This is a genomic window from Kaistia geumhonensis (assembly GCF_030815145.1).
In the GTDB taxonomy this organism is placed as follows: domain Bacteria; phylum Pseudomonadota; class Alphaproteobacteria; order Rhizobiales; family Kaistiaceae; genus Kaistia; species Kaistia geumhonensis.
This window is the reverse complement of sequence record NZ_JAUSWJ010000001.1, coordinates 1,408,059-1,628,956: the sequence shown is the minus strand read 5'-3', so window position 1 is coordinate 1,628,956 and position 220,898 is coordinate 1,408,059. Positions and strand designations below refer to the sequence as shown.

Here is a 220,898-nt window from a genome sequence, read left to right as displayed (position 1 = left end):
CCGTTTGCGAGCCGCGAAATGCCGATGCCCTACGGCTGGGGCACGGGCGGCGTGCAGGTGACGGCGGCGGTGATCGGACCGGAGGACGTGCTGAAGGTCATCGACCAGGGCTCGGATGACACCACCAACGCCGTCTCGATCCGCAAGTTCTTCGCCAAGACGGCCGGCGTCGCGACGACGACGAAAACCGCCGAGGCCTCGATCATCCAGACCCGTCACCGCATTCCGGAGACGCCGCTCGCCGAAGGGCAGGTGATCGTCTTCCAGGTGCCGATCCCCGAGCCGCTCCGCTTCCTCGAACCGCGCGAGACGGAGACGCGGCGGCTGCATGCGCTCGCCGATTACGGGCTGATGCATGTGAAGCTCTACGAGGACATCGCGCGGCACGGCCATATCGCCACGACCTATGACTATCCGGTCGAGGTGGCGGGGCGCTATGTGATGAACCCCTCGCCGACGCCGAAATTCGACAATCCGAAGATGAATCGCTCGCCAGCCCTGCAGCTCTTCGGCGCCGGTCGCGAGAAGCGGATCTATGCCGTGCCTCCGCATACCGATGTGGTGAGCCTCGATTTCGAGGATCATCCCTTCGAGGTGCAGCGCTTCGACAAGCCCTGCGCGCTCTGCGGCGCGGCAAACGTCTATCTCGACGAGGTCGTGCTCGACGATCGCGGCGGGCGCATGTTCGTGTGCTCGGACAGCGATTTCTGCACCTCGCGCCGCGAGGCAGGCCATCGCGGAAGCATGGCGGCCGATCCCGCGGGGCAACGCCCATGACCGGGTTGTCGCTCAGAAAGGCGGAAGAGGCCGACCTGCCGGCGCTGCTGGATCTCTACGGCCAGCCGAGCTTCAACAATGGCCGCGTGATCCCGCTCGATGAGGCGCGGGCGATTTTCGCGCGTTTCGCGGCCTATCCGGATTACGCGATCCATCTCGCCGAGCGCGACGGGCGCATCGTCGGGACCTTCGCGCTGATGGTCATCGACAACATCGCCCACTGGGGCACACCGACGGCGCTGGTGGAGAATGTCGTCGTCGCGGAAGGCGAGCAGGGCGGCGGCATCGGCCGCTGGATGATGCGGCGTGCCTTCGCGATCGCGGCGGCGAAGGGGGCCTACAAGGTGGCGCTCTCCTCGAACATCCGCTCCGAAAAGGCGCATCGCTTCTACGAGAGCCTCGGCTTCGAGAAATATGGCTACAGCTTCCGCCTCGATCCGCTGCCGGATCCGGGCGAGGACGAGGAGGACGCGGCATGAACGACGCCCCGCTGCTCACAGCCCGTGGTCTGTCCAAGCATTACGGCCCGCGCATCGGCTGCGAGGCCGTGTCCTTCGATCTCTACGAAGGCGAGGTGCTGGCCGTCGTCGGCGAATCCGGTTCCGGTAAGTCGACGCTGCTGAAGCTGCTGGCGACCGAGACGCCGCCCACCGCCGGCAGCGTCCACTACCGCATGCGCGACGGCGCCGTTCGCGATCTCTTCGCGCTCACCGAGGCCGAGCGGCGCTTCCTGCTACGGACCGACTGGGGCTTCGTGCGTCAGGACGCCCGCGAGGGGCTCCGCATGAGCGTCTCGGCCGGCGGCAATGTCGGCGAACGGCTGATGGCGGTCGGCGAGCGGCATTACGGCCGCATCCGCGGCACCGCGCTCGACTGGCTCGGCCGCGTCGAGATCGACGGCGACCGCATCGACGACCTGCCGCGCGATTTCTCCGGCGGCATGCGCCAGCGCCTGCAGATCGCGCGCAACCTTGTCACGCATCCCCGTCTCGTCTTCATGGACGAGCCGACCTCGGGCCTCGACGTCTCGGTGCAGGCGCGGCTGCTCGATCTGCTACGCGGGCTCGTCGCCGAACTCGGCCTCGCGGTCGTCATCGTCACGCATGACCTCGCCGTCGCGCGGCTGCTCTCGCACCGGATCATGGTCATGCGCCATGGCCGCGTCATCGAGACGGGGCTCACCGACCAGGTGCTCGACGATCCCAGCGAAGCCTATACCCAGCTTCTCGTTTCATCGGTGCTCGCAGCATGACCGAACCTCTCGTCCGCCTCTCCGGGGTCGCCAAGTCCTTCACACTGCATTTGCGCGACGGGCTGCGCATCCGCGTCGTCGACAACGTCTCCTTCGCGGCGCGGCCGGGCGAATGCGTCGTGCTCGGCGGCCCGTCCGGGGCCGGCAAGTCGTCGATCCTCAAGATGATCTACGGAAACTACCGCTGCGACACCGGCTCGATCCTGGTGCGTGACGGCGAGGGCATGGTCGACGTCGCGACGGCGGAGCCGCGCCGCATCCTCGCGCTGCGCGCCCATGTCATGGGCTATGTCAGCCAGTTCCTGCGCGTCATCCCGCGCGTCTCGGCGCTCGACATCGTCGCCGCTTCGGCGGCGGAGGGCGGCCTCGGCCGGCAGGAGGCCTGGTGCCGCGCCGAGCGGCTGCTGACGCTGCTCAACGTTCCCGAGCGGCTGTGGAGCCTGCCGCCCGGCACCTTTTCCGGTGGCGAGCAGCAGCGCGTGAACATTGCCCGTGGCCTTGCGCCCGATCGGCCGCTATTGCTGCTCGACGAGCCGACGGCCTCGCTCGACGCCGCGAATCGGGCCGTCGTCGTCCGCCTGATCGAGGAAAAGAAGAAGGCGGGCGTCGCGATCGTCGGCATCTTCCATGACGAGGATGTGCGCGACAAGGTCGCCGACCGCGTCGTCGACATGGCCGCCTTCGCCACCGAAAAGGCGGCTTGAACACATTGAGTGAGACCCGTCGCGCCACGATTCCCCCCGGCGCGGCTGCCAGCATCGGACCCAAGAGCGCCGCGATGACCGACCCGAAGAGCTATGTGATCGAGAATGCCCGGCTGGTGCTCCCCGACCGTGTCGTGGAGGAAGGCTGGCTGGCGGTAGACGATGGGCGGATCGCCGAGATCGGCGAGGGCAAGGCACCCGAGCGGGGCATGGACCTTGCCGGCGACCACCTCATCCCCGGCCTCGTGGAACTCCACACCGATCATCTCGAGAGCCATTTTTCGCCGCGCCCGCATGTGCGCTGGCATGCGCTCGCCTCGGTGATGGCTTATGACGCGCAGATCGCCGCCGCCGGCATCACCACGGTGTTCGATTCGCTGAGGGCCGGTTCCGACATCGACATCAAGTCGATCGGCGCCGACCTGCAGACGCTGGCCGACGCGGTCGACCAGGCGCGGCGGACGGGGCATCTGCGGGCCGATCATCGCACGCATATCCGCTGCGAGATCGCGACGCCGGACGTCATCGAGCATCTCGAGACGCTGATGGCCCGCCATCCGGTGCATCTCATGTCGCTGATGGACCACACGCCCGGCCAGCGCCAGTTCCGCGACCTCGAGACCTGGCGCCGCTTCTATATCCGCCGCAAGGACGTGTCGGAGGCGCATGTCGACCAGTTGGTCGGCCAGCGGCTGGAGCTGCACGCGCTTTATGCCAAGGAGAACCGGGCGAAGCTGATCGAGATCGCCGAGCGGGCCGGTGCCGTTCTGGCGAGCCATGACGACGCCACCGCCGAGCACGCCGCCGAGGCTGCGCGCGAGGGCGTCGCCGTCGCCGAATTCCCGACGACGGTCGAGGCCGCCGAGGCGCTGCACGACGCCGGCATCGTCGTGATGATGGGCGGGCCGAACATCGTCCGCGGCGGCTCGCATTCCGGCAATGTCGCCGCCGAGGAACTCGCCCGCGCCGGGCTGCTCGACATCCTCTCCTCGGACTATGTTCCGGCGAGCCTGCTGATGTCGGCCTTCGAGCTGCCGCGCCGGGCGGCGAATATCGACCTCGCCACCGCCATCCGGGCCGTCACCAGGGCGCCGGCCGAGGCGACGGGGCTCCATGATCGCGGGGCGCTGGAGCCCGGCAAGCGCGCGGACCTCGTACGCGTGCATCTGGTCGAGACGACGCCGATCGTGCGCCAGGTCTGGCGCGAAGGCACGCGGGTGTCGTGAGGCGACCATGACCGGTGCCCTCGTCGCCATCGTCGGCCCGAGCGGCGCCGGCAAGGATACGCTGATCGCGCATGCGAAGGCGGCGCTCGCGGCGCGCGCGGAGTTCCATTTCGCGCGCCGCCTCGTCACGCGGGCCGCCAACGCCTTCGAGGATCACGACACCATCGACGCCGCCGCCTTCGATGCCGCCGCGGCCGCGGGCGCCTATGCGCTCTGCTGGCGGGCGCACGGGCTCGGCTATGCGCTCGGCGGCGACGTCTCTAGCGCGATCCGGGCCGGGCGTGTCGTCGTCTGCAATCTCTCGCGCGGCGCCCTGCCGGAGGCGCGCGCCCGCTTCGCGCGGATGAGCGTCGTCGAGATCACGGCGCCGCCGGCGGTTCTCGCGGCGCGGCTCGCCGCGCGCGGACGCGAGACGCCGCAGTCGATCGCCGAGCGGCTCGAGCGCGAGAGCGCCTTTGCCGGCCGCCTGATGGCCGACTGCGTGATCGTCAACGACCGGCCGGTCGCAGAGACCGGCGCCGCGCTCGTTGCCCATCTCGAAGGCGTGGCGAGGGAGGCGGCGCTCAGCGCAGCCGCTTCGCCATGATCACGCCGCGCGGGTCCATGTCCGGCGTCTCGAGCTGGACCATGCCGAGCTTGCGATAGAAGGCGAGCGCCGGAAGATTGTCGCGCGCCACGCCGAGATGAAGGCCGGGCGATCCGTCCGCGGCGAGCTTCTCCATCAGCGTTTCCAGGAGCCGCCGCCCCCAGCCATGCCCCTGCGCCTCCGGCAGCAGGTCGATATGGCCATGCGAGGGATAGTCGGCCTCAAGCGCCGGCGGATAATAGTTGCGATAGTCGTGAACGAGCCGGCGCTTCGAATCGCTCATCCGCCATGTGCTCGCGTCGGGGCCGGGATCGGGAATGCGCGCGCGCAGCTGCGGCAGCCACTCCTTTTCCATCCGCTCATAGAACCGTCGGCTGTCGCGCGCGCCGCAGACATAGCCCGCGACGCCGTTCGGCCCGTCGATCACGAAAGCGAACTCGGGCTCCAGCACGATGTAGTTGCCGATATAGAGATGGCCGAGAATGTCGGGATCGTCGTTCTGCGGCGTGGCGTCGTTGCCGAGATCGCCGGTCAGCATGCAGATGCGGTAGCAGGCCGGCAGGTCGGCGAGATCGGCCTGGCGCATCGTGAAATCGTCGCGGCCGAAGGCGGGCATCGGAGCGCTCCATGGCGGAAGGGGAACGGACCCCTTCTCGCCTCCGCCCGCCGCCGCGGTCAACCCTTTCAGGCGAGGGTGCGCCCGCCATTCACCGCGAAGGTCTGGCCCGTGATGAAGCCGGCGCCGGGCGAGGCGAGGAAGACCACCATCGCCGCGATGTCGTCGGGCGTGCCCTGGCGGCCGAGCGGGACGAGTCGGCGATAGGCCTCCAGCGTCTCGGCGGTCGTGTCGGAATGGCGCTCGACGGGGATGAAGCCCGGCGCGACGAGGTTGACGCAGATCCCGTAGCTGCCGAGCTCGTTGGCCCAGGAGCGGGTGAGGCCGACCATCGCCGCCTTGGCGGCGACATAGTGGCCGAAGTCGGGATTGCCCATGTCGACCACCTCGCTGCCGATATTGATGACTCGGCCGGCGCGGTTCGCCTTCCAGTCGGCGATGACCTCCTGGAGGATGAGCAGCGGCGCCTTCACGAAGAAGCGGAGCTGGTCGAGATGGGTATCCCAGTTCTGCTCCTCGATCGGCAAGGTCGGCTGCGGGCCGGTGGCGTTGTTGACGATGACCGTGACCGGGCCGAGCTCGTGCGCGATCTCGGCCATGCCGTGGCGGACGCTCGCCTTGTCGGTGACGTCGAAGCGGAAGGCCTTGGCCCTGCCGCCGGCCGCCTCGATGGCGGCGACCGTTTCCCCCGCCCCGGCATCGTCATGGGCATAGTTCACGGCAACGGCAAAGCCCGCGGCGCCGAGGCCCTTGGCGATTGCGGCGCCGAGCCCGCGCGAGGCTCCGGTGACGAGAGCGGTTCCGTTGGTGGCGGCCATGGCGCGTTCCTCCTGCTGTTTTCACCAGCGAAGCACAATGCCGACGGCTTGTCTCGCCTCCCGAGAGCAGGACCCCTCACGCCCTCTCCCAGCTCTCCTTCATCACGCGGATCGCGCCGAGATAGACGTCCTCGGGCTTATCGAAGAGCGGGCGCCAGACGCGGGTGGCGGCGGCGATGTCGGGGAGGGCCGAGCCGAAGGCCTCGACGGTCATCCAGCCGTCATAGCCGGACGCCCTCAGCGCCCGTATGATGGTGGCGAAGTCGATCTGGCCGGAACCGGGCGTGCCGCGATCGTTCTCCGAGATATGGACGTGATTGAACGTCCCGGCCGTCGCGGCGATGGCGGCTACCTGGCTCTTCTCCTCGATGTGGAAGTGGAAAGTGTCGTAGAGATAGCCGTGGTTCGGCGCGCCGACCGCGTCGACCAGCGCCTTCGCCGCCGCGGCCGTGTTGAGGAAATAGCACTCGAAGCGGTTGAGCGGCTCGATCGAATAGGCGACGCCGGCCTTCTCGGCATAGGCGGCCGCCTCGCGATGCACCTCGACGCACCATTTCTGCTCGTCGGCGGTCGGGCCGCGCCCCGAGAAGCGACCCAGCGTCTGGTGCAGCGGGCCGCAGACGAGATCGGCGCCGAGCGCCGCCGTGCAGTCGGCCAGCCATTTCAGATGGTCGAGCGCACCGGCGCGCTCGGCCGGATCGGGCGAGATGGCGTCCTTGCCGTTGCCGGGCATGACACCGACGCCGGTCGCCGCGAGGCCGGCCTCGCCCAGCCAGCGGCGCACCTTCTCGAAATGCGCCGGATCGCCGCCGAAGATCGGGATCTCGGCGCCGTCATAGCCGGCGGCCTTCAGCGCATCGAGGATCGGGCGGTGCTCCTCCTCGACATGCGCGGTCCACAGAAGGAGGTTGAAGCCGAAGCGCATGGCGTCACCCGGCCGCGCCGAGATCGACCCAGGCGCCGCTCTTGCCGGAGGCGATGATCGCGTCGCAGACGCGGGTCGTCTCCAGCGCGTCGCGGAAAGTCGGCGCGGCGGGCTTGCCGGACGCGAGGCCGTCGAGGAAATCGGCCACCTGATGCACGAAGGAATGCTCGTAGCCGATGATGAGCCCCGGCACCCACCACTTGCCGAGATAGGGATGCTCGCCGTCGGTCACGAGGATCGAGGTCCAGCCGCGCAGCTGGCCGGGCGTGCGATGATCGAACCACGACACGCGGTTGAGGTCGTGCAGGTCCCAGGCGAGCGAGCCGTTCTCGCCGTTGATCTCCAGCGTATAGGCCGCCTTGTGGCCGCGCGCGTAGCGGGTCGATTCGAAGGTGCCGAGCGAACCGTTGGCGAAGCGGGTGAGCACCGCCGAGGCATCGTCGATGCCGACCGGCCGCATGGCGCCGGTCACCGCGTCCTTGCGCTCCTTGACGAAGGTCTCGGTCATGGCGGTGAGGCTGGCGATCGAGCCGTTCAGCCAGATGGCGGTGTCGAGGCAGTGGGCGAGCAGGTCGCCCGTGACGCCCGAGCCGGCAGCCTCCACGTCGAGGCGCCAGGTGGCGGCGCCGCCCTGCGGCACGTCGGGCGAGATCGTCCAGTCCTGCAGGAACTTGGCGCGGTAGTGGTAGATGTGGCCGAGCAGGCCCTGGTCGATCATGCGCTTGACCAGCGTCACGGCCGGAACGCGGCGGTAATTGTACCAGACCATGTTCGGCACGCCGGCGGCCTCGACGGCCTCGACCATCGGCAGCGCTTCGGCCTCGGTGCGCGCCAGCGGCTTCTCGCAGAGCACCATCTTGCCGGCCTTCGCGGCCGCGATGGCGATCTCGGCGTGAAGATCGTTCGGCACGCAGATGTCGATGGCGTCGATGTCGGGCCGCTCGACGAGCCGCCGCCAGTCGCTCTCGACGGCCTCGTAGCCCCATTGCTGCGCGAAGGCGGTCGCCTTCCCGGTGTTGCGGGCAGCGACCGCCTTCAGCACCGGCTTGTAGCCGGTATCGAAGAAGTGCGGCGCCTTCACCCAGGCATTGGAATGGGCGCGGGCCATGAAGCCATAGCCGACCATGCCCACATTCAGCGTCTTCGTCATGAAATCCTCCCGATCGTGAAGAGTGCCCGGCCGCCACATCGTGCAGCAGGACACAGGCAGGCAGCGATGATTTCCTCTTCCGCAAGGCGGGCGAGGGCCAGGGGGAGGGTTCTCTTCGCGGATGTCCCCTCCGACGCCCGGCGCCCCCCTCTCCGACTCTCCCCGGCAAGGCTGGAGAGGGCAGGAAAGAAAAGGGGAGCGCTACTCAGACCAGCCATGCGCCTCGCGCACCTTGATCATGGCGCCGAGCACCTTGTTCCAGGTGTCCTGGCTCTCCATGACGCTGTTCGGGAACATGCATCCGTCCCAGCAGATGTGGCGCATGCGCTTGGTGAGGTTGCCCTCGCGGTCGCGCAGCCAGTAGCCGGCATGCTTCACGATATCGAGGCGGCCGTTCGGATCGTCGACGCGGCAGTGGCGGCCGGTCTTCTCGTGATCGCCGGAGCCGAAGACGGTGCCGTCGTTCTGCGCGACGTGGAAATCCATCGTCCAGGGCCGGAGCGCATCGGCGACCTTGCGATAGGCGGCATCGAGCGTCGCCTTGTCCGACCAGTCATAGTCCTTCGGCAGGATGCGATCCTGCTCGGCATTGTAGCCGAGCGTGTAGAGCATCGAATGCGCCATGTCGGCCTGGTAGCCGACGACGCCGGGCCGGTCGACCATCTCCAGGAGCTTCACCATCTCGCGCCAGGAATGCATGCCGCCCCAGCAGATCTCGCCTTCGGCGACGAGGAACTCATCATAGTCCTCGGCGATGTCGGCGGCCTCGGAGAAGGTGCGGGCGATCAGCCTGGTGTTGGCCTCCGGGTCCTTGTCCCAGGCCTCGACGCCGACGGAGGAATCGATGCGGATGCCGCCGGTCGGCCGGATGCCGAGCTCGCGCATCTGCTGGCCGATGGCGCAGGCCTTGCGGACCTGCTCGAGGAACCGCTTGCGCTCGTCGGCCGTGCCCATCGCCGAACCACCGCCTGCGCCGCCCCAGATCGGCGCCACGAAGGAACCGACCTTCAGCCCGTAGGAGGCGATGTGGTCGGTCATCCGTTTGACCGCGTCCTTGTCGCTGTCGATGTCGAAATGTGGCGCGGTGATGAAGAGGTCGATGCCGTCGAACCTGACGCCGTCGACCTCGGCATTGGCCGTGAGGCGCAGCAGCGTATCGAGCGGAATGATCGGCTCGCTGTCGCCGCCCTTGCCGACGACGCCCGGCCAGGCGGCGTTGTGCAGCTTCGGATAGGTGTTGGGCATCGGATCCTCCCGAGATCGCGGTTCAACTGGAAGCGCCGCGGGATCTTGCTGCCCCGCCGGCGCAGATCGGGCGTGTCAGCGAAGGTCCTTCCAGGGCGCCTCGCTGCCGACCTCGACCGAAACATAGCCGTTCTGGCCGATGCAGGGGCCGAGAATGGCGACGACATGCGCATCCTCGGCTCCGGCATTGAACGAGGCATGGACGAGGCCGGCGGGGATGAAGGCCGAGTCGCCGACCGTCAGGATCCGCTTCTCCATCCCCAGCCACTGCTCCACCCGGCCGCCGGTGACATAGATCACCTCTTCCTGGTCGGGATGCTTGTGGAAGTTGTGGCCCTTGCCGGGCGAGAGCGTCACGTCGATGACGGTCAACTGGTCGGCGCCGGTCTTCGGCGGGTGGCTCATCCATCTGAGGCGGCCCCAGTCGAGCACCTCGGGCTCGGTCTCGGCGGCGATGACGAACTGTCCCTCGGACATGGCATCCTCCCTCGTCTTTGTCGTTCTAGAAGGTCAGCGCCTTGAAACGCCGCGTCTGGTCGGTGAGCGCGACCTCGACCGGCAGCCGCTCCATGCTGGAGGCGCCGTAGAAACCGTGGCAGTTGGCCGTGCGCTGCAGGATCCAGCCGGCATCCTCGGGCTGGGCGATCGGGCCGCCATGGCAGAGGATGATGACGTCCTTCCTGACCGCCATCGCCGCCTCGGCGATGGCGTCGATCTCGCCGACGCAGTCCGCCAGCGTCTTTGCCGATGTCGCGCCGATCGCTCCGCCGACGGTGACGCCCATATGGGCGACGATGATGTCGGCGCCGGCCTCCGCCATCGCGCGCGATTCCTCGGCATTGAAGACATAGGGCGTCGTCAGGAGGTCGATCTCGTGCGCCGCGCGGATCATGTCGACCTCGAGGCCGAAGCCCATGCCGGTCTCCTCGAAGCTCGCGCGCATCACGCCGTCGAAGAGGCCGATGGTCGGGAAGTTCTGGACGCCGGAAAAGCCCATCGCCTTCAGCTCCGCCAGGAAATGCGGCATCAGCAGGAAGGGGTCGGTGCCGTTGACGCCGGCCAGAACCGGCGTGTGGCGGACGACCGGCAGCACCTCGTGCGCCATGTCCTTCACGATCTCGTTGGCGTTGCCATAGGCGAGCAGGCCCGCCGCCGAGCCGCGACCGGCCATGCGGTAGCGTCCGGAATTGTAGATGATGATCAGGTCGATCCCGCCCGCCTCCTCGCATTTGGCCGACAGGCCCGTGCCGGCGCCGCCGCCGATGATCGGCACGCGGCGCGCCACCATGTCGTTGAACTTTTCGAGGATCTGTCGGCGCGGAATGAACGGCATCCGCCTTCCTTTCATGCTTGTGCGCTGATCGCGCGGAACTCCCGGGCCAGCGCATCGGCGAAGGCCGGGTCATTGATGTGAAGCGGCAGGCGCAGGATGCGTCGCCGCCCGGTCTGGACGAGAAGCGCCTCGATGGTGTCGAACAGCGCGGCGTCGGCCTCGGGATCGAAGAAGGGGCCGCCCTCGACGTCGAGCGCCGAGACGCCCTTTTCCGGGATCAGCAGCCGCACCTCGCCCTCGCAGGCATTGAGCTTTTCCGCGATGAAGGCGGCGATGGCGCGGTTCTCCTCCACCGTGGTGCGCATCAGCGTGATGTTCGGATTGTGGCGGTAGAGAGTCCGGTCGCGGAACTCTACCGGCACAGTGTCCATGGCCCAGAAATTGACCATGTCGAGCGCGCCGAGCGAGCCGACATAGGGGATGCCGCTGCGCGCCACCGCGCCGAGGCGGTCGGCCCCGGCCGAGAGCACGCCGCCGACCAGATGATCCGCGATCTCCGTCGTCGTGACGTCGACAAGACCGACCAGCAGGCCGCTGTCGACGAGCTTCTCCATGCTGCGCCCGCCGGTGCCCGTCGCGTGGAACACCATGCAGTCGTGCTCGCCGCGCAGGAGTTCGGCCACCCGCGTGACGCAAGGCGTGGTGACGCCGAACATGGTGAGGCCGATCGGCGGCAGGCCGGAGGTCTCGACGACCGGATAGCGCACCATGCCGACGATGGCATGGGCGGCGTTCTGCAGCACCGTGCGGCTGATGCGGTTGAGGCCCGCGAGATCGGTGACGGACGGCATCATCACGATGTCCGAGACGCCGACATAGGCGCCGACATCGCCGGCGGCGAGCGTCGAGACCATCAGCTTGGGAAGGCCGATGGGAAGCCGCCGCATGCCCGCGGTCACGATCGACGTGCCGCCGCCGCCGCCGATACCGATCACGCCTCCGATGTCGTCGCGGCCGGCGATGAAGCGCGCGAAGGCCTCGCCCATGGCCGAGACGGCGGTGCCGCGATCGGAAAGGCCGAGCACGGCCCGCGCACCCTCCGGATGAAGCGCCGCCACCGCCTCGGGGGGGATTTCGGCGGCGATCGAGGCGGGGCGGGTCGAAACGTCGACGAGGACGGTCTCCATGCCGGCGGCGTCGATGACGCCCTTGAGGAAGATGAGTTCCTCGCCCTTCGTGTCGGCCGTGCCGACGATGTAGATGCGCGACATTCCTGCCCCCGGGATCGCCGCTCCCGGGTTTCCCGAGGCAAGCGACAGGCGTCGCGGACTCGGGCGAGTCCGCGTTGTAACGCCCTGGAATTGCTGGTCTTTCGCGTCCTGCGTCATCCTCCCCGATGATCGGGGCGCGAACAGATCGATTGCTTTTATTCTGAGACACGCGTATCGTATTGGCATGTCAGTCTCAGGTCAAGGCCAGCTCCGGGGGGAGGTCGAGAAGGGACCGCGCGGCCGCATGAAGCGGCTGATGCTGGATACCGCCATCCGGCTCATGCAGGATGGCGGCAGTCCGTCGGTCTCGGACGTGGCGGAGGCGGCGGGCGTGTCGCGCGCGACGGCCTATCGCTATTTCCCCAGCCAGGCGGCGATGATTCAGGCCGCCGTGGACGAGGCGCTCGGTCCGGTGTTGGGCTGGAGGGCCGAGACGGAGGATGCCGAGGCCAATGTCGCGGCGCTGTTCGGCTTCGCCTTCCACCGGATGGAGGCGTTCGAGGCGACGCATCGGGCGGCTCTGCTGCTGGCGCTCGACCAGTGGCAGCGTCGGCGGGCCGGGACGCTCGGCACCGAGGCGCGGGTCGTGCGCGGCAACCGCCGCGGCCTGCTGAAGGCGGCGGTCGAGCCGCTGGCGGCCGAGATCGGCCGCGAGAGGACGGAGAGGGTCACACAGGCGCTGTCGCTGCTGTTCGGCATCGAGGCGATCGTGATCCTCAAGGATCTGTGGGGTTTGGACGTCGACGCGGCCGAGGACGTGGCCAGCTGGGCGGCGAGGGCATTGATCCGGACGGCGAAGGCGGAGGCAGCGGAGGGAGAGACCGCGGCCACCGGACCGGCGCCGGCCGAGGGAGAGACAGGGAGACCGCGCAAGAAGGGGGCCTGACCGGACCACGGGAAGGCGGGCTGTCGCCCCTGCGGCAATGCGACAGCGCAAAAGGGAGGGAATGCTGCAATGCTGAGGAAGACCTTTACGGGCTTGCTTGCCGGCGTCGGCTTCACGCTGGTCGGTGTCGCGAGCGCGGCAGCGGAAGATCTGACGATCTTCTGGGCCGAATGGGATCCGGCGAACTATCTGCAGGAACTCGTCAACGAATATTCCAAGGAATCCGGCGACACGGTCACGGTCGAGACGACGCCGTGGTCGGATTTCCAGACCAAGGCCTTCACCGAGTTCAACGCCAAGGGCGACGCCTACGACCTCGTCGTCGGCGACAGCCAGTGGCTCGGTGCCGGCGCGACCGGCGGTCACTATGTCGACCTGACCGAATTCTTCAACAAGCACAAGCTCAGCGAAGTCATGGCGCCGGCGACGGTGAAATACTACGCCGAGTACCCGTCCAACAGCGGCAAATACTGGGCCATCCCGCTCGAGGGCGACGCCGTCGGCTGGGCTTATCGCAAGGACTGGTTCGAGGATCCGAAGGAGAAGGAGGCGTTCAAGGCCAAATACGGCTACGACCTCGACGTCCCGAAGACCTTCAAGGAGCTGCGCGACATCGCCGAGTTCTTCTATCGCCCGGACGAGAAGCGCTACGGCATCGCCATCTATACGCAGACGACCTATGACGCGCTCGCCATGGGCTTCGAGAATGCGCTGTTCTCCTATGGCGGCGATCTCGGCGACTATTCGACCTACAAGGTCGAGGGCATCGTCAACGCCCCGGTCGCCGTCGAGGCGCTGGAGATGTACAAGGAGCTCTACAAGTTCACGCCGCCCAACTGGGGCAACACCTTCTTCCAGGAGGACAACCAGGCCATCACCGAAGGTCTGGCGGCGATGAGCATGAACTACTTCGCCTTCTTCCCCTCGCTGCTCAACGAGGCGACCAACCCGCACGCCAAGGTCACCGGCTTCTTCGCCAACCCGGCGGGCCCGACGGGCGTGCAGTCCGCCGCGCTCGGCGGCCAGGGCATCTCGATCGTCTCCTATTCCAAGAAGCAGGAAGCGGCGATGCGCTTCCTGGAATGGTTCATCCGCGACGACGTGCAGAAGAAGTGGGCCGAACTCGGCGGCTATACCTGCTCGCAGGCGGTGCTGAAGTCGGCCGAATTCCAGAATGCCACGCCTTATAACAAGGCCTTCTACGAGACCATGTTCAAGGTGAAGGACTTCTGGGCGGTGCCGGAATATGCCGAGCTGCTCTCGCAGCTCAACAACCGCCTCGGCCCCTATGTCGTCGGCGACAAGGGCACGGCCAAGGAAGCGCTGGACGGCCTCGCCAAGGACTGGACCGAGACCTTCACGAAATACGGCCGCTACTCGAACTGAGCGGAACGGCCCCGCGCGGCGAGCGCGGGGCCGGACACACGATCCCCGCCGGCCGCAATCCGCCGGCGGGCCCGTTTTTCCTGAAGCCGGGGCGCGCGCCGCCGGCCCGCCGGCGACGGCGGGGCCGAACGCGGACGACCCCGATCCGCAGCCGCCGCCCGAGCCCGGCGGCGCCATCGATGCGCAAGCCGCGACTGGCGGAACGGCCGGTCCCCCATTCGTCAAGGAGCCTGCCCGTGGCCATGGCCGCAATGACCAGACTCGATCCGGGATCGCGTGCCGCGGCGCGCGGCTGGAGCGATCTCACGATCCGCAACATGTTCATCATTCCGACGATCGCCTTCCTGATCGTCTTCAACATCTTTCCGCTGATCTATTCGCTCGGCTATTCCTTCACCGACTACCGGGCCTCGACGAACCAGGCGGCGAATTTCGTCGGCCTTCAGAACTATCGGGAGCTGCTCGGCGACGAGTTCATCTGGAACAATTTCGTCGTGACCGCGAAATACGTCATCGTCTCGGTGACGGGCCAGGTGGTCGTCGGCTTCGGCATCGCGCTTCTGCTCAACCGCGCCATCCCGTTCAAGGGGCTCATCACGACGCTGCTTCTGCTGCCGATGATGATGTCGATGGCGGTGGTGGGCCTCTTCTGGAAGCTGCTCTACGACCCGTCCTGGGGCGTCATCAACTACGTGTTCCACCTCGGCGACTTCGCCTGGCTCTCGAACCGCGACGCGGCGCTCTATGCCGTCGCCATCACCGATATCTGGATGTGGTCGCCCTTCGTGATGCTCCTGTCGCTCGCCGGGCTCTCGGCGGTGCCGAAGCACCTCTACGAGGCGGCGGCGATCGACCGCGCCGGCAAGTTCTACACCTTCCGCCGCATCACGCTGCCGCTGGTGGCGCCGATCCTTCTCATCGCGATCATCTTCCGCACCATGGAGGCCTTCAAGACCTTCGACCTCGCCTATGTCATGTCCAGCCAGGACACGACCGAGCTGATCTCGATCCGCCTCTACAAGATGGCCTTCCAGGAGTGGCAGACCGGCCGATCGAGCGCGCTCGCCTACATCGTGCTGATCATGGTGCTCGCCATCACCAACATCTACGTCAAGTATCTCAACCGGGTGAAGGAGCGCTAGGATGGCCGCCGTCCGTTCCCGCGGCCAGCTGGTCGCCAACCGCGCGGCCATCGCCGCCGTCCTCGTCATCACGCTGGTCTTCCTCGCCCCGATCTACTGGATCGGCTCGACGGCCTTCAAGCCGCGCGCGCTGGCGACCACCGTGCCGCCGACCGTGTTCTTCACGCCTGAGATCACGCCCTTCATCAAGCTGTTCACCAAGCGCGTCCAGCTCACCAAGCCGGTCGACCAGGAGACGCGCGACGCCGCGCCCTGGTGGGAGCAGCGCATCATCGACAATGGCGAGCGCGTGCTGAGAACCGGGGAGAACGTGCAGCTCTCGGCCTATCCGAGCCGCTTCATGAACTCGCTGATCATCGCCGTGACCTCGACGGTGCTCGCCGTCGGCATGGGGACGTTCACGGCCTATGGCTTCTCGCGCTTCCGCGTGAAGGGCGAGCAGGACCTGCTCTTCTTCATCCTCTCGACGCGCATGCTGCCGCCGGTCGTGGTCGCGATCCCCATGTTCCTGATGTACCGGGCGGTCGGAATGACCGACACGCATATCGGCCTCATCATCCTCTACACCGCCTTCAACCTCTCCTTCTCGGTCTGGCTCATGAAAGGCTTCATGGACGAGATTCCGAAGGAATATGAGGAGGCGGCTCTGGTCGACGGCTACACACGCATGCAGGCCTTCTTCAAGATCGTGCTGCCGGAGGCGGCGACGGGCATCGCGGCGACCGCGGTGTTCTGCTTCATCACCGCCTGGAACGAATATGCCTTCGCGCTGATCATGACCAACCGGCGCGCCCAGACGGCGCCGCCGTTCATTCCCTCGCAGCTCGGCTCCGGCGTCATCGACTGGACCGTGATCGCCGCGGGAACCTTCCTGTTCCTGGTGCCGGTCGCGATCTTCACCTTCGCCCTTCGCGGCCATCTGCTGCGCGGCGTCACCTTCGGCGCCATCCGGAAGTGATGGGAGGACCCTCATGACCTTTCGCGAGATCAGCGCCCGCTATCTGGAGCCGGCCTCGATCGCCTTCATGATCGGCGGCATCGTCGCGCTCTGCCAGCCCTGGCATCTCGGGCTGCACAGCTGGGGCGTCACCATCATCCTCGTCGGCCTCGTCGGCTTCAACATCGCCGCGCATGTGCCGAAGCCGGCGCCCGCCGCCGCCAAGGACCACTGAGGAAGGACCACTGACCCATGGCCGAGATCGTCCTTTCCAACGTGCAGAAATTCTTCGGCGCGGTTCAGGTCATCCGCGACCTGAACCTCACCATCGCCGACCGCGAATTCGTCGTGCTGCTGGGGCCGTCGGGCTGCGGCAAGACGACGACGCTTCGGGCCATCGCCGGCCTCGAGGACATCTCGTCCGGCGAGATCCGCATCGACGGCAAGCCGGTACAGGATCTCGAGGCTTCCGAGCGCGATATCGCCTTCGTCTTCCAACTCTATGCGCTCTATCCGCATCTGACGGTGTTCGAGAACATCGCCTTTCCGCTTCGGGCGGCGGGCGAGAGCAAGGCGGATGTCGACCGCCAGGTGCGTGTCGTCGCCTCGGCGCTCGACATCACGCATCTGTTGCAGAAGCGTCCGTCGGCCCTTTCGGGCGGCGACATGCAGCGCGTTGCCATCGGCCGCGCGCTCGTGCGCCGGCCGAAGGCGATCCTGATGGACGAGCCGATCGGCGCGCTCGACGCCAAGCTGCGCGAGGACATGCGTTCGGAGCTGAAGCGCCTCCATATCGAGAACAAGGCGACCTCGGTCTATGTGACCCATGACCAGGTCGAGGCGATGTCGCTCGCCGACCGCATCGTCGTCATGAGCGAGGGCGTGCTCCAGCAGGTCGGCTCGCCGATCGAGGTCTACCAGAATCCGGCCAATCTCTTCGTGGCCCAGTTCATCGGCAGCCCGGTCATGAACATCGCCACGGCGAGGCTCGAGACCGACGGCGGCGCGGCGCGGCTCAGGGTCGGCGATGGCGGCGAGGCCTTCGCCATGCCGGCCGACCTGCCGGCGCGCATCGCGGCGAGTGGCCGGGGCGGGGAGGGAATTTCGCTCGGCATCCGTCCCGAAGGCGTCGTCGTCGCCCGCCAGCCGATGGAGGGGACGGTGCCGCTCGAGGCGCATATCATCGAGCCGCTCGGCGCCTATGACATCGTCGATCTCAAGGTCGGCTCGGGCGTGCTGCGGGCGCGCACCGCCTCCGGTTTCGTCGAGAAGGCGGGCGACACGGTCTTCGCCCGGCTCGACGCGACGCAAACGCATTTCTTCGATACGAAGTCCGGGCAGTCGCTCGCGATCAGGCTGGGGGGCTGACCATGGCGCATGTCCGCTTGCGGAGCATCACCAAGACCTTCGGCGCACATACCGCGCTGGAGAACCTCGATCTCGAAATCGCCGATGGCGAGTTCTTCGTCCTGCTCGGGCCGACCGGCGCCGGCAAGACGACGACGCTGCGGCTCATCGCCGGCCTCGAGAAGCCGACCGCCGGCACGGTCGAGATCGGCGGCATCGATGTCGGCGGCTGGAGCGCCGCCGAGCGCGACGTGGCGCTCGTGCTGCAGCAATATTCGCTCTATCCGCGCTACACGGTGCGGCAGAACCTCGAATTCCCGCTGAAATCGAATGTCCGCCGCCTGCCGCAGCCGGAGATCGACCAGCGCGTCGCCAAGGCGGCGAAGACGCTGCGCATCGAGCACCTGCTCGACCGCAAGGTCGACCGCCTCTCCGGCGGCGAGATGCAGCGCGTCTCGATCGGCCGCGCCATCGTGCGCTCGCCGCGCATCTTCCTCATGGACGAGCCGCTCTCCAATCTCGATGCCAAGCTGCGCGAGGCGCTCCGGTCCGAGCTCAAGGACCTGCAGATGCAGCTCGGCGCGACCTTCCTGTTCGTGACGCATGACCAGATCGAGGCCATGTCCATGGGCGACAAGGTCGGCGTGCTGAATGATGGTCGCCTCGCGCAGGTCGGCACGCCTTACGAGATCTACCACCATCCGCGCGACACCTATGTCGCGTCCTTCGTCGGCTCGCCGGCCATGAACCTGCTCGCCGCCGACCTCCTCGGCGACCGGCTGCGCATCCCGTCCGCGGCGATCGAGTTCCCGATCGGCGCGGCGCTGCGGGCGCGGTTCGGCCGCACCAGCGGTCCGCTGACGCTCGGCATCCGCGCCGAGGACGTCCATCTCGACGCCGACGGGGTGATCGAGGCGCGCGTCTGGGGCGTCGAGAACCATGGCGTCGAGAAGATCGTGACGCTGAAGGCCGGCGACTGCCTGTTCAAGGCGACCATGCCGGCGACGACGGCGGCCGAGATCGACGCGCCGATGCGGCTCAGCTTCGACCAGTCGAAGCTGCACCTCTTCGACGCCGCGACGGGGCTCAATCTCTCGCAGGAGGGCAGGGAGCTTCAGGCGGCGGAGTAAGTCTTTCGCGGGGTCCCGGCCTAAGGTTCGTCGGCGCCAGACCCGGCCCCCTGGCGTCCCTCGCTGTGCGCTTCTCTGCCCCCTCAGTCGAGATGGAAGACCTCTTCCATCATCGCCCACCATTCGCCGTCCTTCGCCGAGGCGAGCGGCTGCTGGCAGGGATCGGTCTGGCCGAGCCAGGCGCGGATCGCCGGCTCGCGGCCGAGGCGTTCGGCGTCGGCCGGCCAGTCGGCGCCGTGATATTCCCAATAGCCGAAGAGCAGGTTTTCCGGCTCGCGTAGATAGATCGAATAGTTGCGCACGCCGCAGGCGGAGAGGAGCGCGTTGACCTCCGCCGACCCTTCGGCATGCAGTCGCTTATAGTCGGCGATCCGCTCGGGGCGGATGCCGATGACCATGCCCATCCTCTGCATCAGAAGATCCCCATGGTGCGCTGGAGCGCCTGCGTGAAATGCGCCTGCAGCGAGGCCTCGGCGCGGTCGGCGTCGCGCGAGAGGCAGGCGTCGAGAAGGTCGAGATGCTCGCGCAGCGTCCGAAGAACGATCGGGGCGGACAGTGTCCGGTCGAGCCGGATCAATTGCAGGTAATTGTGCACGCGGCGATAGGTCGATTCGATCAGCGGATTTCCGAGCGCGCCGATGATCTCGAAATGCAGAAGCGCATCGAGCGCCACCGCCTCGGCGGCGACCTCGGGCGTGAAGCCGGTCGCTTCGAGCAGTGCGATCGCCGCCTCGTGGCGGGCGCGGATCGCCCGCATCCGCTCGAGCGGCGCCAGCTCGGCGAATAGGCGCACCGCCGGCCGCTCCAGGACGGAGCGGAACTGGTAGGTGTGTCGCGCGAACTCGAAGTCGGGCTTCAGGAAGCGGATGCCCGAGCGCGGATGGATCGTCAGCAGGCCCTCGGTCTGAAGGACGCGCAGCGCATCGCGGAGCGGGGCCACCGGGACGCCGACGATCGCGACGAGATCGTTCTGCGAGACGAAGGCGCCCGCCGGCAGGCGGCGCTCGAACAGCATTTCCAGAATGCGCTGATAGGCGATCTCCGAGAGCGAGAGCGTCGTCGCCTCGCGCTCGGGACGCTCCGCGGCTTCGGCGGGCGCTTGCGGCGCGGTCTCTTCTGATCTATCAGATTGCCTGCGTGGCATATCAAATCCCACGATTGATGGATCAGCGACTCATATCATGCGCATCGTCGATTATCGACTGACCCGTTTCCAGTTTGCGCGCGACCGCGTCATCGGCGACAGCCAGGTGAAGATCGCCCATGCCAATGTGGCGACGCTGGAGCTCATCTCGGACACGGGCCTGACCGGTCTCGGCTTCGTGTTCTCGCTGTTCAACCCGCTGCCGGCTCTGGCCGAGATCGAGCGCATCTTCCGCGCCGAGATCTGGCCGGGCCTCGAGGGCGCGGACCCGGCGGCGCTGGCCCATCGCGTGCGCCGGCCGCGCGGCGGCAATATCCGCGGCGCCTCGCTGCCCTTCGGCGAGGGCATCGACCAGGCGGTCTGGGACCTGACGGCGAAGCAGCTGGGCCTGCCGCTCTGGAAGCTGCTCGGCGGCACCAAGACGCGCGTGAAGGCCTATGCGAGCGGCCTCGACTACCATCTCTCCGACGACGATTACTGCGCGCTCTTCGCGCATGCCGCCTCGATCGGCTACACCGCCTTCAAGATCAAGGTCGGCCATCCCGACATCGAGCGCGACCTGCACCGGCTCGATCTCCTGGTCCGCACGGTCGGCAAGCCGCAGGCGATTATGATCGACGCCAATGAGGGCTGGTCTCCGCAGGAGGCGGTGCGCCGCCTCAACATCATCAACAAGGCCGGCTTCGACATCCTGTGGATCGAGGACCCGTGCCTGCGCTTCGATTTCGAAGGGCTGAAGATGATCCGCGCCGGCTGTCCGTTCACGCTGGTGAACTCGGGCGAATATTTCGACGCCTCGGGCAAGCGGGCGCTGATGGAGGCGCGGGGCACAGACATGATCAATGTCCACGGCCATGTTTCGGAGGTCATGCGCATCGGCTGGCTCGCCGCCGAATACGGCATCCCGGTCAGCCTCGGCAACTCGATGCTGGAGATCGGCATCAACATGGCCATCGCGCTGCCCGAGGTCGAGTGGCTCGAATACTCGTTCCAGAATTTCGACCATCTCGTCGAGCAGCCGATCGAGATCCGCGACGGCTATGCCTATGCGCCGGACCGGCCGGGCCATGGGCTGGTGCTCTCCGATGAGGCGCGCCGCATCCATGCCGTTCCGGACGTGATCGACCCGGCCGATCTGCCGCCGGCGCCCTTCAATCCGCGCTTTCCGCGCTGATGCCGCGCGCCGCGGGAGGCGGCGCGCACCATGCCGTTTTCGCTAGGGAGGACAGGGACATGACATCGCTTTCGAGGGCGCTGCGCGCCGGAACCATGCTCGCCGCCATCGCCGTCACGCTCGGCGCGGCCCGCGCCGACACGACGCTGACGGTGTGGGACTGGAAGTCGGGCGATCCGACGACGCAGCCCTATTACGAGGCCGTCAAGAAGGACTTCGAGGCCGCGCATCCGGGGGTGACGGTCAAATATGTCATGCAGCCGCATGACCAGTATTACACGCTTCTCGGCACCGCGATCTCGGCCGGGCAGGGGCCGGACGTCGTGCTCGTGCATGGCGGCTCTCAGACCAAGGAGCGCACCGCCGCTCTGCTGAAGCTCGACGACAAGATCGCCGACATCAAGGGCCGCATCGCCGGCTGGGACGAATTCACCGGCGCCGACGGCGGCGCCTATGCGGTGCCGATCTCGATCCAGGGTTTCGCGGTCTATTACAACAAGGACCTCTGGCAGAAGGCCGGCCTCGACCCGGCGAAGGCGCCGCAGAGCTGGGCCGAGCTCAAGGACATCTGCGCCAAGCTGAAGGCGTCGGGAACGACCTGCTTCGCGCTCGGCAACAAGGAAGGCTTCGGCGCCGACTTCTTCCTCTCGGCCGTGGCGGCCAATGGCTGGACCAAGGCACAGCAGGACGCCTGGACCAAGGGCGACCTCAAATGGTCGAGCCCCGAGGTCAAGGCGATCGTCGAGGCCTGGGTCGAGACCAACAAGGACGGCTGGTACGCCGAAGGCGCCAACTCGACCGCCAAGTTCATGGACGAGTACGAGAGCTTCGAGCGCGGCGAGAACGCCAACACGATCGGCCTCATCTCCGACGTCGCGCACTGGAAGGAGTTCGACGACTTCCTCGGAGCCGACAAGGTGGGCGTCTATGTGATGCCGCCGGTCGCGGGCGGAGACGGATCGCTGAAGCTGCCGCTCGCCGGCGGCATCGGCTACGGCGTCACCGCCTTCTCGCCGAACAAGGACCTCGCGGTCGAACTCGCCAAGAGCTTCGCCGATACGCCGCATATGCAGGTCTTCTTCGAATCGGCCGGCGCCATCCCCGCCGACACCAAGGTCGATACGTCCAAGGTCGCGAGCCCCTCGGCCAAGGTGATCCTCGGCTGGCTCGCCGATGGCGTGCCGCTCGCCCACAACAACATGGCGACCGCCGAGACCGAGGAATGGCACCGCCAGAGCCAGTTGCTCTTCACCGGCGAGACGACCGTCGACAAGGCGCTCGCCCGCATGGACGAAGTGCAGGCGCAGGCGAAGAAGAAGTAACGGCCGCGCCTCCCGGACGCCTCGTCATGGCCGGGTCCGTCCCGGCCATGCAGGCCCGAGCTTTCGATGACATGCGTCCCCGCCGCCACGCGAAGCCGTGACTGGCCGGGACGATCCCGGCCATGACGGAGGCAACAATGAGCGATCGGTCCGTATCCGCACCCCGCCGCCGCCTGCTGGGCGATGATCCCGGCCGGCTCGGCCTGCTCTTCGTCGTGCCGGCGCTGGCGCTGGTGATCGTCTTCCGCATCGTGCCGCTCATCTGGGGCTTCGGCACCTCGCTCACCGATTATGACGGCATGTCGGCCGCCCGCTTCGTCGGTATCGCCAACTACGCGGCGCTGACCCGCGATCCCGTCTTCATCGACAGCATCGTCAACATGCTGATCCTGCTGGCGACGCTGCCGGTCTGGATCGGGTTGCCGATGCTGCTCGCGATCCTGATCCACCAGGGCGTGCCGGGCGGCAAACTGTTCCGCGCCGTCTATTTCTTCCCGGCCGTGCTGTCGTCGGTCATCGTCGGCGCGATCTTCAACATGCTGCTGCGCTATGACGGCTCGTTCAACGCCATGCTGAAGGCGCTCGGCTTTTCGGCCGTCGACTGGCTCGGCAACTCGTCGACCGCGCTGTTCAGCCTGATCGCCGTCCAGCTCTGGGCGACCTTCGGCATGAGCCTGCTCATCTTCCTCGCCGGGCTCTCCACGGTCCCCTCCGACATGCTGGAAGCGGCGAAGCTCGACGGCGCCGGGCTATTCGGCACCTGGTGGCACATCGTCATCCCGTCGATCCGGCCGATCATCGAATTCGCCGCCGTTGTGACCACCATCGGCATGCTGACCTCGATGTTCGGCCTGATCTATGTGCTGACCGCCGGCGGGCCGGGCACGTCGACGACGCTGCCGGAATTCCTCATCTGGCTCGAGCAGGGCCGCATGAACCGGCCGGGCTATGCGAGCGCGATCTCGATGGTGCTGTTCGCCCTCATGGCGGGGCTCGCCTTCATCCAGATCCGCATCATGTCCCGAAACGCCAGCCTGTAACCGACAGCCTCCGAGGAGCAGCCATGGCCGCCGTCGAGATCCGCCAGAAGCGCGCGCTGACGCTCATCGCGCTGCCGATGGTCCTGCTGGCGCTCTCCTGCGTCTATCCGGTCTTCTTCACGATCAACGCGGCGCTGAAGACGAGAAAGGGCTTCGTGCTCGACCGCTTCGGCCTCGCCAGCGACCCGACGCTGGCCAATTTCGCGCAGGCCTGGACCCAGTCGCGCCTGTCGGAATATTTCACCAATTCGGTCGTGGTGACGATCGGCGCCGTGCTGACGCTGCTCGTCGTCTCCTCACTCGCCGGCTATGCGCTGGCGGTGCTGCGGTTCCGCGGCGCCAAGATCGTGTTCACGATCATCCTCGTCTCGCTGATGATCCCGGTCCAGGTGGTGCTCGTCCCATTCTACCGGACGATGATCGCGCTCGACCTCGTGAACTCGCGCGCCGGCCTCGTCATCGCCTACACCGCCTTCTTCCTGCCCTTCAGCGTCTACCTGATGACCGCCTTCTATGCGCGGCTGCCCCGGGAATTGTTCGAGGCCGCGCAGATCGACGGCGCCGGCCTCGTCCAGGTCTGGTGGCACATCATGCTGCCGATGGGGAAGCCGGCGCTGATCACGCTTGGCATCCTCAACACGCTCTATTGCTGGAATGACGTGCTGATCTCGCTGCTCGTGCTGCAGGACGAGCGCACGCTGATGGTCGGCATCGCGGCGCTGCGCGGCGAATACACGACCAATGTGCCACTGCTCGCCGCCGGAATCGTGCTGGCCGCGGCGCCGATCGTCATCATCTATGTGATCTTCCAGCGCCAGATCGTCAGCGGCATCGCCGTCGGCGCGGTGAAGGGGTAACCGGGCGCGAGGCCAGAGGGCGATTGCGCGTTCCCGGCACCGCGGGCCTCGCCGTCACCTTTTCCATTGGGAGAGGTTGGACCGGAAGATCCGGGTGAGGAGCATGCCCTCTCCGGAGAGTCCCTAACCCCTCACCCGCCGGCTCCGCCGTCGACCTCTCCCTCTGGGAGAGGTGAAGGGGAAGCCTTCCGGATCGGCGTGCGGCGGGGACGGCACCCCCTCTCCAGCTCTCCCCCACAAGGGGGGAGAGGGCCGCAGCTCGGCCGGCATCGAGGGTGGTTGTTCAACGCAAGTAATGGGAGGGCCCGCTCCCCCTCCCGCGAAGCGGGGAAGGGGTGGGGAAGGAGTTCTCTGCGAAGGGTTGTGGGCAAGCTTAGGCCTTCACCTCTCCTCGGGGAGAGGTGAAGGCAAGCGAGACACCCCCTACGCCGTGACGCGGCGCTTCGAGGAGAGCATCAGCGCGAGGACCGTCACCACGAACGGGATGGTGTGGATCACCTCGCCCGGGACGCGCGGCAGGATGCCGGGGAGCGCGATGGACAGGGCCTCGAAGGCGCCGAACAGCACGGCGGCGATCGCAGTGCCGACCGGATGGCGGCGGCCGAGCAGCACGGCGCCGAGCGCGATGAAGCCGCGGCCGGCAGTCATGTCGCGCGTGAAGCCGACGAAGTTGAACATCGCGAGCTGCGCACCGCCGAGGCCGGCCAACGCGCCCGAGGCGACGAGGCCATAGGTGCGCAGCCGGTTCGGCGAGATGCCGGCGGCTTCGGCGGCGGCGGGATATTCGCCGACGGCGCGGAAGCGCAGGCCTTCCGGCGTGCGGTAGAGGAAATACCAGATGGCGAAGACGAGGAAGACCGCGAGCCAGGTCAGATAGGAATGGCCCGAGAACATCTGCGTCAGCACCGGTCCGATGCCGGGGATCGCGTCGAGGAAGGAGAGGTCGAGCGAGGGGACGGCCTTGGACGGCAGGTTGATCGAGGTGCCCTTGTCGCCGCCGGTCGCATAGTTGAGCGCGGTGACCGTGCCGCCGGCCGCGATGATGTTGACCGCGAAGCCGACCAGGATCACGTCTGCCTTGAAGCGCAGATGGAAGAGCGCCATCAGGCCGCCGAGCATGCCGCCGACGGCGAGGCCGGCGAGGACGCCGACATACCAGGGCGCATAGGCCGAGACGACGACCGCGGTCAGCGCGCCGATCAGCATCATGCCTTCCAGCGCGACGTTGAGCGAGCCGACGAGATCGGACAGGAGGCCGCCGAGCGAGGCGAACAGCACCGGCGTCGTCGTGCGGATGACCGCGGCGACGAAGGCGGCCGAGAGGATCGTGTCGAAGATCTCGTTCATGTCGACGGGGCTCGCGCGGCGGACGAGCCGCCCATGATGCGGTTGAGGAGGGCCCGGCCGGGCAGCGTGAAGGACGAGGCGACCAGGAGGATGACGATGCCCTGCACGATGCCGATGACCTCGGCGGGCACGTCGGTGCGATAGCCCATCAGCGCCGCGCCCTGGCGCAGATAGCCATAGCCGAGCGCGACGAAGGGAATGGCGAGCGGACGATTGCGCGCCACGATCGCGATCAGGATGCCCTCGAAGGAGAGACCGCCCTCGAAGCCGACCACGATCTTGGCGAAGCCCTGGCCCTGCACGAACAGCGCGCCGAGCAGGCCGCCGATCGCGCCCGACGCCGTCATGGCGCTGACCATGATGAAGTTCGACCGGATGCCGGAATAGGCGGCGAAGCGGGCATTGTGGCCGGTGAGGCGCAGGCGGAGGCCCCAGGCGGTGCGGTAGAGCAGGAACCACACGATCGCCACCGCGCCGAGCGCGAGCACGACGCCGAGATCGATGCGTGTGCGGGCGATGAAGGCCGGATAGACCGCCGAAGCCGGGAAGGCCTCGGAGGCGGTGAGGCCGCTCTTCGGCGAGGCGAGATAGAGACGCAGGAACAGATTGGCGATGTCGTAGGCGATGTAGTTCAGCATCAGCGACGACACGATCTCGTTCGCGTTCAGCTTCGCCTTGGCATAGCCGGGGATGAAGCCGAGAAACGCGCCGGCCATCATAGCCGCGATGGCGGCGACCGGGATCGAGACCCAGGAAAGGCCGAGCGGCGACAGCGCGATCGCGGCGGCGACCGTGCCGCCGGCATAGACCTGGCCCTGTACGCCGAGTGCGAACTGCCGCGCCTGGAAGACGAGGCTGAAGGCGAGGCCTGCCAGCGCCAGCTTCGCGGAATCGTCGATCCAGTTGCCGACCGTTCGCTTCGAGGAGAGCGGCCCGGCGATGAATGTCTCGAAGGTTTCGAGCGGCGCCTTCGAGGCGATCAGGATGATGACGAGCGCCACGAGCAGCGCGATGGCGGCCGCGAACAGGATGCGGCGCGTCTCGTCGAAGAAGATCTTGCCGTTGGTCATGCGAGCGCCGCCTGGCGTTCATGCACCGGCTGCTCGGCGAAACCGAGCATGTAGCTGCCCAGCATTTCCGGCGTCAGTTCGGTGGTGTTGGAGAAGGCCGCGACGATGCGGCCGCGATAAAGCACGATCATGCGGTCCGAGAGCGACAGGAGCTCGGAGAGATCGGCCGAGGTGAGGAAGACGGCGCTGCCGGCGTCGCGGGCGAGCGCGATGCGCTGCCAGATGAACTCCGTCGCGCCGAGATCGACGCCGCGCGTCGGATGCGAGACGAGCAGCAGCTTCGGATCGGAGGAGAGCTCGCGGGCGACGACGACCTTCTGCATGTTGCCGCCCGAGAGCGTGCCGATGGCCGCGTCCGGTCCCGAGACGCGGACGCTGAAGCGATCGATCAGCTCGACGGCATGCTTGCGGATCGCGCCGAGATCGAGCAGGCCGTGGCGCACGAAGCGCTCGTTCTCCAGCTCGGTCGCGACGATGTTCTCGGCGACTGTGGCGCCGCCGGCGCTGCCCGTCGCGATACGGTCTTCCGGGATATGGGCAAGGCCGGCGTCGCGGCGCTGGTCGACCGGCACAGCGACGATGTCGACGCCGTTGAGTTCGACCGAACCGGCCTCGACAGGCCGAAGGCCGCCGATCGCCTCGAACAGTTCGCTCTGGCCGTTGCCCTCCACGGCCGCGATGCCGACGATCTCGCCGGCGCGCAGCACGATGTCCATGCCGGAGATGGCGTCGAGGCCACGGTCGTTCTTGATGGTGAGGCCGGAGATCCGGCAGAGATGCGGATGATCACCAGCCTTGGCGCGGGTCACCTTCAGCGCCACGTCGCGGCCGACCATCATGCGGGCGAGCCCGGCCTCGGTCGCATCCTTCTTGTCGACGCGGCCTACCATCTGCCCGGCGCGCATGACGGAGATCGTGTTCGAGATCTCGATCACTTCAGGCAGCTTGTGGGCGATGAAGAGAACGGTGCGGCCCTGTGCCGTCAGCGAGCGGATGGCGGAGAAGAGTTCCTCGACCTCCTGCGGCGCCAGAACGGCGGTCGGCTCGTCGAGAATGAGAAGCTTCGCGTCGCGGTAGAGCGCCTTCAGGATCTCGACGCGCTGCTGCTGCCCGACGGGCAGCCGCTCAACGGGCGCCTCGACATCGACGGGCAGGCGGAAGCGGTCGGCGAGCGCCTGGACGGTCTCGGCGGCGCGCTTTCGATCGAGCTTCAGGCCGTTGCGCGGCTCGACGCCGAGCACGACATTTTCGGCGACGGTGAAGGAAGGCACCAGCGAGAAGTGCTGGAACACCATGCCGATGCCATGCGCGATGGCGGCCCGCGGCGAATGGAGCGTGATGGGGGTCCCGTCCAGGCGGATCTCGCCGGCATTCGGCTGCTCGACGCCGAACAGGATCTTCATGAGGGTGGACTTGCCGGCGCCGTTCTCGCCGACCACGGCATGGACCTCGCTATGCGCGACGGTCAGGTCCACGTTCTTGTTGGCGTGGACACCACCCGGATAGGTCTTGTCGATGCCGATCGCTTCGAGAAAGGGCTTCATTTCGTCCGGCTGGTTGTCACATCAGGCCTGTCCGCCCGGCGGCATGCCGCCGGGCGGGGAAGTCCGAGAGTCCGCGGCGCGAGGCCGCCGACGGCTCAGTTCATCGTGGTCTCGACCTTGATCTCGCCGGAGACGATCTTCGCTTCCTGTTCCTTGACTTCCTTGCGGACGTCTTCGGGAACGAGAGCGTCGTAGTACTTGTTCTCCGAGATGCCGACCGCGCCTTCCTGGAGGCCGAGGATCGACGAGGTGCCATACTTGGCGGTGCCGTCGAGCGTCTGCTTCAGCAGGAGGAGGAGCGACTCGCCGACCCGCTTCTCGACCGAGGTCAGGATGACGTCGGCCTGGGCCTGGTCGGTCGCCGAGAAGATCACGGCCTGGTCGCTGTCGACGCCGATGCCGAGCTTCTTGGCATCACGCACCGCTTGGAGGGCGCCGATGCCGGTCGAGCCGGCGATCGGGAAGATCACGTCCGCGCCCTGCTGGATCTGGGCGAGAGCGAGTTCCTTGCCCTTGGCCGGGTCGCTGAACGGATTGGCCGAGTTGACCGTCGCGCGCAGCAGCTTGGCATTCGGGTTGGCCGCCTTGGCGCCCTGCTCGAAGCCGACGACGAATTCGAGGATCACGGAACCCTCGGTGCCGAGGATCTGGCCCATGGTGCCCGTCTTCGAGACTTTCGCTGCCGCATAGCCGGCGAGATAGGCCGCCGTCGAGGTGCGGTACTGCACCGAGAGGACGTTGTCGAAGCCACCCTTCGCATAGTCGACGGTGTCGTCGAACAGGATGAACTTCTTGTCCGGATACTGCGGCGCCAGCTCGGCCACATAGGGGGCCATGTCGAAGGTGCCGGTGATCACGACGTCGTAGTCGCCATCGGCGGCGTCGGCCAGCGCCGGCTGCCACTTGGAACGGTCATAGCCGGGCTCGATCGTCTTCACGACGACCGGGAGCTCCTTCATGGCCTGGTCCATGCCGCGCTGGGCGGAATCGAAGAAGCTCTTGTCGCCGAGCGTGCCGTTGAGCACGAGCGCGACCTTGAGCGGGTTCTCCTTGGTGTAGGTCTGGGCTGTCGCCGGGGCGACCGCCGCGCCCATGCCCGCCACCACCGTCAACGCCGCCGCGCTCTGCGTCAGCGTCTTCATCATCTTGGTCATAGAACTGGTCTCCCTGCCGACTGGCTGTGACGGCTGACCTCCGTCACATTATTGCTCATGCGCCCCCGATCCGAACCGCTGTGGCTTGCGCCTCGCTGGCCGGCGCCCGACGGGACGATTGATCCTAGGTCGGCGCGTTTTCTGTGCAAGCTCAAAATCTGTCCCGCCCACTGCCACTTGTTGAGCGTTTTTCGAGCAGTGCCGGATACGTGATCGCGGGCTGTGGATGCGGTCTCGCACAACCTGCATACCGAAGACGGCACGCGCCGACTCGGAGTCGAAGGGGCCCGAAACGCCGGCAGGAGTGCGCGCAAGAGCGACGGCGCGGCGTCCGCTCAGGCGGCGATGGCCGCCGCGAAAAGACGGCGGAAGGCGGCCGGGTCGACATGCTCGACCACCGTCACCGGCGGCAGGGCCCATTTGCGCGGCAGGTCGAGGATCGTCGCGCCTCGCGAGAAGGCGCCGCCGCATTCGACCGCGACGCCCGTCGACAGCGTCGCCGTCGCGACCGATCGCTCGACGAGCACGGCGGCCGCGAGCGGGTCGGCCGGCGAGAGGCGGTCGCCCTCGCCATAGGCGATCGAGACCCGGCGGAGCTGATCGGAGAGCGCGAGGAGGAAATCCCGGCGCGGGCCGGAGGGAGCGGCGGCGAAGAGCGCGTCGAGATCATCGCCCGGAAGCGCCGCCTCGACGCAGGGCTCCCAGGGCACCATCACGGTCGGCAGGGGCAGCGCCAGCACCATGGCGGCGGCCTCGGGATCGGCGAGGATGTTGAACTCGGCCGCGCCCGTGACATTGCCCCGGCCGAACACCGTGCCGCCCATGATCACCAGCTCGCCGAGCCCCCGCGCGATTTCCGGCTCGGCGGCGAAGGCGAGGGCGAGATTGGTCAGCGGGCCGAGCGCGAGGATGTCGACCGGGTCCCCGTCGCGGGCCGCCGCGCGCAGCGTCGCCCGCAGGAAATCGACGCCGTTGCGCGAGGCGAGGGGCGCCTGGCGCGCGGGCCGCGGCGCCCCGCCGAGCCCGTCCTCGCCATGCACATCCGCCGCGTCGATCGCCGCGCCGATCAGCGGCCTCGCGGCACCGGCATGCACCGGCGCGTCGCAGCCAAGGATCGCCAGCGTCGCGAGGATGTTGTCGGTCGCCTGGTCGAGCGCGACATTGCCGAACGAGGTCGTGACGAAGCTGGGCGCCCTGCCGAGCGCGACGAGCAGCGCGAGGGCGAGGGCGTCGTCGGTGCCGCCATCGGTGTCGACGAGAAGGCGGCGGGCCATCATGCTGCCTCCCGCGCAGCGGCGACGCGGCGCCAGAAGGTGTCATAGGCGCCCTGATAATCGGCGCGGATGTCGCCATAGGCGCGGCGGGTCAGGCGGCGGTCGTCGACGATGCGCTCGCCGGCCACCCAGACATGGCGCGTGTCGCGGCCGGAACCGGAATAGACGAGCAGCGTCGCGAGGTCGGGCGCGGGCGACCAGCCGGGGCCGCGCATGTCGATGGCGACGAGGTCGGCCGCCTTGCCGCTCTCGAGACTGCCGATCTCGTGCTCGAGGCCGAGCGCCCGGGCGCCGTCGATGGTGGCCATCCGCACCAGTTCGCGCGAGGTGAGCGGCTGCGCCTGCCGCTGGCGATGCGAGGCGACGAGGCCGGCGACGCGCATTTCCGCGACCATGTCGTAGCTGTTGTTGGCGGCGACGTTGTCTGTGCCGAGCGCGACCGTGACGCCGGCGCGCTTCAGCGGCACGACCGGGCAGATCGCCTCGCGTCCCGAGCGGAGGCCGGCGGATGCACAATGCGCGACCGACGCGGCCTCGGCGCGGGCGAAGACCGCGATGTCCTCGTCCGAAAGATCAAGGCAGTGCGCGGCATGAATGCGGCCGCCGAAGAAGCCGGCCTTTTCGAGCGCGACGGAGGCGGTGGTGTCGTAGCGGGCGAGCGTCTCCTCGTTGTCCTCGGGGCCGCAGGCCATGTGGAGATGGATGCCGCAGCCGAGGCGGTTGGCGACACGGACTTCCTCGGCCAGCAGAGCCTCCGTGTTGTCGACATAGGGGGCATGCGGTCCGAACCAGGGAATGATCCGGCCGTCGGACGAGCGCTGGCCCTCGACGAAGGCGGCGGCCTTGGCCAGTTCCTCGGCGCCGCGGACCTCGTCGCCGAGCTGCACGATGCCATAGGCGATCACCGCGCGGAGCCCGGCGCGGCCGGCGGCCCCGGCGATCTCCTCGGCGAAGAAATACTGGTCGCAGAAGGTGGTCGTGCCGGAAAGCGCCATCTCGGCGCAGGAGAGCGCAACGGCCGGGGCGACATCCTCGGCCACCATCGCGAGTTCCGGCTCGCGGATGGTGTTGTACCAGCCATCCATGGTGAGCAGGCTGTGGCCCTCGGCATGGCCGCGGAACAGCACCATCACGCTGTGGGTGTGGGCGTTGACAAGGCCCGGCATCAGGAGATGGCCGGAAAGATCGGTCACGCGGTCGAAGCCCGCGCTGCCGGGGCGCGAGGAGGCCGGGCCGAGCTCGGCGATGCGTCCGTCCTCGATCACCAGCCAGCCGTCATCGACGACCCGGTCCTGCGGGTCGACGGTCATGAGGGTTGCGCTGTGGATGAGTTCTCGTGTCATGCGGGTCGTCCGGCCGGTCTCGAAAGGGCCGCCAGATTCGCATGATCCCCGCCGCGCGCAAGCCGCGATTGGCGGCAACGGCGGCAAAGATGTTCGGTTGGGGACGGGGACTTTGGGGGCGACGTCCGCCATGGCCCGCGCAGGGGGCCCCACCCCTCTCTCAGGGGAGAGGGGCAAGAATGGTGCGGCTCGATGCCGAAAGGTCGGGGGCTCCCGCTTGCCCTCTCCGCAGGGACGAGGGCTGGGGGAGAGCCTTAGGCCGCGACCTGCTCGCCGAAGCGGGGGATGATCGAGGAGATCTTGTCGCCGGTGAACTTGGCGACCCAGCCATCCGGCGTCACGAACAGGCGGATGCAGGTGAAGCGCGGCTCGGGGCCCATGTCGAACCAGTGCTGCGTGCCGGCCGGCACCGACAGCAGGTCGTCGCGGGTGCAGACCACCTGATAGACCTTGTCGCCGAGATGCAGGTAGAAGGCGCCCGATCCCTCGACGAAGAAGCGGACCTCGTCCTCGTCATGGGTATGCTCGTCGAGGAACTTCGCGCGCAGCTCGTCCTTCTTCGGATTGTCCGGCGTGATACGGATCACGTCGACGGTCTGGTAGCCGGCGGCGGCCGAGAGGCGGTCGACTTCCGTCTTGTAGGCGGCGATGACCTGGTCCTGCGTCGCATTTTCGGGCAGCTCCGCGCCGGCCTTCCAGCGCTCGAACGCCACGCCGACCTTGTCGAGCAGGCTCTTGATCTCGTTCGGATCGGTCGTCGAGACGACGACGTTGTCCGGGTTCTTGTCCTCGTAGATGGTCAGCGTGGTCATGGCGTGAACCTCCGATAAGAAAGCTCGAATTCGAACAGCGTTTCGAGCGCTTCGAGATGACGGGCGGCCTCCCTCGGCGAGGCGCCCCAGGCATAGAGTCCGTGTCCGGCGAGAAGATAGCCGGGCGCGAGGCGGGCGTCATGCGGCGGCGCGGCGAGCCGCGCCTCGACGAGATCGGCAAGGCGGGCCGTATCCTGGTCGTTGGCAAAGACCGGCACGTCGACCGCTTCCTCATGCGATGTGATGCCGGCGAGCGCCTTCTGCAACTCCCAGCCCTGGAGGCGGAGCGTCCCGGTGCCCACGCCGCGCGACAGCACGGTCGATGCCGGGCCGTGCACATGGAAGATGGCGCCGAGCTCGGGCCGGCGGCGATAGAGCGCGATATGCAGCGGCGCCTCGGCGGACGAGCGCGGCAGGAGCGGCGCATCGAGCGGCTGAATGAGGATGTCGGCCGCCTCGAGCGCGCCCTTGTCGACGCCCGAGCGCGTGATGGCGATGCGATGCGCATCGATGCGGGCCGAGAAATTGCCCGAGGTGGCTGGCACCCAGTGCCGCGCGGCGGCCATGCGGCCAGCCGATATGACGGCCTCGACGGCCGCGGTCACCTGCGCCTCGTCGGGCTCGGATTGCTGCGCGAGATCAAGCGCCACGAAAGACTCCCAGCACGCTGCCGGCCTCCCCGGCCGGACGCTCTTCAGATAGACCGCGCGACACGCGCGGGGGGAGGCGGAATTTCCCAAAGGAGCCCTCTCAAAGAGAAAATCCTTCGTTCCGCGCCCCCATCCGGCCGCTGTATCAAAAAACCATTGCGAGTTCACCTGTCTTCGGCGTTGCTTGCGGCCGGCCCGGCCTTCCTTGCCGGCCCAAGGGCAAAGCCCGGAACGTGAACGGAACGGGGAGACATCCATGAAGCTCATTCTTTCGGCGCTTGCCGGCGCCACGATGCTGGCCGGCACGCTGTTCGCCGGCTCGGCCTCCGCCGAGGGCATCGCCGGTGCGCCGGCGCCCTTCGACAAGGGCGGCGTCAAGGTCGCGCTCGTCACCTTCATCTCGGGCGGCGACTTCTTCCAGGCCTATCAGTCCGGCGCCACGGCGCAGGCCAAGGCCCTCGGCATCGACCTCACCATCTTCTCCGGCCGCCAGGACGCAGCCGCCCAGCGCGAGCAGATCGAGCAGGCGATCAATCTCGGCGTCCAGGGCATCATCATCGACCACGGCCAGCCCGAGGCGCTCAAGGACGTCGCCCAGAAGGCGCTCGACGCCGGCATCAAGGTCGTCGCCTTCGACGTCAATCTCGACAATCCGAAGATCCCGCAGGTCGAGCAGAGCGACCACGAGCTCGCCAAGGCCGCGCTCGGCCAGGCGCTCGCCGATAACGGCACCAGCTTCAATGCCGGCTATGTCTATGTCGCCGGTTTCGCGCCGCTCGACCGCCGCAACGAGATCTGGGAAGAGGTCAAGAAGGCCAATCCCGGCATCGTCGAGAAGGCCCGCTGGGGCGCGGTGAACGACACCACCGCCACCTCGACCGCCGACCAGACCAAGGCGGCCTTCCAGGCGAACCCCGACATCACCGTCGTGTTCGCGCCCTATGACGAGTTCGCGCGTGGCGTGAAGCTCGCGACCGACGAGGCCGGCATCTCGGACAAGGTCAAGATCTACTCCGCCGACGTCTCGACCGCCGACATCGCCGAGATCATCGCCGACGGCAGCCCCTGGGTCGCTACCGCCGCCACCAACCCGGCGGTCGTCGGCGCCGTCTCGGTGCGCGCCGTCGCCAAGCTGATCGCCGGCGAGGAGGTTCCCCACAACATCGTCGTCAAGCCGGTGCTCATCACGCAGAAGGATCTGCGCGACAACGGCATCAAGACGATCGAGGATTTGAACGCTAAGCTGCCTGCCTTCGGCCAGAGCGACGCCGCGACGGCGCCGTGGATTCCGGCCGCGAAGTAAGCGCCAACGTTCAGAGGGAGCTGCGCGTGATACCCCTGCTTCGATCCCATTACGGCAAGGCGGCCCTCGCGGCCGCCTTCGCGCTCGCCACGGCCGGCACCGCGCTCGCCGAGGAGCCGGACAGCTTCCTCCTCTCGTATGAGGCGACGCCGTCCTCCGGCTTCACCTTGCCGAAGCTCGACGCCGCCACCTATGACGAGCGGGCCGCCTTCGCCCAGAAGGCGCTCGCCGATTTCGTGCCGCGCATCGCGGACGCGGTCGGCATCGACAGCGACGACCTCGACACCGAGGTGACGCCGGGCGGCTACATGCTCAAGACCAACGCCTCGCTTCAGACCGAGGCGGAGGTGACGAGCGAGGAGGCGGACCGCTTCGCGGCCGGCCTCGGCTACGTGTTCCGCCAGTACAGCGTGCTTGTCTCCGGCCTCGACGACGACAATGCCAAGACCGGCTATGTCATCGTGACCTTCCCGGACGACACGCTCGACGCCAAGGTCGCGCAGGCCTTCTTCGAGAAGGCGGCTTCGGTCGACAAGGGTCTCGGCGGCGGCTACACGGCCTTCGGCGACGACCAGATCTTCCTCAATGTGATGGGCGACGACGGCAAGCCCTATTCGGGGCTCGACAACACCGCCTTCCTGGCCGCCCTCACCAAGGCGGCCTCGGAGTTCGGGCCGCCGAAGCCGACGATCTCCGGCTCCGGCACCGCGACGGCGCGCTTCATCGGCAACGAATGGGACAAGCAGCCGAAGGGCGAGGCCTATGTCGAGAAGCTCGGCGGCGCCACCTCCGACGTCGTGAAGCAGCTCGACGCGATCGGGGCCGACTACGCCAAGGCGGTCGAAGCCAGCTTCAAGTAGCCTGCGCTGTTCGTATTCCAGCATGATCGCCCCCCGGCCTTCGGGGGGCGATGTTCGTTTGAGAGAGTTCACGAGATGACGCTTTCCACGCCCGCCGGCTACCGCCCGCTCGACGACGCGTCGCTGCGCCGCTTCCTGGCCGACCTGCCGGACCTCGCCGCGAAGCTCGGCGGCGCCCCGTCCGACTGGTCGATCGTCGAGGTCGGGGATGGCAATCTCAACCTCGTCTTCCTGATCGACGGTCCGGCCGGATCGCTCTGCGTGAAGCAGTCGCTCCCCTATGTGCGCGCCGCCGGCGAGAGCTGGCCGCTGCCGCTCGACCGCGCCTTCTTCGAGCAGGCCTATTACCGCGCCGTCGCGCCCTTCACGGAAGGGCTGACGCCGCGCTTCCATCATTACGATCCCGCGCTCTATGCGATCGTCATGGAGCGGCTGTCGCCGCATATCATCCTGCGCCGCGGCCTCATCGAGGGCCGCCGCTATCCGGATGCCGCCCGCGCCGTCGCCGAATTCTCCGCGCGCTCCACTTTCGCGACCTCCGATCTCGGCGCGAGGATCGAGAACAAGGCCGAGTGGATGGCGACCTTCGCCCGCAACACGGCGCTGATCCGGATCACCGCCGAAGTCGTGTTCACCGATCCGCTGGCGGAATCGCCGCGCAACCGCTGGACCAGCCCGGCGCTCGACGCCATCGCCGCCGAGTTCCGGTCCGATTCCGCGCTGAAGGTCACCGTCGCGGAATGGGGCCGCCGCTTCCTCACGACGTCCGAGGCGCTGATCCATGGCGACCTCCATTCCGGTTCGGTGATGGTGTCGGAGACCGACACGCGCGTGATGGATCCGGAATTCGCCTTTGTCGGGCCGATCGGCTTCGATGTCGGCGCCTTCATCGCCAATCTCGCGATGAACGCCATCGCACAGGCGGGCCATGCCGCCGAGGGCGATGACCGCAGGGCCGAGGCGCACTGGGTGCTCGAACAGATCCCGGTCTTCTGGAACACATGGCGCGCGCGCTTCCTCGCTCTGTGGGAAGAGGGCGGGCGTGGTGATGCCTATCCTTCGGGTATGTTCGCGAAGGCCGGCGACACGGCGCCCTTCGCGGCGGCGCGCGAGGCTTATGTCGACCGCATCTTCGCCGATGCGATCGGCTATGCCGGCGTGAAGACGATCCGCCGCATCCTGGGCTTCGCCCACAATGCCGATTTCGAGCTGATCGCCGATCCGCTGCGCCGCGCCCCGCTCGAGGCCAGGGCGCTCCACCTCGCCCGCCGCTTCCTCATGGAGCCGCAGAGCTTCCGCAGAGCCGAGGATGTCGTGGCGGCGGTGAGGGAGGGGTGATAAGGGCCGGCGCGCAGTGCTATATGTGTGCCTGGTCTGGTGTTTCACAGATGGATGCCGGCATGGCTGCGCCCAAGAAGTCGGAGCGATATCCGCGGGTCCCCTCCGATGCGACGTCGGATGCAGAGCGCGACCATCGCCTCCATGAAGTGGCCCTGCGCCGCAAAGCGTCGTTCGGCATGCTGAAGGGTAGTGTGTCGTTGTCGCTAGAGGAAGCACTGGCGCCGCTCGACGAGAACGAGATCAAGGCCTGGGGCCTCTGATTGCATCTGCTACTCGACACGCATGAGATCGCCCTGAAGTTCAGGCGCGGCCTCTGGCCAGAGACGGAACAAATCGCGAGCGAATTCGAGGGCGTGTGCGATCGTGCCGGCTTCGTTTCGCTACCCATCAGCGCCCGCCATGCAGCCGCGGCCGGCGTTCTTCCGCTCGATCACCGCGATCCATTCGATCGGATACTGGCGGCCGAGGCTATTGCCGAGGATATGTCGATCATTTCGATCGACGAAAAGCTCGATCTCTTTCCGATGAAGCGCCTTTGGGCCTGACCGAGGCTAGCGCCGCCGCTTGCCGAGGCCGAAGGTGAGCGCGAGAGCGCCGACCAGCACTGCGCCCTTGACGAAGTCCTGCGTGTAGTAGGGTGCGTTGAGCATCGTCAGACCGTTGAGCAGCACGCCGACGAAGATCGCGCCGAGCACGGTGCCGAGGACATGGGGGCGGCGCTTGTCGAGGACGGCGAAGCCGATCAGCGAGGCCGCCACGGCATCGAGCAGCAGCGAGGCGCCGGCCGAGACGTCGCCGCGGCCGACGCGCGAGGCGACGATGAGGCCGCCGAGCGAGGCGAGCGTGCCCGAGATGACATAGGCCCAGAGCCGATAGGCCTTGGTCGGCGCGCCCGAGAGATGCGCCGCGGTCTCGTTGCCGCCGATCGCGTAGAAGACGCGGCCGAAGCGGGTGCGCTCCATCAGGAACCAGGCGATGACCGCGACGGCCGCCATGACAACCACCGGCAGCGGCACGATGTCGAACAGGCGCGAGCGGCCGAGGATCAGGAAGGCAGGGTCGTAGGCGCCCTTTGCCGTGGAGCCGTCGGGCAGCATCATGCCGGCCGTGATCGAGCGGCCGCCGGTCGGGATCAGCTGCAGGCCGGCGAGCAGGAACATGCTGGAGAGGGTCGCCAGCAGGTCGGGCACGCCGACCTTGACGATGAGCAGGCCGTTGGCGAGCCCGATCAGGGCACCCATCAGCAGAACGAGCAGCATGGTCGTCGCGGCATCGAACTGCAGCACGACCATCAGATAGCTCGCCGCCATGACCGACGAGGCCGCGACGCTGCCGACCGAGAGATCGAAGCCGCCGGCCGACATCGTGATCGAGACGCCGACGCCGAGGATGGCGACGACGGAGACCGCCTGCAGGATGGAGAAGAGGTTGGCGGAGTTGATGAAGGCGGGCTGCGCCAGCCAGAAGCCGACCAGCATCGCGCCGAGCAGCACGAACAGCGCATAGCGGCGGGCGAGCTCGAAGGGCGTGCTGCGCGGCGGCGCGCCGCTGCCGGCGGGAAGATCGGTCATGGCTTGGCAGTCCTGGTCTCGGCCGTCTCGACGGCGGCGATCGTATCGGTCGGCGATACGAGCCCGTCTTCGGCGGCATAAAGGGAATGGTCGCGCATCACGAGGATGCGGTCGGCGACCTCGAGCGCTTCTTCGGTATCGCTGGTGGCGATCAGCGTGGCGGAAGCGCTCTGCGAGTTGCGAATGGCGGCGATGAGGTCGGCGCGGGCACCGACATCGACACCCTGGAACGGCTCGTCGAGCAGCAGCAGCCGGCACGGCGCCGCCTGCCAGCGCGCGAGCACCACCTTCTGCTGGTTGCCGCCGGAAAGCTGGTCGAGCGTGTCGTCGGCGCTCCTGGCCTTGATGCCGAGCCGGGCGATCGCCTCGTTGCCGATGCGCCGCTCGCGCCCCGTGTCGACGACGCCGAAGGGGAACCAGCGCGGCAGATGGGGCAGGGCGATGGTGCCGGCGATCGAGGCGCCGGGCGTCTCGGGCGGCAGCAGCGAACTCTGCCAGCGATCCTCGGCGACGAGAAAGACGCCGTTCGCGATCGATTCCGCCGGCCCCGAGGACTGCCAGGGCGCGCCCTCGATCGTGACGCCGCCGGCCGCGAGCCGTTCCAGCCCGAAAAGGCTCCGCAGCAGCCGGCTCTTGCCGGAGCCGAGCGTGCCCGTGATGGCGACGACCTCGCCCGAATGCAGCGAGAGGTCGAACGGCCGCGCGCCCGGAACCAGCATCGCGCCCGCAATCGAGACGACGACCGGCGTGGACGCGGTTCCGTCGGCATGGGCGGCGGCCTCGAGGCGGCGGCCGATCATCGCCGTGACGGCCGCGGAAAGGTCGATCGGCTTCTCGAACTCGCCGACGATGCGCCCGCCGCGCAGCACGACGGCGCGGTCTGCGATGGCCGCGAGGTCTCCGAGGCGGTGCGAGATGTAGAGGATCGCCATGCCCGACGCCTTCAGGCGGCGGATGATCGAGAACAGCCGCTCGGCCTCGGTGGTCGAGAGGCTGGACGTCGGCTCGTCGAGAATGAGCACCGTCGCCTTCGCCGCGACGGCGCGGGCGATGGCGATGAGCTGGCGCTCGGCCGGGCGAAGGTCGATGAAGTCGCGGTCGAGAGGCAGGTCGAGGTCGAGCGCGGACGCCACGGCGCGGGCACGGCGGCGGACGGAGCCGGGGGAGATGAAGAGCGGACCGCTGCCGCAGAATTCGTCGAGCAGCAGGTTTTCCGCGACCGTGAGCCCCGCCGCGCCGGCCTGGTCCGTCGCCTGGTGAACGGTTGCGATGCCGGCGGCCTTCGCCTCGCGCGGGCTCGAGAACGCGACCACGCGTCCGCCGAGTGTCACGGTCCCGGCATCGGGCTGCAGCGAGCCGGAGATGATCTTCACCAGCGTCGACTTGCCCGCGCCATTCGCCCCCATCAGGGCCACGACCTCGCCGGGGCGGACCGAGAGATCGGCGCCGGCGAGCGCCTGCGTCGGGCCAAAGGCCTTGGCGACGCCGGCGACGGCGATGGCGGGAGCGGTGTTCGGATCGGGCACGATGGCTACTGTTCTTCGCGGCCGGAGAGGGCCGGCTCGTCGGGCGCAGTTACGCCCTGACGCCACGTTCCGGCAAGGGGAATGCGCTGAGGAGCGCCGGGGCCGGCGGCGGTCACCCGAGATATTCCATGATCGAGAGACCGGCATTGTAATCGGTCGCGTAGATGATGCCGTTCGCGTCGACGAAGAGATCGGCGGACTGGATCACCTGTGGCCGGTTGGCGCGCGCATCGACCATGCGCTCGGGCGCGGCCGGAACGAGCGCGCCGGTCTCGCGCGGCCGATAGGGATCGGAGATGTCGAAGACGCGGATGCCGGCATTTTGCCAGGTGGCGAAGACGAGCGTATCCGAGACGAAGCTGCCCGGCCGGTTCTCGTGCAGGTTATGCGGGCCGAAATGGCCGCCTTTCGCCGGATAGTCGGCATCGTCCGGCGTCGGCAGCGTCGCGATCGAGACCGGATTGGACGGCTCGCGGATATCGAAGACGAAGGTGTGCTTGCGGCCGTCCTCCTCGTTGTCGAGGACAGCCTCGTCGGCGACGATCAGGAGATCGCGCGCCGGGAGCGGCAGGGCGGAATGCGTGCCGCCGCCGAAGGGCGGCGACCAGTTGCGATGCGTGACGAGCTTCGGCTGCGCGCGGTCGGCGATGTCGAGAATGGTCAGGCCGCCGTCGCGCCAGCAGGCATAGGCGGTGTCGCCCGCGACCACGGCGTGATGGAGCGCATAGCGCCGGCCCTCGCCCCAGGAGGGCGTCTCGCCGCCGGCGGCATGCATGCCGGGGATCCACCAGCGACCGGCCTCTACCGGCCGCGTCGGGTCGGCGAGATCGACGACGAGGAAGATGTAGTCGGTGTAGCCGTCGAGAAGCGCGGAGACATAGGCGTAGCGGCCGCCGACATACCAGATGCGATGGATGCCGACGCCCTCGACAGGGAAGAAGCCGATCTGCCGGGGCGCGACCGGGTCGGCGATGTCGTAGATCGCCATGCCGGCCGACCAGTTGCGCGCCGTGCGCGCGCCGCCCGCGGTGCCGACGGTCTCGCCGACCGAGCGCGTGTAATAGACCTTCTCGTCGGCCGCGAAGGCGGCATCGGCGAAGAGATCGCGCGCATGGATGACGAGCAGCAGGTCGTCATGCGTCTGCAGATGGATGGTCCAGGTGTTCGGCGGCGAGGGGACATAGACCGTCGCCCCGGGGTTTTTCGGGTCGCGCACGTCGACGATCGAGAAGCCGCGCGACCACGGATGCGCGACATAGGCATAGCCGCGATGCACCATCACCTGGAGCGCGTCGGGCCGCCCGCCCTGATCGGAATGGCCGATGAGGCGGATGTTGCGGGCATGGTCGGGCGGGGGGAGGGGCATGAGCCGTAATCTTCTCGAGGCACAGGGATGTCGTCATTCCCGGGCTGGTCCCGGGCATCCACGCCCTGCTCGTGGAGGAGCAAGAAAGACGTGGATGGCCGGGTCCAGCCCGGCCATGACGTCGAAAGAAACGGGCTGCCTTACTTCGGTTCCGGGATCCACGGCGCCTTGGCGGCGTCGCTGTCCTTGAAGCTCGGCACTTTCACCTGGAGGTCCTCGAAGGACGTGATGCCGTTGTCGAGCAGTTCCTTCTGCGTGACCAGCGCCGGCTTCAGCAGGATGGAGCGGCCGGGATCCTGTCCGGCAATCAGCTGCGCCAGCGCACGCACCGAGGCCTCGCCGACGACGGCGGGGTTGGTGGCGGCGGTCGCGACCCAGGGGCTGCCGGGCTCGATCATGGCCTGGATGTCCGAGGTCGAGATGTCGATGCCGTAGATCTTGACCTTGTCGGCGACACCGAGCTCGTCGATGGCGAGCTTCACGCCGCGCGCGAACTCGTCCCAGGGCGTGAACACGACGGAGATGTTCGGGTTGGCCCTGAGAACGGCCTTGGTCTGGTCGGCGACCGAGGCGGCGACGGTGTCGTTCACGACGCCCCAGGTCGCGGCTTCCTTGATGCCCGGATGGGTCTTGGTCAGTTCCTTCCAGACGGCATAGCGACGGTCGAGCGGGGCGAAGCCCGCGACATAGACGACGCCACCCTCGAAGGTGTCGCCCTGCTCCTTCACCGCCTGGTCGAGCACCAGCTTCGCCATATCGGCGTCGGACTGCTCGACCTGGGGGATCTTCGGATTGTCGAGATTGACGTCATAAGCGACGACCGGGATGCCGGCGTCGAGCGCGGCCTGCGCCACGTCCTTCAGCGCCTCGGGCTGGCCGTTGTTGATGATGATGCCCTTCACGCCGAGATTGATCGCCTGCTGGATCAACTCGCGCTCGGCGTTGATGTCGTTGCGGGCCTGCGAGATGTTGGCCTCGATGCCGAGCGCCTCGGCCTGGCGCTTCACGCCCTGCTCGAAGGCCTGCAGCCAGTCGCCGGCGCCGAGATAGCTCACGACCGCGATCTTGACGCCGCCCTTGTCGAAGGGTGCCGGCGCGCCGGCGAGGCCTTCGGCGAAGGCGGCCGGCGCGAGAACGGAGAGGCCCGCCGCGACGGCGAGGCCGATGATGGTCCTGCTCTTCATAGTCTTCCCCCAGCGCGGGCCGATGCCCGCCACAAGTGTCCGATCCTTTGGCTCCCGCGCGCTTGGCGGCGGTGGCTCGTCGCGGCACCCTACCGACCGCGCCGCATGGCGATAAGGATCGGAATACCAATTCTGCCCGTCTCATGGGTATGAAATGCTGCGATTTCGCAAAAATCGCCGCTGGCGTGGAAGAAGCGTTGCGCGGAAGCCGCTCGGCAGGCCGCCGGCGCGGATGGCGGCGACCGTCAGGGCTTCACGAATGATCTGTTCATAGATAAACGAAGCCGGTCGCGACACGGATGGAGGAGACGAGGATGCAGACGCGCAGGATCGGACGGACGGATCTCGAGGTCACGACACTCTCCTTCGGCGCGGCGGGCATCGGCAATCTCTATCGACCCGTCAGCCGGGACGATGCCGAGGCGACGCTCGCCGTCGCCTGGGACGCTGGCATCCGCTATTTCGACACGGCGCCGCGCTACGGCCACGGCCTCTCGGAGCATCGGCTCGGCGACTTCCTGCGCGGCCAGCCGCGCGCGTCCTATGTGATCTCGACCAAGGTCGGCCGGCTGCTGTCGCCGGTGCCGGAGAGCGAGGTTCCGGATTACGGCTTCGCCGATCCGCTGCCCTTCCGCGCCGACTATGATTACTCCTATGACGGCGTGATGCGCTCGGTGGAGTTCAGCCTGGCGCGGCTCGGCACCAACCGCGTCGAGATCCTCTATGTGCACGATATCGGCGTGCTGACGCATGGCGCCGAGGAGAATGCCCGCCACTTCCGCGACCTCATGGACGGTGGCATGAAGGCGCTCGACGAGCTGAAGTCGTCCGGCGCGGTCAAGGCCATCGGCCTCGGGGTCAACGAGACGCAGGTCTGCCTCGACGTCATGGCGCGCGCGCCGATCGACTGCATCCTTCTCGCCGGCCGCTACACGCTGCTCGACCGCAGCGCCCAGCGCGAACTCCTCCAGCGCTGCCGCGAGACGGGCACGACGCTCGTCATCGGCGGCGTGTTCAATTCCGGCATCCTCGCGACCGGGGCGCAGCCGGGCGCGCATTTCGACTACGAGCCGGCCTCCGACGACGTGATCCGTCGCGTCAACGGCATGGAAGCGGTGGCGAAGAAGTACGGCGTCTCGCTCGGCGCCGCCGCCATGGCTTTCCCGCTGGCGAGCGACACCGTCTCGACCGTGCTGGTCGGCACGGCGAAGCCGTCCAGCATGCAGCGCAATGTCGATCTCTTCGATGCGCCGATCCCGGAGGCGGCCTGGGCGGAGTTCGACGCGCTGGCGCTGAGGCCCTGAGGATCAGACCTCCAGCGGATAGGCGTCTGCGTCGGGCGCGTTGGCCCAGCTCTGCATGGTCTGCCCGCCATCGATGAGCCATCCGGCGCCCGTCACATGGCGGGCGTCGTCTGAGGCGAGGAAGGCGACGACCGCGGCGACGTCTTCCGGCTGGCCGATGCGGCGCAGCGGGATGCGGTTCGCGAAGCGCTCGATGCCGCGCTCATACTCGTCCTCGCTGCCGGCCGGCACGCCAAGCCGGGTCTCGATCACGCCCGGGCAGACCGCGTTGACGCGGATGCCGTAGCGGGCCATGTCGAAGGCGGCCGCCCGCGTCAGCCCGAGAATGGCGTGCTTGGTCGAGGCATAGCCGGCGCCGCCCGCGAGGATATCCCAGCCCGACATGGACGAGGCCATGTTGACCACCGCGCCCTTGATCCTGGCTGCGATCATCGCGCGGAGCGCATAGCGCTGCACGAGGAAGACGCCGCGGAGATTGACGCGGACGATATCGTCGAAATCGGCTGCCGAAAGCTCGTGCACCGGCGCCACGACGCCCGGAATGCCTGCATTGTTGAAGAGGATGTCGAGCCGGCCGAGCGCCGATACCGCGGCGTCCACCGCAGCCGCGACGCCGGTCTCGTCGCCGACATCGACCGCGGTGGCGAAGAGGGTGACGCCCGCCTCGCGCAGCTCCTTCTCGGCCGCCGCGATGCGCTTCGGATCGCGGTCGAGCAGGGCGATCGCCGCGCCCTCCGAGGCGAAGCGGCGGCACGCCGCAAGGCCGATCGCGCCCGCGCCGCCGGTGATGAGGGCAACCTTGCCGTCGAAGCGTCCCGCAGCCATGACTTTCATTCCTTGGATGTCGCCGGTTTCAGTAGTCGCGCCAGGAATGCCGGGCGACGAAGCCGAGCGCGTCGCGCGCGGCCGTGGTGTCGATCACGGCCTGATGGCCGGTGATCGGATGCTTGAGCGGCAGCGTGCCGAACGCTGCATGGATGAGGTCGAGCGTCGGCGTATCGCTGTAGGTGTCCGCCGCGGACAGGAAGAGGCGCAGATGGCCCTCGTTGCGGGCCTCGACCGCGGCACGGAAACCCTCCGCCGCATCGCGCGCGTCGATATAGGACCAGAGATCGCGGCCGGACTCGGCGCTTTCGCGGCGCGGGCCGACCTCCCTGAAGAAGGTCTCGGGGCTCTGGATCCAGGGCATGCGCAGGCTGACCGCATCGAGCTTGCCGCGTCGCACCGCCGCCTCGACGATCTCCTCGCCGAGCGTCTTCGACAGCGCATAGGCGTCCTGCGGCGCGAGCGGGTGATCCTCGTCGACCGGGAGATAGGAGAGCGCGACCGGCTTCACGAAGAAGGGGAAGCCGAGCACGCTGAAGGACGAGGCATAGACAAGCCGGCGAATGCCGAGCGTCGCCGCCGCCTCGACGACGTTGAAGGCGAGCGCCATGTTGACCGAGAAGACGTCCGTCGCCGTGCGCCCCGTCGGCCGCGGAATGGCGGCGGCGTGGATGACGGCGTCGGCGCCGGCCAGGGCCTGCACTGCGGACCCGAAATCTTCGAGCGCGACGTTGAGATGGGCGGAGAGCTTCGTCGTGGGTGGCGCGGTGTCGATGCCGCGCACATGATGGCCGGCCGCCATCAGCGCGTCGGCGATGGCGCGGCCGAGCAGGCCGCTCGATCCGGTGAGCGCGATCAGCATGGCGGCATCCTTCTTGGTTCCGGTCGGTGCATCAGGACGATGGCGGCTCAGGCCGGCTTCGGCGGCATGGCGCGGATGATCCTGACCGCGAGGTCGAGATCGGCGAGGCCGCCGGAAAGCGGCGTGCGCGGCCGGGCGCCGTTCAGCACGCAATCGGCGAAATGCTTCCATTCGCGGCGGAACGAGGTGTCGGGGATGCCGGGCAGCGTCCGCGAGGATTCCCCGCCATCGGCCTCCTCCTTCAGCGAGACGATCGCCGAGGCGTGGCGCCAATAGGGGTTCTGGAAGGTGACGCGCACCTCGTCCTTGTCGCCATGCACCTCGAGATATTCGTCCCACCACTCGTATTTCGCGACGCCGATCTCGAGCGTGCAGGGGACGCCGCCCGGATAATCGAGCACGGCGAGCAACTGGTCGCCGCCGACCGGCTGGGCATAGAGAACCTTGCCGTCTCTGCCGAAGGCGCCGCGCAGCACCGCGAGGTCATGGCTGCCGAGCATCAGCAGCATGAGATAGAGATCGCGATAGCCGGCATGGCTCGCGCCGAGCGAGGCATCGATGCGCGCGCCGGCCGCAGCCCGCGCCGTCGCCATCACGTCGGCGGGGATATCGCTTGCGCGGTGCTGCGTGTAGAGCGCGCCATAACGGTCGAAGCGGCCGGCGAAGTCATGCACGCGGATGGCGCGCGGCTTGCCGATCGCGGCGATCTTCGAGAGTCCGATCTCGTAGCCGGGATCGTAGAGCTTCATGTAGCCGACCATGGCGACGAGACCGCTCGCCTCCGCCTGCTCGACCAGCGGCCGCGCTTCCTCGGGGGTGAAGGCGAGCGGCTTTTCGACCAGCACATGCTTGCCGGCCGCCAGCGCCGCCTGGACGATCTCGCCATGATCGTAGGTGCAGATCACGACGGCATCGACAGAGGGATCGGCGAGGAGCGCGCGATAATCGGCATAGAGGGCGTCGACGCCATACTGAGCGCCGAGCTTTTCGAGCACGCCGGCCGAGATATCGCAGAGCGCCGCGATCCTGAGCGAGGGCAGTTCGTCGAGATAGGGCAGGTGCATGAGCTGCGCGATCTCCCCGCAGCCGATGACGCCGACGCCGATCACCTTGTCGTTCATGTCAACCCTTTACCGCGCCGGCCGTGAGCCCGGCGATGAACTGCCGCTGCATCAGCAGGAAGACGATGATCACCGGCAGGGTCGTGATCATCAATGCCGCGAAATAGAGATTCCAGAGCGAGTCGTATTGCTGGAAGAAGCTGACGAGCCCGAGCGGGATGGTCTGAAGCTCCGGCTTCCTCAGGAGGAGGAAGGCGAGGAAGAAGTCGTTCCAGATCTCGATGAAGCCGAAGATCAGCACGAGCGCCACGCCCGGCCGGATCAGCGGCAGCATGATATGGAGCAGCACCTGGAACCGCGAGGCGCCGTCGACGCGCGCCGCATCCTCGAGATCCGCCGGCAGCGTCAGGAAGAAGCTCCGGAGGATGAAGACAGAAAGCGGCAGCGAACTCGCGGCGTAGATGACGGCGACGCCGAGGCGGTTATTGATGAGGCCGAGATCGCGCGCGACCATGAAAAGCGGAATGGCCATCACCTGCGGCGGCACGAACATCGCGGCGACGATGGCGGCCGTGACGACGCCGCGGCCGCGGAAGCGCAGCCGCGCCAGCGCATAGGCGCAGGGCGTCGCCGCGGCGACGAGGATCAGGAGCGCCGCCGCCGTGATCGAGACGCTGTTGACGATCCGAAGCCCCATGCCGGCCATCTTCCAGGCCTCGGCATAGTTGCCGAATTCGAGGCCGGCCGGCGGCCCCCAGACATTGGTGATGATCTCGTTCTTGGTCTTCAGCGAACCCGACAGCACCCAGAACAGCGGATAGATCGTCTGAAGCAGCACGACGATGAGCGCGGCATAGACGAGGGCGAGTTCGCCGAGGCCTCGCCAGCCGAGCGCGGCGAGGGTGGTGGCGAGATCGGCGCGCCTTGCGGGCGGGGCGGGGGAGGCGGCGATGTCGGTCACAGCGCCATCCTCTGCCGCCGCATGAGCGCGAGCAGCCCGACACAGGCGAGGCCGACGATGAGGAAGAGGACATAGCCCATCGCCGAGGCGTAGCTCATCGCCCCGTCCTGGAAGGCCTTGGTCATCATGTAGGTCAGCGCCACCTCGGTGGCGTGGTTGGGGCCGCCCTTGGTGAGGACATAGACGATGTCGAAATTGCGCACGAAGGCGCCCGAAAGGCCGAGGATCGAGTTGATGAAGACGATGGGCATGATGAGCGGCAGCGTCACGTGCCAGAAGCGGCGGAAGCGCCCCGCCCCGTCCATGGTCGCGCTCTCGTAGAGCTCGGCCGGGATCGTCTGCAGCCCGGCGAGATAGATGACGCCGTGGAAGCCGAGCCATTTCCACACATCGACGGCGATGATCGCGTAGAGCGCGGTGTTGGCGTCGCCGAGCCAAGAATGCCTGAGGAAGCCGAGCCCGAACAGCTCCAGGCCGGCATTGAGCAGGCCGAAGACTGGGTTGTAGATCCAAGACCAGAGCAGGCCTACCGCGACGAAGGACATCGTGACCGGCACGAAGGCCGCGGCCCGGAAGAAGGCGCGGCCGAGAAGCGCGCGGTTGAGAAGCAGCGCCAGCGCGAGGCCGAGCACGTTCTTGAGGATCAGGATCGCGACGACGAAGATGATGTTGTTTTCGAGCGCGCCGAGAAAGATGCGGTCGGCGGCGAGGCGGACATAGTTGCCGATGCCGATGAAGACCGGCGGCGAGAAGCCGTCCCAGCTGTGCAGCGACAGCCAGAAGCCGCTGGCGAAGGGCCAGACATAGAACAGCGCGAACAGGACGCCGGCCGGCAGGATCATCGCGGCGGCGGCGAGGCCGTCGCCCGATGGATCGCGTGCCGGCCGGCTTCGCCGGCCAGCCCGGGAGTGGGTTCCCGAAGCCGGCAGCGTGCTCATGCGGCCTTTCCGGGCGTCAGCACGAGGCCGAGCGTGTCGCGGACATAGGCGATGCTTTCCAGCGTCGACTGTTCGGCGGTCTTCTGCGAGGCGTCGAGCTCGATGATCGCGAGGCCGGAGTAGTCCGCGTCGAGCAGGACGTCGACGAGGCCCGGCAGGTCGACGACGCCGGCGCCGAGCTCGCAGAACGCGGCGTAGCGGTCATAGCCCTTCAGGGCCGGGTCGACGCGGGTGTCCTTGAGATGCATGTAGCGGACCGCCTCGACATAGGTCTTCAGCGTCCCGACCGGATCGGAATTGGTGTGAGCGAGATGGGCCGGGTCGATGCAGAGGCCGGCGTGTCGCGTGTCGAGCTCGTCCATCATGCGGTCCAGCTGGTCGCGGCGCTCGATGAAGGTGTCGAGATGCGGATGATAGACCGTCTCGATGCCGAGGTCATGCGTGCGGCGGCCGATGTCCTCGAGCGAACGGCAGAAGGCCTTGTAGTCCTCGGCCGTGTGCGGCCCAGCGACGCCTTCCGACGGACCGCCGCCGAGCACGAGCACCGGCGCGCCGAAGCCCTTCAGCAGGCGGGCGAGGGCGACGAGCACGTCGCGCTCATAGGGCCAGGCGACGGGGTTGGTGAAGATCGCGTTGCAGTAGAGCGAGGAGAGCGTGATGCCGTAGGCGCTCTGCGCTTCAGACAACAGGGCATAGCGGCGCAGGATGTCGGTATCGGTCGTCACCCCCATCGGCGCCTGATTGCCGAGCTGCATGTATTTGCGGGCGTACTGATCGGAGAGGCTGGTGAAGGCCAGGATCTCGAACCAGCCGAAGCCCTGCCTGGCGAGGAACTCGATCGCCGGGGTCAGCGGCAGGCCGGCGAGATCCCAGCTGTTCAGATGGTAGCCGATGGAGAACTTCTGCCGTGCGGCGCGTGAGGCGGTCATGGGGGTCTCGAACTTCGCGGGTTGCGGGAGATCGCATCCCGCGGAGCCGGCGATAATATGCCGGCTCCGCGGGGAGGGCGGCCGCCCCCAGGGGAGGGTCGGGGGGGGGGCGGCCGTATGGGTCAGCAGCTCATTTCGGGTGCCCTTGCTTTGGCTGCCCTTGCCGGGCTGCCCTTACTTGGGCGGCCACTGACCCTGTGCCTTGAGATCGTCGAACACTGCCTGGATCGACTGCGCGGCGGCCTCGGGGGTCGTCGTGCCGCCGACGACGCCGGCGATGGCCGAGGCGGTCGCGGTCGAGACTTCCGACGGCCAGATCCAGTCGAGGAACTTGATCGTCGCCGGGAAGGCTTCCTTGCGCAGCTCGACGGCATAGGCGTCCTCGATCTGCGGCACGCCCTTGATCGAAGCGGCGATCGGCTGCTCGGGGGCGAGATAGAGGCTCGCGACCTCGGGCTGCGTCAGGTAGCCGATGAAGCGGATGGCGGCGTCGAGCTTCTCGGGCGGGATCGAGGCCGAGACGCAGATGCCGTTGTCGGCGCCGCCGCCATGGCCCGGATTGCCGGGCGTGCCGGGCATCTTCGGGAAGGCGAACACGCCCCACTGGAAGTCCTTCACGCTCGACTGGAGCGAGGGGATTTCCCAGGTGCCGCCGTAATACATGGCGCTCTTGCCCGACGCGAAGGCGGCGCGCATGCCGTCCATGTCGACCGCGAGCGAGTCCTTCGACAGGATGCCGTCGTCGACCCACTGCTTGATCAGCGCGAAGGCCTCGACATCCTGCGCATCCGAGAACTTCGCCGTGCCCTCGAGGTTCTTCTGCGTCTTGGCGACGGCGTCGCCGGTCGACTGCGACAGCGTCTCGAAATACCACATCGGCCACATGACCGTGTTCGAGCCCTGGTGCAGCAGCGGGATGATGCCCGCTTCCTTGAACTTCGGCACGGCCGCCTTGAGATCGTCGTAGGTCGGCGGGATCGGGATGCCGAGCTTCTTGAAGAGGTCGACATTGTAGTAGATCGTCGAGGTCGACAGCGTGGAGATCGGCACGCCATAGACTTCGCCGTTGATCGTGAACGCGCCGAGCGCGGCGGCGTCGATCCGGTCCTGGAACGGCTTGATCTGGTCGGTGATGGGCATCACCAGCTTGCGACGGACATAGGCGCCGTTGGTGTAGAAGGCCGGGCAGGCGATGAGGTCCATCTCCTGGTCGGCCATGCGGGCGGTCATCACCCGCTGGATCGCGTCGCCCTGCGGGCCCTGCGCGTCCCACTCCACCGCCGCGACATCGGGATTGGCCTTCAGGAAGCCGTCGATGACCTCCTGCTGGATCTTGGCCTGGACCTCGGGGGCCTGACGGGGCGCGAGCTTGTCCAGCGTCGAGCCGCCGAACACCTTCAGCGTGATGCCGTCGGCGGCGGCGGGACCGGCCGCGAGGGCGAGGCCGACCGACGCCGCGGTCAGAATGCCGGCCGCCAGTTTCCATGGCGAGCGACGCTTGGTTCCCTGCTTGATTGTTGGCATGCGACTCTCCGTTCCAGCCAACCGGAGCATCCCTCCACGGCGATGCGCCGGGACCAATTCGTTGATGGTCTAACAATCCTGTGCGCCGGTTTCGGATTTTGTCAATCAGGCGTGCATGCCAAAAAAATGTGCTGACGCACTTCTTCCGGGCGCGAAAATTAACCAGTCAGGCGGTGGGCAACTGCCTGGTCCCGCTCGGCGTCACACGTCGCGCGGGCGAGGGAAAGCGCCAACTCGCGGCGCGGTATCGGGTTTCGGGCACGGCCCGCGAGGTCAAGGCCGCGCCGTCGGCCGTTCATGCCTGCCCTTGAGTCAGGCGTGATCGCAAAGCGGGCATCGAAGCCCGTTGACAAGCGCCGAAACTGAGGCAGGATTGTATGACCATCAACGATATCGGTCCGGCGCAGGGAACAACGAAGCCGGTCCTTTCGCATCGACGGTGGCGTGCCGTGCCCGGGGAGCGGGCGGCTCAATCAACTCCAGGGGTAGGGTTCATCATGTCCAGCTGGTCCCGTCGTCTCATCGCGATCTGCGGCGCCTCGGCGCTCGCGCTCGCCGCCACGGCCGCGTCCGCCAAGGACGTCTCGATCGCGGCCATCTCGGGCTATTTCGCCCAGGGCTTCGGCGTGTCGATCGTCAACGGCCTCAAGAAGGCCGAGACCGATCTCGGCGTCAAAGTGAAGCTGATCGACACCGGCAACCGCGCGCTCGACTATGAAGAGCAGTTCAACAATGTCGGCAAGTCCGGCGAATACGATCTCGTCTTCGTCATGGGCTGGGAGCTGGTCGACGCGCTGCAGAAGGCCGCCGCCGCCTATCCGAACACCAAGTTCGTGTTCATCGACGGCGTGCTCGATTCCAAGCAGATCATCTATGCGAACTTCGCGCAGAACCAGGGCTCGTTCCTCGCCGGCGCCCTCGCCGCGCTGATGGCCGAGAAGGGCAGCGCGATCGAGGGTCTCGGCGACGGCAAGGCGATCGGCTTCGTCGGCGGCCGCGACATCCCCGTCATCCGCGACTTCCTCGGCGGCTACGAGGCCGGCGCCAAGGCCGCCGCGCCGGACGTCCGCGTCGACAGCGTCTTCGCCGGCACCTTTGACGATCCGGCCAAGGGCTCCGAGCTGACCATGGCGCTCTACGGCCAGGGCTCGGACATCGTCTACAACGTGGCCGGTCCGACCGGCGAGGGCGTGCTGCAGGCCTCCGCCGCCGCCGGCAAGTATTCGATCGGCGTCGACATCGACCAGTGCGACGTGGCGCCCGGCCATGTCATGGCCTCGATGCTCAAGCGCGGCGACGTTGCGGTCTACAACCTCGTCAAGGACCTGGTCGACGGCAAGCCGATCGAGCCCGGCTCCATCCACACCTATGACCTCAAGACCGGCGGCGTCGAGCTGCTGCTCTGCCCGAAGGTCACGGACAAGATTCCCGCCGAGGTGAAGAGCCGCGTCGAGGAGCTCAAGGCCGAGGTCGTCGACGGCAAGATCACTGTCCCGACCGTCAAGTAAGTCGCGTCCCGGGGCTTCGGCTGCCGAACGCAGCGGGCCTCAGCCAGCAAGCACCGTCATGTCCGGGCCAAGTCCGGGCATGACGGTGGTGTTGATGACGCGAATTGCCTCTCCCGCATCGAGCGGCGAGAGCCCTGTGAAGCCGCGCTTCGAGCGAACCCAATGACCCTCGCCGTCGAGCTCAGATCGATCACCAAGCGTTTCGGCAGCTTCACCGCCAACGAGGCGGTGAGCCTCGCCGTCCGCCGTGGCAGCATCCACGCCATCATCGGCGAGAACGGCGCCGGCAAGACGACGCTGATGAACGTGCTGTTCGGGTTGCTCCAGCCCGACGAGGGCGAGATCCTGATCGACGGGCAGCCGACGCAGCTGCCCAACCCCGCCGCGGCGATCGCCGCCGGAATCGGCATGGTTCACCAGCATTTCAAGCTGGTGCCCTCGCTGACCGTCGCCGAGAACGTCTTTCTCGGCATGGAGATCGTGAAGGGCGGCCTCATCGATCATGCCGCGCAGATCGAACGAACCGCCGAACTGTCGCGCCGCTTCGGCCTGAAGGTCGATCCGAGCGAGCGCGTCGGCCTGCTTTCGGTCGGCATCGAGCAGCGCATCGAGATCCTGAAGGTGCTCGCGCGCGGCGCCCGCACCATCATCCTCGACGAGCCGACCGCGGTGCTGACGCCGCAGGAGAGCCGCGATCTCTTCGAGACGCTGCGGGGCTTCGTCGCCCAGGGCATGACCGTGCTCTTCATCTCCCATCACCTGGAAGAGGTGATGGAAGTCTCCGACACGGTGACCGTGCTGCGCCATGGCCGCGAGGTCGCGACGCGGCCGACATCGGAACTCACCAAGTCCGACCTCGTGCAGATGATGGTCGGCCGCCTCGTTTCCTTCGACCGCCGCCCGCGCCCGCCGGTCGCCGGCGCACCCGTGCTTTCGGTCGCCGATCTCTGGGCGCGCGACGATCGCGGCCTGCATGCGCTGCGCGGCGTGACCTTCAACGTACGGGCTGGCGAGATCGTCGGCATCGCCGGCGTCGCCGGCAACGGCCAGACGGAACTCGCCGAGGTTCTCTCGGGCCTCAGGCCCGCGACGCATGGCGCCGTTTCCCTCGCCGGCCGCCCGCTCGTCGGCCTCTCGCCGCGCGCCATCCGCGCCGCCGGCGTCGGCCATGTTCCGGGTGACCGCCTCGTGCGCGGCGTCGATCGCAATGCGAGCGTCTCGCTCAATCTCCTCATGGGGCGGCAGGACCGCGCGCCCTGGTCGCGCCACGGCGTCATCGACCGATCCTATCTGGCGGCGCAATCGAAAAAGCTCATCGAGCGCTTCGACATCCGCACCCGCAGCGCCGAGACGCCGGTGAAAAGCCTTTCCGGCGGCAATATCCAGAAGGTCGTGCTGGCGCGCGAATTCTCCGGCGATGCGAGCGTGCTGCTCGTCGACCAGCCGACGCGCGGCGTCGATATCGGCGCCACCGAGCAGATCCACTCCGAGATCATGCGCCAGCGCGGCGAGGGCAAGGCGATCCTGCTGATCTCCGTTCAGCTCGACGAGCTGATCGCGCTCGCCGACCGCATCCTCGTGATGTTCGCGGGACGGATCATGGGCGATGTCGACGGCGGCGCCGTCTCCGAGGAACGCCTTGGACTGATGATGGCCGGCGTCGATGCCGACGGCCACAGGGTCGAACGGGAGGCCGTGGCATGATCGACCGCCTGTCGCCCTATCTCGGGCAGATGATCGCGATCTTCATCGCGCTCGCCCTCGGAGCGGTGGTCATCCTGACCGTCAACGAGAGCCCGTGGAAAGTCCTCGTCACCCTGCTCGACGGCGCCTTCGGCAGCCCCGAGCGGATCGCGGGCACGCTGCTTCAGACGACGCCGATCCTCGTCTGCGGCATCGCCGCCTGCATCTCGCTGCGCGGCGGACTGTTCAATATCGGCATCGAGGGCCAGCTCTTCGTGGGTGGCTTCGCGGCGACCTGGGTCGGCTTCAGCTTCGGCATGCCGCATGCGCTGCATGTGCTGGTCGGGCTCGGCTTCGCCGCCCTGATGGGCATGGCCTGGATTGCGATCCCCGCCTTCTTCCGCGCCCGCTACAACACGAACGAGGTCGTCTCGACGATCCTCGCCAACTATGTCGCGGTGCTGGCGACGTCCTATCTCACCATCAACGTCTTCAAGCGGGCGGGCGGCGCCCCCGACACGCCGCCGATCCTCGAAAGCGCCTATCTCCCGCAGATCTTCTCTTATTCGCGCGCGAACTGGGGGCTCTTCATCGGCATCGCGCTCGCCATCGGCGTGTGGCTGTTCTTCACGCGCACGGCGCGCGGCTATGCCGTCACCGAGATGGGCGCCAATCCCAAATTCGCCGAATATGGCGGCATCGACATCAAGAAGCAGACCTTCGTGCTGCTGCTCGTCTCGGGCGCCGTAGGCGGCCTCGCGGGCGGCATCGAGTCGCTCGGCGTGCATCACCGCTTCATGGAAGGGTTCGCGCCCGGCTTCGGCTTCGACGGCGTCATCGCGGCACTGCTCGCCAATGGCAGTCCGATCGGCACCATCGGCACGGCGCTGTTCTTCGGCGCGCTCAGGAGCGGCTCGCTGCTGCTCGAGGTCGACACCACCGCCTCGCGCGAGATCATCACCGTCATCCAGGCCCTCATCATCCTGGCCGTTTCGGCGCAGATCGTCATCCGCCGCCGCCCGTCCGACAGTTCCGCGGGAGAGCGCCGTTGGAAATTCTAGAACGCCTTTTCAATGTGACGCTCGTCGTCGCAACGCTCCGGACCACGGCGCCGATCCTGCTCGTGGCGCTCGGCGGCTCGTTCACGACGCGCGCCGGCATCTTCAATATCGGCCTCGAGGGCCAGATGCTGCTCGGCGCCTTCTTCGCGGTGATCGGCACCATCGCGACCGGATCGCCCTGGATCGGCATGCTTTGCGGCGTGCTCGCCGCGCTGGCGCTCGCCTTCACCTTCGCGCTGCTCGTCGTCACCTTCCGCGCCAACGAGGTCGTGGTCGGCCTCGCGCTCAACATCCTTGCCGGCGGCATGACCGTGTCGCTGCTCAAGGCGATCTTCGGCACGCGCGGATCGATCTTCGGGCACGGCCTCGTCGGCCTGCCGGTGGTGCGGCTGCCCTTCGCGCGCGAGATGGGCTGGTTCGGCCAGATGATCTCGGGCTACACGCCGCTCGTCTACGTCGCCTTCATCGCTGTGCCGCTCTTCATCCTCTTCTACAAGCGCACCAAGCTCGGCCTCTATATCCGCGTCGTCGGCGAGAAGCCGGAGGCGGCCGAGGCACTCGGCATCTCGATCGCGCGCATCCGCTATACGTCCTCGCTGCTCTGCGGCGTCTTCGCGGGGCTCGCGGGCGCCCATCTCTCGCTCGGCTACACGACCATGTTCACCGAAAACATGTCGTCCGGGCGCGGCTTCATGGCGGTGGCGATCCTCATCTTCTCCGCCGGTGATCCGCTGCGCATCCTGGCAGGCTGCCTGCTGTTCGGGTTCTCCGATGCGCTGGCGCTCCGTATGCAGACGCTCGGTGTCTCGTCCTATGTGATCCTCGCTATCCCCTATCTCGTGGCCCTTGCGGCGCTATTCGCCCTTTCCTATCGCGCCCGGCCGCGCATCATCCAGGAAACGCTCGCCTCGATGGGGCGCGCGCTCTCCGTCAAGCCCAACACCGCCTCGCAGCCATGACCGGAAACGGACCCAAGATGGAACGCATCATCCTCGACGTCGATTCGGCCGGCGACGATATCCTCGCCGTGCTCTTCGCCGCGGTCTCGCCGCAGGTGAAGCTGGAAGGCGTCACCACCTGCACCGGCGCCGCCGGGCCGATCGAGCAGGTGACGAATGTCGTCCTCAACACGCTGGCGCTCGCCGGCCGCACCGACATTCCCGTCGCCAAGGGCGCCTGGCGCCCGATCGTCGGAAACGCCAAGGCCGACATGGAAGCACCGGTCCATTTCGAGAAGCGGCTGACGGCCCGCTTCGGCGAGCGGCTGAAGAAGTTCAATCCACCGGCGCCGAAGCCGAGCCACGCACCGATCGACAAGCATGCGGCCGATTTCATCATCGACACCGTGATGGGTTCGCCCGGCGAGATCACGCTGGTCGCCACCGGGCCGATGACCAATCTCGCGATGGCCTTCCTGCAGGAGGAGCGCCTCAAGGACAACGTGAAGCGCATGTGCCTGCTCGGCGGCAACTTCGTCACGCCGGGCAACATCACGCCGCTCAGCGAGTACAATATCTGGGCCGACGCCGAGGCCGCCCGCGTCGTCCTCAACCAGGGCGTCGAGACGATCCTCGTGCCGCTCGATGTCTGCGAGGACAACCGCGCCGCCGCCTCGATGCTGACGCGCGACGACCTCGCCGATCTGGAGAGCGCCGGGGATCATCCGGTGCTCGCCATGATCCGCGAGACCTTCCCGATCTATATCGACATCTGGCGCGAGTTCTTCGATCTCGTCGGCTTCCCGATGGACGACATCATCACGGTCGCGCTGGCCTTCGATCCGACGCTCTGCACCATGACCGAGCCGCTCTTCTGCGACATCGTCCTCGACGGGCGGCTGGCGCGCGGCCAGACCGTCGCCTATCGCGGCCGGCAGCTCTTGCCCGGTGGTGGACCGAAGACGACTCGCATCTGCACCGATATCGACGGACGTCGGTTCATGAAGCTCTTCAAAGAGACGATCGCGCTCTACAAGGCGGCCTGAGGACGGACGATGACCACGCTTGCCAATTCCCCGACCCGCCCGACGCCGATCATCCTCGATTGCGATCCGGGCCATGACGACGCCATCGCCCTCGTGATGGCGCATCGCTCCAAGGCGATTGACCTCCTCGGCGTCACCGTCACCTGCGGCAACGCCGAACTCGACAAATGCGTGTCGAATGCGCTGCGTATCCTCGAATTCATCGGCGCCGGCGACGTGCCCGTCGCGGCCGGCTGCTATCGCCCGCTCGCCCGTCCGCTGGTTCTCGGCACCGCCGACGGCCCCTCCGGCCTCGAGGGCTCGCCCTATCTGCCGATGGCGACCAAGACGGTCGAGCCGATGCATGCGGTGGATTTCATCGCCAGGACGCTGCGCGAGCAGGACGAGCCGCTGCGGATCGTCGCGACCGGCCCGCTCTGCAATATGGGCCTGTTCGTGCTCAAATATCCGGAGCTGCTGCCGAAGATCAAAGACATCACCTGGATGGGCGGCGTCTTCTATCGCAAGAGCGAGATCATCACGCCGACCGAGTTCAACGCCTTCTGCGATCCCGAGGCGCTGAAGATCGTGCTCGACAGCGGCGTCAAGCTGACCATGGTCGGGCTCGACGTGACGATGCAGGTGCTGGTCGAGGAGCCGCAATATGCGGAGTTCCGCAAGATCGACACCGAGCTCGGCCGCGTCGTCAACGACTGGCTGCTGTTCTACGAGAAGCTGCACCGCAACTCGATGGGCGTCGGCGGCGCGCTGCACGACCCGCTGGCGCTCGCCCTGATCATCGATCCGACGCTGGTGCGCACCCGGCCGGCGCATATCGGCGTCGATCTTGCAGGGACCTACGCGTTCGGCGCCACGGTTGCCGATTTCTGGAAGGAGCGCGGGCTGCCCGACAATGCCGAGATCTGCACCGAGGTCGATGCGGACCGCTTCTTCGAGCTGCTCTACAGCCTGCTGCGCGACTGATCCCCCGAGCCCAAAGCGGAGACACCCCTTATGTCCGTCGATGTCTTCTCGGCCCACAACAATCCCGAACAGGTGAAGCTCGACCCGGCCCGGGCGGCGGTCATCGTCGTCGACATGATCAACGAGTTCTGCAAGCCGGGCGGGCGCATGGTCCTGCCGGGCTACGAGACGCTGGTCGGCCCGCAACTCTCGGTCATCGAGGCGGCGCGCAAGACCGGCGTTCCGGTGATCTGGGTGCATGACAGCCACCGCCGCAACATGCGGCGAGACCGCGAATATCTGAAGCGCACGCCGCACGGCGTCGAGGGCACTTGGGCGACGGAGATCATCGAGGACCTCGGCGCACGCGACGACGAGATCCACGTGATCAAGCATCGCTATTCCAGCTTCTTCCAGACCGATCTCGATCTGGTGCTGAAGGACATGCTGATCGAGCAGGTGATCGTGTTCGGCGTCGTCACCAATATCTGCGTGCGATCGACCGTTCACGACGCCTTCTTCAACGGCTATGAGGTTGTCGTCCCGCGCGATTGCTGTGCGGCGACCGGCCCGCGCGAGCAGGAATCGACCCTCTACGACATCGCGACCCATTTCGGCGTCGTCAGCGATGCGGCGAGCGTCGTCGCTGCCCTGACATCCGGTGCCGTGATCGACAACGAGCAGATCGCCGCCTGAGCGCGGCGCGGAGCGAGAGGTTTGGCGTATGGCTTCTGAGGAAGAGGGGAACGGCGGCCTGGCGGCCCTCGGCGCGGACGACGCGCCGACACGGTCGGGGGCTGCGGAGCCGACCCCGCGGGAGCTGTTGGCAGCCTCGGGCTACGAACTGTCGGTCCATCCGGCGCATATCATCCGTCGCGCCCATCAGCGCGCGACCATGCGCTTCCAGGAAGTGCTCGGCGCGCACGACCTGACGCCGACCCAGCTCGCCGCCCTCGCCACGATCATGAAGCATGGCGAGGTGTCGCAGAACCAGCTTGGCCGGCTGACGGCGATGGATCCCTCGACGATCAGCATCGTGATCCGGAAGCTGTCGAAGCACGGCCTCGTCGAGCGGACCGCCTCGCCCGACGATCAGCGCCTGTCGATGATCCGCCTCACGCGCAAGGGGCTCGAATACACGGAGCCACTGCTCGCCAAGAGCGTCGAGGTCGGCCGCCGCGTGCTGTCGCCGCTGAAGCCCAGCGAGCGGCCGCTCTTCATGGAAATGCTCCGCCGCGTGGCCGATGCGGATGATCTTCCCGACGCGTGAGCGCGGGCGCGATTTGAAATGACCGAAAGGACGCTCCATGAGCCATGATGCTCCGGCCGCCAGCGCGGGCCCGACCAAGCTCGTCATCGAGAATATCGGCCTGCTCCTTTCGGGCGACCTCGCGCAGCCCATTCTCGATGCCGATACGATCGTTGCCGAGAACGGCCGTATCACCGCGGTGGGCAAGCGCGCCGACATCGACACCTCCGGCGCTACGACACGGATCGACGCGCATGGCTCGGCGGTCACGCCCGGCCTCATCGACAGTCACGCCCACCCGGTCGCCGGCGACTGGACGCCGCGCCAGAACCAGTTCGGCTGGATCGATTCCTGCCTGCATGGCGGCGTCACCACCATGATTTCGGCCGGCGAGGTGCATACGCCGGGCCGGCCGCGCGACATCGTCGGGCTGAAGGCCATGGCGATCTCGGCGCAGCGCCAATTCGAGAATTTCCGCCCCTCCGGCGTCAAGGTGGTCGCCGGCGCGCCGGCCATCGAGCATGGCATGACGGAAGAGGATTTCGCCGAGCTCGCCCGGGCAGGCGTCCGCCAGATCGGCGAGGTCGGCCTCGGCTCGGTGAAGGACGCCGAGACGGCCCGGCAGATGGTAGCCTGGGCGCGCAAATACGGCATGAAGTCGATGACGCATACCGGCGGCCCGTCCATCGCCGGCTCGGCTCTCATCGACAAGGACGTCGTGCTCGCCGCCGACGCCGATGTCATGGCCCATATCAATGGCGGCCCGACGGCGCTGCCCGACGACCAGATCATCGCCCTCTGCAAGAGCTGCGAACGCGGCATCGAGATCGTGCACAACGGCAATCCGCGCGCCGCGCTCGTGGCGCTGAAGACCGCGACCGAGATCGGCGCGCTTCACCGCGTCCTGCTCGGCACGGATGCGCCGGCCGGCTCCGGCGTGCAGCCCCTCGGCATCCTGCGCACCATCTCGCTGCTCTGTTCGATCGGCGGCGTGCCGGCCGAGGTGGCGATCTGTTTCGCGACCGGAAACACCGCCCGCATCCGCGACCTCGATTGCGGGATCATCGAGGTCGGCCGTGCCGCCGACTTCGTCTTCATGGACCGGCCGCAGAAATCGGCCGGCGGAACGCTGCTGGAGTCGATCGCGCTCGGCGACCTGCCCGGCATCTCGATGACGGTGATCGACGGCGTCATCCGCACCCAGCGCTCGCGCAACACCCCGCCTGCCGAAACCATGGCGACGGTGGTGAACTGAGGCATCGCGAGCCCGCGCTGCCGAAGGGCAACTCTCTGGGAGCGAAGAAGATCAGGCGACCGTTGCATCCGCGGGATGGCAGCCCTGCCGGCTTCGCAACAATCTGCCGGCGTTTCTGATCTATCATGTTGCGATCGCCGATCAGGGAGAGAGCGACGTGAAGATCGTGGTCATGGGGGCCGGCGCGGTCGGCTGTTATTTCGGCGGCATGCTCGCGCGCGTCGGGCATGAGGTGACGCTGGTCGCGCGGCCGGTGCATGTCGAGGCGATCCGGCGCGAGGGCCTCGTCATCGAGCGGGCCGACGGGATTCATCGCGTCTCACTCGCCGCGACAGAGGATCCCGCCGCCGTCGCCGGGGCCGATCTCGTTCTCTTCTGCGTCAAGTCCACAGATACCGAGATCGCCGGCGAGACGATCCGGCCGCATCTCGGACCGTCGACGGCGATCTGGAGCCTGCAGAACGGCGTCGACAATGCCGAGCGCCTGGCGGCGACGCTCGGCCGACCGGTCAGCGCCAGCGTCGTCTATGTGGCGGCGGGCATGGCGGGGCCCGGGCATGTCCGCCATCACGGGCGGGGCGAACTGATCGTCGAGCCCGGCCCCGGCAACGAGGACTTCGCCGCCGCCTTCACCGCGGCCGCCCTGCCGGTGACGGTCTCAGGGGAGGTGGCCGGCGCGCTCTGGACCAAGCTCGTCATCAATTGCGCCTACAACGCCATCTCGGCCATCGCCGAACTGCCCTATGGCGTGTTCGTCGCCGAGCCGGGCGTCCCCGACATGATGCGCGACGTGGTCGACGAATGCAGCGCGGTGGCATCGGCGTCCGGCATCCTCCTCCCGGACGATCTCTGGGAGAAGGTCCGCGCCATCGCCTCGACCATGGAGGGCCAGATGTCGTCGACGGCGATGGACCTCGCGCGCGGCCGTCCGACCGAGATCGATCATCTCAACGGCTATGTCGTGGCCAGGGGCGCCGCGGTCGGGATCGCGACGCCCGTCAACCGCGCCCTGCTGCTGCTCGTCAAGCTGCGGGAGACGGCGGCGGCCGGCGTCGGGCGGTCGTTCAGACCAGCCCGTCCTCGCCCTTCACATCGGCCTTCCTGAGACCGCCGACGCGCGGATGCGGCCGGCCTGAATCGGTCAGCGCCACCGCGACGGCGATCTCGTCGGCACGCGGCGCGTCGCCGATGCTCACCTCCATGCCGTCAAAATGGCTGCGCACGCGCGCTGCGTCCTTGTGGCCGAGCGGGATGTCGAAGGTCGCGCCGGGGCCGGCCCGCTTCTTCGCGGACGGAATCAGCGCCGCGCCCTTGCCGAGCAGAGCGCGCAGCGGTGCGCCGAGCTTCGGGTGGAGCAGGGCGGCGGCATGTTCGAGGCCGCCATCGGCGCCCACCGCGGCGGCCTTGCCGAAGCTCTCGACCGACGGGCCGGGGATGTCCAGCGCCGCCCGCGCCCGCTCGCCCAGGAGCCCGCCGAGTTCCTCGCCGGCGGCGAAGAGTTCGGAGAGGTCTTCGACATAGCGGCCGGCGAAGGGGTTCTCGATGACCGCGATCGCCGCGGCGCGGCGCACCGGCGGCGAGACGGGCCGGCCCTCCTCGATCAGCGTTTCCTCGAGGATCGTGACGATCTTCCTGATCCTGGCGCTCACCGGAGGCCGTCCCCCGCCTTGATGTCTTCCTTGGCGAGGCCGCCGACTCGCGCATGGACGCGCGCTCCGGTGGTCATCGCGAGGATGAGGACCATCTCGTCGCGTCGCGGCGCATCGCCGATGCCGATCTCGATCGCGTCGAAATGGCTGCGCACATAGGAGGCGTTGATATGGGTGATCGGGATGTCGATCTTGGCGCCCAGCCCACCGACCTTCTTGGCCGACGGCACGATCGCCTTGGCGCCGCCGAGCAGCTCGCGCATCGCATAGCCGCCGGGATTGTGCCAGAGCGCGCCATGCTCCAGTTCGCCCGCTTCGCCGACGATGGCGCCCTTGCCATAGCCCTCGACCACGCCCGCATCGCCGCCGAGCGCCTTGACGAGGCGCGTCGCCATCTCGATGCCGAGCGGCTTCAGATCGTCCATCAGCGACATGATGTCTTCGACATATCGGCCGGCGAACGGATTTTCGATCACCGCCGCGATCACGGCGCGGCGCGGCGGAACCGCGGCGGGCGGCCCGCCCTCGTGCAGGATCTCCTCGACCACCGTCACGAATTTCCGGACCTTGATATCGGCCATAGGCACATCCCCTGGAAGCGTGCCGGTTGCAGCGATGCAACCGAGATTGTTAGACCATCAACAATCTGTCGCCGCCCTCGGCCTGTCAAGAAAGCGGTGGCTGCACCTCCGCTTTCCTCGCGCGCGAAGGGCGATCAGCGAAGGACGACGCCGCCGTTGAGCGCGGCCGCCGCCTCGAAATCGTCGGGCAGCGGCAGGTCCTCGTCGGCATAGGCGGCGAGGCCGTCGATCAGCGCATGCTGCTGGTCGAACAGCAGCTGCCGCGTCAGCCCGCGGATCAGTCGCGGCAGGGCGTGGCGGTGTCCCGAGATCGACGTCGAATGCGGGCCATGGCTGACGGTCGAGAGGGCGTTGAAGGCGTGGACGCGGCCGATCCAGCCCGGGCCCCCGGGCTCGCGCGGCAGGAACTGATAGGCGTCGCCGAGATAGGGCAGGGAGGCCAGTGTCGCGTCCTCCTCGCCCGATGGCGGCGCGAAGCGATCCTGCCAGCGCGCCGCGAGCGGGTAGAGATTGGCGAGCTCGGGCCGCGACGCCGGGTCGATCGCCTGCCCGGTCGCGGGAATGAGAAAATCGGCGAAGAGCGGCCCGCCCGGCGTCTCGATGCGGATGCGCTCGCCTTCGAGCGCGGTGGACAGCCAGGGCGTGCCCGCATGCAGCCGGAAGCCCGGCATCACCACGGCCCGCTCGAAGCTCGCCCAGGCCGGCGGTTGGTCGTGCAGGCGGAAATGGCGGGCGATGCGCCAGCGCACGCCGTCGTCGAGCAGCGCGTGATGCGTCATGATCCCGGCATTCTCGATATAGCGATGCGGGTTGACGCGCGGCAGGCGGTCGCGGCGGAAGCAGAGATCGACGCTCGCCGCGCCGTTCTCCAGCGCCGCGACCGCCGTATCGAAAGCCGAGGCGCCATGTCCCAGAATGGCGATCGCCTTGCCTGCGAGCGGCGCGAAATCGATCGGCTGGTTGGAGTGCGCGTAGCGGTCGGCGGGCAGCGCGTCGCTGATGAAGGCGGGAACGCGCCAGCCGCCGGCTCCGTCGGAGCCGGTCGCGAGCACCACGAGCCTCGCGTGCCGGACATGCCGGCCGGACGGGCCTTCGGTCGTCACCGTGACAAGGCCGTCGGCGCCCTCGGCGATGTCCGAGACGACGGTTTCGCTCTCGACGGCGATACCCCAGACGTCGCGATACCAGTTGAGATAGTCCATCCAGTCGGTGCGCGGAACGCGGACCAGCCGCTCCCAGGCCTCGACGCCGTAGCGCGTCTCGAACCAGCGGCGGATGCCGAGCGTCGGAATGCCGAAATCCATGCCGACCGTGATCTTCGGTGTCCGGAGTTCGGGCATGCGCGCGAAGGTCACCCAAGGCCCTTCGGCGCCCTTTCGCGCGCGATCGATCACGACGACGCGCCGGACCCCTTCGCGGCGCAGGGCGGCCGCGATCACGAGGCCGGACTGGCCGCCTCCAACGATCAGCACGTCCGTTGTCTCGGTGCCGTCGGGCGCCGTGCGTGCCTCGACCCAGGCTTTGTCCGGATAGGCGAGGGCGGCAATGTCGGCGCGTGCGGCCTCGGCCAGCGCAGCGAGCGAAGGCTCGGCAATGGCGATCTCGATGTCGTCGAGCGGCAAGATCAACTCCGGGGAAGTCAGGGCGATAAAATGACCGCCCAGAACTTGATCATGCACAAGATGGCGGCAGGCCGGCAAGTCCCGCGCCGCGGCAATGCGTCGCCATCGCTCACGCCTTCGCGCATCCGACATGCGGAAGGCCTATAGAGATTGGAACTATTCCAAGGAGTATCGACGATGGCCCCCTCTGCTCATTCGGAACCGCATCTCGTTCACCGGATCGGCTGGCTGCGCGCCGCCGTGCTCGGCGCCAATGACGGCATCGTCTCGACCGCCAGCCTGATCGTCGGCGTCGCGGCAGCGGCGACCGGCCGTGGCGACGTGCTGCTGGCCGGCGTCGCCGGTCTCGTCGCCGGTGCGATGTCCATGGCGGCCGGAGAATATGTCTCCGTGAGCTCGCAGTCGGACACGGAACGTGCCGATCTCACGCGCGAGAAGCACGAGCTTACGGTGAATGCCGAGTCCGAGTTGGCCGAACTCTCGGCGATCTATGTCGAACGCGGCCTCGACCCGGCGCTGGCGCGGCAGGTGGCCGTGCAACTCACGGCGCGCGACGCGCTGGGCGCCCACGCCCGCGACGAACTCGGCCTGACCGAGACGGCGGAAGCGCGGCCCGTGCAGGCGGCGCTGACTTCGGCCGTTACGTTCGCGGCCGGCGCATCGATGCCGCTGCTCTCGGCCTGGCTCGCGCCAGAGGGGGCGATCGTGCCCATTGTCTCCGGCGCAACGCTGGTCTTCCTGGCGCTTCTCGGCGCGGTCGGTGCGCGGATCGGCGGCGCCGGCATGGGCAAGGGCGCCGTCCGGGTCGCCTTCTGGGGAGCGCTCGCCATGGCCGTCACGGCGGGAATCGGCCATCTCGTCGGCACGGCGGTCTGAACCGCCGCGCCGGTCTTGCTGCCGTCAGGTCTTGCGCGTCAGGCCTTGCGTGTCAGGCCTTGGCGGCGACGACGATGATCTCGACCTTGTATTTCGGCGCGGCGAGCTTCGCCTCGCCGGTGGCGCGGGCCGGCGGATTGGCCTTGTCGACCCAGGTGTCCCAGACCGAGTTCATGGCTGCAAAATCGGCCATGTCGGCCAGCCAGATCGTCGTCGAGAGGATGCGCGACTTGTTCGAGCCGGCGGCGGCCAGAAGCCGGTCGACCTCCGACAGCGCATGGCGGGTCTGCGCGACCACGTCGTCGCCCTCGCCGACCTGGCCGGCGAGATAGACGAGGTCGCCATGGACCACGGCCTGGCTCATGCGCGGGCCGCTCTCGATGCGCGTGATCGTCGTCATGGAATGCTCCTTCTTCTTCAGGGAAATCCGGGCCCGCTATCGGCGAGCGCGCCGGGCGGGTCAAGCCCGCCCGCCTCTTTGGTCATCGCGGTCAGCGGCCGCGCGCGAGGAAGCTCGCGTCGTAGGGAACGGTGAGGCTGGCGCCGCTCTCGTCGGTGACGGTCAGCGAATCGGCACCGACCGCGACGCCGGCGGCGCGCGTCCAGCCCGCGGGCAGCGGCAGGCCGCCGATGACGTTCCGCACCTCGACCTCGCCCTCAGGGTCGAGCACCAGCGCGGTCGGCACGCCCTGCTCGGTCAGCGCGTTCGGCGCGATCGAGGCCGCGTAGCCGCCGGCGCCGAAGGTGCGCCCCTCCTCGATGCCCTGAACGCCGACATGGCGGCCGTTCCACGGCTTGTAGTCGCGACCGCCATTCGAGAACCAGAGCAGCGTCACCGGCAGGTCGGCCGGGTTCTTGAGGCTTACATAGATGTCGCGCTGGTCGGGACGCGTCGCCAGCGCCCAGCCGAGCGTGGAGCCCTCCGCCTCCACCAGCATCACGAAGTCCTCGTGCTTCTGACCGAAGGGATAGGTCGTGATGTCGGCGAAGCGGCCATCGGCGAGCGGCACGCGCGCAAGATCCGTGAACTCCGCGGGGTAGGCGAGGAGCGAGCGGCCGAGCGCCGGGTCGGGCTCGGGCGCCTTCGGCGGCGTGGAGCCGAATCGCTTCGGCGAGAAGGCGAGGCGGCCGCCGGCCGGAAACCGCGTCATGCCGTGGCTCGCCACCGGGATCGCGCCCTCTCCGCCATGGAAGATGTGGCGCTGATAGAGGAAGGGATGGCCGTCCCTGAGGACGAATTCCTTGACGACGCGGGCGCCGAGCACCGGCCTGGTGAGTTCGTAGCGGGCGATCGTGCCGCCATCGGGATGCGGAACGGTCTCGAGGACGGTCCAGCGGGCATTGCCCGGCCAGCCATGCGAGGGGGCGCCGTCGGGCCCCTGGTCGGCGAAGGGAGCACAGAAGAAGTCGCCCGAAAGATAGCGCAGGTTCGGAAGGATGCTCTCGTCTTCCTGGATCGCGCCGTCCTCGACCCAGGGGGCGGTGTGCGTCGGCTCGATCGTCCTGCCGTCGCCGGTGACCGCAAAGCGGCGGACATGGCCGCCCCGAAGATCCAGCGTCGCCTCGGCGCCCTCGGCCGTGATCACATGCAGATCGCCATACATCGTCGTTCCTCCCGACCTTGTTTTGCGGTCGATGCCTAGCACGCTCCGCGGACGGCGGCACCCCGAAAGGGCAGGGGCATGGAACGCTTTTCAGGCCCCGGAATTGTCTCTGCGTGTTCCACCAACCCTTCGGGAGAACCAAGATGACCAGCAGCACCACCGACAAGATCAAGGGCGTTACCAACGAGGCCGTCGGCAACGTCAAGCAGGGCGTCGGCAAGGCAGTCGGCTCCGAGAAGCTCCAGGCCGAGGGCCTTGCGCAGGAAGCCAAGGGCGAAGTCCAGCAGGCTGTCGGCAAGACCAAGGACGCGGTGAAGGACACGGCGGATCGCCTGCGCGATTCGGCCCATCGCAACCTCTGACGAATTCGCTCCGCAAGGAGAAAGGGGGTCGCGCTTCGGCGCGGCCCTTTTCGTTTGGGCTCATGCTGGTAGAAGCGGAGACAGCGCGGCATTGACCGCGGCTCGAACGGGGAGGGTGCAATGGCGGTCTATGTCGGCGTCGATGTCGGCACGGGCAGTGCGCGGGCGGGCGTCTTCGACGCCGAAGGCCGCATGCTCGCAACCGCGAAGCGCCCGATCGCGATCTGGCATGAGCCCGGCGACATCGTCGAGCAGTCGTCGGCCGATATCTGGAGCGCCGTCTCGGCCGCTGTGCGCGAGGCCGTGGCGACTTCCGGCGTGGCGCCGGACACCGTCGCCGGCATCGGCTTCGATGCGACCTGCTCGCTGGTGGTTGTCAACGCCGACGGGTCGGGCCTTCCGGTCGGCCCCTCCGGCGATCCGGCGCGCGACATCATCGTCTGGATGGATCATCGCGCGCTCGACCAGACGCGCCGCATCAACGAGACGAAGCACTCCGTTCTCGCCTATGTCGGCGGCCAGGTCTCGCCCGAGATGGAAACGCCGAAGCTGCTGTGGCTCGCGGAGAGGATGCCGGAGACCTTCGCGGCGGCGGCGCATTTCTTCGACCTCTCGGACTGGCTGACATTCCGCGCGACGGGAAGCCTCGACCGCTCGGTCTGCACGCTCACCTGCAAATGGACCTATCTCGCCCACGAGAAGCGGTGGGACGAGGGCTTCTTCCGCCAGATCGGGCTCGCCGCCCTGGCCGACGAGGGCTTCGTGCGGATCGGCACGCATGTGGTCGAACCGGGCACCGCGATCGGAAACGGGCTGACGGAGGAGGCTGCCGCGGCGCTCGGCCTCCGGCCGGGCACGGCGGTCGGCGCGGCGCTGATCGATGCCCATGCCGGCGGCCTCGGGTCGATCGGCGCCCGCGACATGGAGGGACGCGCCACCGATCCGACGCGGCAGATGGGCTATATCTTCGGCACGTCCGCCTGCGCCATGGCATCGACGCCCGAGCCGAGCTTCGTGCCGGGCGTCTGGGGCCCCTATTATGGAGCAATGCTGCCCGGGCTCTGGCTCAACGAGGGCGGCCAGTCGGCCGCCGGCGCGGCCATCGATCATCTCCTGCGGCTGCATACGGCGACCCCCGCGGCAACTGCCGAAGCGGCGCGGCGCGGGATCGGCCTTTTCGCCCTGCTGGAGGAGATCATCGCCGCCGACGCGAAGGATGCCGAGGCGGTCGCCCGCCTTGCGGCGGGGCTGCATGTCGTGCCGGAATTCCTCGGCAACCGCGCGCCCAATGCCGATCCCGACGCCCGTGCCACCATTCTCGGCCTCGGACTCGACAGCGATATCGCCAGCCTCGCCCGGCTCTATCTCGCCGGCCTCGGCGGGCTCGCTTATGGCGCGCGCCAGATCGTCGACGCGCTCGACGCGCATGGAGCCAGGATCGAGACCATCGTGATCTCGGGCGGTGCGGGGCAGAGCGATCTCGTGCGGCGGCTGCTCGCCGATGCGACGGGCCGCGCGATCGCCATTCCCGAGGCCGCCGAGCCGGTGCTGCTCGGTGCGGCGATGCTGGGCGCGGTCGCGGCGGGAGACTTCCCCGACACGCTCGCCGCGATCGGCCGCATGTCGCGCCTCGCCGCCGTCTTCCGGCCCTCGCCGGGCGCCGCGGCGCGTATTCACGCAGCGAAATATGCGATCTTCCTCGATCTGCAGCGGGCCGAGATGCGGGCGCGGGCGCGCATGGGCGAGGCGCTCGAAGCCTGAGGGAGGCGGCATGCCGTTCGGCAAGGACTATCATCCTCGGATCGTCGGCATGCGCGAGCGCGGCGCGCCGCTGCGCGGTTCGGCCGGCCGCAATCTCGTTCACGCCGCAGATCACAATGCCCGCGTCACGCTCGAGGCGCTCCGCCGCGGCGAGGGCCTGACGCGCCTGCAACTCGCGGACGTCACCGGTCTGTCGGCGCCCGGCATCACCAACATCATCCGCCGCCTGGAGGAGCAGGGGCTGATCCGCGCGGTCTCGGGCGGGCGCGGGGCTCGCTTCGGCATCGAGGGCGACGGCGCCTATGGCATGGGTGTCGACGTCGACAGCCGCTTCGTCACCGCGGCGATCGTCGACCTGAAAGGTCGCATCGTCGCGCGCGCGCGCCGCGACGCCGCCTCGGCCGAGGTCGACGATGTCCTTCCGCAGATGCGGGCGGCAGCGGATGCCGCGCTCGCCGCCCTCGGCCCCGCGCGCGCGGAGCGACTCGCCGGCGTCGGCATCGGCACACCCTTCGACGCGGCGCGCATCATCGAGGTGCTGGCTCCCTATTCCGTCCATGTCGAACGGTCCTCGGTGGCGGCAGCGCTGGGCGAGCGGCTGCTGGGAGATCCGCCGCCCGACGGCAGTTTCGTGCAGGTGCTGTTTGGGCGCGAGGTCCGGGCCGGGCTGATGATCCGCGGCCATCTCTTCCATGGCGTTTCCGACCGGGCCGGCCGCATCGGCCAGATGCGCACCGGCGAGGACGGCGAATTGCTGGAGGATGCCGCCGCCATCACCGAGCTGCGCCCCTGGCTCGACCGCCATATCGAATCCGGCGGCGATCCCGACCGCTTTCTGCCCGCCCTCGACCGCGAGGGGAGGGACGCCGTGGAGCGCTGGCTCGGGCGTGCCGCCGGTCATTTCGCCGACGCGGCGATCGCCATCTCCGGCTTCCTGGCGCCTGGCCGGATCTACGTCGGCGGCCGCCTGCCGCGCGACCTCGTCGAGCTTTTTGCCACCCGCTTCGCCGCGATCCGCATGGCACGGATGACCGGGCCGACGCAGCCGCAATGGCTGCCGGACATCGTGCCGGCGACGCTGGGACCCGATTGCGTGCTGCTCGGCGCGGCGATGCTGCCCTTCCTGGGGACGCTGCTACCCGATCCACGCGACCCGCCCGATGTCGGCGGCGGATCTGGCGGATAGCTCACGCCTCTTCGCGACGGCCGAAGGTTTCGGCCCAGCCCGGCATCACCGGACCCGCCGGCGGCAGGCCTGTGAGCGGCAGGCGCGTGCGCTGCGCCGGATCGTAGGATTCGAGCCGCAGCACCTCGGCGAGCGGCATGGTCGCGGCGCCGAGCGCGGTCGCGTCCTCGGAGCCGGCGGCGCGGTGGATGGCGGGGGCAGGCCGGGGATCGCGCGCGAGATACTCGCTCACATAGCTCAGCATTTCGTCGAGCAGCCGCACCGGCAGTCTCCCGCCGATCAGAACCGCGTCCGGGTCGATGAGCAGGCCGATATGGATCGCGGCATCGGCGATGTAGCGGGCGGCGCGGCGCAGCCAGTCGGAGACGAGGGCGCGGCCGCGCAGGTCGAGCGACAGCAGCTCGGCCGGCGCGGTGATGGTGATGCCATGCGCGGCCATGAACTCGTAGAGCACATAGAGAGAGACGAGCTGGCCGAGCGGCTGGATGCGGCTTCCCTCCGGCATGTCGGCGACGAGCGTCGGCAGCCAGCCGATCTCGCCCGAAAGGCCCGTGACGCCGTGATGGCAGACGCCATCCAGCACGACCGCGCCTCCGAGGCCCGAGCCGATGAAGATGTAGAAGAAGCTGCGGCTCTCGACCCCGAGGCCATAGTTGAGTTCGCCGATCGCCGCGGCGATGGCGTCGTTCTCGATATAGAGCGGCAGATCGGTGAAGGCCGCCACGCGGCCGCGCACGTCATAGCCGGTCCAGGACGCATAGGCGGCCGGCATGCCCGGGAACGGGATCTCGCCGAGCCAGTCGGGCAACGCGATGCCGAGGCCGGCGAGGCGGCGCTCGTCGATGGTGCGGCGGCGCTTGAAGGTCGCCAGCGCCTCCTCGATCAGCCCGATCGCCTGCTCGGGCAGCGCGAAGGCGACTTCGGTGTGAATGCGGCCACGGACCGCGCCCGATGCGTCGATCGCCACGACGGCCACATGGTCGCGCGCGATATAGGCGCCGATCGAATGGCAGCCGTCGGGGTTGATCTCGAGTTCGATCGAGGGCTGGCCGGGCTGGCCATGCCGTCGCCGGGCCTCGAGCACGAGCTTCTCGCCGATCAGCCGCTCGGCGATACGGGTCACGGTCTGCTTGGTGAGGCCGGAGCGCTGCGCAAGCTCGGTGCGCGAGATGGGCTGGTGGCGCTGGATGGCGCGCAGGATCACGCCGCGATTGTGGCTCGCGGCGAGCTCGGAATTCGAGCCGGTGAGGTCGTTCATCGTGCGCTCTGCTTGCCGCATCACGCCCGCCGAAGCAAGAAGCCAAAGGGCACGGCGCCCGGCCGCCAACAGGGGCCGGGCGCCGCGGATTCGTCCGTCAGCCGGGCACGGGGCCCGGCTCGCATCAGCGCGTGAGGCGCAGGCTGCGCACCTCGAACGGGCGGATGCCGAAATCGCCCTCGCGCTGCACCGCCTCCTCGAGCAGGTTCACGTCGCCGGCGACCTTCCAGCCACCGGTCGGCGCGACGTCGAGCGCACCGCGCCCGCCCGCCGGCTCGTAGACGCGCAGGACCACGTCGGCGCTGTCCTCGGCCGGCTTGAGGCCGGCGAGCGCCACCTTGTGACCCGAGACCGCGACAGGCGTCACGGTACCGATCGCAGCGCCCGCCGCCGGGGCGGAGAGCAGCGGCTGGTTGAGGTCTTCCGCCTCGGTCAGCACGCCCGCCGCGAGCCAGTCTCCGCCATGCGGCATCAGCGAATAGGTGAAGGTCTGCTCGCCTTCGTCGGCGACCGGATCGGGATAGATCGGCGAGCGCAGCAGGCTGAGCCCGAGCGTGTTGCCGCGTGCGCTGTGGCCATACTTACCGTCGTTGAGCATCGCGACGCCGAAGCCCGGCTCCGAGAGATCGACGAAGCGATGGCCCGGCACCTCGAACTTCGCAGCGTCCCACGAGGTGTTGCTGTGGGTCGGGCGACGCACGATGCCGAAGGCGCATTCGAAGGTCGCGTGGTCGGCGCGAACGGCCACCGGCGTCAGGGTCCGCAGAAGGACGCGGCGGTCGTGCCAGTCGATATGCGTCTTGATGTCGAGGCGCGGCGCATTGGCCCAGAGCGTGTAGGTCTGCGTCACGACGGAGTCGCGGAAGCGCTTCACCACCTTGATCGCCGCCCGGTGCGGACCGCGCTCGACAACGGAAATGCTCTCGACCTCGGTCAGCTCCTGCCCGTTCGCCGTGTAGTCGTCCTCGACGTCCCAAGCGTCCCAGTTGCGCGGCTTGTCCATCGGATAGGCCACGAGCTGGTTGCCGCGGCCGGCCAGCGCCTCGCGGCCGGTGCGCTTGTCGATGAGGCTGGCGACCGTGCCGTCCTTGCCGATGATCGCCCGGATATGGGCATTCTCGAGCCGGTCCTCGGCGACGGTGAGACCGGCCGCCGGTGCAAGCTCGGCCTTGCCGATGACGGCGATGCCGAGCGGCGCGACGGTCGAGGCTGCCGCGACCGGGCCCTCCGGGCCCTCGAAGCGCACGGGGCGCGGAGCGAGCGTCGGATTGACGATCGCGACTGCGTCCTTCGCCTCGCCTTTCGGAAGCTGCGCGACGAGCGCGGCGAGCGCCTCCTGCTGGCGGGCGATGCCCGCGTCGCGGGCGGCGGCCAGCTCGTTCTCGGCGTCGATATAGACTTCGCGGACGCCCGAGCCCGGCAGGATGTCGTGGAACTCGTTTTTGAGCACCGCGTGCCAGTGCGTCTCGAGGCTCTCGGGCTTTTCCCCGCCGAGCAGCATTCCGAGCGAGGAGATCGTCTCGGCGGTGATCAGCGCGCGCTCCGCCTCGCGATGCTTCTTCTTGGTGCCGCTCTGCGTCGTCAGCGTCGCGCGGTGCAGCTCGAGATAGATCTCGCCGAGCCAGACCGGCAGATCGGCCGGAACACCCTCGTGAGCGCGGGCAAAGAAATCCTCGACGCGCGCCGGCGCCAGCGCCGGAACGGCCGGGAAATCGGCGAGCTGGGCCTGACGCTCCAGCATCTCGGGCGTCACGCCGCCGCCGCCGTCGCCATGGCCGACCGCGAGCAGGCTCTCGTCATGCAGCGTCTTGCCGCGGAAGTTCTGCCAGGTGCCGATGATCGCCTTCGGCTCGGTCGAGCCGTTGTAGCCATGCACCGGATTGTCGAAGGTGTGGGCGAGCACGCGGCTGCCGTCGAGGCCTTCCCACCAGAACAGGTCGTAGGGGAAGCGGTTGGTCTCGGACCAGTTCACCTTGATCGTGAAGAACGAGTCGACGCCCGCCTGGCGCAGCAGCTGCGGCAGCGCGCCCGAGAAGCCGAAGCAGTCCGGCAGCCAGCAGACGCGGTGGCGCGTGCCGAACTTGGCCTCGAAATAGCGCTGCCCGTAGAGGAGCTGGCGCACGAAGCTCTCGCCGGTCGGCATGTTGGTATCGGGCTCGACCCACATCGCGCCGATGGTTTCCCACTGGCCGCCCTTCACCGCGGCCTGGATGGCCTTGAAGAGCTCGGGATCGTCGCGCTCGATCTGGTCGTAATAGGCCGCCGTCGACTGGTTGAAGACGAAGCTCGGGAACTGCTTCATCAGCTGAAGGGCGGTGTTGAAGGTGCGGCGCGCCTTTCGGCGGGTCTCGTCATAGGGCCACAGCCAGGCGAGATCGATATGGGCATGGCCGGTGATGGCGAGCTTGCCCTGCTGCGGATAGCGGGCCTTCAGCGCCTTCAGCTTCTCGCGCAGAGCCTCGAGGGCGGCGACGACGCTGGCGCGCTGGTCCTGACGCAGCGCGTCGGGATTGGCCCTCAGCTCGGGCATTTCCCAGATGCGCCGCTGGCCGGCCTGCGGCGCCGTGCGCGCGACATAGTCGGCCGTCGCCGACGGCCAGTCGAGCGCGGCGAAGGTCTCCTCGGCCGCCTTGATGAGATGCGGCACCACCTCGTGGTCGCCGAGATAGGTGGCGGCCTCGAACACCTGCATGAGCAGGAGATGCAGTTCGTGCACCGGCTTGTCGATCAGCGCCACATGCGCCTTGGTGAGGCGCGGCTCGCGCACCGGCTCGCCGAAGGGCAGGCGGGCTACGGCGTCGATGTCGATCGCGAAGCGCTTGCCGGGAACCGGGAATTCCTGATGGTTGGGGTCGAGGCCGAAGCGCTCGGTCTCGGCGCCCTCGGCCGAGAGCGCGATCAGGCTTTCGCCGCCGATATTCAGCATCAGGCGGGTATCGGCGAGGTTCCAGTGATCCGGCACGACCGCGGTCGCGGCGAGCTTCCTGACGCCGTCTCGGCGCGGCCAGAAGCCGCCGAGGGCGATCGGCTCGCCATCGAAGGTCCAGCCTTCGACCGGGGCCGTCTCGCGCTCGCGCCAGAACGACAGTTCCTCGACGCGCACATTGATGCGATCCAGCCGCTGCTGGAGGGTGAGGGCCATCGGAATTCTCTCTCCTGAGGGGGGTATCGGGGATGAAGGCGGCCGGTCAGCCCTTCACGGCTCCGGCGGTCAGCGCACCGACGATCATCCGCTGGAGGAGCAGGAAGGCGACGATGGCCGGCACGACGGCGACGAGACAGGCGGCCGCCAGCACCTGCGTCGACGACGCACTGGACGTGCCGGCGAAGGTGAAGATCGCGACCGAGATCGGCAGCTTGGAATCGGTGGTCAGCAGCAGGAACGGAACGAGGAACTGCGACCAGTTGAGGATCATGATGAGGATGAAGGCCGAAGCGAGGCCGGGCGCCACGAGCGGCAGCGTTATCCGCCAGAAGATGCCGAAGCGCGAGCAGCCGTCGATCTGGGCTGCTTCCTCCAGCGACTTCGGAATGCCGTCGATCGAGCTCTTGAGCAGCCAGACCGCCATGGGAAGGCTCACCGCGATATAGATCATGGTGACGCCAAAATGGCCGTCGAGAAGGCCGAGCGAGGCCATGTAGCGGTAGAGCGGAACGAGGATGACGAGCGGCGACACCATCTGGAAGGCCAGGATCGACATCATGAGCGAGCTGCGGCTCTGGAAGTGGAAGCGCGAGAACGCATAGGCGGCGGGCGCGGCGACGATCAGGCAGCCGATGCCGCCGAGCGCCGAGAGCTTCAGCCCGTTCCAGAGATAGTTGATGAAGGCCGGGTCGGAGAGAATCTGCTCGAAATTGCCGAGCGTCGGCCGCTTCGGGATGAACCGGCTGGCGCCGAGGAAGACTTCCTGCCGCGTCCGCAGCGCCAGCGACAGCAGCCAGAGCAGGGGCACCAGGAAGAAGGCGGCGATGATGATCGCGATCAGATAGGTCGCGAGGTCCCAGAGCTTTTCGCGGGATTCCGAAGTCATTCGTTGGCCTCCCGGCGCGGCAGGAACGACGCATAGCCGACGGCGAGCACGAGGCTGATGACGAGCATCAGCACGGAGAGCACGCTGCCGCCCGCGAGGTCGAGGTTCCGGAACACGGTGTTGAACGTGTAGAGCGACAGCACCTCGGTGGCGCGGCCGGGGCCGCCGCCGGTCAGCGAGATGATCGCGTCGAAGGTGTTGAGCGTCGCGATGGTGATGAGGATCGAGTTGACGAGGATCGCGGCGCGCATCTGCGGCAGCGTGATGAAGCGGAAGCGCTGCCAGCCATTGGCGCCGTCGACGCTCGCCGCCTCGTAGAGCGTCGGGTCGATGCCCTTCAGCGCAGCATAGAACACGATCATCGAGAAGGCGGTGCCGCGCCAGACATTGGAGACGATCGCCGAGATCATGGCGATGCCGGGATCCGACAGCCAGGCGACCGGCTGGATCGACATCATGCGCAGCACGCTGTTGATGGCGCCGAACGGCGCCTCGCTGAACAGCATCTGCCAGATGAGGCCGTTGGCGATGCCGGGGATGACCCAGGCGATCAGCACGATCGTGCGCAGCGCGGTCATGCCGTAGAGGCGGCGCCGCTCGCCGCGCATCACGAGCACGGCGATGCCGAGCCCGAAGAACTGCTGGCCGATGACGCTGCCGGCCGTGAAGACGAAGGTGGTCCACAGGATGTCGGGCAGCGCCGGATTGGCGATCAGCGCGACGAAGGAATCGACCGTGTAGTGCTCCTCGCCGCCGCGCAGGCTCGCATTGGTGAAGGCGAGGCGCAGCACGTCGAAGATCGGGTAGAGGTAGAAGACGCCGAGCAGGATCGCGACCGGCAGCAGCCAGGAGAAGGGATTCTCCTCGATGCGCCGCATGAGGCTGGATCGGGGCATGCTGCCGCGCCGGCCCGCAATGGCTGCCTCACTCACCGTCATGCCGCAGGCCTCCTCGCCAATGCGTCCGTGCGTCCGTCAGATTTTCGTCGAGATGCAAGGTCCCGGCGGGTTTCCGCCGGGACCGAGCTCATTCTGGCGCTATCGCCTCAGAGGCGCGAATAGGCGGCCTGGACGGCGGCGTTGGCCGCGTCGAGAGCGGCTTCCGGCGTCTTGGCGCCGGTCAGCACGTCGCCCATCATCACCTGGATCTGGTTCGAGATCTCGGGATAGATCGGCACGCCCGGACGGGCCTGGCCGTCGACCAGCGCGGCCGCGAAGGCCTGGTTCGCTTCCGACTTGAAGACGTCGTACTTGTTGAAGATCGCCTTCGAGGTCGGCAGCTGCTGCTGGATCTCGTTGCCGGGACCGGCATAGATATCCTTGGCGATGGCGGCGCAGAGGGCGACCTTCTCAGGGTCGTTCGAGAAGGCGCCGACCGTCCAGCCGCCGGTGCCCGTCGAACGCTGGTCCTTGGTCGGGCCGGGAATCGGCGAGAAGGTCCACTTGGCGAACTCTTCCGGCTCCATCGTGTTCTTGAGCTGGGCGAGCTGCCAGTTGCCGCCGATGAAGAGGGCGGTGGTGCCGGCCGTCGCGGCGGCGTTGAACTCGTCGTAGTTGACGATCGTGGCGACGCGCTTCGGAGCGGCGCCCGAGTCGACGAGGTCCTTGAAGTAGTTGACGGCCTTCAGGAACTTCTCGCGGTTCTCGCCTTCGGCGAAGATCGGCTTGCCGTTCTCGTCGACGAGCTTGCCGCCCTGGGCCCAGAAATTGGCGAGCCAGTCGAAGGTGGTGCCTTCCCAGCGGCCGCCATTGACGAGCACGCCTTCCATGCCCTTGTCCTTGGAAGCGATGGCCGCAGCCTTCAGCTCTTCCCAGGTCTCGGGCGCGGTCGGGACGATGTCCTTGTTGCGATAGAGAACACGCAGATCGGTGCCCCACCACCAGGCATAGATCTTGCCGTCCTTGCCCGTGATGCCCTCGCGGACGAACGGGAAGAGGTCGTCGATCTCGGCCTGCGTGAAGTACTCGTTGAGCGGCTTCAGAACGCCGGCGTTCATGAAGAGTGCCAGCACGAAGCTGTCGACCGCGGCGCAGTCCGGGCCCGAGCCCGACTTCGCCTGCTCCAGCATGCGCGCCTGCTCCTGGCCGATATTGTCGGACATCCGCTCCAGCTTGATCTGCCAGCCGGGATGCTTCTGGATGAAGTCGACGAAGACCTTCTTGTAGGCCTCGGCATAGGCCGGATCGGTGTTGCCCGGGCCGTCGCCGGTGAGGCGGAAGGTCAGCGTCTTCGGCGCGTCGGCCGGACCGACACGGTCCTTGGTGATGAGGTCCTGGGCCAGCGCCGCACCGGCGAAGCAGGTCGCCACGGTCGCCAGAAGGGCGACGCGGAGGGATCTTCTCATGTCTCGCAACTCCTCAAGAAGCGGTTTCCAATCCGGAACCGGCCTCCCGCCGGTCCCGACACGCCTGTCTGCGGCGCTTGGGCGGCAATAAATCACTTTGTTTTCGTTTCGGCAATGAGGAAACCGCGCGCCCCTGTGGATGGCAGGCGTGGTGCTGGTGAGGGGACACGGGAGGGGGTATTTCGAAGCAACGCCTTGGGTGGCGTGGGCGCGGTGGGTCACTCTACGGAAGCGATAGTCCGAATCTCGCGGCACCAGACGCCTTGGTCCCACTCGGGATGGTCGGGATCAAGCTCCGGCTCACCTGTCGAAACGACCTCGACGATCTTCACGAGGCGCCTGCTGTTCCTGAACTTTCCAGGGATCTTTGGTTCTGCTGCCTCACCTACGACGACCTTGAAGTGCGCTCCACTGGCGGATCGCTCCTCCATTTCCTTGCGGTACTTTTTTCGAAAGCTGACGGCGATGCGCCTTTCGCTGTCGTCATAGTTGTCCAGCCAAGCCACGGGCGCGATGTCGATGACCTCGCCGTCCTTGTAGATGTACGCCCGCCACGTGTTGCGGCCCGTGTACGCCACTTCGAACTCCCCGATGCGGTGCATAGCCTTCCTCCGATGCAGCCCGATATCTGTCGCTGCAACTGTGGGTAGGCGTTTACGGCGGAGTCAATGGCCTCGACGGCCGCGCAACTAGCCGGAGGAGCGCCCGACGAGTGCGCCGTCGCGGTCGAAGACGAGGACGTCGAGCGCGATGCCCGCGCCGGTCACGACCTTTGCCGCCGTGACATGCGCGGCCTCGGCAATGGCGGCGCCGAGATCGATGTCCCGACGTCCGGCCAGGGAGAAGGCCTCGGCCGCCGTATTGGCCGTCGTGATCGCGGCCGCAAGGGCCGGGTCGCCGCCATGCGCGGTCGCAAGGCGGGCGAGGAAGGCGAGATCGACGCTGCCGCGCTTCGAATGGAGGTCGAGCAGGCCCTGGCCGAGCTTGGCCATCTTGCCGATGCCGCCCGCGATGGTGACACGCGGCACGGGATGGGCCTTGAGATATTTGAGCATGCCGCCGACGAAATCGCCCATCTCGAGCAGCGCCTCGTCGGGCAGCCCGTAAAGAGCCTTGACCGCCGCCTCGGAGGTCGAACCGGTGGAGCCCGCGACATGGGTGAGGCCGGTTGCCCGGGCGACGTCGATGCCGCGATGGATCGAGTGAATCCAGGACGAGCAGGAATAGGGAATGACGATGCCGGTCGTCCCGAGCACCGAGAGGCCGCCGAGAATGCCGAGCCGGCCGTTCAGCGTGCGCTCGGCCAGTTGCTCGCCACCCGGGATCGCGATCTCGACGACGAGATCGTCAGGCGCGTCGTGGACCTCGGCGAGCGCCGCGCGGATCATCGCCCGCGGGACGGGATTGATCGCCGGCTCGCCCGGTGCGAGCGCGAGGCCAGGCCGGGTGACGGTGCCGACGCCCGGGCCGGCGGCGAAGCGGAGGCCCGAGCCCGGCGCCCCGCGCCGCAGCGTCGCCACTACGAGCGCGCCATGCGTCACGTCCGGATCGTCGCCCGCGTCCTTGACGATGCCGACGCTCGCCGTGTCGCCCGAAAGCGCGGTGGTCGCCAGCGCGAAGGCGGCGCGTCCGCCGCGCGGCAGCGGAATTTCGACGGGATCGGGAAATCCGTGGCCGACCAGCGCGGAACAGGCCGCCTTGGCCGCCGCCGCGGCGCAGCTTCCCGTCGTCCAGCCGCGCCTCAGCGGGCCGGCCGGAACGTCGTCATCCGTCGTCTCATCGGCTGCGTGTTGATCCTCGGACACGGCGTCCTCTATACCGCCCCCAGCTGCTTCCGTCACGAAAGGCGGTCATGACCACCCGCGGTCTCATTCTGTCGGCGATCCGATCGGGCTCGGGAAAGACTGTCGTCGCCACCGCGCTGGTCGCGGCGCTGCGGCGCCGGGGGCTTGCCGTCGCGACCGCGAAGAGCGGGCCCGATTACATCGATCCCGCCTTTCATGCGCTGGCGGCGGGAAGGCCGAGCCCCAATCTCGACAGCTGGGCGATGCCGCCGGAGCTTCTCGACGCCGTTGCGACGAGTGCGTCGGCGCGCGCAGATCTCTTCATCGTCGAGGGGGCGCTCGGTCTCTTCGACGGGGTGGCCGGGCCGCGCGGCCGGCGCGGCGCGACCGCGGACCTCGCCGCCCGCTTCGGCCTGCCGGTCGTGCCGGTGCTCGATGTCTCCGGCCAGTCGCAGACGGTCGCCGCCGTGCTGCGCGGGCTGATGGCGCATGAACCGGGCGTGCGCGTCGCCGGCGTGATCCTCAACCGCGTGGCGAGCGAGCGCCACCGGGCGCTCATCGCCGGTGCCGTCGCCGAGATCGACCTGCCGGTGCTGGGGGCCGTTCCGCGCGATGCGGCGCTCGCACTGCCCGAGCGCCATCTCGGGCTCGTCCAGGCCGAGGAGCAGGCCGATCTGGCGGCGCGCCTCGCCGCCGCGTCCGACCTCGTCGAACGCAGCATCGACTGCGATGCGCTCGTCGCGCTCGCCGAGCCACTGCGCATCGCGACCGGGGCAGCTCGCCGGCTGCCGCCGCCGGGCCGGCGCATCGCGCTCGCCCGCGACGCGGCCTTTTCCTTCGTCTATCCGCATCTCCTCGAAGGCTGGCGCGGCGAGGGGGCCGAGATCGTCCCCTTCTCGCCGCTCGGCAACGAACCGCCCGCAGACGATTGCGACGCCTGCTGGCTGCCGGGCGGCTATCCGGAGCTGCATGCCGGCCGTCTCGCCGCCAACGAGACCTTTCTCGAGGGGCTCCGCCGCTTCGCGATGACGCGGCCCGTCCATGGCGAGTGCGGCGGCTACATGGTGCTCGGCGAAATGCTGGTCGATGCGGCGGGGGAGGGGCATCGGATGGCGGGGCTGCTCTCGCATGCAACGAGCTTCGAGACTCGCCGCCTGTCGCTCGGCTATCGCGAGGCGCGCCTCCTAGCCGATAGTCCGCTCGGGCCGGCCGGCGGCCTCGTCCGCGGTCACGAGTTCCACTATGCGTGCGAGATCGAGGGCGGCAGCGACGCGCCCTTCGCCGAGATCGCCGATGCGGCGGGCCGGCCGCTTGGACCGGGCGGGGGGCGCCGCGGTCTCGTTTCGGGCAGTTGGTTCCACGCCGTCGCACCGGTCTGACGAGGCGTCGGCGTCCCTCTTTTTTCGCTTCCGCGCGATCCCATATAGGCCTCATCACCCCCAGCGCCGATCTCTCTGGACGCCGGTCCGCATTCGCCCAACTATGCGATTGCACTGCAGCGAGTTTGTCGGCAGGATTCCCTTATGCCACGTGCGATCGGTCTGACATGAGCAAGGACATCCGTCGACCCGAGGATGGCGATACCGGCACCGGCATCGCCACGAAGGCGAAGCCGAAGACCAAGCGGCCGAGCCTTTACCGCGTGCTTCTGCTGAACGACGACTACACGCCGATGGAATTCGTCGTGCATGTCCTCGAGAGGTTCTTCAACAAGTCCAGGGAAGAAGCGACGGCGATCATGCTGCACGTGCATCAGCATGGCGTGGGGGAGTGCGGAGTATTCACCTATGAAGTGGCCGAGACAAAGGTCACGCAGGTGATGGATTTCGCGCGCAAACACCAGCATCCGCTGCAATGCGTGATGGAAAGGAAGTGAGGTCCTACCGTGCCGTCATTCTCCAGAAGCCTTGAAAAGGCACTTCATCAGGCTCTCGCTTTCGCCAACGAGCGCCACCAGGAATATGCGACGCTGGAACACCTGCTCCTCGCGCTGATCGAGGATCAGGACGCGGCGGCCGTCATGCGGGCCTGCAATGTCGATCTCGACGTGCTGAAGCGCAGCCTCGTCGACTATATCGACACCGAGCTTGCCAATCTCGCGCGCGGCCCCGAGGAGGATTCGAAGCCGACCGCCGGCTTCCAGCGCGTGATCCAGCGCGCCGTGATCCATGTCCAGTCGTCCGGTCGCGAAGAAGTGACCGGCGCCAACGTGCTCGTCGCGATCTTCGCCGAGCGCGAGAGCCATGCCGCCTATTTCCTGCAGGAGCAGGACATGACGCGGTACGACGCGGTCAACTACATCTCGCACGGCATCGCCAAGCGTGCCGGCATGAGCGAAAGCCGGCCGGTCCGCGGCGTCGACGACGACGCGGCGACGGTCGAGAGCCGCGACGACGCCTCCAAGAAGAAGGCCGATGCGCTCGACGCCTACTGCGTCAACCTCAATGAGAAGGCCAAGAAGGGCAAGATCGACCCGCTGATCGGCCGCGACAGCGAGATCGCGCGCACGATCCAGATCCTCTGCCGCCGGCAGAAGAACAATCCGCTGTTCGTCGGTGATCCCGGCGTCGGCAAGACCGCGATCGCCGAAGGCCTCGCCAAGCGCATCGTCGAGGGCGACGTTCCCGAAGTGCTGGCCGGCGCGACGATCTTCTCGCTCGACATGGGCACGCTGCTCGCCGGGACCCGCTATCGCGGCGATTTCGAGGAGCGGCTGAAGCAGGTCGTCAAGGAGATCGAGGAGTATCCGGGCTCGATCCTTTTCATCGACGAGATCCACACCGTGATCGGCGCCGGCGCCACCTCCGGCGGCGCGATGGATGCGTCCAATCTCCTGAAGCCGGCGCTCGCGGGCGGCTCGATCCGTTGCATCGGCTCGACGACCTACAAGGAATACCGCCAGTTCTTCGAGAAGGACCGGGCGCTCGTCCGCCGCTTCCAGAAGATCGACGTCAACGAGCCGACCGTTCCCGATGCGATCGAGATCCTGAAGGGGCTGAAGCCCTATTTCGAGGACTTCCACCGCGTGCGGTTCACCAACGACGCCATCAAGGCGGCGGTGGAGCTTTCGGCCCGCTACATCCACGACCGCAAGCTGCCCGACAAGGCGATCGACGTGATCGACGAGACGGGTGCGTCGCAGATGCTGGTCATCGAGGGCAAGCGGAAGAAGACCATCGGCGTCAAGGAGATCGAGGACACGATCGCCACCATGGCGCGCATCCCGCCGAAGACGATCTCGAAGAACGACAGCGAGGTGCTGAAGTCGCTCGAGGCCAATCTGAAGCGCGTGGTCTACGGCCAGGACAAGGCGATCGAACAGGTCACCTCGGCGATCAAGCTCGCCCGGGCCGGCCTGCGCGAGCCCGAGAAGCCGATCGGCTCCTATCTCTTCGCCGGCCCGACCGGTGTCGGCAAGACGGAGGTGGCCAAGCAGCTCGCTGCGAGCCTCGGTGTTGAGCTGACGCGCTTCGACATGTCGGAATACATGGAGCGTCACACGGTCTCGCGGCTGATCGGCGCTCCGCCCGGCTATGTCGGCTTCGACCAGGGCGGCCTGTTGACCGACGCCGTCGACCAGCATCCGCACTGCGTGCTGCTGCTCGACGAGATCGAGAAGGCGCATCCGGACCTCTACAACATCCTGTTGCAGGTCATGGATCACGGCAAGCTGACCGATCACAACGGCAAGCAGGTCGACTTCCGCAACGTCGTCCTCATCATGACGACCAATGCCGGCGCCGCCGACCTCGCCAAGCCGGCGATCGGCTTCAAGAGCTCGCAGCGCGATACGGACGACCAGGAAGCCATCAACCGCCTGTTCGCGCCGGAATTCCGCAACCGTCTCGATGCCATCGTCCAGTTCGGCAACCTGCCGATCGATGTGGTCCGGAACGTCGTGCAGAAGTTCGTCATGCAGCTCGAGGCGCAGCTCGCGGATCGCGGCGTCACCTTCGATCTCTCGGACGAGGCGATCGATTGGCTCGCCGAGAAGGGCTACGACCGCCAGATGGGTGCGCGTCCGCTCGGCCGCGTGATCCAGCAGAACATCAAGCAGCCGCTGGCCGACGAGGTTCTGTTCGGGCGTCTCCGGAAGGGCGGCACGGTCAAGGTCACCGTCGAGAAGAAGGCGGATGGCGAGACCGGCCTGAAGCTGGAGCCGATGGAGGACGCCCCTGTGACGCCGAAGCCGGAACCGGAAGAGGCGAAGGCCAAGGTCGCCAAGCCGCGCAAGCGCGCGACGACGGCGAAGAAGCCGTCCGACAAGACGCCGCCGAAGCGCGGCGGGCTCGTGCCGAAGGTTCCGCTGAAGACCGAGTGATCTCGAGGCTTCTCCGGCGGTTTCAGGCGAGGCGCACCATGCGCCTCGCCTTTTTCGTGCACTACAGGAATGTCAGCAGGCTGTGCGGCGCCGGCGGCATCTCGTCGATCGTCACGCCCGCGAAGCCGGCGGCGCGCGCCATCGCGTCATACTTCGCGGCGGTGAAAGCTTCCCCGCTCGGCGTCGTCGCGAGCATCAGGAACGAGAAGGCGGCCGGCCAAGGCGGCGAAAGGCCATCCTCGGAAACGACGTTCTCGATCGCGAGAACCTGACCGCCCGGCGCCAGGCTGGCGCGCACCTTGCGCAGCAGGCCGGCACAGGTTTCCGCATCGAAATGATGCAGGAAGTGTGGCAGCAGCACGAGGTCGAAGCCCGTGCCCCAGTCCACGTCGAAGGCACTCCCCGGCACCAGATGGTACCGCGCGGCAACGTCGGCCTTCTGCGCGTTGCGCTCCGCAAGTTGCAGCACGGCGCGCCAGTCGACGGCATGGATCTCGGCCCCGGGGACCGCCTTTGCGATCGCAATTCCCCAGCACCCGTGGCCGGCGGCGATATCGAGCACCTTTGTCGGCGGTTTCGGCCAAGCGGCTACGCGGCCGGCTACTTCGTCCGCCGTGCCGGCCATCAATGGCATCATCGACGATGCAAACTTGACCCAGACGGGATTGTCGGGTGCGATATTGGCCAGCCCGACCGATCCGCCGTTGCGGACAAAGGCCGCGGGATCCCGCACGAGAAGACCCGTCATCTCGGGCGAGGCGAGAAAGTCGACGATGCCGCCGATATAGGCTGGCGAACGGCTGTCGAGGAAGGCCGCGCTTGACGGCGTCAGGCTGTATCGGCCGCCGGATTTCCGTATGAATCCAAGAACGGCGAGGTAGTCGGCCAGGATTTCGGCTCCGCGCGGAGCCACGCCCATTCTCGTCGCGAGGGCCGCGGCCGTGTCGGCTCCGGCGGCGATGGCCGTGAACAAGCCGAGTTCGACGGCCGCCCGTGTGGCGGCGGTCCGCTGATATCCCATCACCGTGTCCACGAACAAGGCCGGCGATGGCGCAGAAGCAGAGTCTTCTTCCGGCGAAGGCGAGCGCATTGGCAAAGACATGAGTTTCCTCCCGCTTACATTGTCTCCAGTCCTTCCAAGACAAACCGGGCCCGACAGAGAACGACCATGCTGGTCCGCAAGACGCATGATGCGGCTTGAGATGCGAAACGACGTTCGCGACTGCAAATGTATTCTGGGCCGGCGCGGCCAGCCTAATCTCTATTTCGTCGCAATTCCATAGGTCATCCATTCTCGGCCTCGCCGAAGGCACTTCGGCGGACGCCTGAATGGGTCCTGTGACTGCACCTCACTATGCCGGCCGTCGAATCCCCGAACCGATTGGCCCCGAGCGCAGGTTTCGGTGTAGTGTCCCCCGCATCTCGGAATCACGGCTCGCAGGGTGGATAGCGTGACGGAACTGGCTGATATCGGTGTGATGGGACTGGCCGTCATGGGCGCGAACCTCGCGCGCAACGCGGCGCGCAAGGGCTTCGGCGTCGCGGTCTATAACCGCCATGGCGGACGCACCGACGAACTGATCGAGAACTACGGGACGGAAGGTCGCTTCTTCCCGTCGAAGCAGGTGGCCGATTTCGTCGCCTCCATCGCGCGTCCGCGCCCGATCATCATCATGGTCAAGGCCGGCAAGCCGGTCGACGAAGTGATTGAGGAGCTGATCCCGCATCTCGACGAGGGCGACATCATCATCGACGGTGGCAATTCGCTGTTCACCGACACCAATCGCCGCTTCCACTACCTGACCGAGAAGAAGCTGCGCTTCATCGGCATGGGCGTCTCGGGCGGCGAGGAGGGTGCGCTCGAGGGGCCGAGCATGATGCCCGGCGGCACGCGCGAGGCCTATGCCCGCATCGAGCCGATTGTCACGCGCATGGCTGCCCAGGTCGATGGCGAGCCCTGCTGCACCTATATCGGCACCGAGGGCTCCGGCCACTTCGTCAAGATGGTCCATAACGGCATCGAATATGCCGACATGCAGCTGATCACCGAGGCCTATGACCTGTTCAAGACGGTCTATGGCCTCGATGCCGGCACCATCTCGAAGATCTTCGCCGACTGGAACACCGGCGAGCTGAACTCCTATCTCATCGAGATCACCGCGGCAGTGCTCGCCAAGGTCGACGATACCGGCAAGCCGCTGGTCGATTCGATCGTCGACGAAGCCGAGCAGAAGGGCACCGGCCGCTGGACGGCGCAGTCGGCGCTCGACCTCGGCATCCCGCTGACGTCGATCACCGAAGCCGTGTTCGCCCGCGCCCTCTCGGCGCGCCGCTCCGCCCGAGCCGAGGCCGAGAAGCTGCTGCCGCATCCGGCGGTCGCGACCCTTCCCATCGGCCAAGCCGAGATCGACGCCATTCGCGACGCGCTCTATGCCTCGAAGATCGTCGCTTATGCCCAGGGCTTCGAGCAGCTGACCGTCGCGTCGCAGCAGTATGGCTGGGATCTGAAGCTCGACGAGCTGGCGACCATCTGGCGGGGCGGCTGCATCATCCGCGCTCGCTTCCTCAATCGCATCCGCGAGGCCTACAAGTCGGGCGGCGGCGCGGCCAATCTCATCCTCGAGGACTATTTCCGCGACGCGGTGCTGAAGGCTGAGCCCGCCTGGCGCAAGGTCGTGGCGCTCGCGGTCGAGAAGGGCATTCCGGTTCCCGCCTTCGCCTCGTCGCTCGCCTATTACGACGGCCTGCGCCGTGCGCGTGGCCCGGCCAACCTTCTGCAGGGCCTCCGCGACTATTTCGGCGCGCACACCTATGCCCGCCTCGACAAGAGCGGCAAGTTCCACACCCGCTGGTCGCAGGACGGCGCCGAGGTGCAGGTTTCCCAGTAAGTCGGGACGGCAGAGCCGTCATGGCCGGGTTCGTCCCGGCCATGACGATACGGCCCATATTCCGCGGGCCTTGAGGCCGACGGCGCGAGCGGCGCTGCCTCGCCTCAATCCGTCGTGCTCGCCTCCCAGCTCGCATGGCGAACTCCAGGCAGCACGGCCAGAGAGCGCGTCACGGCGTCGAGTTCCTTGCCGACCACCGAGGTGCTGACGAGCGTCGCCACCAGTTCGACGATGTCGTCCTCGCGCTCGATCACCTCGACATCGCCCACCGGATATTTGGCCGCCGCGAGCCGCTCGACCAGCCTGTCGCGCGTCTCGCCGAGCGCGGCCTCGTCGGCGATGACGTGGACCTCGTAGGTCGCTTCCGCCTGCTCGTGGCTGATCGGAATGCGGTTGATGAAATTGACCAGCGGCCGCAGCAGCGTGTTGCCGGCGATGACGAAGACCGTGAGCAGCGCCGCCTCAGCCAGCATGTCGGTGCCCGCGCAGGCGCCGACGGCGGCGGAGCACCACAGCGTCGCGGCCGTGTTGAGACCGCGCACATTCATGCCTTCCTTCATGATGACGCCGGCCCCGAGAAAGCCGATGCCGGACACCACATAGGAAATGACGCGCACCGCCTCGACGGAGCCGGCGATCCTGACGGCGAGATCGACGAAGGCGGCGGCGCCGACCGCGACGAGAACCGTGGTCCTGAGACCGGCAGTGCGCTGGCGATACTGCCGCTCGGCGCCGATCAGCGCCCCGAGAATGAAGGCGGCGACGAGGCTCGCGACGGAATCGAGGAACTGCGCCGGATCGAAATTATGGATGAACTGCACGCCGGTCCCCGCTCATTCAATCGTTGGCGGTCAGGGAAGCGGCGCTCCGTGACGAAAGCGTGACGGCGCGCGTCCCGTCATGCCGCCCTCTGCTTCATCAGCGCCATGAAGTCCGCCTCGAAGCGCGGGCGGTCGATCGCCATGCAGACATCGGCGTTGCGGCGATGATGCGCCGTGCGGCGGCGATCGGCGATGGTCTGCCCGCGCGTCAGCTCTCCATGCAGTTCGACGTCGACATACATCCGCTCCATCGTCGCGAGGCTCGGATCCTCGGCGATGGCGACCGCGAGCGGGTCGTGCAGGCCGCAGCCGGTGATGCCGGGATACATGGTCTTGTAAGAGTCGACGTAGAACGCGGTGATCTTCATCAGCGTCTGCGCGGCGTGGTCGCCCTCGCGGCTGATCTCCTCCATCATGTCCGTCGAGAGCAGCGTCGTCATGGTGACGTCCATGCCGACCAGCGTCACATTGGCGCCGGACTGGAGCACGATATGCGCCGCCTCGGGATCATTGGCGAAATTGGCATCGACCATGGGTGGGATGGGGCCATGGATGCCGGGATGGAAGATCGTCGAGCCCATGATCACGATGCCGCGGGCGAGCTTGGCGATCTCCGGTGCCTTGGTCAGCGCCAGCGCGACATTGGTGATCGGGCCGACGGGGACGAGCGTGATCTCGCCGGGGTTCTCCTTGACGACGCGGATCATCAGGTCGATCGCGTGCTCGTCGACCGCCTTGAAGGACGGCGCCGGCAGCTCGACATCGCCCAGCCCGTTCGAGCCGTGCACATGATCGGCCATGCGCTTGTAGGGGTTGATCAGCGAGCGGGCGACGCCGCGGGCCACCGGAATCTCGGGGCGGCCGAGGAGTTCCAGGATCTTAAGCGTGTTCTCGGTCGCGATCGACGTGTCGGTGTTGCCGAAGGTCGTCGTCAGCGCCTCGAGGCGGATGCCGGGCCGGCGGACCGCGTAGAAGATCGCCATGGCATCGTCGATGCCCGTATCGACGTCGAGGATGATGCGGCAGCGTTCGGTCATGGGCATTCTCAGGGTGAGGCGGTGATGGTGGGATCCTGCCGCCTGCGGCGGCGGCCATGGGTGAGGACGAGCGCCGCGAGCGTCACCAGATAGGGGACGATGTCGGTCACCTGGTTGGGCAGGCCCTGGCCTTGCAGGCGGATCGAGAAGGCGTCGGCGAAGCCGAACAGCACGCAGGCGAGGGCCGCCCAGAGCGGATGGTTTCGTCCGAGCATCACCGCGACGACAGCGATCCAGCCGCGCCCCGCGCTCATGTCCTCGGAGAAGATGCTGACCGTGCCGAGCGAAAGCTGCGCCCCGGCGAGGCCGACGATGGCGCCCGCCGCGAGCACGGTGACGATGCGATAGCGCGTTACGTCGACGCCCATGCTGGTCGCTGCCTCGGCATCCTCGCCGACGCCGCGCAGCCGGAGGCCGAGCGGCGTGCGGAACATCATGATCGTGACAAGAGCGGTCAGGATCCACGCCGCCCAGGTGATGGCCGTCTGGCGCGAGAAGATCCAGCCGATCACCGGCCAGGCACTGATCGCGGCGATGCGGATCTTGTCGAGGCCGACAATGGCCGGATCGGAGAAGGTGCCGCTGACGCCGAACATCTGGCGCAGAAGATAGGCCGTGAGCCCCGAGGCGAGCAGGTTCATGCCGACGCAGATGACGACCGCATCGCCGCGGAAGATGGTCACGCCATAGGCGAGGATGGTGGAGAAGAGCACGGTGGCCAGCATGGCGCAGACGATGCCGCCGAGCGCGCTGCCGGTCGCATAGGAGCCGACGACCGCCGCGAAGGCGCCGACCAGCATCTGGCCCTCGAGTGCCATGTTGAAGACGCCGACCCGGCCGCAGAGCGTCCCGGCGAGGGCAGCGAGGAGGATCGGCGTGATCGCCTGGACGGCGGAATTGACGAGGAAGGGCGTGATGAGGTCAAGCATCAGCGCGCGCCTCCCTGCCGGCCGATGCCGTGGCGGATGGCCAGGAAGAGGATGATGATCGCCTGCATGACCATGGTGAGCACGCGCGGGATCGCCGTCTCGCGCTGCATGGCGAAGCCGCCGGTTTGCAGCGCGGCGAAGAACGCGCCGGCGAGGATCGCGGCCAGTGGCTCGCCGCCGGCGAGCAGCGCCGCCATGAGGCCAGACCAGGTATAGCCCGGCGAGAGCAGCGCACCGTCCTGGAACCGGAACTGCGAGCCGAGCACGATGAGCGAGCCGACGAGGCCGGCGATGGCGCCGCTCGCGAACATCACCGCCGTCATCTGCCGCGCCAGCGGCACGCCGCCATAGCCGGCGAAGCGGGCATTGAGGCCCCGCATCCTGAGCTCGTAGCCGCCGACGGTGAAACGGTCATAGAGGACGACGATCACGGCGACCGCCGCCATGATGAGGATGCCGGCGTTCAGCGGGCCGGACAGGACCGGCAGGCGCGCTGCCTCCGGGATCATCGGCGTCTGCGCGAGGCCGGTGGTGGTATCGCGCAGCGGAAAGCCGACCACAAAGGACGCGAAGCCGATCGCCGGATAGGAGAGGAGCAGGCTGGAGATCAGCATCGGGATGCCGTGCCGCGTCTCGCCCCAAGCCGCCAGCGTCGCATAGAGGCCGGCGGCGATCATCGCGGCGAGGATCGCGCAGAGGATCAGCAGCCAGCCGGGACCGGGCAGATAAAGCGGCACCAGCGCCGCCACGAGCCCGCCCACGACCATCTGGCCGTCGCCGCCGAGATTGATCATGCCGCCGCGCAGCGGAATGGCCGCGACCAGCGTCATGCCGACGAGCGGCACGGCCCAGTTGAGCGTGTTCGGCAGGCTCGACCAGGAAAGCGATCCGGTGACGATGGCCCAATAGGCCGTGAACGGGTTGCCGCCAGAGACCAGCACCAGCAGCCCGCCGAGCACGACGCCGACGAGGATCGCCATGGGCGCGGCCGGCAGGCGCGGCAGACGGGATGGGGCGCGCGCCGCGTCGCTCATGCGGCCTCCTGGAGGCGGCCGGCCATCAGGAGCCCGAGCCGTTCCTCGGTCGCCTCGGTGGCCGGCACCTCGGCCAGGATACGGCCCTCGTACATCACCAGGATGCGGTCGGCGAGCGCCAGGATTTCCGTGAGTTCGGCCGATACCAGCAGCACCGCGGCGCCCCGGTCGCGCTCGGCGACGAGCTCGGCATGGATGAACTCGATGGCGCCGACATCGACGCCGCGCGTCGGCTGCTCGGCGATGAGCAGCGCCGCGCGATGCGACAGTTCCCGCGCGACGACGACCTTCTGGAGATTTCCTCCCGAGAGCGTGCCGACCGCGGTCTTCTCGGAGGCCATGCGGATGCCGAAGCGCGCGATCATTTCCCGCGCCCGCTCGGCCATGACTCGGCGATCGAGCAGGCGGCGGCGGGCGAGCGGCGGATGGCGATGGAAGCCCATCGCGAGATTGTCGGTGGCGCTGGCCGCGCGCGCGGTTCCGGTCACCGCCCGATCCTCGGGGATATAGGCGAGGCCGGCCACACGGTGCGCATCGACATCGGCCCCGGTCACGTCCGCGCCCGCGATGCCGACACGACCGCCATCCGGCTTGCGCAACCCGGTCAGCGCCTCGATCAGTTCGGTCTGGCCGTTGCCCGCGACGCCGGCGATGCCGACGATCTCGCCGGAGCGGATCGCGAGCGTCGCGCGGTCGACCACCGGCCGTCCATGCTCCGACAGGACCGTGAGCCCGTCGGCGACCAGCACCGGCGCCCCGGGCGAGGCCGGCTTCTTGCTGACCGTCAGATTGACCGCCCGCCCGGTCATGGCGCGGATGATCTCGCGCGGGGACGTCTCCGCGGTCACCATCTTCTCGACGACGCGGCCGTCGCGCAGAACGGTCACGCGGTCGGTCACAGTCATCACCTCATGCAGCTTGTGGGTGACGAAGAGGATCGTGCGTCCGTCGGCGGCGAGATGGCGGATGACGTCGAAGAGACCGTCACGCTCCTGCGGCGTCAGCACCGCCGTCGGCTCGTCGAGGATGAGGATGCGGGCGTCGCGATAAAGCGCCTTCAGGATCTCGACGCGCTGGCGCACGCCGACCGAGAGCTTGCCCACTATCGCCGAAGGATCGACGGCAAGCTGGTAGCGGGTGGCGAGTTCTGCCACCCGGTCGACGGCAGCGCGGCGATCGATCAGGCCGCCTTTGCGGGGCTCCATGCCGTAGACGACGTTTTCCCAGACGGCGAGAGAATTGAAGAGCTTGAAGGCCTGATGGACCATGCCCATCCCCTCGGCGATGGCGTCGAGGGCGGAGCGATAGTGCACCGGGCGGCCGGCGAGCAGGATCTCGCCCGCGTCGGGCTGCTGCATGCCGTAGAGGATCGACATCAACGTCGACTTGCCGGCGCCGTTCTCGCCCATCACCGCATGCACCTCGCCGCGGTTGACGGCGAGGTCGATATGGTCGTTGGCGAGGAGGGAGCCGAACCGTTTGACGATCCCTCTCGCCTCCAGCACGGCCCCCTGGGGAGCGTCGGAGCCGGGCAAGGCGCGCGCCTTACTTCGAGAGCTGCATCGGGTCGTCGATCTTCAGAGTCCCGGCGACGATCTCGTCGCGCAGCGCCTTCACCTTGGCGATGACGTCCGGATAGTCGGCGATCAGGCAGCCCGAATCGGCCACGCCGTCCTCGAGACCGGTCAGCGTCATGCCGCCTTCGGCGAGGCCGAGTGCCGCGACCTGCGGCTGGGTTCCGGCGGCGATTCCGGCGACGCCCTTCTCGATGACGACATCGGTTCGCTTCTCGACATTGTCGACCACCGCGCCGGGCGCCTGCTTGCACTGGTTGACGTCGACGCCGAAGGCCGCCGCGCCGTCGAGATCGGCGAGGCCCTTGAAGATGCCGCCATTGGAGCCGGCGCCGGCCGCCATCACGCGGTCGACATCGTCGGAAACCAGAACGCTGGCGCGCTGCTGACCGCGGGCCGGATCCGAGAACGGATTGTTGCCGCCAATCCACAGCGTCTCCGCGGTCACCACGTCGGGCTTGACGTGCTTGGCGCCGGCGAGGAACGGATCGGTGTAGCGGTGCAGGAAGGGGATATCGAGCGCGCCGATGGCGCCGACCTTGCCGGTCTTGGTCGTCAGGCCCGCCTCTGCGCCGGCGAGGAAGGTCGCCTCGTATTCGCGGAACACCGAGCAGAAGATGTTGGGCTGCAGCGTCTGCGGGCAGCTGTCGACCAAGAGGAATTTCGTCTCCGGATTGGCCTTGGCGACCTCGGGCAGCACATCGTTGAACTCGAAGCCGACCGCGACGACGATGCCCGCCTCCTTGGCGGCGGCCTCGAGATTCTGGCGGATCGTGGTGGGGTCGGTGCTCTCGTAGGCCTTTGCAGTGCCGCCGAGAGCCGCCGCCGCCTTGTCCGTGCCCGCCTTGGCGAGCTTCAGGAAATCGTTCACGCCGATCGGGTTGGGCGAGACGAAGACGACCAGCTTCGGATCGGCGGCATGTGCCGGCGCCGTGAAGGCGGCGGTTGCCGCGAAGACGACAGCCACGCTGCCGAGAACCATGCCCCGAACGCCCATCCCGGTACTCCCTGAGGTTTGACCGGCAAAAGCTTAGCCAGTCCGCTGCCGGGCGACAACCGCGATTGACCGCGCTATCCCCCGGCCTATCCTCCGCGCCACCCGATCCAAGGAGCGCATGATGTCGAAATACATGATCACGGCCGCGAGCGGCGCATTGCCGGTGCGCGCGCCGCGAATCTTCCCGGTCCATGAGGGCAAGGGAATCGTCGTCACCGGCGGCAGCGGCGGCATCGGCGCCGCGATCGTCGGCCAGCTCGTCGCCGAGGGCGCGCGCGTCGTCGTCGTCGATCTCAAGCTCGACGCGGCGCAAGCGACGGCATCCGCGCTCGGCGGCGAGGCAAAGGGCTGCTTCGCGCTGGCCATGGACGTCGGCTCGGAGGAGTCGGTGAGTGCCGGCATCGCAGCGGCGATCGAGACGCTCGGCCAGATCGAAGGGCTCGTGAACTGCGCCGCGATCGTGCGCCATTCCGATCCACTCGCCATCCCGCGTGCCGACTGGCAGCGCCAGTTCGAGGTCAACCTCTTCGGCGCCTACGAGGCGTCGCGGCTGACAGCGCTGCACATGATCGACCGCGGCATCCCCGGCGCCATCGTGTCGATCGCTTCGGAGGCGGGCAAGAAGGGCCACAAGGAGTCGCTCGCCTACAGCGCCTCCAAGGCGGCACTGATCTCGATGACGCGCATGCTCTCCGAGGCGCTCGCCCCGCACGACATCAACGTCAACTGCGTCTGCCCGGGCGGCGTCGCGACGCCGATGCTGCGCGAGGTCTCGGAAGCCTATTCGGGCTTCACCGGCGAGGCGGCGCCGGCCATCTTCGACAAGATGCTGTCGCAGCAGCTGCACCGCCATCTCGACCCGGTGGAGGTGGCGCGCGTCGTCTCCTTCCTGCTGACCGACGCGGCCATGCTGGTGCGCGGCCAGGCGGTCAATGCCGATGCCGGCGAAACGCCCTATTGAGCGACGCCGCGCCGCAGCCGGTGGCGCCTTGCAATCGGTTCGCGCCGGCTCGATCTGAGGGGCTAAGCAAGCAAGGAACGGGACGATGACGACGATCACCGGCGACATCCTCATCGGAGGCGAGGCGCTTCCGGGAGAGGGCGAGCGGAGCTTCCGCGCGACCGACCCCAAGACCGGCGCCAGCCTCGAGCCGGCCTTCGCCTTCGCCGGCGAGGCCGACGTGGACCGGGCGGCGCGACTCGCATGGGACGCGTTCGACAGTTTCCGCGAGACGTCGCTGGATCTCCGTGCCCGCTTTCTCGAGGCGATCGCCGACGAGATCGAGGCGCTCGGTGACAGTCTCATCGAGCGTGCAGCCGCCGAGACGGGCCTCTCGCATCGTCGCCTCGGCATCGAAAGGGCGCGAACGACCTTCCAGCTTCGCCTCTTCGCGAAGGTCGTGCGCGACGGCGAATGGCTCGATCTCAGGATCGATCCGGCGATCCCCGATCGCAAGCCGTCCCCGAGCCTCGACATCCGCCTGCGCCAGATCGGCGTCGGGCCGGTGGCGGTGTTCGGCGCGAGCAATTTCCCGTTCGCCTTCTCGGTCGCCGGGGGCGATACGGCTGCCGCCTTCGCGGCCGGCTGTCCGGTCCTCGTCAAGGGCCATCCGGCGCATCCGGGCACCGGCGAACTCGTCGGGCGGGCCGTGCAGGCCGCCGCGCGGACATGCGGCCTCCCAGCCGGCGTTTTCGCCCTGCTGCTCGGCGGCACGGAGACCGGCGCGGCGCTCGTTCGTCATCCCGCGGTGCGTTCGGTCGGCTTCACCGGCTCGCGCGGTGGTGGCCTGGCCCTGGTGGCGATCGCCGCGGCCCGGCCCGAGCCGATCCCGGTTCATGCCGAGATGAGCAGCATCAACCCGGTGTTCATCCTGCCCGGCGCGCTGGCGTCGCGGACGGAGGAGATCGCGAAGGGCTTCGTCGACTCCCTGTCGCTCGACGCCGGCCAGTACTGCACCAATCCCGGCCTCGTCTATGCGCTGGACGGCCCCGACCTCGAGGCCTTCCTTGCCCATGTCGAGGCGGCGCTGGCGCGCAAGCATGCCGAGGCCATGCTGACGCCCGGAATCCACTCGGCCTTCGACAAGGGCGTCGAGGCGCTGGCGACCAACGGGGCGGTGCAGACGCTCGGCCGCGGCCAGACCGGCGATGATGCCAACAGCTCGCCGCCTGCCGTGTTCCTCACCGACGCCGCCGCCTTCGAGGCCGACGAGCGGCTCGGTCACGAGGTGTTCGGTGCGTCGTCGCTTGTGGTGCGTTGCGCGGATGTCGGGGCCATGCTCGAGGCCGCGGAGCGCATGGAGGGCCAACTGACTGCGACGCTGCAGCTCGACGACGAGGACATCTCCATTGCGCGCCGCCTGCTGCCGGTTCTGGAGCGGCGCGTCGGGCGAATTCTCGGCAATGGCTGGCCGACAGGCGTCGAGGTCGGCTATGCGATGGTGCATGGCGGTCCGTTCCCGGCGACCGCGGACAGCCGGTTCACGTCGGTCGGCACGCTGTCTATCCGCCGCTTCCTGCGGCCGGTCTCCTATCAGAACCTGCCCGAGGCGCTTTTGCCGGAGGTGCTGCGCGACGAAAGCCTGCCGAGGCTCGTCGACGGCAAGCGCGTCTGAACGCTCAGTCGCCGCCGCCGCGATAGCGGCGGACATAGTCGGGGCTGTAAAGCGCGCTGTCGCGGAAACCCTCCGCGGCGAGCGCGGGGCCGACGAGGATCGTGGCGGTGCGGTCGATGCCGCTCGCCTCGACTTCGGCGGCGATGGTCGAGAGAATCCCGCGGATGATGCGCTCGTCCGGCCAGCTGGCGCGGAACACGACGGCGACCGCGCCGTCGGCGCCGTAGAAGGGAACCAGGTCCTCGACAAGGCGCGGCAGGGCCTGGATCGCGAGATGCAGCACCAGCGTCGTGCCCGTGGCGGCAAAGGCGGCGAGCGTCTCGCGCTCCGGCATGGCGGAGGCGCGCCCCGACGTCCTCGTCAGCACCACGCTCTGCGCGACGCCAGGCACGGTCAATTCGCGGCCGAGGGCCGCGGCAGCGGCGGCGAAAGCCGGCACGCCCGGCGTCAGCGTGTAGGGGATGCCGTGGCGTTCCAGCCGCCGAAGCTGCTCGGCGACGGCTGAATAGATCGAGAGATCGCCGGAATGAAGCCGCGCCACGTCGAGGCCGGCGCGATGGGCAGCGAGAAATTCCGCCTCGATGGCGTCGAGATCGAGGGGCGCAGTGTTCACGATCCGCGCGCCCTCGGGGCAGAAAGCGAGCAGCTCCGCCTGTACGAGCGAGCCGGCATAGAGGCAGACCGGACAGCGGGCGATGAGGTCGCGGCCGCGGATGGTGATGAGATCGGCGGCGCCCGGGCCGGCGCCGATGAAATGAACGGTCACGATGAGCCCCCCGCGCCGTCGGTGGCGAGAGCGCAGGTCGCGCCGCCGAAGACGCGTCGTGGCGCGATCAGTCGCGAGCCCGCACCGGCCGCCGCAAGCGCTGCGGCCTCCGCGAGCGAGGGCACCGCGAACAGCGCCACCACCCGCTCCGAGCGCGTGACCGCGCATTCGCCAGCAGCCTGCAACCGATCGGGAGGCACCAGCACCAGCGGCCGTCCGAGTTCGGCGGCGGCCGCGGCGATGCCGGCCTCGCCGCCCTTTTCGGCCGCCGTGGCGACGAGATCGATCTCGTCGGCGGTGAGCGACGCGGCGGCGAGGGCCTCGCCGATCGCGGCCAGCACATCCGCGCGGTCGGCGCCGCGCCGGCAGCCGATTCCGGCGACGATCATGGCTTCGTCCAGCTCCATTGCAGCACCGGCCGTGCCGGCTCCCAGGCCGTCATGCCGGCGAGCGGCGCGGCGCGGTCGATGGCGATGCGGATCAGCCGGCCGCCGCGTTCCTCATGAGCGCCGAGCAGCACGCGCTCCGTCTCCAGCGTCACGGCATTGGCGACCAGCCGACCGCCGGCTCGGACGAGATCGAGTGCCGCTGCGAGCACGCCGGGCCGCGACAGGCCGCCGCCGACGAAAACGGCATCCGCTTCGGGGACGCCCGCCAATGCATCGGGGGCCGCGCCTTCGACCACATCGAGACCGGGCACGCCGAAGGCGGCGGCGTTGGCGCGGATGCGGGCCGCTCGGTCGCCGCGCGGCTCGATCGCGATGGCCCGGCAACGGCGGTCGGCGAGCATCCATTCGATCGCGACCGAACCCGAGCCGGCGCCGATATCGACGAGGCATTCGCCGGGGCGCGGCGCAAGAGCCGACAGTGTCAGCGCCCGGATCTCCCGCTTGGTGATTTGACCGTCGGTTTCGAACAGCGCGTCGTCGAGCCCGGCGGCGCGGGGCAGGATACGCGCGCCCGGCTCGGCCTCGACGGCGATGGCCAGCGTGTTGAGCGGATTGATCGCTTGCATTGCGAAAGATGCCGCCCTGCTGTCGCGCATGCGCTCGTCGGCGCCGCCCATCGCCTCGAGGAGGAACAGCCGGGACGGGCCGAACCCGCTCCCGCAGAGCAGGGCTGCGATCGCGGTCGGCGCCGCGGCGTCGGAGGTGAGTGCGAGGATGCGGGCGCCCGGGAAGAGATGGGGACGCACGAGATCGATCGAGCGGCCGTGCAGCGACAGCATCGTCACCTCGGCGAGCGGCCAGCCGAGCCGGCTCGCGGCGAGGCTGAAGGCGGAGGGCGCCGGCAAAGCGACATATTCGGCCGGCGGCACATGGCGGGCGACCACATTGCCGACGCCGAAGAGGAACGGATCGCCAGAGGCGAGGACCACGGTCGGGGTTCCGCGCCGGGCGAGCAGCGGCTCGATCGTGAACGGGCTCGGCCACTCCACCGCCTCACCCTTGACGTGCGGCGCGGCGAGCGCGAGATGGCGACGGCCGCCGAAAACGGCGGCGGCGGCTTCGATCATGCGGCGGGCGAGGGGCGACAGCCCCTCGACGCCGTCCTCGCCGATGCCGACGATGCCAAGCCAGCGGTCGGCACTCACGACGGAGACCTTTCCAACCGATGGCGACGCGGCTGCTCATTCTCGGCGGAACGACGGAGGCGCGCGCTCTCGCGGGCCGCATCGCGGCCATCGCGGGCTATGACGGTGTCCTGTCGCTGGCCGGCCGCACGGAGCGCCCGCTGCCGCAGCATCTTCCCGTGCGAACCGGCGGCTTCGGCGGCGCGGCGGGTCTCGCGTCCTATCTGAAGAGCGAGAGCATCGCGGCGCTCGTTGTGGCCACGCATCCGTTCGCGGCGCGGATCGCGGCCAATGCCGCCGAGGCGGCTCGTGTGGCGGGCATTCCCGTCGTCAGGCTGTCCCGGCCGCCCTGGCGGGCTGCGAAGGGCGATAACTGGCGAAGCCATCCCTCGCTGGAAGCACTCGTGCAGGGCCTTGCGGGTCCGCCCCGCCGGCTCCTGGTGACGATCGGCCGGCAGGACGCGGCCCGCTTCGCCGGGGCGCCGCAGCATGCCTATGTCTTCCGCAGCATCGAGCCGATCGACCTGCCGCCCCAGCTTGGCCATGCGCTCACGATCGAGGAGCGCGGCCCGTTCTCGCTGGCGAGCGAGACGGAGTTGATGCGCCGCCATGCGATCGAGGCGCTGGTCACCAAGAACAGCGGCGGCGACGCCACGCGCGCGAAGCTCGACGCGGCGCGCGGGCTCGGCCTCGAGGTGCTGATGGTCGAACGACCGCCGGCCCCGGACATTCCCGAGGTCGCGAGCATCGCCGATGTGATCGACTTCCTCGCGCATCACGCGCCTCCCGAGAAGCGCGGCGTATAGACGAGCGGCTGGAGGCCGGGCCGCTCGACGATCCGTGTTTCCGCCGTCCCGATGATGACCAGCGTCGCCATGTCGGCCTGCTCCGCGTCGGCCTCGGCGAGCGGCGCAATGCTGAGTCGCGCGTCGGGGCGGCCGATTGCGCGACCGAAGACGACCGGGACGTCGCCGCCGAGCGTCTGCCGCAACAGCGCGAAGGCGGCGCCGAGCTGCCACGGACGGGCGCGGGAGATCGGATTGTAGAGGGCGATCACGAAGCCGGCCGCCGCCGCGGCGCTGAGTCTCTTCTCGACGACGCTCCAGGGCTTGAGATTGTCCGAAAGGGAGATCGCGCAGAAATCATGGCCGAGCGGCGCGCCGGCGGCCGCGGCGACGGCGAGCATCGCCGTCACGCCGGGAACGATGGCGAGGTCGATCGCGCGCCACGCCGGATCGCCCTTCTCGACAGCTTCGCAGACGGCAGCGGCCATGGCGAAGACGCCGGGATCGCCGCCGGAGACCATGGCGACGCGATGCCCGGCCGCCGCGCTCGCCAGGGCCGCGCCGGCGCGATCCAGTTCCTCGCGGTTGTCGGAGGCGATCTTCACCAGCCCGTCGCGGTCGGCGACGCGGTCGAGATAGGGGCCATATCCATAGATCATCTCGGCGGCGGCGAGCTCGGCATCCGCCTCGGCGGTCCGGTGGTACGCATCGCCCGGCCCGAGCCCGATGACGGCGAGGCGCCCGCTCATCGCAGCGCCTCCCATCCGGGCACCAGCACCAGCGAGAAATAGGGCGCGTCGTCATCCTCCTTGTCGGAGAGCCGCATCGTCAGCGCGCCTTCGGTCGTCGCGCGCTCGACATAGATGGCGCGATCGAGGCAGCCCGCATTCGCGAGCGCACGCCGGACCTTGGGCAGGTTGCGGCCGAGCTTCATGATCACGGCGGCATCGGAACCAGCGAGCCGCGCCGAAAGATCGGCCTCGTCGAGCGTGCCGGGCAGGATCGTCATCACGTCGTCGCCCTGGGCGATGGGTGCACCGGCCGCCGACCAGCCCCCCGACATGCCCGTCACACCCGGAACCACCTCGGTCGAATAGCGCGAGGCGAGGCGGCAATGGAGATGCATATAGGAGCCGTAGAACAGCGGATCGCCCTCCGAGAGCACCGCGACCGTCAGCCCCTCGTCGAGCAGCGCCGCCACCGACGCCGCCGCCTCTTTGTAGAAGCCGCCGATCGCTGCGCGATAGGCGTCGTCATGGCGATGGACTTCGGTGGTGACGGGATAGGCGAGCGGCAACTCGCGCTTGCCGGCGAGACGGCCTGCGACGACCGTGCGGGCGTTGGAGCGGCGGCCCTCCTTGGCGAAATAAGCGACGACATCGGCGCCGTCGATGATGCGCGCGGCTTTCAGCGTCAGGAGTTCCGGATCGCCGGGACCGACCCCGACGCCATAGAGGCGCCCCGTGCCGGCGGGAGATGTGCTCATAGCCGGTCGCTCGCCAGTGCATTGACGGCGGCGGACGCGATGGCGCTGCCGCCGAGCCGGCCCTCGACGATGAGCCACGGCACGCCGATCGAGCTCTCCGCCAGTGCCGCCTTCGATTCCGCCGCCCCGACGAAGCCGACCGGCGCGCCGATGATCGCGGCCGGGCGTGGACCGCCGGCGGCGATGGCGTCGATGAGGTGGAAGAGCGCGGTCGGCGCATTGCCGATCACCACCAGCGAGCCGGCCAGCCGCTCGCCCCAGAGCTCGATCGCCGCGGCGGAGCGGGTCGTTCCAAGGCGTTCGGCCAGCGCGGCGGTGCGCGGGTCGCGCAGCGTGCAGACGACGTCGTTGCCTGCGGGAAGCCGCGCCCGCGTGATGCCGCGCTCGACCATCTCGGAATCGCAGAGGACCGGTGCGCCGGCCATGAGCGCGGCGCGGGCCGCATCGGCGAAGCCGAGACCGAAGCGGATGACCTCGGCGAGCGGGACGAGCCCGGCGGCGTGGATCATGCGCACGGCAACATGCGCCTCGAGCGGCGCGAACCGTGACAGATCGGCCTCGGCGCGGATGATGGCGAAGGATCGCTCGTAGATCGCCGCGCCGTCACGCAGATAGTCGTGCGTCACGGGGCTCGTCTCGGCTCTCTCCTCGGTCGTCGTCGTCACCTGCCGTCTCTCCGGTCATCGCGCCGAGGATGCCGGCCCGTTCCATGCTGTCCAAAGCCGCGCGCGCCGACGTTCCCGGAAGCTTCGTCGCAGCCATCGCCGCCAGGCGGCCCAGGCCGCCGAGCAGTCTGGAACCCGGCGCGATTCCGAGGGGCGCGTCGCGTGCCAGTCCGTCAAGCACGAGTCCCGCCCCGTTGTCGACTCCGACGAGCGCGATCTTGGCCGGCTCAGGATGAGCGCAACCCTTGGCGCAGCCGGAGAGATGCAGCGTGAACGACCCGTCGAGGAGCGGAGCGAGCGCTGCGGCTGCGGTATCCGCCATGAGTCGCGCCGGGATGCGACCCGAGGCGCAGCCTTCGCTGCCGATGCAGGCGGCAATGAAGCGGCGGGGATCGGACGCCTCGGTAACGAAGCCGAGCCGCGCCGCCACGGCGAGCGTCGCTGCGACTGCCTCTGGTGAGCCGGCGAGGAGCAGCGTCCGTTCGGGCGCCGGCGCGAATGCGGCAAGGCCGCATCGGGAGGCGGCCGCCGCGAGTTCATGCAGGGCGACGGCATCCGACTGACCGAAGGGAAAGGCGATGCCCTGCACAGCGACGTCGTATCCCTTGATCGGGCCGATCGCGGCGGCTGTCGCTGCGATAGAGGGCGCGAAGGAGACGTCGGAAAGCCCCCCGACCGCGGCCGCCATCGCCGGCTCGTCCGCCAGTCCGCCCGGCCCCCGCAGTCGCACGCCGGGCCCTCGTGTCGCCAGCGCCTCCAGAAGGGCAAGCGCGGCGTCGACTGCCCGTTCCGCAGCGACCCAGCCGATCCAGTTCGCCTCCCGGGCATCGCCGCCGCCGAGGCCGATGGCCACCCGCCCCGTGCGGAAGGCGAGGCGAAGATCGGCCGAGAGGCCCTGCGGTGCCAGCGGCGAGCCGAGATCGAGCACGATGGTGAATTTTGGCGCCAGGTTCTTCGAGAGACCGGCATCTTGGATGCGGCGATGCAGCTCATGCACTATCGCCGCTGCGTCGATGCCTGCGATCGACGCCAGCGGGTCGATGCTGATCGGGATGCCTTCGTCGAGATCGAAGCCGGCGGCTGCGAGATCGGCAGCCAGCGGACCGGCGCCGGTTTCCGCGAGACCGCGCAGCTGAAGATTGCCGCGCTTCGAAATCTCGACGAGGCCGTTGCCGTGCCGCTCGGCGGCCGAGGCCAGCGCAGCCAGCATCGACGGGGTCATCGGCCGGTTAAGCGGCGGAAGGCGCGCCAGCCAGCCGTCGCCGGTGCGCATCGGCGCGGCGAGGCTCGGACAGGCATTGCGACGAAACGGGTCCATGCCGAGAACAGTAGTGCTCCCGCCCTGGCGTGGCGAGACGGCCCGTCGTCGCGCCTCGGCCGTGGCCAGCGGCGCGGGTCGGTGCCGGCCGGGAGTAGGTCGGGCTGCTCAGACTTCGGGCAGGAGGTCGAGCCGGCGGGCGGCGCGGGCGCGGCGGAAGCGCGCGGCGAGCATTGCGCCCGAGGCCGGATCGGCCGGAGGGACGGCGGCCGCCCGCGGCGCCACCAGAGCTCGTGCCACCGCGAAGCTGCCGTCGAACCAGCCGATGCCGACGCCCGCGATCAGAGCGGCCCCGAGCGCCGAGGCGTCTGCGACCGCGGAATTGACGACTGGAAGGCCGGTCACATCGGCGAGCAATGCCGTCCAGAACGGGATGCGCGAGCCGCCGCCGGTGAAGACGATGCGCTTGCGCCCGCCGACCGAGGCGAGCAGCGCGATGCTCTCCGCAACATCGGTCGTGACGCCTTCGACGATGGCGCTCAGCATATGGCCGCGCCCATGCTTCATGGAGAGGCCGAGAAAGGCGCCGCGTGCCTCGGTGTCGAAAGCGGGGCTGCCGGCGCCGGAGAGATAGGGCAGGAAGACGAGGCCCTCGCTGCCGCGCGGCACGCCCGTCGCCTCCGCCGTCACCGGACCGAACCAGGCGGGATCCGGCTCGGCCGTGCCGGTCGCGACGCTCGCGAGCCAGTTGAGCGCGCCGCCGCCGCCGAAATGCGAGCCGATCGCGTAGAGAACGCCGCGGTCGAGCGAGACATTGATGTTCATTGCGCCGAGCAGCGCCGGCTCAACCCGCGACAGCCCGGCGATCACCGTGGCGCTGGTGCCGATCGTGAGCGCGACGTCGTCCGCAAGATCGATGCCCGTCGCAAGAAGCGTCGCCGCCATGTCGGCCGCGCCGGTCACGACGGAAATGCCGGCGGGGAGGCCGAGCAGGGCAGCGGCCGAGGGAAGCAGCGGTCCTGCGATCGTTTCCGAGCGGCCCAGCGGCGCGAGTTTCGCCGGATCGATACCGGCCTCTTCAGCGAGCGTCCGGTTCCAGTCCCACCGGACAGGGTCGAACAGCATGGTGTTGCCGGAATCGGTCGGATCGCTGCCGACGACACCGGTCAGGAAATGGCGCACGACATCCTTCGGCATCAGGATCGTCGCCGCGCGCGCCCAGACCTCCGAATGATGCTCTTTCCACCAGAGGAGCTTCGGCAGGATGAGATGTGTCGCAGGCAGATTGCCGGACGACGCGGCGAGGGCGGCGACGATGCCCTCCGGAATCGCTTCCGCTTCGGCCGCCGAACGCCGGTCGGTGATGGTGTGGCAGGGACCGAGGGCGCGCCCCTCGCCATCGACGAGCACCGGTGCGCTCATATGGCCGGAGAGCGAGATCGCCTCGACAGGCTCGTCGCGACCGGCGAGGGCGGCGCGGGTCGCGGCGACGGCAGAAGCGATCCAGTCCCCGGGCTCCTGCTCCGACCAGCCGTCGCGCGGCTGACGCGTCGGATAGGCCGCGCGGCCCGTGGCAAGGACCCGGGCGTCGCGGTCGACGAGCACGGCCTTGACCGAGGAGGTGCCGATATCGATGCCGAGGACTGCTGCGCTCATCATGAACCTGAGTGTCGGGGCGCCGCGGGAGGCCGGCAAGGCGCTATTTCACCGCGCCTTCCGTGAGGCCGGCAACGAACCAGCGACCGACGAAGCCGAAGAAGATCACGACCGGCAGGATCGACAGCGAGGCACCGGCCAGCAGCAGGCCCCAGTCGATCTGGTACTGCCCGATGATGCCCGAGAGGCCCACCGGAAGCGTCCGCTTCGCATCGGAGATGATGAGCACCGAGGCGAACAGATATTCCGTCCAGCTCGATACGAAAGCGAAGATCGCGATGGCCGCGATGCCGGGGCGCAGCAGCGGCACGAGAATGTAGAGCGCCGTCGCCAGCCGTGACGCACCGTCGATGGCGGCCGCTTCCTCGAGCTCGCGCGGCAGCGAGGCGAAGAAGGTGCGCATCATCCAGATCGAGAAGGGCAGGGCGAAGGTGACGTTGACGACGACGAGCGCGAGGTCCGTGTCGATCAGTCCGACCTTGGCGAACATCAGATAGATCGGGATCAGGATCACGATCGACGGGAACGCATAGGCGACCATGATCAGCCGGTAGAGGAAGTCGCGCCCCCGGAATTCGAGACGGAAGAACGCGTAGCCGGCGAGGGTCGCCAGCACGACGGTGACGAAGGCGGAGCAGGCCGCGACCAGCGTCGAATTCACGAAATAGGTCGGAAAGGCCGAGGTGCCGAGCAGCTTCTGATAGTGCTGCAGCGTGAAGCTGTGCGGGAAGAAGGTCGGAAAGCGGCTGATGATCTCGCGCGGTAGCTTGAACGACGACGAGCCGACCAGCCACATCGGCAGCAGCACGAGCGCCGCCAGCACGGCGAGCGAAAGGACTAACACCAGCGTGCCGGGAAGCCCGCGCTTCATCGACCGGTCTCCTTCGGCGCGAGGCGGTCGATGAGCAGGATCGCGAGACCGATCATCATCAGGCTGGCGACGACCGACATTGCCGCTGCATCGCCCATCCGGTAGGCCTTGAAAGCCGTCTCGTAGATGAGGACGGGCAGCGTCTCGCTTGCGCCGGCCGGGCCGCCGGCGGTCAGCAGCCAGATGATGTCGAAGACGTTGAAGGACAGCAGCGTGCCCATCACGGTCAGCACCAGCAGCGTCGGCTGCAACAGCGGCCATGTGATGGCCCGGAAGCGCGCAATCGGACCGGCGCCGTCGACCGCCGCCGCCTCGTAGAGATCGGCTGGAATGCGTTGCAAGCCGGCCAGCAGCATGATCGCGACGAAGGGAAACCAGCGCCAGGAATTGATGAGGATGAGACTCGCCAACGCCATGGGGCCGCTGGAGAAGAAGCCGATCGGACGGTCGATGAGACCGATGCTGATCAGGAACGGATTGATCATGCCGCCCGAGGGCGACAGCATCCAGCGCCAGATGATGACGACGACGACGGTCGGGATGATCCAGGTGAGGATGATCCAGATCCGCGCGATGCGCACGCCGGGGAATTTCTCGTTGAGGACCAGCGCCGCGAGCACGGCGAGGACGGTCTGTACCAGCGCGTTGCCGACGACCCACAGGGCGGAAACGCCCAACGCATGCCAGAAGCTGCCGGCGGTGAGCACGCGGGCATAGTTGTCGAGGCCGGAAAACGGTCCTTCGGAGCCGATGACGCGGATGTCGTGCAGCGAGATGTTCACTGCCGAGATCATCGGGACGACCAGCGTGGCGGCGAGAAGGCCGAGCGGCAGCGCCAGCAGGAGAAGCGCGAGCCGGCCGTCTCCCGACTTCGCGCGCGAGGGATTGTGCGATGCCACCGCGGAGCCTTCGTCTTCGGTTGCCGGAATGCCCGGCGGGAGGGGATTTGGCCCTCACCCCGGTCGTCGTGTTCGACGGCGGCCGGGGTGAGGATCGTCAGGCGGGGTTGCTTGTGGGGAGGCCCCGCCTTCAGCCGGTTGGCATTACTTGGTCGCAGCTTCCATCGCGGCCTGGCCAGCCTTGACGGCAGCGGCCGGATCCTCGCCGTTGACGACGACCTTCTGAAGTGTTTCGGCCAGGATGTTCTGGGCTGAGATCGGGCCGATCGCCGGGAAGACGCGGCCGTCGGTGAAGCCGAACAGCTTGCCGTTGGCGGAGTTCGCGATCATCTGCTCGACCTGCGGCTTGTACTTCACGACGAGCGGATCGCTCCAGAAGCTCGCCGACTTGGCACCGTCCGCGGTCACGGGCAGGAAGAGGCCCGGCTCCATGGTCAGGAACTTGCCGTAGGTTTCCGGCTCGAGCAGATAGGCGATGAACTTCTTCGCCGCGTCGCGCTTAGCCGCATCCTTCGCAAGGATGATCGCCGCGTTGGAATAGGCGATCGTGGCCGAGTCCTTCTGGTCGTCGGCATGGGGAACCGCCGCGATGCCGAGCTGGGACGGATCACCGCCGCCCTGCTGGTCATAGGTGCTGATCACGGTGAACTGCAGGATGGAGGCGCAGTTCTCGGAAGCGAAGCAGGCTTCGGCCTCGCCCCAGGTCCAGTTGGCCGCGTCGGGCGAGGAATACTTGTAGAGATCCTTGTAGAAGGCATAGGACTCGACGGTCTTCGGATTGTCGAAGCGCAGCGTGCCGTCGGCGTTGAAGAGTTCGGAAGCGCCGTTGTTGACCATGACGGCATAGGTCGTCTGGTCGGTGTAGAGCTGCTTGTTGGCCGGCAGGCCGACGCCGAACACGCCGTCCTTGGAGAGCTTCTCGGCCGCCGACTTCCACTCGGTCCAGGTCTTCGGGGCCTCGATGCCGGCGTCGGCGAAGGCCTTCTTGTGGTACCAGTAGTTGAGGCTCATATTGTAGAGCGGCACCGCCCAGACGCCGCCGTCATAGCTGTAGGGCTCGACGGTCGCGGGGATGAAATGGTGCTTGGCGTCGAGTTCCTTCACGAAGTCGGCCACCGACTCGAGTTTGTCGACCTTGCGGATGACGGTCGTGAAGTCCGGGATCGCGAACAGGATGTCTGGCTGGTTGCCTGCGGCGATCGATGCCGGGACCTTGGCATAGACCTCGCCCCAGCTCTGCGGCTCCTGGCTGACCTTGATGTCGGGGTTGGCGGCGTTGAAGGCGTCGATCAGCTCCTGCACGCGCTGCACGCGATGCGGCGGCTGCTCCATGTGCCAGATCTTGACCTCGGTCACCGCGAGCGCCGGCAGGGCGCCGAAAACGGTCAGCGCCATCGCGCCGGCCAGTGCATGTCCCTTGAAACGCATGGTCTTTCCCTCTGGATTTGCCGCTCTCGTCAAAGATGCGGATTGCGCGCCTTGTAGATCTCGGTGAGCTTCGCGTTGTTCTCCACCGCCCCCGGCATATTGGCGCTTTGATAGACGGGAGCGGGGTGGCCCTGTTTTTCGAGGTCGGCGGCGACCTCGACGAGAAATGCGTTGAGCAGCGCCGCGCCGATCACGGTCGAGACCGGGCCGGCCGTCAGTCCCGAGGCGAGCGTCGTGACCGCGTCACCGGCCGGCGCGCCATTGTCGAAGACGAAATCGGCGACGTCGGCGATCCGCTCGCGCCCATTGGCGGCGGCGGTCGAATAGGCAACCGACGTGACTGCGATCACGGTGGCACCGCGCGCCTTGCCGAAGCGGGCCGCCTCGACCGGCGCGGCGTTGACGCCGGAGGTCGAGAACACGACGAGGACGTCGCCGGGGCCGATCGGATAGCGGCCGAGCACGATCTCGGCGAGGCCGCTGAGCCGCTCCATCTGCGTGCTCGCCATCGCGCCTTCGTGCAGCATCACCGCCGAGGCGAGAACCGGCACCACGCAGGCGAGCCCGCCGGCGCGGAAATGTCCTTCCTCGGCCATGAGATGCGAATGGCCGGTGCCGAAAATGTAGATGAGGCCGCCCGCCGCGACCTTGCCGGCGGCGACCGCCGCCGCGGCCTCGACGGCGGCCGCTTCACGGGTGGCGGCTTCGTCGAGCAGCCGCTTCGCTTCGGAGAGATAGACGCGCGCCGTCATGATTGATCCTCAGGCATCGGTTGAGCCGGGCGCGAGACGCACCCGCATCGTGAAGCGGTCGCCGCGATAGACCGACTGGACGAACTCGAGCGGCCGTCCTGCGGCATCGAGGCTGAGCCGGGTCAGGCGAAGCACGGGAGCCCCGATCGGCACGCGCAGGATCGCCGCGTCGGATTCGCCGGCCGCGCTCGCCTCGAAGCTCTGCTCGGCCTCGACGGGAAGAATGCCGAAGCGCTGCTTCAGCGTGGCGTAGAGAGAGTCGGAGGCGAAGTCCGCGGATTCGATCAGACCCGGCGCCATGCTCTCGGGAATATGGGCTGCCTCGAGCGCGACCGGCACGGCATCCGCCTCGCGGAGGCGGAGCAGGTGATAGACGCTGGCACCTTCCGCTACGGCCAGCCGCGCCGCGACTTCGCCAGCCGCCTCGGCCTTTCGTGCCGCCAGCACGATGCTCGACGGACGCCGGCCGGACCGCCGCATGTCCTCGGTGAAGCTCGTTAGCGTCTGGAGCCGCTGGTCGATGCGGCTTGCGGCGACGAAATAGCCTTTCGCCTCGACGCTGTTCACGAAGCCCTGTTCCACGAGCGTCTTCAGCGCGCCGCGCGCCGTCATGCGGCTGACGCCGAATTCGGCGCTGAGCTCGCGCTCCGACGGCACACGCGCGCCGACCTCGAGGGATCCGGATCGGATGGCGTCGACGAGCGAATCGGCGATGCGGCGATAATGCGGAACGGACGACAAGCAGGTATCCCAAACTGGTATAGACCGTTGCCATCGGTATAGACCAGTTCCTACCGCCTTCGCAAGTTGCCGATGCGCTCGTCGCATGCCCGGCTTTTCCTTCCCCGCGGGGAACATGCCTCCCGCTCGCCCGTTGGGAGCGTGTCACGGATCGGGGGCCGAAACTCTCAGAAGATCGAGAAGGAGGCCAAAATGGGCTTGTTTTCCAAGGACATCCAGACGCTGGACGATCTCTTCGTCCATCAGCTCCAGGACATCTACTACGCCGAGAACCAGATTTTGAAGGCGCTGCCCAAGATGATCGAGAAGGCGTCTTCGCCTGAACTGAAGGCGGGCTTCGAGGCGCATCTCAAGGAGACGCGCGGTCACGTCCAGCGCCTCGAGCAGGTGTTCCACCAGCATGGCGCCGAGATCAAGGGAGTCGATTGCCCGGCGATCGACGGCATCATCGAGGAGGCCGACGAGATCGCCGGCGAGATCGGCGACAAGGAGGTGCTCGACGCGGCGCTGGTCGCTTCGGCGCAGGCCGTTGAGCACTACGAGATGACCCGCTACGGCACGCTGGTCGCCTGGGCGCGCCGTCTCGGCCGCGAGGACTGCGCCGCGCTGCTTCGGCAAAACCTCGAGGAGGAGAGGGCGGCGGACAAGAAGCTGACCGCCATCGCCGAGAGCAAGGTCAACCTCCGCGCTGCCAGCTGAGCCGCCAACGAGGAGAACGATCATGCCCCGTGGCGACAAGTCGAAATACACGGACAAGCAGGAACGCAAGGCCGACCACATCGCCGAAGGCTATGAGGAGCGAGGCGTCTCCGAGAAGGAGGCCGAGCGCAGGGCCTGGGCGACGGTCAACAAGGACGACGGCGGCGGCAAGGAGCCAGGTGGCTCCGGCCGCGGCAAGGATACCGGCCACCCGGCCGCCCACAAGGGCGGCGAGAAAGGCGGGGAAGCGTCTGCGGCGCGCTCTAGGGCAGACCGTTCTGCCTCGGCCAAGAAGGCTGCTGCGACGCGCAAGCGCAACGCGGAGCATCACGCGTAGCGCCGAGTAGATTCGGCTTTCAGCCGATTTCCTGGAGGGCGGCGGCCGCGGCCGCCGCCGTCATCGCCATGATTGCGGCATAGAGCGCCGCGAAGTCACGCAACACGAGTTCGGTCGCCTCGACGCTGCCTGAGTTCGTGCGCCTGACGAGTCCGTTCGCCTCCGCCTCGCGCAGAAGCGACAGTACATGCGCCCGCGAGACGCCGAAACGGCGGGCGAGCTGGGCGATGGGAGGCGCCGGGGCGCCGTCCTTCCCGGCGATCACCAGCGCGGAAAGGATCATGAAGCCGGCGTCGCGATCGATGCAGCTCGTAAGCCGCGGGGCGCGCGAGAGCGGGCGGAACCCGCGCGCGAAAATGCGGGCGAGGCCCCGCGCCACGGCCTGCAGGAAACGATGGTCGCCGGTCGCCGCGAGCGCTTTGGCGCCGAGCGGGTCGATCATCGTCAGCGCCTCGAACAGCACCCGCCAGCGCGCGAGCACCACGTTCCAGAGCTTCTCGGTCGGCACCAGCGGTCGTTCCCGTCGATCCGACACGCCTTCGGCGGGCGCCAGATAGCCGCCCCAGCGCAGGATCGCCAGCATCGCCTTCACGCGGCCGGGGCTGCCGAGCCCGAAATCGCGCGCCGCCTCGATCATCCGCGCCGGAGTCAGTCTCCGGCCCTGTTCGTCGGGATCGGCGTCGAGGCAGAGGACCGCGACCGCCAGCAACACGCGGACACGATCGCTCATCACCGTGACGAGCAGGCGGTTGCCCTCGAACAAGGCGAGAATGCCGCGGGCGGCATGTTCATAGGCGGCGTCAAAGCGCTCATGCGCCTCGATTGCAGCGATGGTCGCATCGTCCGGGGTGGCCGGTTGCAGCGAATCGGACGGGGGGCGCGCGCGCGTTTGCAGCGTCGCGGTCATGGCAACGACTCCTTTACCGGTCCCCGATCCGGTCAAAAAACGACATTGAGGCCTCTCGCGCCCTGCTGCAAGAAGCGGCATCGGACCGGAGGCAATTATGACCAAGACGATTCGTTCGACACTGTTGGCGGCTGCGCTGGCGCTGGTTGGCGCAAGCGGTATCGCGGTGCCCGGCCCGGCGGAAGCGGTGGTCTACTGCAAGGCGGTCGGTGTCCCGAAGGGCTGTGTCGCGCGGCCGACGGGTGCCGTGGTCTATTGTACGCGTCCGGGCTATCCGGTCGGCTGCGTCGCCGGCGCGGGAGCGCCCGGCGTCGGTGTGGCGCCGGGTGTCGGCGTCGGTGCGCCGGGGGTCGGCGTGCAGCCGATGAACCGTGGCGGTCCCGTCAATCGCGTTGGCGTGCGCTGAGAACCCGCTGGAAGGAAAAGCGATGATGAAGACGATTCTGGCTTCGGCGGCCCTCCTTCTCGCGTTCGGCGCCGGCCCGGCGCTGGCCGACCGCGCCGCGGCGGACGCCTGCGCCGCCGGCCTCGATGCCGAGGCCAAGGCGATCTACGACGCGTCGATCGGCGCTGTCGGCAGCGGCAGCCTCAAGAGCGTGGTCACCAACAGCACGAAGAGCCTCGTCGCGGCGGGCACGGTGTCGAAGGGCACGGCACGCGCTTCCGCGACCGCCGCCGGCGCCTGCCTGCAGCAGGCGATGTGAGGGCGGACGGCCGGTCCGCTGCTGCTTCACGCCGGCAGGCACGACCGAGCGAGACCCTCTCTCGGCGAAGGCCGGGCGCGTGGTGCAATGGCTTAAGCAGTCTCGAGTAGCCATATGGGTCACGAAAGCCCGGCCGCTTTGTCGGTCGGGCTGCCTGTCGTGAGGAGCCTCCCATGCCGGCCGCCGCCGAGATCGAGCCGACGCCCGCTGCCATCGACGCCGCGGTCTTCAAGCATGCCATGCGTCATCTAGCCGGCGCCGTCAGCGTTATCACCACGGGCACCGGAGCCGACAGGACCGGCTTCACGGCCTCGTCGGTTTCGTCCTTTTCCGCCGAAAGTCCATCGATCCTCGTTTCGCTGAACCGCACATCGTCCTCCTGGCCTATTCTGGCGCAAAACGGACGTTTCTGCGTCAATGTCCTCGCCGAGGACCAGCAAGCCGTCGCCGAGGCGTTTTCCGGGCGGGGCGGAATCCGGGGAGCCGACCGCTATCTCGGCGCCGATTGGCACAGATTTGCGAGCGGCAGCCTCGGGCTGGTCGGCGCGCTGGCGTCGATCGACTGCGACCTCGAAGAGGCCATCGAGCGCCATTCGCACGCCATCCTGATCGGTGCCGTCCGCGACGTGATCCTGACGGCGGGTGCGCAGCCGCTGCTCTACTGGCATGGCGGCTATCGACGTATTTCAAACGAAACGGGCTGAATTCAACAAAATCCGACAAAAAGGGGCGGCGCTTTCGGCCCGCGCCCTGTCTGTTGGAGACGACAGGGCGATCAGCCCTTGTCGCCCTGCGCGCTCTGCGCCGCTTCGAGCTTCTGGATGTCTTCCTTCGAGAGCTGCGGGCGATCGATGTCGAGCGTGATCTTGTGGATCGTGCCGTCGAAGACGAAGGGCGATTCGTAGTCGGCATCGTCGACCCCGGTCAGCGTGTCGGAGCCGATGTCCTGGCTCTCGTCCCATGCCAGCGTGATCGGAATCGTGTGCGCCATCTTCTGCCGCGCCACTTCCTTGCCGTCGACCTTCAGCACGCCCTCCGCCGCCTGACCGACGCCAGAGAGGCTGTTGAAGGCGAAGGTGCCGAAGCCGAGCCCGCCATAGGTGAAGTCGAACTCCACCAGGTGACGGCCCGGGGTCAGCGCGTCGGCGCCTTCCCAGCGCACGCGCTCCAGATCCAGGAGGTTCCAGACATAGACCGGCTTTCCCTTCAGGAGATAGAAGCCGTGTCCCGCGAAGCGGCCGCCCTGCGTGAAGAGCATGCCGTTGCCGCCACCTTCCGGTACGTCGATATCGGCGCTGATGCGGTAGCTCGCATTGAGGAGCAGCGGCTGCGTGCCATTCGGGTTGCCGGCGATCGGCGCGGTATACTCGAAGTGGGACTTGCCGGCGACCACGCTCGGCCGCGGGGTGACCATTCGGGTCGCGACCGAGTTGTCGAGCGGGAAGACCTGGTTCTTCGACGCCTCGGCGATGAACAGCTCCTGCATTGCGCGCAGCTTGTCCGGCATCCCGGCGGCGAGATCGTTGTTCTGGGTCCAGTCCTTGGTGAGGTCGTAGAGCTCCCACTTATAGCTGTTCATGACATCCGTCGGCGGGATCGAGAACAGCGCCCAGGGATCGACGATCGGCGTCGTGTTGGCATACCAGCCATTGTTGTAGATGCCGCGATTGCCGAACATCTCGAAATACTGGACCGTGTGCCGCGTCGGATCGTCGGGTCTGGCGTCCCAGGTATAGGCCATGCTCGTGCCGTCGAGCGGCCGCTGCTGGATGCCGTTCACGAAGCTCGGCGCGGTGATCCCGACCGCCTCGAGGATCGTCGGCTCGATGTCGATGAAATGGCTGAACTGGTTGCGGATGCCGCCGACGTCCTTGATCCGCGCCGGCCAGGACATGACCATGCCCTGCCGGACGCCGCCGAAATGTGAGGCGATCTGCTTCGTCCATTTGAACGGCGTGCCGAAGGCCCAGGTCCAGCCGACCGCCATATGCGGATAGGTCTGTTCGGTGCCCCAGAGGTCGTAGAAATACTTGAGCTGGTCGGCCACCGGCGGGGTGACGCCGTTGAACTGCGCCACCTCGTTGGGCGTGCCGGTCGGCGAGCCTTCGGCCGAGGAGCCGTTGTCGCCGACGATGTAGATGACGAGGGTGTTGTCGAGCTTGCCCATGTCGCGGATCGCATCGATGACGCGACCGGTCTCGTTGTCGGCATAGGCGAGATAGGCGGCGTAGATGTCGGCCTGCCGGATGAAGAGCTTCTTCTCGTCGGCCGAGAGCTCCTCCCATTTCTTCAGGTGATCCGGCCAGGGCGTCAGCTGGGCATCCTGCGGAATGACGCCGAGCCGCTTCTGGTTGGCGAAGATGGTGTCCCGCAGCGCGTTCCAGCCATTGTCGAAGAGATGCAGCGCCGAAATCCTGTCGATCCACTCCTTCGTCGGATGGTGCGGGGCATGGGTCGCGCCCGGCGCCAGATAGACGAAGAACGGCTTCGAAGGATCGACCGAATTGACCGTCTGGATCTGCCGGATCGCGTCGTCGGCCTCGGCGGTGATGAGGTTCCAGCCCGGCTTGTCGAGGAATGGATAGATCGCCGTCGTGTCGTTGAAGAGGTTGGGCTGCCACTGGTTGGCGTCACCGCCCATGAAGCCGTAGAAGTGATCGAAGCCGAAGATCTCGCCCGTCGGCCACTGGTCGAAGGGACCGACCTGGCTTTCCGTGAAGGGCGGCGTGTTGTGGTTCTTGCCGTACCACGAGGTGTTGTAGCCGTTGGCGCGCAGCACCGCGGCGACCGATACGGTGTCGTGACCGATCACCGCGTCATAGCCGGGGAAGCCCGTCGAGGCCTCGGCGATATTGCCGTAGCCGACATTGTGATGGTTGCGTCCGGTGAGCAGGGCCGCCCGCGAGGGCGAGCAGAGCGCGGTCGAGTTGAAATTGGTGTAGCGCAGGCCATCCCTGGCCAGCGCGTCGAGCGTCGGCATCGGGATGACGCCGCCGAAGGTCGAGCCGGCGCCGTAGCCGGTGTCGTCGGTGAGCACCAGCAGCACATTCGGCGCGCCCTGCGGCGCCACCGTCCGGGCCGGCCATGCGGGCGTCGACTGCGCGGCGTTGAGCTTGATGGTGCCGGCGAAGGGCTGCGCCGGGTTGGGGATGACCATGCCGTCGATGGTCCGCGTCGCGCTCGGCGAGCCCGGCTGGCCGAAAAGCTCCGGCGGCGCCGCGAGCGGAACGCCGGCAGGCGGCGATGCGGCATCCTGCGCAGAAGCCGGCGTGAGGCCGGCCAGGGGTGACAGAAGAGCACCGCCGAAGAGCAGCGCGGCAGCCAAGGCCCTCAAAGGACCGCGAAGGACAATCGACACGACCGAGACTCCCCTATCACGGCGATGGGCGTCGCCCACCGGCAGGCATGTTGCGCGCCAGACCGGGATGCGGCCTTGACGCGCGTCAAGCGCTGGGGAGCGCGCTGGCGTGCGGTCGAAGGACCGGTCGGGCGCGTGAGCCTAGCGTGTCGGGAGTGAGGTCGCTAACCGGATTGCGACAGCGGCGGTCAGAGCCGCATCGCCTTCAGCTCCTGCAGCGGAGGGATGGTCGCAAACATGTGCGGGTCGAGCCGGTCCCAGAGAATGCCGCAATCCGGCTTCTGGGCGTTCGCGACGCGGATGGTTCTCGTCGGCGTGAAGACGAGGTCGGCGGTCGTATCGAACACGTCCGGGACCAGGGTCTCGTCCAGCAACTGGCAATCATGCACGACGGCGGCGACGGGGGTCTCGGGACCGACGCGGCCGAGCCGGTAGAGCATGCCCCACTCCACGTCGAAGAAGCCGTGTCCCTTGCCGAAGCGGATACCCTCGTGGTTGATCGCTCCCGTACCGGTGACGAGATAGTCGACCGGCGGCATGTCGGCGATGGCCTTGAGATCGACCGGACGTCCCACCCGCTCCATCCCGTCGAGCGTCGCGGCGTAGAGATAAAGATCGGGCGCGATGTCGGCCGGGTCGAGCAGCCAGAAGCCGCGCTTGATCGAATAGGTCGTCATCAGGACCGACTTGCCGTCGAGAAGGGCACGGTGGCGCAGCCTTTCGAGGCAGTTGTCCGGCGTGATGAAGATCAGCCCGGCATTCCGGTAGGCCTCGTCGGCGATCAGGCGGTCGCAGGCGGCCTCGCCGCCCTCGAAATCGGCGATGAACTCGGCGAAATCGAAGTCGAACCGGCTGTCGGGCAGCGCGACGCGGCGCAGGTCGCTCCAGACCCGTTCGCGCACCGACGATTTGTGATCCATCATCTTTTCCTTCTGCTGGCGCAATCCATCGTTCCTAGCGAAACCCGTGCCAGCCCCGATTCAGGGTGAAGGCGCGCCGATCCGGATCGCGATGTGCCGCGTCATGCTGCCGCCCGGCGGCACGGAGACCATGCCCGGCATCTCGGCCATCTCGCCCTCGAAGCCCAGCATCGCGGCATGGCCCTGCCACGGCTCGATGCAGAGGAACGGCGCGCCCGGCTTCGTCCAGATGCCGAGATAGGGGAGGTCGGGAAAATCGACCCTGAGGCCGTCGGTTCCCTCGACCCCGAACCAGACCGAACGGCTGCGCACCTCGTCGAAGATGATCGCATCCTCGAGGAACAGCGAAGGATCGAGCGCCAGCACCTTGCCGAGGACGGGCGTCGGGCGCGTGGCGGGATCGACGCCGCCATCCTTGAGGCGGCGGATATCGGCCGGCTCCTCGCGCTCGAAGATCGCGACATGGCCGGTCTGCGGTCCCTTCGCGCCGGGAAGCGGCCACTGGAAGGCAGGGTGGAAGCCGATGGCGGCCGGCATGGGGCGGTTGCCGTGGTTGCGGGCGGTCACGGTCTGGAACAGCGTCGCCCCGGCGAGCTCGAAGCGGATGTCGAGCTCGAATTCGAAGGGGTAGTGCTTCAGCGTGTCGGCATCGGCGAGGAGGCGGAACCCGGCCCGCTCCGGCCCCGAGCTCAGCACCTCGAACATGCGGTCACGCGCGAATCCGTGCTGGCCGATCGGATAGCTGACGCCCTCGACGAAGATCTGGTCGCCGGCGGCACGGCCGACGATGGGGAACAGGATCGGCGCATGGCGGGGCCAGAAGGTCGGGTCGGCCTGCCACATCCATTCGCGGCCGGCGGCATCGACGATCGACTGGAGTTCGGCGCCCTTGCGGTCGAGGGCGACGGTGACGAATTCGTTCCGGAGCGTGATCCTGTCCATGTCTTCACTCGTGTTGCACTGCGCTGGCGTCGGGGCAGTGCATCATGCCGTTTCCTCCGCAGCAAGGCGCGCGATGGCCGCCGCCGCGACGGGATCGAGGCCGGCGCCGCCTGCCGCCGCATGGGCGACGATGGTCCGCCGCATGCGTGGATCCCAGAACTGCCGCAGATGCGTGGCGACCGCCGCCGGCGCGGCGTCGGCGCCCTGCGCGGAGAAGAAGGTGGCGATCTGGTTCGCCATGCGGACGAGCTTTTCAGGCGGCATTCTTCTTCAGGCGGCGCCGTGCGCCGCCTCTCTCTCGTCGGAAAAGGAGGATGGCGGCAGGCCGAGCCGCTCGCCATGGGTGAAGACTTCGAAGCCGTCGGCGCGCGCGACCGCGACCAGCGTGATCCCCGCGGCGTCGGCCGCGGCGATCGCAAGGCTGGTCGGCGCCGAGACCGCGACGATCAAAGGGGCGCCGATCGCTGCCGTCTTCTGCACCATCTCGACGGAGACACGGCTGGTGAGCAGCACGGCGCCGGACGCGGCGTTGATTCCGCCGCGGGCGATGGCGCCGGCGAGCTTGTCGAGCGCATTGTGGCGGCCGACATCCTCGCGGACGAGGCGGACACCGTCGCCCGGCTGCCAGAAGGCGGCGGCGTGCACGGCGCGCGTCTCCGCGTTCAGTGCCTGCAACGGCGCGAGGGCGCCGATTGCCGCGAGGATCGCATAGGGCTCGAACCGCATCGGCGACCTGTTCAGGGGCAGGGGGCGAACAGCTTCCTCGAGGCTCTCGATGCCGCAAAGGCCGCAGCCGACCGGTCCGGCCATGGCGCGGCGCCGCGCCGCGAGCCGCTCCGAGGGCCGGCGCGCCAGCGTCACGCGCATCTCGATGCCGAGCTCGCCGTCGATCTGCTCGATGTCCTCGATCGCGGCGAGATCGGCGATGCCCTCGGTCAGGGTGAAGCCGACCGCGAAATCCTCGAGATCGGCCGGGCTCGCCATCAGCACCGCCTGCGTCGAGCCGCCATAGGTGATGGCGACCGCCGTTTCGACCGCCACCGCGCGGCTCGACCGCGCGGCGCCGCTCCGCCTCCACGTCGCGGCGGCGACCGTCCCGCTCGCCTTCGCGGCGCCAGTCATGCCTATTCGGCCGCGTCGGCGGGGAGAATGCGCCGGCTCTCCTCGGAGAGGCGGGCATAGTCCTCCTGCCAGGCGCTCGGGCCGTTCGAGGGCGAGACCTGCACGGCCGTGACCTTGTATTCCGGGCAGTTGGTCGCCCAGTCGGAGAAGTCGGTGGTCACGACATTCGCCTGCGTCGCCGGATGGTGGAACGTCGTGTAGACCACGCCCGGCGCGACGCGGTCGGTGATCCTGGCGCGCAGCGTCGTCTCGCCGGCGCGGCTGGCGAGACGGACGAAGTCGCCGTCGCGGATGCCGCGGTTCTCTGCGTCGTTCGGATGGATCTCGAGCAGGTCCTCCTCGTGCCAGACGACATTGGCCGTTCGCCGCGTCTGCGCGCCGACATTGTATTGCGAGAGGATGCGGCCGGTGGTGAGCAGGAGCGGGAAGCGCGGCCCCGTCCGTTCCTCGGTCGGCACATATTCGGTGATCATGAACTGGCCGAGCCCGCGCGCGAAATGGCCGATATGCATGACCGGCGTGCCCTCGGGCGCCGCCTCGTTGCATGGCCACTGCACCGAGCCGACGTCCTCGAGACGCCGGTAGGAGACGCCGGCGAAGCTCGGCGTCGCGGCGGCGATCTCGTCCATGATCTCGGAGGGATGCGTATAGTGCCAGGCGAGACCCATGGCCTGCGCCAGCCGCTGCGTCACTTCCCAGTCGGCATAGCCGTTCAGCGGGCTCATGACGCGCCGCACGCGGTTGATGCGCCGCTCGGCATTGGTGAAGGTGCCGTCCTTCTCCAGGAAGGTGGAGCCCGGCAGGAAGACATGCGCGTAGTTCGCGGTCTCGTTCAGGAAGAGATCGTGCACGACGACGCAGTCCATCGCGGCGAGCCCGGCCGTGACGTGATGCGTGTCCGGATCGGACTGCACGATGTCCTCGCCCTGGATGTAGATGCCGCGGAAGGACCCGTCGACCGCCGCGTCGAGCATGTTGGGGATGCGCAGGCCCGGCTCGTTGTCGAGCGAGACGCCCCACAGCTTCTCGAAGGTCTGCCGCGTGGCGTCGTCCGAGATGTGGCGGTAGCCGGGAAGCTCGTGCGGGAACGAGCCCATGTCGCAGGAGCCCTGCACGTTGTTCTGGCCGCGCAGCGGGTTCACGCCGACGCCGGGGCGGCCGAGATTGCCGGTCGCCATGGCGAGATTGGCGATCGCCATGACCGTGGTCGTGCCCTGGCTGTGCTCGGTGACGCCGAGGCCGTAATAGATCGCGGCATTGCCGCCGGTCGCATAGAGACGCGCGGCGGCGCGGATCTCGGCGGCGGGAACGCCCGAGACCGCCTCGACCGCCTCGGGGCTGTTGCGCGGCTCGGCGACGAAGGACGCCCAATGCTCGAAGGCGCTCCATTCGCAGCGCTCGCGCACGAAGGCCTCGTCATAGAGCCCCTCGGTGACGATCACATGCGCGATGGCGTCGAGCACGGCGACATTGGTGCCGGGGCGCAGCGCCAGATGATGGGCCGCCTCGACATGCGGCGTGCGCACGAGGTCGATGCGCCGCGGATCGATGACGATGAGCCTCGCGCCGGCGCGAAGCCGCTTCTTGAGGCGCGAGGCGAAGACCGGATGGCCGTCGGTCGGGTTGGCGCCGATCACCAGCACGACATCGGCATGCTCGACGCTGTCGAAGTCCTGCGTGCCGGCCGAGGTGCCGAAGGCCGCCTTGAGGCCGTAGCCGGTCGGCGAATGGCAGACGCGGGCGCAGGTGTCGACATTGTTGTTGCCGAAGCCGGCGCGCACCAGCTTCTGAACCAGATAGGTCTCCTCGTTGGTGCAGCGCGAGGAGGTGATGCCGCCGATCGCGTCCTTGCCGTAGCGCGCCTGGATGGCGCGGAACTTCGTCGCGACATGGGCGAAAGCCTCGTCCCACGACACCTCGCGCCAGGGATCGGTGATCTTCTCGCGCAGCATCGGCTTCAGGATGCGGTCGCGGTGATGCGCATAGCCGTAGGCGAAGCGGCCCTTGACGCAGGAATGGCCGTGATTGGCCTTGCCGTCCTTGTAGGGCTCCATGCGGATGAGTTCCTCGCCCCGCATCTCGGCCTTGAACGAGCATCCGACGCCGCAATAGGCGCAGGTGGTCACCAGCGAATGCTCGGGCTGGCCCTTCTCGACGACGCTCTTCTCGATCAGCGTCGCGGTCGGGCAGGCGGAGACGCAGGCGCCGCAGGAGACGCATTCGGAGCCGAGGAAGCTCTCATGCATGCCCGGCGAGACTCGGCTGTCGAAGCCGCGCCCCTCGATCGTCAGCGCGAAGGTGCCCTGGACCTCCTCGCAGGCCCTGACGCAGCGCGAGCAGACGATGCACTTGGCCGGGTCGTAGTCGAAATAGGGGTTCGAGACGTCCTTGCCGAGGAAGAGCGGATTGTCGGTCTTGGCGACATGGTTGGCGCCGGCCTCGTAGCGGACCTCGCGAAGGCCCACCGCGCCGGCCTGGCTCTGCAATTCGCAGTCGCCATTGGCCGCGCAGGTCAGGCAGTCGAGCGGGTGATCGGAGATGTAGAGCTCCATCACGCCGCGCCGGAGCTTGCGCAGCCGGTCGGTCTCGGTGCGGACGACCATGCCCTCGGCGACGAGGGTGGTGCAGGAGGCCGGCGTGCCGCGCATCCCGTCGACCTCGACGAGGCAGAGCCGGCAGGAGCCGAAGGCATCGACGCGGTCGGTGGCGCAGAGCTTGGGGATCGCCGTGCCCATTTCGGCGGCGGCGCGCATGACCGAGGTGCCGGCGGGGACGGTGACGCGGCTGCCGTCGATCGTGAGCGTCACGCTGGCCTCGCTGCGCGAGGCGGGGGTGCCGTAGTCGATCTCGCGGATGAGGGTCATGCTGCAGTCTCCCTTGCCGCCGCCACCTTTTCGGGCAGACCGAAATCGCCCGGAAAGTGGCGCAGCGCGCTCATGACGGGATAGGGCGTGAAGCCGCCCAGCGCGCAGAGCGAACCGAACTTCATGATATCGCAAAGCTCCTCGACGAGCGCGGCGTTCTTCTCGACGTCGCGGCCGGCGATGATGGCGTCGATCGTCTCGCGGCCGCGCGTCGAGCCGATGCGGCAGGGCGTGCACTTGCCGCAGCTCTCGAGCGCGCAGAACTCGAAGGCGAAGCGCGCCATCGCGTCCATCGCCACCGTATCGTCGAAAACGACGATGCCGCCATGGCCGATCAGACCGTCCCGCGCCGCGAAGGCCTCGTAGTCGAAGGGCGTGTCGAACAGGGCAGGCGGGAAATAGGCGCCGAGCGGCCCGCCGACCTGCACCGCCTTGACCGGGCGCCCGGTTGCCGTGCCGCCGCCGAACCCGTTGACGAGCTCGCCGAGCGTGATGCCGAAGGCGACCTCGAACAGGCCGCCGCGCTTCACATTGCCGGCGATCTGCACCGGCATGGTGCCGCGCGAGCGGCCGAAGCCGACCGCCGCATAGGCCTCGGGGCCTTCGGCGAGAATGAAGGGGACGGCCGCAAGGCTGAGCAGGTTGTTGACGACGGTCGGCGCGCCGAAGAGGCCCTTCAGGGCCGGCAGCGGCGGCTTGGCGCGCACCTCGCCCCGATTGCCCTCAATCGATTCGATGAGGGCGGTCTCCTCGCCGCAGACATAGGCCCCGGCGCCGACCCGGATCTCGACGTCGAAGGCGCGCGTCGTGCCGGCGATGGCGGCGCCGAGCCAGCCGGCGCGGCGCGCCGTCTCGACCGCCGCTTCCATGCGGGCGATCGCGTGCGGATATTCGGAGCGGATATAGAGATAGCCGCGCGTTGCCCCCGTCGCGAGGCCGGCGATCGCCATGCCCTCGATGATGACGAAGGGGTCGCCCTCCATGAGCATGCGGTCGGCGAAGGTGCCGCTGTCGCCCTCGTCGGCATTGGCGACGACGAATTTGCGCGCACCGGGGGCGTCCAGCACGGTCTTCCACTTGATGCCGGTCGGGAAGCCGGCGCCGCCGCGGCCCCTGAGCCCGGAGGCGCTGACGGCGGCGACGATCTCCGCCGGCGCCATGGCCGCCGCCTTTGCAAGGCCGAGCCCGCCGCCATGCGCGCGGTAATCCTCCAGCGAGGCCGGATCGACGACGCCGCAGCGGGAAAAGGTGAAGCGTGTCTGCGCCTTCAGGAAGGGGATATCCTTGACGAGGCCGAGCGACCGCGCGCCGGCCCCCTCGAAGAGGCCCTCCGCGACGAGGCTTCCGACATCGCCGGCCGCGACCGGGCCGAAGCCGACACGTCCAGCCGCCGTCTCGACCTCGACCAGCGGCTCCAGGAAGAAGAGCCCGCGCGATCCCGTCCGCACAATCTCGACCGCGCGGCCGATCCGCGCCGCCGCGGCGGCGAGCGCGCCGGCGACGTCATCGGCGCCGACGGCGATCGCCGCGGCATCGGCGGGAACGAAAATCCGAGCGGTCATCGGCCAATCTCCCGCGCCAGCCGTGCCGCCGCGGCCTCGTCGAGGCGCCCGACCGGCTTGCCGTCGATCATGGCGCTCGGCGCCGTGGCGCAGAGGCCGAGGCAATAGACCGGCTCCAGCGTCACGGCGCCGTCGGCGGAGGTTTCTCCGAGCGCGACGCCGAGGGCCGTCTCGAAGGTGCCGGCGATGCGGTCGGAGCCCATGGCGCGGCAGGCCTCGGCGCGGCAGACGCGGACGATGTGGCGGCCGGCCGGCTCTTCGCGGAAATCATGATAGAAGCTGACGACGCCGTGGATCTCGGCTCGCGTGCGGTTCAGCGCCGCCGCGATGACGGGGATCGATTCGCGCGGGACATGGCCGAAAGCTTCCTGCACGGCATGCAGGATCGGCAGCGTCGCCCCCTCGACGCCGGCAAAGCGCGCGACGATCGCCGCCGTCCGCTCCTCGGTCTCCTGCATGTCTCCACCCGGTTCCTGTCGCGTCTTTTTGAACCGTCCGAAACTCGTCTGTTCGCCGTTCCGGATCAAGTCTCTCTCGCGGCGGGGCCTTCTCCGTGGTCATATGGCGGCCTTGCGACCGAGGTCACCATGCTGCTTCACGAAGACCGCCTCTTCCCCGCCGATCCGGCGACCCGCGCCGTGGCGCGCCGCCTTTACGGCGAGGTGCGAGACCTGCCGATCGTCTCGCCGCATGGCCACACCGACCCCGCCTGGTATGCGCAGAACGAGCCGTTTCCAGACCCGGCGAAGCTCTTCGTCGTGCCCGATCACTATGTCTTCCGCATGCTCTACAGCCAGGGCGTCGCGCTCGAGGATCTCGGCGTGCCGACCGTGGACGGAACGGCGGTCGAGACCGATCCGCGCGCCATCTGGCGGCGTTTCGCCGCGCATTACCACCTCTTCCGCGGCACGCCGACGCGGATGTGGCTCGACCATGCCTTCGCGACCTTGTTCGATATTGAGGAGCGGCTCACGGCGGCGAATGCCGACGCGCTCTATGACCGGATCGCCGGGCGTCTCGCCGAGCCGGCCTACCGGCCGCGCGCGCTGTTCGAGCGTTTCAACATCGAGGTGATCGCCACGACGGAAAGCCCGCTCGACGATCTCCGCCACCACAACGCGATCCGCGAGTCGGGCTGGACCGGCCGCGTCGTGACCGCCTACCGGCCGGATCCGGTCGTCGATCCCGATTTCGCGGGCTTCAGGGACAATATCGAGGCGCTCGGCGCGCTCGCCGGAACCGATGTCTCGACCTTCGCCGGCTATCTCGAGGCGCATCGCGTCCGCCGCGCCTTCTTCAAGGCGCATGGCGCCACCTCGACCGATCATGGCCACCCGACCGCGGCGACGGCCGATCTCTCGCCGGTCGAGGCCGAGGCGCTCTATCACCGGGTGCGCGGCGGCCAGGTCTCGGCCTCCGACGCCGAGCTTTTCCGCGCCCAGATGCTGACCGAGATGGCGGCGATGAGCCTCGACGATGGGCTCGTGATCCAGATCCATCCCGGCTCGTTCCGCAACCACAATGCGCGCCTGATGACGCGTTTCGGCCGCGACAAGGGCGCCGATGTCCCGACGGCCACGAACTATGTCGCGGCGCTGAAGCCGCTGCTCGATCGCTTCGGCAACGAGCGGGCGCTCACCATCATCCTGTTTACGCTCGACGAGACCGCTTATTCGCGCGAACTGGCGCCGCTCGCCGGCCATTATCCGGCCCTGCGGCTCGGCCCGGCCTGGTGGTTCTACGATTCCCCCGAGGGCATGCGCCGCTACCGGGAACTCGTGACCGAGACGGCCGGCTTCTACAACACGGTCGGCTTCAACGACGATACGCGCGCCTTCCCCTCGATTCCGGCCCGCCACGATGTCGCGCGCCGGGTCGATTGCGGCTATCTCGCCGAACTCGTCGTCACGCATCGCCTCGACGAGGACGAGGCGGCGGAGGTCGCTCATGACCTCGCCTACCGCCTCGCCAAGGAAGCCTATCGCCTTTGACGCTGATGCCGGCTCGTCTCAGGGCTTCGCCACGCAGGCCGGCTCGATCGCCGCCGAGACCAGCGCCGAGAACTGATCGAGAGGGCAGGCGCCGGCGACCGCGCCCGCGCATTTCGCAGGGACCATCACCTGCGCGGCCGGCGGGTGGTCGACGTCGAGCGCGGTGTTCTCGCGAAGCTGGTCGAGCGTCTGCGCCCGGTAGACGAGGCGCACGAAGCGGGCGCCTTCCGGGTTTCGCCACAGCTCGAAGGCGACCGAGCCGCCGGGCGGTATCTGATAGGGATTGTAGCTGTCGAGGTTCCAGGAGAGGCCCAACATCCCGCCGACATTGAGGATGAAGTCGTCGTGGCTGGAGAGGAAGCGAAAGAGCGCGCCCTTGCCAGCGGCAATCTCGCCCAGCTGCTCATTGACAAGGTTCAGCGTCTGCGAGCCGAGCCTGGTCGCCTGATAGAGCGGCATCCAGGTGGCGCTGTCATAGAGCGCATGGGTCGCTGTGGCGGTGGTCACGGCCTGGCCGAGCGGCTCACCGGCCGCCTCTGCCAGCCGTCCCCAACCGATTTCATCGGCGGGCAACCCGCCGCCATACTGCATCGCGAACAGCTCGGACGAGCCTCCGGCTATCGCGAGAGGGCCGGCTTCCGCCGGCGTCGCGCAGAGGTCCGAAAGATGGCATCCGGCCGGCAGGCCGGACTTCTCGCACGTCCCTGCGGGCAACTCGCCGAGGGTCCGGCTCAGCACGTCGAGCGACCGCGCCATCTTGCCCTCGGCCACAGCCTGCCAGGAGCCGCCGACGAACGCCTGCGAGGCCTTCTCCGCCTCGGCCTTCTCGAAGCCGCAGGAAGCCCCCCGGTAGAGACCTTGTCTGATGGAAATATCCATGAGGCCGCAGCCCGGCGCCATGCCGTCCATGATGGCCCCGGCCGTCATGACCGTCCGTTCTACGGCGTCGGATGTAAATTCAAGGGTAGAGGGGGTGATGCAGCCCTCCGGCGGCAGCAGGCCCGCCGCGGCGTAGAGCCGGCGATAATATGTGCCCATCGTCACCGACCGCGTGTAGCCGGCCGTGGTCAGATGACCCGCAGCAACGTCGAGAGTGGGCCATGGGTCCTTCGAGTCGGTCGCGAGGCATCCCTTCGTTTCCGGGCCGCAGCGCACCGGAATCGTCGAGCCGCGCATGCCGTGGCGGCTGAGGAGCACGGTGCCATCGATCGTCCATCCCGGCTCTGGCCTGACCGGAACCGGATCTGCCATCGCCGGCAGGGCGCCGCCCCATCCGGCAAGGAGAGCGATCACCCCGGCCGCGATCCCGCGCAGCCTGCCCGCCGTCGCCTGTGACACATCCCTGCCGCCGCGCTGCCTTTTGCGGGCGCTGTCCGCAGGTCCGGCGGACAGGGTTCCCGTCCGTTCATGGTGCGGTGCGGCTTCGCTGATCGCGTGCATCTTCGGTAAAGTCCGTCCCCTGATCTCGCCTTGCCTGCCGCTACGTAGTTCTCGCGGCATGGAGTTCGAGAACCTGCCAGCGAAAGGTTACGGACTTCGAGAACGGGCCGCGATCCGGCGCCTCAGACCGCCGCCAGACGCTCGAAGGCGGTGGGGCGGGCCGGCGGATGGGCGAGCGCCGCGGCGATGGCCGCGAGGCAGGCTTCGGGCGCGAGGGCGCCGGTGTCGAGTTCGAGGTCGTAATGGCCGTGGGCGTGCACCGCCTCCTGCCATTTGAGCACCGGTGGCGGGACGGGCACCTCGGCGGTGGCGGTCGCGTAGCCCCGCGCCGGATCGGAGGCGTTGCGACGCGCCATGATCTCGGGCAATGCGCAGCGCAGGCCGACGAAGAGGACCGGCAGGCCGGCGAGACGGCGCGCGCAGTCCGGCAGGATGCCGAGCGGGCGCGAATAGGCGTCGTGGTGGGCGATGTCGACCACGACATCGAAGCCGGCGCGGCTGTGCGCCGCGATCGACTCGTAGAGCGCGCCATAGAGCGGGGGCAGCAGGGGCTCGAGATCGGGCCGCTCGCCGCCCGGCCTGAGGCCGATGCCGGGCAGGAGCTGCGGCGGCAGCATGCGCTCCATATGCATGTCGACGCCGAGATTGATCCAGCGGCCAGGCAACTTCTCGCGCACGAGGGCGACGAGCGTCGACTTCCCCGAGCGCGGCGCCCCGTTGAGGACGAGGATGCGGCCCGGCCGGGAGGCGGCTGTCATTCCGCCGCGATGCGCATCGAGAGATTGTCGAGCGAGGAAATGATGTGCTCGGCGAGCGCGTCGATGGTCGCGGTCGAGGGCCGGTTGGCGGCGCGCAGAAGCGCGATCTGGCAGGGGGCGAGGCGGGGGAAGCCCTCGGCCTCGCCGAGGACGCGCATGCCCGGACGCAGCGCCGATTCCGGGAAGACGGAGATCGCGAGGCCCGCCAGCACGGCAGCGGCGAGCGCGGTCGAATTGTTGCTCGCATAGAGCAGGCGGAAGCGGCGGCCGGTGCCGTTCAGCGCTTCCTGCGCCGACTTTCGCCAGCAGCAGGTGTCGCGGCCGAGCGCCAGCGGCAGCACGTCCTCTTCCTCGATGCGGTGATGGTTGGAAACCACCCAGAGCAGCGGCTCCTGGCGCACCACCTCGGCCGTCGGCGTCAGTTCGTGATTGGTGACGATGGCGAGATCGAGCGAGCCATTGCGCACGCATTCGACGAGCTGCACCGTCGGCTCGCAGACCACCGTGACCTCGACGCGCGGATTGGAGCGCGAGAAGCGGGCGAGAATCTCGGGCAGGAAGCGATCGGCATAATCATCGGGCGTGCCGAGGCGGACGCGGCCGGAGAGCTCGTCGTCGTCGAAGGCCGCGACGGTCTCGTCCGAAAGGCGGATCAGCCGCCGCGCATAGCCGAGCAGCCGCTCGCCGTCCTCCGTCAGCTTGGCGCTGCGGCCGTCGCGGCCGAAGATCGGCTTGCCGATCCGCTCCTCGAGCCGCCGCATCTGCATCGACACGGCCGACTGGGTCTTGTGCACCACCTCGGCGGCGCGGGTGAAGCTGCCCGTATCGCAGATGGCGATGAAGGTGCGCAGCTGATCGAGATCCAGCATCATGGCCATGTGCGATACCTCACAATTCCGTCACAATCGCCCCGATCGCGGGCATCCGCCCGATAAGGCCGCAAAAGCGCGGCAAGAAACGGGTGGAAGCCTGTCCCGGCATCGGTCATTCATCAGATGCTGACCGTCCGAAACATCATCAATTCCAATGACTGATATTAGAAACATTCGTTGGAATGATCAATGCGGATGGGTCAATGTTCGATTGTTACCACGACGCACAGCGAGCAGCCCCTTCCGGAGAGCGGGAGGACCTCGACGCGTCAGCCGATGGAGGCAAGCCATGACGACATTCGAGACGTTCACGACCGAAACCCGGCGGCCGACGCGCAATCGCATCGCAGCCGTGGTGGTCCATCTGGCGGCAACCGCTGTCGCCCGCGTCCGCGTCTGGCACAACCGCCGTCAGGTTGCCCGTCTGCTCGGCTGGGACGACCACATGCTGCGCGATATCGGCCTGACGCAGGGCGACGTGACGAGCGCGCTCGCGGTCCGTGCCGACGAGGATGCCTCGGTGCAGCTTTCGATGCTCTCGCTCGAGCGGCGCTACGCCGCGAAGGCCCAGGCGCGCGAGCGCCTCGCCCATGGCGCCGAGCTTCGCGCCGGCGGCGCCCGCTACCGCGTCAAGCGCTGACCCCGGCGGCGGCTTCGCCGATCCGCCGACCCCTTTCGGCCCGCCTTCGGCGGTCCGCATTCCCTGCAGCCGGAGCCGACCAGATCCCCGGTCGGTTCCGCACTTGGCCCGCCGTTCATCCGGCGGGCCTTTTTCGTTTGGTCAGCCCTTCTTCTCCGGCGCAAACTGATCGAAGATCCGCTGCATCGACTTCCAATACGCATCCTGCATGCTGCGATTGGCGTCGAACAGGCGGTCGATCACCTCCTCGTTGGTCATCGGACCGCCGGCCTCGGGCTCCGGCTGTTTCTCGGCCTCCGCCGGCTTGCCGAGAAAGGCGTTCATCATCGCGACGAAGGGAAGGTCGGGCGTCTTCGCCTGCGGCTTCTCGCGCGGGGGCTGGCCGAAGTCCTGCATGAAGCGCAGGAAGGGATTGGCCGCGAGCTCGCTCTGCCGCTGCAACCCGCCCATCATCATGTTGGCGACCACCGGCATCATGCGCCGCACGACATCCTGCGCGAGGCCCGTCGCCGCCTCGACCTGCAGCGACACGGCCCGGGCGATCTCGGGCGAGCCGAACAGCTTCTCGAGGACGTTGTTGCCGTCGTCCATCGCCTTCGGCGTCATCGCGGCGAAGGGATTGTCGAAATAGCTGCGATAGGGACCGGTGCCGACCGACTGCCAGAAGGCGGCGACGCCGAAGGGATCGGCGGCGTTCTTGCGCAGGCCGAGCCAGAAGGCGGGCATCATCGCCTCGACGGCCTTGGCCTGCTGCTCGGCCGAGAGGCCGAATTCCTTCTGCATCATGGCGCCGAAAGCGCTCTGCTGGGCTTCCCGCATCATGTCGAAGAAGGTTTTCATCGTCGGCTCCCTGTGGCGGCCCTCATGATCGGGCCGCCGCGGGCTTTCGTCAAATCGTCGCGAAAGGGATGGTGCTAGTGCGCCATCAGGATCGGGACAGTCTGCTTGCGCAGCATGCCGCGGGTCGCCCCGCCGAGGATCCATTCGAGCAGCCGGCTATGGCCATAGGCGCCCATGACGATGAGCCCGGCGCCGCTCGACGCCGCCTGCTCGCGCAGCACGCCGGCGACATCCTTGTGCGGATTGGGCAGCGTGTGGACGGTCGCCTCGATGCCGTGGCGCTTCAGGTAGCCGGTGACGCGCTGGCCGGTCGGCAGCTCCTTGCCGTCGTCGACGATCACGATGTCGACCGCCTTGGCGGCGCCGAGGAAGGGCAGGGCCGAGCGCACCGCGCGGGCGGCGGTGATGGTGCCGTCCCAGGCGATGACGACGCGGTCGAGCGAAAGGCTGGCGGGCGCATCCTTGCGCGGCACGATGAGAAGCGGGGCGCCGGCATGGAACAGCACGGATTCGATCAGCGCCTCGCGCACCGGCTCGGGCTGGTCGGGGTCGTCCTGCGCGACGATCACGAGATCGGCGAGGCGCAGTTCGTGCACGACCTCGTCGAGGCCGCCGGCCGAGATGATCTCGACCTGCCTCGTCTCGGCGGTGAGACCGCCCGTTCCGACCGCGGCCAGGAACGCTGCTTCGGCGGTCTTGGCGCCCTTGATCGCCTCGTCGCGGGCGCTGATCATGAAATCGACCGGCACCGGGGCGACGGCATAGCCGGGCACGACCGGATCATAGACCAGCGTGAGGCCGGTCAGGTGGCCACCGAGCCGGTTGGCGAGATCGATCGCGATCGGCAGGGCCGGACGGCTCCCGCGCTGATCGACGACGACGGTGATGTCCTTGATGTCCACGACGGGCCTCCATGGTCGATGCCGGCGCGACCCCCCGGGCCGCCTCGCATCTCAATCAATAGGCGTGTCTTCTGAATACTTCGCCGATATCGCCCTGCCAATCGGAGCGATAGGCGGCGAGCAGACGCTCGGCGGGCGTCATGCCGCTGGCGACGGTCTCCTCGAGCGGCTGCAGATAGATGCGCTCGTCGAAGCCCTCGCTGTTCTTGCGGCCGCGCCGCGCGAGGCCGCCGCTGGCGATCTCCACCATCGCCGCCGCGATCGGCTGCACGGTGCCGTTCCGGAACGGCGTCTTCAGCCCGAGGCGGGGCACGCCGTCGCGCAGCGCCTGGCGCTCCTCGGCCGTGAAGTCGCGCACGAGATCCCAGGCCGCGTCGAGGGCAACGCTGTCATAGAGAAGGCCGACCCAGAGGGCGGGGAGGGCGGTCAGCGTGCGCCACGGCCCGGCATCGGCGCCGCGCATCTCGATGTATTTCTTGAGGCGGACATCGGGGAAGAGCGTCGTCAGATGGTTGTTCCAGTCCGACAGCGTCGCCCGCTCGCCGGGAAGCCCCGGAAGTCGGCCGGCGAGCAGGTCGCGGAAGGACTGGCCCGCCACGTCGTGATAGATGTCGCCGCGCTTCACGAAATACATCGGCACGTCGAGCGCCCATTCGACATAGGTCTCGAAGCCGAAACCCTCGTCGAAGACGAAGGGGATCAGGCCCGAGCGCTGGTTGTCGGTGTCGCGCCAGATCTCGGCCCGGTTCGACAGTAGCCCGTTGGCGTCGTTGTCCATGAAGGGCGAATTGGCGAAGAGCGCAGTCGCGACCGGCTGCAGCGCGAGCGAGACGCGCATCTTCTTCACCATGTCGGCTTCGGAGGCGAAGTCGAGATTGACCTGAACCGTCGAGGTCCGGAACATCATGTCGAGGCCGCGCGTGCCGACCTTCGGCATGTAGCGCGCCATGATCTCGTAGCGCGACTTCGGCATCACCGGCGTCTCGGCCAGCGACCAGATTGGCGAGGTGCCGAGGCCGATGAAGCCGATGCCGAGCGGCTCGGCGCATTCGCGCACCTGTGCAAGATGGGCGTGCAGCTCGCGGCAGGTCTGGTGGATGGTCTCAAGCGGCGCGCCGGAAAGCTCGAACTGCCCGCCGGGCTCCAGCGAGATCGCGCCGCCGCCGACCGGATCGACAAGGCCGATGATGCGGCCGCGATCCTCGATCGGCTGCCAGCCGAGCAGGCCCTCCATCAGGCGGAGGATCTTCTCGATTCCCCGCGGCCCGTCATACGGAACGGGCGTCAGGTCGTCGCGGTAGAAGCCGAACTTCTCGTGTTCGGTGCCGATGCGCCACGCCGCCTCCGGCTTGCAGCCCGAGGCCAGCGTCCCGATGAGATCGTCGCGGGATTCGACGATCGTTGAATCGGTTACATCGCGGGCCATGGGAACTCCGGGGGTGGTTGGCGCGGCACATTAGCGACGCGCCGGTGCGTCGGCAAGAAAGCGGATGACCGTCCTGTCGCGCTTCCGCGACCAGTGTGCGTCTGCTAGCACTTGGCCCGGAAAAAGGGAGGATCCGATGCCGACGCCGAAGCTTCCAGCCGAAGGCGGATGCCGCTGCAACCGCGTCCGCTTCCGCATCACCGCGCCGCCGCTCTTCACCGCCGCCTGCCACTGCACCGGCTGCCAGAAGATGTCGTCCTCGGCCTTCTCGCTCACCGCCGCCGTGCCGCCGGAGGGCTTCGAGGTCATCGCCGGCGAGACGGTGATCGGCGGCATGCATGGCGAGCTGCAGCATCACTTCTGCGCCTGGTGCATGTCGTGGATGTTCACGCGCGCCGAAATGATGCCCTTCGTCAATGTCCGCCCGACCATGCTCGACGACCCGTCCTGGTTCGTGCCCTTCATCGAGACGGTGACCAAGGAAAAGCTGCCCTGGGCGACGACCCCGGCCGTGCGCTCCTATGAGAGCTTCCCGCCGATGGAGGAATTCGGCGACCTGCTCGCCGCCTATCGGAGCTTCGCGGCCAGCTGAGGGGCTGGACCCGGACGGCAAAGGCTGCACCGATAAGGCAGCCAGACAACAAGCGGGAGGACGAATCATGGCCGGCGAACGCGAAGCGGCGATCATCACGGGCGGGACGCGCGGCATCGGCGCCGCCATTGCGCGGCAGCTGGCGGCGCGGGGCGTCGATCTGCTGCTCTCGGGCCGTCATCGCGACGACGAGGTGGAGGCGCTTCTTGCCGAGCTCGGCGAGCGCGCCCGGTTCGAGGCCGCGGACGCCGCCGATCCGGCAAGTGCCGCGCGGCTCGTCGAAGCCGCGATGGAGGCGTTCGGTCGGATCGACTATCTCGTGCCGGCGGCGGGCGGCGCTGTCCCGGGGACGGCGCTGGCGCTGACGCCCGAGGCCTGGGAGGACGCCTTCCGCGTCCATGTCCACGCGCCGTTCCATCTCTTCCGTGCGGCGCATTCGGCGCTGGCGGTCCGCGGCGGCGCGGTGCTGCTCGTCTCCTCGGTCGCGGGCCTGCGCGGTTGCCCCGGCACGGTCGCCTACCAGACGGTGAAGGGGGCGCTGCCGCAGATGGGCCGGGCGCTCGCCCGCGACCATGGCCACGAGAACATCCGCGTCAACACGATCTGCCCGGGCATCATCGAGACACGCTTCCATGCCGCGATGACGCCGGAAGCGCGCAAGAACAATCTCGACAACCGCATTCCCCTCCACCGTTTCGGCACGGCCGACAATGTCGCCACCGCGGCGGTGGAGCTTCTGACCAACCCGTTCATCACCGGCGAGACACTGGTTGTCGACGGCGGCATGAGCATGCGTATGGTTTGACAATCAGGAAGCGGAACGAAAACCGCCGCGCCGGCGTTCAACTCTCCGAAGGACGGCCTTGTGGCCGCTCCGACCCAAAGGAGAAACGCCATGAAGTTCAAGGCTTTCGCTGGCGCTGCCATGGTAGCCGCCAGCCTGCTGACGGCTGGCGGTGCGAGCGCCCAGGGCATCATCATCGACGAGGGCGGCGTGCGCATCGCCCCGCCCATGCCGGACCGTGTGCCCCCGCCGCCACCTGCGCAGTGGGACAACGGACCGGGCCGCGGCGCCTATGACAATCGCGGCGTCGGCCCGCGCGAGGCGCGGCGCATCGCCCGCGCGGCCGGCGTGGTCGAGACCTGGGGCGTCGATCGCCGCGGTCCCGTCTGGGTGGTCGAAGGTGCCGATCGTCGTGGCCGCGCGCTGCGCGTCACGGTGAGCGCGCGCTCTGGCGACATCCTCAATATCGACCGCGCCCGTCGCGGCTGAGGAAGCTCCGGCGGCTCACCGGTCGCCGCCTTCGTCCTCGTCATCACGGCGCCGCGCCTGTCGCGGCGCCGTTCTTTCTTCGAATTGCAGCAGGCGCAGCGAGGCGATCTCGGCCCGGGCGCCCGCTTCCGCGTCCGCGCGGAGCGAGGCTTCCACATAAGCGATATGCGCCGCCGCCGCCGACCGGGCGGCCGCAGCGTCTCCGGCGAGGATCGCCTCGAGCAGCGCGCGATGCTGGCCGAGCAGTTCGTCGCGCGAAAGCTGCCGGCCGTAGAGCCGGCTGCGATTGTAGAAGATGCCGTCGGCCAGCAGGCGATAGCAGGCGCGCAGCACATGGATCATGACGATGTTGTGCGACGCCTCGCCGATCGCCTGGTGAAACTCGACATCGAGCGCGGCTTCCCGGCGGAAATCCGCTTCGCCATGCGCCGCTTCCATGGATGCGAAGATGCGCGAGAGGATCGTGCGGTCGGCCTCGGTTGCCCGATCGGCCGCCATCGCCGCCGCCGTCGCCTCGACCTCGCGGCGGAATTCGAGATAGTCGCCGCCCGCCTTCTGCGAGCGGGCGATCAGGTCGATGACGGGCGAGGCGAACAGCGTTCCCTCGATCGCCGCGACGAAGGTGCCGCCGCCATGTCGGCTTTCGATGAGGCCGCGTCCTTCCAGCGTCTTCAGCGCATCGCGCAGCACGGGGCGCGATACCGAGAGGCGGGCCGCGAGGTCGCGTTCGCCCGGCAGGCGGTCGCCTGGATGAAGCACGCCTTCCAGCACCAGAAGCTCGATCTGGCGGGCGACCTCTTCGGCGGTCGGGCGTGACGCGACGGGTTGAAAGGGCATGACGGGAAGCCTATAAGCGCCTCAGGAAGAGTGGTCAACTAAATGGACCAGTCATCGCCGAGGCGGTGCGCTGCCTCCGGCATGGGCGTGTAGAAGGCGAGCAACATGTCGCTCCAGACGGCAACTTCGATCGACGATTTGAGGCTGATGGCGAAGCGCCGCGTGCCGCGCGCCTTCTTCGAATATTGCGACCGCGGCTCCTATGCCGAGGAGACGCTGGAGGCGAACCGCGCCGATCTCAAGGCGCTCAAGCTGCGCCAGCGCGTGATGGTCGACGTCTCCAACCGCTCGACCGCGACGACGATCATCGGCCAGCCGGCGGCCTTGCCGCTGGTGCTCGCCCCGACCGGCCTCACCGGCATGCAATATGCCGATGGCGAGATCCTCGCCGCCCGAGCCGCCGAGAAGGCCGGCGTTCCCTTCTGCCTCTCCACGATGTCGATCTGCTCGATCGAGGACGTGGCCGCCGGCACCTCGAAGCCGTTCTGGTTCCAGCTCTATGTGATGAAGGATCGCGGCTTCGCGCAGTCGCTGGTCGAGCGCGCGATCGCGGCGAAGTGCAGCGCGCTGGTGCTCACCGTCGATCTTCAGGTGCAGGGCCAGCGCCATCGCGACATCAAGAACGGCATGACCGTTCCGCCGCGCATCACGCTCGCCAATCTCGTCGACATCGCCACCAAGCCCGACTGGGCGCTGCGCGTGCTGCGCGGCAAGCGCAAGACCTTCGGCAATCTCGACGGCTTCGTGAAGGGCATGACCGGCGTCAAGTCGCTCGGCCAGTGGATCTCCGGCCAGTTCGACACCACGCTGAACTGGAACGACGTCGCCTGGATCCGTTCGCTGTGGCCCGGCAAGCTCATCATCAAGGGCGTGCTCGATGTCGGCGACGCGAAGGCCGCCGCGGCGACCGGCGCCGATGCGATCGTCGTGTCCAATCATGGCGGACGCCAGCTCGACGGCGCGCCGTCGTCGATCTCCGCTCTGCCGCGCATCGTCGATGCGGTCGGCGGCGAGACCGAGATCCTGTTCGACGGCGGCATCCGCTCCGGACAGGACGTGCTGCGAGCGCTGGCGCTCGGCGCCCGGGCCTGCATGGTCGGCCGCGCCTTCCTCTATGGCCTCGGGGCGGGCGGCGAGGCCGGCGTCGCCAAGACGATCGACATCATAGCCAAGGAGCTGTCCGTCTCCATGGCGCTGACCGGACGGCGCACCATCGCCGAGATCGACGAGACGGTCATCGACCGCGGCTGAACCGCCTTTTTCCTCCGCATCGGCGCCGGCCCGATTATGCTGGTCCGGTGCGGAGGATGAATCATGGGCGCGCTTCAATCCGGCGACCGGTCGAGTTTTCCCGATCCCGTCTATCGCGAGACCGTGCTGCGGCCGCTGTTCGACGGCGCGCGCCATCATCACGCCGGCGCGCTGGGGCGGATCGACCGCGCCCATCTGGTGATGCTGGTCGAGACCGGCATCCTCGACCGCGCGCAGGGCGCGGCGATCGCCCGCGCGCTCATCGCCATGGCGCGCGAGATCGACCCGGCCGCGCTCGCTTATGGCGGCGATGTCGAGGACTACTTCTTCCACATGGAGCGCGAGCTGAAGCGCCGCGCGGGGGCCGATATCGGCGGCCGGCTGCACACCGCGCGCTCGCGCAACGACATCGACCATACCTTCCTGAAGCTCGGCCTCCTGCCGCGCATCGATGCACTCCTGGCCGACGCCCGCGACCTGCTCGCCGTCCTGATCGAGGTGGCGACGCGTGATCGCGACACGCTGATCGTCGCCTATACGCATGGCCAGCCGGCGCAGCCGACCACCCATGGCCATTATCTCGCGGCGATGATCGAGGTGCTGATCCGCGACATGGAGCGGATCGAGGCGGCGCGGGCGATCGTCGATCTCTGCCCGCTCGGCGCCGCGGCGATCACGACATCCGGCTTTCCGGTCGACCGGCATCGCACCGCCGAACTGCTCGGCTTTTCGGGCCCGTTGCAGAATTCCTATTCCTGCATCGCGGCGGTCGACTATGTGACTTCGACCTATGACGCGGTCGCGCTCATGTTCCTGCACCTCGGCCGGCCGATCCAGGACTTCCTGTTCTGGTCGAGCTTCGAGGTCGGGCAGCTCTACCTGCCGAACGCCTTCGTGCAGATCTCGTCGATCATGCCGCAGAAGCGCAATCCGGTGCCGTTCGAGCATCTGCGCCATCTCGCCGGCCAGACCGTGGGCCGCGCCCGCGCCGTCGTCGATCTCCTGCACAACACGCCCTTCACCGACATGACGGACAGCGAGGCCGAGACGCAGGAAATGGGCTATCAGGCCTTCGAGGTCGGCCATCGCGTCCTCGCCCTGCTTGCCGCGACGCTGTCGGCAGGGCGGATCGATCCCGAGCGGGTCGCCGTCAATCTCGACCGCTCCTGCGCGACGATCACCGAGCTCGCCGACCGGCTGGTGCGCGAGGAGGGGCTTCCCTTCCGCCTCGCCCACGAGATCGCCGCCGAGGTGGCGCGCGCGGTCGTCGCCTCGGGCGGCAGCCTGAGCGACAGCGGCTATCCCGCTTTCGCCGAGGCCTTCGCACGCCATGTCGGCCGGCCTCCCGTGGCGGATCGCGAGGCGTTCAGGGGCATGGTCTCGCCGGAGGCGTTCGTCGCCGTCCGCGAGCGCTTCGGCGGTCCGGGACCGGCCGCGCTCGGGGCGGCGCTCGCCGGCTACCGGGGGGCACTGAGGGCCTTCGCCGGGCGGGCGGCGGCGATCGGCGAGCGGCAGGCCTCGGCGGCGGCGACGCTGGAACGTCGCATGCATGAAATCGCCGAGGGCTTATGACATAGGCTTGCGCAGGGGCGAGGGCGCCGAGGGGGGCGAGGATGGGCGAGGGGGCACGGCGGTTCGCCGATCATCCGCTGCGGACGGCGGCGCTGCACGAGGTGCATGCGCGGCCCTTCCACATGATCGCGGCGCCACGGCTGGTGCTGCACTATGCCTTCATGACCGATGCCGGAGAGGCGGACGCGGCGCGCGCCCGGCTCGCCGAACTCTGCCGGCGCAACGGGCTCGCGATACCGGCCTCCGATGCGCGCCATCATGTCGTGCCGCTGCTCGGCGGATTCCTGCGGTGGGAAAGCCACGCCGAGTTCACGACCTACAGCTGGGATGCGCCGCGCGGCGCAGGCCCGCTGCCGGCCGAGACGCCGTTCGGCGAAGCCTTCGAGCCGCCCGGCCCGCTGATGGTGCAGGCGCGGCTCGATCTCGTCGACGATTTGCGGCCGCCCGCCGAGATCCTCGCCGGTTTCGACCCGGGCTCGCTCGCCGCCTCGCAGGCGGCCGGCGGCCGCGCCCTGATCGCCACCGATTTCCGCTCCGACGGCGACGGCTTCACCCGCCTGCTGATCGTCGATCGCGGGCTCGGCCCGCAGGAGGCCGGTCCGCTGGCGCAGCGGCTGCTGGAGACCGAGACCTACCGTGTCCTCGCGATGCTCGGCCTGCCGGAGGCGCAGCGCCTGCAGCCGGAGGTGCGGCGCATCGAGGAGCAGCTCGTCGCCGACACCGCGCGCTTCCGGTCCGCCGGCGGCTTTGCCTCGAACCGCGCGCTGCTCGACGATCTGACGGCGCTCGCCGCCGATCTTGAGGCGGGCGCGGCGGAATCGGCCTTCCGCTTCGGCGCCAGCCGCGCCTATGCCGAGATCGTGAGCCTCCGCCTCAACGCGATGGACGAGCATCCGCTCGAGGGCTATTCGAGCTTCACCGCCTTCCTCGCCCGCCGCATGGCGCCGGCGATGCGCACCTGCGCGACGCTGGAGAACCGGCAGCAGGACCTCTCGCGCAAGCTCGCCCGCGCCGCCGCACTGCTGCGCGCCCGGGTCGATGTCGAGCTCTCGCAGCAGAACCGCGCCCTGCTCGATTCCATGAACAAGCGGGCCCGCCTCCAGCTCCGCCTGCAGCAGACGGTGGAAGGCCTCTCGGTCGCGGCGGTCAGCTATTATGTCGTCGGGCTCGTCGGCCATCTCGCCGAGGGCGCGCCGCTGCTCGGCCTCCATGTCGAGCCGACGACGATAGAGGCGCTGGCGGTGGTCCCGGTCGCGCTCGCCGTCTGGTTCCTGGTCCGCCGCATCCGCCGGCATCATTCGGACGGGGCCGGCGAGGAATAGGGGAGCCGCTCACCCGCCGATCATCGCCTCGAGGCCTTCGTCCCAGGCCGGATGCTCGCCATAGAGCGCGGCGAGGTGATCGATGAAGAGGCGGACCTTGGCGGCGAGATAGCGCCGGCTCGGATAGACGGCGTGCACCGCGACGCGGCGCGAGGCGCGATAGCCCGGCAGCACATGGACGAGCTGGCCCGACCGAAGTTCCGGCCCGACATCCCAGGTCGAGCGCAGCGCGATGCCGAGCCCGGAGAGGACCGCGGCGCGCACCACCTCGTTGGAATTGGTTCGCAATCTGCCGTCGATATGGACCGTCACCGGTCCGTCGCGGCTTTCGAGCCGCCAGGGATCCTGGCCGGCGGTCGCGAGCAGGGCGTGACGCGCGAGATCGGCGATCGTCTCCGGCGTGCCATGCGCCTCGATATAGGCGGGCGCCGCGCAGAGCAGGCGGTGGTTGGGCGCGAGGCGCCGCGCGACGAGGCTCGAATCGGTGAGCTCGGCGATGCGGATCGCGACGTCGACGCCCTCCTTCACGAGGTCGACGAAATCGTCGGAGAGCGTCAGGTTGACGACGAGGCCGGGATTGGCGTCGAGGAAGCGGCCGAGATGCGGCGCCACATGCAGCCGTCCGAACGATGTCGGCGCCGAGATGCGCAGCGTTCCCCGCGCCACGTCGGAGCGTCGGCTGACATAGGCCTCGGCCTCCTCGATCGAGGCGAGGATCTGCACCACGCGGTCGTGATAGCCCCGTCCCGCCTCGGTCAGCGCGATCTGGCGCGTCGTGCGCTGCAGCAGCCGCGTGCCGAGACGCTCCTCGAGCCGCTTCAGCCGCTTCGACACGACGGCTGGCGAGAGGCCCAGCTCGCGTCCTGCCGCCGAGAGGCTGCCGGCGGTGATGACCCGCGCGAAGATCTCCATGTCCGTGAAATCGCCCATGCCCGATCGTGGCAATAAATCGCGGTGACTTTCAACGCCCTGGAAAGAATGATTGTTGAAGGGAGTGCTTCTGTGCCTCGCAAGGGCGTCCTAGAGTGCGTCGTCGCCGGTCGGACCCGGCGGGAGGAAGTCATATGTCCGCCATCCTGATGCCGAAGCCCGACCAGCGCGTGCTGGATCGGCGCGATGCGATCATCGCGGGCCTCGCCCGGCTCGTGCCGCCGGCCGCGCTCATCACGGCCGAGGACGAGCGCCGCGCCTACGAGACCGACGCGCTGACCGCCTATCGCCAGCTGCCGCTCGCCGTGGTGCTGCCCTCGACGACCGAGGAAGTCGCCGCCGTGCTCGCCTTCCTCAATGCGGAGGGCGTCAAGGTGGTGGCGCGCGGCGCGGGCACCTCGCTCGCCGGCGGCGCGCTGCCGGCCGCCGACGCCGTCGTGCTCGGCGTCTCCAAGATGAACCGCGTGCTTGAGGTCGACACGGCGAACCGGACGATCCGGGTCGAGGCCGGCGTCACCAATCTCGGCGTCACCGCCGCCGTCCAGCATCTCGGCTTCTTCTATGCGCCCGATCCGTCCAGCCAGCTCGCCTGCACCATCGCCGGCAATATCGGCATGAACTCCGGCGGCGCGCACTGCCTCAAATACGGCGTCACGACCAACAATGTGCTGGGCGTGAAGATGGTGATGATGGACGGCACCATCGTCGAGATCGGCGGCGCGGCGCTCGATGCGCCGGGGCTCGATCTTCTCGGGCTCATCGTCGGCTCCGAGGGTCAGATCGGCGTGGTCACCGAGGCGACGCTGCGCATCCTGCCGCTCGCCGAGGGCGCGCGCCCGATGCTGATGGGCTTCCAGTCGGCCGAGGCCTGCGGCGCCTGCGTCGCCGCGATCATCGCCTCCGGCATCATTCCCGTCGCCATCGAATATATGGACCGGCCGGCGATCCGCGTCTGCGAGGCCTTCGCCCATGCCGGCTATCCGCTCGATGTCGAGGCGCTGCTCATCATCGAGGTCGAGGGCTCAGAGGAGGAGATCGCCGACCTGATCGACCGCATCACCGCGATCGCGGCCAGGTTCGAGCCGTCCACCTTCAAGGTGTCGCAGTCGGAAGCGGAGAGCGCCGCGATCTGGAAGGGGCGGAAGTCCGCCTTCGGCGCCATGGGCCGCATCGCCGACTACATGTGCATGGACGGCACCATCCCGACCGGCCAGCTGCCGCGCGTGCTGACCGGCATTTCCGAGATTTGCGCCGGCTACGGCCTCGAGGTCGCGAACATCTTCCATGCCGGCGACGGCAACCTCCATCCGCTGGTGCTCTTCAACGCCAACAAGCCGGGCGAACTGGAAAAGGCCGAGGCGGCCGGCGCCGACATCCTGAAGCTCTGCGTCGAGGTCGGCGGCTGCCTGACCGGCGAGCACGGCGTCGGCGTCGAGAAGCGCGAACTGATGGTGCACCAGTTCAACCGCATCGACCTCGACCAGCAGATGCGCGTGAAGACGGCGCTCGACCCGCAATGGCTGCTCAACCCGCACAAGGTGTTCCCGCTCGAAGGACGTCCGGTGTGATGCGATCCTCCGTTCGAGCCAGCATCCCCCTCTCCATCTCTCCCCCACAAGGGGGGAGAGGGCCTGCCGGCAGCCTTCCCTGCGCCTCCTCCCTTGTGGGGGAGACCGGGAGGGGGGGACCGGCCGGGGCGCCCGAGATTTCCGCATGACCGCTGCTCTTTTTCCCACCTCCGAAGCCGAACTCGAATCGATCGTCGCCGAAGCGGTTGCCAGCGCGACCCCGCTCTCGATCAAGGGCGGCGGCACGCGCGATATCGGCCGCCCCGTCCAGGCGGGGCGCGCCGTGTCGACGCTCGGCCTTGCCGGCGTCACGCTCTACGAGCCGTCGGAACTCGTGCTCTCGGCCCGCGCCGGCACGCCGCTTTCCGAGATCGAGGCGCTGCTCGCCGGCAATCGCCAGCGGCTCGCCTTCGAGCCGATCGACTGGCGGCCCTTGCTGGGAACCTCGGGCGAGCCCACCATCGGCGGCGTCACCGCCTCGAATGCCAGCGGCCCGCGCCGCATCCAGGCGGGCGCCGCGCGCGACCACCTGATCGGCATCCGCGCCACCACCGGCCGCGGCGAGACGATCAAGTCGGGCGGCCGCGTGATGAAGAACGTCACCGGATACGATTTCGCGAAGCTCGCGGCGGGCTCGTGGGGAACGCTCGGCATCCTGACCGAGGTGACCTACAAGCTGCTGCCGATGGCCGAGACCGAGACGACGCTGGTCTATGAGGGCCTCGACGCCGCCCGCGCGGTCGATGCCATGACGACGGCGCTCGGCACGCCCTTCGAGGTCACGGGCGCCGCCTTCCTGCCGGGCGAGCCGTCGCGGACGCTGATCCGCTTCGAGGGCTTCTCCGCCTCCTGCGGCTACCGCGCCGGGCGTCTCTCGGACATGCTCGCCGCCTTCGGCACGCCGGAGCGTCTCCATGACGAGGCTTCGCAGGCGCTCTGGGCCGCGATCCGCGACGTTCGCCCGCTCGGCGCGGGAGGCAGCGACGTCGTCTGGCGCATCTCCGTGAAGCCGACGGACGGCCCGCATGTCGTCGCGCGGCTCGGCGCCGAGCTTGGAGCGCGCACCTTCCTCGACTGGTCGGGCGGGCTCGTCTGGGCGGCGGTCGACGGCCCGGCCGATGGCGGCGCGGCGACGGTCCGCACCCTCACAGCGATGGTCGGAGGCCACGCGACCCTCGTCCGCGCCCCGCATGGCCTGCGCGCCGCGCTCGCCTCCTTCCAGCCGGAAGCCCCCGCCGTCGCCGCAATCGCCAACAAGATCCGCGAGAGCTTCGATCCGTCAGGCGTGCTCAATCCGGGACGGATGGGATAACCATGCAGACTTCCTTCACGCTCGCCCAGCTGGCCGATCCCGATACGCGGGAATCCGAGAAGATCCTCCGGACCTGCGTGCATTGCGGGTTCTGCACGGCGACCTGTCCGACCTATCTGCTGCTCGGCGACGAGCTCGACAGTCCGCGCGGGCGCATCTACCTGATCAAGGACATGCTGGAAGGCGGCAAGCCGGCCAATGACGAGGTGGTCAAGCATGTCGACCGCTGCCTGTCCTGCCTCTCCTGCATGACGACCTGCCCCTCGGGCGTGCACTACATGCATCTCGTCGATCATGCGCGCGCGCATATCGAGGAAACCTATCGCCGGCCCTTCGCCGACCGGGTGATGCGCAGCCTGATCGCGCATGTGCTGCCGCATCGCAACCGCTTCCGCATGGCGCTGGTCGGCGCGGCGGCGGCGCGTCCCTTCGCCCGCACGATCGGCAAATTGCCCGGCCTCGCGCGCATCGGCGCCATGCTGGCGCTGGCGCCGCGCTTTCCTTCAGGCCGCAGCGCCGTCGAGGCGCCGGGCCGTTTCGCGGCCGAGGGCGAGCGGCGCTGCCGCGTCGCGCTGCTCTCGGGCTGCGTACAGCCGGTGCTTGATCCGGCCATCAACGAGGCGACCGTCCGCCTGCTCACCCGGCTCGGCATCGAGGTCGTCGTCGCCGAGGGCGACGGCTGCTGCGGCTCGCTGGCGCATCACATGGGCCGCGAGGCGGACTCGCATGCGACGGCGAAGCGCGCCATCGACGGCTGGATCGCCGAGATGGACGGCGAGGGCCTCGACGCGATCATCATCACTGCGTCGGGCTGCGGCACGACGATCAAGGACTACGGCTTCATGTTCCGCGAGGACCCGGCCTATGCCGACAAGGCCGCGCGGGTTTCCGCCATCGCCCGGGACGTGACGGAATATCTCGACACGCTGAAGCTGGACCGTGTCGCGCCGCCCGAGCCGCTGACCGTCGCCTATCACTCGGCCTGCTCGATGCAGCATGGCCAGCAGATCAAGACGACGCCGAAGACGCTGCTGACACGCGCCGGCTTCACGGTCCGCGACGTGCCCGAGGGCCATATCTGCTGCGGCTCGGCCGGCACCTACAACATGCTTCAGCCCGAGCTCTCGCAGCGGCTGAAGGCGCGCAAGCTCGCCAATATCGCCAAGGTCACGCCCGACATCATCGCGACCGGCAATATTGGCTGCATGACGCAGCTCGCCTCGGGCACCGCGACGCCGATCGTCCACACGGTCGAGCTGCTCGACTGGGCCTATGGCGGCCCGAAGCCCGAGGGCCTCTAGGCCCACACGCTTCAGCGATCGGCCAGCGCCGCTGCGACCAGGACGCGGGCGAGGCGCCGTGCCTCGCGGTCGATCGCCGGATCATCCAGTCCGCAGATGTCGCGCAGCACGACGATCGTCTCGATGCCGGTGAGCAGTGCGAGCCCGATCGTGAGGTCGGCCAGCGCTCCCGGCTGAAGTTCGCCGGCCACGGGCGAAAGCGCCTCGCGGATCCAGCCGAGCCTGCGGCCGCCGCGCGGCGCCGGCGGTCGGCGGCCGCCGCCGACCGAGACGCTGAGGAAAGTGCGGAACAGTGCTTCGTTGGCGAGCACCATCGCGATGATCCCCGCGACGACTATCTCGGCCCGCGCGGCGAGGCCCGCATCCGGCGGCAGGTTGCGGAAATGCACCGCCGCGAACTCATGCGCTATCGCATCGAGCACCGCCTCCTGCGCCATCGCCTCCGGCGTCGAGAAATAGCGATAGGCCGTCGCGCGCGAGATCGTCGCCCGGTCGGCCGCCTCGGCGATCGTCGGATGTTGCCCCTCTGCCAGCAATTCGCGCGCTGCCTCGAGCAGCGCATTGCGCGTGCGCTGCTTCTGCGCGACGCGCTCGAAACCCTCTTGACGCTTCACTCTGCACCTTTATAAGACAAATATCTCATAACGAGAGAAATGTAACACGAACTCGAAAGGACGACAAACCCATGAACGCGCATTCCCCATCGGCCGCGGCCGCCGCCGGCTCGACCGTCCACCTGCTCGGAACGCTCGTCACGTTCCGCGCGCTCGCCGCCGATACCGAAGGCACCTTCTCGCTCGTCGAGGCGGTGACCGCGCCGGGGCAGGGCACGCCGCCGCATCGCCAGCGCGACGACGCCGAAGCCTTCTATGTGCTGGAGGGGAGCTTCGAATTCATGCTGGACGGCAGCACCGTCACCAGCGGGCCGGGAGCGTTCCACTACGTCCCCCGCGGCATGCCGCACGGCTTCCGCAACACAGGCAGCACGCCGGCGAAGATGCTGATCATCAACCTGCCCGGCGGGCTGCATGAGAACTTCTTCCGCGAGGCAGGCGACGCGGTTGCCGACGCCACGCAGTTTCCGCCGATGGCGCCGCCGGATATCCCGCGTCTCGTCGCAGCCGCGGGGCGCTACGGCATCGAGATGCTGCCGCCGGCGTGACCCGCGAGGAGAGATACCCGAGGCGCCATTGCGTCTCGGGCATGTTGCGTCCGAGGCTTCTCCGCTACTGCGTGGCGCGGCAGCGTGTGTCCTTGGAGACGGTGACGGCGCCCTTCGCGAAGTCGAAGCGGGCCTTGGCCTCGATGGTCGGGGTCAGGTAGTCCTTCTCGATCGCCGCGATGTTCGGGCAGTTCTTGCGCGTCGCCTTGGCGCCTGTTTCGGTCCAGAAACTGGCGCCGGCCACATCCGCCTTGAAGGATTCGTCGTCATAGCCACCGCTGAAGATCTCGCTGCCGTCGCGGAGGTCATAAATGACCAGCCCGCGGTCCGGCCCGGTGCCGGCATCGATCATGAGATAGTTGCCGGCGAGCTTCAGCAGGAAGAACGGATCGTCATTGGTGCCGATCACGCGGTCGCCCTTGGCAGCCTTGGTCGAGCAGGCGGCCTGCGGCGAGGCGCTCTTGCTCCGGACGATGTAGCTGTTCCCGACATCGTCCTTGTGCGGCTTTTCGACGATGAGCCAGTCGGCGTTCGAAACGCAAGTCGGACCGGCCGCGAGGGCGGGCGCGGCGATGAGCGTCGCGAGCGCGGCGAGAACAAGGGTCGTCTTCATGGTCACTTCGCCCTCCGGATGGCGTCGACGGTCATTTCGATCAGTGCGCTCGTCGTGGTCTTCGCCGGGCGGCGCATATAGGTGACGAGGTCGTCGCCGATGGGATCGATCCAGCGGCGGTCGATCGCCGCCATGCCCTTGGCCGCGCCGATGGCGGACAGCATCTGGGCGGCGTTGCAATCGACATCGTGGCCGCAGCCGCCGATGATCGCGAGCGTCTCGTCGAAATCGCCGTTGCCGAACCAGAGCGCGACGACCTGCGCCGCCGCGTTCGGATAGGCGTGGATCCAGTTGTACTCGACATATTCGGCATCGCACTTCGCCCAGGCCGTCTTCCAGTCGGGCGAGGATTTCGAAGCATCGAGCGCGAAGCGGACCACGGCGCCATATTCCGTATCGGCCGGCATCAACGCGACCGTCTCTTCCGTCAGAGCGCGGAAATCGTCGGTGACGAAGGCGCGGGCGACGAGGACGGCGTTGAAGACCTCGCCGAGGATGCCGTTGCCGGCATGCGAGATCTCGGCGTCGAGCCAGGCGAGGCGGGCCGCTTCGCGCGCACTGCCGGGCGCGACCATACCGCAGATCGCGCCGCGCATCTGCGCGCCGATCCATTCGTCGAACGGATTGCCGTCGAGCGCGGAGTGCGGCGGATAGATGCCGCGCTTGATGTTGTCGAGCGCCACCGCTTCGGCCGACCAGCCGAGGGGGATGAGCCCGACCCAGCGATCCGCGACATCGGCGCTGGTCACGTCGCGGCCCTTGTCGGCGAAGGCGTAGAGGAAGGCGAGCTCGAAGGTGATGTCGTCGTTATAGGTGTTGGGCGGCCGCATGTAGCGGTCGATCCGGCCGAAGGCGCGCTCGAGCTTCTCGGCCGTATAGCCTTCAAGCGCCGTGCCGACGGCCGCGCCGACGATCTGGCCCCACCAGGCGCCGGCGATGCGATCGGGGAAGCCGGCGGCGTTCACGTCGACCGCGACATCGGCCGGGAACCGAACCGCTGCCGCAAAGTCCTCGAAACTCGCGAAGCGGCGGGTCTTCTGCGAGGGGTGGTCCGGATCCGGCACCGCCGCGCGCAGCACGGATTTCAGCCGGGCGTTGATCGCGTGCAGCCGCTCCCAGTCGCCGCGTTCGGCGGCTTCGAGTCCCTCCGTGAGCAGCGCCTCGTGCGGCGGCACGATCCAGCCCTTGTTCTCGAGCGACTGCACCGCCGCGACCGCGAGCGATTCCGGCGCGCCGGAACCCGGGACATTGGATTGCCAGAACAGCTTCAGCCAGAAATCCTGTTCGCGAATCGCCGCCGACGCATCCCAGGTCTGCTCCTCCTCTGCGAGCAGTACCGGCTCGGCGTTGCGGAGGAGGTCGCGGGCATATTCCCAGGCTTTCATCACTCGGTCCTGTTCGGGGAGAGGGGTCGATCGGAAGGCGGCCTGAGAATAGGGAATTCGTCCGGTCTGTCGACTGTCAAGGAAAGGTGGGGACCGCATGAAGAGCTATGTCGCGCTGCTTTATTCGATCGTCCTCGGACCGGGGCGGCGGGTGGTCATGGCCGATCTCAGGGCGGTCGCGGAAACGCTCGGCTATCGCGATCCGGTCACGATCGGGGCGAGCGGCAATCTCCTGTTCCGCGCGGGGGAAGCGCCGCTCGCGCAGATCGAGGCGGAGCTGGAGGCCGGCTTCGCCTCCCGTTACGGCAAGACGGTCGACATCATCCTGCGCGATGCGGAAGCCTGGCGGCGGCTCGCCGCCGGCAACCCCTTTCCCGAGGCGGCGGCCCGCGACGGGGCGCGGGTGCATGTCCGCGTCATGCGCCATCCGGCCGGGGCGAGCGATCTCGCCCGCCTCTCGGCCTATGCGATCGGCGGCGAGGAACTGCGGATCGTCGAGGGCGATCTCTGGATGCATTTCGCTGACCGCCTGCCGAGCGAAGGCAAGCTGCTCGGCCAGTTGACGGCGAAGCGAAGCGGCGTCGGCACGGTCAGGAACTGGAACACGGTCGCCAGGATCGCGGCTGCGCTCGAGGGAGGCGGTTAGCGCCCCTGCTCGGCGGCGGCCAGCTCGCGCGCCGTGTCGCCGCCGATCTGGGCCTTGAGATAGGCCTCCGTCTCGGGGAGGGCGAGATGGAAATGCGTCAGCGGCTCGATGCGGAGGCGCAGGCTCTCGGCCTCGACGTCGAGCAGGTGGCCGCCGAGACGCCGATCGTCCGAGATGAAGTGGAAGTGATAGCCGGCGACGCCGAACGGCCCGGAGAATTCCGGCGACCACAGGCCGACGAGCGTGCCGTCGATATCGGTGAAGGTGAATTCGTTCTGCGTGCGCGTCGCGTCGAGGAGACGGGTGCCGGGCGGCGGCGGATTGACGGAGCGCGCCTTGATCCGACCGAAGCGGCCGTCGAGGCGGATCGCATAGAAGATGTTGCCGCTGTCGCGCAGCGGGTCGCAATGACGGCCGAGATCCTGAAAGCCGCTGATGCCGGTGATCGTCGTTTCGCGCTCGGGCTGAAAGCGCGTGACGATCGCGAAGGGCGCCCCGGCATCGCGCGGCGCCTCGGTGACCACGCCATTGGCATCGGCATGGAAGGCGCGGCCTTCCAGCACGATCATTTCGCCGTCGAGGCCGGTGAAGGTGCCGAGGCCGAAATCGCCATGGGCGAGGATCGTCTCGACGCTCGCCTCGCGCTCGTAGACGCCGGCGACCAGCGCTCCCGATGTGGAGACCTGGAACACGGTGTGGAGCTCGGCCTCGAAATGGCGCGACAGCGCCTCGGTCACGATGGCGTCGACGCTGCGGCCGGTCCTCCGGCTCTCGTCCTCGATCGCGGCCTGCAGCGAGGCGGGAATGCGGACATGGGCGTGTTTCATCGCGGCGCAGCTCCTTGCGGGGACGGGCGCCGGCCCGATGGAGCGGGCCGGCGCATCCTTATGCCGCGACAGTCCTTTCTAGCCGCTTTCCGCGAGCCGCTTCAGCTTGGCGACCCGCGTCGGCTGTTCCTCCTCGAGCGACAGCGTCCCGGTGAGCTCACCCTTGCCGTCCATCAGATAGACGGTGGCGGTGTGGTTCATCGTGTAGTCGCCGCCCTCGGTCGGAACCTTCTCGTAATAGACGCGGTACGCCTTCGCGACGGCCGCGATCTCCTCTGGCGTTCCCGAAAGGCCGACGATCCGCGGATCGAAGGCCGAGAGATAGTCCTTCATCGAGTCCGGCGTGTCGCGTTCGGGATCGACCGTGACGAACAGCACCTGCAGCCGGTCGGCGAGTGGACCGAGCTGCTCCATGTCGAGCGTCAGGTCGGAGAGCGTCGTCGGGCAGATGTTCGGGCAGCGGGTGAAGCCGAAGAAGACGGCATAGGGCTTGCCGCCGAGATCGGCGGTGGAAAATCGCTTCCCGGTCGTCGCGGGAAGATCGATCGGCCCACCGATGCCGGTGCGCAGCGCGGTGGAGGCGCCGCGATCGGAGAGCTGGTAGCCGACGACGGCCGAGCCCGCGAGGGCGACGACCGCCGCGATGGCGATCGCCGCGATCCGGCGCCGCGTCATCGTCAATTCTCCATCTTCATGCCGGGCATGTCGCCGTCGCCGTGATGCTCGTGCTTCGGCATCGCGCCGATGGCGTCGATCTCGAACACGACGTCGACGGTGCCGGCCTTGGCGAAGGTCAGCGTGCCCTTGACCTTCTCGCCCTGCTTCAGCGGCTGCTTCAGATCCATGAACATGAGATGGAAGCCGTTCGGCGCGAGTTCGGCCTTGCCATGCGCGGGAACGGCGATGCCGCCCTCGACCGGGCGCATCTTCATGACGCCGTTGTCGACGCTCATCTGGTGGATCTCGGTGCGGCCGGCGCTTTCCAGCGTCGCGGCCACCAACGTGTCGTCGCTGTCGCCGTCATTGGCGATGACGAGATAGCCGCCGCCCACCTTGGCGCCGGGCGGGGTCGCCCGCGACCAGGGATGCTCGATCTCGATCGCGCCGATCTTGAACTCGTGCGCCCGTGCGGCGTCGACACCGACGAAGAGAAGGCCGATCGCCAGCGTCGCGATCGCGATGCGCTGCTCGATGCCGGTGAAGGAACGGAAAAGACGGGAGGAAGCCGATTGCTTGCGGAAAGCCTGGAGGGTCATGGCCGGGTCCTGGATCAAATGCCTGGGAAGCCGCGCGGACGGGCCGGGCGGCGCAAGACGTCGCGCATCCGCGACGAGAGGCGTCAGGCAGCCGGCGGCGCCCGTGAAAGGACCGGCGCGAGTTCGAAGCGCGGACCGCTTTCGCCCGTCGATGCGGGCACTGCCGCGACGACGAGCGCGGGAGCGGAGCGGGCGAGCGGCGGGTGGGCCGGTGGCGGCGCGCTCGCGCCGACCATCGGGCAGCCGAGCGTGCAGCAATCGATCAGATGGACGAGGCCCGGCGGGACATCGGAGCCGCGGTCGCTCGACAGCGTTCCGCAGATGACGTCCTGAGAAAGCGCCGGCTCGGAAGCGCGCACGCCCGTGGCGAAGCCGCTGACCAGAGCCTGGACGACAAGGAAAAGCGCGACGATCAACGCCGCGTCCTTCCGCCACAAGCCTCGTCGTCCGGCGCGCATCATCCGCTCCTCCGCCGCATGAGATAGCATCACGCGGCAGGGAGCGGAACCTCACAGGGCGGCGACATAAGCGCCGGTCATCAGGCCGCGGCGGCCTGCAACTCCTCGGTCGTGACGCGGAAGCTCGTCAGGATGTTGGGACCGAAGGTGTGCGTGAGCGGCACGTCGGCAGCGTCCCGCCCCCGCGCGATCAGCACGCGGCCGATGCGGCGCTTGTTGTTGCGGGGGTCGAAGGCATGCCAGCGGCCGCCGAGATAAACCTCCATCCATGCGGCCAGATCCATCGGCGGATAGGGCGGCGGCTCGCCGACATCCGAGATGTATCCGAAGCAGTAGCGCGTCGGGATATTGAGCGCGCGGCAGAAGGCGATGGCGAGATGGGCGAAATCGCGACAGACGCCGATGCCGCCGGCATGCACGTCGGCCGCGCTGCGGAACGGGCTCGCCTGCTGGTAGTCGAACTTGATACGGCCGTTCACATAGTCGCAGACGGCCTGGACACGGTCCCAGCCCGGAGCCGTATGGCTGAAGAGCCGCCAGGCCTCGTCGGCGAGCTTGTCGGATTCGCAGTAGCGACTGGGCAGCAGGAAAGCGAGCACCTCGTCGGGGAGGTCCTCGACGGCATGCTGCACCGCGCTGCGATCGACGGGATCGGGCAGGCCGTCGTCCCAGATCACCGTCTGTGTGGTGAGCGTGAACGGACCGGGCGGCGCGATCAGCCGACAGCAGAGATTGCCAAACGCATCACGATACTGCCTGACCGAAACGATCGGGTTGGTCGCGAGCGTATCGGGAAATTCGAGAGACTGGGCTTCGTCGGGATGCACATTGAGCATCACGATCATCGGCGTCGGGGCTTCGAACGTGTAGCTGAGCTCAGTGCCGAGCTTGAGGCGCATGGGACCTCCTTTGCGATCTGGCATCATGACATGATCGCGGCCGGGACCGCAGTCATTTGTGAGCCGTCAATGGCGCGGGTTGCCAACGGTTCCGCTACCGGCCTTGCGCCTCGCAACTTCCGTGCTAGTTTGCCGCCGTCTCATCGGGGTGCCTCGGTCCGCAAGGGCCATGGCTGAGAGGCTCGCCAGAGCCAACCCGCGAACCTGATCCGGATCATGCCGGCGGAGGGATTGAGCGAAGCGCGGGACGCCGTCCGGTCCACCCCGCGCAATGCCATCGTTCCGTCCTGTGCCTGAAGCCAAACGTGCGCCAGAAGCCAAGGACGTCCGAATGTCGACCACAGCCACCAACGACAACCTGACCATCACCGCCGCCGGCGCGGCGCTCGACGATCTGCGCGCCGCCCGCCCGCTCGTCCAGAACATCACCAATTATGTGGCCATGACCATCTCGGCCAATGTGCTGCTCGCGCTCGGCGCCTCGCCCGCGATGGTGCATGCGCCCGAGGAAGCCGCTGATTTCGCTGCGATCTCGTCCTCCCTCGTCGTGAATATCGGCACGCTGTCGGAGAGCTGGGTCGACGGCATGCGCCGCGCCGTTCTGCGCATGAACGAGGACGGCAAGCCCTGGGTGCTCGACCCGGTCGGCTGCGGTGCCACGCCTTACCGGACGGCCGTCGCGGTCGAGCTGTCGCGGCTCCGGCCCGCCATCATCCGCGGCAATGCCTCGGAGATCATGAGCCTCGCCGGTGCCTCGGGCGCGGGCGGCAAGGGCGTCGATTCCACGACGAGTTCGGACGCGGCCATCGCGGCGGCGCAGGCGCTGGCGCGCGAGACGGGCGCCGTCGTCGCCGTGACGGGCGAGACGGACTATGTGACGGACGGCGCGATCGTCGTCGCGATCACCGGCGGCCATGCGCTGATGCCGCTTTCGACCGCGCTCGGCTGCGCGCTTTCCGCCACAGTTGCCGCTTTTGCCGCCATTCGCCCGCCGATGGAGGCGGCCGTATCGGCGCTCGCGGTCTATGGGGCGGCCGGTGCGCTCGGCGCCGAGAACCTCGCCGGACCCGGCCTCTTGCCGGCGGCGCTCTGCGACATGCTCTACGGCCTCGATGCCGAGAGCGTCGCGGCCTTCGCGGGCGTCCAGGTGATGGAGACGGTCTGAGCATGGGCTTCGACCCCTCGCTCTATCTCGTCACCGACCCGCGCCTCGGCGCGCCGCGACCGCTGATCGAGACGGTGGCGGCGGCCGTCGCGGGCGGCGTGACGCTGGTGCAGCTGCGCGATCCCGACGCGCCGACGCGGCACCTCGTCGAGACCGCACGTGCCCTCGTCGCGCTGCTCCGGCCGCGCGGCGTGCCTCTCATCGTCAACGACCGCGTCGATGTCGCGCTCGCCGCCGATGCCGACGGCGTGCATGTCGGCCAGTCCGACATGCATCCGGCCGACGCCCGTACGCTGATCGGGCCGGACCGCATCCTCGGCCTTTCGATCACCGATGCGTCCGAGATGCGGCCCGGCGATCTCGCCCCCGTCGATTATCTCGGTGTCGGGCCGATCTATCTCCAGGCGACCAAGCCCGATGCCGCGCCGCCGATCGGCCCCGAGGGCCTCGCGGCGATCCGCGCCGTGACACGCCTGCCGATCGTCGCGATCGGCGGGGTCGGGCCGGCCAATGCGGAACAGCTCATCCGCGCCGGCGCCGACGGTCTTTCCGTCGTCTCCGCCCTGATGGCTGCGCCCGATCCGGCCGAGGCGGCACGCACGCTGGCGGCGGCGATCACCCGCGGTCGCGCCTGACCATCTTTTCCATCAGGGAAAGAGTGCTCGTATCATTGCGCTTGTTTCGTTGAAGACGGCGAAGTGAGATGGTGGGCGCCAGCACGCTTCCGCCTGAGGAGAACACCATGTCCGCAAATGCCGACCGTCTCGTCGTAACCGGCCCGTCCGCCCCGCGCTTCGACGAGATCCTGACGCCGGAGGCGCTGGCCTTCGTGGCCGAGCTGCACGGGCTCTTCGACGCCGACCGGCGCGCGCTGCTGGAGTTCCGCGCCGAGCGGCAGGTGTTCTTCGACAATGGCGGCCTGCCGGACTTCCTGCCCGAGACGGCGGCCATACGCGCCGGCGACTGGAAGGTCGCGCCGATCCCGGCCGATCTCCTCGACCGCCGCGTCGAGATCACCGGCCCGGTCGACCGCAAGATGATCGTCAACGCCCTCAATTCGGGCGCCAAGGTCTTCATGGCCGATTTCGAGGATGCTTCCTCGCCGGTCTGGGCCAACATGGTCGAAGGCCAGCTCAACCTGAAGGATCGCTGGGCCGGCAGGATCGACTTCACCGACGCGAAGACCGGCAAGGCCTACAAGCTCGGCGACAAGCCGGCGGTCCTCGTCATCCGCCCGCGCGGCTGGCACCTGCCCGAGCGCCACATCACCTTCGACGGCCAGCCCGCCTCGGGCTCGCTGGTCGATTTCGGCCTCTATGTCTTCCACAATGCCAAGGCCGCGCTGGCGCAGGGCTCCGGACCCTATTTCTACCTGCCGAAGCTGGAGAGCCATCTGGAAGCCCGTCTCTGGGACCAGGTGTTCACCGCCGCCGAGGAATGGCTCGGCCTCGCGCATGGCACCATCAAGGCGACCGTCCTCATCGAGACGCTGCCGGCGGCCTTCGAGATGGACGAGATCCTCTACGAACTGAAGGACCATATCGTCGGCCTCAATTGCGGCCGCTGGGACTACATCTTCTCGTTCATCAAGACGCTGCGGAACAACAAGGCCTATCTGATGCCCGACCGCGGTCAGGTCGTCATGGGCAAGGCTTTCCTCAAGGCCTATTCGGAACTGCTGATCAAGACCTGTCACCGCCGCGGCGCCTTCGCCATGGGCGGCATGGCGGCGCAGATCCCGATCAAGAACAACCCCGCCGCCAACGAGGCGGCCTTCGCCAAGGTCCGCGCCGACAAGGAGCGCGAGGCCGGCGCCGGCCATGACGGCACCTGGGTCGCGCATCCCGATCTCGTGCCGGTGGCGATGGAGGTCTTCAACCGCCTGATGCCCGCGCCGAACCAGCTCGGACGGCTTCGCGAGGAAGTTTCCTACGGCCAGGCGGACATGCTCGAGATCCACGAGGGCACCCGCACGGAAGAGGGGCTGCGCCACAACATCCGCGTCGGCGTCCAGTATATCGAGGCGTGGCTGCGTGGCCGCGGCGCCGTGCCGATCTACAACCTGATGGAAGACGCCGCGACGGCCGAGATCAGCCGCGCGCAGATCTGGCAGCAGCTGCATTTCGAGGCCGAGCTCGAGGGGGGCGTCAAGGTGACGGAGGCGCTGTTCCGCCGCTGCCTCGCCGAGGAGATGGAGGTGGTCAAGGGCGAGATCGGGCCGGACAACTATGCCGCCGGCCGCTTCCCCGAAGCCATCGCGCTGTTCGACAAGCTCTCGACCGCGCCGACCTTCGAGGCCTTCCTGACCGTCCCGGCCTACGGGCTGATCGACTGATCCTGCCGCGGCTGGTGCACCTCGACCGTGAGATGCGCCAGCCCCGCGACACCGGAGAGACGGCGGCGGATCGCCGCCGCATCCACGCGGCCGACGACGCCGACGATGGCCGCTATGGCCCCCGGCCCGACGCGCCAGACATGGAGATCGGTGATCCGCGTATCGCCGAACTCCCGCAGCCGGGCGCGCAGATCCTTCTCGATCCCGGGATCGGTCCGGTCGAGCAGCACGGACGCCGTATCGGCGATCAGCGAACGCGACCACATCAGGATGACCACGGCGCCGACGATGCCCATCGCGGGATCGAGCCAGACCAATCCGAAATAGCGCCCGGCCAGCAGCGCCGCGATGGCGAGCACCGAGGTCAGCGCGTCGGCCATCACATGCACGAAGGCCGAGCGGAGATTGTTGTCGCGCTCATGGGCGTGGCCGTGGTCCGCGTGGTCGTGGTCGTGGTCGTGGTCGTGGTCGTGGCCGTGGTCGTGGTCGTGGTCCGCATGGGCATGTCCGTGGCGATGCCCGTGGCCGCCGGAGAGAAGCAGAGCCGACACGAGATTGACCCCGAGGCCGATGACCGCGATCACCGTCGCCTCGCCGAAGGCCACCGGGCCGGGCTGGAAGAGGCGCAGGACGGATTCGGCGCCGATGCCGAGCGCGATGATCGCGAGCACCAATGCCGACGCGAAGCCGGCGAGATCGCCGACCTTGCCGGTGCCGAAGGTGAAGGCGCGATTGCGGGCATGCCGCCGCGCATACGCATAGGCGGCAGCGGCGACGCCGAGCGCGCCGGCATGCGTCGCCATGTGGAAGCCGTCCGCGAGCAGCGCCATCGAATTGAACATCAGGCCGGCGGCGATCTCGGCGACCATCATCACGGCGGTGATGACGACGACGATCAGCGTGCGCCGTGCATTGGCGTCGTGGTCGCTGCCGAGGAAGACATGCTCGTGCGCAAGGGCGTCGGCTTCCTGGTCGAAGGTCATGGCACGCTCCTTCAGCGGCTGTGACGGCGGACGACGCCGATGAGCTCCGCCGCGCCGGCGGCGCGCTCGGCATCCGAAAGCCCCGGCTTCGCGACATGTTCCTCGAGATGATCGACGATCAGTTCGTCCATCAGCCCGTCCAGCGCGCCGCGGATGCCCGCGACCTGGTGGAGGACCTTGGCGCAGCCGGCATCGGCGGCGATCGCGCGCTCGACGGCGGCGATCTGGCCGGCAATGCGGCGGACGCGGGCGAGGAGGGGATCCTTGGCGGAACTGTCGGTGAGATGAGCCATAGGGTAGGGGTATACCCTATATCGGCCGGCAAGGAAAAGGCCGGGTGCGAGCACCCGGCCTTCGAGGTTGCCCGGAAGGGATTGGCCTATTCGAGCTGGACCGGCGGCTTGGCGCTGCCGCCGCGCAGCGGCCGCTCCTCCATGGCGAGGAGCAGCAGGAAGGCGAGAATGATGCAGATGGTCGCCGCGCCGAACACCTCGCGGAAGGCACCGCCCAGCGGCCGTCCGCTCGCCGCCGCATTGGCGATGAGCGATTCGACCGAGGCGCCGCCGGTCGCGCCGACACCGGCGAGGAAGATCGCCCCGAAGGTCGCGACGAGGATGGCGCTGCCGAGGGCGCGCATGAAGTTCACCGTCGCCGTGGCCGTGCCCATGTGATGCGGCGCGACGGCATTCTGGACGGCGACGACGGTCACCGGGAACAGCGTTCCGAGTCCGGCGCCGACCACGACCAGCAGCGCCTCGATCGCGATCAGCGGCAGGCTGTGGGCGAACAGCGTCATCGCGATCATGGCCAGGATGGAGACCGCGACACCGATCAGCGGCGCGCGCTTGTAGTGCACCGTCTTGGCCATCACGCGGCCGGAGGCCTGCGCGCCCGCCACGGTGCCGACCGAAAGGGGAATGAGCGCGAAGCCGGAGGCGGCGGCCGACAGGCCGAGCGCCGACTGGAAGAAGAGCGGCAGATAGATCGAAAGGCCGACCATGGTGCCGATGCCGAAGAAGCCGGACAGCGTCGCGGTCGCGATCACCCTGTCCGCCAGCACGGCGATCGGCAAGAAGGGTTCCGCGGCCGCGGTCATGCGCCAGCCGAACAGCACCCAGGCGACGACCGACCCGGCGAAGAGGCCGATGATCTGCGGCGCATCCCAAGGATAGACGACACCGCCCCAGGACAGGGCGAGCAGCAGCAGCACGGCGGCGACGACGAGGAGCAGCGCGCCGGAATAGTCGAGCGCATGGGCGCGGTCGTGGCGGGGAAGCTTCTTCAGCGCCGTGTAGGTCATGACCAGCGCCAGCGCGCCGAGCGGCACGTTGATCCAGAAGATCGCCGGCCAGCCGACCGTCTGCGAGATCACGCCGCCGAGGATCGGGCCCGAAATGCTCGACAGCGCGAAGACGACGCCGAAATAGCCCATGTAGCGCGAGCGCTCCTTGGGCGAGACCGCGTCGGCGGTGATGGTCTGCGCGAGCGAGATCAGCCCGCCGCCGCCGAGGCCCTGGACGAAACGCGCGATGATCAGCGCCAGCATGGTCGGCGCGAGGGCGCAGGCGACCGATCCGATGATGAAGATGGCGATCGCCACCATCAGCGTCGCGCGGCGTCCGTGAATGTCGCTGATCTTGCCATAGAGCGGCGTCGCCGCCGTCGACGACAGGAGATAGGCCGTCACCACCCAGGAGAGGTTCTGGAGATCGCCGAGATCGCGGCCGATCGTCGGCAGCGCGGTCGCCACGATGGTCTGGTCGAGCGCGGCGAGGAACATCGCCAGCATGATGCCGATGATGATCGTGCGAACGGTGGCGTGGTCGAGCGGCGCCGGCTCGGGGCGGGCGGAAACGGATGCATCCATGATCGAGGCCGAATCTCGGAGGGGGAGCGGCCGATGCCGCTCCGAGGGGAATAGTCTGTAAGGTCGCCTGAAATTAGCGCGGCTGCCCCGTCATCTCAATGACGGGGGCCGAGCCATTTCTCAATGCGCCGCTTCGGCCGCGGCGGCGCCTCCGCGCGGGGCGGGTTTGCTCGCCAGCGGCACCAGGAGCACGATGGCCGCAAAGATCAGGGCGAGGGCGAGGAAGACGTCCGAGAAGGCCATGACCAGCGCCTCGCGCTTCACCGACTGACCGAGAACCTGCAGCGCGCCGAGTTCGGCATTGGAGCCGAGCGCCGAGAGGCCGCGCGACATCGCGGTCAGCCGCTCCACCGCCGCCTCGCGGCTCCAGGTGACCGATTCGTGCAGCCGCTGGATATGCAGGTCCCAGCGGTCGTTGAGCAGCGTCGTGATCACCGCGAGCCCCACGGCGCCGCCGAGATTGCGCGTCAGGTTGAAGAGGCCCGACGCGTTCTTGATGCGCTCGGGCGGCAGCGTGCCGAGGGCCAGGATCGAGACCGGCAGCATCGAGGTCATCAGCGCGACGCCGCGCAGCGCCTGCGGGATGAACAGTTCGGCGAAGGCCCAGTCCTTGGTGATCGGCACCAGTTCCAGGCAGGAGACGGCGAAGAGCGACAGGCCGAACGCCATCATCATGCGCGGATCGACCCGCTGCGCGATGTTTCCTGCGATCGGCGCCGTGATCATCATGAAGATGCCGGTGACGAACATCGTCTCGCCGATCTGGAGCGAATCGTAGCCGCGCACCCGGGCGAGATAGACGGGATAGAGATAGACGAGCCCGTAGAGCCCGACGCCGAGCATGAAGGAGAACAGCGAGCCCGTCGCGAAATTGCGGTTGTTGAAGGCGCGGATATCGACGATCGGCTCCTTCGCCGTCAGCACGCGCCAGAAGAAGGCGATGCCGGCGACGACCGTGACGACGGAGAGAAGGACGATGGTCTCGTCCTGGAACCAGTCGTTGGTGGCGCCTTCCTCGAGGACATATTCGAGGCTGCCGAGAAACGCGGCGAGGGTCGCGAGGCCGAAATAGTCGAAATGCTCAAGAAGCTTCAGGTGCGGCTTGTCCCAGTCGACGCAGGTGAGCACGCCGATCGTCACGGCGATGCCCGGCAGGACGTTGACGAGGAACAGCCAGTGCCAGGAGAAGAGGTTGGTGAGATAGCCGCCGACGGTCGGGCCGATGGTCGGCGCCAGCGTGGCGATCAGCCCGACGACCGCCGAAACCATGGCCTGGCGGTTCTTGGGGAAGATGGTGAAGGCGGCCGCGAACACCGACGGGATCATGCCGCCGCCGATGAAGCCCTGCAGGCCGCGCCAGATGATCATCTCGGTGATCGTGCCCGCGGTCGAGCAGCCGATCGAGGTGATGGCGAAGCCGCCGGCGGCGATGGCGAAGAGGTAGCGCGTCGACAGCGCGCGGCCGAGGAAGCCCGACAGCGGGATCATGACGATCTCCGCGATCAGATAGGCCGTCTGGACCCAGGAGACCTCGGACGAGCTGGCCGACAGGCCGGCCTGGATCTCGGACAGCGAGGACGAGACGATCTGGATGTCCAGGATCGCCATGAACATGCCGACGCACATGGCGACGAAGCCGACGATGCGCCGGGGCGTCATCACGGGCGGCTCGAAGGAAGCTGGTCCGGCCATGGACGAAACTCCGATTGGGCGTCGGCGGTCGTCGTGCGGCCTTTCCGGCGTCGATGGGACGGTTGAAGATTTGCGAGAGAGGAGACCTCCGCCGGGGTAGGGGCCGCGCAGGTCTCCTCTCTCATCCTCCCGAAGGAGGAAGGCGTTGTCAGCCGGCGCTGCCGCCGGTGCGGCTGTCGACCTCGACCGTGACCGAAAGGCCGGGACGAAGGACGCCGCTCTCGATCGCGCCGGCCGGCAGCTGGATGCGGACGGGGACGCGCTGCGTGATCTTGGTGAAGTTGCCGGTCGCGTTGTCCGGCGGCAGCAGGCTGAACACGGAGCCCGAGGCCGGCGCGATGCTCACGACCTTGCCGTCGAAGCTCTCGCCGTCGGCGGCGTCGATGCTGACATGGGCGAGCGCGCCGGGCCTGATGCCTGCGAGCTGCGTTTCCTTGAAGTTCGCATCGACATAGACGTCGCTGAGCGGCACCAGCGCGAGGAGACGCTGGCCGGGCGAGACATATTCGCCGGCTTCGACGGCGCGGTTGCCGACGACGCCGTCGAAGGGGGCGCGGACGACGGTGCGCTCGAGATCGAGCTTCTTCTGCGCAAGCGCCGTGTTCGACTGGTCGATGGCGCGCTCGGCCTCGACCCGCTGCGCGCTCAGCACATCAACATTGGCTTCGGCGGCGGCGAGGCCGGCATTGGCCGAATCGACGGCGGCGGCGGTCTTGTCGGACGCCGCCTGCGCCTGCTCCAGCGATTGCTGGCTGGCGAACTGGCTCGCATTCAGACGCTTGGCACGGTCGAGATCGGCGGTCGCAAGCTCACGGTCGGCCTCGGCCGAGGTGATGGCGGTCTTCGCCTGGTCGACGGCGGTCTTCGCGGCGGCGATCTGCTTGTCGATGCGCGCGATCGTCGCCTGTTGCGAGGCGATCTGGTCTTCCACGGCGGTGATCGCGACCTTCTGGTCGGAATCGTCGAGATAGACGAGCGGGTCGCCGGCCTTGACGGCGCTGTTGTCGGCGAACGCGACCTTCGCCACATAGCCGGCGATGCGCGGCGCCACGACGGCGGCATCGGCGCCGACATAGGCGTCGTCGGTCGAGACCATGAAGCGGCCGGTCGTCCACCAGTCATGGCCGAAGTAGCCGCCAGCGGCGACCGCGACGAACGCGACCGCGGCGAGCAGGATGCGCTTGCGGCCGCCCTTGGCCGGCGCCTTGCCGGCGGGCTTGGCCGGCGTCTCGGAAACGGGCGTCGCCGCGGGGGCAGGGGCCTCGGCCGTGGCGGGCGCAGCAGGCGCCGGCTTCGCCGGAGCTTCCGCGACCTTCGCTTCGGTCGTCGCTCCGGCGTTGGCTTCAGCCTTGGCTTCGGAATTCTTGAGCAGAGCCGGCGCCGGATCGCTCGATCCGGTGTCGCCTGCGTCCTCGACGAGGGCGATCTTGGCCATGGGCCACTCCTACGGAAAGTCATATTGACCGAACGGTTCGGTCATTTGCGGCTTGATTTAGCGCAGCCTGCCCACTAGATCAAGATCGAACCGAACGGTTCGGTCAAAAAATGTTGCGACGCGATGCGCGGCCATGCTGCGGCGCGGCGGCGCCGGTCGGGTCCCGGTCCATCAGGTCCGGCGGGCGGGGCCACGCCGCCTGTTCGATGACGTCATTTGGTAACGCATGGCGGCGTCTGCTATTTTCGAAGTCGCAGCCCGAATCCGTTCATTGCATGTCGAAGGCCGCCCTGAAGCGGCGAAGGGGATCGAAGACGTGTCCACGATGGTTGCGGAAGCCGCGGCGACCGAAGACGGCGCCCTCGGGCAGGATCCGCGCAAGCGCCGCCAGATCATGGACGGCGCGCGCGCCGTGTTCATGGAGAAAGGCTTCGACGCCGCGAGCATGAACGACATCGCCCGCGCGGCCGGCGTCTCCAAGGGGACGCTCTATGTCTATTTCGAGAACAAGGAGCGGCTTTTCGTCGAGCTGATCTCGACCGAGAAGCGCGAAGAGCTGTTCAGCGTCATCCAGCTCGACCATGACAATCACGATGTCCGCGCGGTGCTGACGGATTGCGGCACGCGGCTCGTCGAGATCCTGACGCGTCCCTATTACGTCCAGGCGATGCGTACGGTCATGTCGATCGTCAACCGCATGCCCGAGATCGGACAGGAGTTCTACGGCCGCGGCCCTGCGCTGTGCGCCGACCAGATCGCCGCCTATCTGACCTCGCAGGTCAAGGCGGGCGCGCTCGAGATCGAGGATTGCGAACTGGCGGCGCTGCAGTTCATGGAACTCGCGCAGACCGGCATCCTGCGCAAGCTGCTGTTCGGAATCGTTTCGACGCCGAGCGAGGCCGAGATCCGGGAGCGCGTCGCCCGCGCCACCGGCTTCTTCATGAAGGTCTACGGCAAGGAGGCGGGTCGCGGCTGAACCCCGCCCCGCCGCGCGTCAGCGGACGACGACCTTGGTGCCGATCGGCGTGCGCTCGTAGAGGTCGGTGACGTCCGCGTTGACCATTCGGATGCAGCCCGACGAGACATTGTAGCCGATGGTCCAGGGCTCGCTGGTGCCGTGGATGCGATACATCGTGTCGCGACCGCGGTCGTAGAGATACATCGCACGGGCGCCGAGCGGGTTCTTCGGCCCGCCTTCCATCGAAACCGGAAGGATGCGGCCCTTCTTGCGCTCGCGGGCGCGCATCTCGGCCGGCGGCACCCAGGTCGGCCATTCCGCCTTGCGTCCGACCTTCACCTCGCCCTGCCACCCGAAGCCTTCGCGGCCGACGCCGACGCCGTAGCGCATGGCGCGGTTGTTGCCCTCGACGAGGTAGAGAAACTTGTTCTGCGAATCGATGACGATCGTGCCTGGCGCCTCGCCTCCCGTGTAGCGGACGCGCTGGCGCTTGTATTTCATCGGCACCTGCGCGCCGGGAACGGCCTCGACCGGCTGGACGTCGAATCCGCCGGAGAACAGCTTGCGGAAGAAGCCCTCGGCATGCGCCTCGCCCGCCGTGAGCGCGAGCGTCGCAGCGAGGACGGCGGCTCCCATGGTTTGACTGCGTGTCATCGGTCCCCTCTTGGCGTGTTTTTTCTGAGGAAGGCGGCCGATCCTAGCCGGCCGCCCCCGATTGCGCAAAAGCGCCGCGTTCACATCACGATGACGCGCGTGCCGACGCCGACCCGCTCGTAGAGATCGGTCACGTCCTCGTTGCGCATGCGGATGCAGCCCGACGAGACGGCCTTGCCGATCGACCACGGCTCGTTCGAGCCATGGATGCGATAGAGCGTCGAGCCGAGATACATGGCGCGGGCGCCGAGCGGATTGTCGGGGCCGCCGACCATGTGGACCGGGAGGCCCGGACGGCGCTTGCGCATCTCCGGCGGCGGTGTCCAGCCCGGCCACTCGGCCTTGCGGGTGATGCGGTGTTCGCCGGCCCATTCGAAGCCGGGCTTGCCGACGCCGACGCCATAGCGGCGCGCCTGGCCGCCGGCCTCGACGAGGTAGAGATAGCGGGCATTCGTGTCGATCACGATCGTGCCGGGCTTCTCGGGTCCCGAATAGGCGACCATGGCCGGCAGGAAGGCCGGATCGAACTGCCGGCTCTGCTTCTGCCCCTTCTGCGCCTGCTGGCGCTGCGGGACCGGAACCGGCGTGATCGAGGAGACAACGGTCGGCGCCGGCGCGCGGCGCATGACCTTGTCGGTCATCACGACCTTCTTCTTCTTCGGCACATATTGCAGCAGCCACGGCTCCGAGAGATCGGGGCTGAGCAGCACCGGCGGGCGCGGCACATAGCGGTCATTGGCATGGGCGAGCGCCGGCAGCGCGGCGACCGCCGCGGCGGCAACGGTCAGGATCAGGCTTCGCATGGACGTACTCGATACAAGCGTCGCGACGGGGTTCCGAGCCGGCGGCGAACCGCGGCGGCTTCACGGCGAGAATGCGGCGAGGCGGGCAAAGGAAGGGTGAACGGTTGGTTGCCGTTCGATCCATGGTTAGCGCCGGGTTAATGCAGCGCCATCTTGCGGCGCCGCGGCGCCGCGGCTAGAAATGCGAACAAAGGCGGAACGGGGAAATCGATGGGCGGGACCGACGGGCTGGTCGAGGGGAGCGACGGCAGGCTGCGCTGCTGGTGGAGCAGCGGGCTTGCCGATTACGAGGCCTATCACGACGACGAATGGGGACGGCCGGTGACCGATGACCGGCGGCTCTTCGAGAAGCTCTGCCTCGAAGGCTTCCAGTCGGGACTTTCCTGGCTGACGATCCTGCGCAAGCGCGAGAATTTCCGCCGCGCCTTCGCCAATTTCGAGCCGGCAGCGGTCGCGGCCTTCGGCGAGGACGATATCGAACGGCTCGTGGCGGATCCCGGCATCGTCCGCCATCGCGGCAAGATCGTCTCGACGATCAACAATGCCCGCCGCGCGCTCGACCTCATCGCCAGCGAGGGATCGCTCGCCGCCTATGTGTGGCGGTTCGAGCCGCCCGCTTCGGAGCGGCCACAGCGCTTCGATCGCGCCGCGCTCGGCGCCGCGACGACCGCGCCTGCCGCCATCCGGATGTCGAAGGACCTGAAGAAGCGCGGCTGGAGCTTCGTCGGCCCGACCACGGTCTATGCCTTCATGCAGGCCATGGGCCTCGTCAACGACCACCTCGAGGGCTGCCCCTGCCGCGCCGAGGCGTTGCGCCTGCGCGCGGAACTGGTGCCACCGGGCCGCTGAGGCTCAGAAGCCGGGGCGGCGGGTGGTCTGCCGGGCGAAGCGGCGGTGAATCATCTCGATCTCGTAGAGATCGACGGCTTGGTTGAGCGCTTCGGTCTCGGCGTCGTACCGCGCGAGTTCGCGCAAGCCCTGGCGAAGCTTCCTGAGAGGCTGGAACATGGCATCTCCTTTCGATCGGCGGGCTGGAAGGCTCGCCTCGATCAAAGGATAGGATCGCGCTGCCGCGATGCAACAGGCTCATATTGCATCGCAGCAATGCGGTGGCGGCATGCGCGCCGCCGCATTTCAGCCCGTATAGGCGTCGAGCCGTCCGAGCAGGTGGGCGGTCAGCGGGCTGGTCGCCGAGAAGAGCATGTCGAGCCGGCCGACCGTCACCATGCGGGCGCCGGCGCCGGTGCGCAGCCATTCGGCGCATTGATAGACCTTGCCGGCCGGGCAATGCAGCGTCAGCGGACCCTGGCCGGTGCCGAAGGGCGTCGTCGCGCCGAAGCGGTCCGCTGCCACCAGCGCGGCGCCTTCGGCATCGGAGACGTCGGCCCGAATCTCGCGCAGCGAACGGCCGGCGGCCTCGGCCTCGATCCGGTCGAGAATGGTGCGCAGCGCGCCGCGCGCCGCGCCGCTCCAGTTGGCCGGCAGCGAGGCGACGAGATGGGCTTCCGAGCGCAGGATGACGCCGTCACGGAGCACCTTCAGCGCATTGGCGGCGAGGGTCGACCCGGTCGTCGTGATGTCGACGATGAGATCGGCGGCACCGGACGCGGGAGCGCCCTCGGTGGCACCGAGGCTCTCGACGATCCGGTAGTCGGCGATGCCGTGCTCGTGGAAGAAGCGCCGCGTCAGGTTGACGTATTTCGTCGCGACCGTCAGCCAGCGGCCGTGCCGCGGCCGGAAATCGGCGGCGACATCGTCGAGATCGGCCATCGAAGCGACATCGATCCAGCCCTCGGGCACCGCCACCACGACATCGGCATGGCCGAAGCCGAGCGGCAGGACGAGTTCGAGCCGTTGGCCGAAATCGGCCACTTCCTCCTCGACGAGGTCGCGGCCCGTGACGCCGAGATGGACCGTGCCGGCGGCGAGTTCGCGCGTGATCTCGGAGGCCGAGAGATAGGCGATCTCGACATCGCCGAGTCCGGCGATGCGGCCGCGATAGGAACGCTCGCTGCCCGACTGCATCACCGGGAGGCCGGCGCGCGCGAAGAAGGCATTGGCATTTTCCTGCAGCCGGCCCTTGGAGGGAACGGCCAGGACGAGCGGGGCGTCGAGCGGGGCTTCGGTCATCAGGAGGTCACCTTGACGCGGTCGAGCCAAAGGGCGAAGCCGACGGCGGGCACGCTGGTGCGTGCGCCGAGGGCAGGCAGCAGGCGGTCGTAGCGGCCGCCGCCGATGACGGGTTGCCCCGCCGTTCCCTCGGGATCGTGGATCTCGAAGACGAAGCCCGAATAGTAATCGAGCCGCCGGCCGAAGCCGGCCGAAAAATGCAGGCGCGAGAAATCGATGCCGCGCCGGGCGAGCCCTTCCGAGCGCTTCTCGAAGGCGTCGAGCACGCCGGCGATCTCCAGCTTTTCCTCGGCGGCGAAGCTCCGGAGCGCGGCGAGCGCCGAGTCGGGCCGGCCCTCGATGGCGAGGAAACGTTCGATGGCCGAGCGGGCGCGCGCGTCGAGCCCGCCGCCGGCCGCGAGCGAGGACTGCTCGAGGAAGCGGTCGGCGATCTCGCCGGCCGTGCGTCCGCCGACGGAGCGGATGCCGGCAATGGCGAGCAGGTCCTCGACGATGCGATGCGCGGCCGCGTGGTCGGTGCCGTCGAGCGCGGCGAGGAAGCCGGCATGGGCCGGGGCGCCGGCGGCGGTCCCGCCCGAGACGCGCTCGACCGCGGCGGCGAGACGCGCCGGATCGCCGAAGGCGCGCGACAGCCGCCGCTTCCAGCCCGGTGCGATGCCAAGCGCATCGATCACGGCCGAGAACAGCAGCGAGTCGCCGATGCGGACATCGGCATTCGCGACGCCGTAGAGGTTGGCCGCGTCGATCGCCAGCGCCAGCACGTCGCCGTCGGCGGTGACGCGGTCGGTGCGGCCGAAGGATTCGACGCCCGCCTGATGGAATTCGCCGCTCGCGCCGGCCCGGTGACGGAAGACCGGGCCGATATAGGCATAGTCGGCGACACGGTGGGCATCGCCGCTCGCGAGGTGATGCAGGCAGACGGGGATCGTGAACTCGGGACGGAGGCAGAGCTCGCGCCCGTCCGGCCCGCTCGTCATGTAGAGGCGGCGGCGAAGATCCTCACCGGCGACTTCGAGGAAGACGGCGGCATCGGAAAGGATCGGTGGATCGACGAAGCGATAGCCGGCCTCGGAAAGCAGGATGCGCAGCGGTCCTGTATCGACGGTCATCAGGCGTCTCCCTCGACGATCCGGCGCACCGCCGCGACCAGGTCGCTCTCGGGAACCTCGACCTGCGCCGGTCGTTCCTCGCGCCACGTCGCATTGTCGGCGATATCGGCGGACATCTGCTTGCCGAGCGCGAGATCCTTGATCTGCACCACGCCCTTCGCCTTCTCGTCGCCGCCCTGGATGACGACGCAGGGGCTGTTGCGCTTGTCGGCATATTTGAGCTGCGCCTTCGGCCCCGAGCCGCCGAGATAGAGCTCGGCGCGGATGCCGGCGTCACGCAGAACCTTCACCATGCGCTGGTAGTCGCCCATCCGGTCGCGGTCGAAGACGGTGACGACGACGGGACCCGGCTCCGGCGCGGCGGAAATCTTGCCGAGCGCCGAGAGCGCCGCCATCAGCCGCGAGACGCCGATCGAGAAGCCGGTGCCCGGCACGCTTTCCGAGCGGAAGCGGCCGACCAGCCCGTCATACCGTCCTCCGCCGCCGATCGAGCCGAACCGCGCCGGCTCACCCTTCTCGTTGACGGTCTCGAACAGCAGCTCGGCCTCGAAGACAGGGCCGGTATAATATTCGAGGCCGCGGACGACGGAGGGGTCGATCTTGATGCGGTCAGGGCCATAGCCGGCGGCCTTGATCAGGGTCTCGATCTCTTCCAGTTCCCCGACACCGGAGAGGCCGGACTGGCTGCCCTCGACGAGCTTCCGCAAGCTGACGAAGGCGCCGCTGTCCGAGGCCGTGCCGACATAGGCAAGCATCTTGTCGATCGACGCGTCATCCAGACCCGCGCCCTTCGTGAAGTCGCCGCTCTCGTCCTTGCGGCCTTCGCCGAGCAGCAGCCGCACGCCTTGCGGGCCGAACTTGTCGAGCTTGTCGATGGCGCGCAGCACGGTCAGCCTGCGGCCGGCATTCTCCTCGCCCGCGAGACCAATCGCCTCCATGACGCCGTCGAGCACCTTGCGGTTGTTGACGCGGATGACGTACTGGCCGCGCTCGAGGCCGAGGGCCTCGAGAGTATCTGCCATCATCATGCACATCTCGGCGTCGGCGGCGGGAGAAGCGGCGCCGATCGTGTCGGCGTCGAACTGCATGAACTGACGGAAGCGGCCGGGGCCGGGCTTCTCGTTGCGGAACACCCAGCCGGCCCGATAGCTGCGATAGGGCTTCGGCAGCGCGTCGAAATTCTCGGCCACATAGCGGGCGAGCGGCGCCGTCAGGTCGTAGCGCAGCGACAGCCACTGCTCGTCATCGTCCTGGAAGGAAAAGACGCCCTCGTTGGGCCGGTCCTGGTCGGGCAGGAACTTGCCGAGCGCGTCGGTATATTCGATGAGCGGCGTCTCGACCGGCTCGAAGCCGTAGCGCTCATAGACCTCGCGGATCGCGGCCAGCATGCGCTCGGTCGCCTTGATCGTGCCGGCATGGCGATCGACGAGCCCGCGCGGCAACCGTGCCTTCAGGGCATTCGTCTTCGGTTTCTCGGCCATGTCGTCGATCCTTGCTCGATGCTCCCTCGCGAAGCGGGGGTTTCGTAGCCCATCGATCCGGACCCGGCAACCGTCGCGCTCCCGCTCGTCGGGCCGCAACGAAAAAGGCCGCCCCGAGGGGCGGCCCTTGGAAGAGGCGCTGTGCCGCCGATCAGAAGGCGCGGCCGAGCTTGGCGTCGACCGAATAGCGGTTGCCGCCGCGGAAGACGAAATAGAGAGCCGCGAAGAACCAGAGGCTCGCATATTCGAAGCCGCCGGTCTGCATGAAGAAGCCGTTGCCGATATGGACGCTGAAGACCGCGACGAGCAGCAGGATGCAGATGGCGACGGCGGCCGGGCGGGTCAGGAGGCCGATCGCGAGCAGGATGCCGCCGAAGAACTCGGTGCCGCCGGCGAGGATCGCCATCAGCACGGCCGGCTCGAGGCCGATCTGCGAGAAGAAGCCTGCGGTGCCCGAAATGCCGCCGCCGCCGAACATGCCGAACAGCTTCTGCGCGCCATGCGGCACCATCCAGAGGCCGACGACGGCGCGAAGCACCGCCTCGAACAGCGGCGTGCCGCCGGCATAGAGACCGCCGAGGGCGGGAATGATCAGCTTCTGGCTGGAAGTGTCGCTCATTTTGAACTCCGGATGGTCGGCGGTCGCCGCTGCGAATGTCTGGCTATCCCATACGACAGTTTGATTGTCTCCTGAACGGGCGCCAGAGTCGACGCAGTGTTCATCTGGAATGAACGACGATGTCGTGAGCGTCCTGTGAGCAGGCCCGGCTTCGCCGCGCGCCGGGCCGGACGGCCCCCCGGCTCGTTTCGGCGACAGGCGGGCGCCGAGCGCGGCGCGGATATGCTCGTCCAGTCCGGTCGCCAGGTTTCCGGCATTGGCCTTCAGATAGTCGCGCAGGGTCAACGAGGAGCCCGGGGTCCTGTTGGCATCGAGCAGGATCGGCTCGCCATCATGGACGACGAAATCAAACTTGCCATAGTCGAAGCCGAGCCGTTCCCGCTCGGCGCGGATGGCATCGGGCACCTCGGCCGGACTGCGCGAAACCATGCCCGAAGCCTTGACGATCCGCTCGCGCGAGACATGGCGTGTGCAGCGCTCACGCGTGCCGGCGAAGACCCAGGTGCGCAGCACGAAGCCCTCGGGGTCGACCTCGGGCACGAAGCGCTCGACGACCAGCGTCTCGTTCCGCCAGACATGGTCGGGAACCGCGTCCGCGCTGTCGAGGACTGCATAGGCATCGGGCGCCGCGAGGCCCGGAAAGGGCTCGGCCTTGCCCGCCGCGCGGGCGCGGGCGTTCAGCCGCAGTTCCGGCTCGCCGCCGCAATTGATGTCGCTCTTGACGATGACAGGGCCGCGCCAGCCATCGCCCGGCGAAACGAGAATGCGGCTCAGCCGCCGCTTGGAGATGTCCGCAGTCCCGGCATTGAGCGTCAGCGCGAATCGCGCGCTCAGGTCGAGATAGGGCTTCGGGATGCGCGTGCAGTCGACATGCATCAGCGCGATGTCGCCCTCGGGCGGATCGAGCCCCGCCGCCACGCAGGTCTCGTAGCCCATGGACTCCAGCGCTTCGAGAACATCGAAGAGCAGGTAAAGCCCATAGGCCGGCGCGTCGTGATCGGGACGACTGGCGAACTCGTCGAATTCGTGTGTGATGACGACGAGTCTCGGCATGCCTGCGGCCCGCCCCCGATTCCACGATTCCTTGCGAGGATAACCGATGCTCGACGAGCGCGAGAACAGATCGCCGACATGGCAGCGTTTCGCCGAGGGGCATCGCCGCCTGACGCCGCCGCTTCGCCCGAGCGAGGGCGATATCGAAACGGCGCGCCGGGCGATCGCGGAGGCCGGTCCCCGCGTCGTTCTCTTCGGAATGACGCCGGGTCTGGCGGGGCTCGGCGGCGACCTCACCGCCTTCGACCATTCGCAGCATGTCATCGACACGGTCTGGTCGGGCGACGGCCCGACGCGGCGCGCGGTGCTGGCGGACTGGCTGAGCCTCGACGCGGCGGTCGGGCCGTTCGATGCCGCGCTCGGCGACGGCGCTCTCAATTCGGTCGGTGCCGCCCTGCCGGAGATGATGGGCGTCGTCGCGCGGCTAGTAAAGCCGGGCGGGGTCGCGGCGCTGCGCGTCTTCGCGGCACCCGAAAGGGCCGAAACCCCTGAGGACATCCGCCGCGACGTTCTCGCCGGCTGGTCGGGCAATCTGCATGCGATGCGCTGGCGGCTCGGCATGGCGCTGGCCGCCGGAAGGCCCGGATTCGTTCTGCCGGTCCGCGAGATCGCCGCGTGCTTCGACGCGCTCTTCCCGGATCGCGATCTGCTGGCGCGGCAGACAGGCTGGTCGGAAGCCGAGATCGGCGCCATCGACCTGACGCGCGACGCGGATTACGCGCTCGCCTTCCCGCCCGTTTCGACCTTCGTCGACCTCGCGGGGCGCCATTTCGCCGAGGTCAGGGTGATCGAGGCGAGCGGCTATCCGCTCGCCTCCCACTGTCCGACGCTCGTGCTCCGCCGCTGATCAGGCCGGAACGGGCTCCGGCTCGGCATCCTCGACGACGCGGTGGATGCCGTTCTCGCCCTTGGCGAGGCGGAGGAAACGCTGGTGCAGCGGCACGAGGCTCGCCCGGTGGCCGATGGAGACGATGGTCGCTTCGGGGAGCTTCTCGTCGAGCAGCCGGTAGATCTCGGCCTGCCCGGCCTCGTCGAGCGCGCTGGTCGCCTCGTCGAGCAACAGCCAGTCGGGCTTGTGGATCAGGGCCCGCGCCACGGCCACGCGCTGCTGCTCGCCGCCTGACAAACGGTTGCCCCAGTTCGCCTCGTCCTCGAGATGCTCGGACAGCCAGCCGAGATTGACCGTCTCGAGCGCCTCGCGCGCCGCCTCCGGAGAGATCGAGTCCGGGTCGTCGGGATAGGCGAGGGCGGCGCGCAGCGTGCCGAGCGGCATATAGGCGTTCTGCGGCAGGATCAGCAGATCGGCCTTGGACGGGATATGGGCCGCGCCCTCGCCGAATGGCCAGATGCCGGCGAGCGCCCGGAAGAGGCTGGTCTTGCCGGAGCCGGAAGGCCCGGTGACGAGCACGCGCTCGCGCGGGGCGATGGTGAGGCTCGGCACCTCGACGATTGCCCGGCCATCAGGCAGGCGGACCAGCAGGTTGTCGATCGCGAGCGCCGGCTTCGCCTCGTCCTTGACGAGCTTCGGTCCGGCGGCGGCCTCGGACTCGGTCGTCCGCAGCGAGGTGTCGAAGCCGTCGAGACGATTCACGACCGCCTTCCACACGGCGAGGGTGTCGTAATTGTTGGCGAAGAAGGAGAGCGCCGCCTGGACGATGCCGAAGGCCTGCGCGATCTGCATCAGCCGCCCGAGCTCCATGTCGGTGGTGAAATAGAGCGGCGCGACCACGACGAACGGGAAGATGATTGCGATCTGGCCGAAGCCGCTCTGATAGAAGTTGAGCCATTTCTGGCGCAGCATCAGGCGGAAATAGTTGGCGACGACATGGGCGAAGCGGACGCCGAGCGCGCGGCGCTCGGCCGGCTCGCCGCCGAGCAGCGCGATCTCCTCGCCATTCTCGCGGTTCCGCACGAGCGCAAAGCGGAAATCGGCTTCAAAGCGCTGCTGCAGGAAGTTGATGTTGACCAGCGCGCGGCCGATGTAGTGCGCCAGAACCGTGCCGATGACCGAGTAGATCAGCGCCGCCCAGACCAGATAGCCGGGGATGTGGTAGCTCTGCCCGAACAGAAGCAGCGGCTGGTCGCCGGAGAGGTTCCAGAGGATGACGATGAAGGAGACCAACTGAACGATCTGGCCGAGGATCGCGATGCCGATCTGCAGGGTCAGGTTGACGAACTGATCGGTATCCTCCGCGATGCGCTGGTCCGGGTTGTCGGCGGGATTGCCGGACAGGCGCAGCCGGTAATGGCGGGCCTCCGCCATCCAGCGGCCGATATATTGCGCCACCATCCAGCGCCTCCACCGGATCTGCAGCCACTGGCGCAGATAGGTCTGGTAGGTGCCGGAGAGGATGCTGAGCGCCGCGATCCAGGAGAAGACGAAGAACATCTGGTGGACAAATTCCGCCCAGTCCTTCTTCTGCAGCGCGTTGTAGAAGTCGTTGTTCCAGGAGTTGTACTGGACGTTGAGCCAGACGCCGAACAACTGCAGGCCGATGACGACGGCCAGCATGCCGATCGCGAAGACGCGTTCCTCGGATCGGAAATAGGGTGTCGCCAGTCTCAGGATGGTCCGCGTCACGTCGCGGATCGCGGCAAAGCGCATCGGCTCGCTCCAATGGGGATGGTCGTCGCGCGACTATGGGGAGGCGTCCCTGTCGGCGACCTTGCCGGAATGTTACCGGAAGATGACGGATACCGGGCGGGCGGTCACGCCGTGACGGTTACGGAGGCGAGCAAGGGCGACGCGATCCCCGTCGCGAGGACGGCGCGCGGAGCATCGCCCGATTGATCGCAAGGGGAGGGTCGGACCGCGCCGAGCCTGCGGGCCGATCAGGCGAGGCCGCGACGGCGCGGGCGCCGGCCGGCCCCGGCCGTCACCACGGCCAGAGCTTGCTCAGATTGAGGTTCATCTTCTTCTTGGGCGGATCCGACATCGGCGCGTTCGGATCCGGCTCGCGATAGGCGACCGGAGGCTCCGTCAGATATTTGCGTACGGGATTGCCGTTGGCATCGACCGAACCGGTCTTCGACTTGTGCAGCTCGTCCCAGGCCTGCTTGCCTTCGGCGCGGCGCTGGGCATCGTTGCCCTGCGCGGCGGCCATGGCCTGCGCGTTGCCGAGCGAGGTCTGTCCGGCCGGCAGCACGAAGTTCGGCGAGGGCTTGCCGAAGGAGGCGTCCTTGGCGGCCCGGCGGGCGCGCGCCTCCTGGTCCGGATCCTTCGGCCAGTTCGGATCGGCCTCAGCCGAGGCGATGGTCGGGCCGGAGCCGGGCGCGGGCAGCACGCTCGGATTCGGCGGCACGGCGATGTTGCCGCGCGGGCGATAGTCGATCGGCTGCTGCTTGGACGCGCCGAGGCTGGCGATGCCCATGATGTCGGTGATCGTCTGTTCTTCCGGAGACACGCCAGTGCCGTAAGTGGTTCCGGAGCAGGCTGCGAGCAGACCTGCCAGAAGGCCGAGCGAGGGCAGGGCGGCGAATCGCTGGAAGCTGGATACGGGCATGGGGACCTGGTTCACTCCTCGGCATCCGGTCGCGGGACGCAGAACGATCCGCAACCATAGACCTATGAAACGGGCGAAATTCCGGCGCCAGTCTTCGGGACCTTCTAGGCGATCCCCTCGGCTCCGGCAAGGCGCGCCCCGCCGGCGAGGCGGAGATCGATGGGCGAGCCCGGTCCATCGGAGCCGAGAATCGCCCGCGCCGCCAGCGAATCGCGGTCCATCTGCTCGATCAGCGCCTCGATGGAGGTGAACCGCTCTTCGCCGCGAAGGAAGGCATGGAGCGCGACGCGCACCGTCTCGCCATAGAGGTCCCCGGCAAAGTCGAAGATGTGCACCTCGAGCAGCACCGCGCCGTTGTCGAAGGTCGGCCGCCGGCCATAGCTGGCGACGCCGGGCAGCATGGTGCCGTCGGCACGGGTCAGCGTCACGGCGTAGATTCCGAGCGCGAGGTCGCAATCGGCTTCGAGGCGGATATTGGCGGTCGGATAGCCGAGTTCCCGGCCGCGCTTGTCGCCGTGCTGCACGTCGCCGTTGACGAACCAGCGATAGCCGAGCTCGGCATTGGCGATGCGGATGTCGGCCTCGCGCAGCAACCGGCGGATGCGGCTTGCCGAATAGGGAACGCCCGCGGCGTCGGTCACCGCATCGACGATCGACGTGGCGAAGCCATGCTCGCGCCCTGCGGCGGCGAGGAACTCCGGCGAACCGAGCCGGTCGTGGCCGAACTGGAAATCGTGGCCGACGATCACGGCCGAAACGGCCAGCCGCTCGACCAGCACCTGGCGGACGAAATCGCCGGCGCTCATCGCCGCGAAGGCCTTGTCGAATCGCGCGACGACGACGCCGTCGAGATCGAGCGCGGCCGCGAGCTGCGCCTTGGCAGGCAGCGGCGTCAGGCGGAACACCGGCTCGCCCGGACGCAGCACGGATCGGGGGTGAGGCTCGAAGGTGAGGAGCAGGGCCGCGCAGCCGCGCCGGTCGGCCTCGCGGCGGGCGGCGGCGAACAGCTCGTGATGGCCGCGATGCATGCCGTCGAAATTGCCGATCGCCAGCACCGCGCCCTTCATCGGCGTCGGAACCGCGTCGAGCCCTATCAGGGGCGCTGCCTTCAGCATCCTGCGTCAGCCGCAATCGTTGTCGGGGAATGGTCCGGCGCGGAGCGCCGGCCGCCGCCGAAGCTGCAAGCCCTTGTGCGGCGCGTCAAGCGGATACCGCGCCGCGTCACCAGCGCAGCCCCGGAATGAACGCGCGGGCCCCGAGCTTTTCCGTATCGAGGAAGCGATGCACGGCGCCGGCATCGGGCTGGTCGACCGGGCCGAAATGGCCGGAATGGATGCCGCCGGTCACGAAGAGAACGTCGAGATTCTGACGCACGGCACCGGTGAGGTCGGTGGGCGCGCCGTCGCCGATCGCGAGCACGCGCTCGCGGGCGACGGGGCGACCGAGAATGCGCGCCGCGCGCTCGAGCGCCGCGTCATAGATCGGCGCATGCGGCTTGCCGGCGACGAAGGTCTGGCCACCAAGCTCCGCATAGCGGGCCGCCAGCGCGCCGGCGCAATAGACGAGCTGGTGGCCGCGCTCGACCACGATATCGGGATTGGCGCAGACGAAGGGCAGGTCGCGCGCGGCGAGCGCCGCGAGTTCCGCCTCGTAGTCGGCCGGCGTCTCGACAAGGTCGTTGCGCAGGCCGGTGCAGCTCACGACCTCGGCCTCGTCCGGCGCGACGCGGGTGAGCGCGAGGCCCTCGTAGAGCGTCAGATCGCGCTCGAGGCCGATATGGTGGAAGCGGACCGGGCCGCGCTCGGCGAGCAGGGCGCGCGTCACGTCGCCCGAGGTCACGATGTCGTCGAAGGCATCCCGCTCGACGCCGAGCACGCCAAGCTGTTCGACGATGAAATGGCTGGTGCGCGGCGCATTGGTGATCAGGACCACCGTGCCGCCGCCCTGACGATAAGCCCTCAGCGCCGCGCGCGCCTCGGGAAAGGACGTGACGCCGTTGTGCACGACGCCCCAGACGTCGCAGAGCACGACATCATAGGAGTCGGCGAGGGCGGAGAGGCCCGGCACGGGCGGAGGCGACGACAGATTGGCCATGCGATGCGCCTATTGGTTCGAGGCGCCAGGGTCAAGCCGGGACCTGGCGGACCGGCGCGAAAGGTTGCGGTGCAACATTTTTGCGGCAGTGCAACCGTTCATTGGAACCCTTTGTTTACCCTATCCTGTCACCGTCGCGATGCTGGCATTTGCCGCGCGGAAGAGGGGTCTTCCTGTTATGGGGTTCGTCGACGGCTCGAAAGAGCCTGTCCAGGTGTTCATTGTCGATGCCGATCCGGTGCAGCGGCGCATCGCGGCGGCGCATGCCGGCTCGCTCGAAGGGCTGGCGGGTCCGGCCCTTGGATTGGCCAGCGGCGACGAGGCGATCGGCGCCGTCGGCGAGGGTTCGCGCGCCGTCGTTCTCGCTGATCTCGAAACGCTCGGCGGCATCGAGGCGCTGGCCGCCTTCAAGAGCCAGCCGATCCGCGTGATCGCGACCAGCGCGCGCGGCTCCATCAACACCGCCGTCGCCGCCATCAAGGCCGGGGCGGTCGACTATCTGCCGAAGCCTTATGGCGCGGCCGCTCTGCTCGAGCGGCTGGAAGCCGCGATCACCCAGTGGGATCAGGCGACGGCGGCGGCGACGCCCGCGCCCGCCGCGGCGGCAGCACCGTTCGAGGGCTTCGTCGGCCGCTCCGCCGCCATGCGCGCCGTCTTCGAGCAGATCGAGCGCATCGCGCCCTCGCGCGCTCCGGTCTTCATCACCGGCGAAAGCGGCACCGGCAAGGAACTCTGCGCCGAGGCGCTGCATGCGCGTTCCGGCCGCGGCGGCAAGCCCTTCGTCGCGATCAACTGCGGCGCGATTCCCAAGGATCTCATGGAAAGCGAGATCTTCGGCCACACGCGCGGCGCCTTCACCGGCGCGACCGAGACCCGCGCCGGCGCGGCCGAACTTGCCGATGGCGGCACGCTGTTCCTCGACGAGATCGGCGAGATGGATCTCGGCCTCCAGGCCAAGCTCCTGCGCTTCCTGCAGAGCGGAACCGTGCAGCGGGTCGGCGACGCCACAGTGCGCCGCGTCGATGTCCGCATCGTCAGCGCGACCAATCGCGACCCCTTCACGGAGATCGCCGCCGGCCGCTTCCGCGAGGACCTGTTCTACCGGCTGCATGTGCTGCCGATCCATATGCCGCCGCTGCGCGAGCGCGGCGACGACGTCCTGCTGCTCGCCGGGGCGTTCCTCGACCGCTACGCGGCGGAAGAGGGCCGTGACTTCCGCGGCTTCGCACCCGACGCCGCCGCCTGCCTCGCGGGCCACATCTGGCCGGGCAATGTGCGCGAACTCCAGAACGCAATCCGCCGCACGGTGGTGCTCAACCAGGGCGGCGAGGTGACGGCCGCCATGCTTCCGGCGACGCTCCGCTCCGGCGGCGCCAGCCTGCGGCCCGAGACCCGCGCCGAGACGCGGATCGAGGATCCGGCGGCGATGCGCGCCGCTTCCGGCGGGATCATGCCCTTCTGGGAGCAGGAGCGTTCGATCATCGAAAGCGCGGTCGGTGCCTTCGCCGGCAATATCGCGCGCGCCGCGGCGGCGCTCGAGATCAGCCCGTCGACGATCTATCGCAAGCGCCAGGCCTGGCAGGAAAGGCGCACGTCTTAGCCACGTTGCGCGGTTACGCGATCCTCAGCCACCGAAATGCTTGCACGCAAGGGGCCGGAACGGCATGTTCCGGCCGAAAAGGGCTGTTGCGGCGCAGGATCGGCGCCAGTCGAGGGGAAGGTCATGACGTTTGGGGCGTCCCGGCTGTCCGGGATGGCGTTGGCGGGGGCCATGGCTCTCGCGGTTGCAGGTGCGCCGGTCGCGGCGGCGGCGGGCGAGGTGGCCGACAAGGCGGCCGACGCCGAGCGGCTGCTTGGCGAGGGCAAGGTCGACAAGGCCATCGAGGCGCTGGACGCCTCGGTCGAAGCCTTCTGGAAGGCGGCGCCGCTGACGTTCCGCAAGGCGCTGTTCGTGGACGAGGCGACTGGTTTCGGCGAGTTCAAGCCGCGTCCCTACGCCGTCTTCCCGCCCGGGGCCGAGCTCAAGATCTATGCCGAGCCGGTCGGCTTCGGCTGGCAGGACGAGAACGGCGCCGAGAAGATCACCTTCCGAACCCAGATCGCGATCCGCAACGCCAAGGGCCTGATCCTGGCGAAGTCCTCGGCTCCGGCGGTTCTGGAAAAGACGAGCCGCAGCAAGAGCCGCGATTTCCACATCACCGTCACCTTCATGCTGCCGGACCTGAAACCGGGCGATTACCAGCTCGTGCTGACGGTCACCGATGCCGCGACGGGCAAGTCGGCGCCGATCGACCTGCCGATCACGATCGCCGGCGGCTGACGGGACTTGTGATCGCGCTCACTGCTTCGCCGGGGCCGCCATGCTGAGGACGTCCGGCCGGGCGGGGATCCGGCGAAGGGGCGGCGAATGGCCAGCGTCTACGATCTGAAGCCGCGGTTCCAGGCGGTGCTGAGGCCCGCTGTCGGCGCCCTCGCGCGCGCCGGCGTCACCGCCAACCAGGTGACGGTGGCCGCCGCCGCGATGAGCATCGTCGCCGGCCTCGCGCTGGCGCTTCTCGCCGGCAGCCGTGCGAGCCTCCTTCTGATGCCGCTCGTCCTCTTCCTGCGCATGGCGCTGAACGCGATCGACGGCATGCTGGCCCGCGAGCACGGGCAGAAATCCCGCGTCGGCGCCATCCTCAACGAGACGGGCGACGTCGTCTCCGATGCGGCGCTCTATCTCGCGCTGGTGCCGGCGCTCGCGCCGTTCGGGGCCGGCCCGCTTCCGATCGTCGCCTTCGTGTTTGGCGCAGTGTTGACGGAGTTCGTCGGAGTCCTCGGACCGTCCATCGGCGCGCCGCGCGCCTATGACGGGCCGATGGGCAAATCGGACCGCGCCGCCGCGATCGGCCTCCTCGCAGCCGCGCTCGCTGCCGGGGTGCCGGGCGGCGTGTGGATCGATCCCGTCTTCGCGGCCCTCGCCGCGCTGACTGTCTTTACGGCGGTCCGCCGCGCACATGCGCTTCTCGGCGGTAAGCCATGAGCGCGCTCCTCACGGAGATCGGAGGTTTCTTCGCCGGACGCGGCCTCCCAGTGCCGCTGGTGGCGGTGGTCGGCATCATTCTGGCCGGGCTCGTCTTCGCGTCGGTCTTCGTCCGTCTGCGCCGGCCCGGCGGCGACGAGAAGGCGGCCGCCAAGCACGCCGAGCTGAAGGCGCGCATCCGCTCCTGGTGGGTGATGGTGGCGATCCTGGTGGCGGCGCTCCTCCTCGGCCGCCTGGCCATGATCGTGCTGCTCGCCTTCGTCAGCTATCTGGCGCTCAAGGAATATCTCACCATCATCCCGACGCGGCGGACGGATCGCGTCGTGCTGCTCGTCGCCTATCTCGCCGTGCCCATCCAGTACTACTGGGTCGGCAGTGCCTGGTACGGCATGTTCGTCATCTTCATCCCGGTCTACATGTTCCTCGTCCTGCCGGCGGCGCTGGTGCTGCGCGGTGAGACGGCGGGCTTCCTCAAGGCGGCCGGCACGCTGCACTGGGGGCTGATGATCGCCGTCTTCGCGATCAGCCATGCCGCCTATCTCCTCGCGGTGCCGACACCCGGCTCGCCGGAGGGGACCGGCGCCGGCCTTCTCGTCTTCCTCATCATCGTGACGGAGTTCAACGACGTCGCGCAGTTCGTGTCAGGCCGCCGGTTCGGCCGCCGCAAGATCACGCCCAAGGTTTCGCCCAACAAGACGGTCGAGGGCTTTCTCGGCGGCCTCGCCGCGACGACGGTTCTCGCCGCTTTGCTGGCGCCGGTGCTGACGCCGATCGCGCCGCTCGCCGGCGCGGCGATCGGTGCGCTGCTCGCCGTCGCCGGCTTCTTCGGCGACATCGTCATGTCGGCCGTGAAACGCGATCTCGGCATCAAGGATACCGGCACCATGCTGCCGGGCCATGGCGGCATTCTCGACCGCATCGACAGCCTCGTCTTCACCGCGCCGCTGTTCTTCCATGTCGTCCGCTATTTCTACTTCTAGCCCCGGGGGCCTCCGCCTGCGGCTGCGCTCGATGCTGCGGCTCGCGTTCTTCGCCGGCGTGGTGCGGCCGTTCCTGCTCGTCGCGATCGGGCTCGCGGTGCGCCATCGCGAGCGGCTGCCGAAGGCGGGGCCGCTCATCATCGCCGCCAATCACAACAGCCATCTCGACACGCTGGCGCTGATGTCGCTCTTCCAGCTCCGCCAGTTGCAGCATGTCCATGCCGTTGCGGCAGCGGACTATTTCCTGAAGAACCGCCTGCTCAAATGGTTCGCGCTCGATCTTCTCGCGATCATTCCCGTCGAGCGGACCGGTGGCCGGGGCGGTCGCGATCCGCTGGCCGATGCGCTGGAGGCGCTCGATCGCGGCGACGTGCTGATCATCTTCCCCGAAGGTTCGCGCGGCGAGCCCGAGACGCGCCAGGCCTTCAAGCGCGGCATCGGCCATATCGCCCGCCGCCGGCCCGACGTGCCGGTCCTGCCGGTCTTCCTGCGCGGCTTCGGCCGGGTGTTGCCGAAGGGCGACCATCTTCCGGTCCCGTTCTTCTGCGACGTGGTGATCGGCGAGCCCATGACCGGCGCCGGCGAGGGCTTCATGCAGCGACTGGAGGCGGCCGTCGACGCGCTCGCCCGCGAAACGCCGAGCCCCGACTGGGTCTGAAGCGCCCGGTACGCGCCGAACATCCTCCCGGCGCGGCTGCATAGCCGATGCGGCAGGTCAGCGGGCCGTTGCCCTTCATTCCCGCTGCCCGACCATGTGCCCCACAAGAGCGACGCGGATCCGAGGCCGCGGGTCAGAGCCCCTGCTGGCTCACCGGAACGGCTTCGTCCGGCTTCAGCCAGCCCATGTCGGCGGCCCGGCTCCCGAAATAGCCGGCTCCATCGAGGGTCCAGTGCGACGCGTCATACATCGTGCGCTTGCCCTCCGGGGTCACCATCGCGCATTCCTTTGCGAGGTCGTCGCAGACCAGAGCCCGACGGTCGTAGAACGGAACTCCATATTTTTCGGCCAGCGCGGCGACGCGCGCCGTATAGATCTTCGCCTCCTCGGATTCATACTTGTAGGCGAGCTGGTTCAGCTGCTTGAAATCGACATCGCCCGTCTGCTTCCAGATGTACCAGTCGAAGATCGGCATGGTGCCGGGAGAGCTGAATTCGGCCGTATTGCCGACGAGGATGACCTTCTTGCCGTCCTTGAGCATCCGCGCCAGGTATCGGTCGAGCGAGAGAATGGAGGTCGAACGGTATTTCGGCGCGACCATGATGGTGGTGGCGTTCTTGTAGTTCGGCAGATCGAACATCTGATCGAACGACTTCGCGGACATGTCCGCGTCGAAAGCCAGGCGAGCGAACTCGACGCCCTGCAAGCGGTCGCGGTTCTGATACACCGCGTTGAACATGTCCTTGCTGTGCGAATTGCCGATCACGAGCACATTCTCGGCGGCCTGACCCGAGAACCAGTTGTCCTCGATCTCATGCTTCGATCGGACGCCCGCGTTCCAGCGGCCAATGGACTCGTTGGGCGCCAGCTCGTCGAGGATCTTCATCGATTCCTCGGCCAGCGCTTCGGCATCGATCTTGTTCTCCCCCAGCCGGGCAGCCATGTAGGCGAACCGGCCCGGGAAGCCGTCATCCCGCACGACAACCACGGTGAAGCACGCGATCGCCACGAGCGAGGCGGCGATCGACGACGCGAAGGGCCGCGTCTGAATCTTGAAGCGGAAGGGGCGCTCCACGACCGTGTAGCCGATCCAGGACATCACGAATGTGAGCGCCACCCATCCGAGCATGTCGAGCGCCGTGGGCGCCTCGAGAGACCTGAGTCGTCCGAATGCGAAGATCGGGAAGTGCCAGAGATAGAGCGCGTACGAGATCTTTCCGACATAGGTCATGCCGGACGTGGACAGCAGCCGGGTGGTGATCTCGTCCTTTCGCGCGAACCAGATCACGCCGCAGGTTGCGACGATGATCGGTATCGTCACGATGCCCGGATGGCCGTCGTCGAGGCTCACGAAAGCCAGGGACAGCAGCATCACGACCGCCATGATCGAGGGAATGAACCCGGCGATCCGACTGTTGAGCAGCAGGCCGGGTCGCTTCAGCTCGAGAAAGGCCAGTCCTGCGCCCGCGAGCAGTTCCCAGGCGCGGCTGACCGGGGAAAAGAAGGAAAGAGGCGGCTTGATGAAGGTCGTGAACTGGCAGAGGACGAGACTGATCAGGATCAGGGCGATCAGCGCCGGTCCGATCCATTTTCCCGACTTGATCTTGTAGAGGACGATCAGGAGTACGGGGAAGACGACGTAGAACTGCTCCTCGATCGACAGGCTCCACGTATGCAGGAACGGCTGCAGGAGGCCTGACTGGGCACCGTACTCGCCGAGTTCCTGATACCAGTAGAAGTTGCTGAAGAAGCCGAGCGCCGAGATGATCGACGTGGCAAACCGGACGAGTTCCGACGGCAGCAGGATCGCCCAGGCCACGGGAATGCTGACCAGGATGACGAAGATCAGCTCCGGAAAGATGCGGCGGATACGCCTTGCGTAGAAATTGGAGAAGCTGAAGCGGCCGGTATCCTGCAGTTCCCTCAGGATGATTCCGCCGATGAGGTAGCCGGACAGAACGAAGAAGATATCGACGCCCAGGAATCCGCCATGCAGCAGGAACGAAGAGCCGAGCGGTATCTCGAGATGATAGATGATGACAGATAGAACCGCGACGGTTCGAAGACCATCAATCTCCGGTCTGTATCGGGCAGTCATTTCCGCTCCAAACGGGTGACAAGGCAATAACATCCGTTGCGATGTCGCAAGCTCGACAGGAGGCGCGCCTTGGCGTCCTCGTGATTTCGCTCACATCCGTCGCTGCATCATGGCGTGTGCACTGCAACATTACGCGGGCCGGCTGCGGCTCGCCAGCATCAAGAGGGCGTTGGCTCGTCGCGTGAAACCTTTTGGCGGCCGTTGGTGCATTAATGCAGCTTTGTCGGCCCGGCCAGTCAACATGGGCTATTGAGCAGCGCCGCTAGATGACGGGGCGGGACAGTGGCTGACATCGTCCCGCCTTGAACATCCGCTATCGCCACGCCGACTCGCGACTTCGCGAAAAAATCCTCGCCGCGGCGCCTTGCGGTCTCCTTGACAAGGGGCGGGGGGGCTCCTAGATCGACGGCGCGCTTTGGCACTCGTAATTGACGAGTGCTAACAGCCCCCGTTTCATTCGGGCTCCCATGGGGAGCCTCCACGCGAGGAGAGAAGTAAGATGGGTTTCCGTCCTCTGCATGACCGCGTCGTCGTCCGTCGCCTCGAAGGCGAAGAGAAGACCAAGGGCGGCATCATCATCCCCGACACCGCCAAGGAGAAGCCGCAGGAGGGCGAGGTCGTGGCCGTCGGTCCGGGCGCTCGTGATGAGGCCGGCAAGCTGGTCGCGCTCGACGTCAAGGCTGGCGATCGCATCCTGTTCGGCAAGTGGTCGGGCACCGAGGTGAAGATCGACGGCGAAGATCTCCTGATCATGAAAGAGTCCGACATTCTCGGCGTGATCGAGACGAAGTCTGCCGGCAAGAAGGCCGCGTAAGGGCATCCCTTAACGCGGTTTTTTATTGTCCCGTCTGTAACTGAAGGATAAGGCAAATGGCTGCCAAGGAAGTAAAATTCTCCGCCGATGCGCGCGAAAAGATGCTGCGCGGCGTGGATATCCTCGCCAACGCCGTGAAGGTCACGCTGGGTCCGAAGGGCCGCAACGTCGTGATCGAGAAGTCGTTCGGCGCTCCCCGCATCACCAAGGACGGCGTCTCCGTCGCCAAGGAGATCGAGCTCGAGGACAAGTTCGAGAACCTCGGCGCGCAGCTGCTGCGCGAGGTCGCCTCGAAGACCAACGACAAGGCCGGTGACGGCACCACGACCGCCACGGTCCTCGCCCAGGCGATCGTGAAGGAAGGCGCCAAGGCGGTTGCCGCCGGCATGAACCCGATGGATCTGAAGCGCGGCATCGACCTCGCGGTCACCGAGGCCGTCAAGGATCTCGAGAAGCGCTCGAAGAAGATCAAGACCTCCGAGGAAGTCGCCCAGGTCGGCACCATCTCCGCCAATGGCGAGAAGGAAGTCGGCCAGATGATCGCTTCGGCGATGCAGAAGGTCGGCAACGAGGGCGTCATCACCGTCGAGGAAGCCAAGACCGCCGAGACCGAGCTCGAGGTCGTCGAGGGCATGCAGTTCGACCGCGGCTATCTCTCGCCCTACTTCATCACCAATGCCGAGAAGATGGTCACGGAGCTCGACGATCCGTTCATCCTCCTGCACGAGAAGAAGCTCTCGAACCTGCAGTCGATGCTGCCGGTGCTCGAGGCCGTCGTCCAGTCGGGCAAGCCGCTCCTCATCATCTCCGAGGACGTCGAGGGCGAGGCTCTGGCCACGCTCGTCGTCAACAAGCTCCGTGGCGGCCTCAAGGTCGCGGCCGTCAAGGCCCCGGGCTTCGGTGACCGCCGCAAGGCCATGCTCGAGGACATCGCGATCCTCACCGCTGGCCAGGTGATCTCCGAGGATCTCGGCATCAAGCTCGAGAATGTCTCGCTCGCCATGCTCGGCCGCGCCAAGAAGGTCACGATCTCCAAGGAGAACACGACCATCGTCGACGGCGCAGGCAAGAAGAAGGAGATCGAGGGCCGCGTTTCGCAGATCAAGGCGCAGATCGAGGAGACCACCTCGGACTACGACCGTGAGAAGCTGCAGGAGCGTCTCGCCAAGCTCGCTGGCGGCGTCGCGGTGATCCGCGTCGGCGGCGCGACCGAAGTCGAGGTGAAGGAGCGCAAGGACCGCGTCGACGACGCGCTGAACGCTACCCGCGCCGCGGTCGAGGAAGGCATCGTTCCGGGCGGTGGCTCGGCGCTGCTCCGCGCCAAGAAGGCCGTCGAGAAGCTGAAGAGCGACAACTCGGACATCGAGGCCGGCATCAAGATCGTGCTGAAGGCGCTCGAGTCGCCGATCCGCCAGATCGCCGAGAACGCCGGCGTCGAGGGTTCGATCGTCGTCTCCAAGGTTCTCGAGAGCAAGTCCGAGACCTTCGGCTTCGACGCACAGTCGGAAGAGTATGTCGACCTCGTCGCGACCGGCATCATCGACCCGACCAAGGTCGTGCGCACTGCCCTGCAGGACGCCGCTTCGGTCGCTTCGCTGATCGTCACCACCGAGGCCCTCATCGCCGATCTGCCGAAGCCGGCTTCCGGCGCTCCGGCGATGCCGGGCGGCGGCGGCATGGGCGGCATGGACTTCTAAGAAGTCCGATCCGCAAAGAGTTCGGGGAAGGGCGCGGCGCGAGCCGCGCCCTTTTCTTTTGCGCCGTCAACTCTCGGCAAGCGCGGCGCGGATTGCTTCGCCCACGGCCGAGCCGTCTCCCGCGCCGCCGAAGGCCACCGCGCCACGCGGCAGGAGCGCGGGCTGCGCCATGAAGCGCGGCGTCCGCCCGCGATGAGGCTGGGCCGAATGAACCAGGAAGGGATGGCAGGCATAGACCGTGCCGGCCTTTCCGACCGCGAGCACCTCGCGGCTGTCCGCGCTCTCGGCGAAGCCGGTCGCGGCAAGCTCACGCAGCGTCAGCCCCGCCGCTCCGGCGGGGGCGAGGCGCCGCGCGATGGAGCGGTGCGACCCTGCCCTCAGCCGCGTCGGCGCATCATCGGGCCCGACATCCGAGAACAGGGCGACCAACAGCAAGGCTCGGCCGCGCGACGTGACGTTGCAGCGCCAGTCCATGAAGTCGGGCTTCTCGTGGTCGAAGCTGACATCGACATGCCAGCCCGTGTCGCCGGGATCGGCTTCCGACGGAAAACGGATCGGGAAGGTGCCGACCGACGCGAGCGGCAGCCACTGCCCCTCGCCGGCGAGAAGGTCATAGGCCCCTTGAAGCCGCGGCGTATTCAGCGCGGCGACGAAAGGCGGGCCCGAATAGAAGCCGAGACGCACGACCGGATGCGTCCATGACGCGGGCTCGTCGGGGTTGCAGCCGCTGTCGCGCCAGAGGACTTCCCTCGCGGCGGCAGCAAGCTCGCGGGGAAAGGCACCATCGATCCGAACGAATCCGTCGCGGATAAAGTCCGCACGCAAGGCGTCGGACGAAGCAGGAAGGGGAGTCACGGAGAACCTCTCGTACCAAGTTCGAGTTCATGCCACGGGAGCGGGCCGTCGGCCCACGGCCTCCCGGGCTTCAAGCGCACGCGAAAGCGCGGCTAGGCTCGAAAAAAGGTCGAGGAGGCGAACATCGTCATGGCGCAAGCCTAGGACGGAAAGGCAGTTGCCGCAACCGCAGGGCGTGGATCTAGGCGCGCCGGGGAGACATTGGGCAGACCGTCGGGATGGTGTTCCGATCATCAGGACCGCGTCACCGCGACCCCCGCGTGGGCGAGCGGCGCGAGCTTCTCCTCCGGCAGGCCGCCCTCCACGATCATCCCCGCCAGCGCCGCGACGGGCGCGACGAGAAAGGGCGAGACGGCGCCGATCTTTTCCGACGAGGCGAGGGCGATGGTCTCCGCCGCCTGCGCCATCAGCGCGCGCTTGATCGCGGCTTCCTCGATGTCACCGGTGGTCAGGCCCGCCTCGGCATGGATGCCGGTGACGCCGAGGAAGTAGAGATCGGCGCGGATGCGCTGGATCGCTTCTGCGGCGATCGCGCCGACCGTCACGATCGAGTGGCGGAACAGCCGTCCGCCGATGATGATCACCTCGACGCCCTGATGCGGCATCAGTGCCATCGCCGTGCTCGGCGAGTGGGTGACGATGGTCGCGCGAAGGTTCGGGCGAAGCTGGCGCGCGAGTTCCAGCGCCGTCGTGCCGCCATCGAGGATCACGACCTGGCCGTCCTCGATCATCGCGGCGCCGGCGCGGCCGATGGCGCGCTTACCCTCGGTGGCGATCGCCTCGCGCGTCGCGAAATCGGCGACGCCGGGCGAGGCCGGCAAGGCGCCGCCATGGACGCGCTGCAACTTGCCCTCCGATGCCAGTTCGCGAAGGTCGCGGCGGATCGTGTCTTCCGAAAGCCCGAGCTCCTGGCTGACCGCCTTGGCGACCACCCGCCCGTCGCGGCCGAGGCGGTCGAGGATCAGGCGCTTGCGTTCGCTGGTCAGCATCTCGGTCCTGCACGAGCTTGCACGAAACGTTCATTTCGTGCAGTGTCGGGAATGTTCGTGCAACTTTCCTGCAAGAGGTCCTCCGATGTCAAATCCCGAAACCGCCGTCGCGCCGATGATCATCCTCGTCGCCGGCCCCTATCGCTCCGGCACCGGCGACGATCCGGCGCGCATGGCCGACAATCTCCGGCGGCTGGAAGAGGCGGCGCTGCCGCTGTTCCGGGCCGGTCATATTCCGCTGATCGGCGAGTGGCTTGCATTGCCGTTGATGGCCGTCGCCGGCTCGCGCGCCGTCGGCGATGCGGTCTATGAGGAAATCGCCTATCCCGTTGCGCACCGGCTGCTGCCGCGCTGCGACGCGGTGCTGCGCATTCCCGGCGCGTCGAAGGGGGCCGATCTCGACGTGAAGATCGCCACCGAGCGCGGCCTTCCGGTCTATCACCGGCTGGAGGATGTCCCCGGCTGCACGCTGCAGGCCGCCTGATTCGTGCAGTTTCGTGCAGGCGGGGCCGGATGTCAGCGCCGCTGCCGGAAGAAGTCTCGCAGCATCGTCGCGGCTTCGGCGGCGGCGATGCCGTCATAGACCTCGGGCGCGTGGTGGCAGGTCGGCTGGCTGTAGAGGCGGACGCCGCTCTCGACCGCGCCGCCCTTCGGATCGGCGGCGGCGTAATAGAGCCGCCGCAGCCGCGCGAAGGAGATGGCGGCGGCGCACATCGGACAGGGTTCCAGCGTCACATAGAGGTCGCAGCCGATGAGCCGTTCCGAGCCGATCGCCGCCGCCGCGGCGCGGATTACGAGCATCTCGGCATGGGCGGTGGGGTCCTTGAGCTCCAGCGTCCGGTTGCCGTCGGCCGCGATCACGGCGCCGTCGCGGACGATCACGGCGCCGATCGGCACCTCGCCACGCTCCGCCGCCGCCCGCGCCTCGGCGAGCGCTGCCTGCATCGGACCCGAAGCGAACGCGTTCATCCGTCTCGCCTCCCTCGCCCCGCTCTGTTAAGGAAGCGGCCGAGGTGAAACCCGATGAAGCCGCCGAACAAACCGCCGAAGAGACGCATAGACGACGCCGACGCCGATGGCGAGGATGGCGACCGCATCGCCAAGGTGCTGGCGCGCGCCGGGCTCTGCTCGCGCCGCGACGCCGAGCGCTGGATCGCCGAGGGCCGCGTTGCGATCAATGGCGAGGTGCTGACCTCGCCGGCCGTGAATGTCGGCCCGAAGGATCGCGTCACGGTCGACGACGAGCCGCTGCCGGAGCGCGAGCGCACGCGTCTGTGGCTCTATCACAAGCCGCGCGGCCTCGTGACGACGGCGCGCGATCCGGAAGGGCGGCCGACCGTCTTCGACGCGCTGCCCGACCATATGCCGCGCGTCATCGCCGTGGGCCGGCTCGACATCAACACCGAAGGCCTGCTGCTGCTGACCAATGACGGCGGCCTCGCCCGGATGCTGGAGCTGCCCTCGACCGGCTGGCTGCGCCGCTATCGCGCGCGGGCCTGGGGCGAGGTCAATCCGCCCGAGCTCGAGCGGCTCAAGGACGGCGTGACCATCGACGGCATGATGTATGGCGCCATCGACGCCATGCTCGAGCGCATCCAGGGCAGCAATGTCTGGATCACGCTGGCACTGCGCGAGGGCAAGAACCGCGAGGTCAAGAATGTGCTCGCCAGCCTCGGCCTCGACGTCAACCGCCTGATCCGCGTCTCCTATGGTCCCTTCCAGCTCGGCGATCTCGCCGAGGGCGAGGTGGTGGAAATTCGCGGCCGCGTGCTGCGCGACCAGCTCGGCGAAAAGCTGATGCGCGACGCCGGCGCCGATTTCGATGCGCCGCTCCGCGAGCGAGCACCCGAGAGGGAAGGGCGTCCGGCGGCGAAACCTGTGCCGAAGCCCGCTGCGCGGAGCGAGGGCGCACCGGCGAGGCCGGCGCGTCCCGCTCGATCCGCAGAGGGGGCAGCCCGCACGACGGCCCGGTCACGTCCGGCCTCCGGCCGCGCCACGGCCGAGGCCGACGAGGCGCCGCGTCGTCGCGGCCGGCCGATCTCGGACCAGCGCCGGCTCGCCTATGAGCGCGAGGAGGCGGCGGCCGAAGCGCGCGCCGCGCGCAGCGCCCGGCGGCGCGAGGACGGCGAGGACGGCGCCAAGGGTGGCGCCAGGGGTGGCTCGAAGTCGCGCGGCGCGGCCGCCAAGCGGGGTTCCGCGGCGACCGGCGATCGCCCCGCGCGCAGCGGTTCGCCGCGTCCGCGCGCCGGCGGCAAGACGGCCTCCGAAAGCAGGACGGCGCGCGACGGCAAGCCATTCCGTGAAGGCAAACCGGTGCGTGAAGGCAAGTCTCTGCGTGAAGGTAAGCCCGCGCGTGACGGCAAACCGGCGACCGGCCGGTCCGGCCCCGCTCGCGGCGGCGCCGACAAGCCGGGCGGCGGCAGGCCGGGGGAGCGCCCTGGGGCAGGCTCCAAGCCAAGAGACAACAAGTCGAGAGACAGCAAGCCGAGGGATGGCAATCCCGGCGGTCGCCCCTCAGGCGGCCGATCCGGCGGTGGCGGCGGCAAGGGCGGACCGGGACGGGGAGGCGGCGGTGCGGATCGTCGGCGGTGATTTTCGCGGCCGCACGCTGGCCGGCCCGAAGACCCAGTCGATCCGACCCACCTCAGACCGCCTGCGCGAGAGCCTCTTCAACATCCTCGCGCATGCGCATGGCGACAAGGTTCGGGGCGCGCGGGTGCTTGATCTCTTTGCCGGGACGGGCGCGCTCGGGCTCGAAGCCGTGTCGCGCGGCGCGGCCTATGCGCTGTTCGTCGACGAGGGCGTCGAGGCCCGCGGGCTCATCCGCCGCAATATCGAGGACCTCGGGCTCACCGGCCGTACGCGCCTCTTCCGACGCGACGCGACCAAGCTCGGCCCGGCCGGAACCGTGCCGCCCTTCGATCTCGTCTTCGCCGATCCGCCCTATGGCCGCGGGCTCGGCGAGCCGGCTCTCGCCTCCGCGCTCGACGGCGGCTGGCTCGCCGCCGATGCGCTCTGCGTCCTCGAGGAGAGCGGCGCGGCGGCGATCGAGCCCATTGCCGGGCTCGAAGTGATCGATCGTCGCGAGGCCGGCGACACGCAACTGGTGTTCCTCCGCCGCACCGCGGCCTGATCACATTTTTCTCGCTTCGCCCGTTCGCTTATCCTAGGCTCGATTTCGGGCAGGGGGTGACAGGCGTCTCGAGGACCGATGGATCAGCGCGTCAGCACTCCCGCATCCGGCATCCGCCGCGCCTCTTTCCTCGCCGCCATAGGCCTATCGGCTGTCATTCTCTCCGCTCCCGCCGTGGGCCGCGCGGCACCGGCCGATGCTCCGGCGCATCCGGCCGCGCCGATGGCGGCACCGGTCAGGATCGCCCCCGACGCGACGACCTTCAGCCTGTCCAACGGCATGCAGGTCGTGGTCGTGCCCGATCACCGGGCGCCCATCGTGACCCACATGGTCTGGTACAAGGTCGGCGCCGCCGACGATCCGCCAGGCAAGTCGGGCATCGCGCATTTCCTCGAGCATCTCATGTTCAAGGGGACCAAGGCGCATCCGGCCGGCGAGTTCTCGTCCAAGGTGTCCGAGGGCGGCGGCCAGGAGAATGCGTTCACGACCGCCGATGCGACGGCCTACTACCAGACGATCGGCAAGCAGCAGCTCGGCACGCTGATGGCCTTCGAGGCCGACCGCATGGATGGTCTCGTGATCGACGACGCTGTCGCGGCCCCGGAGCGCGACGTGATCCTCGAGGAGCGGCGCATGCGGGTCGACAACAACCCGGCCTCGCAGCTCGGCGAGGCGATCAACGCCGCGCTCTATCAGAATCACCACTACGGGATCCCGATCATCGGCTGGCAGCATGAGATGCAGGGCCTGACCGCCGAGGACGCGCTGGCCCTGTATCGCCGCTACTACACGCCCAACAACGCGATCCTCGTCGTCGCCGGCGACGTGACGCCCGACGAGGTGCGACGCCAGGCGGAGGCGACCTTCGGCCGGGTCAAGGTCCGCGCCGAGCCGGGGCCGCGCCATCGGCCGATGGAACCGCCGCCGCTTGCCGCGCGCACGGTGACGCTGGCCGATCCGCGGGTGACCGAGCCGTCCTGGACCCGCAACTATCTGGTGCCGTCCTATGCGTCGGCGAAGCCGGGAGAGGCAGAGGCGCTCGACGTGCTGGCCGATATCCTCGGCCGCGGACCGACCAGCCGTCTCTATCGCCAGCTCGTGGTCAAGGACGGGATCGCCGCCTCGGCCGGCGCCTATTACTCTGGCGAGGCGCTCGATTATGGCAGCTTCGCCGTCTATGCCGCGCCGCGCGGCGACGTCCCCCTTGCGAAGCTCGAGGCGGCCGTCGATGCCGTAATCGTCGATATCCGCGACCATGGCGTCACGCCTGACGAACTGGACGCAGCCAAGCGCCGCACGCGGGCCATGGCCATCTACGCCCAGGACAGCCAGTCCGTGCTGGCCCGCATCATCGGCACGGCCATGGCGACCGGGCAGCCTCTGGAAGCGGTCCAGGAGTGGCCCTCGCGCATCGGCGACGTGACCGCCGCCGACATCACCGCGGCCGCCGCGGCCTATCTCGACGCGCGCCGGTCCGTGACCGGTTCCCTCATTCCCGCGCCGGCCCAGGGCCGCAGCTGACCGAACGGAGAACGACCCCATGGCCACTCTATTCGCCCGTCTCGCCTGCGCCCTCGTCGGCCTCGTGGCCGTCGTGCCGGCGAGCCAGGCCATGTCGATCAAGCAGATTTCGGCGCCCGAGGGGGTCGAGGCCTGGCTGGTCGAGGACTACACCGTGCCGATGATCGCGATGGACTTCGCCTTCGAGGGCGGCGCGGCACAGGACCCGGCGGGCAAGCCCGGCGTCGCAGCCATGCTGTCCAGTCTTCTCGACGAGGGCGCCGGCGACATGACGAGCCAGGCCTTCCAGTCCGCCCTCGACGGCCGCTCGATCAGCCTCTCCTTCGATGCCGGCCGCGACAGCTTCTACGGCGATGTGAAGATGCTAGCCGAGGACAAGGAGGAGGCCTTCCGTCTCCTCGCGCTCGCCCTGCAGAAGCCGCGCTTCGACAAGGAGCCGGTGGAGCGTATCCGCGCGCAGATCCTCGACGGGATACGGCGCGACGTGACAGACCCGCAGACGGCGGCGACGCTGGCCATCTGCGCCCATGCCTTTCCCGACCATCCCTATGGCCAGCCGATCGATGGCACGCTCGACAGCGTCGCCGCGATCTCGAACGCCGATCTCGATGCCTATCGCAAGCGGGTCTTCGCGCGCGACGGCCTGAAGGTGGCACTGGTCGGCGCGATCAGCCCGGATGAGGCGAGCGCGCTGCTCGCCCGCGCTTTCGGGCCGCTGCCGGCGAAGGCCGAGCTGACGCCGATCGCCGAGACCGTGCCGGCCGCCGGCGTCCTCGCCCTCGACCAGCCCAACCCGCAGACGCTCATCCGCTTCGGCGGTCCGGGCATCCCGCGCCAGGATCCCGATTTCATGGCCGCCTATGTCGTCAACCACGTGCTGGGCGGCGGCTCCTTCTCCTCGCGTCTCTACAAGGAGGTCCGCGAGAAGCGTGGCCTCGCCTATTCGGTCTCGACGGCGCTGGTCAATCTCGACCATGCCGACGCCTTCGCCGGCGGCACGGCCACCCGCGCCGACCGCGCGCCGGAGACGATCGAGATCATCAAGGCCGAGATCGCCCGCATGGGCGCCGAAGGGCCGACCGAGCAGGAGCTGGCGCAGGCCAAGAGCTATCTGATCGGCTCCTACGCGCTGCGCTTCGATTCCTCGTCCAAGATCGCCCGCCAGGTGCTCGGCATCATGCAGGAGGGGCTCGGCATCGACTATGTCGAGAAGCGCAACGACATGATCGCCGCCGTCACCATCGAGGACGCCCGTCGCGTCGCCAATCGCCTGTTCGGCGATGGCCCCAACATGGTCGTCACCGTCGGCCCCGAGAAGACCAAGACCGCCAATGCCGGGCAGGCATCGGCGCCGAAGCTCTGAGGGCGGAGGAGGTTTGGGAAGGACGGGCACAAGCGGCGCTCTCGTTCCATCCACGCTGAATTCCCGGGCACAGCCGGCCAGCCTCGGCGACGCCTTCCTTTCCGGTGTTCCGCATCGAGCAAGCCGTGGATGCCCGCTCAAGCAGGGGCACGACGGACGGGAACGGGTGTTCGGACACCTTCACCGTGTTTCGTCTCGCCTTGGGCGAGGGCCAGGCTGAGGGCCTTCCTCTGCCGAACGGGCGATAGCTCCGGACAGAGGGCCGATCTGCGGTCGGCGCCCTTTACTCGGCCGCGTCGGCGGTCGCCTTCGCGGCTTCCTCGTTGAGGGCCTTGGCGCGGCGCTTCGGGACGGTGAGCGGCTGCGGCAGCAGCTTGCCCTGGATATCCGTGTAGGAGATCTGGCCGCCGCTCATCTGGATCGCGAGCCGCGCCGCCTCGCGCTCGCGGATGGTCTCCGCGACCTCGGCGATGCGGCCCTCGTCATAGCCGAGCCCTTCCAGCGACTGCATGCCGAAGGTGAAGGCCGACTCGTAGGTCTCGCGGATTTCGAAATCGACGCCGAGCTTCCTGAGCTTCAGAGTGTGCTGACGGTCGTAGGACCGCACATAGAGCTTGGCCAGCGGGAACTCGGAGCGGATCAGCTCGACGATGACGTCGGTCGATTCGCGCTTGTCCGTGCAGACGACGACGAGGTCGGCATGCTCGATTCCCGCCGCCCGCAACACGTCGAGCCGCGTGCCGTCGCCGTAATAGACCTTGAAGCCGAAGCGCGCGGCGCTGCGCACCATGTCGGCGTCGGAATCGATCGCCGTCACGTCGATGCCTTCGGAGAGCAGGAACTGCGACACGATCTGGCCGAAGCGGCCGAAGCCGATCATCAGCACGCGTCCCTCGAGCCCGTCCGCCACGTCGAGTCCTTCGAGCGACTGCTTCGGCTCGGGCAGATAGCGCAGCGCGAGAACGGTCAGCGGCGTCAGTGCCATGGACAGGATGACGGTCGCGGTGAGGATGGCGTTGAGCCGCCCGTCGATCACGCCGCCCGCCACCGCCGCCGAATAGAGCACGAAGGCGAACTCGCCGCCCTGGGCCATCATCGCGGCGCGGGTGAGGGCCTCGCGTCTGTCGGCGCGGAACAGCCGCGCGACGGCGAAGATGGCGATCGCCTTCAGGATCATGTAGCCGGCGAGCGCGGCCAGGATGTACTCCCAGTCGAGCACGAGCACGCGCAGATCGAGCGACATGCCGACGCCGAGGAAGAAGAGGCCGAGCAGCAGGCCGCGGAACGGCTCGATATCGGCCTCCAGCTGGTGGCGGAAGCTCGATTCGGACAGCAGCACCCCGGCGAGGAACGCGCCCATCGCCATCGAGAGCCCGCTCAGCTGCATGACGAGCGCCGCGCCGAGCACGACGAGCAGCGCCGCCGCCGTCATGACCTCGCGGGCATTCGCCCTGGCGAGGATGCGGAACATCGGGTTGAGCAGCCAGCGACCGGCCGCCACCACGGCGGCGACGGCGCCCACCGCGATCAGCGCCGATTGCCAGAAGGGCAGGGCGTGGTCGTCGGCGCCGGTGGTGCCGAGCAGCACCACCGCCGCGATGAGCGGCACGATCGAAAGATCCTCGAGCAGCAGGATCGAGACGATCCGCTGGCCGGCCGGCGAGGCGGTCTCGCCACGCTCGTCGAGAAGCTGCATGACGGTCGCGGTCGAGGTGAGCACGAAGCCCGCTCCGGCGACGAAGGACGCGGCCGGCGGCAGTCCGACGAGAATGCCCGCCCCGGTCAGGACGATACCGCAGACGACGACCTGCGCCACCCCGAGGCCGAAGATCTCGCGCCGGAGCCCCCACAGCCGCGACGGGCGCATCTCGAGCCCGATCACGAACAGGAACATCACGACGCCCAGCTCGGCGACATGCAGGATCGCCTGCGGATCGGTGAACAGGCCGAGCCCGAACGGGCCGATCGCGACACCGGCGGCGAGATAGCCGATCACCGAGCCGAGCCCGATGCGCTTGAACACCGGCACGGCGACAACGCCGGCGCCGAGCAGCGCGACGAGCTGGACGAGGTCGGTGCTCTGCGCTTCGGCCATCGATAGGTCTCCCGGGAGTGATTGCCTACGATGGAGTGAGCGGCCGCATGAAGCAAGAACAAGGCCCGCGCCGCGGTGCAGCCGTCCCCTGCGCCGGCGAGGGGTTGTGGCGGAAGGTTGCGATCCCTACAGAAGGGAAAAAGGAGTCCTGCCGATGACAGTCCTGCCCGATCAGTCACGCCTCGTCGATCGCGCCGCGGCGCTGGTGGAGGCAGCGCGCCGGGCCGGTGCCGACGCCGCCGATGCCTTCGCGGTGCGCCGCGTCGGCCTCTCCATCGACATCCGAAACGGCGCCGTCGACGAGACGACCCGCTCCGAATCCGACGACGTCTCGCTCCGCGTCTTCATCGGCAAGCGGACGGCCAGCGTTTCCACCAACGGCGTCGCACCGGTCGAGGAACTCGCCGAACGCGCCGTGGCGATGGCGCGCGTCGCTCCCGAGGACCGTTTCGCCGGCCTCGCGCCCGAAGAGCGGCTGGCGAAGTCCTGGCCCGATCTCGACCTGCTCGATCCGTCGATCCCCGATCCGGAAATGTTGACCGAGCGGGCGCGCCGCGCGGAATCCGCCGCCCTCGCCGTTGCCGGCGTGACGAAATCGAGCGGCGCCTCGGCCGGCTGGGGCCTGACCGGCGCGGTGATCGCGACCTCGCACGGCTTCCTCGGTTCCTATCTCGGTTCGCGCCACGGCGTCTCCGCCACCGCCATCGCCGGCGAGGGCACCGGGATGGAGCGCGACTATGACGGTGACTCGAAGGTCTACGGCTCTGATCTCCGCGATCCGGAATCGATCGGCCGCGAGGCCGGCGAGCGTGCCGTGCGCCGTCTCCATCCGGGCCGCCTGCCGACCGGACGGGGCATGGTGGTCTTCGATCCGCGCGTCGCGAGCAGCCTCGTCGGCCATCTCGTCGGCGCCATCAATGGCGCCGCGATCGCCCGTCGCACGAGCTTCCTTCAGAACGCGCTCGGCACGGCGCTCTTCGCGCCGTCGATCCGCATCACCGACGATCCGCGCCGCCCGCGTGGCCTTGCATCGCGCCCCTTCGACGGCGAGGGCGTCGCCGCCGAGCCGATGGATCTCGTGATGGACGGCGTGTTGCAGACCTGGCTGCTCGACAGCGCGACAGCTCGCGAGCTCGGCCTCGAGACCAATGGCCGGGGCAGCGGCGGCGGCGGCAGTCCGCATGCGACCAATGTGACGCTGCTGCCGGGGACGAAATCGCCCGAGGAACTCCTCGCGGAGGTCGGAGAGGGCCTCTATGTCACCGAACTGATCGGCCATGGCGTCAACGGTGTCACCGGCGACTACAGCCGCGGCGCCGGCGGCTTCCGCATCACCGGGGGCAAGCTCGCCGAGCCGGTGTCCGAACTGACCATCGCCGGCAATCTCAGGGACATGTACCGCTCGCTCGTCCCGGCCAACGATCTCGTCTACCGCTACGCCGTCAACGCGCCGACCCTCGTCGTCGAAGGGATGACGATTGCCGGACGCTGACGCCGAGAAGCTGAGACTGGCGGATCTGGCGCTGATCGCCGAGGCGGCCGCGGCGGCCGGGCGCATTGCGCTCGGCTTTTTCGGCAACCAGCCGCGAGCCTGGACGAAGGGCGCCGACTCGCCCGTCACCGAGGCCGACATCGCCTCCGACCGCTATCTGCACGAGACGCTGCTGGCGGCTCGTCCCGGTTATGGCTGGCTGTCGGAGGAGACCGCCGACACGCCGGACCGGCTGACGCGCGAGAGGATCTTCATCGTCGATCCGATCGACGGCACGCGCGGCTTCATGGAAGGCAGCCTCGACTGGTGCGTGTCTGTCGCCGTGGTCGCGGGCGGCCGACCGGTTGCCGGCGTCCTCGCGGTTCCGGCGCGCGGGGAACTGTTCGAGGCGACGCTCGGCGGCGGGGCACGCCTCAACGGACATCCGCTGCGCGCCATCGCGCCCGAGGCCGGCGCCGGGCTGCGCTTCTCCGGCCCGATGCGCCATCAGCGCGCACTCGCCGGCGCCGGGCTCGCAATGGGCGAACGGCGCGTCACACCCTCGCTCGCCTATCGCCTGGCGCTCGTCGCGGCGGGGCGGCTCGACGTCGCCACGGCCTCCCCGGATGCCCGCGACTGGGACCTTGCGGCTGCCGACCTTTTGGTGCACGAAGCAGGCGGAACGCTGCACGACGCTGCAGGGCGGCCGGTGCGCTACAACCGGCCCGACCCGCGCCACGGCGCTCTGGTGGCGACGGTGCCGGGGCTCGCCGAGGCGGCGGCCGGCCCCGTCGGCCGGGCCGAGGTCGAGGCCGAGCGCAGGCGGCGGTCCTGAGCGGGCTGTGAGCCCCGCGACCCATTGTCGAAGCATTCGAAGGAGATCGGCCGAGATGCCGGAGACACAGAAGCAGCTGCTCCACCTCGTGTTCGGGGGCGAGCTCAGCAGCGTCGAATCGATGGAGTTCTCGGATCTCTCGAAGCTCGACGTGGTCGGCATCTTCCCGAACTACAAGACCGCCTACGACGCCTGGAAGAAGGCGGCCCAGGGCACGGTCGACAGCGCGCAGACGCGCTATTTCATCGTGCATCTCCATCGCCTGCTGGATCCGGAAGCGACCGGCGCCTGATCCACGCCGGCCACGGCCGGCGGGCGGAGCGAGGAACGGTTCGAGGATGAACGCGATCGTGGACCACAAGGCGGAGAGCGAGCCGACGACTGCGCCGGTCGAAGCGGCGGGCCAGCCGCCCGCGCCGCCGCCGAAGAGCGCGCTCAAGCGGCTCGGCCAATCGGAGAAGCTGGTGCGCGCCGCCGGCCTCGCGGCGGTCGCCTATCTGAAATTCGTCCGCGCGACGAGCCGCATCACCTTCGAGCCAGCCGACCCGATCGCGGCGCTCGGCGCGCACCTCCCCGGCATCATGACGATGTGGCACGGCCAGCATCTCATGGCGCCCTTCGTGCCGAGCAAGGGCTTCAATCTCAAGGTCATGGTGTCGCGCCATCGCGACGGGGAGATCAATGCCGTGATCGCCGAGAAATTCGGCTATGGCACGATCCGCGCGTCGGCGGCCCGTACTCCCTCGCGCACGATCGAGAAGGGCGGCCTTCGCGGCTTCCTCGAGATGAAGCGGGCGCTGGCCGAGGGCGTCACGGTGGCGATGACGGCCGATCTCAGCCATGCGGAATCCCGCCGCGCCGGGCTCGGCATCATCACGCTCGCCCGCTCGTCGGGCCGGCCGATCCTGCCCATCGCGCTCGCGACCTCGCGCCGTCTCGTGCTCAGGAACTGGGACCGCACGACGATCAACCTGCCGTTCTCGCGCGGGGCCTGCATCTTCGGCACGCCGGTCTATGTGCCGCGCGATGCCGACGAGGCGCTCGCGGAGGCGAAGCGCCAGGAGCTCGAGGACGAGCTGAACCGCATCACCGCCATCGCCTATGAGCGCGTCGGCGGGCGCGATGGCTGAGGCAGGCGGCGCCCTGCTGCGCGGCGTCTACCGGGCGGCGGGCTATGCGGCGTTGCCGCTGGTGCCCTTCCTCCTCGCCTGGCGGACCCGCAAGGGCAAGGAGGAGCGCGGGCGGCGCGACGAGCGCTATGGCCGGCCCTCCGTCAATCGCCCGGCCGGGCCGCTCGTCTGGATCCATGTGGCCAGCGTCGGCGAGACCAACGCGGTGATGCCGCTCGTCGCCCGCATCGCGGGGGAGGGCATCTCCGTCCTCCTGACCACGGTCACGGTGACCAGCGCCGCCGTCGCGGCGCGGCGCCTGCCGAAGGGCGCGTTTCACCAGTATGTGCCTCTCGACATCGAGCCTTTCGTCGACCGCTTTCTGGACGCCTGGCGGCCGGACGTCGCACTGTTCTTCGAGTCGGAGCTGTGGCCGACGATCATGATGCGGCTGGCGGCCCGTGGCATCCCAGAAATCCGCATCAATGCCCGCATGACGGAGCGCTCCTTCGCGCGCTGGGAGAAACTCGGTTCGATCATGCGGCCGCTCTTTGCCCAGATTGCGCTGACGCTGGCGCAGAGCGAGGGCGATGCGAAGCGGCTCGCCGCGCTCGGCTTCGGCGGCGTCCGCTCGGTCGGCAACCTCAAATTCGATGTTCCGGCGCCCGGTGCCGACGCAGCGGCGCTGACGGCGTTCAGGGCGGCGACCGCGGGCCGGGAGCTCTTTGTCGCGGCCTCGACGCATGAGGGCGAGGAGGCGATCGTCGCGGCTGCGCATCGCCGCGTCCGCGCGACCCGGCCGCGGCTTCTCACCGTCATCGTGCCGCGCCATCCAGTGCGGGGCCCTGCGATCCGCGACGCGCTGGCGGCCGAGGGGCTCGCGGTGTCCCTCCGTTCCGCCGGTGATCCCGTGGGTCCGGAGACCGATATCTATGTCGCCGATACGCTGGGCGAACTCGGCCTCTTCTATCGCGCGGCGCCTGTCGCCTTTGTCGGCGGCACGCTGGTTCCCGTCGGCGGTCACAACCCGATCGAGGCCGCGCTGCTGGGCGCGGCGATCCTCCATGGCCCCGCCGTCGCCAATGCGACCGAGATCTACGCCGCGCTCGATCGCGGCACCGGCATGCCGCCCGTGACGGGCGCCGGCGATCTCGCCGAGGCGCTGCTCGCCCTCTATGCCGATCCTGCCACCATCGCCGAGGCCGCCGCGCGGGCCACGGCAGCGCTCGCGCCCTTTGCCGGGTCGCTCGACGCGACCCTGGCGGCGCTCGCCCCATGGCTGGAACCGCTCGCGAGGACGGCGCGGGCGCGGGCGAGCGGCGGCGCGGTCGCAGCATCATGATCACCGCGCCCCGCTTCTGGTGGCGCGCCCGCCCCGGCCTCGCCGCCCATCTGTTGCAGCCGGTCGCCGCCCTCTGGGGCTGGAAGGCAGCGTCGCGGATGGCCGGGACGCCGGAGATGCGCGCACCCGTGCCGGTCATCTGCGTCGGCAATTTCGTCGTCGGCGGGGCCGGCAAGACGCCGACCGCGCTGGCGCTCGCCGATCTCGTCCGCCGGCTCGGGCTGGCGCCGGGCTTCCTCACGCGCGGCTATGGCGGCACGATCCGCTCGGCGCACCGCGTCGATCCTGCCCGCGACACCGCCGCGCTGGTCGGCGACGAGCCGCTGCTGCTTGCCGAGGCCGCTCCCGTCGTGGTGGCGCCGCATCGCCCGGACGGTGTCGCCCCGCTGATCGCATCGGGGACGGACTGCATCATCATGGACGACGGTTTTCAGAACCCGTCGCTCGCCAAGGACTTCTCGCTGGTGGTCGTGGATGGCGGCGCCGGTATCGGCAATGGCCGCGTGATGCCCGCCGGGCCGCTGCGGGCTTCGATGGCTGCGCAGCTCCCCCGCGCCGATGCCGTGCTGGTGATCGGAGCGGGCGCCGCCGGCGAGACCGTGGCGCGGATGGCGACGTCCGCGGACAAGCCGCTCCTCCGCGGCCGGCTGGTGGCCGAGGGCGGGCCGGAAGGGGAAGAGCAACGGCGCGTTCTCGCCTTTTCGGGGATCGGCCGGCCGGAGAAGTTCCTCGCCTCGCTGAAGGAAGCCGGCTTCGACGTGGCGGCCACCGAGGCCTTTCCCGATCATCACCCTTACGGCGAAGCGGATGCGGAACGCCTGATCGCCCGTGCCGACGCCGAGGGGCTGGCGCTCGTCACAACCGCCAAGGATCACGTCCGCCTCAACGGGGGCGTCGGGACGCTTGGACGGCTTGCGGAAAAAGCGCTCGTGCTGCGCGTGCGGCTGGTCCTGGACGACGAGCCGATGCTGGAAAGGCTGATCCGGGCGGCGGTCGCGCGGAAGCGCTAGACGAGGCCGAGCTGCTTGTGGCGGGCGAGCGACGTCGCCGGGTCCACATAGGCTTCCTGATGCTCGACATTCCAGTAGCGGAGTTCGTCGAGCGGAATGGCGGTGCCGGTCACGGCACAGCGCACGAAAGCGCCCGGCGAGAGGATCTGGTAGTCGCCGTCGAGAAAGCGGATGCGGGCTTCGCCGCCGCGGCTGGGATCGATGCGGTTCATACTGGCTCTTATGCGGCGAATTCCGCGCTTCTGCAATCGCTTCCCGGCCTCGTGAGCGACCGCCCGGTCAGCGCCGTCCGAACAGGCGCTCGATATCGCCGAGCTTCAGCTCGACATAGGTCGGCCGGCCGTGATTGCACTGGCCGGAGCCGGGCGTCGCCTCCATCTCGCGCAGCAGCGCGTCCATCTCCTCAGGCCGAAGCTGTCGCCCGGCGCGCACCGAGCCGTGGCAGGCCATGGTCGCGGCGACATGGTCGAGCTTCTCGGCGAGGCGCGTGGAGCCGTCCCATTCGGCGAAATCATCGGCAAGGTCGGCAAGGAGCGCGCGCGCATCGACCTCCCCGAGCAGGGCCGGGGTTTCGCGCACGGCGACCGCGCCGGGGCCGAAGCTCTCGACGACCAGACCGAAGGCTTCGAGTTCCTCCGCGCGGGCGACGAGCCGCGCGACATCCTCGGACGGAAGCTCGACGATGTCGGGGATGAGCAGGATCTGCCGCGCGACGCCTGACCGCGCCAGCGACTGCTTCAGCCGTTCATAGACCAGCCGCTCATGCGCGGCATGCTGGTCGACGATGACGATGCCGTCTTCGGTCTGCGTGATGACATAGGTTCCGTGCACCTGCGCCCGCGCCGCGCCGAGCGGACGGGCGGTGCGCTCCGCCATCGGGGCGGCATGGGCGCGCGCATCGGCCGAGGGCATGTCGACCGCCGCGAAGGCCGCATCGAACCGCTCGGACGGCTCGGCGAAGGCCGCGGCCTGCGAGACCCGGCCGAACGCAGCCGGCTGCGCGGCATAGGCGGGGCGGATGGGAGCCGTCGCCCCGCCGCCGGCCGGCCGGAAGGCGGCGATCGTCGCGCCGCCGCCGGTCGTCGTGGCGCGGTGGCCGCTCGCGATGATCGCGTGGCGCAGCGCGCCGACGATGAGGCCGCGCACGAGGCCAGGATCGCGGAAGCGCACATCAGCCTTCGCCGGATGCACGTTGACGTCGACATCCTGCGGCGCGATCTCGATGCCGAGCGCCACCACCGGATGACGGTCGCGGGCCATGACATCGGCATAGCCGGCCCGGAGCGCACCCATCAGCAGACGGTCGCGCACCGGCCGGCCGTTCACCATGAGATATTGCTGCAGCGCGTTGGCGCGGTGGTAGGTCGGCAGGCCGGCGAGGCCGAAAAGCCGCACGCCCTCGCGCAAGGCATCGACCGGCATGGCGTTCTGCGCGAAATCGGGACCGAGGATCTGTGTCAGCCGCGCGGCAAGGCCTGCATCGCCGGTGGACGGCAGGTCGAGCGCGGACCGGTCGCTGCCGGTGAGATGGAAGCGGATCTCGGGATGTGCGATGGCGAGGCGGCGGACGACCTCGGTGATCGCGCTCGCCTCGGCCCGCTCCCCCTTCAGGAACTTGAGCCGCGCCGGCGTCGCGAAGAAGAGGTCGCGAACCTCGACGCGCGTGCCGGAGGCGAGCGCGGCGGGACGAAGCGGCTGCAAGGCTCCGCCCTCGACCACCACTTCCCAGCCATGCCCCTCCGAGGCATGGCGGCTCGCGATCGACAGCCGGGCGACGGCGCCGATCGATGCCAGCGCCTCGCCGCGGAAGCCTAGCGTGCGGATATCGTCGAGATCGGTAAGCTTCGAGGTCGCGTGCCGGTCGACGGACAGGGCCAGGTCTTCGGCATTCATGCCCGAGCCGTCGTCCGTGACGCGGATGAGCGCTGCCCCGCCCCCGGCGGTGACGATCTCGATCCGCCGCGCGCCGGCGTCGATCGCGTTCTCGACCAGCTCCTTGACGACGCTCGCCGGGCGTTCGACCACCTCGCCTGCGGCGATGCGGTTGATCATGTCCTCGGTCAGGCGACGGATCGGCATGGGTTCTTGCGTGTCTCGCGTGAGGGGCGAGTCTGCCGGATTCGCGGTCGCGGCGAAAGCCAGCTCAGGCGCCGCGTTCCATCGCGCGCCAGGCGATGTCGGAGCGGCAGAAGCCGTCGTCCCACTGGATCGCCGCGACGCCGCGATAGGCGCGCTCGCGTGCTTCGGCGATGGTTCGCCCCGTCGCCGAGACATTGAGCACCCGGCCGCCCGAAGCGACCAGCTTGCCAGCCGAGAGCGCCGTTCCGGCCTGGAACACCTTGACGCCGTCGATCGCCTCGGCCGCCGCGATGCCGCCGATCGGCGTTCCCTTGCGATAGCTGCCGGGGTAGCCCTTGGCCGCCATCACGACGGTGAGCGCCGGCGTTTGCCTGAAGGTCGGCGGCGCACTGTCAAGCCTGCCGGCGGCGGCCGAGCACAGGAGATCGAGCAGGTCGCATTCGAGCCGCATCATCAGCACCTGGCATTCCGGGTCGCCGAAGCGGACATTGTATTCGATGAGCTGCGGTCCGCTCTCGGTGATCATGAGACCCGCGAAGAGCACGCCCTTGAACGGCGTCCCGCGCGCCGCCATGGCGGCGATGGTCGGGCGCACGATCTCGTCCATGGTCCGGGCCATCATCGCATCGGTCATGACCGGCGGCGGCGCGTAGGCGCCCATTCCGCCGGTGTTGGGGCCGGTGTCGCCGTCGAAGGCGCGCTTGTGGTCCTGAGCCGCGCCGAACGGCACCACCGTGACGCCGTCGGAGATCGCGAAGAAGCTCGCCTCCTCGCCGACGAGGCAGTCCTCGATCACCACCTCCGCCCCGGCTTCGCCGAAGGCGCCGGCGAAACAGGCGTCGACCGCCTCGATTGCCTCGTCGAGGGTCGCCGCGACGACGACCCCCTTGCCGGCCGCGATGCCGTCCGCCTTGACGACGATCGGCACGCCCTTCTCTGCGAGATAGGCGCGGGCGGCGTCGGCATCGGTGAAGCGGCGATAGGCGGCGGTGGGAATTCCGGCCTCGGCGCAGAGATCCTTGGTGAAGCCCTTCGAGCCCTCCAGCGCCGCCGCGGCCTGCGACGGGCCGAAGACGGAGATGCCGGCCGCGTTCAGCGCATCGGCGATGCCGGCGACGAGCGGCGCCTCCGGGCCGACCACGACGAGGTCGATCGCCTCGCGCTTGCAGAAATCCACGACCGCCGCGTGATCGGTGATGTCGAGCGCGCACATGACGGCATACTCGCAGATGCCCGGATTGCCCGGCGCCGCGAACAGCCGCTTGAGGCGTGGCGATTCGGAGAGTTTCCAGGCCAGCGCATGCTCGCGCCCGCCGGAGCCGATCAGCAGCACGTTGAGGCGTTCGTCGGTCATGTCCCACCCGTTTCCTGCCGCCGCGGCGGTTGAAGATTCCTTGCGCGGCGCTTAGCAAGCAGGGCGGTGAAAGTCGAGCGTCGCGCAGCGCGTCGCGGACAGCCCGCCACACGCTCATGCCGGAGAAAGATCATGCAGCCGCTCATCGTGACACCGGACGCCCCGAGCGCGGCGGATCGCGAGGCGATCCTCGACGTGCTGGTCGCCTATAACGACGAAGCGCACGGTCCGTCCGGCCACGAACCGGTCGCGGTGCTGGTCAAGCATCCAGAGACCGGCGCGACCATCGGCGGGCTCTGGGGACGGATCGTCTTCGACTGGCTGTTCGTCGAACTGCTGGTCGTCCCGAAGGAGGCTCGCGGCGAGGGAATCGGCAGCCGCCTGATGGCCGAGGCGGAGACACGCGCCCGTGCCCGCGGTTGTGCCGGGATCTGGCTCGACACCTTCGCCTTCCAGGCGCCCGGCTTCTACACGAAGCTTGGCTTCGAGCCCTTTGGCAAGATCGACGACCATCCGCGCGGCAAAGCCCGCTATTTCATGCAGAAGCGGCTCCCGGACTGAGGAGCGCGCCAACTTCCCTCGTGCCCGGCACGAACCCTGAAATGACGAGGAGAGGACTGAGAGGCGCGGTCCCGCCCTTCAGGTCGGATAATCGAGCTCCGGATACCAGTCGGGGTCGCGGCCTTCGGGACGGAGGTCGAGCAGGTGCCACAGGGTGCCGAGCTCCGGGGCGCCGCGCGGGTCCTGTCCGGGATCGGCTTCCGTCATCTCGCCGCTCCAGAAATGGCGGATGGAGCCCTCGCGGCGCGTGAAGACGTGGAGACCCGGAATGTCGCCGCCATCGTCGCCGACGGCGTGGAAATCGCGCGACCATTCGCCGTTCGCGTCGCTGTAGAGCTTCAGGAAGCGCCAGCCGCGCTCCTTCTTGAAGGCGATCAGCCGCTCGATCGGCGAGCGCGCGACGACGGCGAGCGCCATCTTCTGCTGGATGTCGTTGGCGTTGCCCTCGAGCGCGCCGAGAAGGTTGGTGCACATCGGGCAGGGACGGGCGCGCTGTGGCCCGAACATGAAATTGTAGATGGCGAGGCTGGTCTTGTCGGCGAACATCTCGGCGAGGCCAACCTCGCGGCCATCCTCGGCGATGAAGCGATAATTGCCGGTCACGGCCGCGCCCTCGGGCAGCGCGCGGCGCATGGCGGCGACCTTCTCGGTCAGCCGGCGCAGTTCGTATTCCTGGATGAGCAGTTCCTGCCGGGCGGCCCGGTATTCCGCGCTCTCGTTGACGATGCGAACGGGATTGCGAGCGGCGAGCGCGGCGGCGGGCTCCAGATTCTCGGTCATGATGATCTCCTCTCATCGTCATGGCAGCCCGAAGGCCCTCGACCGAGGACGAATGGCCGCAGGACTTTCCGACATGCGCCCGCGAGATTGCGATTGGTTCTTCGAGCCTGCAAGCTCGGCCGGCAACATGGGGCGATGCGAGATGGAGCTTTCGAACGACCGCGCGGCGATCATCGCCCGCCTCGCAGCGGACCCGCTCGAGAATGTCGTCCTGCTGAAGCACCTCACCGCCTATCCGGAAGCGACCCGTGCGCTTTCGGCCGCCGAGGGCGACGAGAACGCGACGCTGGTGCTGCTCAACGCCGCCGCCAGCCCCTATGACCGGGCCACCTATCCGGAGGCGGACGTCGTGGCCTTCCTCGCGAGCGATTCCGAAGTCCTGTCCGGCCACCTGCTTCGGCATGTCCCGCTCGGGGGCGGGGCCGTCTTCAAGCTCGCCCGTGACGCCGACCGCGCCGCGCTCGCCGGCATGCTCGCGACGACGCGAACGACGGCCTTCCATTCCTTCACCGCCGCAGCCGCTCACGAGCGCGATCCGTCGGTCCGTGTCACGCGCCAGCCGCGCGACGACGACTATGCCCTGCTCGCCATGCAGGGCCATGACCGTGCCGTGCTGGAGCCTCTGCTCGTTGCCGGCGACGCCTTCGTCTGCGCGCTCGACGATCCCGGAAGCGGCGCTGCCGCCGCCGTCTGCTGCGCCTTCGTCAATCATGGGCCGGTACACGAGATCGGCGGCGTCTTCACCCGGCCGGACAGGCGCGGGCAGGGGCTCGCGCCCCGCGTCGTCACGACCGCGCTGGCGGTGCTCCGGGAAAACGGCCACAGCGCGCGCTACAATGTCGAGGAGACGAATCCGGGCTCGCTGCGCCTTGCCGCCCGCCTCGGCCTTCGCCATTTCCTGACGCTCACGCACCACACTGCGCCGAAGGCGACGATCGTCGTATAAGCGCCCGGCAGTCCAACGAGGAGACCGACCGACATGCCGCCCATCGCCGAACCGGCGCCCGTTGCCGATGCCGCGCGGGGCAATTTCGTCGATCGACACGCGCCGGCCTGGCTGAAGCCCTATGCGCGGCTCGCGCGCTGGGACCGGCCGATCGGCTGGCAGCTTCTCGTCCTGCCCTGCTGGTGGTCCTCCGTCCTCGCCAGCGGCGCGGCGGGGTCGGCATGGCCGGACCTCGGCCATCTGCTGCTCTTCCTCGCCGGGGCCATCGCCATGCGCGGCGCCGGCTGCACCTATAACGACATCATCGATCGCGAACTCGATGCCGGGGTAGCCCGCACGCGCTCGCGACCGATCCCGAGCGGCCAGGTCAGCGTCCGCGCCGCCAAGATCTTCCTCGTCGCGCAGGCCCTGGTCGGGCTCGCCGTGCTGCTGTCGTTCAACGGCTTCGCGATTCTGGTCGGCCTGGCCTCGCTCGGCGTCGTCGCCGCCTATCCGTTCATGAAGCGCATCACCGACTGGCCGCAATCGGTGCTCGGGCTCGCCTTCTCCTGGGGAGCGCTGATGGGATGGGCCGCATGGTATGGCAGCCTCGCCGTCGCGCCGCTGGCGCTCTATGCCGGCGGCGTGCTGTGGACGATCGGCTACGACACGATCTACGCGCTGCAGGACAAGGAGGACGACGCGATCGTCGGCGTGCGCTCGACGGCGCTGCTGTTCGGCGAGCGGGCGCCGCTCTATGTCGGCTTTCTCTATGCCGGTGCGGTCGCGTTCTTCGCGCTGTCGCTCGTCCTCGCGGGGGCCGGGCCCGTGGCCTATGCCGGGCTCGCCGCGGGCGCCGTCCATCTCGGCTGGCAGGTGGCGCGCATCGATCTTTCCGATGGCGCCCTGGCGCTCCGCCTCTTCAAGTCCAACTGGACCTTCGGACTGATCCTTCTGGCCGGGCTCGTGCTGGACGGCCTCGCCTGAGCGCGCGCTCCCGTCAGGGTGGTGCCGGATCGGCCTCGTAGGCCATGTATCGGATGATCCGCCACCGTCCGTCCGCCTCTTTCCGGAAGATGTCGATGCCCGGTTCCACGACCCTGATCTCGCCCGGCGTCACGCTCATCGTCCATTCCAGGCGCACGACGGCTAGATCGCCCGAGACGATGATCTCCTTGATCAGCGGCTCGTCGTAGCGGAAGCGGCGCGCAGGGTTGTCGATCGCCTTTTCGAGCAGCCGGCAACGGGTCTCGTAGCCGGCTTCGCTTTGGCCGCGATAGTCCGAGATCAGCGTCGTCGAGAACAGCTCGCACGCCTCGGCCTTCCGGCCGGCATTGAAGTCGGCCGTCCATTGCAGCAGGCGGGCGCGGATGTCGCCGGCGGCATCGGCCAGCGCCGGCGTCGTCGCCGCGTTCAGGAGTATGACGCCGGCGAAGGCGGAAGCGAGGCTCCCGGTCTTCAGGGGAAGGCTTTCTGCTGGAAGGCGGTCGGCTCGACCTTGTTGCTGATCGGCTTCAGCGTCCGGAGATAGGCGACGACGGCGTCGACATCCTCGTCGGTCATGTTCTTGTAATAGGCATAGGCCATGGGCGGCGCGAGCGGCTTGCCGTCCCTGCCGATGCCCTGCGTGATCGCCCGATTGATCTCGGCGTCGGTCCAGTCGCCGATGCCGGTCTCCTTGTCGGACGTGATATTGGCCGTCATGACCGACATGCCGGGGCCGAGCTTGATCTCGAAGCCGCCCGCGCCGAGATGGCCGGCGAAATCGGGAATGCCGTTGGCGCCGGGCGTCGTGTGGCATTCGAAGCAGTGGCCGAGGGCGTTCACGATATAGCCGCCATAGGCGACCTTGTCGGTCTTCGGCGGCGCCGGCAGGCCCTTGGCCGGCGGCATGGTCTGCTGCGGGATATTGTATTTCGCGAGCGGGACCGCGTTCTTGACCGGCTTGACCGTGCGCAGATAGGCGACGATCGCCTTCACGTCGTCGTCCGACATGTTGTTGTAGGTGGGCACCGGCATGGGCGGGAAGATGATCCGCCCGTCCTTCTGCGCGCCCTCGCGGATGGCGTGGATGATTTCCTCGTCCGTCCAGTTGCCGATGCCGGTTTCCTTGTCCGGCGTGATGTTGGCCGAGTAGCTGTTGAACGCCATTTCGTCGAAGTGGAAACCGCCGGCCAGCGTCTTGTCGGCGATCGGCTTGAAGTCGGGCCCGAGCGGGGTGTGGCAGCTGCCGCAGGCCACCGGCCCGTTCACCAGATAGTCGCCGCGCGCCACGAGAGCATCGTCCGCCAGTGCAGTGCCGCCGAGAAGCGCGAGCGCCGAGCCCGCCAGCAGTGTGAGAGCCGCCGCCTTCATGATTCCCCCCGAAGTCTTTTGACTTGTTCCAAGGATGCTACCATTGGTCGCGGCAGGCGAACAGCGGTCTCCCGGCTGCGACAATGAAGAATCCCTTGCCGCAGATGTGGGTGCGCCGGATAGGATCGAGGTCACACCTTGAGGAGGCCCGGCCGGTGCGGACGCCCATGATTCCCGTCGCTGTGCTGCTCGGCTTCAACGGCGGCTTCGTCGATACCGCCGGATTTCTCGGCTTGCAGGGCCTGTTCACCTCGCATGTGACAGGCAACTTCGTCACCCTCGCCGCCTCGCTGGTGCTCGGCCTCACCGGAGCGATCACCAAGCTTCTGGCCATCCCGGTCTTCATCACCGTCGTGGTGCTGGCGCGCCTCGTCGGAAACAGGCTCGCCGACAGCGGCCGGGCTCCGGTGCCGCGTCTGATGATCGGCCAGACCCTGCTGCTCCTGCTCTTCTTCGTCCTCGCGACGGTACTCGGCCCCTTTCCGGATGGCGACGCACTGCCGGCCGTGATCACCGGCGTCGTCGGCGTCATGGCGATGTCGATCCAGAACGCCGTGCAGCGGATCCATCTCGCCAGCGAGCCGCCCACCACCATCCTGACCGGCACGACCACGCAGTTTGCCATCGATCTCGCCGACCGCCTGTCAGGCCGTGCCACCCTTGCCGGCGAGGCTGCGCGAAAGCGCTTCCATGCGCTTCTGAGGGCGATCCTCTCCTTCGGCATCGGCGCCATGACCGCCGCCGCGAGCTTTCATTTCGTTGGGCTCCGCTGCCTCGCGATGGCCGTCGCGGTCACCGCCTTCATCGCGCTCATGAAGGCGCACGAGCCGCCGCAGGAGACCGGCATGCTGATGTGAGGCCGCGATTTCCCTTGCGCCCCCGCTGCCGAGCGGTCATCTGATGCGCCTCCATGACGCGACCGCACCACGCTTTCCGCCGATGACCGACGCCCCGCTCCGCCTCGACCAGGCACTTGTGGCGCGTGGGCTCGCGCCGACCCGGGCACGGGCGCGCGACGCGGTCCTGCGCGGCCATGTCACCGTCGACGGGCGGCCGGCGACCAAGCCCTCGCTCGCCGTCGGCCCCGATGCCGCGCTCGCGCTCGACGATCCCGCCGCCGCCTATGTCTCGCGCTCGGCGCTGAAGCTGGTCGCGGGGCTCGATCATTTCGGCTATGGCGCCGAGGGGCGCGTGGCGCTCGATCTCGGCGCTTCGACCGGCGGCTTCACCGAGGTGCTGCTCGAGCGCGGCGCGCGGCGGGTGCACGCGATCGATGTCGGCCACGGCCAGCTCGACCCGCGCCTTGCCGGCGACGCGCGCGTCCTCGCCCGGGAGGGTCTCAATGCGCGCGACCTCGTCGCGGACGATCTCGGCGAGGCGCCCGAGGCCGTGGTCTCCGACATGTCGTTCATCTCGCTGCGCCTCGCTTTGCCGCCAGCCCTCGCGCTCGCGGCCCCCGGCGCCTGGGGCATCTTTCTCGTGAAACCGCAATTCGAGGTCGGTCGGGCCGGCATCGGAAAGGGCGGGATCGTGCGCGACCCGGCCGAGGGCCATGCCGCCGCGCTCGCGATCGCCGGCTGGCTCGGCAGCGGGCAGGGCTGGCAGGTCGACGGGCTCGTCCCTTCGCCCATCGCAGGCGGCGACGGCAATCACGAATTTCTTCTCGGCGCCCGCAAGGAGCCTGCGCGATGAGGCATCGCCTGACCATCACCTCGCTCGGCCATGAAGGCGACGGCGTCGCCGAAGACGGCGGTGCCAAGGTCTTCGTGCCCTTCGCCCTGCCGGGAGAGGTCGTCGAGGCGGATGTCGCGGGCGAGCGCGGCCACCTCGTAAAGATCCTCGAGCGCAGCCCCGACCGGACGGAGCCACCTTGCCGGCACTTCGGCACCTGCGGCGGCTGCACGCTGCAACATCTTGCGGAGGCGCCCTATCGCGCGTTCAAGCGCGATCTGGTGCAACGCGCCTTCGAGCAGCGCGGCATCGCCGTCGAGGTCGAGCCGCTCCTCGCCATCGGTCCGCACAGCCGGCGCCGCGCGGTGTTCACGGTCGAGAAGGAGGGCGACACGACGCGGCTCGGCTTCAACCGCCGTGAAAGCCACGATCTGCTGGCGATCGAGGAATGTCCGCTGCTGGTCCCGGCGATCGAGACGAGGCTCGGCCGGCTGTCGCAGCTTGCCGGGCTGGTGATCGGCCGCGGCAAGCGCGCGCGCATGACGGTCACCGCCACCGACACCGGCCTCGACGTCGCGATCGACGGCGCCGCGACGCCGGGACGGGCCCTCTACGATATCCTCGGCCGGCATGTCGCCGAAGGCTGGCTCGCGCGGCTCACGGTCGAAGGCACCGAGGTCGCGACCAGCCGCCAGCCGGAGCTCCGGCTCGGCGACACCGTGCTCTATCCGGCCGCCGGAGGGTTCCTGCAGGCGACGGCCGCCTCGGAGCAGGCGCTGGCCGATCTCGTCGATGCCGGCATCGGCAAGGCCGGCCCGCGGTCGGCGCCGGTCGTCGACCTCTTCGCCGGCATCGGGACCTTCTCGCTGCGGCTCGCCCGCCGCTTCCCGGTGCTGGCCGTCGAAGGCGATGCCGCGCTGCTGAAGGCGCTCGACCGCTCGATGCGCTTCTCGAAGGGGATCCGCACCATCACGATGCGGCGCCGCGACCTCTTCCTCAATCCGATGGCGCCGCCGGAGCTGAAGCCGTTCAAGGCCGTCGTCTTCGATCCGCCGCGCGCCGGCGCCAAGGCGCAGTCCGAGATGCTGGCGAAATCCACGGTGCAGCGCATCGTCGGCGTTTCCTGCAACGCCGCGACGCTCGCGCGCGACGCCCGTATCCTGATCGATGGCGGTTACCGGCTAACCCGCGTCACCCCCGTCGACCAGTTCCTCTGGTCGTCGCATGTCGAGGTGGTGGCAGCCTTCGAGAAAGGCTGACCACCTCTGGGGAGAGCTACTCCGCCTCCGCGCGATAGAGCACCGGCCAGTCGTCCTGCATCACGCCGCGGCAATCGCCCATCGCGATATAGGTGAGGGCGGCGAAGTTCTGGCCGTCGAAGGCCCATTCGGTCGCGTCGCCGCAATCGCCGAGGCCGCGGCCCTTGATGTAGGAATTGAGGCGCTTGGTCTGGTCGTCGACATAGGCGTTCCAGAGCCACGTGATGTCGTCGCCCTCGCCGCCGCGCTTCGTTCCGGGAACGATCGCGTTCCAGGGCCGGCCGGGCTTGCCGTCCACGAAGAGGCGGTAGTCATAGGCGAAATTGTAGGCGCCAGCCGAGGCGCAGGTCCCCCAGAGCGATGCGCCGCCGGGCAGCTGGAAAGCGACATAGGGAGCGGGACCCTCGCCGCAACCGTCGGGCATCGGCTTGGCGGCGGTCTTCGGCGGCTTCGGAAGCGGATCGGGCATTTCGCTGACCGGCAGCGACTTGACCTTGGGCAGGGCAGGGACCGGCGGGATCGTATCGGCGCCGGCATCGCCCTTCTTGACGAGCGCGGTCACCGTGCCGACGCGCTTCTGCTGGTCGTCCATCTGGAGCAGCGCGGCCGAAGAACCGGCAAGCGAGATGACCTGGCTGCTCACCTTCTTGTTGCCGTCGTAGAGGTCCATCGTGATCTTCTTGGCGGACCGCAGTGCCGCGAGCAGGTCGGGCAGCGCCTCCTGCGCCAGCTTCAGCTCGAAGAGATCGCCGGCCTCGGTGAGCGGGAGCGAGCCCGTCGGAAGGCCCCCCGCCTTGTTCGAGTCGAGCGAAAGGCGGACCATGGGCTTCTTCAGCTTGTTGGTCGTGTCGTCGGGCGGATAGACGGTGAAGGTGACGTCGGGCACCGCGTTCGCCTCGCCGGACCGCGCGATCCGCAGATAGCCCGACAGCGAGCTTTCGTCCGGCGTCATGCCGATCGCGACGCAGGACCGCGTGTTGTCGCAGCCGACTTCCCAGTCCTTGTAGTCCTTGAGCTCGCCCGCCTTGGCGGCGGTGTCGGCAAGGGCCGGCGCTGCCGAAAGCAGAGAAGCCGGCGCAGCCGTCAGCAAGAAGGCCGCAAGCGCGGCCTGCGACAGAAATGTCGGGTTATTCATGGAGTCCTCCCTCGTCGCTTGCTGCAACGCCGCAGTGCGGCGCCGGTTCAACCGTTCTGGCCGCGATGGCGCAGGTAGTGGTCGGCGATCGCGCAGGCGACCATCGCCTCGCCGATCGGAACGGCGCGGATGCCGACACACGGATCGTGCCGTCCCTTGGTCATCACGTCCACCTCCTCGCCGCCCGCCGTGATCGAGCGCCGCGTCGTGAGGATCGAGGAGGTCGGCTTAACGGCGAAGCGCGCGATGATCGGCTGTCCGGTCGAGATGCCGCCGAGAATGCCGCCGGCATGGTTGGACAGGAACAGCGGCTCGCCGTCATTGCCCATCCGCATCTCGTCGGCATTCTCCTCGCCGGTAAGCGCCGCCGCCGCGAAGCCTTCGCCGATCTCGACGCCCTTCACGGCGTTGATCGACATGAGAAGGCTGGCGATGTCCTGATCGAGCTTGCCGTAGATCGGGGCGCCGAGACCGGCGGGCACCCCCTCCGCGACGATCTCGATGACCGCGCCGACCGACGACCCCGCCTTGCGGATGCCGTCGAGATAGGTCTCCCACAGCGCCGCGGTCTCTTCGTCGGGGCAGAAGAACGGGTTCTCGTCGACCGTGTTCCAGTTCCAGCGCCCGCGCTCGATGGCATGCGGACCGATCTGCACGAGCGCGCCGCGGATCACGAGGCCCGGAACCACCTTGCGCGCGATGGCGCCGGCCGCGACCCGCGCCGCGGTCTCGCGCGCCGAGGAACGCCCGCCGCCGCGATAGTCGCGGATGCCGTATTTCACGTCATAGGTGAAGTCGGCATGACCCGGCCGGTAGCGGTCCTTGATGTCGCCGTAGTCCTTGGAGCGCTGGTCGACATTCTGGATCTCGAGCGCGATCGGCGTGCCCGTTGTCAGAAGCGTCCCGTCCTCCTGCGGCAGGACGCCGGAGAGGATTCTCACTTCGTCAGGCTCGCGCCGCTGGGTCGTGAAGCGCGACTGGCCGGGGCGGCGCTTGTCGAGCCAATGCTGGATCTCCGCCTCGGAAATCGGAATGCGCGGCGGGCAGCCGTCGACCACGGCGCCGAGGGCCGGGCCATGGCTCTCGCCCCAGGTCGTCACGCGGAAGAGGTGGCCGAAGGTGTTGTGCGACATGGATTGTTCCCGGGGCTTCGCGTGCGGTTCTAGAAAGCCGGCGCCGTGCCGTCAAACGCTCACGCGCCGGGCTCTGCGATGCAACGCGGGAACGGCCGGGCGGCGATTGGGGATAAGTCGATGATTCTTGATGATAAGCGTGGCTACGATCAGGAGGAATTTTCGTGAGCCACGGCAGGAATCCAGCGCCTCTCATCGCCGGACACCAATGGACGCAAGGCTTCCGGAGGTATCGGGATGCTCAGGGCCGCCAACGGCGATCTCCTGGAAAAACCTAAGGTTTCCTGACATCACGCGCTTGTGATTTCCTTATCGTGAGCAACGCTATCATCTCTCTGGTGCTGGCAACGGGCGCGGCGTCTCGGTAGGGAGCCGGTCCAAACCCGCGTGAGCCAGGCAAACGGGACTACGGAGTGAATACCATGCGTGGACTTATGATAGCAGCCGCTACGATCGGTCTTCTGGCTTCCGCCGGCGCCGCAATGGCCGCCGAGCAGGCAACCGGCACGGTGAGCAGCGTCAACGCGAGCGCGGGCACCCTGACCCTCCAGTCGGGCCAGAGCTATACCTTCAGCGACCGTTCGGTGCTGCTCGGCATCATGCCGGGTGACTATGTGGGCGTGAGCTACACCGGCCAGGGCCAGGGCATCGGCGCCTTCAATCCCGAGCCGGCCAACTGACTGCATGAGGCCGGCGGTCTGGAAGCAGCCGTCATAGACTGACCTCTCCCTGATGAAGAAGCCCCCCGGCCCACCCCAGCCGGGGGTTTTCTTTTGGCCGGACCGCCAGAAGGGAACTCAGGCAGGGGAGATCAGATCCAGGAAACGTGCTCGCCGTCCCAGACCATCACGCGGTCCTGGCGGATGTTGAGCATCGTCACCGAATGGGGATCGAGGCTCGACAGCAGTCCCTGCAGGACGCGGCAGACGCCGCCATGCGACACGACCACGGTGTCATAGGCGACGGTGTCGAGCCAGGCGCCGATACGGACCGAGAGATCCGCATAGCTCTCGCCGCCGGGTGGCACGAAACCCCATTTGTCGATGTCGCGCTGCGCGACGAGATCGGGAAAACGGACCTCGAGCTCGGGAGCCGTAAAGCCCTCCCAATGGCCGAAGGTGATCTCCTTCAGGATCGGGTCGGTACGATACCCGGCCGGATCGAGGCCCATGGCGCCGCGGGCGATCTCCATCGTCTCGCGGGTGCGATACAGCGGGCTCGCGACGAAATCGAATTCCACGACATCCGGCAATGCGGCGATCAGCGTCTCGCCGTTGCGGCGCGCCTGGGCGCGGCCGCGCGCGTTGAGCGGAATGTCCTTCTGGCCCTGGAAGCGGCCCTCGGCGTTCCAGTCGGTCTCGCCGTGCCGGATGAAGATGATGCGCGGCACAGCCAGCCCCGGACGGCGGTTCAGTCCTTGATGACGGAAATGTCCGGCGCGTCGACGGCCTTCATGCCGACGACGTGGTAGCCGGAATCGACATGGTGGACCTCTCCGGTCACCGCGCGCGAGAGATCGGACAGGAAATAGACGCCCGAATCGCCCACCTCTTCGGTCGTGACCGTGCGGCGCAGGGGCGCGTTGTATTCGTTCCACTTCAGGATGTAGCGGAAGTCGCCGATGCCCGAGGCGGCCAGCGTCTTGATCGGGCCGGCCGAGATCGCGTTGACGCGGATGTTCTTCGGGCCGAGATCGACCGCGAGATATTTGACGCTCGCCTCGAGTGCCGCCTTGGCGACGCCCATGACGTTGTAGTTCGGCATAACCTTCTCGGCGCCGTAATAGGTCAGCGTCAGTATCGAGCCGCCATTGGTCATCAGCTTCTCGGCGCGCTGCGTGACCGCGGTCAGCGAATAGACCGAAATCAGCATCGTCTTGGAGAAATTGGCTTCGCTGGTATCGACATAGCGGCCGGTCAGCTCGTCCTTGTCGGAGAAGCCGATCGCATGCACGACGAAGTCGAGGCCGCCCCAGACGCGCTCCACCTCGGCGAAGACGGCATCGATCGAGGCGCCGTCCGTGACGTCGCAATGGCCGACCACGATACCACCGACCTCGGCGGCCAGCGGCTCCACGCGCTTCTTGAGGGCGTCGCCCTGATAGGTGAAGGCGAGCTCGGCGCCATGCTGGTGGCAGGCCTGGGCGATGCCCCAGGCGATCGACCGATTGTTGGCGACGCCCATCAGGAGACCGCGTTTGCCCTTCATCAATCCACCGGCTGAATGCATGCGCTGTCTCTCTTCTTGGCCTTAAGGACGCGCGCCTCCTATCGCACAGGCGTTTTTCGCCTTCAAGCGACGCCGCCTGCGATCCCATCACAGTTGGCGAAAGCCGTTTGCGAAGCCGCGAGAGCGCGAATGCGGGATGACGCGCGGGCGAGGGGAGGCTAGGTTCGCCGCCGACCCTTCCCCAGCGCTTCCCCGGCCATGACCAACGCTCCTTCCCCCGATCTCGTCGCCCGCTTCGCCGCCATCGTCGGCCCGGCCCATGCCCTCACCCGCGACGACGACACGCTGCCCTATCGCATCGAATGGCGAGACCGATTCCCGGGGCAAACGCCGCTGGTGCTGCGCCCGGGCAGCACGGCCGAGGTCGCGGCGATCCTGGCGCTCGCCAACGAGACGCGGACGTCCATCGTGCCGCAGGGCGGCAATACCGGGCTCGTCGGGGCGCAGGTGCCCGACCAGAGCGGCACAGAAGTGGTGCTCTCGCTCGACCGCATGACGCGCATCCGCGCCGTCGATGCCGAGGGCTACACGATGACCGTCGAGGCCGGCGCCGTGCTCGCCGATGTCCAGGCGGCGGCCGAGGCGGCTGACCGGCTTTTCCCGCTGTCGCTCGGCGCCGAGGGTTCCTGCCGCATCGGCGGCAACATCTCGTCGAATGCCGGTGGCACGGCCGTGCTCGCCTATGGCAACACCCGCGACCTGGTGCTGGGGCTCGAGGTCGTTCTCGCCGACGGCCGTGTCTGGGAGGGGCTCAACGCACTCAGGAAGGACAATACCGGCTACGACCTGAAGCAGCTATTCATCGGTGGCGAGGGCACGCTGGGGGTCATCACGGCCGCGGTCCTGAAGCTCTTTCCGCGGCCGAAGGGCCAGGCGGTCGCCTTCGTGGCTGTCGAAAGCCCTGCTGCGGCGCTGGCGCTGTTCCAGCTTGCGCGTGAGCGGGCCGGCCATGATCTCTCCGGCTTCGAGCTCATGCCGCGAATCGGGCTCGACTTCGTTCTCGGCCATCTGCCGGGAACGCGCGATCCGCTCGCGGCGCCGTCACCCTGGTATGTGCTGATCGAGATCGGCTCCGGCCATTCCGACGAGGCGGCGAGTGCGACGCTGGAAGACGTGCTCGGCACGGCCTTCGAGGCCGGCACGGTCGCCGATGCCGCGCTGGCGCAATCGCTGGCCGATCGGCAGGCCTTCTGGCATCTCCGCCACGGCATGTCCGAGGCGCAGAAGCCCGAAGGCGGCTCGATCAAGCATGACATCTCGGTGCCGGTCGCCCGCGTTCCCGCCTTTCTGGACGAGGCGATCGCGGCGGTGGAGGCGATGGTGCCCGGCTGCCGCCCCGTCCCTTTCGGCCATCTCGGCGACGGCAATATCCATTTCAACGTCTCGCAGCCGGTCGGCGCCGACAAGGCCGCCTATCTGGCGCGCTGGGAGGAGATGAACGCGCTCGTGCACGGCATCGTCGCGCGCTATCACGGCTCCATCTCGGCCGAGCACGGCATCGGCCGGCTGAAGCGCGATCTGCTCCCCGGCGTGAAGGGCCCGGTCGCCATGGACATGATGCGGTCGATCAAGGCCGCGCTCGATCCGAATGGCATCCTCAATCCCGGCAAGATGCTCTGACCGGCAGGGCTGCGACGGCATGCGCATCGCCGCGCGGCGGCCGCGGCGCTATGTTGGCGCCATCCTACAATTGCGGACCATGAGCGCGCCGATGGAAGTGTCCTTCGCATCTGCCGCCCTGCGCGCTGCTTCTCCCGGAGCGGCTGCGACGGCATGACCAAGGCGCCGAGAAGCATGACCAAGGCGCCGAGAAAGAGTAGCGGCGGCGCCGGCCGCCGCCCGCCGCCGTCGAGCGGGGAAGGGCAGGGCGAACTTCCCTTCGACAGCGCGCCGCCGGCCGAACCAAAAAAGCCGCCGCGCCGCGTCCCGGCTTCCGCGAGCGGGGCCGGCCGACCGAAGGCGAAGCCCCGGGACGCCGCCGCGAAGGCGAAGCCGGCAGCGAAACGGCGCGCCGTCGACGGCAAGCGGAAGGCCAAGGCCCTCGATGCCGCGCGCGGCCCCACGGGTTTCGGTGGCTGGCTGTGGCTGCTCGCCCTGGGCCAGTTGATCGTCACGGCCCGCATGGTCGACACGCTGACGCGCATGGCCGGCCTCGTCGGCACGGAGCTCTGGGACGATCATCCGGGACTGGTGACGGCCGATCTAGGGCTCTATGGCGTGGCGCTGTTGCTGCAACTCGGCGTCATCGTCATGATGGTCCTGCGCAGCCGCTACTTCAAACCGCTCTTCCTTGTCGCGATCGTCGCCTTCTTCCTGATCGGCCGCATCGAGCCGCTGCTCGCCATCGCCGTCCTCGGCATGGACCCGGCCCGCCTCGCGACACGCGCCGTGCTGCTGCCGATGGCGATCGAACTCGGCGTCAGCTTCGTCTGGGCTGCCTATGTGCTGCGCTCGCGCCGGGTGAGGAACACCTTCGTGCGCTGACGGTCGGCCGGCCGAGGGGTTACCGGCCGTCAACCTTGTCCGGTCACCCCCTGCTAACCCTCGGACAAAGCGGAGGATATTAACCACGTTCCTTAAGCCGGAACCGGCCCTGCCTGTGCCATTCTCCCTGCAAGCGAGGCGGTGGACCTCTTCGGCGGGACCATCGCTTCAGACCTTGTTAACCAGTTGAAGCGAGGCAAGAATGGTCCGTCAGGCCGCCAACACGAACGCGACGCTCCGCGATCTCCGGCTCGATCCGTTCTCCCTTCCGGTGCGCTATTCCGCCCGTCTGACCGCCCCTTCCGCCGGCGTCGCCGCCGTCTGGCTCGACCGTGACCGCGTCGTCGTCCGCCGCCCGATCGGCGGTGTCGAGGCGACGCTCGCCTGCCCGATCCGCATGTTCCGCGGCGTCGCCGTGCGCATGACGGTCGATCCGGCCACCGAGGCGCTGCGCACCGAAATCGAGCTGATGCATGCCGACAGCGCCATGTCGCTGCCGCTGGCCTCCGTCGAGGATCTCGGCGATGCCGAGGACGTCGCGGCGGACTGGCAGGCCTGGGGCAAGGCACTCGGCCTGCCGCTGCTGATCGTCGATCATGACGGCTCAGTCCGCGAGGCGGCGCCCGGCCCGATCTCCGGCCCGGCCTCCGCGCCGCGAAGCCGTCGCGCGCTGGCCACCGTCAAGCGCCGCCGTCCCCGCTTCCTGAAGCGCCGCAAGATGGGCACCATGGCCGATGCCGGCCGCGTCGACGGCCGCGAGATCATCGCGCGCGACTGAGGCGAAGTGCGGCGTCAGCCCTTCAGCAGGCGGCGGATCTTCTCCATCGCCGTCTTCTCGTCTTCCTGATAGTCGACCGTGCCGACGAAATCGCCGTTGCCGTCCAGCATGTAGACGGCGGCGCTATGGTCCATGGCGTAGTCGTCGCCCTCGCCGGACTTCTTCGAATAGACGCGGAATTCCTTCAGCATCGGGTCGACCGCGTCGCGCGCGCCCGTGAGCCCCACGATGCGCGGATCGAAGGCCTGCAGATAGGCCTTCATCTGCGGGACCGTGTCGCGCTCCGGATCGACGGTCACGAAATAGACCTTGAGCCGGTCACCATCCGGCCCGAGCGCCTTCAGCCAGTTCGACGCCGACAGGAGCGTCGTCGGGCACACATCCGGACAGAAGGTATAGCCGAAAAACATCAGCGAGGGATGGCCCTTGAGGGCCGCCTCGGTGACGGTCGTGCCGTTCTGGTCGACGAGGCTGAACGGCCCGCCGATCGCGCTTGCCGTCATCTTCTTGCCCGGAGCGAGAAAGACGAGCGCCAGCGTGCCGGCGATCGCGACGGCGACGAGCAGCCACAGGACGAGCCGGATCACCTGGATCGGCCGGCGGGCGGGGATGGGCTTTCGTGTCATGCGCCTCCCATAGCCGCCGCCGGCGGATCCGCCAAATCACGATCCGCCGATTGCGGGCGGCGCCTGTCAGATGATCGAGAGCCCGATCACCATCAGGCAGTAGCCGGCGAGCGCGCAGTTCACGAGCGTGAAATAGAGATGCGGCGCCCGCGCCTCGCCCGTGAACAGGAACAGGTTGTGGAAGAGCGACGTCGCGCCGATCAGGAAGACGATCAGGAGGGCGGCGCCATAGGCCGGCATGATGCCGAGCATCACGGAGAGGCCGCCGACAAGCTGCATCGCGAAGCCGACGAGCACCAGCGGCGCCGGCAGCTTCCATCCGTAATTGGTTTCGGGAGTGGGATTCTTCGAGAAGCCGATCAGGTTCCTGATGCCGGCGATCACGAAGAACAGGCCGAGCACGATCCGCCCGACGGCGATCAGGGTTGCTGCAAGTGTCATGATTCCTCCGCTTGTCCTACAAGGACGTAGCGGATCGCGGCGAGGCGGAGAAGTGGTCTCGCAACCGCTTCCGGGGCTTGCGCCGGAAATCAGGCGCGGCGGATCGCGGCGGCCTCGCTCTCGCGGCCCAGCGCCTCGAAGACCGTGGCGACGATGCCGCGTGAATCGAGGCCGCTGTTGGCGATGAGCAACTCGGGCTTGTCCTGCTCGATGAAGGCATCGGGCATGGTCAGCGTGCGGATGCGCAGGCCGCGATCGAGCGCGCCGGCCCCGGCCAGCAGCGCCAGCACCTGACTGCCGAAGCCGCCGATGGCGCCTTCCTCGATCGTGATCATGACCTCGTGGTTGCGCGCGAGGTTGAGAATGAGGTCGCGGTCGAGGGGCTTCGCGAATCGGGCGTCGGCGACGGTGGCCGGCAGGCCATAGGTCTCGAGTTCCTCGGCCGCCTTCAGCGCGTCGGCGAGCCGCGTTCCGAAGGAGAGGATGGCGACCTTGGAGCCCTCGCGCAGCACGCGGCCGCGGCCGATCGGCAGAACCTCGCCGCGCTGCGGCAGCTCGATGCCGACGCCTTCGCCGCGCGGATAGCGGAAGGAGGAGGGCGCGTCGTCGATGGCGACGGCCGTGGCGATCATGTGCACGAGTTCGGCCTCGTCGGCCGGCGCCATGACCACCATGCCGGGAAGGCTGGCGAGGAACGTCGTGTCGAACGAGCCGGCATGCGTCGGGCCGTCGGCACCGACATAGCCGGCACGGTCGATGGCGAAGCGGACCGGCAGCTTCTGGATGGCGACGTCGTGCACGACCTGGTCATAGCCGCGCTGCAGGAAGGTCGAGTAGATCGCGCAGAACGGCTTGTAGCCTTCGGCGGCGAGGCCGGCCGCGAATGTCACGGCATGCTGCTCGGCGATGCCGACATCGAAGGTGCGGGTCGGGAACGCCTGTCCGAACAGGTCGAGACCGGTGCCGGAGGGCATGGCCGCGGTGATCGCCACCACCTTGTCGTCGCGCTCGGCTTCCTTGACGAGGCTCTCGGCGAAGACGCGGGTATAGCTCGGCGCATTCGGCGTCGCCTTGGCCTGCTTGCCGGTGATCACGTCGAAGCGGTTGACGCCGTGATACTTGTCGGGCGCAGCCTCGGCCGGGGCGTAGCCCTTGCCCTTCTGCGTGACGACATGCAGCAGGATCGGTCCGTCCGGCGCGTCGCGCAGATTGCGCAAGACGGGCAGCAGATGGTCGAGATTGTGCCCGTCGATCGGGCCGACATAGTAGAAGCCGAGCTCCTCGAACAGCGTTCCGCCGGTCCAGAAGCCGCGCGCATATTCCTCGGTGCGCTTGGCCTTGTCGTGGAAGAAGCGGGGCAGGTGGCTCGCGAGCTGCTTGGCGGCCTCGCGGATCGACCGATAGGCACGGCCGGAGACGAGGCGGGCGAGATAGGCCGACATGGCCCCGACCGGCGGGGCGATCGACATGTCGTTGTCGTTGAGGATGACGATCAGGCGCGAGCGCAGCGCGCCGGCATTGTTCATCGCCTCATAGGCCATGCCGGCCGACATCGCGCCGTCGCCGATCACGCAGACGACGGCATTGTCGCGCTGCGCAAGATCGCGCGCCACCGCCATGCCAAGGCCGGCCGAAATCGAGGTCGAGGAATGGGCGGCGCCGAAGGGGTCGTAGGGGCTTTCGGCGCGGCGCGTGAAGCCGGAAAGGCCGCCGCCCTGGCGCAGGGTGCGGATGCGCTTGCGCCGGCCGGTCAGGATCTTGTGCGGATAGGCCTGGTGTCCGACATCCCAGACGATGCGGTCGTTGGGCGTATCGAAGACGTAGTGCAGCGCGACGGTCAGCTCGACCACGCCGAGCCCGGCGCCGAGATGGCCGCCTGTCACCGAGACGGCATTGATCGTCTCGGCGCGCAACTCGTCGGCGAGCTGGGCCAG

216 protein-coding genes and 1 riboswitch (2 of these 217 cut by a window edge) are annotated in these 220,898 nt (G+C 68.4%); of the genes, 96 read left to right on the top strand and 120 right to left on the bottom strand.

Annotation, left to right across the window (positions count from 1 at the left end; all coding sequences use genetic code 11):
- The 6 genes from QO015_RS07790 to phnN all read left to right on the top strand — a co-directional run.
- Positions 1-777 carry the 3' portion of an alpha-D-ribose 1-methylphosphonate 5-phosphate C-P-lyase PhnJ gene (locus QO015_RS07790; RefSeq protein ID WP_266280257.1) on the top strand. Its footprint begins 303 nt before the window's first position, so 777 of the gene's 1,080 nt are visible here — the last part of the coding sequence; the start codon falls outside the window, past its left edge; its stop codon occupies positions 775-777.
- Positions 774-1,256, top strand: coding sequence for a GNAT family N-acetyltransferase (locus QO015_RS07785; protein ID WP_266280258.1), 483 nt, complete (start codon positions 774-776; stop codon positions 1,254-1,256). Before QO015_RS07790 ends, QO015_RS07785 begins: the two co-directional genes overlap by 4 nt.
- Complete coding sequence (phnK, locus tag QO015_RS07780; protein WP_266280260.1) at positions 1,253-2,029, top strand: phosphonate C-P lyase system protein PhnK; 777 nt, start codon at positions 1,253-1,255, stop codon at positions 2,027-2,029. The genes QO015_RS07785 and phnK overlap by 4 nt, the downstream gene beginning before the upstream one ends.
- A complete protein-coding gene (gene phnL, locus QO015_RS07775) occupies positions 2,026-2,733 on the top strand; it encodes a phosphonate C-P lyase system protein PhnL (protein ID WP_266280262.1) in 708 nt (235 codons plus the stop codon). The genes phnK and phnL overlap by 4 nt, the downstream gene beginning before the upstream one ends.
- A 74-nt stretch (positions 2,734-2,807) precedes the next feature.
- Positions 2,808-3,959, top strand: coding sequence for an alpha-D-ribose 1-methylphosphonate 5-triphosphate diphosphatase (locus tag QO015_RS07770; protein ID WP_266280263.1), 1,152 nt, complete (start codon positions 2,808-2,810; stop codon positions 3,957-3,959).
- A 7-nt stretch (positions 3,960-3,966) separates the two neighbouring features.
- A complete protein-coding gene (gene phnN / locus QO015_RS07765; protein WP_266280265.1) occupies positions 3,967-4,545 on the top strand; it encodes a phosphonate metabolism protein/1,5-bisphosphokinase (PRPP-forming) PhnN in 579 nt (192 codons plus the stop codon).
- Here phnN and QO015_RS07760 read toward each other — a convergent pair.
- The 8 genes from QO015_RS07760 to QO015_RS07725 form a co-directional block, all read right to left on the bottom strand.
- Entirely contained in the window at positions 4,523-5,161 is a 639-nt protein-coding gene (locus tag QO015_RS07760) for a GNAT family N-acetyltransferase (protein WP_266280266.1), read from the bottom strand. The two genes, phnN and QO015_RS07760, sit on opposite strands and share 23 nt — an antisense overlap.
- A 68-nt stretch (positions 5,162-5,229) precedes the next feature.
- Complete coding sequence (locus QO015_RS07755; RefSeq protein WP_266280267.1) at positions 5,230-5,979, bottom strand: SDR family oxidoreductase; 750 nt, start codon at positions 5,977-5,979, stop codon at positions 5,230-5,232.
- A 76-nt stretch (positions 5,980-6,055) separates the two neighbouring features.
- Entirely contained in the window at positions 6,056-6,904 is an 849-nt protein-coding gene (locus tag QO015_RS07750) for a sugar phosphate isomerase/epimerase family protein (protein WP_266280268.1), read from the bottom strand.
- A 4-nt stretch (positions 6,905-6,908) separates the two neighbouring features.
- On the bottom strand, positions 6,909-8,054 hold the full coding sequence (locus QO015_RS07745; protein ID WP_266280269.1) for a Gfo/Idh/MocA family protein: 1,146 nt from the start codon (positions 8,052-8,054) through the stop codon (positions 6,909-6,911).
- A 201-nt stretch (positions 8,055-8,255) separates the two neighbouring features.
- Positions 8,256-9,299 (bottom strand): sugar phosphate isomerase/epimerase family protein, encoded by a 1,044-nt coding sequence (locus tag QO015_RS07740; RefSeq protein WP_266280271.1) that lies wholly within the window; start codon positions 9,297-9,299, stop codon positions 8,256-8,258.
- 75 nt (positions 9,300-9,374) lie between these two features.
- A complete protein-coding gene (locus QO015_RS07735; RefSeq protein WP_266280272.1) occupies positions 9,375-9,776 on the bottom strand; it encodes a cupin domain-containing protein in 402 nt (133 codons plus the stop codon).
- A gap of 25 nt (positions 9,777-9,801) precedes the next feature.
- Positions 9,802-10,632 (bottom strand): phosphoenolpyruvate hydrolase family protein, encoded by an 831-nt coding sequence (locus QO015_RS07730; RefSeq protein ID WP_266280274.1) that lies wholly within the window; start codon positions 10,630-10,632, stop codon positions 9,802-9,804.
- Between the two features lie 11 nt (positions 10,633-10,643).
- A complete protein-coding gene (locus QO015_RS07725) occupies positions 10,644-11,843 on the bottom strand; it encodes a Tm-1-like ATP-binding domain-containing protein (RefSeq protein WP_266280276.1) in 1,200 nt (399 codons plus the stop codon).
- A 184-nt stretch (positions 11,844-12,027) separates the two neighbouring features.
- Between QO015_RS07725 and QO015_RS07720 the strand changes: the two genes are divergently transcribed.
- From QO015_RS07720 to QO015_RS07690, 7 genes are all read left to right on the top strand, one after another.
- Positions 12,028-12,729 carry a TetR/AcrR family transcriptional regulator gene (locus tag QO015_RS07720; protein WP_370877405.1) on the top strand — a complete coding sequence of 234 codons (702 nt, stop codon included), beginning with the start codon at positions 12,028-12,030 and terminating at the stop codon, positions 12,727-12,729.
- A 72-nt stretch (positions 12,730-12,801) separates the two neighbouring features.
- Positions 12,802-14,115, top strand: a complete 1,314-nt coding sequence (locus tag QO015_RS07715; protein WP_266282411.1) for an ABC transporter substrate-binding protein — start codon at positions 12,802-12,804, stop codon at positions 14,113-14,115.
- 251 nt (positions 14,116-14,366) lie between these two features.
- Positions 14,367-15,257 (top strand): carbohydrate ABC transporter permease, encoded by an 891-nt coding sequence (locus QO015_RS07710; protein WP_370877455.1) that lies wholly within the window; start codon positions 14,367-14,369, stop codon positions 15,255-15,257.
- 1 nt (position 15,258) lies between these two features.
- Entirely contained in the window at positions 15,259-16,215 is a 957-nt protein-coding gene (locus QO015_RS07705) for a carbohydrate ABC transporter permease (RefSeq protein ID WP_266280281.1), read from the top strand.
- Positions 16,216-16,228: 13 nt separating this feature from the next.
- Positions 16,229-16,429 (top strand): hypothetical protein, encoded by a 201-nt coding sequence (locus QO015_RS07700; RefSeq protein ID WP_266280282.1) that lies wholly within the window; start codon positions 16,229-16,231, stop codon positions 16,427-16,429.
- 17 nt (positions 16,430-16,446) lie between these two features.
- Entirely contained in the window at positions 16,447-17,562 is a 1,116-nt protein-coding gene (locus QO015_RS07695; RefSeq protein ID WP_266280283.1) for an ABC transporter ATP-binding protein, read from the top strand.
- A gap of 2 nt (positions 17,563-17,564) precedes the next feature.
- Positions 17,565-18,671, top strand: coding sequence for an ABC transporter ATP-binding protein (locus QO015_RS07690; RefSeq protein WP_266280284.1), 1,107 nt, complete (start codon positions 17,565-17,567; stop codon positions 18,669-18,671).
- Between the two features lie 83 nt (positions 18,672-18,754).
- Here QO015_RS07690 and QO015_RS07685 read toward each other — a convergent pair whose 3' ends face one another.
- Both QO015_RS07685 and QO015_RS07680 read right to left on the bottom strand, forming a co-directional pair.
- On the bottom strand, positions 18,755-19,084 hold the full coding sequence (locus QO015_RS07685) for an L-rhamnose mutarotase (RefSeq protein ID WP_266280286.1): 330 nt from the start codon (positions 19,082-19,084) through the stop codon (positions 18,755-18,757).
- Positions 19,084-19,815: a GntR family transcriptional regulator gene (locus QO015_RS07680; RefSeq protein WP_266280287.1), complete on the bottom strand. Its 732-nt coding sequence runs from the start codon at positions 19,813-19,815 to the stop codon at positions 19,084-19,086. Before QO015_RS07680 ends, QO015_RS07685 begins: the two co-directional genes overlap by 1 nt.
- Positions 19,816-19,852: 37 nt before the next feature.
- On the opposite strand from QO015_RS07680, the gene QO015_RS07675 reads away from it, so the two are divergent.
- The 4 genes from QO015_RS07675 (at position 19,853) to QO015_RS07660 (ending at position 24,208) form a co-directional block, all read left to right on the top strand.
- Positions 19,853-20,989, top strand: a complete 1,137-nt coding sequence (locus QO015_RS07675; protein WP_266280288.1) for a mandelate racemase/muconate lactonizing enzyme family protein — start codon at positions 19,853-19,855, stop codon at positions 20,987-20,989.
- 59 nt (positions 20,990-21,048) lie between these two features.
- Positions 21,049-22,311, top strand: coding sequence for an ABC transporter substrate-binding protein (locus QO015_RS07670; RefSeq protein WP_266280289.1), 1,263 nt, complete (start codon positions 21,049-21,051; stop codon positions 22,309-22,311).
- 137 nt (positions 22,312-22,448) lie between these two features.
- Positions 22,449-23,351 (top strand): carbohydrate ABC transporter permease, encoded by a 903-nt coding sequence (locus QO015_RS07665; protein ID WP_266280291.1) that lies wholly within the window; start codon positions 22,449-22,451, stop codon positions 23,349-23,351.
- Positions 23,352-23,374: 23 nt separating this feature from the next.
- A complete protein-coding gene (locus QO015_RS07660) occupies positions 23,375-24,208 on the top strand; it encodes a carbohydrate ABC transporter permease (RefSeq protein WP_266280292.1) in 834 nt (277 codons plus the stop codon).
- Between the two features lie 423 nt (positions 24,209-24,631).
- On the opposite strand, the gene QO015_RS07655 is transcribed toward QO015_RS07660, so the two are convergent.
- The 8 genes from QO015_RS07655 to mtnB form a co-directional block, all read right to left on the bottom strand.
- Complete coding sequence (locus tag QO015_RS07655) at positions 24,632-25,555, bottom strand: ABC transporter permease (protein WP_266280293.1); 924 nt, start codon at positions 25,553-25,555, stop codon at positions 24,632-24,634.
- Positions 25,552-26,625, bottom strand: a complete 1,074-nt coding sequence (locus tag QO015_RS07650) for an ABC transporter permease (RefSeq protein ID WP_266280295.1) — start codon at positions 26,623-26,625, stop codon at positions 25,552-25,554. The genes QO015_RS07655 and QO015_RS07650 overlap by 4 nt, the downstream gene beginning before the upstream one ends.
- Positions 26,622-28,169, bottom strand: a complete 1,548-nt coding sequence (locus QO015_RS07645) for an ABC transporter ATP-binding protein (protein WP_266280297.1) — start codon at positions 28,167-28,169, stop codon at positions 26,622-26,624. Before QO015_RS07645 ends, QO015_RS07650 begins: the two co-directional genes overlap by 4 nt.
- Positions 28,170-28,264: 95 nt before the next feature.
- Entirely contained in the window at positions 28,265-29,323 is a 1,059-nt protein-coding gene (locus QO015_RS07640; RefSeq protein ID WP_266280298.1) for a BMP family lipoprotein, read from the bottom strand.
- Positions 29,324-29,658: 335 nt separating this feature from the next.
- Positions 29,659-30,600 carry a nucleoside hydrolase gene (locus tag QO015_RS07635; protein ID WP_266280299.1) on the bottom strand — a complete coding sequence of 314 codons (942 nt, stop codon included), beginning with the start codon at positions 30,598-30,600 and terminating at the stop codon, positions 29,659-29,661.
- Entirely contained in the window at positions 30,597-31,940 is a 1,344-nt protein-coding gene (locus QO015_RS07630; protein ID WP_266280301.1) for an amidohydrolase family protein, read from the bottom strand. Before QO015_RS07630 ends, QO015_RS07635 begins: the two co-directional genes overlap by 4 nt.
- A gap of 254 nt (positions 31,941-32,194) precedes the next feature.
- Positions 32,195-32,752: a 1,2-dihydroxy-3-keto-5-methylthiopentene dioxygenase gene (locus QO015_RS07625; protein ID WP_266280302.1), complete on the bottom strand. Its 558-nt coding sequence runs from the start codon at positions 32,750-32,752 to the stop codon at positions 32,195-32,197.
- Positions 32,749-33,402 carry a methylthioribulose 1-phosphate dehydratase gene (gene mtnB / locus QO015_RS07620; protein WP_266280303.1) on the bottom strand — a complete coding sequence of 218 codons (654 nt, stop codon included), beginning with the start codon at positions 33,400-33,402 and terminating at the stop codon, positions 32,749-32,751. The genes QO015_RS07625 and mtnB overlap by 4 nt, the downstream gene beginning before the upstream one ends.
- A gap of 292 nt (positions 33,403-33,694) precedes the next feature.
- Here mtnB and QO015_RS07615 point away from each other — a divergent pair, with 292 nt between their 5' ends.
- The 5 genes from QO015_RS07615 to QO015_RS07595 all read left to right on the top strand — a co-directional run bounded on the left by QO015_RS07615 (position 33,695) and on the right by QO015_RS07595 (position 37,451).
- On the top strand, positions 33,695-34,705 hold the full coding sequence (locus QO015_RS07615) for a substrate-binding domain-containing protein (RefSeq protein WP_370877454.1): 1,011 nt from the start codon (positions 33,695-33,697) through the stop codon (positions 34,703-34,705).
- Positions 34,706-34,731: 26 nt separating this feature from the next.
- Positions 34,732-35,565 carry a hypothetical protein gene (locus QO015_RS07610; RefSeq protein WP_266280305.1) on the top strand — a complete coding sequence of 278 codons (834 nt, stop codon included), beginning with the start codon at positions 34,732-34,734 and terminating at the stop codon, positions 35,563-35,565.
- Between the two features lie 75 nt (positions 35,566-35,640).
- Positions 35,641-36,903: an S-methyl-5-thioribose kinase gene (gene mtnK, locus QO015_RS07605; protein WP_266280306.1), complete on the top strand. Its 1,263-nt coding sequence runs from the start codon at positions 35,641-35,643 to the stop codon at positions 36,901-36,903.
- 62 nt (positions 36,904-36,965) lie between these two features.
- Positions 36,966-37,166, top strand: coding sequence for a hypothetical protein (locus tag QO015_RS07600; protein ID WP_266280307.1), 201 nt, complete (start codon positions 36,966-36,968; stop codon positions 37,164-37,166).
- A complete protein-coding gene (locus QO015_RS07595) occupies positions 37,167-37,451 on the top strand; it encodes a type II toxin-antitoxin system VapC family toxin (protein ID WP_266280308.1) in 285 nt (94 codons plus the stop codon).
- 6 nt (positions 37,452-37,457) lie between these two features.
- On the opposite strand, the gene QO015_RS07590 is transcribed toward QO015_RS07595, so the two are convergent.
- From QO015_RS07590 to QO015_RS07575, 4 genes are all read right to left on the bottom strand, one after another.
- A complete protein-coding gene (locus QO015_RS07590) occupies positions 37,458-38,477 on the bottom strand; it encodes an ABC transporter permease (RefSeq protein WP_266280309.1) in 1,020 nt (339 codons plus the stop codon).
- Positions 38,474-40,003, bottom strand: a complete 1,530-nt coding sequence (locus QO015_RS07585; protein ID WP_266280310.1) for a sugar ABC transporter ATP-binding protein — start codon at positions 40,001-40,003, stop codon at positions 38,474-38,476. The genes QO015_RS07590 and QO015_RS07585 overlap by 4 nt, the downstream gene beginning before the upstream one ends.
- A 112-nt stretch (positions 40,004-40,115) precedes the next feature.
- Positions 40,116-41,369, bottom strand: a complete 1,254-nt coding sequence (locus QO015_RS07580; protein WP_266280312.1) for an LVIVD repeat-containing protein — start codon at positions 41,367-41,369, stop codon at positions 40,116-40,118.
- A gap of 140 nt (positions 41,370-41,509) precedes the next feature.
- Positions 41,510-42,553, bottom strand: a complete 1,044-nt coding sequence (locus QO015_RS07575) for a substrate-binding domain-containing protein (protein WP_266280313.1) — start codon at positions 42,551-42,553, stop codon at positions 41,510-41,512.
- 314 nt (positions 42,554-42,867) lie between these two features.
- Between QO015_RS07575 and QO015_RS07570 the strand changes: the two genes are divergently transcribed.
- Positions 42,868-43,857 carry an aldo/keto reductase gene (locus tag QO015_RS07570; RefSeq protein ID WP_266280314.1) on the top strand — a complete coding sequence of 330 codons (990 nt, stop codon included), beginning with the start codon at positions 42,868-42,870 and terminating at the stop codon, positions 43,855-43,857.
- Between the two features lie 3 nt (positions 43,858-43,860).
- Here QO015_RS07570 and QO015_RS07565 read toward each other — a convergent pair whose 3' ends face one another.
- The 7 genes from QO015_RS07565 to QO015_RS07535 form a co-directional block, all read right to left on the bottom strand.
- Entirely contained in the window at positions 43,861-44,682 is an 822-nt protein-coding gene (locus QO015_RS07565; RefSeq protein WP_307289220.1) for an SDR family NAD(P)-dependent oxidoreductase, read from the bottom strand.
- Positions 44,683-44,710: 28 nt separating this feature from the next.
- A complete protein-coding gene (locus tag QO015_RS07560) occupies positions 44,711-45,544 on the bottom strand; it encodes an NAD-dependent epimerase/dehydratase family protein (protein WP_266280317.1) in 834 nt (277 codons plus the stop codon).
- A 47-nt stretch (positions 45,545-45,591) separates the two neighbouring features.
- Positions 45,592-46,665 (bottom strand): Gfo/Idh/MocA family oxidoreductase, encoded by a 1,074-nt coding sequence (locus tag QO015_RS07555; protein ID WP_266280319.1) that lies wholly within the window; start codon positions 46,663-46,665, stop codon positions 45,592-45,594.
- A 1-nt stretch (position 46,666) separates the two neighbouring features.
- Entirely contained in the window at positions 46,667-47,566 is a 900-nt protein-coding gene (locus QO015_RS07550; protein ID WP_266280320.1) for a carbohydrate ABC transporter permease, read from the bottom strand.
- Complete coding sequence (locus tag QO015_RS07545; RefSeq protein WP_266280322.1) at positions 47,563-48,504, bottom strand: carbohydrate ABC transporter permease; 942 nt, start codon at positions 48,502-48,504, stop codon at positions 47,563-47,565. The genes QO015_RS07550 and QO015_RS07545 overlap by 4 nt, the downstream gene beginning before the upstream one ends.
- A complete protein-coding gene (locus tag QO015_RS07540) occupies positions 48,501-49,433 on the bottom strand; it encodes a sugar phosphate isomerase/epimerase family protein (RefSeq protein WP_266280323.1) in 933 nt (310 codons plus the stop codon). The genes QO015_RS07545 and QO015_RS07540 overlap by 4 nt, the downstream gene beginning before the upstream one ends.
- A 174-nt stretch (positions 49,434-49,607) precedes the next feature.
- On the bottom strand, positions 49,608-50,957 hold the full coding sequence (locus QO015_RS07535; protein WP_266280325.1) for an ABC transporter substrate-binding protein: 1,350 nt from the start codon (positions 50,955-50,957) through the stop codon (positions 49,608-49,610).
- Between the two features lie 497 nt (positions 50,958-51,454).
- Here QO015_RS07535 and QO015_RS07530 point away from each other — a divergent pair, with 497 nt between their 5' ends.
- The 10 genes from QO015_RS07530 (at position 51,455) to QO015_RS07485 (ending at position 61,744) form a co-directional block, all read left to right on the top strand.
- On the top strand, positions 51,455-52,465 hold the full coding sequence (locus QO015_RS07530) for a BMP family lipoprotein (protein ID WP_266280327.1): 1,011 nt from the start codon (positions 51,455-51,457) through the stop codon (positions 52,463-52,465).
- A gap of 162 nt (positions 52,466-52,627) precedes the next feature.
- The gene (locus QO015_RS07525; RefSeq protein WP_266280329.1) at positions 52,628-54,169 is read left to right on the top strand and encodes an ABC transporter ATP-binding protein; all 1,542 of its coding nucleotides are present in this window, start codon (positions 52,628-52,630) and stop codon (positions 54,167-54,169) included.
- On the top strand, positions 54,166-55,209 hold the full coding sequence (locus tag QO015_RS07520) for an ABC transporter permease (protein WP_266280331.1): 1,044 nt from the start codon (positions 54,166-54,168) through the stop codon (positions 55,207-55,209). The genes QO015_RS07525 and QO015_RS07520 overlap by 4 nt, the downstream gene beginning before the upstream one ends.
- A complete protein-coding gene (locus QO015_RS07515) occupies positions 55,197-56,168 on the top strand; it encodes an ABC transporter permease (RefSeq protein WP_266280332.1) in 972 nt (323 codons plus the stop codon). The genes QO015_RS07520 and QO015_RS07515 overlap by 13 nt, the downstream gene beginning before the upstream one ends.
- A gap of 17 nt (positions 56,169-56,185) precedes the next feature.
- On the top strand, positions 56,186-57,193 hold the full coding sequence (locus tag QO015_RS07510) for a nucleoside hydrolase (protein ID WP_266280333.1): 1,008 nt from the start codon (positions 56,186-56,188) through the stop codon (positions 57,191-57,193).
- Between the two features lie 9 nt (positions 57,194-57,202).
- Positions 57,203-58,156 carry a nucleoside hydrolase gene (locus QO015_RS07505; RefSeq protein WP_266280334.1) on the top strand — a complete coding sequence of 318 codons (954 nt, stop codon included), beginning with the start codon at positions 57,203-57,205 and terminating at the stop codon, positions 58,154-58,156.
- Between the two features lie 30 nt (positions 58,157-58,186).
- A complete protein-coding gene (locus tag QO015_RS07500) occupies positions 58,187-58,831 on the top strand; it encodes a cysteine hydrolase family protein (protein ID WP_266280336.1) in 645 nt (214 codons plus the stop codon).
- 28 nt (positions 58,832-58,859) lie between these two features.
- Complete coding sequence (locus tag QO015_RS07495) at positions 58,860-59,405, top strand: MarR family winged helix-turn-helix transcriptional regulator (RefSeq protein WP_266280338.1); 546 nt, start codon at positions 58,860-58,862, stop codon at positions 59,403-59,405.
- Between the two features lie 37 nt (positions 59,406-59,442).
- Positions 59,443-60,639, top strand: a complete 1,197-nt coding sequence (locus QO015_RS07490; protein ID WP_266280340.1) for an amidohydrolase family protein — start codon at positions 59,443-59,445, stop codon at positions 60,637-60,639.
- Between the two features lie 157 nt (positions 60,640-60,796).
- A complete protein-coding gene (locus tag QO015_RS07485) occupies positions 60,797-61,744 on the top strand; it encodes a ketopantoate reductase family protein (protein WP_266280342.1) in 948 nt (315 codons plus the stop codon).
- Here QO015_RS07485 and QO015_RS07480 read toward each other — a convergent pair.
- The 3 genes from QO015_RS07480 to QO015_RS07470 all read right to left on the bottom strand — a co-directional run bounded on the left by QO015_RS07480 (position 61,704) and on the right by QO015_RS07470 (position 64,491).
- Positions 61,704-62,288 (bottom strand): amino acid synthesis family protein, encoded by a 585-nt coding sequence (locus QO015_RS07480; protein ID WP_266280343.1) that lies wholly within the window; start codon positions 62,286-62,288, stop codon positions 61,704-61,706. The genes QO015_RS07485 and QO015_RS07480 overlap by 41 nt on opposite strands.
- On the bottom strand, positions 62,285-62,869 hold the full coding sequence (locus tag QO015_RS07475) for an amino acid synthesis family protein (RefSeq protein ID WP_266280344.1): 585 nt from the start codon (positions 62,867-62,869) through the stop codon (positions 62,285-62,287). The genes QO015_RS07480 and QO015_RS07475 overlap by 4 nt, the downstream gene beginning before the upstream one ends.
- A 134-nt stretch (positions 62,870-63,003) precedes the next feature.
- Entirely contained in the window at positions 63,004-64,491 is a 1,488-nt protein-coding gene (locus QO015_RS07470; RefSeq protein ID WP_266280345.1) for an NAD(P)-binding domain-containing protein, read from the bottom strand.
- 177 nt (positions 64,492-64,668) lie between these two features.
- Here QO015_RS07470 and QO015_RS07465 point away from each other — a divergent pair, with 177 nt between their 5' ends.
- Complete coding sequence (locus QO015_RS07465) at positions 64,669-65,367, top strand: VIT1/CCC1 transporter family protein (RefSeq protein WP_266280372.1); 699 nt, start codon at positions 64,669-64,671, stop codon at positions 65,365-65,367.
- A gap of 52 nt (positions 65,368-65,419) precedes the next feature.
- Here the strand turns inward: QO015_RS07465 and QO015_RS07460 are convergent, their stop codons facing one another.
- Both QO015_RS07460 and QO015_RS07455 read right to left on the bottom strand, forming a co-directional pair.
- Positions 65,420-65,767, bottom strand: a complete 348-nt coding sequence (locus QO015_RS07460) for a RidA family protein (protein WP_266280373.1) — start codon at positions 65,765-65,767, stop codon at positions 65,420-65,422.
- A 91-nt stretch (positions 65,768-65,858) separates the two neighbouring features.
- Positions 65,859-66,971 (bottom strand): hypothetical protein, encoded by a 1,113-nt coding sequence (locus QO015_RS07455; RefSeq protein ID WP_266280374.1) that lies wholly within the window; start codon positions 66,969-66,971, stop codon positions 65,859-65,861.
- A gap of 143 nt (positions 66,972-67,114) precedes the next feature.
- On the opposite strand from QO015_RS07455, the gene QO015_RS07450 reads away from it, so the two are divergent.
- The 3 genes from QO015_RS07450 (at position 67,115) to QO015_RS07440 (ending at position 70,280) form a co-directional block, all read left to right on the top strand.
- Positions 67,115-67,333 carry a CsbD family protein gene (locus QO015_RS07450; protein WP_266280375.1) on the top strand — a complete coding sequence of 73 codons (219 nt, stop codon included), beginning with the start codon at positions 67,115-67,117 and terminating at the stop codon, positions 67,331-67,333.
- A 120-nt stretch (positions 67,334-67,453) separates the two neighbouring features.
- A complete protein-coding gene (locus tag QO015_RS07445; protein ID WP_266280376.1) occupies positions 67,454-69,094 on the top strand; it encodes an FGGY-family carbohydrate kinase in 1,641 nt (546 codons plus the stop codon).
- Positions 69,095-69,104: 10 nt separating this feature from the next.
- Positions 69,105-70,280, top strand: a complete 1,176-nt coding sequence (locus QO015_RS07440) for an ROK family transcriptional regulator (protein ID WP_266280377.1) — start codon at positions 69,105-69,107, stop codon at positions 70,278-70,280.
- A gap of 1 nt (position 70,281) precedes the next feature.
- On the opposite strand, the gene QO015_RS07435 is transcribed toward QO015_RS07440, so the two are convergent.
- From QO015_RS07435 to QO015_RS07405, 7 genes are all read right to left on the bottom strand, one after another.
- Positions 70,282-71,538 carry an ROK family transcriptional regulator gene (locus QO015_RS07435; protein WP_266280378.1) on the bottom strand — a complete coding sequence of 419 codons (1,257 nt, stop codon included), beginning with the start codon at positions 71,536-71,538 and terminating at the stop codon, positions 70,282-70,284.
- A 124-nt stretch (positions 71,539-71,662) separates the two neighbouring features.
- Positions 71,663-74,680: an alpha-mannosidase gene (locus tag QO015_RS07430; protein WP_266280379.1), complete on the bottom strand. Its 3,018-nt coding sequence runs from the start codon at positions 74,678-74,680 to the stop codon at positions 71,663-71,665.
- 46 nt (positions 74,681-74,726) lie between these two features.
- Entirely contained in the window at positions 74,727-75,569 is an 843-nt protein-coding gene (locus QO015_RS07425; RefSeq protein WP_266280380.1) for a carbohydrate ABC transporter permease, read from the bottom strand.
- Positions 75,566-76,447 (bottom strand): carbohydrate ABC transporter permease, encoded by an 882-nt coding sequence (locus QO015_RS07420; protein ID WP_266282412.1) that lies wholly within the window; start codon positions 76,445-76,447, stop codon positions 75,566-75,568. The genes QO015_RS07425 and QO015_RS07420 overlap by 4 nt, the downstream gene beginning before the upstream one ends.
- 167 nt (positions 76,448-76,614) lie before the next feature.
- Positions 76,615-77,913, bottom strand: a complete 1,299-nt coding sequence (locus QO015_RS07415; RefSeq protein WP_266280381.1) for an extracellular solute-binding protein — start codon at positions 77,911-77,913, stop codon at positions 76,615-76,617.
- A 218-nt stretch (positions 77,914-78,131) separates the two neighbouring features.
- Positions 78,132-78,515: a hypothetical protein gene (locus tag QO015_RS07410; protein ID WP_266280382.1), complete on the bottom strand. Its 384-nt coding sequence runs from the start codon at positions 78,513-78,515 to the stop codon at positions 78,132-78,134.
- An 87-nt stretch (positions 78,516-78,602) separates the two neighbouring features.
- Positions 78,603-79,718 (bottom strand): cobalt-precorrin-5B (C(1))-methyltransferase, encoded by a 1,116-nt coding sequence (locus QO015_RS07405; protein ID WP_266280383.1) that lies wholly within the window; start codon positions 79,716-79,718, stop codon positions 78,603-78,605.
- 47 nt (positions 79,719-79,765) lie between these two features.
- Here QO015_RS07405 and QO015_RS07400 point away from each other — a divergent pair, with 47 nt between their 5' ends.
- The 3 genes from QO015_RS07400 to clpA all read left to right on the top strand — a co-directional run bounded on the left by QO015_RS07400 (position 79,766) and on the right by clpA (position 84,018).
- Positions 79,766-81,076 carry a cobyrinic acid a,c-diamide synthase CobB gene (locus tag QO015_RS07400; RefSeq protein ID WP_266280384.1) on the top strand — a complete coding sequence of 437 codons (1,311 nt, stop codon included), beginning with the start codon at positions 79,766-79,768 and terminating at the stop codon, positions 81,074-81,076.
- A 167-nt stretch (positions 81,077-81,243) separates the two neighbouring features.
- Positions 81,244-81,573 carry an ATP-dependent Clp protease adapter ClpS gene (gene clpS / locus QO015_RS07395; RefSeq protein ID WP_266280385.1) on the top strand — a complete coding sequence of 110 codons (330 nt, stop codon included), beginning with the start codon at positions 81,244-81,246 and terminating at the stop codon, positions 81,571-81,573.
- Positions 81,574-81,582: 9 nt separating this feature from the next.
- Complete coding sequence (gene clpA / locus QO015_RS07390) at positions 81,583-84,018, top strand: ATP-dependent Clp protease ATP-binding subunit ClpA (RefSeq protein ID WP_266280386.1); 2,436 nt, start codon at positions 81,583-81,585, stop codon at positions 84,016-84,018.
- 61 nt (positions 84,019-84,079) lie between these two features.
- Here the strand turns inward: clpA and QO015_RS07385 are convergent, their stop codons facing one another.
- A complete protein-coding gene (locus QO015_RS07385) occupies positions 84,080-85,108 on the bottom strand; it encodes a class I SAM-dependent methyltransferase (RefSeq protein ID WP_266282413.1) in 1,029 nt (342 codons plus the stop codon).
- 337 nt (positions 85,109-85,445) lie between these two features.
- On the opposite strand from QO015_RS07385, the gene gnd reads away from it, so the two are divergent.
- Entirely contained in the window at positions 85,446-86,906 is a 1,461-nt protein-coding gene (gene gnd / locus QO015_RS07380) for an NADP-dependent phosphogluconate dehydrogenase (protein WP_266282415.1), read from the top strand.
- A 104-nt stretch (positions 86,907-87,010) separates the two neighbouring features.
- On the opposite strand, the gene QO015_RS07375 is transcribed toward gnd, so the two are convergent.
- The 6 genes from QO015_RS07375 to QO015_RS07350 form a co-directional block, all read right to left on the bottom strand.
- On the bottom strand, positions 87,011-87,727 hold the full coding sequence (locus QO015_RS07375) for an MgtC/SapB family protein (protein ID WP_266280387.1): 717 nt from the start codon (positions 87,725-87,727) through the stop codon (positions 87,011-87,013).
- Between the two features lie 77 nt (positions 87,728-87,804).
- Positions 87,805-88,764 carry a nucleoside hydrolase gene (locus QO015_RS07370; RefSeq protein WP_266280388.1) on the bottom strand — a complete coding sequence of 320 codons (960 nt, stop codon included), beginning with the start codon at positions 88,762-88,764 and terminating at the stop codon, positions 87,805-87,807.
- Positions 88,765-88,772: 8 nt separating this feature from the next.
- Positions 88,773-89,693 carry an ABC transporter permease gene (locus tag QO015_RS07365; protein ID WP_266280389.1) on the bottom strand — a complete coding sequence of 307 codons (921 nt, stop codon included), beginning with the start codon at positions 89,691-89,693 and terminating at the stop codon, positions 88,773-88,775.
- Positions 89,693-90,727: an ABC transporter permease gene (locus tag QO015_RS07360; protein WP_266280390.1), complete on the bottom strand. Its 1,035-nt coding sequence runs from the start codon at positions 90,725-90,727 to the stop codon at positions 89,693-89,695. The genes QO015_RS07365 and QO015_RS07360 overlap by 1 nt, the downstream gene beginning before the upstream one ends.
- Entirely contained in the window at positions 90,724-92,262 is a 1,539-nt protein-coding gene (locus tag QO015_RS07355) for an ABC transporter ATP-binding protein (protein ID WP_266280391.1), read from the bottom strand. Before QO015_RS07355 ends, QO015_RS07360 begins: the two co-directional genes overlap by 4 nt.
- Positions 92,263-92,272: 10 nt before the next feature.
- Positions 92,273-93,298, bottom strand: coding sequence for a BMP family ABC transporter substrate-binding protein (locus tag QO015_RS07350; RefSeq protein WP_266280392.1), 1,026 nt, complete (start codon positions 93,296-93,298; stop codon positions 92,273-92,275).
- A gap of 118 nt (positions 93,299-93,416) precedes the next feature.
- On the opposite strand from QO015_RS07350, the gene QO015_RS07345 reads away from it, so the two are divergent.
- The gene (locus QO015_RS07345; protein WP_266280393.1) at positions 93,417-94,259 is read left to right on the top strand and encodes an SDR family NAD(P)-dependent oxidoreductase; all 843 of its coding nucleotides are present in this window, start codon (positions 93,417-93,419) and stop codon (positions 94,257-94,259) included.
- 85 nt (positions 94,260-94,344) lie between these two features.
- Positions 94,345-95,913, top strand: coding sequence for an aldehyde dehydrogenase (NADP(+)) (locus tag QO015_RS07340; RefSeq protein WP_266280394.1), 1,569 nt, complete (start codon positions 94,345-94,347; stop codon positions 95,911-95,913).
- 4 nt (positions 95,914-95,917) lie between these two features.
- Here QO015_RS07340 and cobM read toward each other — a convergent pair whose 3' ends face one another.
- From cobM to cbiE, 3 genes are read right to left on the bottom strand one after another with little or no spacing between them, the layout of a single operon-like run.
- A complete protein-coding gene (cobM, locus tag QO015_RS07335; protein ID WP_266280395.1) occupies positions 95,918-96,679 on the bottom strand; it encodes a precorrin-4 C(11)-methyltransferase in 762 nt (253 codons plus the stop codon).
- Positions 96,676-97,068 (bottom strand): cobalamin biosynthesis protein, encoded by a 393-nt coding sequence (locus QO015_RS07330; RefSeq protein WP_266280396.1) that lies wholly within the window; start codon positions 97,066-97,068, stop codon positions 96,676-96,678. The genes cobM and QO015_RS07330 overlap by 4 nt, the downstream gene beginning before the upstream one ends.
- A complete protein-coding gene (gene cbiE / locus QO015_RS07325) occupies positions 97,065-98,273 on the bottom strand; it encodes a precorrin-6y C5,15-methyltransferase (decarboxylating) subunit CbiE (protein ID WP_266280397.1) in 1,209 nt (402 codons plus the stop codon). The genes QO015_RS07330 and cbiE overlap by 4 nt, the downstream gene beginning before the upstream one ends.
- A 20-nt stretch (positions 98,274-98,293) precedes the next feature.
- Between cbiE and QO015_RS07320 the strand changes: the two genes are divergently transcribed.
- Positions 98,294-99,058 (top strand): cobalt-precorrin-6A reductase, encoded by a 765-nt coding sequence (locus QO015_RS07320; RefSeq protein WP_266280398.1) that lies wholly within the window; start codon positions 98,294-98,296, stop codon positions 99,056-99,058.
- Here QO015_RS07320 and QO015_RS07315 read toward each other — a convergent pair.
- From QO015_RS07315 to QO015_RS07270, 10 genes are all read right to left on the bottom strand, one after another.
- Positions 99,028-99,786 carry a precorrin-3B C(17)-methyltransferase gene (locus tag QO015_RS07315; protein WP_266280400.1) on the bottom strand — a complete coding sequence of 253 codons (759 nt, stop codon included), beginning with the start codon at positions 99,784-99,786 and terminating at the stop codon, positions 99,028-99,030. The genes QO015_RS07320 and QO015_RS07315 overlap by 31 nt on opposite strands.
- Entirely contained in the window at positions 99,783-100,523 is a 741-nt protein-coding gene (locus QO015_RS07310; protein WP_266280401.1) for a precorrin-2 C(20)-methyltransferase, read from the bottom strand. The genes QO015_RS07315 and QO015_RS07310 overlap by 4 nt, the downstream gene beginning before the upstream one ends.
- Positions 100,520-101,188 (bottom strand): precorrin-8X methylmutase, encoded by a 669-nt coding sequence (locus QO015_RS07305; RefSeq protein ID WP_370877404.1) that lies wholly within the window; start codon positions 101,186-101,188, stop codon positions 100,520-100,522. The genes QO015_RS07310 and QO015_RS07305 overlap by 4 nt, the downstream gene beginning before the upstream one ends.
- Positions 101,127-102,506: a precorrin-3B synthase gene (cobG, locus tag QO015_RS07300; RefSeq protein WP_266280403.1), complete on the bottom strand. Its 1,380-nt coding sequence runs from the start codon at positions 102,504-102,506 to the stop codon at positions 101,127-101,129. Before cobG ends, QO015_RS07305 begins: the two co-directional genes overlap by 62 nt.
- Before the next feature lie 108 nt (positions 102,507-102,614).
- Positions 102,615-104,105: a xylulokinase gene (locus QO015_RS07295; RefSeq protein WP_266280405.1), complete on the bottom strand. Its 1,491-nt coding sequence runs from the start codon at positions 104,103-104,105 to the stop codon at positions 102,615-102,617.
- Positions 104,106-104,145: 40 nt separating this feature from the next.
- The gene (locus QO015_RS07290) at positions 104,146-104,973 is read right to left on the bottom strand and encodes a carbohydrate ABC transporter permease (protein WP_266280407.1); all 828 of its coding nucleotides are present in this window, start codon (positions 104,971-104,973) and stop codon (positions 104,146-104,148) included.
- Positions 104,970-105,872 carry a carbohydrate ABC transporter permease gene (locus tag QO015_RS07285; RefSeq protein ID WP_266280409.1) on the bottom strand — a complete coding sequence of 301 codons (903 nt, stop codon included), beginning with the start codon at positions 105,870-105,872 and terminating at the stop codon, positions 104,970-104,972. Before QO015_RS07285 ends, QO015_RS07290 begins: the two co-directional genes overlap by 4 nt.
- Before the next feature lie 144 nt (positions 105,873-106,016).
- The gene (locus tag QO015_RS07280; protein WP_266280410.1) at positions 106,017-107,300 is read right to left on the bottom strand and encodes an ABC transporter substrate-binding protein; all 1,284 of its coding nucleotides are present in this window, start codon (positions 107,298-107,300) and stop codon (positions 106,017-106,019) included.
- 29 nt (positions 107,301-107,329) lie between these two features.
- Complete coding sequence (locus QO015_RS07275) at positions 107,330-108,052, bottom strand: sugar isomerase domain-containing protein (protein WP_266280412.1); 723 nt, start codon at positions 108,050-108,052, stop codon at positions 107,330-107,332.
- Positions 108,053-108,061: 9 nt separating this feature from the next.
- On the bottom strand, positions 108,062-108,793 hold the full coding sequence (locus QO015_RS07270; protein WP_266280414.1) for a GntR family transcriptional regulator: 732 nt from the start codon (positions 108,791-108,793) through the stop codon (positions 108,062-108,064).
- 192 nt (positions 108,794-108,985) lie between these two features.
- Here QO015_RS07270 and QO015_RS07265 point away from each other — a divergent pair, with 192 nt between their 5' ends.
- Positions 108,986-109,492 (top strand): YciE/YciF ferroxidase family protein, encoded by a 507-nt coding sequence (locus QO015_RS07265; protein WP_266280416.1) that lies wholly within the window; start codon positions 108,986-108,988, stop codon positions 109,490-109,492.
- 22 nt (positions 109,493-109,514) lie between these two features.
- Positions 109,515-109,829, top strand: a complete 315-nt coding sequence (locus QO015_RS07260; protein WP_266280418.1) for a plasmid stabilization protein — start codon at positions 109,515-109,517, stop codon at positions 109,827-109,829.
- Between the two features lie 19 nt (positions 109,830-109,848).
- Here the strand turns inward: QO015_RS07260 and QO015_RS07255 are convergent, their stop codons facing one another.
- Entirely contained in the window at positions 109,849-110,736 is an 888-nt protein-coding gene (locus QO015_RS07255; protein WP_266280419.1) for a helix-turn-helix domain-containing protein, read from the bottom strand.
- A gap of 97 nt (positions 110,737-110,833) precedes the next feature.
- Between QO015_RS07255 and QO015_RS07250 the strand changes: the two genes are divergently transcribed.
- From QO015_RS07250 to QO015_RS07240, 3 genes are all read left to right on the top strand, one after another.
- Complete coding sequence (locus QO015_RS07250) at positions 110,834-111,142, top strand: hypothetical protein (protein WP_266280421.1); 309 nt, start codon at positions 110,834-110,836, stop codon at positions 111,140-111,142.
- Positions 111,143-111,164: 22 nt separating this feature from the next.
- Positions 111,165-111,440, top strand: a complete 276-nt coding sequence (locus QO015_RS07245; protein ID WP_266280423.1) for a hypothetical protein — start codon at positions 111,165-111,167, stop codon at positions 111,438-111,440.
- A gap of 173 nt (positions 111,441-111,613) precedes the next feature.
- Positions 111,614-112,144 (top strand): flavin reductase family protein, encoded by a 531-nt coding sequence (locus QO015_RS07240; RefSeq protein ID WP_266280426.1) that lies wholly within the window; start codon positions 111,614-111,616, stop codon positions 112,142-112,144.
- A 71-nt stretch (positions 112,145-112,215) separates the two neighbouring features.
- Here QO015_RS07240 and QO015_RS07235 read toward each other — a convergent pair whose 3' ends face one another.
- The 8 genes from QO015_RS07235 to QO015_RS07200 all read right to left on the bottom strand — a co-directional run bounded on the left by QO015_RS07235 (position 112,216) and on the right by QO015_RS07200 (position 122,666).
- Positions 112,216-114,774: an arylsulfatase gene (locus QO015_RS07235; RefSeq protein WP_370877453.1), complete on the bottom strand. Its 2,559-nt coding sequence runs from the start codon at positions 114,772-114,774 to the stop codon at positions 112,216-112,218.
- 212 nt (positions 114,775-114,986) lie between these two features.
- A complete protein-coding gene (locus QO015_RS07230; protein ID WP_266280432.1) occupies positions 114,987-115,721 on the bottom strand; it encodes a 5-formyltetrahydrofolate cyclo-ligase in 735 nt (244 codons plus the stop codon).
- Positions 115,722-115,778: 57 nt separating this feature from the next.
- Positions 115,779-116,660: an aldose 1-epimerase family protein gene (locus QO015_RS07225; protein ID WP_266280434.1), complete on the bottom strand. Its 882-nt coding sequence runs from the start codon at positions 116,658-116,660 to the stop codon at positions 115,779-115,781.
- Between the two features lie 42 nt (positions 116,661-116,702).
- A complete protein-coding gene (locus QO015_RS07220) occupies positions 116,703-116,924 on the bottom strand; it encodes a formate dehydrogenase subunit delta (protein ID WP_266280436.1) in 222 nt (73 codons plus the stop codon).
- A 6-nt stretch (positions 116,925-116,930) separates the two neighbouring features.
- Positions 116,931-117,782, bottom strand: coding sequence for a formate dehydrogenase accessory sulfurtransferase FdhD (fdhD, locus tag QO015_RS07215; RefSeq protein WP_266280437.1), 852 nt, complete (start codon positions 117,780-117,782; stop codon positions 116,931-116,933).
- Between the two features lie 2 nt (positions 117,783-117,784).
- Positions 117,785-120,646, bottom strand: a complete 2,862-nt coding sequence (fdhF, locus tag QO015_RS07210; RefSeq protein ID WP_266280438.1) for a formate dehydrogenase subunit alpha — start codon at positions 120,644-120,646, stop codon at positions 117,785-117,787.
- Positions 120,643-122,208, bottom strand: coding sequence for an NADH-ubiquinone oxidoreductase-F iron-sulfur binding region domain-containing protein (locus QO015_RS07205; RefSeq protein ID WP_266280439.1), 1,566 nt, complete (start codon positions 122,206-122,208; stop codon positions 120,643-120,645). The genes fdhF and QO015_RS07205 overlap by 4 nt, the downstream gene beginning before the upstream one ends.
- On the bottom strand, positions 122,205-122,666 hold the full coding sequence (locus QO015_RS07200) for a formate dehydrogenase subunit gamma (RefSeq protein WP_266280440.1): 462 nt from the start codon (positions 122,664-122,666) through the stop codon (positions 122,205-122,207). The genes QO015_RS07205 and QO015_RS07200 overlap by 4 nt, the downstream gene beginning before the upstream one ends.
- Positions 122,667-122,795: 129 nt before the next feature.
- Here QO015_RS07200 and uxaC point away from each other — a divergent pair, with 129 nt between their 5' ends.
- Positions 122,796-124,199: a glucuronate isomerase gene (uxaC, locus tag QO015_RS07195; protein ID WP_266280441.1), complete on the top strand. Its 1,404-nt coding sequence runs from the start codon at positions 122,796-122,798 to the stop codon at positions 124,197-124,199.
- Positions 124,200-124,217: 18 nt separating this feature from the next.
- Here uxaC and QO015_RS07190 read toward each other — a convergent pair whose 3' ends face one another.
- The 3 genes from QO015_RS07190 to QO015_RS07180 all read right to left on the bottom strand — a co-directional run bounded on the left by QO015_RS07190 (position 124,218) and on the right by QO015_RS07180 (position 127,275).
- Positions 124,218-125,492 (bottom strand): histidine-type phosphatase, encoded by a 1,275-nt coding sequence (locus QO015_RS07190; RefSeq protein ID WP_266280443.1) that lies wholly within the window; start codon positions 125,490-125,492, stop codon positions 124,218-124,220.
- Between the two features lie 269 nt (positions 125,493-125,761).
- Entirely contained in the window at positions 125,762-126,397 is a 636-nt protein-coding gene (locus QO015_RS07185) for a phosphotransferase-like protein (RefSeq protein ID WP_266280444.1), read from the bottom strand.
- Positions 126,394-127,275 (bottom strand): LysR substrate-binding domain-containing protein, encoded by an 882-nt coding sequence (locus QO015_RS07180; RefSeq protein WP_266280445.1) that lies wholly within the window; start codon positions 127,273-127,275, stop codon positions 126,394-126,396. The genes QO015_RS07185 and QO015_RS07180 overlap by 4 nt, the downstream gene beginning before the upstream one ends.
- A gap of 283 nt (positions 127,276-127,558) precedes the next feature.
- Between QO015_RS07180 and QO015_RS07175 the strand changes: the two genes are divergently transcribed.
- Positions 127,559-127,909: a YjiS-like domain-containing protein gene (locus QO015_RS07175; protein ID WP_266280447.1), complete on the top strand. Its 351-nt coding sequence runs from the start codon at positions 127,559-127,561 to the stop codon at positions 127,907-127,909.
- Between the two features lie 141 nt (positions 127,910-128,050).
- Here QO015_RS07175 and QO015_RS07170 read toward each other — a convergent pair whose 3' ends face one another.
- From QO015_RS07170 to QO015_RS07160, 3 genes are all read right to left on the bottom strand, one after another.
- Positions 128,051-128,749 carry a DUF937 domain-containing protein gene (locus QO015_RS07170; RefSeq protein WP_266280450.1) on the bottom strand — a complete coding sequence of 233 codons (699 nt, stop codon included), beginning with the start codon at positions 128,747-128,749 and terminating at the stop codon, positions 128,051-128,053.
- 74 nt (positions 128,750-128,823) lie between these two features.
- The gene (locus tag QO015_RS07165; RefSeq protein WP_266280453.1) at positions 128,824-129,651 is read right to left on the bottom strand and encodes a putative universal stress family protein; all 828 of its coding nucleotides are present in this window, start codon (positions 129,649-129,651) and stop codon (positions 128,824-128,826) included.
- A 55-nt stretch (positions 129,652-129,706) separates the two neighbouring features.
- The gene (locus QO015_RS07160; RefSeq protein ID WP_266280454.1) at positions 129,707-131,077 is read right to left on the bottom strand and encodes a glutamate--cysteine ligase; all 1,371 of its coding nucleotides are present in this window, start codon (positions 131,075-131,077) and stop codon (positions 129,707-129,709) included.
- A gap of 136 nt (positions 131,078-131,213) precedes the next feature.
- Between QO015_RS07160 and QO015_RS07155 the strand changes: the two genes are divergently transcribed.
- From QO015_RS07155 to QO015_RS07145, 3 genes are all read left to right on the top strand, one after another.
- Positions 131,214-131,669, top strand: a complete 456-nt coding sequence (locus QO015_RS07155; RefSeq protein WP_266280456.1) for a GFA family protein — start codon at positions 131,214-131,216, stop codon at positions 131,667-131,669.
- A gap of 67 nt (positions 131,670-131,736) precedes the next feature.
- Positions 131,737-132,474, top strand: coding sequence for an SDR family NAD(P)-dependent oxidoreductase (locus tag QO015_RS07150; protein ID WP_266280457.1), 738 nt, complete (start codon positions 131,737-131,739; stop codon positions 132,472-132,474).
- A gap of 90 nt (positions 132,475-132,564) precedes the next feature.
- Positions 132,565-132,942, top strand: coding sequence for a hypothetical protein (locus QO015_RS07145; protein ID WP_266280458.1), 378 nt, complete (start codon positions 132,565-132,567; stop codon positions 132,940-132,942).
- Positions 132,943-132,957: 15 nt separating this feature from the next.
- Here the strand turns inward: QO015_RS07145 and QO015_RS07140 are convergent, their stop codons facing one another.
- Entirely contained in the window at positions 132,958-133,779 is an 822-nt protein-coding gene (locus tag QO015_RS07140; protein WP_266280459.1) for a FadR/GntR family transcriptional regulator, read from the bottom strand.
- A gap of 105 nt (positions 133,780-133,884) precedes the next feature.
- Between QO015_RS07140 and QO015_RS07135 the strand changes: the two genes are divergently transcribed.
- From QO015_RS07135 to QO015_RS07125, 3 genes are all read left to right on the top strand, one after another.
- Complete coding sequence (locus QO015_RS07135; RefSeq protein WP_266280461.1) at positions 133,885-135,030, top strand: alpha-hydroxy acid oxidase; 1,146 nt, start codon at positions 133,885-133,887, stop codon at positions 135,028-135,030.
- Between the two features lie 63 nt (positions 135,031-135,093).
- Entirely contained in the window at positions 135,094-136,602 is a 1,509-nt protein-coding gene (gene argH / locus QO015_RS07130; protein WP_370877403.1) for an argininosuccinate lyase, read from the top strand.
- 41 nt (positions 136,603-136,643) lie between these two features.
- A complete protein-coding gene (locus QO015_RS07125) occupies positions 136,644-137,924 on the top strand; it encodes a DUF3422 family protein (protein ID WP_266280463.1) in 1,281 nt (426 codons plus the stop codon).
- Positions 137,925-137,933: 9 nt separating this feature from the next.
- Here the strand turns inward: QO015_RS07125 and QO015_RS07120 are convergent, their stop codons facing one another.
- Positions 137,934-138,854: a LysR family transcriptional regulator gene (locus tag QO015_RS07120; protein ID WP_266280465.1), complete on the bottom strand. Its 921-nt coding sequence runs from the start codon at positions 138,852-138,854 to the stop codon at positions 137,934-137,936.
- Between the two features lie 134 nt (positions 138,855-138,988).
- On the opposite strand from QO015_RS07120, the gene QO015_RS07115 reads away from it, so the two are divergent.
- The 3 genes from QO015_RS07115 to glcF all read left to right on the top strand — a co-directional run bounded on the left by QO015_RS07115 (position 138,989) and on the right by glcF (position 143,035).
- Positions 138,989-140,422 carry an FAD-linked oxidase C-terminal domain-containing protein gene (locus tag QO015_RS07115; RefSeq protein WP_266280467.1) on the top strand — a complete coding sequence of 478 codons (1,434 nt, stop codon included), beginning with the start codon at positions 138,989-138,991 and terminating at the stop codon, positions 140,420-140,422.
- 145 nt (positions 140,423-140,567) lie between these two features.
- Positions 140,568-141,734, top strand: a complete 1,167-nt coding sequence (locus QO015_RS07110; protein ID WP_266280470.1) for an FAD-binding protein — start codon at positions 140,568-140,570, stop codon at positions 141,732-141,734.
- A 2-nt stretch (positions 141,735-141,736) separates the two neighbouring features.
- A complete protein-coding gene (gene glcF, locus QO015_RS07105) occupies positions 141,737-143,035 on the top strand; it encodes a glycolate oxidase subunit GlcF (RefSeq protein ID WP_266280473.1) in 1,299 nt (432 codons plus the stop codon).
- Positions 143,036-143,046: 11 nt separating this feature from the next.
- Here glcF and QO015_RS07100 read toward each other — a convergent pair whose 3' ends face one another.
- Positions 143,047-143,649, bottom strand: a complete 603-nt coding sequence (locus QO015_RS07100; RefSeq protein WP_266280476.1) for a TetR/AcrR family transcriptional regulator — start codon at positions 143,647-143,649, stop codon at positions 143,047-143,049.
- 71 nt (positions 143,650-143,720) lie between these two features.
- On the opposite strand from QO015_RS07100, the gene QO015_RS07095 reads away from it, so the two are divergent.
- On the top strand, positions 143,721-144,197 hold the full coding sequence (locus QO015_RS07095; protein WP_266280479.1) for a cupin domain-containing protein: 477 nt from the start codon (positions 143,721-143,723) through the stop codon (positions 144,195-144,197).
- 64 nt (positions 144,198-144,261) lie between these two features.
- On the opposite strand, the gene QO015_RS07090 is transcribed toward QO015_RS07095, so the two are convergent.
- Both QO015_RS07090 and QO015_RS07085 read right to left on the bottom strand, forming a co-directional pair.
- Complete coding sequence (locus QO015_RS07090) at positions 144,262-144,810, bottom strand: hypothetical protein (RefSeq protein WP_266280481.1); 549 nt, start codon at positions 144,808-144,810, stop codon at positions 144,262-144,264.
- Positions 144,811-144,812: 2 nt separating this feature from the next.
- On the bottom strand, positions 144,813-146,195 hold the full coding sequence (locus QO015_RS07085) for an ADP-ribosylglycohydrolase family protein (protein WP_266280484.1): 1,383 nt from the start codon (positions 146,193-146,195) through the stop codon (positions 144,813-144,815).
- A 97-nt stretch (positions 146,196-146,292) separates the two neighbouring features.
- On the opposite strand from QO015_RS07085, the gene QO015_RS07080 reads away from it, so the two are divergent.
- The gene (locus QO015_RS07080) at positions 146,293-146,841 is read left to right on the top strand and encodes a DUF1697 domain-containing protein (RefSeq protein ID WP_266280487.1); all 549 of its coding nucleotides are present in this window, start codon (positions 146,293-146,295) and stop codon (positions 146,839-146,841) included.
- Here QO015_RS07080 and budA read toward each other — a convergent pair.
- From budA to QO015_RS07055, 5 genes are all read right to left on the bottom strand, one after another.
- Complete coding sequence (gene budA / locus QO015_RS07075) at positions 146,838-147,668, bottom strand: acetolactate decarboxylase (RefSeq protein ID WP_266280490.1); 831 nt, start codon at positions 147,666-147,668, stop codon at positions 146,838-146,840. The two genes, QO015_RS07080 and budA, sit on opposite strands and share 4 nt — an antisense overlap.
- Before the next feature lie 78 nt (positions 147,669-147,746).
- Positions 147,747-148,343 carry an SCO family protein gene (locus QO015_RS07070; RefSeq protein WP_266280493.1) on the bottom strand — a complete coding sequence of 199 codons (597 nt, stop codon included), beginning with the start codon at positions 148,341-148,343 and terminating at the stop codon, positions 147,747-147,749.
- A gap of 2 nt (positions 148,344-148,345) precedes the next feature.
- Entirely contained in the window at positions 148,346-148,924 is a 579-nt protein-coding gene (locus QO015_RS07065) for a copper chaperone PCu(A)C (RefSeq protein WP_266280496.1), read from the bottom strand.
- Between the two features lie 83 nt (positions 148,925-149,007).
- Positions 149,008-149,340 (bottom strand): hypothetical protein, encoded by a 333-nt coding sequence (locus tag QO015_RS07060; protein WP_266280499.1) that lies wholly within the window; start codon positions 149,338-149,340, stop codon positions 149,008-149,010.
- A gap of 122 nt (positions 149,341-149,462) precedes the next feature.
- Complete coding sequence (locus tag QO015_RS07055) at positions 149,463-150,281, bottom strand: transglutaminase-like domain-containing protein (protein ID WP_266280502.1); 819 nt, start codon at positions 150,279-150,281, stop codon at positions 149,463-149,465.
- A gap of 134 nt (positions 150,282-150,415) precedes the next feature.
- Positions 150,416-150,529, top strand: a riboswitch (TPP riboswitch).
- 83 nt (positions 150,530-150,612) lie between these two features.
- Here QO015_RS07055 and thiM point away from each other — a divergent pair.
- The 3 genes from thiM (at position 150,613) to aceB (ending at position 153,781) form a co-directional block, all read left to right on the top strand.
- Positions 150,613-151,446, top strand: a complete 834-nt coding sequence (gene thiM, locus QO015_RS07050) for a hydroxyethylthiazole kinase (protein WP_266280505.1) — start codon at positions 150,613-150,615, stop codon at positions 151,444-151,446.
- A 2-nt stretch (positions 151,447-151,448) separates the two neighbouring features.
- On the top strand, positions 151,449-152,081 hold the full coding sequence (gene thiE, locus QO015_RS07045; RefSeq protein WP_307289122.1) for a thiamine phosphate synthase: 633 nt from the start codon (positions 151,449-151,451) through the stop codon (positions 152,079-152,081).
- 107 nt (positions 152,082-152,188) lie between these two features.
- Positions 152,189-153,781, top strand: a complete 1,593-nt coding sequence (gene aceB, locus QO015_RS07040) for a malate synthase A (RefSeq protein WP_266280507.1) — start codon at positions 152,189-152,191, stop codon at positions 153,779-153,781.
- Here the strand turns inward: aceB and dmeF are convergent.
- From dmeF to QO015_RS07015, 5 genes are all read right to left on the bottom strand, one after another.
- Complete coding sequence (dmeF, locus tag QO015_RS07035) at positions 153,763-154,764, bottom strand: CDF family Co(II)/Ni(II) efflux transporter DmeF (RefSeq protein ID WP_266280509.1); 1,002 nt, start codon at positions 154,762-154,764, stop codon at positions 153,763-153,765. The genes aceB and dmeF overlap by 19 nt on opposite strands.
- Before the next feature lie 11 nt (positions 154,765-154,775).
- The gene (locus QO015_RS07030; protein ID WP_266280510.1) at positions 154,776-155,057 is read right to left on the bottom strand and encodes a metal/formaldehyde-sensitive transcriptional repressor; all 282 of its coding nucleotides are present in this window, start codon (positions 155,055-155,057) and stop codon (positions 154,776-154,778) included.
- 86 nt (positions 155,058-155,143) lie between these two features.
- Positions 155,144-156,631: an MDR family MFS transporter gene (locus QO015_RS07025; RefSeq protein WP_266280511.1), complete on the bottom strand. Its 1,488-nt coding sequence runs from the start codon at positions 156,629-156,631 to the stop codon at positions 155,144-155,146.
- A 120-nt stretch (positions 156,632-156,751) separates the two neighbouring features.
- A complete protein-coding gene (locus tag QO015_RS07020; protein WP_266280512.1) occupies positions 156,752-158,323 on the bottom strand; it encodes a DHA2 family efflux MFS transporter permease subunit in 1,572 nt (523 codons plus the stop codon).
- A gap of 148 nt (positions 158,324-158,471) precedes the next feature.
- A complete protein-coding gene (locus QO015_RS07015; RefSeq protein WP_266280514.1) occupies positions 158,472-159,758 on the bottom strand; it encodes an HlyD family secretion protein in 1,287 nt (428 codons plus the stop codon).
- Between the two features lie 325 nt (positions 159,759-160,083).
- Here QO015_RS07015 and QO015_RS07010 point away from each other — a divergent pair, with 325 nt between their 5' ends.
- Entirely contained in the window at positions 160,084-160,734 is a 651-nt protein-coding gene (locus QO015_RS07010) for a TetR/AcrR family transcriptional regulator (RefSeq protein ID WP_266282420.1), read from the top strand.
- A gap of 18 nt (positions 160,735-160,752) precedes the next feature.
- Here QO015_RS07010 and QO015_RS07005 read toward each other — a convergent pair whose 3' ends face one another.
- Both QO015_RS07005 and QO015_RS07000 read right to left on the bottom strand, forming a co-directional pair.
- The gene (locus QO015_RS07005) at positions 160,753-161,370 is read right to left on the bottom strand and encodes a L,D-transpeptidase (RefSeq protein ID WP_266280515.1); all 618 of its coding nucleotides are present in this window, start codon (positions 161,368-161,370) and stop codon (positions 160,753-160,755) included.
- Between the two features lie 80 nt (positions 161,371-161,450).
- The gene (locus QO015_RS07000) at positions 161,451-162,173 is read right to left on the bottom strand and encodes a L,D-transpeptidase (RefSeq protein ID WP_266280516.1); all 723 of its coding nucleotides are present in this window, start codon (positions 162,171-162,173) and stop codon (positions 161,451-161,453) included.
- 210 nt (positions 162,174-162,383) lie between these two features.
- Here QO015_RS07000 and QO015_RS06995 point away from each other — a divergent pair, with 210 nt between their 5' ends.
- Complete coding sequence (locus tag QO015_RS06995; protein WP_266280517.1) at positions 162,384-163,022, top strand: DNA-3-methyladenine glycosylase I; 639 nt, start codon at positions 162,384-162,386, stop codon at positions 163,020-163,022.
- 3 nt (positions 163,023-163,025) lie between these two features.
- Here QO015_RS06995 and QO015_RS06990 read toward each other — a convergent pair whose 3' ends face one another.
- The 5 genes from QO015_RS06990 to QO015_RS06970 all read right to left on the bottom strand — a co-directional run bounded on the left by QO015_RS06990 (position 163,026) and on the right by QO015_RS06970 (position 168,565).
- Positions 163,026-163,181, bottom strand: coding sequence for a hypothetical protein (locus tag QO015_RS06990; protein WP_266280519.1), 156 nt, complete (start codon positions 163,179-163,181; stop codon positions 163,026-163,028).
- Between the two features lie 126 nt (positions 163,182-163,307).
- The gene (hisG, locus tag QO015_RS06985; RefSeq protein WP_266280521.1) at positions 163,308-164,303 is read right to left on the bottom strand and encodes an ATP phosphoribosyltransferase; all 996 of its coding nucleotides are present in this window, start codon (positions 164,301-164,303) and stop codon (positions 163,308-163,310) included.
- On the bottom strand, positions 164,303-165,412 hold the full coding sequence (locus tag QO015_RS06980; RefSeq protein WP_266280522.1) for an ATP phosphoribosyltransferase regulatory subunit: 1,110 nt from the start codon (positions 165,410-165,412) through the stop codon (positions 164,303-164,305). Before QO015_RS06980 ends, hisG begins: the two co-directional genes overlap by 1 nt.
- Positions 165,412-166,893 carry a histidine--tRNA ligase gene (hisS, locus tag QO015_RS06975; protein WP_266280523.1) on the bottom strand — a complete coding sequence of 494 codons (1,482 nt, stop codon included), beginning with the start codon at positions 166,891-166,893 and terminating at the stop codon, positions 165,412-165,414. Before hisS ends, QO015_RS06980 begins: the two co-directional genes overlap by 1 nt.
- 151 nt (positions 166,894-167,044) lie before the next feature.
- Complete coding sequence (locus tag QO015_RS06970) at positions 167,045-168,565, bottom strand: DoxX family protein (protein ID WP_266280524.1); 1,521 nt, start codon at positions 168,563-168,565, stop codon at positions 167,045-167,047.
- Between the two features lie 46 nt (positions 168,566-168,611).
- Between QO015_RS06970 and QO015_RS06965 the strand changes: the two genes are divergently transcribed.
- Complete coding sequence (locus QO015_RS06965) at positions 168,612-169,412, top strand: class I SAM-dependent methyltransferase (RefSeq protein WP_266280525.1); 801 nt, start codon at positions 168,612-168,614, stop codon at positions 169,410-169,412.
- On the opposite strand, the gene QO015_RS06960 is transcribed toward QO015_RS06965, so the two are convergent.
- The 4 genes from QO015_RS06960 to QO015_RS06945 form a co-directional block, all read right to left on the bottom strand.
- On the bottom strand, positions 169,413-171,170 hold the full coding sequence (locus QO015_RS06960) for an ABC transporter ATP-binding protein/permease (protein ID WP_266280526.1): 1,758 nt from the start codon (positions 171,168-171,170) through the stop codon (positions 169,413-169,415). It lies immediately after the preceding gene.
- Positions 171,171-171,441: 271 nt separating this feature from the next.
- Entirely contained in the window at positions 171,442-172,068 is a 627-nt protein-coding gene (locus tag QO015_RS06955) for a hypothetical protein (protein WP_266280527.1), read from the bottom strand.
- A gap of 104 nt (positions 172,069-172,172) precedes the next feature.
- Positions 172,173-173,183, bottom strand: coding sequence for a bifunctional riboflavin kinase/FAD synthetase (locus tag QO015_RS06950; RefSeq protein WP_266280528.1), 1,011 nt, complete (start codon positions 173,181-173,183; stop codon positions 172,173-172,175).
- A 106-nt stretch (positions 173,184-173,289) separates the two neighbouring features.
- A complete protein-coding gene (locus tag QO015_RS06945) occupies positions 173,290-174,162 on the bottom strand; it encodes a TIGR01459 family HAD-type hydrolase (RefSeq protein WP_266280530.1) in 873 nt (290 codons plus the stop codon).
- Between the two features lie 214 nt (positions 174,163-174,376).
- Here QO015_RS06945 and QO015_RS06940 point away from each other — a divergent pair, with 214 nt between their 5' ends.
- From QO015_RS06940 to QO015_RS06920, 5 genes are all read left to right on the top strand, one after another.
- Positions 174,377-175,762: a sigma-54-dependent transcriptional regulator gene (locus tag QO015_RS06940; RefSeq protein WP_266280531.1), complete on the top strand. Its 1,386-nt coding sequence runs from the start codon at positions 174,377-174,379 to the stop codon at positions 175,760-175,762.
- Between the two features lie 171 nt (positions 175,763-175,933).
- Positions 175,934-176,482: a hypothetical protein gene (locus QO015_RS06935; protein WP_266280532.1), complete on the top strand. Its 549-nt coding sequence runs from the start codon at positions 175,934-175,936 to the stop codon at positions 176,480-176,482.
- Between the two features lie 87 nt (positions 176,483-176,569).
- On the top strand, positions 176,570-177,184 hold the full coding sequence (locus QO015_RS06930) for a CDP-alcohol phosphatidyltransferase family protein (RefSeq protein WP_266280535.1): 615 nt from the start codon (positions 176,570-176,572) through the stop codon (positions 177,182-177,184).
- Complete coding sequence (locus tag QO015_RS06925; RefSeq protein WP_266280537.1) at positions 177,181-178,164, top strand: phosphatidate cytidylyltransferase; 984 nt, start codon at positions 177,181-177,183, stop codon at positions 178,162-178,164. Before QO015_RS06930 ends, QO015_RS06925 begins: the two co-directional genes overlap by 4 nt.
- Positions 178,165-178,195: 31 nt before the next feature.
- Positions 178,196-178,822, top strand: a complete 627-nt coding sequence (locus QO015_RS06920) for a lysophospholipid acyltransferase family protein (RefSeq protein WP_266280540.1) — start codon at positions 178,196-178,198, stop codon at positions 178,820-178,822.
- A 133-nt stretch (positions 178,823-178,955) separates the two neighbouring features.
- On the opposite strand, the gene QO015_RS06915 is transcribed toward QO015_RS06920, so the two are convergent.
- A complete protein-coding gene (locus QO015_RS06915) occupies positions 178,956-180,920 on the bottom strand; it encodes an acyltransferase family protein (RefSeq protein WP_266280542.1) in 1,965 nt (654 codons plus the stop codon).
- A 499-nt stretch (positions 180,921-181,419) separates the two neighbouring features.
- On the opposite strand from QO015_RS06915, the gene groES reads away from it, so the two are divergent.
- Both groES and groL read left to right on the top strand, forming a co-directional pair.
- Positions 181,420-181,734 carry a co-chaperone GroES gene (groES, locus tag QO015_RS06910; RefSeq protein WP_266280544.1) on the top strand — a complete coding sequence of 105 codons (315 nt, stop codon included), beginning with the start codon at positions 181,420-181,422 and terminating at the stop codon, positions 181,732-181,734.
- Positions 181,735-181,790: 56 nt separating this feature from the next.
- Positions 181,791-183,431 carry a chaperonin GroEL gene (groL, locus tag QO015_RS06905; RefSeq protein WP_266280545.1) on the top strand — a complete coding sequence of 547 codons (1,641 nt, stop codon included), beginning with the start codon at positions 181,791-181,793 and terminating at the stop codon, positions 183,429-183,431.
- A 66-nt stretch (positions 183,432-183,497) separates the two neighbouring features.
- Here the strand turns inward: groL and QO015_RS06900 are convergent, their stop codons facing one another.
- The gene (locus tag QO015_RS06900; RefSeq protein WP_266280546.1) at positions 183,498-184,286 is read right to left on the bottom strand and encodes a phytanoyl-CoA dioxygenase family protein; all 789 of its coding nucleotides are present in this window, start codon (positions 184,284-184,286) and stop codon (positions 183,498-183,500) included.
- A 233-nt stretch (positions 184,287-184,519) separates the two neighbouring features.
- Complete coding sequence (locus tag QO015_RS06895; RefSeq protein WP_266280548.1) at positions 184,520-185,275, bottom strand: DeoR/GlpR family DNA-binding transcription regulator; 756 nt, start codon at positions 185,273-185,275, stop codon at positions 184,520-184,522.
- 115 nt (positions 185,276-185,390) lie between these two features.
- On the opposite strand from QO015_RS06895, the gene QO015_RS06890 reads away from it, so the two are divergent.
- A complete protein-coding gene (locus QO015_RS06890; RefSeq protein ID WP_266282422.1) occupies positions 185,391-185,759 on the top strand; it encodes a DUF4406 domain-containing protein in 369 nt (122 codons plus the stop codon).
- Between the two features lie 32 nt (positions 185,760-185,791).
- Here QO015_RS06890 and QO015_RS06885 read toward each other — a convergent pair whose 3' ends face one another.
- Positions 185,792-186,244, bottom strand: a complete 453-nt coding sequence (locus QO015_RS06885) for a nucleoside deaminase (RefSeq protein ID WP_266280550.1) — start codon at positions 186,242-186,244, stop codon at positions 185,792-185,794.
- 54 nt (positions 186,245-186,298) lie between these two features.
- Here QO015_RS06885 and QO015_RS06880 point away from each other — a divergent pair, with 54 nt between their 5' ends.
- From QO015_RS06880 to QO015_RS06865, 4 genes are all read left to right on the top strand, one after another.
- A complete protein-coding gene (locus tag QO015_RS06880; protein WP_266280552.1) occupies positions 186,299-187,867 on the top strand; it encodes a pseudouridine synthase in 1,569 nt (522 codons plus the stop codon).
- Positions 187,848-188,408, top strand: coding sequence for a 16S rRNA (guanine(966)-N(2))-methyltransferase RsmD (rsmD, locus tag QO015_RS06875; RefSeq protein WP_266280553.1), 561 nt, complete (start codon positions 187,848-187,850; stop codon positions 188,406-188,408). The genes QO015_RS06880 and rsmD overlap by 20 nt, the downstream gene beginning before the upstream one ends.
- A gap of 222 nt (positions 188,409-188,630) precedes the next feature.
- The gene (locus tag QO015_RS06870; RefSeq protein ID WP_442358271.1) at positions 188,631-189,929 is read left to right on the top strand and encodes a M16 family metallopeptidase; all 1,299 of its coding nucleotides are present in this window, start codon (positions 188,631-188,633) and stop codon (positions 189,927-189,929) included.
- 19 nt (positions 189,930-189,948) lie between these two features.
- Entirely contained in the window at positions 189,949-191,292 is a 1,344-nt protein-coding gene (locus QO015_RS06865; RefSeq protein ID WP_266280557.1) for a M16 family metallopeptidase, read from the top strand.
- 283 nt (positions 191,293-191,575) lie between these two features.
- On the opposite strand, the gene QO015_RS06860 is transcribed toward QO015_RS06865, so the two are convergent.
- Positions 191,576-193,387 carry a monovalent cation:proton antiporter-2 (CPA2) family protein gene (locus QO015_RS06860; protein ID WP_266280559.1) on the bottom strand — a complete coding sequence of 604 codons (1,812 nt, stop codon included), beginning with the start codon at positions 193,385-193,387 and terminating at the stop codon, positions 191,576-191,578.
- A 154-nt stretch (positions 193,388-193,541) separates the two neighbouring features.
- Here QO015_RS06860 and QO015_RS06855 point away from each other — a divergent pair, with 154 nt between their 5' ends.
- The 6 genes from QO015_RS06855 to lpxK are packed head-to-tail and all read left to right on the top strand — an operon-like array spanning position 193,542 to position 199,154.
- Entirely contained in the window at positions 193,542-194,879 is a 1,338-nt protein-coding gene (locus QO015_RS06855) for a TldD/PmbA family protein (RefSeq protein WP_266280561.1), read from the top strand.
- Positions 194,866-195,693 (top strand): 3'(2'),5'-bisphosphate nucleotidase CysQ, encoded by an 828-nt coding sequence (locus tag QO015_RS06850; protein WP_266280564.1) that lies wholly within the window; start codon positions 194,866-194,868, stop codon positions 195,691-195,693. Before QO015_RS06855 ends, QO015_RS06850 begins: the two co-directional genes overlap by 14 nt.
- Before the next feature lie 55 nt (positions 195,694-195,748).
- Positions 195,749-195,985 (top strand): DUF4170 domain-containing protein, encoded by a 237-nt coding sequence (locus QO015_RS06845; RefSeq protein WP_266280567.1) that lies wholly within the window; start codon positions 195,749-195,751, stop codon positions 195,983-195,985.
- A gap of 46 nt (positions 195,986-196,031) precedes the next feature.
- Positions 196,032-196,823 carry a lysophospholipid acyltransferase family protein gene (locus tag QO015_RS06840; RefSeq protein WP_266280571.1) on the top strand — a complete coding sequence of 264 codons (792 nt, stop codon included), beginning with the start codon at positions 196,032-196,034 and terminating at the stop codon, positions 196,821-196,823.
- A complete protein-coding gene (locus QO015_RS06835) occupies positions 196,816-198,144 on the top strand; it encodes a 3-deoxy-D-manno-octulosonic acid transferase (RefSeq protein ID WP_266280574.1) in 1,329 nt (442 codons plus the stop codon). The genes QO015_RS06840 and QO015_RS06835 overlap by 8 nt, the downstream gene beginning before the upstream one ends.
- Entirely contained in the window at positions 198,078-199,154 is a 1,077-nt protein-coding gene (lpxK, locus tag QO015_RS06830) for a tetraacyldisaccharide 4'-kinase (RefSeq protein WP_266280576.1), read from the top strand. Before QO015_RS06835 ends, lpxK begins: the two co-directional genes overlap by 67 nt.
- Here the strand turns inward: lpxK and QO015_RS06825 are convergent.
- The 3 genes from QO015_RS06825 to purD form a co-directional block, all read right to left on the bottom strand.
- A complete protein-coding gene (locus tag QO015_RS06825) occupies positions 199,151-199,366 on the bottom strand; it encodes a DUF2093 domain-containing protein (protein ID WP_266280578.1) in 216 nt (71 codons plus the stop codon). The two genes, lpxK and QO015_RS06825, sit on opposite strands and share 4 nt — an antisense overlap.
- 67 nt (positions 199,367-199,433) lie before the next feature.
- Positions 199,434-201,233 (bottom strand): DNA mismatch repair endonuclease MutL, encoded by a 1,800-nt coding sequence (gene mutL / locus QO015_RS06820; protein WP_266280580.1) that lies wholly within the window; start codon positions 201,231-201,233, stop codon positions 199,434-199,436.
- 64 nt (positions 201,234-201,297) lie between these two features.
- A complete protein-coding gene (gene purD / locus QO015_RS06815) occupies positions 201,298-202,587 on the bottom strand; it encodes a phosphoribosylamine--glycine ligase (RefSeq protein ID WP_266280583.1) in 1,290 nt (429 codons plus the stop codon).
- A gap of 132 nt (positions 202,588-202,719) precedes the next feature.
- Between purD and QO015_RS06810 the strand changes: the two genes are divergently transcribed.
- On the top strand, positions 202,720-203,148 hold the full coding sequence (locus tag QO015_RS06810) for a GNAT family N-acetyltransferase (RefSeq protein ID WP_266280586.1): 429 nt from the start codon (positions 202,720-202,722) through the stop codon (positions 203,146-203,148).
- A gap of 78 nt (positions 203,149-203,226) precedes the next feature.
- Here QO015_RS06810 and QO015_RS06805 read toward each other — a convergent pair whose 3' ends face one another.
- Positions 203,227-203,928: a DUF899 family protein gene (locus QO015_RS06805; RefSeq protein WP_370877402.1), complete on the bottom strand. Its 702-nt coding sequence runs from the start codon at positions 203,926-203,928 to the stop codon at positions 203,227-203,229.
- Positions 203,929-204,070: 142 nt separating this feature from the next.
- On the opposite strand from QO015_RS06805, the gene QO015_RS06800 reads away from it, so the two are divergent.
- On the top strand, positions 204,071-204,874 hold the full coding sequence (locus tag QO015_RS06800) for a GNAT family N-acetyltransferase (RefSeq protein ID WP_266280588.1): 804 nt from the start codon (positions 204,071-204,073) through the stop codon (positions 204,872-204,874).
- Between the two features lie 33 nt (positions 204,875-204,907).
- Entirely contained in the window at positions 204,908-205,840 is a 933-nt protein-coding gene (gene ubiA, locus QO015_RS06795; RefSeq protein WP_266280590.1) for a 4-hydroxybenzoate octaprenyltransferase, read from the top strand.
- A 13-nt stretch (positions 205,841-205,853) separates the two neighbouring features.
- Here ubiA and QO015_RS06790 read toward each other — a convergent pair whose 3' ends face one another.
- A complete protein-coding gene (locus QO015_RS06790; RefSeq protein ID WP_266280592.1) occupies positions 205,854-205,979 on the bottom strand; it encodes a hypothetical protein in 126 nt (41 codons plus the stop codon).
- Positions 205,980-206,311: 332 nt separating this feature from the next.
- Complete coding sequence (locus tag QO015_RS06785; protein ID WP_266280594.1) at positions 206,312-207,208, bottom strand: c-type cytochrome; 897 nt, start codon at positions 207,206-207,208, stop codon at positions 206,312-206,314.
- A gap of 155 nt (positions 207,209-207,363) precedes the next feature.
- On the opposite strand from QO015_RS06785, the gene QO015_RS06780 reads away from it, so the two are divergent.
- From QO015_RS06780 to QO015_RS06770, 3 genes are all read left to right on the top strand, one after another.
- Entirely contained in the window at positions 207,364-208,065 is a 702-nt protein-coding gene (locus QO015_RS06780; protein WP_266280595.1) for a YoaK family protein, read from the top strand.
- Between the two features lie 82 nt (positions 208,066-208,147).
- A complete protein-coding gene (locus tag QO015_RS06775; RefSeq protein WP_266280596.1) occupies positions 208,148-208,900 on the top strand; it encodes a TlyA family RNA methyltransferase in 753 nt (250 codons plus the stop codon).
- The gene (locus QO015_RS06770; RefSeq protein ID WP_266280597.1) at positions 208,897-210,138 is read left to right on the top strand and encodes a class I SAM-dependent RNA methyltransferase; all 1,242 of its coding nucleotides are present in this window, start codon (positions 208,897-208,899) and stop codon (positions 210,136-210,138) included. The genes QO015_RS06775 and QO015_RS06770 overlap by 4 nt, the downstream gene beginning before the upstream one ends.
- Before the next feature lie 16 nt (positions 210,139-210,154).
- On the opposite strand, the gene QO015_RS06765 is transcribed toward QO015_RS06770, so the two are convergent.
- Both QO015_RS06765 and aroC read right to left on the bottom strand, forming a co-directional pair.
- Positions 210,155-211,273: a DUF1176 domain-containing protein gene (locus tag QO015_RS06765; protein WP_266280598.1), complete on the bottom strand. Its 1,119-nt coding sequence runs from the start codon at positions 211,271-211,273 to the stop codon at positions 210,155-210,157.
- Positions 211,274-211,320: 47 nt separating this feature from the next.
- Positions 211,321-212,406 (bottom strand): chorismate synthase, encoded by a 1,086-nt coding sequence (gene aroC / locus QO015_RS06760; protein WP_266280601.1) that lies wholly within the window; start codon positions 212,404-212,406, stop codon positions 211,321-211,323.
- Positions 212,407-212,828: 422 nt separating this feature from the next.
- Here aroC and QO015_RS06755 point away from each other — a divergent pair, with 422 nt between their 5' ends.
- The gene (locus QO015_RS06755) at positions 212,829-213,086 is read left to right on the top strand and encodes a DUF1344 domain-containing protein (RefSeq protein ID WP_266280603.1); all 258 of its coding nucleotides are present in this window, start codon (positions 212,829-212,831) and stop codon (positions 213,084-213,086) included.
- 131 nt (positions 213,087-213,217) lie between these two features.
- Here QO015_RS06755 and QO015_RS06750 read toward each other — a convergent pair whose 3' ends face one another.
- Both QO015_RS06750 and fabI read right to left on the bottom strand, forming a co-directional pair.
- Positions 213,218-213,796 carry a histidine phosphatase family protein gene (locus QO015_RS06750; protein WP_266280606.1) on the bottom strand — a complete coding sequence of 193 codons (579 nt, stop codon included), beginning with the start codon at positions 213,794-213,796 and terminating at the stop codon, positions 213,218-213,220.
- 20 nt (positions 213,797-213,816) lie between these two features.
- Positions 213,817-214,635: an enoyl-ACP reductase FabI gene (gene fabI, locus QO015_RS06745; RefSeq protein WP_266280608.1), complete on the bottom strand. Its 819-nt coding sequence runs from the start codon at positions 214,633-214,635 to the stop codon at positions 213,817-213,819.
- A 198-nt stretch (positions 214,636-214,833) separates the two neighbouring features.
- Here fabI and QO015_RS06740 point away from each other — a divergent pair, with 198 nt between their 5' ends.
- From QO015_RS06740 to QO015_RS06730, 3 genes are all read left to right on the top strand, one after another.
- Complete coding sequence (locus QO015_RS06740) at positions 214,834-216,255, top strand: FAD-binding oxidoreductase (RefSeq protein ID WP_266280610.1); 1,422 nt, start codon at positions 214,834-214,836, stop codon at positions 216,253-216,255.
- A gap of 174 nt (positions 216,256-216,429) precedes the next feature.
- A complete protein-coding gene (locus tag QO015_RS06735; RefSeq protein ID WP_266280613.1) occupies positions 216,430-217,119 on the top strand; it encodes a DUF2569 family protein in 690 nt (229 codons plus the stop codon).
- Positions 217,120-217,321: 202 nt separating this feature from the next.
- Positions 217,322-217,897 (top strand): DUF6101 family protein, encoded by a 576-nt coding sequence (locus tag QO015_RS06730; RefSeq protein ID WP_266280616.1) that lies wholly within the window; start codon positions 217,322-217,324, stop codon positions 217,895-217,897.
- Positions 217,898-217,911: 14 nt separating this feature from the next.
- Here QO015_RS06730 and QO015_RS06725 read toward each other — a convergent pair whose 3' ends face one another.
- From QO015_RS06725 to dxs, 3 genes are all read right to left on the bottom strand, one after another.
- Entirely contained in the window at positions 217,912-218,523 is a 612-nt protein-coding gene (locus tag QO015_RS06725) for an SCO family protein (protein WP_266280618.1), read from the bottom strand.
- A gap of 66 nt (positions 218,524-218,589) precedes the next feature.
- Positions 218,590-218,964: a DoxX family protein gene (locus tag QO015_RS06720; protein WP_266280620.1), complete on the bottom strand. Its 375-nt coding sequence runs from the start codon at positions 218,962-218,964 to the stop codon at positions 218,590-218,592.
- Between the two features lie 89 nt (positions 218,965-219,053).
- Positions 219,054-220,898 carry the 3' portion of a 1-deoxy-D-xylulose-5-phosphate synthase gene (gene dxs, locus QO015_RS06715; RefSeq protein WP_266280622.1) on the bottom strand. 78 nt of this gene lie beyond the right edge of the window, so the window shows 1,845 of its 1,923 coding nt (coding positions 79-1,923); its start codon lies beyond the right edge, outside the window — the gene reads right to left on this strand; its stop codon occupies positions 219,054-219,056.

Excerpts from the sequence above, each read along its gene's own strand:
- QO015_RS07445 (WP_266280376.1), top strand. The coding sequence starts at position 67,454 with ATGGCGGTCTATGTCGGCGTCGATGTCGGCACGGGCAGTGCGCGGGCG.
- QO015_RS06775 (WP_266280596.1), top strand. The coding sequence starts at position 208,148 with ATGACCGACGCCCCGCTCCGCCTCGACCAGGCACTTGTGGCGCGTGGG.
- QO015_RS07055 (WP_266280502.1), bottom strand. The coding sequence starts at position 150,281 with ATGCGCCTCAAGCTCGGCACTGAGCTCAGCTACACGTTCGAAGCCCCG.
- QO015_RS07160 (WP_266280454.1), bottom strand. The coding sequence starts at position 131,077 with ATGGCCCGCGATGTAACCGATTCAACGATCGTCGAATCCCGCGACGAT.
- QO015_RS07565 (WP_307289220.1), bottom strand. The coding sequence starts at position 44,682 with ATGGCTGCGGGACGCTTCGACGGCAAGGTTGCCCTCATCACCGGCGGC.
- QO015_RS07125 (WP_266280463.1), top strand. The coding sequence starts at position 136,644 with ATGGGCGAGGGGGCACGGCGGTTCGCCGATCATCCGCTGCGGACGGCG.
- budA (WP_266280490.1), bottom strand. The coding sequence starts at position 147,668 with ATGAAACACGCCCATGTCCGCATTCCCGCCTCGCTGCAGGCCGCGATC.
- QO015_RS06990 (WP_266280519.1), bottom strand. The coding sequence starts at position 163,181 with ATGTTCCAGCCTCTCAGGAAGCTTCGCCAGGGCTTGCGCGAACTCGCG.
- QO015_RS06785 (WP_266280594.1), bottom strand. The coding sequence starts at position 207,208 with ATGAAGGCGGCGGCTCTCACACTGCTGGCGGGCTCGGCGCTCGCGCTT.
- QO015_RS07440 (WP_266280377.1), top strand. The coding sequence starts at position 69,105 with ATGCCGTTCGGCAAGGACTATCATCCTCGGATCGTCGGCATGCGCGAG.
- QO015_RS07085 (WP_266280484.1), bottom strand. The coding sequence starts at position 146,195 with ATGAAAGCCTGGGAATATGCCCGCGACCTCCTCCGCAACGCCGAGCCG.
- QO015_RS07755 (WP_266280267.1), bottom strand. The coding sequence starts at position 5,979 with ATGGCCGCCACCAACGGAACCGCTCTCGTCACCGGAGCCTCGCGCGGG.
- QO015_RS07575 (WP_266280313.1), bottom strand. The coding sequence starts at position 42,553 with ATGAAGAGCAGGACCATCATCGGCCTCGCCGTCGCGGCGGGCCTCTCC.
- QO015_RS06835 (WP_266280574.1), top strand. The coding sequence starts at position 196,816 with ATGGCTGAGGCAGGCGGCGCCCTGCTGCGCGGCGTCTACCGGGCGGCG.
- QO015_RS06945 (WP_266280530.1), bottom strand. The coding sequence starts at position 174,162 with ATGGCCAATCTGTCGTCGCCTCCGCCCGTGCCGGGCCTCTCCGCCCTC.
- QO015_RS06880 (WP_266280552.1), top strand. The coding sequence starts at position 186,299 with ATGAAGCCGCCGAACAAACCGCCGAAGAGACGCATAGACGACGCCGAC.
- QO015_RS06805 (WP_370877402.1), bottom strand. The coding sequence starts at position 203,928 with ATGACCGAGAATCTGGAGCCCGCCGCCGCGCTCGCCGCTCGCAATCCC.
- QO015_RS07145 (WP_266280458.1), top strand. The coding sequence starts at position 132,565 with ATGAAGTTCAAGGCTTTCGCTGGCGCTGCCATGGTAGCCGCCAGCCTG.
- QO015_RS07475 (WP_266280344.1), bottom strand. The coding sequence starts at position 62,869 with ATGGCCGATATCAAGGTCCGGAAATTCGTGACGGTGGTCGAGGAGATC.
- QO015_RS07725 (WP_266280276.1), bottom strand. The coding sequence starts at position 11,843 with ATGTCGCGCATCTACATCGTCGGCACGGCCGACACGAAGGGCGAGGAA.
- phnN (WP_266280265.1), top strand. The coding sequence starts at position 3,967 with ATGACCGGTGCCCTCGTCGCCATCGTCGGCCCGAGCGGCGCCGGCAAG.
- QO015_RS07115 (WP_266280467.1), top strand. The coding sequence starts at position 138,989 with ATGTCCGCCATCCTGATGCCGAAGCCCGACCAGCGCGTGCTGGATCGG.
- QO015_RS07670 (WP_266280289.1), top strand. The coding sequence starts at position 21,049 with ATGACATCGCTTTCGAGGGCGCTGCGCGCCGGAACCATGCTCGCCGCC.
- purD (WP_266280583.1), bottom strand. The coding sequence starts at position 202,587 with ATGACCGACGAACGCCTCAACGTGCTGCTGATCGGCTCCGGCGGGCGC.
- QO015_RS07370 (WP_266280388.1), bottom strand. The coding sequence starts at position 88,764 with ATGACCGAACGCTGCCGCATCATCCTCGACGTCGATACGGGCATCGAC.
- QO015_RS06740 (WP_266280610.1), top strand. The coding sequence starts at position 214,834 with ATGACCAACGCTCCTTCCCCCGATCTCGTCGCCCGCTTCGCCGCCATC.
- QO015_RS07315 (WP_266280400.1), bottom strand. The coding sequence starts at position 99,786 with ATGAGCGGGCGCCTCGCCGTCATCGGGCTCGGGCCGGGCGATGCGTAC.
- QO015_RS07245 (WP_266280423.1), top strand. The coding sequence starts at position 111,165 with ATGATGAAGACGATTCTGGCTTCGGCGGCCCTCCTTCTCGCGTTCGGC.
- QO015_RS07255 (WP_266280419.1), bottom strand. The coding sequence starts at position 110,736 with ATGACCGCGACGCTGCAAACGCGCGCGCGCCCCCCGTCCGATTCGCTG.
- hisG (WP_266280521.1), bottom strand. The coding sequence starts at position 164,303 with ATGACCGAAGCCCCGCTCGACGCCCCGCTCGTCCTGGCCGTTCCCTCC.
- QO015_RS06885 (WP_266280550.1), bottom strand. The coding sequence starts at position 186,244 with ATGAACGCGTTCGCTTCGGGTCCGATGCAGGCAGCGCTCGCCGAGGCG.
- QO015_RS07265 (WP_266280416.1), top strand. The coding sequence starts at position 108,986 with ATGGGCTTGTTTTCCAAGGACATCCAGACGCTGGACGATCTCTTCGTC.
- QO015_RS06755 (WP_266280603.1), top strand. The coding sequence starts at position 212,829 with ATGCGTGGACTTATGATAGCAGCCGCTACGATCGGTCTTCTGGCTTCC.
- QO015_RS07025 (WP_266280511.1), bottom strand. The coding sequence starts at position 156,631 with ATGGATGCATCCGTTTCCGCCCGCCCCGAGCCGGCGCCGCTCGACCAC.
- QO015_RS07170 (WP_266280450.1), bottom strand. The coding sequence starts at position 128,749 with ATGAAAACCTTCTTCGACATGATGCGGGAAGCCCAGCAGAGCGCTTTC.
- QO015_RS07230 (WP_266280432.1), bottom strand. The coding sequence starts at position 115,721 with ATGATGGATCACAAATCGTCGGTGCGCGAACGGGTCTGGAGCGACCTG.
- QO015_RS06825 (WP_266280578.1), bottom strand. The coding sequence starts at position 199,366 with ATGAACCGCATCGATCCCAGCCGCGGCGGCGAAGCCCGCATCCGCTTT.
- groES (WP_266280544.1), top strand. The coding sequence starts at position 181,420 with ATGGGTTTCCGTCCTCTGCATGACCGCGTCGTCGTCCGTCGCCTCGAA.
- QO015_RS06865 (WP_266280557.1), top strand. The coding sequence starts at position 189,949 with ATGGCCACTCTATTCGCCCGTCTCGCCTGCGCCCTCGTCGGCCTCGTG.
- QO015_RS07420 (WP_266282412.1), bottom strand. The coding sequence starts at position 76,447 with ATGCGGCGCATCGAGGAGAATCCCTTCTCCTGGCTGCTGCCGGTCGCG.
- QO015_RS07535 (WP_266280325.1), bottom strand. The coding sequence starts at position 50,957 with ATGCCAACAATCAAGCAGGGAACCAAGCGTCGCTCGCCATGGAAACTG.
- QO015_RS06855 (WP_266280561.1), top strand. The coding sequence starts at position 193,542 with ATGACAGTCCTGCCCGATCAGTCACGCCTCGTCGATCGCGCCGCGGCG.
- QO015_RS07110 (WP_266280470.1), top strand. The coding sequence starts at position 140,568 with ATGACCGCTGCTCTTTTTCCCACCTCCGAAGCCGAACTCGAATCGATC.
- QO015_RS07655 (WP_266280293.1), bottom strand. The coding sequence starts at position 25,555 with ATGAACGAGATCTTCGACACGATCCTCTCGGCCGCCTTCGTCGCCGCG.
- QO015_RS07545 (WP_266280322.1), bottom strand. The coding sequence starts at position 48,504 with ATGAGCACGCTGCCGGCTTCGGGAACCCACTCCCGGGCTGGCCGGCGA.
- QO015_RS06925 (WP_266280537.1), top strand. The coding sequence starts at position 177,181 with ATGAGCGCGCTCCTCACGGAGATCGGAGGTTTCTTCGCCGGACGCGGC.
- hisS (WP_266280523.1), bottom strand. The coding sequence starts at position 166,893 with ATGGCCGAGAAACCGAAGACGAATGCCCTGAAGGCACGGTTGCCGCGC.
- QO015_RS07525 (WP_266280329.1), top strand. The coding sequence starts at position 52,628 with ATGACCCTCGCCGTCGAGCTCAGATCGATCACCAAGCGTTTCGGCAGC.
- QO015_RS06965 (WP_266280525.1), top strand. The coding sequence starts at position 168,612 with ATGCTCGACGAGCGCGAGAACAGATCGCCGACATGGCAGCGTTTCGCC.
- QO015_RS06955 (WP_266280527.1), bottom strand. The coding sequence starts at position 172,068 with ATGCCCGTATCCAGCTTCCAGCGATTCGCCGCCCTGCCCTCGCTCGGC.
- QO015_RS06765 (WP_266280598.1), bottom strand. The coding sequence starts at position 211,273 with ATGAATAACCCGACATTTCTGTCGCAGGCCGCGCTTGCGGCCTTCTTG.
- QO015_RS07020 (WP_266280512.1), bottom strand. The coding sequence starts at position 158,323 with ATGGCCGGACCAGCTTCCTTCGAGCCGCCCGTGATGACGCCCCGGCGC.
- QO015_RS07555 (WP_266280319.1), bottom strand. The coding sequence starts at position 46,665 with ATGAACGACAAGGTGATCGGCGTCGGCGTCATCGGCTGCGGGGAGATC.
- ubiA (WP_266280590.1), top strand. The coding sequence starts at position 204,908 with ATGCCGCCCATCGCCGAACCGGCGCCCGTTGCCGATGCCGCGCGGGGC.
- QO015_RS07185 (WP_266280444.1), bottom strand. The coding sequence starts at position 126,397 with ATGACAGCCGCCTCCCGGCCGGGCCGCATCCTCGTCCTCAACGGGGCG.
- argH (WP_370877403.1), top strand. The coding sequence starts at position 135,094 with ATGGGCGCGCTTCAATCCGGCGACCGGTCGAGTTTTCCCGATCCCGTC.
- QO015_RS07385 (WP_266282413.1), bottom strand. The coding sequence starts at position 85,108 with ATGCGCTCGCCTTCGCCGGAAGAAGACTCTGCTTCTGCGCCATCGCCG.
- QO015_RS07625 (WP_266280302.1), bottom strand. The coding sequence starts at position 32,752 with ATGACCACGCTGACCATCTACGAGGACAAGAACCCGGACAACGTCGTC.
- QO015_RS07080 (WP_266280487.1), top strand. The coding sequence starts at position 146,293 with ATGAAGAGCTATGTCGCGCTGCTTTATTCGATCGTCCTCGGACCGGGG.
- QO015_RS07700 (WP_266280282.1), top strand. The coding sequence starts at position 16,229 with ATGACCTTTCGCGAGATCAGCGCCCGCTATCTGGAGCCGGCCTCGATC.
- QO015_RS06790 (WP_266280592.1), bottom strand. The coding sequence starts at position 205,979 with ATGAGCGTGACGCCGGGCGAGATCAGGGTCGTGGAACCGGGCATCGAC.
- cobG (WP_266280403.1), bottom strand. The coding sequence starts at position 102,506 with ATGGACCCGTTTCGTCGCAATGCCTGTCCGAGCCTCGCCGCGCCGATG.
- QO015_RS07770 (WP_266280263.1), top strand. The coding sequence starts at position 2,808 with ATGACCGACCCGAAGAGCTATGTGATCGAGAATGCCCGGCTGGTGCTC.
- QO015_RS07415 (WP_266280381.1), bottom strand. The coding sequence starts at position 77,913 with ATGAGAAGATCCCTCCGCGTCGCCCTTCTGGCGACCGTGGCGACCTGC.
- glcF (WP_266280473.1), top strand. The coding sequence starts at position 141,737 with ATGCAGACTTCCTTCACGCTCGCCCAGCTGGCCGATCCCGATACGCGG.
- QO015_RS07290 (WP_266280407.1), bottom strand. The coding sequence starts at position 104,973 with ATGAAGCGCGGGCTTCCCGGCACGCTGGTGTTAGTCCTTTCGCTCGCC.
- QO015_RS07155 (WP_266280456.1), top strand. The coding sequence starts at position 131,214 with ATGCCGACGCCGAAGCTTCCAGCCGAAGGCGGATGCCGCTGCAACCGC.
- QO015_RS07400 (WP_266280384.1), top strand. The coding sequence starts at position 79,766 with ATGACCACCCGCGGTCTCATTCTGTCGGCGATCCGATCGGGCTCGGGA.
- QO015_RS07490 (WP_266280340.1), top strand. The coding sequence starts at position 59,443 with ATGAGCCATGATGCTCCGGCCGCCAGCGCGGGCCCGACCAAGCTCGTC.
- mtnK (WP_266280306.1), top strand. The coding sequence starts at position 35,641 with ATGACGCTTTCCACGCCCGCCGGCTACCGCCCGCTCGACGACGCGTCG.
- QO015_RS07465 (WP_266280372.1), top strand. The coding sequence starts at position 64,669 with ATGGCCCCCTCTGCTCATTCGGAACCGCATCTCGTTCACCGGATCGGC.
- QO015_RS06810 (WP_266280586.1), top strand. The coding sequence starts at position 202,720 with ATGCAGCCGCTCATCGTGACACCGGACGCCCCGAGCGCGGCGGATCGC.
- QO015_RS07200 (WP_266280440.1), bottom strand. The coding sequence starts at position 122,666 with ATGCAGGAGACCGAGGAGCGGACGGCGGCGATCGTCGCGCGCTTTGCC.
- QO015_RS06735 (WP_266280613.1), top strand. The coding sequence starts at position 216,430 with ATGACCAAGGCGCCGAGAAAGAGTAGCGGCGGCGCCGGCCGCCGCCCG.
- QO015_RS07695 (WP_266280283.1), top strand. The coding sequence starts at position 16,447 with ATGGCCGAGATCGTCCTTTCCAACGTGCAGAAATTCTTCGGCGCGGTT.
- QO015_RS07685 (WP_266280286.1), bottom strand. The coding sequence starts at position 19,084 with ATGCAGAGGATGGGCATGGTCATCGGCATCCGCCCCGAGCGGATCGCC.
- QO015_RS07640 (WP_266280298.1), bottom strand. The coding sequence starts at position 29,323 with ATGACCAAGATGATGAAGACGCTGACGCAGAGCGCGGCGGCGTTGACG.
- aceB (WP_266280507.1), top strand. The coding sequence starts at position 152,189 with ATGTCCGCAAATGCCGACCGTCTCGTCGTAACCGGCCCGTCCGCCCCG.
- QO015_RS07660 (WP_266280292.1), top strand. The coding sequence starts at position 23,375 with ATGGCCGCCGTCGAGATCCGCCAGAAGCGCGCGCTGACGCTCATCGCG.
- QO015_RS07240 (WP_266280426.1), top strand. The coding sequence starts at position 111,614 with ATGCCGGCCGCCGCCGAGATCGAGCCGACGCCCGCTGCCATCGACGCC.
- QO015_RS07365 (WP_266280389.1), bottom strand. The coding sequence starts at position 89,693 with ATGCTTGACCTCATCACGCCCTTCCTCGTCAATTCCGCCGTCCAGGCG.
- QO015_RS07205 (WP_266280439.1), bottom strand. The coding sequence starts at position 122,208 with ATGACCGCTCGGATTTTCGTTCCCGCCGATGCCGCGGCGATCGCCGTC.
- QO015_RS07495 (WP_266280338.1), top strand. The coding sequence starts at position 58,860 with ATGGCTTCTGAGGAAGAGGGGAACGGCGGCCTGGCGGCCCTCGGCGCG.
- QO015_RS06870 (WP_442358271.1), top strand. The coding sequence starts at position 188,631 with ATGGCGGCACCGGTCAGGATCGCCCCCGACGCGACGACCTTCAGCCTG.
- QO015_RS06720 (WP_266280620.1), bottom strand. The coding sequence starts at position 218,964 with ATGACACTTGCAGCAACCCTGATCGCCGTCGGGCGGATCGTGCTCGGC.
- QO015_RS06890 (WP_266282422.1), top strand. The coding sequence starts at position 185,391 with ATGATCATCCTCGTCGCCGGCCCCTATCGCTCCGGCACCGGCGACGAT.
- dmeF (WP_266280509.1), bottom strand. The coding sequence starts at position 154,764 with ATGACCTTCGACCAGGAAGCCGACGCCCTTGCGCACGAGCATGTCTTC.
- mutL (WP_266280580.1), bottom strand. The coding sequence starts at position 201,233 with ATGCCGATCCGTCGCCTGACCGAGGACATGATCAACCGCATCGCCGCA.
- phnL (WP_266280262.1), top strand. The coding sequence starts at position 2,026 with ATGACCGAACCTCTCGTCCGCCTCTCCGGGGTCGCCAAGTCCTTCACA.
- QO015_RS07090 (WP_266280481.1), bottom strand. The coding sequence starts at position 144,810 with ATGAAGACGACCCTTGTTCTCGCCGCGCTCGCGACGCTCATCGCCGCG.
- QO015_RS07030 (WP_266280510.1), bottom strand. The coding sequence starts at position 155,057 with ATGGCTCATCTCACCGACAGTTCCGCCAAGGATCCCCTCCTCGCCCGC.
- QO015_RS07010 (WP_266282420.1), top strand. The coding sequence starts at position 160,084 with ATGGTTGCGGAAGCCGCGGCGACCGAAGACGGCGCCCTCGGGCAGGAT.
- QO015_RS07225 (WP_266280434.1), bottom strand. The coding sequence starts at position 116,660 with ATGGACAGGATCACGCTCCGGAACGAATTCGTCACCGTCGCCCTCGAC.
- QO015_RS07410 (WP_266280382.1), bottom strand. The coding sequence starts at position 78,515 with ATGCACCGCATCGGGGAGTTCGAAGTGGCGTACACGGGCCGCAACACG.
- QO015_RS06930 (WP_266280535.1), top strand. The coding sequence starts at position 176,570 with ATGGCCAGCGTCTACGATCTGAAGCCGCGGTTCCAGGCGGTGCTGAGG.
- QO015_RS07350 (WP_266280392.1), bottom strand. The coding sequence starts at position 93,298 with ATGGGCGTTCGGGGCATGGTTCTCGGCAGCGTGGCTGTCGTCTTCGCG.
- fdhD (WP_266280437.1), bottom strand. The coding sequence starts at position 117,782 with ATGACTGGCGCCGCGAAGGCGAGCGGGACGGTCGCCGCCGCGACGTGG.
- QO015_RS07645 (WP_266280297.1), bottom strand. The coding sequence starts at position 28,169 with ATGAAGCCCTTTCTCGAAGCGATCGGCATCGACAAGACCTATCCGGGT.
- QO015_RS07135 (WP_266280461.1), top strand. The coding sequence starts at position 133,885 with ATGTCGCTCCAGACGGCAACTTCGATCGACGATTTGAGGCTGATGGCG.
- QO015_RS07275 (WP_266280412.1), bottom strand. The coding sequence starts at position 108,052 with ATGACGGCGCGCGTCTATCTCTCCGAAGCGAAGCGGCTGCTCGACGAA.
- QO015_RS07065 (WP_266280496.1), bottom strand. The coding sequence starts at position 148,924 with ATGACCCTCCAGGCTTTCCGCAAGCAATCGGCTTCCTCCCGTCTTTTC.
- QO015_RS07260 (WP_266280418.1), top strand. The coding sequence starts at position 109,515 with ATGCCCCGTGGCGACAAGTCGAAATACACGGACAAGCAGGAACGCAAG.
- QO015_RS07600 (WP_266280307.1), top strand. The coding sequence starts at position 36,966 with ATGGCTGCGCCCAAGAAGTCGGAGCGATATCCGCGGGTCCCCTCCGAT.
- aroC (WP_266280601.1), bottom strand. The coding sequence starts at position 212,406 with ATGTCGCACAACACCTTCGGCCACCTCTTCCGCGTGACGACCTGGGGC.
- QO015_RS07450 (WP_266280375.1), top strand. The coding sequence starts at position 67,115 with ATGACCAGCAGCACCACCGACAAGATCAAGGGCGTTACCAACGAGGCC.
- QO015_RS07680 (WP_266280287.1), bottom strand. The coding sequence starts at position 19,815 with ATGCCACGCAGGCAATCTGATAGATCAGAAGAGACCGCGCCGCAAGCG.
- QO015_RS06800 (WP_266280588.1), top strand. The coding sequence starts at position 204,071 with ATGGAGCTTTCGAACGACCGCGCGGCGATCATCGCCCGCCTCGCAGCG.
- QO015_RS07500 (WP_266280336.1), top strand. The coding sequence starts at position 58,187 with ATGTCCGTCGATGTCTTCTCGGCCCACAACAATCCCGAACAGGTGAAG.
- clpS (WP_266280385.1), top strand. The coding sequence starts at position 81,244 with ATGAGCAAGGACATCCGTCGACCCGAGGATGGCGATACCGGCACCGGC.
- QO015_RS07455 (WP_266280374.1), bottom strand. The coding sequence starts at position 66,971 with ATGTATGGCGATCTGCATGTGATCACGGCCGAGGGCGCCGAGGCGACG.
- QO015_RS07510 (WP_266280333.1), top strand. The coding sequence starts at position 56,186 with ATGGAACGCATCATCCTCGACGTCGATTCGGCCGGCGACGATATCCTC.
- QO015_RS07430 (WP_266280379.1), bottom strand. The coding sequence starts at position 74,680 with ATGGCCCTCACCCTCCAGCAGCGGCTGGATCGCATCAATGTGCGCGTC.
- QO015_RS07070 (WP_266280493.1), bottom strand. The coding sequence starts at position 148,343 with ATGACGCGGCGCCGGATCGCGGCGATCGCCATCGCGGCGGTCGTCGCC.
- QO015_RS06915 (WP_266280542.1), bottom strand. The coding sequence starts at position 180,920 with ATGACTGCCCGATACAGACCGGAGATTGATGGTCTTCGAACCGTCGCG.
- QO015_RS07745 (WP_266280269.1), bottom strand. The coding sequence starts at position 8,054 with ATGACGAAGACGCTGAATGTGGGCATGGTCGGCTATGGCTTCATGGCC.
- QO015_RS06995 (WP_266280517.1), top strand. The coding sequence starts at position 162,384 with ATGGGCGGGACCGACGGGCTGGTCGAGGGGAGCGACGGCAGGCTGCGC.
- QO015_RS07150 (WP_266280457.1), top strand. The coding sequence starts at position 131,737 with ATGGCCGGCGAACGCGAAGCGGCGATCATCACGGGCGGGACGCGCGGC.
- uxaC (WP_266280441.1), top strand. The coding sequence starts at position 122,796 with ATGCTGCTTCACGAAGACCGCCTCTTCCCCGCCGATCCGGCGACCCGC.
- QO015_RS07560 (WP_266280317.1), bottom strand. The coding sequence starts at position 45,544 with ATGCTGATCGCGCTCACCGGATCGAGCGGCCTGCTCGGCCGCGCCATC.
- QO015_RS07740 (WP_266280271.1), bottom strand. The coding sequence starts at position 9,299 with ATGCCCAACACCTATCCGAAGCTGCACAACGCCGCCTGGCCGGGCGTC.
- QO015_RS07295 (WP_266280405.1), bottom strand. The coding sequence starts at position 104,105 with ATGATGAGCGCAGCAGTCCTCGGCATCGATATCGGCACCTCCTCGGTC.
- QO015_RS06960 (WP_266280526.1), bottom strand. The coding sequence starts at position 171,170 with ATGCGCTTTGCCGCGATCCGCGACGTGACGCGGACCATCCTGAGACTG.
- QO015_RS07220 (WP_266280436.1), bottom strand. The coding sequence starts at position 116,924 with ATGCCGCCTGAAAAGCTCGTCCGCATGGCGAACCAGATCGCCACCTTC.
- QO015_RS07320 (WP_266280398.1), top strand. The coding sequence starts at position 98,294 with ATGGCGACGCGGCTGCTCATTCTCGGCGGAACGACGGAGGCGCGCGCT.
- QO015_RS07435 (WP_266280378.1), bottom strand. The coding sequence starts at position 71,538 with ATGAACGACCTCACCGGCTCGAATTCCGAGCTCGCCGCGAGCCACAAT.
- QO015_RS06920 (WP_266280540.1), top strand. The coding sequence starts at position 178,196 with ATGCTGCGGCTCGCGTTCTTCGCCGGCGTGGTGCGGCCGTTCCTGCTC.
- QO015_RS07720 (WP_370877405.1), top strand. The coding sequence starts at position 12,028 with ATGTCAGTCTCAGGTCAAGGCCAGCTCCGGGGGGAGGTCGAGAAGGGA.
- QO015_RS06895 (WP_266280548.1), bottom strand. The coding sequence starts at position 185,275 with ATGCTGACCAGCGAACGCAAGCGCCTGATCCTCGACCGCCTCGGCCGC.
- QO015_RS07280 (WP_266280410.1), bottom strand. The coding sequence starts at position 107,300 with ATGCGTTTCAAGGGACATGCACTGGCCGGCGCGATGGCGCTGACCGTT.
- QO015_RS07360 (WP_266280390.1), bottom strand. The coding sequence starts at position 90,727 with ATGAGCGACGCGGCGCGCGCCCCATCCCGTCTGCCGCGCCTGCCGGCC.
- QO015_RS07000 (WP_266280516.1), bottom strand. The coding sequence starts at position 162,173 with ATGCGAAGCCTGATCCTGACCGTTGCCGCCGCGGCGGTCGCCGCGCTG.
- QO015_RS07650 (WP_266280295.1), bottom strand. The coding sequence starts at position 26,625 with ATGACCAACGGCAAGATCTTCTTCGACGAGACGCGCCGCATCCTGTTC.
- QO015_RS07705 (WP_266280281.1), top strand. The coding sequence starts at position 15,259 with ATGGCCGCCGTCCGTTCCCGCGGCCAGCTGGTCGCCAACCGCGCGGCC.
- QO015_RS07590 (WP_266280309.1), bottom strand. The coding sequence starts at position 38,477 with ATGACCGATCTTCCCGCCGGCAGCGGCGCGCCGCCGCGCAGCACGCCC.
- QO015_RS07520 (WP_266280331.1), top strand. The coding sequence starts at position 54,166 with ATGATCGACCGCCTGTCGCCCTATCTCGGGCAGATGATCGCGATCTTC.
- QO015_RS06845 (WP_266280567.1), top strand. The coding sequence starts at position 195,749 with ATGCCGGAGACACAGAAGCAGCTGCTCCACCTCGTGTTCGGGGGCGAG.
- QO015_RS07250 (WP_266280421.1), top strand. The coding sequence starts at position 110,834 with ATGACCAAGACGATTCGTTCGACACTGTTGGCGGCTGCGCTGGCGCTG.
- QO015_RS07630 (WP_266280301.1), bottom strand. The coding sequence starts at position 31,940 with ATGACACGAGAACTCATCCACAGCGCAACCCTCATGACCGTCGACCCG.
- QO015_RS07615 (WP_370877454.1), top strand. The coding sequence starts at position 33,695 with ATGCTGGCCGGCACGCTGTTCGCCGGCTCGGCCTCCGCCGAGGGCATC.
- QO015_RS07735 (WP_266280272.1), bottom strand. The coding sequence starts at position 9,776 with ATGTCCGAGGGACAGTTCGTCATCGCCGCCGAGACCGAGCCCGAGGTG.
- QO015_RS06860 (WP_266280559.1), bottom strand. The coding sequence starts at position 193,387 with ATGGCCGAAGCGCAGAGCACCGACCTCGTCCAGCTCGTCGCGCTGCTC.
- QO015_RS07330 (WP_266280396.1), bottom strand. The coding sequence starts at position 97,068 with ATGATCGTCGCCGGAATCGGCTGCCGGCGCGGCGCCGACCGCGCGGAT.
- QO015_RS07460 (WP_266280373.1), bottom strand. The coding sequence starts at position 65,767 with ATGACGACGATCACGCGCATCGAGAGCGGCCCGCGCATGAGCCAGGCC.
- QO015_RS07580 (WP_266280312.1), bottom strand. The coding sequence starts at position 41,369 with ATGCCCCTCCCCCCGCCCGACCATGCCCGCAACATCCGCCTCATCGGC.
- QO015_RS06730 (WP_266280616.1), top strand. The coding sequence starts at position 217,322 with ATGGTCCGTCAGGCCGCCAACACGAACGCGACGCTCCGCGATCTCCGG.
- QO015_RS07570 (WP_266280314.1), top strand. The coding sequence starts at position 42,868 with ATGCAGACGCGCAGGATCGGACGGACGGATCTCGAGGTCACGACACTC.
- QO015_RS07345 (WP_266280393.1), top strand. The coding sequence starts at position 93,417 with ATGATGTCGAAATACATGATCACGGCCGCGAGCGGCGCATTGCCGGTG.
- QO015_RS07140 (WP_266280459.1), bottom strand. The coding sequence starts at position 133,779 with ATGCCCTTTCAACCCGTCGCGTCACGCCCGACCGCCGAAGAGGTCGCC.
- groL (WP_266280545.1), top strand. The coding sequence starts at position 181,791 with ATGGCTGCCAAGGAAGTAAAATTCTCCGCCGATGCGCGCGAAAAGATG.
- QO015_RS07340 (WP_266280394.1), top strand. The coding sequence starts at position 94,345 with ATGACGACGATCACCGGCGACATCCTCATCGGAGGCGAGGCGCTTCCG.
- QO015_RS06770 (WP_266280597.1), top strand. The coding sequence starts at position 208,897 with ATGAGGCATCGCCTGACCATCACCTCGCTCGGCCATGAAGGCGACGGC.
- QO015_RS07730 (WP_266280274.1), bottom strand. The coding sequence starts at position 10,632 with ATGCCGTTCATTCCGCGCCGACAGATCCTCGAAAAGTTCAACGACATG.
- QO015_RS07675 (WP_266280288.1), top strand. The coding sequence starts at position 19,853 with ATGCGCATCGTCGATTATCGACTGACCCGTTTCCAGTTTGCGCGCGAC.
- QO015_RS07690 (WP_266280284.1), top strand. The coding sequence starts at position 17,565 with ATGGCGCATGTCCGCTTGCGGAGCATCACCAAGACCTTCGGCGCACAT.
- QO015_RS07175 (WP_266280447.1), top strand. The coding sequence starts at position 127,559 with ATGACGACATTCGAGACGTTCACGACCGAAACCCGGCGGCCGACGCGC.
- QO015_RS07760 (WP_266280266.1), bottom strand. The coding sequence starts at position 5,161 with ATGCCCGCCTTCGGCCGCGACGATTTCACGATGCGCCAGGCCGATCTC.
- QO015_RS07005 (WP_266280515.1), bottom strand. The coding sequence starts at position 161,370 with ATGACACGCAGTCAAACCATGGGAGCCGCCGTCCTCGCTGCGACGCTC.
- QO015_RS07785 (WP_266280258.1), top strand. The coding sequence starts at position 774 with ATGACCGGGTTGTCGCTCAGAAAGGCGGAAGAGGCCGACCTGCCGGCG.
- fdhF (WP_266280438.1), bottom strand. The coding sequence starts at position 120,646 with ATGACCCTCATCCGCGAGATCGACTACGGCACCCCCGCCTCGCGCAGC.
- QO015_RS07540 (WP_266280323.1), bottom strand. The coding sequence starts at position 49,433 with ATGACCGCCTCACGCGCCGCACGGCAGAAGTTCTCCATCGGCTACCAT.
- QO015_RS07635 (WP_266280299.1), bottom strand. The coding sequence starts at position 30,600 with ATGATGGCCCGCCGCCTTCTCGTCGACACCGATGGCGGCACCGACGAC.
- QO015_RS06970 (WP_266280524.1), bottom strand. The coding sequence starts at position 168,565 with ATGCCGAGACTCGTCGTCATCACACACGAATTCGACGAGTTCGCCAGT.
- QO015_RS06980 (WP_266280522.1), bottom strand. The coding sequence starts at position 165,412 with ATGACCGTCGATACAGGACCGCTGCGCATCCTGCTTTCCGAGGCCGGC.
- QO015_RS07120 (WP_266280465.1), bottom strand. The coding sequence starts at position 138,854 with ATGGGCGATTTCACGGACATGGAGATCTTCGCGCGGGTCATCACCGCC.
- thiE (WP_307289122.1), top strand. The coding sequence starts at position 151,449 with ATGGGCTTCGACCCCTCGCTCTATCTCGTCACCGACCCGCGCCTCGGC.
- QO015_RS07665 (WP_266280291.1), top strand. The coding sequence starts at position 22,449 with ATGAGCGATCGGTCCGTATCCGCACCCCGCCGCCGCCTGCTGGGCGAT.
- QO015_RS07425 (WP_266280380.1), bottom strand. The coding sequence starts at position 75,569 with ATGACTTCGGAATCCCGCGAAAAGCTCTGGGACCTCGCGACCTATCTG.
- thiM (WP_266280505.1), top strand. The coding sequence starts at position 150,613 with ATGTCGACCACAGCCACCAACGACAACCTGACCATCACCGCCGCCGGC.
- fabI (WP_266280608.1), bottom strand. The coding sequence starts at position 214,635 with ATGCATTCAGCCGGTGGATTGATGAAGGGCAAACGCGGTCTCCTGATG.
- QO015_RS06725 (WP_266280618.1), bottom strand. The coding sequence starts at position 218,523 with ATGACACGAAAGCCCATCCCCGCCCGCCGGCCGATCCAGGTGATCCGG.
- QO015_RS07710 (WP_370877455.1), top strand. The coding sequence starts at position 14,367 with ATGACCAGACTCGATCCGGGATCGCGTGCCGCGGCGCGCGGCTGGAGC.
- QO015_RS06840 (WP_266280571.1), top strand. The coding sequence starts at position 196,032 with ATGAACGCGATCGTGGACCACAAGGCGGAGAGCGAGCCGACGACTGCG.
- QO015_RS07180 (WP_266280445.1), bottom strand. The coding sequence starts at position 127,275 with ATGGCCATGATGCTGGATCTCGATCAGCTGCGCACCTTCATCGCCATC.
- phnK (WP_266280260.1), top strand. The coding sequence starts at position 1,253 with ATGAACGACGCCCCGCTGCTCACAGCCCGTGGTCTGTCCAAGCATTAC.
- QO015_RS07530 (WP_266280327.1), top strand. The coding sequence starts at position 51,455 with ATGTCCAGCTGGTCCCGTCGTCTCATCGCGATCTGCGGCGCCTCGGCG.
- QO015_RS07095 (WP_266280479.1), top strand. The coding sequence starts at position 143,721 with ATGAACGCGCATTCCCCATCGGCCGCGGCCGCCGCCGGCTCGACCGTC.
- QO015_RS07310 (WP_266280401.1), bottom strand. The coding sequence starts at position 100,523 with ATGAGCACATCTCCCGCCGGCACGGGGCGCCTCTATGGCGTCGGGGTC.
- QO015_RS07015 (WP_266280514.1), bottom strand. The coding sequence starts at position 159,758 with ATGGCCAAGATCGCCCTCGTCGAGGACGCAGGCGACACCGGATCGAGC.
- QO015_RS07505 (WP_266280334.1), top strand. The coding sequence starts at position 57,203 with ATGACCACGCTTGCCAATTCCCCGACCCGCCCGACGCCGATCATCCTC.
- QO015_RS06950 (WP_266280528.1), bottom strand. The coding sequence starts at position 173,183 with ATGCTGAAGGCAGCGCCCCTGATAGGGCTCGACGCGGTTCCGACGCCG.
- QO015_RS06935 (WP_266280532.1), top strand. The coding sequence starts at position 175,934 with ATGGCTCTCGCGGTTGCAGGTGCGCCGGTCGCGGCGGCGGCGGGCGAG.
- QO015_RS07750 (WP_266280268.1), bottom strand. The coding sequence starts at position 6,904 with ATGCGCTTCGGCTTCAACCTCCTTCTGTGGACCGCGCATGTCGAGGAG.
- lpxK (WP_266280576.1), top strand. The coding sequence starts at position 198,078 with ATGGCTGGAACCGCTCGCGAGGACGGCGCGGGCGCGGGCGAGCGGCGG.